Origin of the sequence: Mycolicibacterium llatzerense, from assembly GCF_000878195.1 — a bacterium.
In the GTDB taxonomy this organism is placed as follows: domain Bacteria; phylum Actinomycetota; class Actinomycetes; order Mycobacteriales; family Mycobacteriaceae; genus Mycobacterium; species Mycobacterium llatzerense.
The window spans coordinates 1-198688 of sequence record NZ_JXST01000005.1; the positions used below are offsets into that span (position 1 = coordinate 1).

Here is a 198688-nt window from a genome sequence, read left to right on the forward strand (position 1 = left end):
GGTGGGGTGCATCCTCGTCACCATTTTCTGCTGCTTGCCGTTCGGCATCGTGTCGATCGTCAAGGCGACGCAGGTCTCCGGACTGTGGCAGCAGGGCCGGCCTGACCTGGCGCAGGCCGCCGCCGACGAGGCAAAGAAGTGGGCCATGTGGGGCGCCATCGCGGGTGCCGTGGTGGCCGTGCTCTACATCGTCTTCGTCGTCGTGCTCGGCGCGTTCTCGTTCTCGACGTCGTACCCGGGATAGTCAGGTCCGACGATGCAACACCTGCAGCGGCCCAAGGCGGTTAATCCGCTCCTTGGGCCGCTCGGTGTTGCGGCGGCCGCCGGCGTCGTGTGCTGCGCGGTGTGGCTGAGCGACCCGACGGTGCCGGGTGGCCCGATTCCGGTCTGCCCCACCAAGGCGCTGTTGGGCATCGATTGCCCCGGCTGCGGCAGCATGCGAATGCTGTATTCGCTGATGCACGGCGACTTTTCGGCTGCGCTGCACTTCAACGCGGTCGGTCTGATCGCCTTGGTACTGCTCATCTGGGCCTATTGCGCATGGACCTATGGCCGTGTCGTGGGCCGACGAATAGCCAGTTGGCAGCATCGACGTTGGGCCGCTCCGGCTGTTTTGACGGTAATGTGCATTTGGTTTGTTATTCGGAATGTGCCGATAGCGCCGTTCATTTCGTTGTACGTGTAGTTCACGTTGTAACTAGAAACACCACATCCACATCGCTCGGAGGGACGAAAGATGACGGACCAACCGACGGAAGGCACGCCGCCGGACGCGAATCAGCCGACGGAGTACATTCCGCAGCCACCGCCGGGAGGGTTCCCCCCGCCACCTCCGGGAGGCGCTCCGACGGAGTACATTCCGCAGCCGCCGCAAGGCGGAGGATTCCCGCCACCGCCGCAGGGTGGTTACCCGCCGCCTCCGCAAGGTGGATACGCGCCGCCGCCGCCTCCGGGCGGTGCCTACCCGCCGCCCCCGCCGCCGCAGGGTGGGTTCGCTCCGCCGCCTCCGGGGGCGTACCCGCCGGCCGGGTACCAGTACGGTGCACCGGGCGGTGCGGCTCCGTTCAGCGTCGGCGACGCCTTGTCGTGGGCGTGGAACAAGTTCACCAAGAACCCGGCGCCGCTGATCGTGTCGATGTTGGTCTACGGCCTCGTGGTCGGTGTGATCGCCGGCATCGTGGAGTTCAGTGCCCTGGGCCTGGCTGAGACCTCGGTCTCGAGCTATTCGGCCGACGACGCCGGCTTCAGCTACTCGTACAACGTCACCTCACTGGGCCCGGCGAGCATCGCCATCCTGGTGCTTGGTTACCTCGTGCTGCTGGTGGTTGCGGCCACCGTCTCATCGGCTCAGTACGTGGGCCTGCTGGGCATCGCCGACGGACAGCCGACCACCATCGGGTCGTTCTTCAAGCCCCGCTACATCGGCCCGATGATCCTGCTGACGCTCATCGTCGGGGTGCTCGTGGGTATCGGGTCCGTGTTCTGCGTGATCCCTGGTTTGATCGTCGCGCTGTTCGCGATATTCGCGCACCCGATCCTGGTCGACCGCAACCTGTCGCCGATCGACTCGATCAAGGCCAGCATCGATATCGTGAAAGCCAATGTCGGACAGGTGATCCTGGTCTGGCTGGTGGCAGGCCTGATCGGTGCGGCCGGCGCGCTCGCCTGCGGCGTCGGTGTGCTGGTCTCGGCGCCCGTCGCCTCGCTGATGGTGGTGTACACCTACCGTCGCCTCAGCGGTGGTCAGGTCGCCCCGCTGACGCAGTAACGCTGTGGCCTGTTCGGGGGACGTGGCCGGTTGGTCGCTGCCCCCGAACAGGTATGACGGCAGCAGATGAGACAGGACGACTTGAACTACACACCCTGGTGGGCCCGCGTGGTGGCCAGCCTGATCGACCGGGTCCCCCCGCTGTTCGTCATCATCGTCGGCGGGCTGGTCGAGCGATCCCAGCGTGTGACGAAATGCCTTGCCGATCAGGCGGATTACAGCATCGGCCCATTCTGTGCCACCGGGAACTCGGTCGCCGGCGTGCTGATCTGGCTGGCCGGCGTCATCGTCGCGGTGCTGTTCATGGTGTGGAATCACGGCTACTTGCAAGGCACCACGGGCTCCAGCCTGGGTAAGCGGGTTCTGCATTTCCAGGTGATCGACGAAAAGACGGGGGAGCCCGTCGGTTTCGGTCGGTCGGTGCTGCGGCAGCTGGCCCACGTCGTCGACGCCCTCCCGGTTTACGCCGGGTACCTGTTCCCGCTGTGGGACGCCAAGCGGCAGACGTTGGCGGACAAGATCATGTCGACGGTCTGCGTGCCGACCCGTTGATGACGTACGCCCCGTGGTGGCGCCGGGCCGCCGCCACCGTCATCGACCTATTGCCGCTGCTGGTCCTCACCGCAGCTGGCGCGGCGCTGGTCTGGTTCACCCGAGACCGGGTGTGCGACACCGACACCTCCGCATTCGACGGCGGCGCGCAATGCGGCGACGGCTACTCGACGCTGGGCTACGTCAGCCTGGTCACGACCTGGGCGCTCATGGTGGGGTATCTGGTCTGGAACTTCGGCTACCGCCAGGGCCGCACCGGCGCCAGCCTCGGCAAGACCGCACTGCGCTGCCGAGTGGTCGGCCAAACCTCAGGGGCGCCAATCGGTTTCACGCGGTCGCTGCTGCGGCAGGCCGTGCACCTGACCGACCTCTCGATCGTCGGCTACCTCTGGCCGCTGTGGGACGCGCATCGGCGGACCTTCGCCGACATGGTCATGGGGACGGTCTGTGTGACACCGCCGCGCAAGCGCACTCCGGTCAGCGGAACGCACTGACTCCCGTCAACGCCTGCCCGATCACCAATTGATGCACCTCGGACGTGCCCTCGTAGGTCAGTACCGACTCCAGATTGTTGGCATGCCGGATCACCGGGTACTCCAGAGTGATGCCATTGGCGCCCAACAGGGTTCGGCACTGCCGGGCGATCTTGATGGCCTCGCGGACGTTGTTCAGCTTGCCGACGCTGATCTGCTCGGGCTGAATCTTCCCGGCGTCCTTGAGCCGGCCGAGCTGCAGGGCGAGCAGCTGCGCCTTGCCCAGTTCGACGGCCATGTCCGCGATCTTGGCCTGCGTCAGTTGATATTCCGCGAGCGTCTTGTCGAACACCGTGCGGGTGCCGACGTAGTCCAGCGCCGCCTGCAGACAGTCGCGGGCCGCGCCCACCGCGCCGAACACGATGCCGAACCGTGCCTCCGACAGGCAGCTCAGCGGCCCGGCCAGACCGCGGGCGCCGGGCAGCCGCGCGGACTCGGGCAGCCGCACGTCATCGAGGCTGAATTCCGAGGTGACCGAGGCCCGAAGCGACATCTTGCGCGTCATCTCGCGGGCGCTGAAACCCGGTGTGTCCGTGGGCACCGCGAACCCCAGCACGCCCTCCTCGGCGCGGGCCCACACGACCGCGACATCGGCGACCGAGGCATTGGTGATCCACATCTTCGATCCGTTGAGCACCCAGTCGTCGCCGTCCCGGCGGGCGGTGGTGCGCATGCCACCGGGGTTGGAACCGAAGTCGGGCTCGGTGAGACCGAAGCAGCCGATCAGATCACCTGCAGCCATCCCCGGCAGCCACTGCTCACGTTGCTCTTCGCTGCCCCAGTGGTGAATCGCGAACATGGCGAGCGAACCCTGCACCGACACCAGCGAACGGATGCCGCTGTCGACCGCTTCCAGTTCCTGGCACACCAGCCCGTACGCCGTCGCCGTCGAACCGCTGCAGCCGTACCCGGTGAGGTGCATGCCGAGCAGACCCAGCTTGCCGACCTCCGTGGCGATCTCGCGCACCGGCACCGAACCGTTCTCGAACCACTCGGCGATGAACGGACGCAGCCGCTGTTCGCCGAACTGGCGGACCATGGTGCGTAATTCGATGTCCTCGGCGCTCAGCAGGTCGTCAGTGCCGAGCAGGTTGTCGATCGAGGCTGTCATGGTGCAGTTCTACACCGGGAGTTCGGCGTAAGGCGAGTGCCCACCCCGGCTACGCTGGTCGCTCAGGGACAGACGGGGTGGACGATGACAGAGCACGAACAGAACCAGGGCGCGGGCGAGCCGGAGGCTTCGACCCCGGCTTACGGCATGCCGCCGCTCCCGGCCTATGGCGCGGAGCTCTACCCGCCGACGCCGGCGCCCGAAGCGTTTCCGCCGCCGGTTCCCGGGTACCCGGGCCCGGGTTACCCGCCGCCGGTCGCGCCGTATCCGCCTGTGGCTCAGGGCTACCCGGGCATGCCGCCGATGCCCGGAATGATGCCGTTCGGGTACGCGCAGCCGCCGAAGACCAACGGGCTGGCCATCGCGTCTTTGGTCTGTTCGCTACTGGGCCTGGCGACGTGCGCGGCCACCTCGATCCTCGGCGTGATCTTCGGGCACCTCGCCAAGTCGCAGATCAAGCAGAGCGGTGAGGACGGCGACAGCATGGCTCTTGCCGGCTTGATCATCGGCTACATCGGGTTGGCGATCTTCGCGCTGATCGCCATTTTCTACTTCGGCCTGATCGCGTTCATCGTGGGCAGCAGCGGCACCACCACCTACTAGACGGGGAGTCAAGCAATGTCGAATCCATACGAGCCGACGTCGAATGCATACGAACCCGGCGACAGTTCCGGTCAGCAGCAACCGGGCGAGCCGCAGTTCGGCCAGCCGGAATACCCGGGTAACCCGCAGCAGCCGGGCTATCCGCCACAGCCGGGTTACCCGCCGCCCGGATACCCGCTGCAGGGGGGATACGCGCAGCCGGGATACCCGCAGCCGGGCTACGGCTATGCGCCGCAGTACGCGGTGGACCCCTCCGCACCGTTCGGCCGTGACCCCATGACGGGGCTGCCCCTGTCGGACAAGTCCAAGGTGACGGCCGGTCTGCTGCAGATCCTGTTGGGCGGCTTCGGCGTCGGGCGATTTTATCTCGGCTACACGACCATCGGTGTGCTGCAGCTCGTCGTCTCGCTCGTCACCTGCGGCATCGGTGCCATCTGGCCCCTCATCGACGGCGTCATGATCCTGATGGGGAACGTTCCCGACACCCAAGGACGCAAGCTCCGCGACTAGGCTGGCGCCTGTGAGTGAGCAGCGCAGCCAGGCAGACCACTACCGGGCCTACGGGCCGTCGACCCGGGCCATTCATGCCGGGTTCCGGCCGGACCCGCAGACCGGTGCCGTCAACACCCCGATCTACGCCAGTTCGACGTTCGCACAGGACGGCGTCGGCGGGCTGCGCGGTGGGTTCGAGTACGCCCGCACCGGCAACCCGACCCGGTCGGCGCTGGAGACGCTGCTGGCCGCCGTCGAGGGCGGGAACTACGGCCGCGCGTTCAGCTCCGGCATGGCCGCCACCGACTGCGCGCTGCGTGCCGTACTGCGTCCGGGCGACCACATCGTCATCCCCGACGACGCCTACGGCGGCACCTTCCGGCTGATCGACAAGGTGTTCACGCAGTGGGGCATCACGCACACACCGGCGCAGCTGTCGAACCTCGACGAGGTGCGCGCGGCGATCACGTCGAAGACCCGGCTGATCTGGGTGGAGACCCCGACCAACCCGCTGCTGTCCATCGCCGACATCGCGGCCATCGTGCAGATCGGCGCGACGTCGGGGGTGAAGGTGTTGGTGGACAACACCTTTGCCTCACCGGCGCTGCAGCAGCCGCTGTCGCTCGGGGCGGACATCGTGCTGCACTCGACCACCAAGTACATCGGCGGGCACTCGGACGTCGTCGGCGGCGCGCTGGTGACCAATGACGAGGAACTCGACGCGAAGTTCGCGTTCCTGCAGAACGGCGCTGGTGCCGTGCCGGGTCCGTTCGACGCCTACCTCACCTACCGCGGCCTCAAGACGCTGCCCCTGCGCATGCAGCGGCACTGCGAAAACGCCTTGCGGGTCGCTGAATTCCTCAACGACCACAAGGCGGTCACGACGGTGCTGTACCCGGGGCTGTCGAGCCATCCGGGCTACGAGGTGGCCGCCAAGCAGATGAGCGGGTTCGGCGGCATGGTGTCGGTGCGGCTGCGCGGTGGCGAGCAGGCCGCACGTGAATTGTGCTCGCGCACCGAGATTTTCATCCTCGCCGAGTCGCTCGGCGGGGTGGAGTCGCTGATCGAGCATCCGGGCGCGATGACGCACGCGTCGACCGCCGGCTCGCAGCTGGAGGTGCCGAGCGACCTCGTTCGGCTGTCGGTCGGTATCGAGGATGTGGCCGACCTGATCGGTGACCTGGAGCAGGCGCTGGGTTAGCCCGCCCATTGGTCGGTTATGACACGGAAATTGCGAAAAACCGTGTGGTAACTGGCCATTCGGCGTCAGGAGGCGAGCGCGCCCCGTACCGCGGCGGCCGTGACGGCGAGGTTCACCTCGGCGACGCCGGTCTCGTATTCGTTGACCCAGTGGCCGCTGGCGATGTCGCCGGCGCGGGCATGCACCCACCGCCAGCCGCGGTCGTTGAGGCTCATCAGAGACCCCAGTCCGTCGACGGTGTGCAGCAGCGTCACGATGGCCGCGGTCGGAGGGCTGGGGGGTCTGCGGTCGAACAACGCCGACAGCAGCTCCGCGCGGGCCTGGCCGACTCGCGCCCGGTCCGTCAGCGGCAACGCGTACTGCGGCCGGAACCTGTTGCCGCCCAACGGCTGCCTGCGCAGCTGCCCGGCGCGCTCCAGCTGGTCGATGAGACTGCTCTCGGTGCCTTTGCGCAATTTGGACAACACGTCGCCGGGTCGCCGCGGTCGCTGACGCAGTAACTCCAGTGCCGGCGTGGACACCGGGTCGACGGCCCCGTCGCCCGAGAGGGCGACCAGGTGCCCGTCGGGTGCGCCGTCACCTGGCGAGGCGGGCCGAATACGGCACGCCAGCGCCAGGTCCAGCAGCACGGCACCGGACAACACCCGGTGCCGACGTGGTTGATCAAGACCTGGCTGTGCGGACGAGTTGTCCAGGAGCAGCAGATACAGGTCCTCGGCGATCTGAGCCATGGATCGTCAGCCGGTGGCCAGCGGGGTAGTACTAGCCGTGGCAGGGCTAGGCGTGATAGGGCTCGGCCTTGACCAGCGTGACCTTGACGGTGGCGCCGCTGGGCACCGTGTAGCTGCGCTCCTCGCCGACCTTGGCGTCGATCAGCGCGTGGCCGAGCGGCGAGTTGGGGGAGTACACCTCGAGCTTGCCGTCGGTGACGCCTTCCTGGCGCGTGGCGATGAGGAACGTCTCGGTGTCCTTCTCGTCGCCGTCGTAGAAGACGGTGACGACGGAGCCGGGCAGCGCCACACCGGACTTCTTCGGGGCCTCGCCGACCTTGGCGAGGCTGAGCAGATCCTGCAGCTGGCGGATACGGGCTTCCTGCTGGCCCTGCTCATCGCGGGCCGCGTGGTAGCCGCCGTTCTCGCGGAGGTCGCCCTCTTCGCGGCGGTCGTTGATCTCCGCGGCGATGATCGGGCGGTTCGCGATCAGCTGGTCGAGTTCGGCCTTCAGGCGCTCGAATGCCTCTTCGGTGAGCCAGGTGACCTGGGTATCGGTCATGTCTGCTGCTCTCCTGTCGTTGTAAGTGCTTGTGTGCCCCGGCGTCATGTCCGGGGTTGCCCCGTTACCGGGGCCGGCGGCGCTGCGATCGCGAGGGCATCGCTAGGTTTTGGGTCCCCCAGAAGGTGCCTGCAGGTGCCCGCTAATGCAGCAATACACGGCCCCAGTCGGAACCGTGTACTGAGCAAGCGTACCACTTGGGCGTCTCCCAACCGTCATGATTTCGCAGTTCGGAGTTCGCCGGATGGTTGGTCGCCCGGCCGGTGATCAGGGCGCGACCAGGTACGACGGCACGTCGGTGCCACAGCCGTAAACATCGCCGACGACCGGCGGCTTTGTGGACTTCACGACCGCGGTCACCTGGACGGTCTTGGCCTGTGCGGGCTCGATCAGGATTTCGCGCCGCCCGGTTTCGCTGCCGTCGAGGGCCCTGGCCCGCACGATGCACACCGCCGGTTGCGCCGGGTCCTCGCGCGTGACGGAGATCGTCACCGCCACAGTTTCGTTGTCGACCAGCTTGTAGGTGCTCAATTCGCCCTTGACCGGGGACGTCCCGAGGCGCTGGAAACCGACGAAGGCAAGCGCCACACCTGCGACGACGATGAGCAGCGTGAGGCCGATCGCGATGCGGCGACGGGTCAGCCGGGACATGCGCTGCTGCCCGTAGCGGGCGGTCGGACGCTCGATCATGGCTGCTTTGGGTGCCCCATCGGTCGGTTCGGATTGCTTGGACTGGAACTATAGGACCCAGCGACATGGTTGGACTCCATCGAGTTGTCCCACCGAGTAGAGACAGTAGGTAAGGCACACGTGAGCGAACTGCGGTTGATGGCGGTGCACGCGCACCCCGACGACGAGTCGAGCAAGGGTGCGGCCACCACGGCCAAGTACGCGGCCGACGGCGTCCGGGTCATGGTGGTGACCATGACCGGCGGCGAGCGCGGCGACATCCTCAACCCGGCGATGGACCTGCCCGAGGTGCATGGCCGGATCACCGAGGTCCGCCGCGACGAGATGGCCAAGGCCGCCGAGATCCTCGGCGTCGAGCACCACTGGCTGGGGTTCGTCGACTCCGGGCTGCCCGAGGGCGACCCGCTGCCGCCGCTGCCCGACGGCTGCTTCGCGGTGGTGCCGATCGAAGAGCCCGTCCGCCGGCTGGTGCAGGTGATCCGCGAGTTCCGTCCGCACGTGATGACGACCTACGACGAAAACGGCGGCTACCCGCACCCCGACCACATCCGCTGTCATCAGGTGTCCATGGCCGCCTACGAAGCGGCCGCCGACCACGTGCAGTTCCCCGACGCCGGTGACCCCTGGAGCATCGCCAAGCTCTACTACGGCCACGGCTTCCTGCGCCGGCGCATGCAGCTGCTGCAGGACGAGTTCGCCAAGCACGGCGAAGTCGGGCCGTTCGAGAAGTGGCTGCAGCACTGGGACCCCGAGCACGATCCGTTCGCCAACCGGGTCACCACCCGCGTCGAGTGCTCCGACTTCTTCCGGCAGCGCGACGAGGCGCTGCTGGCCCACGCCACGCAGATCGACCCGAACGGCGATTTCTTCCGCGCGCCCATCGAATGGCAGCAGCGGCTGTGGCCGACCGAGGAGTATGAATTGGCCCGATCCAGGGTTCCGGTGACGTTGCCCGAGACCGATCTGTTCACGGGAGTATCGCTGTGATTTCTGTTCCGCTCACCATCCTGCTGGCCGAGGGTCCGCGCCAGACGGGCCCCGACTTCGGCAAGGCCAGCCCCGCCGGGTTGGTGATCACCCTGATCCTATTGATCGCGGTGGTGGCCCTGGTCTGGTCGATGAACCGGCACCTGCGCAAGTTGCCCGAATCCTTCGACCCCGCGCATCCCGAAGCCGATCAGGCGGTCGACGACGGCACCGTCGGGGGCGTGCCACTGGAAGCTCCGGACACCGATGCCGGGCACAAGGATGCGGGCAAGCCAGAAGCTGGGTCAGACTCCCGGGATGGCTAAGTCTGATGCACCGGGCTTCTCGTCGCGGCTCGTACCTCACCGCTTGATCGGCGCCCGGTGAACACCCTCGGCTCCGCCACCAGCCCGTACCTGCGCCAGCACGCCGACAACCCGGTGCACTGGCAGCAGTGGTCGCCGGAGGCGCTGGCCGAGGCCGCGGACCGGGACGTGCCGATCCTGCTGTCCATCGGTTACGCGGCCTGCCACTGGTGCCATGTGATGGCGCACGAGTCCTTCGAGGACTTGGAAGTAGCAGCCGTGGCGAACGAAAACTTCGTGTGCATCAAGGTCGACCGGGAGGAACGTCCCGACCTCGACGCCATCTACATGAGCGCGACCGTCGCGATGACCGGCCAGGGCGGCTGGCCGATGACGTGCTTCCTGACGCCCGATGGGCGGCCGTTCTTCTGCGGCACCTACTACCCGAAAGCCGGCTTCCTGCAGCTGCTTTCGGCGGTCACCGACACCTGGCAGAACCGGCGGGCCGAGGTCGAACAGGCCTCTGACCAGATCGCCTCGGAACTGCGCAAGATGTCGTCCGGGTTGCCCGATGGTGGACCTGTGCCCTCGCCCGAACTGTGCGACCACGCCGTCGCCGCGGTGCTGCGTGACGAGGACCTGCCCCGGGGCGGCTTCGGTCGGGCGCCCAAGTTCCCGCCGTCGGCATTGCTCGAAGCCCTGTTGCGGCACCACGAACGCACCGGCTCCGCGCTCGATGCGGTGGAACGCACAGCCGCCGCGATGGCCCGCGGCGGCATTTACGACCAACTGGCAGGCGGCTTCGCCCGGTACAGCGTCGATGCCTCCTGGGTGGTGCCGCACTTCGAAAAGATGTTGTACGACAACGCCCTCCTGCTGCGGGTGTACGCGCACTGGGCGCGGCTGACCGGAAATCCGTTGGCGCGAAAGGTGGCCGACGAGACGGCGCGGTTCATCATGAATGACCTCGGCGACGGCGGGATGTTCGTCTCGTCGCTGGATGCCGACACTGCCGGGCATGAGGGCCTGACCTACGTGTGGACGCCCGCGGAGCTGGTGTCGGTGCTGGGTGACGACGACGGCCGTTGGGCTGCTTCGCTTTTCGAGGTCACCACTGCCGGGACGTTCGAGCACGGCAGTTCGGTGCTGCAGCTGCTGGCCGACCCCGACGATGCCGCGCGCTTCGAGCAGGTCCGTGCGAAGTTGATGGCGGCCAGGGAGCTGCGTCCGCAGCCGGGTCGCGACGACAAGGTCGTCACCGCATGGAACGGCTTCGCCATCACCGCCCTCGCGGAGGCCGCCGTCGCGCTCGGGGTACCCGAATTCCTTGACGCGGCAACGGGTTGCGCCCGCCGGCTGCTGGATCTGCACCTGGTCGACGCCCGGCTGCGCCGGGCCAGCCTCGGCGGCGTCGTCGGCGACAGCGTCGGGATCCTGGAGGACTACGCGGCGCTGGCGACGGGTCTGCTGACGCTGCATCAGGTGACCGCGGACGACAGTTGGCTGGACGCCGCGCAGAACCTGCTCGACACCGCGCTGACGCACTTCACCGACCCCGACCGCGGCGGCCGGTGGTTCGACACCGCGGACGACGCCGAGGCCTTGCTGGTGCGCCCCGCCGACCCGGTCGACGGGGCGACGCCGTCAGGCGCCTCGTTGGTCGCCGAAGCGCTGCTGACGTTCGCGCACCTGGCTGCTGAGCCGCAGCGCTACATCGACGCGGCCGCCGCCACCTTGGCGTCGGCGACCCCGATCCTGGCCCGCTCGCCGCGCGGCGGCGGCCACTGGCTGGCGGTCACCGAAGCGGCCGTCCGCGGCCCCATCCAGATCGCGGTGGCCTGTGCCGACCCGGATTCGGAATTGCTCAGTGCCGCACGCAGATTCGCACCCGGTGGCGCGATCGTCGTCGGCGGGGCGGAAGGGTCGTCGGCGCTGCTCGACGGACGTGGCCTGGTGCGTGGTCAGGACGCCGCGTACGTCTGCCGTGGCCAGATGTGCGACCTCCCGGTCACGACGGCGGGGGATCTCGCCGCTGCCCTCGGCGCGGCCGTGTAGCGTGCGGCGCATGCCCAGCGCCGAGCAGATCACCGAAAACGTCAACCGTTACCTGGACCTCGTCGACGTCGCGGACGCCGACGGGATCGCGCAGCTGTACGCCGTCGATGCCGCCATCGAAGACCCGGTGGGTGGCGAGGTGCACGTCGGCCGTCAGACGATCCACGGGTTCTACTCGAACATCGCGGGCACGAAGAACTCCCACGAACTGCACACGCTGCGGGTCTGCGGCCACGAGGCCGCGTTCTACTGGACCCTGACCGTCAACAGCGCCATGCGCATCGACATCATCAGCACCATGAACTTCGACGCCGAGGCCAAGATCACGTCGATGAAGGCCTACTGGGGCCCCGCGAACGTCACCCAGCTCTAAGCGATTTGTGCACGATTTTCCGCGCTTGTCGCGGAAAGTCGTGCACAAATCATCAAGAGAAGACCGCGAACCACATCGCGATGTAGTGGCAGATGGCCGCCACCGCGGTGCACGCGTGGAAGAACTCGTGGTGCCCGAACGTCCGGGGCCACGGGTTGGGCCACTTGACCGCGTAGAGCACGCCGCCGATCGAGTACAGCGCGCCGCCGACGAGCAGCAGCACCACCGCCGTCACCCCGGCGCCTTCCAGGATCGGGCCGATGAACCACGCCGCCACCCAGCCCAACAGGATGTACAAGGGCACGCCCAGCCAGCGCGGGGCCGTCGGCCACAGCATCTTGAGCGCCACCCCGGCGAGCGCGCCGCTCCACACGATCCAGAACAGCAGCCACCCGTTGGTGCGGACGGCCAGCAGCGCGAACGGCGTGTAGCTGCCGGCGATAAAGATGAAGATCATCGAGTGATCCATGCGCTTCATCCAGGTGCGCGTCTTCACCGACTTCCAGTTCACCCGGTGGTAGGTGCCGCTGACGGTGAACATCGCGACGATGGTGAAGGTGTAGAGCAACGTCGCCAATCCGGCGCGGGTGCCCTGTAAGGCCCACGACACCGAAACCAGTGCGGCGCCGGCAAAGAACGCGACCACCGCCGAATACACGTGGATCCAGCCGCGGGCTCGGGGCTTGCCCAGGAACTCGACAACGCTTTCCACCATCACGTCCGGCAGCGAATCTGAGTGGCGGAGTACCGCGGCAGCACGGTACGGCTTGGTCATGTGCGCCGGCGCATCGGCCGCTTCGGTGGCAGCCGGATCTGTATTGCTCGGAGCGGTCAACGTTCCTCCACTAACAGCCATGGGATACCCAGAAGTCCACAGTAGTCTGGTTTCTCGTGGACATCATTCCTCCGCGCCTCAAGGAACCGGCGTACCGGCTCTATGAGCTGCGGCTCCGTCAAGAGCTGACGGCCTCGAAAGCGCAACTGCCACGCCATATCGCGGTGCTGTGCGACGGGAACCGGCGCTGGGCACGTGAGGCAGGTCACGACGACGTCAGCTACGGCTACCGCATGGGCGCCGCCAAGATCGCCGAAGTGCTGCGCTGGTGCCAGCAGGCCGGCATCGAGATGGCGACGATCTATCTGCTCTCGACCGAGAACCTGCAGCGTGACCCGCATGAGCTGGCGCCGCTGATCGAGATCATCACCGACGTCGTCGAAGAGATCTGCGCGCCCGACAAGCACTGGACCGTCCGCACCGTCGGCGACCTCGAACTGCTCGGTGAGGAACCGGCCAAGCGCCTGCGCGACGCGGTGGAGTCGACGACCGAGCGCAGCGACGCCGGCTCGTTCCACGTCAACGTCGCCGTCGGCTACGGCGGTCGGCAGGAGATCGCCGACGCGGTACGCACCCTGCTGAGCAAGGAACTCGCCAACGGAGCGACGGCAGAAGAACTCATCGAGGCGGTGACCGTCGACGGCATCTCGGAGAACCTGTACACCTCCGGCCAGCCAGACCCCGACCTCGTCATCCGGACCTCGGGGGAACAGCGGCTCAGCGGATTCCTGTTGTGGCAGAGCGCCTATTCGGAGATGTGGTTCACCGACGCGCACTGGCCGGCGTTCCGGCGAGTGGACTTCCTGCGTGCGCTGCGCGACTACACGCTGCGGAACCGCCGCTACGGAAAATAGCGTTCGTGCCAAACTGAAGACATGGCTGCGCTGTCGGCAGTGGTCTTCGCCCTGAGCTGGTGGCTCGGGCTGTATCTGCTGGCGCGCGATCCCCGCAAGCCCATCCTGGCGTGGTCCGCGGTCGGGTTGTGCAGCTTCGCCGTGGTGGTCGCCGTCGACGCGATCCGGCTGGGCAGCGGTGCACCCACTGGTCTGCTCAGTCACATCGAGGCGTACCTGGCTGTGCTGCCCGGCATCGCCTGGCTCACCGTGCTGCTCGAGTTGTCCCGGCCGGTCGATTCGACACGGAGCCGGCGGGGCTTTTTTGTGGTGGCGGCGGTGGCCGTCATCGCGTTGGTGGGGGCCGGGATATCCGGTGGAGTGCACCCGCCGCTGCGGCCCGGGCACTGGGTCATGGTCGGCGCCATCGCCTTGTCGGCGTTCGGCGCCCTGGTGCTGGCGGTGCGACGGCTGCGCCGTGGCGCGTCGTCGCGCAAGATCGTCCCACCGGTGGTGGCGGCGACCATCTTCTTCGGGCTCGGCAATGCGATCCTGCTGATCCCGCTGGGGCTCCTGCCGAGTTGGGTGGTGCTGGCCTCGGCGGCGTTCGACGTGCTGCTGCTCGGTATCGCGGTGGCGTGGTGGGACGCGTTCGACGAGGGGCAGGCCCTGCGTGCGGGCCTGCGCCGCTCACTGGTCGGCAGCATGGCGGTGTCGGTGCTGTTCGGCGGGCAGGTGTTGATCGGTCTGGCGGTCACCGGTGAGCATGTGGCGTTGATGGTGTTGTTGTTCACCAGCCTCGCGGTGGCGATCGCGATCAACGTGCTGGCCGACCCGTTGTCCGGACTGCTGGACCGGCTGGCGTTCGCCCGCGAACCGGATCTGCGGGCCGACCGCGCCGCACTGCGTCGCACCGAGGCGGCGCTGCCGCTGCGCGCCACCAATCCGCTGGACCACGTCGATGACGAGACTTTCGTCCGCCTGACCCGACGCGCCCTCGGCCACTACGCCGACCTCTCGAAGCTCGTCGCATCGCCGCTGACGACCCTGCCGGTGATCGACGACCGGCTGGCCCGGCGCGGCGCACCCGACCAGCCGCTGGAGCGCGCCAACGAACTCAAGGATTTGCTGGCCGATCGCATCGCGGCGCTCAAGCCGCGCGACGCCGGCGACTTCGGCACCACCGAGCAGTGGCGCCACTACAACTCGCTGTACTTCCCGTACGTCGTCGGCGTCCGGGCCTACGCGCAGAACGCCACCGCCTCCGGGCTGGACCCGGTGGCGCGTCAGGCCTGGCAGTGGTTCGTCACCGAGGTGCCGCAGCGGTCGCTGCACAACTGGCAGAACGCGGCCGCCCGGGTGATCGCCGCCGACTTGCGCGGTACTCCGGTATCAACGTCGAGTTAGGCACCGCAGGGCGCTGACCTGCGGTTGGCAGCGCCTGGCAGTATTCGGCAGCGTTTGGTGCAGACCAAGCAGCACGGTCCGGGCAATGTCATGGGTGTCCCCACACCGGCACCGCAAGGGAGCGACCGCCATGACCGCCATCAACCCAGGTCTCCACACCCGACCTCTGTCCGACAGTTCCGATTCTCTGCTCCGTTTCGCCCTCCGGGTCGACGGCACGCTGTGCTCGCTGACCGGCCTGCTGATGGCTTTCACCGCTGATCCGCTGTCCCGGTTGTCGGGGCTGTCGGCGACGTCCGAATGGATCATCGGCGCCGTGTTGGTCGTGTGGGGGTTTGCTCTGTACGTCCTGGCCGCGGTGCCCCGGATTCGGCGCGTCGGGACCGGCGTGCTGATCGGCAACCTGGTCGGCACCGTCGCGGTGTTCGGGGTGCTGGCCTCGGGGGTGCTCCCGCTGACCGCGGCAGGCAACGTCCTGGTGCTGGCGATCATGGCCGTCGGCCTGGGCTGCGCCTGGCTGCAATACCTCGGAGTGCGTCGTCTGGCGTGACTCCCTCCCCGCCGGGCGGGGGCGTCACTGAAAGAGGTTGCAGTCGACGTCCCCGCACCGGCCTTCCCGAGTACGCCGAGTGGCCACTTATGGCCCGGATTTCGCCGAAAACCGCGCCATAAGTGGCCACTCGACAACCAACCCGAAAGGAAAATCCATGACCACCATCACCTCGCCCGTCCGCGTCCGGTCCGACCGCCTGCTTCGCCTGGCCCTGCGGGCCGATGCGCTCGTCAGCGGCGCCGCCGGCGTCATCATGGCGGCCGCGGCCGGCGCCGTGGCGGCGGAGTCGGGTATCCCGCAGTCGGCCGTCTACGTGTTGGCCGCGGTCCTCGTCGGCTACGGGGCCGTCGTCTACGGGCTGTCGACCATGGCGGCGGTGCGCCGTCCCGGCATCGCCGTCGCGATCGCCAACGTGGTCTTCACCATCGCCGCGATACTGGCCATCGTCGACGACGTGTGGCCGCTGACGACGACGGGCGTGGCCATGATGATCGTCAGCGCCGTCTACACACTGGCGATGGCCGAGCTGCAGTACCAGGGTGTCCGCCGCGCCTGATCACCGGGGATTTGTGCACGATTTTCCGCGCCTGCCGCGGAAGATCGTGCACAAATCGGCTCTCCAGAAAGAGGATTCATGGCCACAATCCCGTCACCCGTCCTCGCCCGCTCGGACGGACTGCTGCGCTTCGCCATGCGGCTGGATGCGGTGCTGGTCGGCATCGCCGGCCTCCCATTCGTCGCAGTCGCGGCGTGGTTGGCGGCACTGACCGGCGTGCCCACGGAGGTGCAGTTGGGGCTCGGGCTGGGCTTCCTGGCGTACGGCGTTGTGGTGTATTGGCTGGCGGGTCTGGATCGGATACGTCCCGGCGGGATTGCCACCATCAGTGCCAATGCGCTGTACACCGTCGGCTCGGCCGGGCTCGCCGTAGCCGGAGTCTGGCCGCTGACCGGGTGGGGCTACGTGCTGCTGTTCGGCGGCGCCGCGTACACCGCGGTCATCGGCGGCGTCCAGTACATCGGCTTGCGCCGGATCTGACCCCACAAATCATGCCCCTGTGGGCCCCGGGCCTACCCGGCCTCGAACGCAACCGCAGGGCGGATCGTGGGTCGATTTTCCGCCACCCAGTTGCGTTCGGCGATGGCGTCAGACGCGCGTGCAGGGTGCTGATCCAGGTGTGCTGATCGCCCGCTCGCCCGCCGCGAAGGGGCTCAAAATGCACGCCGAGAACCGCGTGTCGCCGTACAAACACGGTCGCTCGCGGGATTGGGCCTAGAGCTTGCGGAGACGCAGCCGGTTGATGGCGTGGTCGGCGTCTTTGCGCAGCACCAGGGTGGCGCGCGGCCGGGTCGGCAGGATGTTGTGGATCAAATTGGGCAGGTTGATCGACTGCCAGATGTCGCGGGCGGCGAAGATCGCCTGCTCGTCGGTCAGTGTCGAGTAGTGGTGGAAGTGCGACTGCGGATTGGCGAACGCGCCCGCGCGCATCGCCAGGAACCGCGACACGTACCACTGCTCGATGTCCTCGATGCGGGCGTCGACGTATACCGAGAAGTCGAACAGGTCCGAGATCATCAGGGCCGGCCCGGTCTGCAGGACGTTGAGTCCCTCGATGATCAGGATGTCGGGATGCCGGACGACGACCTTCTCACCGGGCACGATGTCGTAGATCAGGTGCGAGTACACCGGTGCGGACGCCTGATCGGCGCCCGACTTGACCGCGGTGACGAAGCGCATCAGCGCACGACGGTCATAGCTTTCCGGAAAGCCCTTGCGGTGCATGATCTTTCGCCGCGTCAGCTCGGCGTTCGGATACAGGAAGCCGTCAGTGGTCACCAGGTCGACGCGCGGGTGGTGGCCGAACCGGGCGAGCAGCGCCTGCAGCACACGGGCGGTGGTCGACTTGCCGACGGCGACGCTGCCGGCCACGCCGATGATGAACGGCACCGGCCGGTCCGGGCTCTGTTGGGGCTCGCCGAGGAACTCGGAGGTGGCCGCGAAGAGGCGCTGCCGGGCGGCGACCTGAAGGTGGATCAGACGGGCCAGCGGAAGATAGACCTCTTCGACTTCCAGCAGGTCGAGCTGCTCGCCCATACCGCGCAGACCCAGCAGTTCATGAGCAGTGAGTTTCAGGGGAGTCGCCATACGCAGTGCGCGCCATTGGCGCCTGTCGAACTCGACGTAGGGACTCGGCTCGCTCGGCCGCGGCATGCGCTCAGTCTTGCAGTAATTGCCGCGCGGTGAACGCGGGGGTACCGGCTAACGTGGCGGATATGAGCGCTGGGCACATCCCGATGCCGGTTACCGATACCGCCGCCGACGGCCTGATCCGCGAATACCTGCTGCTCGGTCTGCGGTTCGACCGCATCGAGGAGGGCTACGTCGACTCGTTCACCGGGGACCCCGCGCTGCGGGCCGCGGTCGCCGACGAGGCCGCGCCGGACCCCGCGGCGCTGGCGCGGCAGTCGCGCCGCCTACACGGCGAGGTCGACGGTTCCGGCCTGAACCCGCAGCGGGCGGACTATCTCAAGGCCCATCTGCGGGCCCTGGACTGTGCGGGGCGCAAGTTCGCGGGGGAGGACGTCGGCTTCGTCGACGAGGTCCGCGACTACTTCGACGTCTCGATCGCCAAAGGCGACGAGGACCGGTACCGCGAGGCGCACCGCGCGCTGGACGAGGCGCTGGGCGGCAGCGGCCCGCTGGTCGAGCGCATGCAGGCCCACCGCTCCGGCGAGGAGATTCCGCCCGAGCGGCTCGAGGAGTGCATCTACGCGTTCTCGTCGGCGCTGCGGGACCGTGTCCGGGCCGACTTCCCGCTGCCCGACACCGAGACGATCAACTACGAGATCGTCACCGACAAGCCGTGGTCGGGCTTCAACTACTACGAGGGCAATTTCCGGTCGACGGTCGCGGTCAACGCCGACCTCAAGCAGCAGATGTCGAACCTGCCGCGGCTGGTGGCGCACGAGTCGTACCCGGGTCACCACACCGAGCACTGCCGCAAGGAAGCCGGCCTCGTCGAGCTGGGCGGTCAGGCCGAGCAGACCATCTTCCTGGTCAACACCCCGCAGTGCCTGATGGCCGAGGGCCTGGCGGACCTGGCGCTGCACGCGGCGGTGCCCGACAACTGGGGCAGCTGGGCCGCCGAGATCTACGCCGACCTGGGCCTGCGCTTCGACGGCGAACGCGCCGAGGCGATCTCCGCGGCGAGCGCCGCGCTGGCCGACGTCCGTCAGGACGCCGCGCTGATGCTGCACGACGAACATCGCGACGCCGACGACGTGGTCGCCTTCCTGCAGCGCTGGCTGCTGACCAGTCCGGAGCGGGCCCGGCAGTCCATGCGGTTCTTGTCGTCGCCGCTGTGGCGGGCCTACACGTCGACGTATGTCGAGGGTTACCGGCTGTTGCGGGGCTGGCTCGACGCCCGGCCCGACGACGTCACCCTCACCGCGCGGTTCGGCCGCCTGCTCGACGAGCCGCTGATCCCGTCGTCCTTGCGGAATTAGGCCCGGACGGTGTCGACCCTGCCGCGGGACAGCGCCGGCCAGGCCATGCCACTCAACATCCTGTTGGTGGCGTGGATGGCGATCGGGCGGGGATTTTTCGTGCCGCTGGGCTGGATAGCGCTGTTCACGGTCTTTTTCTCGCCTCTTCTCCTGGCGTGTCTGCTGGCGACCACCAGGATGATTCGCCGGCTACCCGGGCGGGACCTCACAGTCGGACAGACGCGCGCCCAGGTCGCCTTATGGTCGGCGATGTTCGGCTTCGGGTTGTTCGCTCCCGATAGCGGCGACGGTCCGCCTTATCCGTCGATCCTGATGAAACTGCTCGGTGAGCCGTCCTGGTCGGAAACCGTGAGCGGGCTGCTCTGGCTGGGCTGCGTCATTGCCGGACCCATCGCGTGGTGCGTGCTGTTCTCCAAGCTCACCAAAGGCCTCGCCGCTGTGCAGCCGCAGTACCCGCCCACGGGCTAGCCATCCTGGGGCAGGAGCGCAGAGACCAGCGCACTATTCTGAACGCATGACCGCAGACGCTTCCGTGTCCAAGTCCGGCCTGGGTGCCGGCTACGCCGCCACCGCCAGCGAGGCCTACCAGGCGGCGCTGCGGGTCATCGAGCAGGTCGAGCCCCGCGTCGCCGCGGCGACCCGGAAAGAGCTTGAGGATCAACGCAGTTCGCTGAAGCTGATCGCCAGCGAGAACTACGCGTCGCCCGCCGTGCTGCTGACCATGGGCACCTGGTTCTCCGACAAGTACGCCGAGGGCACCGTCGGGCACCGGTTCTACGCCGCCTGCCAGAACGTCGACACCGTCGAGGCGCTGGCCGCCGAGCACGCCCGCGAGCTGTTCGGCGCCCCGTACGCCTACGCGCAGCCGCACTCGGGTATCGACGCCAACCTGGTCGCGTTCTGGGCCATCCTGGCCACCCGCATCGAGGCCCCCGGCCTCGCCGAGCTGGGCGCCAAGCACGTCAACGACCTGTCCGAGGCGGACTGGGAGAAGCTGCGCAGCAAGCTGGGCAACCAGCGCCTGCTGGGCATGTCGCTGGACACCGGCGGCCACCTCACCCATGGTTTCCGCCCGAACATCTCGGGCAAGATGTTCCACCAGCGCAGCTACGGCACCGATGCGCAGACCGGCCTCATCGACTACGACGCCGTCGCCGCTGCCGCCCGCGAGTTCAAGCCGCTGGTGCTGGTCGCCGGCTACTCGGCCTACCCGCGCCGCGTGAACTTCGCCAAGATGCGCGAGATCGCCGACGAGGTCGGCGCCACCCTGATGGTCGACATGGCGCACTTCGCCGGTCTGGTCGCGGGCAAGGTGTTCACCGGCGACGAGAACCCAGTGCCGCACGCCCACGTCACCACCACGACGACGCACAAGTCGCTGCGCGGCCCCCGCGGTGGCCTGGTGCTGGCGACCGAGGAATACGCCCCGGCCGTCGACAAGGGCTGCCCGATGGTGCTCGGCGGCCCGCTGTCGCACGTGATGGCCGCCAAGGCCGTCGCGCTGGCCGAGGCCCGCCAGCCCGAGTTCCAGACCTACGCCCAGAACGTCGCCGACAACGCCAAGTCGCTGGCTGACGGCTTCCTCAAGCGTGGCGCGACGCTGGTCACCGGCGGCACCGACAACCACCTGGTGCTGCTGGATGTGCAGTCCTTCGGGCTCACGGGCCGGCAGGCCGAGTCCGCGCTGCTGGACGCCGGTGTGGTCACGAACCGCAACTCGATCCCGAACGACCCGAACGGCGCCTGGTACTCCAGCGGCATCCGCTTCGGCACCCCGGCGCTGACCACGCGTGGTTTCGGCGCCGACGAGTTCGACAAGGTCGCCGAGCTGGTGGTGGACGTGCTGTCGAACACCCAGCCGACCGCGGCGTCGAACGGCCCGTCCAAGGCCAAGTACACGCTGGCCGACGGCACCGCCGACCGCGTCCGCGCGGCCTCGGCCGAGATGCTGGACGCCAACCCGCTGTACCCGGGTCTGACGCTCTGACGTCCTGACGCCGAACGTGGGGCCTGTGACCGCAAAAATCGCGAGATTTCGGTCATAGGCCCCACGTTCGTTCGGCGAGGCTGATTTCAAAAACATGTGTACTCGGGTTACAGTTACTTTCATGGCTGCGAAACCCGTTGCGAACGCGCTGACCCTTGAGCTCGATCCCGTCGTGGGCCACGAGCTGTCCCGGCACCTCGGGACCGAGGAAGCCTGGTACGCCCACGACTACGTGCCGTTCGAGCAGGGCGAGAACTTCGCCTTCCTCGGTGGCACCGACTGGGATGCCTCGAGCGTCACGCTGCCCAAGCCGGTCACCGATGCGCTGGAAATCCTGCTCATCACCAAGGACAACCTTGCGGGCTACCACCGTGAGCTGGTCGAGCACTTCATCCTCGAAGACAAGTGGGGCCGCTGGCTGGGCCGCTGGACCGCCGAGGAGCACCTGCACGCCATCGCGCTGCGCAACTATCTCGTGGTGTGCCGCGAGATCGACCCGACGGCCAACGAGGACGTCCGCGTCGCGCACGCCATGAAGGGCTACCGGGCCGACAAGTTCAGCCAGATCGAGACGCTGGTCTTCATGGCGTTCTTCGAGCGTGCGCACGCCGTCTTCACCCGCAACCTGCAGGCCCAGATCGAGGAGCCCGTGCTCGCCGCCATGGCCGGCCGCATCGCGCGTGACGAAGAGCGGCACGAGGAGTTCTTCGCGAACCTGGTCACCCACCTGCTCGAGACGCACCGCGACGAGACCATCGCCGCCATCGCCGCCCGGGCCGCGGGCATCGAGGTCATTGGCGCGGATATCGACGCCTACCAGGACAAAGTCCAGGTGGTTGCCGACGCCGGCATCTTCGACGCCGCAGCGCTGCGTACGGTCATCTCCGACCGCATCAAGGCGTGGGGCCTGGGCGACGAACCGTCGCTCGCTCAGTTCATCTAGACGTCACAAAACAGTCACGGCGCGCCGTCAGCGTGGGGCGGTAGCCGGGAGTAGCGTCGCCGGTGATGGCTAGCGAACTGCTCTGCTATCCGGGCGGTACCCGATTAGAGATTGGGACCGGCCCCGGTCCAGGTACCGCTGCGTCCACCGAAGTACTCGTGTGGGGCCGCACGGGCCGAGGAGCGCCACGTGTCTGATTCGCAGGTCCGTACCTATGTGCTCGATACCTCCGTGCTGTTGTCCGATCCTTGGGCTTGCACGCGTTTCGCCGAGCACGAAGTGGTTGTCCCCCTGGTGGTCATCAGCGAGCTGGAAGGTAAACGCCATCACCACGAACTGGGATGGTTCGCCCGGCAGGCGCTGCGCATGTTCGACGACCTGCGTTTGGAGCACGGACGGCTGGATCAACCGATTCCCGTTGGGACACAAGGTGGTTCGCTCCAGGTTGAGCTGAACCACGTCGACCAGTCAGTGCTGCCCTCGGGCTTCCGCACCGACACCAACGACCACCGCATCCTGGCCTGCGCCGCCAACCTTGCCGCCGAAGGCAAGCGAGTCACGTTGGTCAGCAAGGACATTCCGCTGCGGGTCAAGGCCGGTGCGGTGGGTCTGATCGCCGACGAATACCACGCGCAGGACGTCATCACCTCGGGCTGGACGGGCATGACCGAGATGGATGCCGCGCCGGACGACATCGACACGCTGTTCGCCGACGGCGAGGTCGACATTCTCGAGGCTCGGGATCTGCCGTGCCACACCGGGATTCGGTTGCTCGGCGGCACCTCGCACGCGCTCGGCCGGGTCAATGCCGAGAAGCGGGTGCAGCTGGTCCGTGGTGATCGCGAAGTGTTCGGCCTCCGGGGAAGGTCAGCCGAACAACGCGTCGCCCTCGATCTGCTGCTCGACGAATCCGTCGGCATCGTCTCGCTCGGCGGCAAGGCCGGTACCGGCAAGTCGGCGCTGGCGCTGTGCGCCGGCCTGGAGGCGGTGCTTGAGCGCCGCACCCAGCGCAAGGTCGTGGTGTTCCGCCCGCTGTATGCCGTTGGCGGACAAGACCTTGGCTACCTGCCGGGCAGCGAGAGCGAGAAGATGGGCCCGTGGGCGCAGGCCGTCTTCGACACTCTGGAAGGACTGGCCAGCCCGGCCGTGCTCGAAGAGGTGCTGTCCCGCGGAATGCTGGAAGTGTTGCCGCTCACGCACATTCGCGGTCGCTCGCTGCACGACTCGTTCGTCATCGTCGACGAGGCGCAGTCGCTGGAGCGCAACGTGCTGCTGACGGTGCTGTCTCGCCTCGGCAGCGGTTCGCGGGTGGTGCTCACGCACGACGTCGCCCAGCGCGACAACCTGCGCGTCGGCCGGCACGACGGTGTCGCCGCGGTGATCGAGAAGCTCAAAGGCCACCCGCTGTTCGCGCACATCACCCTGATGCGCAGCGAACGGTCGCCGATCGCCGCGCTGGTCACCGAGATGCTCGAGGAGATCAGCCCCGGCACCCTGCCGTGACGTGATTGTCGAGGATGACTTTGCCGACGGTCTTTCCGGACTCCATCAACCGGTGAGCCTGCCCGGCATCGCGTAGCGGTACGACGGTGTCGACCATCGGGCGGATGGCCTTTGTCTCGAACAAGGGCAGCACCTCCCGGATGACGCCGGCGACGATCGCGGCTTTCTGCTCGGCGGGGCGGGCCCGCAGCATCGTGGCGGTGACGCTGGCTCGCTTCGCCATCAGCAGGCCGAGGTCCAACATCGCGGGCTCCGTGGAACCGCCGATGACGACCAGGTGCCCGTCGGGTGCGAGGCACTCAAGGTTGCGGTCCAGGTAGCTCGAGCCCACCACGTCGAGGATGGAGTCAACCCCGCGACCACCGGTGGCGGACAGCGTGGCGGCGACGAAGTCTTCGGTGCGGTAGTTGATCGCTGTGCGCGCGCCCAGGTCTCGCCCGGCGTGCACCTTGTCGTCGCTGCCGGCGGTCGTGATGACGTCAGCACCGATGGCGGCGGCCCACTGAATGGCGAACGTGCCGATGCCGCCACCGGCGCCGTGGATGAGCACGCTGTGCCCGTGGGTGAGTCCGGCGACCATCGCGAGATTGGAGTACACCGTGCAGGCCACCTCCGGGATCGCGGCGGCTTCGATCATGCTCAGCCCTTGCGGGATCGGCATCAGCTGGGTCGCGCGCACCGCGACCTGGTCGGCGTAGCCGCCGCCGTCGAGCAGGGCGCACACCTGGTCACCCGGCGACCACCCGGTGATGCCCTCGCCAATCGCGACGATGGTTCCCGCGCATTCCAGCCCGAGCGGGCGCGGCGCCCCGGGCGGCACCGGGTACCGTCCGCGCCGCTGAAGCAGGTCGGCGTTGTTGATCCCGGCGGCCTCGACACCGATCACCACCTCGCCCGGGCCGGGCAGAACGGGGTCCACGGGTTGCCAGTGCAAAACGCCGGGGTCGCCGGGATGGTCAAACAGCACTGCTGAGGGCATGCGAAGTCTCCTTTGCCTGGTTGGGTGACTATGCGGCGGTTGCGGCGCGGTCGGCCGCCCAGCGGGCGATGCTCTGGGCGTACCGCGGGGTCTCGACACTGCAGTGGCGTCCGGAGGCGTCCTGACGGGCGGCGGCTGCCTCGGCGAAGGTCTGCCCGTGCTGGGCGATGAATTCCAAGAAATGCTCGGTGGGGTGCGAGGTGACCGAGTTGGTGTAGCGGCAGCGGTCACCGTCGAGCTGCTCCATCCGCAGTTCCCAGATGACCTGCGTGCTGGTCCATCCGAGCGGGGTCAACACATCCGACAGCGAAACCATCCGGCAGTAGTGCGGCTCGGCGACCTCGAACCGGTACTGCTGCACCACCAATCCGGTGCCGATCATCTCCACGTTGATGGACATCGGGGTTCCGTCGTCGTCGACGGTGTAGCCGGCCGCCTTGTGGTCGCCCGGGGCGCACCGCTGATATTCGTGTGTCGGGAGGGTTTTCAACCACCGCGCGATGTCAACGTGATCAAACGGCGCCCGCACCTCTGCGGCTATCACCGCCTGCGACAGGATCAGATCCTCGCGAACCGTCGAACTCATGAAATGCTCCCTTCATTCCGATGTTGTGTGTGGTCAACCCTGCTCGACGAGAAACTCCGGCACCACGGCGCTAGCCGCACATTCGGCGGTAGTGCTAGCCCCCACTACGCCGGGGTCAGGGACCAGTCAGCCGCGGCCGGTAGCATTTCTCCCGTGCCACGCCGACCCGAGAGCCCGTTCTGGTCCTATTGGCGAACCGTCCTCGGCGTGTGCGCCGGCGTGACGATCGTCGTGGTCGGGTGCCAGACCGGAAATGTCGCCAAGGCCGACGAAGTCGACTGCAGCAAGTACAAGTGCATCGCGCTGACCTTCGACGACGGTCCCAGCCCGTACACCGACCGGCTGCTGAAAATCCTGCAGGACAACGACGCCAAGGCGACGTTCTTCGAGATCGGCAACAAGGTCGCCGCCAACCCGGCCGGCGCCAAGCGCGTCGTCGACGCCGGGATGGAACTCGGTCAGCACACCTGGGAACACCCCAACATGACGACCATCCCGACCGAGGACATCCCGGCCCAGTTCAGCAAGGCCAGTGACGCCATCGAGAAGGCCACCGGGCAGCGGCCGAAACTGGTCCGCACCGCGGGCGGTCTGATCAACGACCAGGTGCTCGCCGAGGCCAAGAAGCAGGGCCTGGCTGACATCAACTGGGACGTCATCCCTTTCGACTGGGCCAATGACTCCAACACCGCGGCCACCCGCTACATGCTGATGACGCAGATCAAGCCGAATTCGGTGGTGCTGTTTCACGACACCTACTCGTCGACGGTCGATCTGGTGCAGCAGTTCATCCCGGTGCTCAAGGCCAACGGCTACCACCTGGTGACGGTCAGCCACATGGTCGGCCATCGTGAGCCGGGCACCAGCTACGGCAGCCGCGAGAACGGCCCGCCGGTCAACGGGCTCACCGACATTCCGCCGGCGGAGATTCCGACGCTGCCCAACACGCCGTCGCCGCCGCCGATGCCGAACATCCCGATCACCGACATCCCGGGCGCCAACTCCGGCGGCTCGAACAACGGTCAGTAATTCCACGAGCAGACACAAAACTGTCGTTTTCGCCTGGAAATGGACAGTTTTGTGTCTGCTCGCGAGGGAACGCTAGGCAGTGGGGAAGCGGTCGGCGATCGCATCGACCATGGCGATGATGTCGGCCATCCTCGAACGCAGCACCTCGAGGTGCTTGTCGGCGCCCTGTTTCGCCGCCCGGCGCTCCGTTGCCGCCAGCTGCAGGTGCAGCTCACCCAGCTCTTCTTCGAGCAGTTCGATGAACAACCTGGCTTGCAGCACGTCGGCGTTCCGTTGCCCAGGTGAGGTCGTCACCAGTTTGAGGACATCAGCCTGGGATTTGGGCATCGGCTCCACGGCGTGTGTGTGCGGCATGTGGTAGCGCCCGTGCGTCATGCACGGGACGGTGTCCAGCCGGGTACCTCGGTACGAATCAGTGAGGTCGGCCGCCATTGCAACACGATCGCAAATACACGGTCGAATCCCGTTTCCCGGCAGTATCTGTCCAGTAAGGAGCTGTTCACATTGGCTTCACCCAAGTTGTGAGAAGGGCTCTGTCAGAGCGCACAAAAATGCCCCCTTCCGAGGAAGGGGGCATTTTCGACGCGAAATTGATCGCCGACTGTTTTGGCGGCTCCTCGCGCTAGCGCTCGTCGCGGACCTTCGCCATGGCCAGCACGTCGAGGCGCTTGTCCAGCTCGGCCAGCGAGAGGTTGTCGCCGATCAGGCCGCGGTCGATGACCGTCTGCCGGATGGTCTTCTTCTCCTTGAGGGCTTCCTTGGCCACCTTGGCGGCTTCTTCGTAGCCGATGGCCGAGTTCAGCGGCGTCACGATCGACGGCGACGACTCCGCCAGCGTGCGCAGGTGGTCCTCGTTGGCGACGAGGCCGTCGATGCACTTGGATGCGAACAGCCGGGACACGTTGGACAGCAGCGTGAAGGACTCCAGCACGTTGCGGGCCATCATCGGGATGTACACGTTCAGCTCGAAGGCACCGGACAGACCGCCGACGGTGACCGCCGCGTCGTTGCCGATGACCTGCGCGGCCACCTGGGTAACCGCTTCGGGCAGAACAGGATTCACCTTGCCCGGCATGATCGAGCTGCCCGGCTGCAGGTCCGGCAGCTGGATTTCGCCGAGGCCGGTCAGCGGGCCCGAGCCCATCCAGCGCACGTCGTTGGCGATCTTGGTCAGCGACACCGCGATGGTCTTCAGCGCGCCGGAGGCCTCGACGAGTCCGTCGCGGGCGGCCTGCGCCTCGAAAGAGTCTGCGGCGGTGCGCAGTTCGGCGATGCCGGTCTGGTTCACCAGCACCTCGACCACCTTGGCGCCGAAGCCGTCGGGGGCGTTCAGGCCGGTGCCGACGGCGGTGCCGCCGATGGCCAGCTCACCCAGGCGGGGCAGCGTCGCCTTGACGCGCTCGATGCCGGCCTCGACCTGGCGGGCGTAGCCGCCGAACTCCTGGCCCAGGGTGACGGGCACGGCGTCCATGAGGTGGGTGCGGCCGGACTTGACGACGGTGCGCCACGCGCGGGCCTTGTTGGCCAGCGACTCGTGCAGCACCTCGAGCGCCGGGATCAGGTGGCGCACAGCGGCTTCCGTCGCCGCGATGTGCGTGGCGGTGGGGAAGGTGTCGTTGGAGCTCTGCGACATGTTGACGTGGTCGTTGGGGTGGACCTCGACGCCGTTGCGGCCCGCGATCGAGGCGATGACCTCGTTGGCGTTCATGTTCGAGCTGGTGCCCGAACCGGTCTGGAAGACGTCGATGGGGAACTGGTCGTCGTGCAGACCGTCGGCGATCTCACCGGCGGCGGCGATGATCGCGTCGGCCTTGTCGGCGGCCAGCAGACCCAGGTCCTTGTTGACCTGCGCGCAGGCGCCCTTCAGCAGGCCGAGTGCGCGGATCTGAGTGCGCTCCAGGCCGCGGAACGAGATCGGGAAGTTCTCCACCGCTCGTTGCGTCTGCGCGCGCCACAGGGCGTTGATCGGCACCCGGACCTCGCCCATGGTGTCGTGCTCGATGCGGTATTCGACATCGTTGTCGGACATGTGCTCCCTTTTGTTGAGGTGAACGGAATTACGGCAGGGGGTGTGCAGCGGACAGGTCGCCGGTGAAGTCCACTGCGGAGTACTCGTTGAGCTTGGAGAGCCGGTGGTAGGCCTCGATCATCCGGACGGTGCCGGACTTCGAGCGCATCACGATCGACTGGGTGGTGCAACCGCCGGCGAAGTAACGCACGCCGTTGAGCAGGTCGCCGTCGGTGACGCCGGTGGCGCAGAAGAAGACGTTGTCGCCGGCGACCAGGTCCTCGGTGGTCAGCACGCGGTCCAGGTCATAGCCGCGGTCCAGGGCGCGCTGGCGCTCGTCGTCGTCGGTCGGGGCGAGGACGGCCTGGATCGCGCCGCCCATGCAGCGGATGGCGGCCGCGGCGATGATGCCCTCGGGGGTGCCGCCGATGCCGGCCAGGATGTCGGTGCCGGACTCAGGGCGGCAGGCGGAGATGGCGCCGGCGACATCGCCGTCGGAGATCAGCCGGATGCGGGCGCCGGCCTCGCGGACCTCGCTGATCAGCTGGGCGTGCCGGGGCCGGTCCAGGATGCACACCGTGACGTCGGCCACAGATTCGTTGAGCTTCTTGGCGACCCGGCGGATGTTCTCGCCGATGGGCACCGTGATGTCGATGACGTCGGCCGCGTCGGGTCCGACGGCGATCTTGTTCATGTAGAAGACGGCCGACGGGTCGAACATGGTGCCGCGCTCGGAGACTGCCAGCACCGAGATGGCGTTGGGCATGCCCTTGCTCATCAGGGTGGTGCCGTCGACCGGGTCGACGGCGAAGTCGCAGTCGGGGCCGTCGCCGTTGCCGACCTCTTCGCCGTTGTAGAGCATCGGGGCGTGGTCCTTCTCGCCCTCGCCGATGACCACGACACCGCGCATCGATACCGAATTGACCAGCTCACGCATGGCGTCGACGGCTGCGCCGTCACCGCCTTCCTTGTCACCGCGGCCAACCCAGCGGCCGGCGGCCATGGCCCCGGCTTCAGTGACCCGGACGAGTTCGAGTGCGAGGTTGCGGTCTGGGGCTTCCCGGCGCGAAGGCGTCATGCGCAGATTGTCCCATTAGCCAGTGCGCGTCGGGGAGCTGGGATACTGAGCACCGTGACGTCATCATCCCCGGAACCTGAGGGCCAGCCGATCGCCGCACCCGAGGTGGTCGCCGAGGGCCAGTCGGTGCCGGTGCCGCGCCCGGCGAAGGACCGGCTGCTGCAGGACGGCCGTGACATGTTCTGGTCGATCGCCCCGCTGGTGGTGGCATGTATCGCGCTGGCCGGGATGCTCGGGATGTGCTCGTTCGCGCCGCAGGGGCCGGGTAAGGGTCCGGCGCCGCAGTACGACGCCCCGGCCGCTCTCAAGGCCGACGCAGCGGCGTTGCACATCCCGATCCGTGTGCCCGAGCTGCCGTCCGGGTGGCATGCCAATTCCGGGTCCCGCGGCAGCATCGAGGCGGGTCGCATCGATCCCGTCACCAAGCAGCCCACGCGGGCGCTGACGTCCAAGGTGGGTTATCTGACCGCCGCCGGCATGTTCGTGGCACTGACCCAGAGCAATGCCGACGAGGACAAGCTGGTCGCCTCGATCCACAGCGGTATGTACCCGACCGGCGCCCAGGATCTGGGCGGCGTGCACTGGGTGGTCTACGAGGGTGCGGGCGAAGACCAGCAGGGCACCGAACCGATCTGGACGGCCAGGCTCGACGGGCCGACCGGCCCGGCGCAGGTCGCGGTCAGTGGGTCGGCGGGGCCGGTGGATTATCGGACGCTGGCGGAGGCGACGCAGCAGGCACAGCCACTGCGGTAGCCGGTTGCGATCGGCGCATTCGGGCCCACAGTGCGGCGCTCAGCCGGGACAGGCGTCCCGGTGCCCGGGGTTCGTCGGGTTCGGGGTCGCTCAGCGGAACGCCTTTGTACACCGCGAGATACACGCTGATCGTGGTGACGACGACGATCATCAGCACCGGGCCGATCACCAGGCCCAGGAAACCGAACATCGCGATCCCGGAGAACACCGACAGCAGCATCAGTGCGGAATCCAGCCGGGCCGCGCGGGGCACCAGGATCGGCCGGAGCACATTGTCGATATTGGTGACCACCAGGATGTGGAACAGGATGACGAACAGTCCGCCGCCGACATTGCCGAACAACGCCAGGCCGATGCCGAACGGGATGCTGACGATGCCGCCGCCCAGCGGGATCACCGACAGGGCACTCAGCAGGATCGCGAAGATGAAGAAACCGTCGTGGAATCCGGCGATATAGATCGAAATCGCGCCTGCCACACCCTGAGCCAGGGCGATGACGAACTGGCCGAGGACCGTCCCGCGCACCATGGCGCCCATCTTGGCCAGGTACAGGTCGGTGACCTCTTCGCCGAGCGGATTGAGCCGCCGGATCAGCAGGACCACCTCGTCACCATTGACCAGTAGCGAGATGAACACGTAGAGGAAGATCACCGCACCGGCCAGCGCGCCGAACAGCCCGCCCGCCGCGTCCTGCAGCACGTTCAGGCCCCATGCGCCGGCGCGCTGCGCGAACGTGATGATCCATTTCTGGAGTGATTCGCTCGTCAGCGTCACGTCGTGCAGGTACGGGATGCGTGCCAACAGGTCGTTGACGGCCTGTAGCGAGCGGGTGCCCAGCGCGCCCATATCGGTGCGGCTCACCCAGTCCGACACATTGCGGATCATGCTGCTGATCTGAACGATGCCGATGGCGACGGCCCCGCTGATCGGCACGACCACCACGACCAGCGCGGCCAGCAGGGTCAGGGTGGCCGACAGTCCGGTGCTCAGCCGCGTCGACAGCCGGCGGAACAGCGGGTTGAACAGGTAGGCCACCACTCCGGCGACCATGACCAGCATGAACTGGCTCCGCAGGAAATAGGCGCCGAACCCGACCGCGATGACCGTTGCGACAGCGAGCGCCCGCTTCTGGGTGATCGTGAAATCGGTGTCCATGCGGGTGATTCTGTCCGATTTGTTGCCGATCGCTACCCGGATGCCAGCTTCAGCAGGTGGCTCATGATGTCGGGGTAGCGCTTGAGGTGCGCGCCGCCGTTGAGGTCGAGCACCTCGCCCGTCATCCATGACGACTGCTCCGAGCACAGGAACAACACGGCGTTCGCGATGTCCTCGGGGGTGCCGGCGCGGCCCAGTGCGGTGTTCTCCACGTACTCGTCGACGACGCCGGGGATCAGTGCCGCGCCCTCGGTCAGTGGGGTGGCCACAAAGCCGGGGGCGACGGCGTTGACGCGAATTCCCTTGGGGCCCAACTCCAATGCGGCCACCTCGGTCAGCATCGACAGGCCGGCCTTGGCGGCGCTGTAGGCGCTCATGCCGATGGCCGGCTGGCGGCCGTTGAGCGACGAGATGCATACCAGTGACCCGCCCTCGCGGAGCTGGCGGCCGGCGTACTTGGCGACGATGAACGAGCCCGTCAGACAGCAGTCGACGACGGCCCGGAAATCCTCGACCGGCATGTCGACGATGAGTCCGAAGGTCGAGAATCCGGCACAGCTGACGACGGCGTCGAGCTCGCCGACCTGCTCGAAGACGGCAGCGACGGAGGCCTCGTCGGTCACCTCGACGACGACCGAGGTGTGCGGTGCGCCGAGCTCGGTGGCGCGGGATTCGGCGAGTTCGGCGTTCCGGTCGGCGATGGTGACGCGGTAGCCCTGCGCGGCCAGGCCCTGGGCGCTGGCCCAGCCGATGCCGGATGCCCCGCCGACGATGAGGGCGTTGCGCTGTGTGCTCACTGGTTTCTCCTGGGCCGTGGCGATCGCGTCACCCCGAGCGGAGTGAACAGATTACCCAATCTGTATACACCTGAATCCGACGTGACTCATCCCCGTATCGACGGCTTGTGGACGACGGGCCGCCGGCCGGTAGCGCAGGCAGTAACTGTCCGCGCAGAGGAACGACCCGCCCTTGATCACCCGCCGCGGTACCTGGAATTGCGGCTGATCGGGGTCGAAACTGTCTGCGGCGCAACACGGCCCGCTGTCGCGGGTGGCGCCGTAGAAGTCGGTGGTCCACTCCCAGACATTGCCGGCCATGTCGAATAGGCCGTAGCCGTTGGCGGGGAAGCTACCCACCGGCGTGGTCTGGCCGTAGCCGGTGTCCGGCAGGTAGGGGAACTCGCCGTGCCAATAGTTGGCCAGCCGCTGCCCGGGCTGCTCGGACTCGGTACCCCAGGTGTAGGTGGCGCGGTCCAATCCGCCGCGGGCGGCGACCTCCCACTGCGCCTCGGTGGGCAGGCCCAGCCCCGCCCAGTCGGCGTACGCCGCGGCGTCCTCGAACGCCACATGCACGACCGGATGGTGCTCCCGGTTCCGCAGCGACGACTTCGGGCCCCGCGGGTGGTTCCAGCATGCACCCGGCGTCCACGTCCACCACTGGCTGAGGTGACGTAGGTCGACGGGGCCGGGGGTGCGGCGGAACACCATCGAGCCCGGTTGCAGATTCTCCGCCGGGGCGCCCGGATAGTCGGCGGCGTCGAGCGGCCGTTCGGCGACGGTGACGTAGCCGGTGGCGTCGACGAAGGCGCCGAACGCTTCATTGGTCACCTGGTGCGGCTGAATCCAGAAACCGTCGACGGTGACCTCGCGGGCCGGGGCCTCCTCGGCGTAGTGCTCGTCCGAGCCCAGCATGGCGGTCTGCGCCGGAATCCAGGCCAATGCGTCAGGCATCGAACACGGCGGCCCAGTCCGACTGCATGCTTGCGACGGTCCAGCCCTCGGTCTTCGCCAGCTCCAGCACCCGTTCCGCCCCTGCGACGTAATCGAATTCGCGTTCGGCATCGTCATGCAACACCAGCATCCGGAAGCCGCGGGCGTATTCGAGCATCTCGATGTCGCCGTTGGAGTTGCCCGCGGCGAAGATCGGCCGGCGCCCGATCCTGCCCCAGATCCGCACCGGCTTGATGGGCCCGTCGTCGAGGAACTCCGGTTGGGCCGTCGTGAGCAGTTCGCCGTCCTGGTATTGCAGCGCAACGGAACTGCCGACCACCCGCTCCGGCGGGATGCCGTACATCGCAGCCGTCACGGGCCGCATGAAATCGCGTCCGCCGCCGGAGGCGATGTAGCAGGTGAATCCGCTCGCCTCCAGGTAGCGCAGCAGCTCGATCATCGGCAGGTAGCCGCACGCGGTGTACGGCCGGCCGAGCGTCGGATGCGGAGCGTCGGCGAAGAACGCCGTCACCCGTGCGGCGTGTTCCTCGACGGTGATCCCGGAGTGTGCCGAAAGCATCGCTGCACCAAGTACTTTCAGATCGCTGTCATCGCCCTGATAGTGCTTGGTGACGGCGGCGCCAAACCAAGCGAGATCTCCCGACGCGGCTGCGGCGTACGGCTTCCGGTCCGCCAGCGCCGGGTCGGCAGCGACTTGCTCGGCCAGCCGGCGCACCAGGAAATCCAGCTGGATGTACGCCGGCTTCTCGCACCACAGTGTGCCGTCGTTGTCGAACACCGCGACCCGGTCTTGCGGCGCAACGTAATCCGGGCCATCGGTGGTGACCCGCCCGACGAAGTCGACGATCGCCGCCTTCGTCGGGCCGTCATTCCATGATTCGAGCACCTAATCTGCCGCCAAGAACTGGTGGAGCTTCTCGACGATCTGATCGATGCTGAAGCTGGCCGGTGGGTGCCGCGGCGGGAACTCCTTGAAGGTGTCGAGGAACGCCGCGGCCATGGCCGTCGCATAGAACGCGAAGAAGTCGCGTCGCAGGAACCACTCGTAGTACGTGTTCGACGTGATGTCGGCGTACTCGTACGGGTCGGTGCGCAGATTGAACAGCTTGGGCACACGCAGCGGCGTGAACGGTTCGGCCCAAATCCGCAGCGTGCCTTGGCAGCGCTGCTCGGCGAAGACGATCTTCCAGTTCTCGAAGCGCATCGCCACCAGCTCGGCGTCGTCGTTGAAGTAGAAGAAGCCGCGACGCGGGCTGTGCTCTACCTCGCCGGTCAGATACGGCAGCAGGTTGAACCCGTCGATGTGGACCTTGTACTCGGTTTCACCGTCTGCCCCGGCCTTGTGCCCCTTCTTGAGCTTCTCGACGATGTCGGTATCGCCGGCGGCGGCCAGCAGCGTCGGCAGCCAGTCGTGGTGCTGGATGATGTCGTTGGAAACCGCGCCCGCCTTGATCTTTCCGGGCCAGCGGATCAGCTCCGGCACCCGGAAGGCGCCCTCCCAGTTGGTGTTCTTCTCGCTGCGGAACGGGGTGGTGCCGCCGTCGGGCCACGTGTTGCGGTGCGGGCCGTTGTCGGTGGAGTAGATGACGATGGTGTCGTCGGCGATGCCCAGTTCGTCCAGGACATCCAGCACCGTGCCGACGTTCTTGTCGTGGTCGATCATCGCGTCGTGGTACTCGGACTGCCAGATGCCTGCTTGCCCGCGGCTCTCCGGCTTCACATGTGTGTAGAGGTGCATGTGGGTGAAGTTGCACCAGACGAAGAACGGGTTGCCCTCGTCGTGCTGGCGCTTGATGTAGTCGACGGTGCGGTCGGCGATGTCGTCGTCGATGGTCTCCATCCGCTTGGCGGTCAGCGGCCCGGTGTCCTCGATGGTCTGCTTGCCGACCGGACCGAACTTCGGGTCGTCGGGTTCGGACGAGACCTCGGTGGTGGCCTTGCAGTTCATCACCCCGCGCGGCAGAGCCTTCTCGTACAGTCGCGGGAACTGGTCCTTGTGCGGGTAGTCGACTTGCTCGGGCTCTTCTTCGGCGTTGAGGTGGTACAGGTTGCCGTAGAACTCGTCGAAGCCGTGCACCGTCGGCAGGTACTTGTTCAGGTCGCCGAAGTGGTTCTTGCCGAATTGCCCGGTGGCGTAGCCCAGCGGCTTGAGCAGTTCGGCGATGGTCGGATCCTCTGCGGCCCAACCGATGTCGACGCCCGGTATGCCGACTTTGCTCATCCCGGTGCGGTACACGCTCTGCCCGCTGATGAACGCCGCGCGGCCGGCGGTGCAGCTTTGCTCGCCGTATGAGTCGGTGAAGCGCATGCCCTCGGCGGCGATGCGGTCGATGTTCGGGGTGCGGTAGCCCATCAGCCCGTCGCTGTAACAGCTCAGGTTGCTGATGCCGATGTCGTCACCCCAGATCACCAGGATGTTGGGTTTGCCGTCGGGCATTGCGGAGCTCCTCGGTCGAAACGGATTTTCCTGTGCCCGTTCGACTTTACGGATGGGTCAAGGATTCCGGCGCGGGTTTGGCATCCGTTCAGTTGCCCGGCGGTATAGACGCTCGTTTCCGGTGTGATCTTGATCTGGCTGGTGGTGCTGAGGAACTTCGGACGAAACCGTGACGCCGGCGTAGAATTCACCGCGCGTGTTCTATCGCCGAGCCTCGGGGGGCACAATGATGACCAACGCGCGCGACATCATGCATAGTGGCGTTATCTGCGTCAATGAATATGAAACGGTAAGCGCTGCCGCTACTCGGATGCGCGACCTGGGCATCGGCGCACTGCCGATCTGCGCTGACGACGAGCATCTACGCGGCATGGTTACCGACCGGGATATCGCCGTCAAATGCCTTGCGGCAGGGAAGGAACCTGCCACCACTCTGGTGGGTGAGCTGGCCCAGGGGCCGGTCTACTTTGTTCCCAGCACCGCCAGCATCCTCTACATGCTGGACGTCATGGCGTTGCACCAGGTGCGCCGGCTGCCGGTGGTCGAAGGTCGTCGACTCGTTGGCATCGTCACCGAAGCTGATGTGGTGCGGAAGTTGTCTGAGCACGCCATCGCAGAGTTCCTCACGGCGGTCTGCGCACCCCGCGCATTCACCGCGTAGTAGCCACCTTTCCGGCCGACCGCGCACGCATGGGTATCGCGGGCCGAGCGTGAATTGGATGTGTGCTGGCAACTCAACGCGAAGGGCCTTGTTTGTCGACATCAGGCGGTCCGAGGCGCACGCTTGAAGCGGGAAGGTGATCGACATGTACGACAAGGATCTGACCAACAAGTGGCACGTCGAGATCGAGTTCTACGAAGATGACGTCCACACCCACGCCAGCGCGCACGCCCGGCTCCGCGACGACACGCTCTCGACGACGGGGGATGCCTACCGCAATCCCAAAGACCCGAGTGCGCCGTTGGTCGGCGAGGAGATCGCAGCGGCCCGGGCGCTCATCGCGCTCGGCACCGATCTGCTGCTGGCAGCCTCGGCGAACATCGAGAAATCAACACAGCACCCGGTGCACCTCTACCGCTGAAACCAGCGCGAGCAGTCCCCCGCAAGCGGGAGGTGCCCCCAACAAAACTGTCGCATTTCCAACAGAATTCGACAGTTTTACGTCTGCTCGCGGGGGAAGGTGACGGGCCAGCCGCTACTTGGCGTCAGCCGCTTCCATCTGGCGGAAGAGCTCGACGTAGTAGGGCATGCATTCCTTCATGGCCTGCTCGGTGTTGAACAGCGGCTCGTAGCCCAGGTCTCGCTTGGCCTTGGCGATCGAGAAGTAGTTGTTCAGGTAGAGGCGCTCGACGGCCAGCGGCTCGATCAGCGGCTCGGGCAGGCCGAACTTGAAGTGCAGCCACTGCCAGGCCATCATCGCGCGGTGCACGAGCTTGCCGGAGACGCGGAAGTTGGGCAGCTTGCGGCCACACGCGGCGACGACGGGACGGGCGAACTCGAACATGTTGAGCGGTTCGCCGTCGTTGATGAAGTAGGCCTGTCCGGGTGACGTGCCGCCGGGCACCAGGTGCTCGCCCGCCAGGATGAAACCGTGGATCAGGTTGTGCACGTAGGAGTTGTCCAGCTTGATGTTCTTGTTGCCCACCAGCACCTTGACGTGGCCGGCGAGGATGTTCTCGAACACCTTCCTGAACATGGTCTGGTCGCCCCGGCCCCAGATGCCGCTGGGCCGGATGGAACAAGTCAGTAAACCCGACCCGTCCCCTTCAATATCGTTCTGCGACAGCACGAACTTCTCTGCGGCGACCTTGGTCTCGGTGTACAGGTCGTTGAAGCGCGTGGTGTACGGCATGGACTCGTCGCCGTTCTGGATGTCCTGGCCACCCATCACGACGCTGTTCGACGCGGTGTAGACGAACCGCTTGACGCCCGCGGCCCGGCCCAGCTTCACCAGGTTCTCGGTGCCGCCGACGTTCACGCCGAAGCTGCGGTTGCGGTACTCATCGGTGACGGACGCGCCGCCCATCAGGTCGATGATCGCCGCGGTGTGGATGATCGTGTCGATATCGGCGACAGCCTTCGACACATCTTCGGGGTTGGTGATGTCGCCGACCTGAGTCTCCAGGTTCGGGTTCTCCGGCAGCGGCGACGGGACGCGGTCGAAGGACCGGACGCGGTGGCCGCGGTCGAGCAGTTCGGTCACCAGGTTGGCGCCGACGAAGCCAGACCCACCGGTTACCAGCACACGGCCGAGGTCTGTGGTCAGGGAAGCATCACGCATGGTGCAGGAGCATAACTGAAACGTGTTCCAGTTAACAGTGTCCGGCAATAATTACCGCACCGATCAATTTTCGTCGTCGGCGCCCGTGGCGAGCGCATCCTCGACTTTCTTGCGGGCGCCGGCCAGATGCTCTTCGCACCGTTTTGCCAGTTGTTCGCCCCTTTCCCAGAGCTGGAGCGAGGTATCGAGGTCGAGCCCGCCCGCTTCCAGTTGGCGGACGACCTCGATCAGTTCGTCGCGGGCCTTTTCGTAGCCAAGCTGACTAATGTTCGTCATATATTCCTTCGCTCACGGTCGTGACGGCGCCGTCGGCCACCCGGATTCGGAGTCTGGTTCCCGCCGGGGCATCCTGTGCCGACCGCAGGACCGTGCCGGCCGCCGATAGGTTCTGCACCACGGCGTAACCACGGGCCAGAGTCGCGGCCGGGCCCAGCGTGGCCAGCCGGGCCGACAGGTGGCCCACGTGATTGGTTTCGGTGGCGATGAGCCGCCGGATGTCGCGACGCGCGGCCGTCACGGCCCGGGTGATCTCCTCGCCGCGCGCATCCAGTGCCTGTAGCGGCTGGGCCAATACCGGGCGGTCGCGCAACTGTTCGATGAAGCGCGTCTCGCGGTGCACCCAATTGCGCAGGGCCTGGGCGCTGCGCCGACGCAGGTCGGTCACCAGGGTCTGCTCGGCGGCAGCGTCGGGGACGACGCGTTTGGCCGCATCGGTCGGGGTGGCCGCCCGCAGGTCGGCGACCAGGTCGCACAGCGGGTTGTCCGGTTCGTGCCCGACGGCGCTGACCACCGGGGTGGTGCAGGCGGCGATCTCGCGGCACAGGGTTTCGTCGGAGAACGGCAGCAGGTCCTCGACGCTGCCGCCGCCGCGGGCGATCACGATGACGTCGACGGCCGGTTCGGCGTCCAGCGCGCGCAGGGCCTCGACGATCTGCGGCACCGCGTTCGTGCCTTGGACTGCGGTGTTGCGGATATCGAAGTGGACTGCGGGCCAACGGCTTTGGGCGACGGAGACGACGTCGTGTTCGGCGGCCGACGCCCGGCCGGTGATCAGGCCAATGGTGTTGGGCAGGAACGGAATCGGGCGCTTGAGCCGCGGATCGAACAGGCCCTCGGCGTCCAGCAGCCGGCGCAGCCGGTCGATGCGGGCCAGCAGCTCACCGATGCCGACCGCGCGAATCTGGCTGATGCGCAACGAGAATGAGCCGTTGCGGGTGTAGAACTGCGGCTTGCCGAGCATGATCACCTGGGTGCCCTCGGACAGCGGCACCGGGGCGTCGTCGACCAGGGCGCGGGGGCAGCTGACCGACAGCGACATGTCCGCGGCCGGGTCCCGCAGCACCATCCAGGCCGTCGACTGCCGCAACTTCAGCTCGGTGAGCTGGCCCTCGATCCAGATGGTGCCGAGCCGGTCGATGTACTTGGCTACCCGGGTGGATACCGCCCGGACCGGCCATGGGTTCTCGGCCGAGTTCTCGTTCTCGGCCGCTGCGGCAGCCGACGTCACCGCATCACTTCGCGGTCGCGCGGGTGATCCTGTTGGCCAGCAGCGTCTGGAACGGCGCGCGGGACTTCGTGTTGTTCTCGTAGGCGAGCAGCGCCTCGAGGTCGTCGACCTTGAGCTGGGGCAGCCGGGCCCGCAGCTGGGCCAGGGTCAGCGCCGCGTAGTCGAGGTCGGTCACGATTGCCGGCTCGATCGCAGTCGTCGCGCTGGCACCGTTGGTGGCCGAGCCGTTGGTCGTCGCCTTCGGCGTGTCCGTGTACAGCGCGAAGCGGCCCTCGGTGAGGCGGGCGCCGTCCCGCTGTTCGGTCGTGGCAGCCGCATCCGCCGGTGCCGCGTCCAGCAGGTCCTCGTCGAACGTGGCCCATTCCGGCTGCTCGTCCTTCGGCGGGAACCACTGCTCGAGGGTCTCGTCACCCTTGTTGACGAGTTCGGCCAGGTCCTGCTGCATCTTCATGACCAGCTGGGCGAGCTGACTGGCCAGCGTCATCGGGTAGGTCAGGATCGTTTGGGGGAGCCGGACGGTCTCCTCGAGCGCGGTCGCAGCCGCGCCGACCAGCAGCCGGACTCCGTAGGGCGCAGTAGACATGCTTGCCAGAGTACGGCTGGCTCTGGCGAAGCGGTGATACGCACCCTTGAGCAGTACCCTCGACGTATGCCACCGACCATCAATATGGGCATTCCCGGAGCCACCGTTTCGGTTGCCGGGGCTGCGATGAGCAAAACCGGTAAGCGGGTGCTCCTCGCCGAGCCCCGAGGGTACTGCGCGGGCGTGGACCGCGCGGTCGAGACCGTCGAGCGGGCGCTGGAGAAGCACGGTGCCCCGGTGTACGTGCGGCACGAGATCGTGCACAACCGCTACGTGGTGGACACCCTGGCCAAGGCCGGGGCGGTGTTCGTCGAGCAGACCGAAGAGGTGCCCGAGGGCGCCATCGTGGTGTTCTCCGCCCACGGCGTCGCGCCGACGGTGCACGAGGAAGCCGCGGCGCGCAATCTGCGGACCATCGACGCCACCTGCCCGCTGGTCACCAAGGTGCACAACGAGGCCAAGCGCTTCGCCCGCGACGACTACGACATCCTGCTGGTCGGTCACGAGGGCCACGAAGAGGTCGTCGGCACCGCAGGTGAGGCACCTGAGCATGTGCAGGTCGTCGACAACCCTGACGCCGTCGACAAGGTGACGGTGCGCGATCCGAACAAGGTCATCTGGCTGTCCCAGACCACCCTGTCGGTCGACGAGACCATGGAGACCGTGCGGCGGCTGCGGGAGAAGTTCCCGACGCTGCAGGACCCGCCCAGCGACGACATCTGCTACGCCACCCAGAACCGCCAGGTTGCGGTCAAGGCGATGGCCCCGGAGTGCGAGCTGGTGATCGTCGTCGGCTCGCGCAACTCGTCGAACTCGGTGCGCCTGGTCGAGGTGGCGCTGGGCGCCGGCTCGAATGCGGCCAAGCTCGTCGACTACGCCGAGGACATCGACCCGGCCTGGCTGGAGAACGTCACGACGGTCGGCGTCACCTCCGGCGCCTCGGTGCCCGAGATCCTGGTGCGGGGCGTCCTGGAGCGACTCGCCGAATTCGGCTACGACACTGTGCAGCCCGTCACCACCGCGAACGAGACGCTGGTGTTCGCGCTGCCGCGCGAGATTCGTCCGGCCCGGCACTAGGCCCAGCCCGGCACTGGTCCGGGCGGGCGCTGACCCAGGCGGCTACGCCGTCAGGCGTCGGCGTCCCAGGTGCGGCGCGGCCGGCGCTCTGCGAGGGGCTCCGCCGCCGCATCGTCGTCCGCACCGCGGTACCGCACGCGCGAGACCGGGTGGTGGGCACTGCTGGGCGGAGCGCTCCGCGCCGGACGAGCAGGGGACTGGTAGCGGTCGCCGGGCTCGTACGGATCGTCGGCATAGCGACGACGGCGCGGCTCGGACGCGGACGGGCGCTGCGTCGGGCGCTCGTAGCGATCCCGTTCCCGCGGCTCCCGGTAGTCATAGCGGTCCTGCGGCGGGGTACGCCGCGGCTCCCGCGATTCGGCGGCCGGACGCGGGCGACGCCGCGGCTCGTCGGGAACGGCATACGAATCGGTGGCGGCCGGGCGGGGACGGGCCGGCCGCTGCGGCCGACGCAGCTGTCCGGGCACGGGATCGATCAGCTCTGTGTCGCTGGCGTGCGCACGCGCCCGGGCCGGACGCGGCGCGCGCTGCGGATCAGCGGTGCCGCGGCGGGACGACTCTGCCGCCGTACGACGTGACGGGGTGGCGCGCGTCCGCGCGCTGCGGGGCGTCTGGCCGGTGGTGAGCTTGGTGAGCTTGGCCGACAGCGTCGCGGCCAGACCGGCGGGTGCGACGGCGTCTTCGTCCTCGGCTTGACGCCGGGCGCGGCGAGGCTTGGCCTCGGCGACTGCCTCGTCGTCGTCTTCCTCGTAGGTCAGGAACTGCGGCAGGACGAACCAGCGGACCAGACCGAGCACCAGCACCGTTGCCGCGGTGAAGAACATCGTCGGAAAACGCTCGATCAGCGGATAACCGCAATTGATCAGCAGGTCCTTGATGCCGGCGATCTTGTCGCTGTGGAACATGAAATACGCGCCCGGCACGGCCACGAAAAGAATCAGCGGTGGCTGGATGACCGCGGTGAAAATCCCGGACCGCCGCACGCCGAGCACAGCGAGTACACAGCCGGCTACGTAGCAGAACGTGAAGAAGGCGCTGAGTTCTTTGTCACCGGTGCCGGCGTCGTAGGCGAAGCCGATCGCAGTGGCTGTGACCGCCAGCACAAGGCCTCCCCACCAGGGGATTCCCGGGATGCTGGGCAGCGCCGAGCGGCGATCGAGGGCGGCTTCGGCCCCATGATGCTCTGCTGACACTCCTAGACCGTACCGGCAATCTGGGCCTTAGTGCCTACAGGCGGGCGTTGGGACGGTGTGGCGTCTCCTAAACTAGTGAACTCGTGGGTCTGAACCTGGGAATCGTCGGTCTGCCGAACGTCGGAAAGTCGACGCTGTTCAACGCGTTGACACGTAATGACGTGCTCGCGGCTAATTATCCGTTTGCAACGATCGAACCCAACGAGGGCGTGGTGCCGCTGCCCGACCCGCGGCTCGACAAGCTCGCCGAGATCTTCGGTTCCGAGAAGACCGTCCCGGCGCCCGTGACGTTCGTGGACATCGCCGGCATCGTCAAGGGCGCCTCCGAGGGGGCGGGCCTGGGCAACAAGTTCCTGGCCAACATCCGCGAGGCCGACGCCATCTGTCAGGTGGTGCGCGCCTTCGCCGACGACGACGTCGTGCACGTCGACGGCCGCGTCGACCCCAAGTCCGACATCGAGGTCATCGAGACCGAGCTGATCCTCGCCGACATGCAGACGCTGGAAAAGGCGCTGCCGCGGCTGGAGAAGGAAGCCCGCACCAACAAGGACCGCAAGCCGGTCCTCGAAGCCGTGGTGGCCGCCCAGGCGATTTTCGACGAGGGCAAGACGCTGTTCTCCACGGGCAAGGACTGGTCCGTCCTGCGCGAGCTGAACCTGATGACCGTCAAGCCGTTCCTGTACGTCTTCAACGCTGACGAGTCGGTGCTGACCGACGAGGCGCGCAAGGCTGAGCTGACCGCCATGGTCGCCCCGGCCGAGGCCGTGTTCCTGGACGCCAAGATCGAGGCCGAGCTGCTGGAGCTCGACGACGAGTCCGCCGCCGAGCTGCTGGAGTCCATCGGCCAGACCGAGCGCGGCCTGGATGCGTTGGCGCGCGCCGGTTTTCGGACGCTGAAGCTGCAGACCTACCTGACCGCCGGCCCCAAGGAATCGCGGGCCTGGACCATCCACCAGGGCGACACCGCACCCCGCGCAGCCGGCGTCATCCACACCGACTTCGAAAAGGGCTTCATCAAGGCCGAGATCGTGGCCTTCAACGACCTCGTCGAAGCCGGGTCCATGGCCGCCGCGAAAGCCGCCGGCAAGGTCCGGATGGAAGGCAAGGACTACGTCATGGTCGACGGTGACGTGGTGGAGTTCCGCTTCAACGTGTAGAAGGCCAGGTCATCGGGCATTTATTGGCTGTCCGTCCGCAGTTCGTCCGCAGCAGGGTTAACCGCCGCCTGGAAGAGATTGGCAGCAGCCTTTCGCGTCCGGTCGTTGGCGTTAGGCCACAGGTGTGCGTATGTGTTCAACGTGACCGTCGCCGACGAGTGTCCAAGTGCTCCCTGGACCGTCACCACGTCGCAGTTCTCGTTGATGAGTCCAGAGGCATAGAAGTGCCGGAGATCGTGGAGCACGTAGTCGACACCTGCCGCCGTCCGTGCCTTGCGCCATAGGTAACCAACCGAGTTCTGATGGAGAGGGTGTTCACCCTGGCCCGGGAACATCCATCGGTCCGGGCTGCTATCGGGCAGGTGCAGGCGAATGTGCTCGCTCAAGATGTGCAGCACCTCGTCTGGCACGTAAACCGTGCGCACCGATCCGTACTTGGGTGGCCGAATTTCTACAACGCCCCCGTTGGCTCTCTGGACCTGGCGTTCGATCCGAATTTCCTTGGAGAGGAACTTGATGTCTCCGACGCGCAGAGCGGCAGCCTCACCTAACCGAGTGCCCGTGAATGCGCAGAGGGCGACGAAGGCGGCGAAGTGGTCTTCCGCTTCACTGAGGAGCTTGCCGACCTCGGTGGGTGTCGGTATCGCCATTGCCTCTGAGGCTTTCGGGCGTCGCGGCAGGGTCACCTTGGCGGAGATGTCATGGGCGAGGAATCGGTCGCCGATTGCCGCCCGGATAACTGCGCGGACATAGTTGAAGCGTGTCTTGATCGTGGACGGCTCTAGCGGCTTCTCGCGCATCCACTTAACCCATGCCTCGATGTGAGATGGCTTCAAATCCGCGAACGGCACATTGCCGAAGGTTGCCGAGTTCACGGCCAAGTTCATGCCTTTCACCGTGCTGGTTTCCCACATCTGCAACTTCGACCATTCCCGGTAGTAGCTGTGAAATGTGACCTTGCCCAGCCTGGGGTCGATGTAGTTGCCGGTTTCCTGCGCGGCGACGATGCTGTTGAGCCACTGCTGGCCTTCTGATTTCGTACGGAACCCTTTTGCGTGCTCGCGGCCCTCTGAATCGACATATCTTGCGCGCCATTGCTTTCCCTTGCCATGGTTGGCGCTGGGTACTGACCGAGCATTGCCGTCGGCGTCGCGGATTGTTTTGGTCCAGCGGTTCTCGACGCTGCTGCGCCGGTTACGTCTCTGAGTCATCGGACACCCCGCTGACTTTGTCATTCATGCGCAGGATGATCTTTTCGACCTCCGCCAACAAAGAGGCGTGGTGTTGGGCAATGCTGTACAGGGTGTCTCGACTTTCATCGACGCGCTTACGCGCTTGCTCAAGTTCTATGCGGTGCGACTCAAGCTGAGTTGTGTGGTCGTCTGGCAGTGATAGCTCGAACACCGCCATGATCGGCATCTCGAACACCTCAGCGAGTGCCGCCGCCTCAGCCACCCGCAACGGGCGCGCTCCGCGTTCGATCTTGGCGACCGTGGTTTGGTGCATCTCGAACCCCTGATGCCGCAGGCGTTCGGCGACTTCATCCTGAGACCAGTTCCGGTCTTGTCGCCAGCTTCGGACCACCTCGCCGAATCGTTTCTCCCACGATTCATGGTGTTGTCGGGTCAGGGCCAATTCCTTGATTGAGGTCTCGGCGGCGTCTTTGGGCAGTCGCTCACGCAGTTCATTGGCGAGCTGCTGGCCTTCGACAGCGGCGACGCTCCCGCACCAGGGGGCGTCACTCATCTCGACCTCATGATTGATGCGGGTGCGCGGGTCGCTCCTAGCGGCGAGCCGACGAAGTCCCGCCGTCAGGAGTGGATCTGCCTCGCCCGCAATTTTTCGAAAACGTGTACCTGTTCGCGGCAGCCTGACGAGCGGTAACGATGCAACCGTCCTCGAGGTTCGATACACCCCCGTCACGTGTTCGGTGTGTATGGGCTACTCATCGGGCATGCGGAAGTCTGGGACTTTGAACTGGTGTCGGATGTCCAATTGTGGCCAGTCGAAACGGCGCTGTCCTGCGTGGCGAATGGGGGCCGACGACACCTTCTGCCTGATAAAGTTCGACGCTATCCGCGTTGGTTGTAGAAATGGACCTGCCAGCGCGAGGTGGTCTGGTGTTATCGAGTTTATCGATCTCGGAGGGCAGATGACGCAGGGGTCTGTTTTATCGCACGATAATCGAACGACTACGACCTGGTCGATGACCACAGCCGTGCTGCTGGAGAACACCACGATCCCCATTGAGCTGAGGTGTAATTCAGTCGAACTTACGCGTGATGAGCGGGATCATCGGGAATTGATTGAGCAGCTATCAAATGAATTTGAATTTGACTACGCTGCCGTCGACGAACTGCGGAATGACATTGAAGACGCAAAGAGTCGGATATACGCCGCCGCGTTGGATGGCGACATGCGGTTGGTTTCGTCAACCAGTAGCTACGCGTCAGGGATCGAGCAGCAGCTCGCCTCGGAACTTGATCGGCTGGAATCCGTTCGCGCTGAACGTCTAAGTGCCGTGTATGGCGAGCTCGCCGAGCTCTTGGTGGAGAACTATGGCTTGGGTAAGTCTGGCTCGTTCGAATACTTCGTGCCCGCGCTCAATTCGGTGTTGACATATAGCGCTGAAAAGACTCGCGACATGCTTCCCTTTTTATTCGGCCCGGAGCTCGAGCGACAAGTGGTCGACATATTCGTTAAGCAGAGTGTTTCTAAGTTCGGCCTAAGCGTCGCTGATGAAGACGACCTTAAGATGACGGAAGTCGTGCTTGAGCTTCCGTTGCCGATTTATGGCTCAAAGCCCGAGAAACTTGCTTCGGTATCGAACCTGATACAGGGGCTCACCTCGGTAGGAACAGCAGGGGTCATTGGCTACAGTGATCATTTCCAGAGTCCCGTGTTGGTGCTAGGCACCCTAGCCGGAGCTTTTGTCATATGGTTCGCCACACCTCACGTGAAGACGATCAGAGACGAGACGAACAGGTGGGTCGAAGACTGGGCAAAGGACCGACTGCGCTACAAGGATGACTAAATGGGATGTTGAGGCTGCGGCGACCACCTTGCGTCGACGTAACTCTGTCCGGCTTGCCCTTAGGCCACTCACACATTATCCGCGCTCCGTGATTTGTGTAGCGCCTGGACGACTCGCTGGGCAACGTCTTCATCGCTTGCGAGCGGATCAATCTCCAACTCCATCTGGCCGCCCCGCGGAGTAATAATCTTTATGGTGGTTTGAAAAACGGGGCGCTCTCGACGCCGCATCCAGAGATAGGTCAATAGAGTCGTCAATGATGTGCCGACCACGCTCACAGTTGCAAACACATACGCGAGAGTCGACGGTCCGGTCGCCATCGCAGATGCGGCCATTTCATTCATGCTGCCACCATCGCCATCGTAACCCCACTTGGGACAATCGCCGCGAGGAAGAACGCTATTGACGTGCCGGTGATTGTCGATGGATCCGAATGCACGGTATATCCGATGGAATTCGCCAGTAGCGCCAACAGATTGAAGAAGCCAATGAAGACCGCCAGCACCTTGAAGCCGGTCTGAGTTCCACTGTAATCGCGTGAGATACCTGCTGATATCAATTCACCAATGGCACCGCCGGCGATCACAGCGCCTGCGACAAAAAGTTCACCCTTACCCAAAACATCGACGATAGAGAACTCATGAGACATGCCCGTCTGGATGCTGACAATGATTATGGGCAGTAATCCGACGATGACGCCGAAGGTGACCCAAAAAGTTAGCCGAACGACGACGATGCCACGCCGCGAGGTTGTGCTCGCCATACGGCTCCCTCCTCTAGTGTCTTGCAGCCTATTTCATTACTGATGGATTAGCGTGCGAACGCCAATTCTTGAGACGACCGACAAGGTTGGTCCGCAAGCGAGGTTGGATGGCGGAGCGATGACTTCGGTGTTTCGCCCATGGACGACGACCCACTCGGTGTCTCGAAACTAAAGAATTGAGACAGCGGTAGCGAGAGCGGTTGTGTACAAGAAACTGCCAGCTCGCACTGTCTCAGAAGTTGGTTCAAAACACTTGTCTCATATTGAGTTGTTATGAGACTTTTGCGACACTGTTCGCATGCCCGCTACCACTGCCCCGGCAGCCACCGGAACCGTCCTTGGCTACGCCCGCGTCAGCACTGGTCACCAGTCGCTCGACCAACAGGTTGATGCGCTGACCGCTGCGGGTGTCGATACGGCCCGCGTCTACTCGGACAAGCTCTCGGGTACCTCGACCCGTGAACAACGTCCCGGCCTGGCCGCTCTGTTGGACTACGCCCGTGAGGGTGATGCCATCGTGGTCGTTGGTATCGACCGCCTGGGCCGCAACGCCGCCGAGGTCATGTCCACCATCCGCGAACTGGGGGAGCGCGGGATTGTGCTGCGGTCCCTACGCGAGGGCATCGACACGTCGAACGCCACTGGCCGCATGGTGGCGGGGGTTTTGGCGAGCTTGGCTGAGCTCGAATTGGAGTTGGGTCGTGAACGGCGCTCAGCGGCCCGTGAGGCCCGTCGTGCACGTGGACAGACCATCGGTCGACCCAAAGCGCTGGACCCCCAGAAGGCCGCGCTTGCCCAGCGGATGCACGCCAGTGGTGAGCCTGCGAGCACCATCGCGGCGACACTCGGTGTCAGTCGCGCAACTGTGTACCGTGCGTTAGCGGTGCGCTGAGAATGATAGTTGCGTCAGGAAGCTGTCAGCTCGCCGAATCTGACTCACCCTTCCTCGTAGCCCGAGGTTATGAAGCGTTCAGCATCATCTTGCGCCAGGCGTTGCAGATCGGCGGCGAACGGGCCGATGTGTTCGTCTAGGTATGAGCCGAGCGCACCTGCGTGGACTGTGTCGATTACGTAGCGACCGTTTAGCGTGCCTGATCGAATCTCTCGAACCATCGGCACCCAGTCAACAAGTTTGGGCTCGTACGGCTCTGCGCTGACGTCGACCTTGTACAGCGGAGCGGAAGTAACAACCATCGGATAGAGGAACTGGATTGATGCCCAATCGCGTGATCTGTCGTGAACGACTCGACTGGTCTGGCGTTGACTCCGGTAGTGCTGCGTAGCCTTCGCGAGCGGGTAGACGAGGCTGTCGAAGATGCCCCGATTGTCAGCGATCCACTCCGCTTTTCGTTCGAGTCGAGTCATCTGATTGGCCAAGAAGCCATGATTCCAGGGTGCTTCCCGCAGATCGTTCAGGCGGAGGTACGTTCGAGCGTCCGTGTTGTACAGGCGAGTTGCGTTGGCTCCGATAGGTTCCCGTCGGATGACGACTTGATCGAATCTGTAGACCTCTTCTAACCGAGGTCGGGTTCGTTCGAACTCGTCGGTCGGTTTGCCGATCAACACGTAAGGGTTCGAAGTTTGCTTGCATTCGACGAGGCAGCGAATACCGACCGATACGCGCAGTTCTTCATCCGAATGCAGACGCTTGTAAGCCATCACGTCGATCTCTCGCGACTTTGTGGGGTCGTCAGGGTCGGGGAACGCTGCTCCCACCGAAGTTGCGTAGCCGCGGCTGACGAGCGCGGTGTCGGCTTCCTGCTCAAGCAGCCATCCCGCCGCCCGCAAGGCATCAACAATCTGTGCGGAGGATGGACCTTCGATAGCGCGGTTTGAGCTTGCCACATCGGATACGTTCGCACGCTCGCAGTTGCGTTGCGCGCATGGCGCGCCAACGTTCTATCTGCCCATTGCGACCCTGACAACTACGTCCGCTGGTTATCCGCTCGCGAGAGATGCCGGTCCGAAGGAATGGACGAGGGGGTGGGGGGTGCCCCGTAGAGGGCCCGGCTCGCGCCTCGTACGGCCAGCGTGCGCTCTCTCTCCGGTGCCAAGCGTCCGCAAACCGTCCGCAGTAGCTCCGTTCACCGCAAATGACAGCCAACACCGCCAACGCCCTGACCTGCCAATTCTTAACGCAACCAACGCAATAAGCTGTGGCAAACGCCCAGCACAGAGTTCCGCTTCAACGTGTAGGCCCCGGCAATGCGCCGAGAGTGGAGAAGATTGCGAGATTTTCGCGAAATCTCGCAATCTTCCGCACATTCGATGACATAGATTGACGGCTGTGAGTGGCGATTGGCGCAGCGATCGAGTCGACGAGCTGCGGTCATTGATCAAACAGGCCGAACCTGACGTCGTCGAAGAGTCCAAATGGCGCAAACCGTCCAATCCTGATGGTGTGCCGACGTTTTCACTGGACGGCCTGATCTGCACGGTGGAGACGTACAAGGACAAGGTCAAGGCGACGTTCGCCAAAGGCGCGTCCCTGAAGGACCCGAGTCAGTTGTTCAACGCGAGTCTCGACGCGGGAGTCCGGCGCGCCATTGATCTGCACGAAGGCGACGAACTGGACGCGGACGCGTTCAAGGCATTGATCCACGAGGCAGTGAGAGCCAACCGCAGCTAGCGCGCTGGGGCGATCCGTCCCTGGGCCGACGCCTGTCGGTGCCGCAAGGTGGTGGAGTCACGCCCCCAACGTGTAGTCCGCGCCGGACTTCAGCAGCTGCGCCGCCTCGTCGACGATGCGCTCGATGATCGCGCCGGCGGGTTCGATCGAGTGGATGAGCCCGGCGGCTTCGCCGAACACGACCCCGGCGTTGTCGGGATCGCCGTCGGCGAAGGCGGCGCTGTATCGCGGGCCCTCGACGTCGGCGTTTGCTGTCAATGCCTTTTCGTCGCCGTGCCAGCGGTCGGTAAAAGCGTTGCGGCGCATGCGCATTGTGAATTCGGCCGGCCAATCAATGCCGCGGGCGATGTCGCCCGTCGTCGTGCGAATTGTGCTGTCCCCGTTGGATTCGACGATCGCTTGGTGGTGGCGTGGATGTACCAGCGCCTCGTCGGAAGCCCATAGCCGCGTGCCGACCAGCACGCCGTCGGCGCCCAAGAGGAGAGAGGCGGCCAGCGCCCGCCCGTCGGCGATGCCGCCGGCTGCGAGGAGCAGGGTTTTGGGGGAGCGCTGGGCCACGAAATCAGCGACCTCAGGAACAAGGCTCAGCGTCCCGCGCAAGGAACCGTGGCCACCGGCCTCAGTGCCCTGTGCGACCACAACATCGGCACCGACCTGTATTGCGCGTTCGACGTGGCCGAGGTTCTGGCATTGGCAAATGAGCATGGCGCCAGCATCTTTCACCTTATCCGCGAAGAGCGCGGGGTCGCCGAACGACAACATCACCGCGGCCGGGCCGAATTCGAGGGCTTCGGCCACCACGCTGGGCGAGCGCTGCGCCGACCACGTGATGAACCCGACGCCGACCCGCTCAGCTTCGGCCGCCGCGAATTGCGCACGAATCCATTCGGCGTCGCCGTATCCGCCGCCGATTAGTCCCAGCCCGCCGGCCCGGCTGACCGCCGCGGCCAGTGCACCGCCCGCGGCCAATGCCATCGGCGCGGAAACAATCGGGTGCGCAATCCCGAGGCGATCGGTCAGGCGGGTGGCGATCATCGTCTGATTATGGGCGTCAACTGAGCCGTCGAGCGTGGGGGTTGGCGCGGAAAAACCGCCGAGAATCCCTCCTAAACCTCCACGCTCGGCGTAGTCACGCGGACGGTGGTGACCAGTCTGACATTGCCACCCGCCTGCGCCTGTGAGAACTTGGTAACAGAGCCTTAACGATGGCTTCCGGACGATGGGTGCCGTACCCGGTGTGCGACAAGACGGCCCGGGAGAAACATCATGTCGTGGGTAATTCTCGTCATCTCCGGCGTCCTCGAAGCGGTATGGGCGACAGCGATGGGCAAGTCTGAAGGGTTCACCCGGCTCTCGCCGAGCATCGTGTTCGGGGTTGCGCTCATCGCCAGCATGGCCGGCCTGGCCTACGCCATGCGCGACCTTCCGGTCGGGACCGCCTACGCCGTCTGGGTGGGAATCGGCGCAGTCCTCACCGTCGTCTATGCGATGGCCACCGGGGATGAGACCACCTCGGTCCTCAAGGTGGTGTTCTTGGCGGTGATCATCGGCGGCGTTGTCGGGCTCAAGCTCGTTCACTAGGGCTGATTCCATGTCGGGCGGAGTAGGTTGCCCGGCATGGGGACTCTGAACTTCACCGCGACGGTGTCTCTCGACGGCTACGTCGCTGACGCCGACGGCGACTTCGATTGGTCCGGCCCGGGTGACGAGGTATTTGCCGTTCATCTCGCACGCATCGCAGGTGTTTCCACCGAGGTGCTGGGCCGGAAAACCTTTGCGCTGATGCGGTATTGGGAGAATTTCCCGGCGGACGAAGATGCCACCCCTGAGGAATTGGAGTTCGCCCGGCTGTGGCGCGACATCGAGACGATCGCCGTGTCGTCGACGCTGACGCGCGAAGACCTCGGGACGAGTCGAGCCCGGCTCGTTCCCGAACTGACCTTGGCCGAATTGCGCCAGATCGTGGACGACGCACCGGGAGCGGTCGAGATCTTCGGACCCACTACGGCGGCCGATGCGATCCGTGCCGGCATGATCGACGACTTCCACTTCTTCGTCGTACCCAAGGTCGTGGGCGCGGGTCTGCGCGCCCTGCCTGACGATGTGGTGCTCGACCTGAACCTCGTCGAGCACCGGGTTTTCGACGACGGTGTCGCCTACCTGCATTACAGGCCTCGCTGAAAGTGGTTCGAGCGTGGGGGTTTACGCGGAAAAACGCGGCGAATTCCTCGTAAAACCGCACGCTCGACGTAGTCAGAGCGGCCGCAGCGACTTGATGGTCTTCATCGGGAACCGCGACGAGACGCGGTGGATGCCGGGGATCGCAAGCACCTTGCTCGTCAGGAACTGCTCGTAGGCGGGCAGGTCCGCGACGGCGACGCGGACGAGATAGTCCGGCGACCCGAACAGCCGATGCAGTTCGAGCACTTGGGGATACGCGGCCATCTTGGCCTCGAAGGTCTCGATGCTCTTCATGTCGAAGTCGGTGATCTCGACGTCGAGGAGCACCTCGAAGCTCTGATTGGCGGCCGCGGGTGAGATCTGCGCCTGGTAGCCGACGATGACGCCGTCGGCCTCGAGCCGTTGAACCCGCCGCAGGCACGGCCCCGGCGTGAGCCCGACGCGTTCGGCCAGGGCGACGTTCGCGATGCGGCCATCCTCGCGCAGGACGTCGATTATTGCTGTGTCAAGGCTGTCCATGACCAATTATTGCTCACACCGGCCCGCTAGCGCAGTAAGTAGCAACCAAATTCTGCTGCTGACCTGGGATCATTGTTGTCATGGATGCTCTGGTGGTGACGTCTCGGAAAGCGGAGGTCGCCGCGGGCGTGCGGGCATCGCTGGCAGCCGGACTCGGCATGTATCCGATCGGCGTCGCCTTCGGGCTTCTGGTCGTCCAGGCGGGCCTGCCGTGGTGGGTCGCCCCGGCGCTGTCCATCGCATGTTTCGCCGGGTCGTTGGAGCTGCTGCTGATCGGCCTGATCGTCGCGGCCACCCCGCTCGCGACCATCGCACTGACCGCGTTCCTGGTGAACTTCCGTCACGTCTTCTACGCGTTCACGTTTCCGCTGCACGTGGTGCGCAACCGGTTCGCCCGTGCCTATTCGGTCTACACCCTCGTCGACGAGGCGTACGCGGTGACCGCCGCCAACCCGCGCGGCTGGACGTCGTGGCGCCTGGTCTCGATGCAGGCCGCGTTCCAGATCTATTGGGTCGGTGGCGGTTTGACGGGCGTCTTGCTCGGTTCGATGCTGCCCGCGCGCATCGAAGGGCTCGAATTCGCTTTGTGCGCCTTGTTCGTCACTCTGACGCTCGACGCCTGCCGCTCCCGCGACGGCGTGCCATCGCTTCTCCTTGCGGCCCTTAGCTTCTCGATCGCGGTGGTGGTTGCGCCTCATGCGGCGTTGTTCGTCGGGCTGCTGCTGTTCATCGCCACGCTCGTCGCGCGCTACGCGTTGGTCCGGCGGCAGGCGGTCGTCGATGCCTGACCTGGGGTACCTGGCGGCCGTGCTGGGGACCGTCTTCGCCATCAACCTGGCGTTGCGCGCCGTGCCGTTCGCGATCCTGCAGCCACTGCGAAAGTCGCGCTTCGTCAACACGATGGCCGCCTGGATGCCCGTCGGCATCGTGGTGATTCTCGCGGCGAGCACCTTCCGTTCGGTCTCCGGCGACGGAAAACACTTGGCGTTCGCGGCATTTGCGGTGGCTATCACCGTGGCGGCCCACCTTTTGGGCGGACGGCGGACCCTGCTCAGCGTCGGCGCCGGAACGCTCGTCTATGTGCTGCTCGTGAACTCAGTCTGATTGTGTGCGAAGTACTGCACCAGGCAGAACTCGTGGCCTTCGGGGTCGAACATGACCAGCACGACGCCCTCGTCGTAGTCGTGACGTGTCCCTGACCATTGCCCGCCGAGGTCCTCGACATGTTGACGGCCGGCATCGATGTCGTCGACTTCGACGTCGAGATGAATGCGAACCTTCGTCGCCTTCGCCTCGGGCACGCGCTGGAAGGTGAGCCGCGGCGTCGGACCTTCCCGAGAACCAAGGGTCGCCCAGCCTGGGTCGTCGCCGTGTTCGTAGGAAGGCTCGATGTGGAGCAGGTGTCCCCAGAACGTCGACATCACAACCGGATCGACACAGTCGATGGTTACGCCCGACCATTGATTCGGCACGACAGCACGCCCCTCCCTGTGTCGATCAATCATGCACTTGGCGACGGTTATGGGGAAGCGTTCAATAGTTTCCGTGGACGTCTTCAGAGATGCGTCAGTGCGTGCGGTGCTTCGCGATTCGCTGACCTCCGCGAAAGCGATGGCCGGTGGCCGGCCGCCCGTTGAGGGGGCCCACGTCGATGGGCCGAAACTGCTCAGTCACTTCGTCGGCCTCGCCACAGATGAACGCCTCGTTGACATTCCGGTGAACCGTCGACCGTGGACGTCCAGCGGGGTGCGGGTCGAACAGGGCGATCGAGTGACCTGGCTGGCATGGGGCCGGGCCTACGCGATGATGCCGCGGAGCATCGGCGCCGGGCCGAGTTTCGGGATGCTCTGCCGCGTCGGCGACGGTCCGGTCCAGATGAGCGCGCGCCCCACGTTCACGTTCACCGCGGACCGGGACGGCGAAGTACTGTTCGGCGGACGACTACCCGCTGAGTTACAGCCCGACGGTGAATGCCGGACAGACCGCATCCCATTCGGTGCGATCCGCGGCGGCTTCAGCGCAGTCGTCGTCGTGTGGCCGAGCAGCCGCGACCCCGAAAGCACACTGAAACAGCTTGCACCCCTGGACTCTTCGGGATTGTGCCGGATCGAGCACGAGCGTCTTACGGCGCCACCCGCGCCACCGACCGGCTGGTCGCACCATCCGTTGCTCGGGCACGAGGACGTCTATGCGGACTCCGCCGACGGCATCACGGTCGACTGCGACGACACCGTCGGGATCATCCGCTACCCGGTGCAGGTGGCCCTGACCGATCAGTTGCGTCTGCGGTGGTCGTGGCGCGTCGACCGCCTGCCGTCGTCGCTGCCGGAGAACACGATGTTCACCCACGACTACGTGAGCATCGCCGTCGAGTTCGACAACGGGCGCGACCTCACCTGGCAATGGAGCGCGACGCTACCGCCGGGCCTGGCCTATCCGTGCCCACTCGACCACTGGCGGCATCGCGAAACCCACATCGTGGTCCGCAGCGGCACCGCCGAATTGGGTGATTGGGTCACCGATGAACGGCCCGTGCTCGCCGACGCTCGTGCCGCCATCGGCGGCGAGGCGCCGACAGCGATCGTCGCGGTGTGGTTGATCGCCGTCAGCCTCAACCAGCATCAGTCGGCGGTCGGGGCCTTCCGCGATATCGAACTCCGCGACGGTTCCGAGGTGACAACCATCTAGCGCTCGCTCAAGGAAGTTGTCGGTGCCCACCGATAGCCTGCGCGACATGAAGCTTGTTTCCACCCGCATCATCACCGCCGACGTACCGAGCCTGGTCGGCTTCTATGAACTGGTGACCGGCGCCGACGCGGTCTGGGCCAACGACCTGTTCGCGGAAATCCCCACGCCGGTGGGCACGTTGGCCATCGGTAGCGACAAGACCGTCCCGTTGTTCGGGGCCGGTTCCGCAGAGCCGGCAGCCAACCGAACGGCCATCATCGAGTTCATCGTGGCGGACGTCGACGCTGAATATGACCGGCTGCGCGACCGGTTGGACGAGGTCGTCACCGAGCCGACCACCATGCCGTGGGGTAACCGGGCGCTGCTGTTCCGCGATCCCGACGGAAACCTGATCAACCTGTTCACTCCGGTCACCGACGAGGCCAAAGCCAGGTTCGGGGTATAGCGGTCAGTCAGTCCATCTGTTCGACCCACTGGGCGCGCGATGGCCCGGGTTCGAACGGATCGCTGAAATACTGTGTTTCCCTGATGATTTCACCGTTCTCGAATTCGGCGATGCTCACGACGTAGTACGGGTGGTCGTCGTAGGTCATGATCAGCTCGCTGATCCAGAGATCGCCGCTGCCGACTATCCGCCGCACCGTGAAGCGCTTGGCATTGGGCTGTGCTTCGCGTGATGCCTGAATGTTGTCGCGGCCGCGGATACGTTCACCGGACTGCGGGTATTCGAGGACCGCATCGGATCGGTAGATGCGATGTTCGGCGTCGAAGTCGTTGACGTCGGAAGCTGCCCAGTGGGCCGCAAGCGCACCCCGCACTTCGCTGTCGTTCATGGCTGCCTTCCTGGAGGTGGTCCATCCAGTGTGGTCGTGTCGCAGCGCCGGCGGTGAACCTTGGTCGCGCCCACTGTCGCCGTGGCCGTAGGCGGCCTAGCATTTGTCGGTGAGCTTCGTCGTCTCGCCAGACGCCTATGGCCGCTACATGGGCCGGTATGCCGAACCGCTGGCGACGGTCTTCGGCGCGTTCGCCGGGATCGCCGCCGGCAGCAAGGTGCTCGACGTCGGCTGCGGTCCGGGTGCGCTGACGGCCCATGCCCTGTCGGTCGGAGCCGAGGTGTCGGCCATCGATCCGTCGCCGCCGTTCGTCGACGCGATTCGTGAACGGTTCCCCGCCATCGATGTGCGCAGCGGTACGGCAGAGGAATTACCCTATGAAGCAGATACTTTCGATACCTCGCTCGCGCAGTTGGTGGTGCACTTCATGGCGGACCCCGTCGTCGGTATCAGCCAGATGGCTCGTGTCACTCGGCCCGGCGGCGTCGTCGCGGCCTGCGTCTGGGACGGGCCGACCGGTGCGCTGGCGCCGTTTTGGGAAGCAGTTCACGTGATCGATCCCGATGCGAAGGATGAGGCGCTCCTTTCTGGTGCGCACCGGGGGCATCTGACCGAGATCTTCGAAACCGCAGGATTGCGCGACGTGCACGAAGACGCCATCGCGGTCGACGTCGTGCACCCGACTTTCGAGGAGTGGTGGGAGCCGTACACGTTCGGTGTCGGCCCCGCGGGCGACTACGTGCAGCGGCTTAACGACGAAGCCCGCGAGAGGCTGGAAACCGTGGCGCGCGAACGACTGGGCGCCGGGCCGTTCACCGTCACCGCTACCGCGTGGGCTGCGCGCGGGACAGTCTGATCCCATCCGTCGAGTGGTCAGTTACGACACGAGAATGGCGAAATGGCGTGCGATAACTGGCCGCTCGGCGGTCAGGAGATGCCGAGCGCTGCGGCGGTCAGGTGCCAGAGCCGTTCGGCTGCCAGGTCCGGGTCGGCCCTGGGCGTGGCACGCAACTGCTGGGCGATGCTGTGCCGCAGGCCGCCGATGACGAACGCTCCGGCGCTGGCCGCGTCGATGTCGTCGGGCAACTGACCGAGGGCTTGTCCACTGCGGATGTTGTCGGCCGCGACCTCGCTCATGGTCTGCAGGTGCACGGCTTCGAGCTCGGCGAGTTCGGGGTCCAGCGTCGCGCGGCCGAGCAGGATCGGCGCCAGGTCATCGTCGAAGTGATAGGCGACGAAACGCCGGGTGCGCTCCCGTTCCCGGACACCCCAGTCGGCGTCGATAGGCAGGTGCACGTCGGCGATGGCATGGCGCAGCCCGTGGTAGAAGTCGTCGTAAACAGCTGCGAGCAGACCGCTTTTGGAGCCGAAGTGGTGATAGAGGGCGCCGGTGCTCAGCTGTGCCCGACGCGTCAGCGCGCTCAGTTCGAGCACCCCGTTGCCGCGGACCAGTTCGTCGCGGGCGGCGGTCAGAAGTTGTTGACGTCCGATCGGGGCGCGTGCCATAGTCCGAAACATAACAGAATTCAGTTATGTTTCGGCGGGAGTGGGGCAATGAGCACTGAAGTGTCATCGTTGGCGGACCTGAGCGGCGATCTGGCCGGCACGTATCGCCGAACCGAAAGCAGCGGCGCGACGGTCGATCCCGCGCTCGTGGAGGCCGACCTCGCCGCGATGGCGCGCGACGGGTACGTGATCCTGCCCGACCTGCTCAGTCCCACGCAGCTCGACGAGATTCGCGCCGCCGTGACGCCGATGCTGGATCGGCACGGCCGCAACGGATTTGAGGGACGTTCGACGCAGCGGATCTACAGCGTGCTGAACAAGACCTCGGCGTGTGACGTCATCGCCGACCATCCGCGGGTGCTCGCGCTACTGGACCGGATGTTCCTGCCGAACTATCTGCTGTCGATGCTCCAGGTGATCAACATCCTGCCGGGGGAGCAGGCCCAGATGCTGCACACCGACGACGGCTTCTATCCGCTGCCGCGTCCCCGGGCCGCGTTGGGCGCCGCGACCATCTGGGCCATCGACGATTTCACCGCCGAAAACGGTGCCACCGATGTGGTGCCCGGCAGCCAGCTGTGGGACGACCGGCTGCCCGGCGACGACGTCGAACGCCGGCCTGTCGTGATGAAAGCCGGCTCGTGCGTGTTCTTCCCGGGCACGCTGTGGCATGGCGGCGGAGCCAACCGCACCGACCGTCCGCGGCTCGCCCTCACCGCGCAATACTGCGAGCCGTGGCTGCGGCCGCAAGAGGCGTTCACGCTGTCGATGACTCGCGACACCGTGCGCCGGGTGTCGGAAGACATTCGCCGGATGCTGGGCTACAGCATCCACCCGCCGTTCATCGGGCAGGTCGAAGGCATGCACCCGAAGCGCCTGCTTTAGCGGAGCGCTCCCACCTGAGCTTGCGTGCGACGAAGCTGCCGACTTTCGCACACAAGCTCAGGTTCGGCGGAAATCAGTACGGCACGTCCGTGGCGCCGGCGGAGGTGTCCTTCTCGTCGTGATTCGACTCGTGGAATCCGAAGTCGTATGGGTTCGGGCCTTGCTGCGGCAGATCGAATTCGTCTCCGCCATAAGGCACATCGGGATCGGGGTCGGCGCCGGCCATCGGAGCGAGGCTTATTGCGCCGCCGATCGCGGCCGCGGCAATCCATGGTGCAACGAGCGCGATTTTCATTCGCATGACGCCTCCTGCAAGCTGGCTATTTACTGGGAATTTGCGCACAAATACTAGTCCCGGCTTGACAGAATCGACGCCGATTGCAATTTTTCGACGAATTCCTGGCCCGCAGGTCAGGCCAGGATTTCGATCTCGCTGCCCAGCTGATATCCCGGCGTCAACGACAGGGAATCACCACTCCAGAATGACCCCGGATCGAAATAGTTCTCGCGCTTTTCGGTGACCAATAGCCCCATCTCCTCGTAGGTGATGGCCACCGTCTCGGCGCAGTACGCGGTTTCGAGCCCCGCCGCCCGTCGACGGTTCTTGTCTTTCTCGGCGGTTTCGCGAACCTTCTGGTGCACCACCGGAATTCCGCGGGTGTAGTCGCTGATCACCGGTGCCCGTCCCCGGAACCACCGGCCCGTCAACCGGGCTGTGGTGGGGAACGCGGTGCCGTCCATGCGGGCCACCACTTTGAGTGCCAGGTCTTCCTGCTCGCGGGTGGCGTACGGCGTCAGCTGCCGCAGCCAGCAACGCTGCCCGTACACGTACACCCACCGCTCGACGGCGGAGCGCAGGTCGTTGAGTTGCACGCCGCGGTGGTGGCTGCCGCTCCACAGACATTCGAGTTTGTCGCCGAGTTCGGCGTGCCAGATCAGCGGCGGCAGATCGTCGATGGCGACCGTCATGCCGACGTGGTTGACGGGCGCATTGGTGAGTGCCTGGATGGCACGGTCGGGCTTGGAAGCCCCGCGGAACAACCAGATATCGCCGGTCCGGGTCTCGGCCAGCGCCCGCTCCAGTGTCACCGCGTTACCAGTCATGTGGGCAGTTAAACATTCCCCGTCGCTTCGCTCGCCCGGGAAGGCAGAATCGAGTCATGCGTGGCTTGTGGAAGTGGGTTGGTATGGCGGGTGTCGCGGGCGTGGTCGCCGGTGGCGTGTTGGTTGCGCGGGATCAGCGCAAACGTGAGTCGTATACCGCCGACGATATTCGCGCGCGGTTACATCAGCGGCTGGCCGAGTCCAGCGGCCAGTCCACCGCATAGAGCCGGTGGTCTCCAGTGAAGCCCTTCAGCTCCGCCGTCCGGCCACTGTCGAAGCTGATGTCGGCGCAGGAACCCAAGCCGGACAGGGCATCTCGCACGGCCTTGCTCACCAGAATCTCGGCGCCGTCGGCCTGGCTCGCGACGCGGGCCGCCATGGCGACGTTGCGGCCGAACAGGTCGTCGCCGCGGCGCACCGACTTACCGGTGTGAATGCCGATGCGGACGCGAATACCATTGGGGGCCTTGGCCAATTGCTGCTGCATGTCGATGCTGCAGCGCACCGCCTGCTCGGGCTCGGCGAAGGCGATCATGAAACCGTCGCCCTGACTCTTCACGACGTACCCGGACTGCTTCTTGACGCACCGGCTGACCAGCTTGTCGTGGTGGTCGATCAGCCGCACCCAGGCCCGGTCGCCCATGCGCTCGTTGAGGGCGGTGGACCCCTCGATGTCCGAGAACACGATCGCCACCCGACCGGTCGGCGCCAACTTGGCCAGGTCCGGCCGCTCCACCTCGGCCCAGCCGGCCAGCTCCTCGATCGATGACCACATCGCGCCGCCGAAACCCTCTTTGTTGATGAGGTTGGCGGTCTGCCACATCGTCTTGACCGCAGCCCGCCCGCCGGCCAGCAGGAGATTGGTGCGCGGCTCGGACGGCGCGCGCAACTCCTCGATCTCCTGCCGCGCGGCGCGCAACCGGGCGCGTGTCACCCGCACCACGATCGCCTCGGCGACAACGACCACCGCGAGCACGCAGATGGCGACCAGCTCTACCGTCACCGCTCAAGTATCGAGGCGACGGCCCACTATCGGGTCATTGACGGACGAACTGCACCACCGCGTCGGTGAACGCGTCATTGTCGTCACCGGCTGCGGTGTGTCCGGCGTCGGACAGTTCGACGAACTGCGCGGCCGGCACCTTCTGCAGGAAGTCCTGCACGCCTTCGGTGGTGACCACGTCGGAGAGCTTGCCGCGGATCAGCAGGATCGGTATCTCGAGGTTGATCGCGGCGTGCTCGAGCATCTCGGCGCGCTCGAACGGATCGTCGTCGGGCGCGGTGAGGAACGCCGGGTCCCAGTGCCAGAACCACTTGCCGTCCTGCAGCCGCAGGTTCTTCTTGAGCCCTTCGACACTGCGCGGGCGGGCGCGGTGGGGCAGGTACGCCGCGACGGCGTCGGCGGCCTCCTCCAGCGAGGTGAAGCCGTCGATGCCGCTGAACATGAAGTCGCGGATTCGCGCGCTGCCGCTTTTCTCGAATCGGGGCACGACGTCGACCAGGACCAGCTTGGTGACCAGCTCGGGTCCGGCCTCATGAGCGACCGGCAGGCTGGTCAGGCCGCCCATGCTGGCGCCGATCAGGGCCACCGGCCGGTCGATCTGATAGATCACCTGCAAGGTGTCGCCGGTGAGCGTCTCCAGCGAGTAGTTCGCGGTGGGGGAGCGGTCGCTGTCGCCGTGCCCCCGGCTGTCCAGCGCGACGACGTGGAAGCCGGCATCCGCGAGAATCTGGCCGGTGTTCTTCCAGGAGTGCCGGTTCTGACCACCGCCGTGCAGCATCAGGATGGTGGGCTTGTCCTGGGCGATCTCCGCGTCGCGGTTCCACTCGTCGGCGACCAGGGTCAGCTCGTCGATACCGCGGAATTGCACCGTCTGTGGATTGCTGCCGCCATCGGCGGGGGAAGTGCGTTCATCGGTGCTCACTGGGAATCCTCTCGTCACTTCTCCTGCACGTTACCGAGCTGTGCTAACTGAACCGAACACGACCCTCGTCACCCCCTGGTCTCTAGACTCGGCCGAGGTGTCGCCGCCCACGCCGGGTGCGCGGCGAGAGGAAGGCACATGGCTGACGAGCACGGGCGGCACAGGAATCCCGACGACGCGGACGAGGCAGACGCGAGCGCCGCGGACCCGACGCCGGACGCCGCCGACGACAAACCGGCCGTTTCCGACGATGAAGCCCTCGCCTTCGTGAAACAAGCTGCGCCCAAACGGGATAACCGTGTCATCGCGGCATTGGTCGTGGGTGTTGTGGTGGTGGTTGCGCTGGGCGCGTTGGTGACCTGGCTCGGTCAGCGCGAACTGCAGTCGCGTCGAGACGATGCCCTGCACCAGATGTATCTGACCGCCGGGAAGCAGTCCGCGGCCAATCTCACGACCATCGACTACCGGCACGTCGACGACGACATCAAGCGGGCGCTGGATACTTCGACCGGCGCCTACTTCGATGAATTCAAGCAACGCTCGGCGGCCGTCGTCGACTCGGTGAAGCAGCAGCAGTCGGTGTCGTCCGGCACGATCACCGAGGCCGGGGTGGAATCGGCGAACGACGCCACCGGCGTGGTCCTGGTCGCGGTGAAGGTACACACCGAGGTCGGCAGCGGTCCGCCGCAACGGGACCGCTACTGGCGCGTGCGGCTGACGATGCAGAAGGTGGGCGACAGCGCCAAGGTGTCGAACGTGGAGCCGATCCAATGAGCAAGCACGGGATGGACGAGCCCGACGAGGCGGCCGAGACCGAGCTTGAGCCGACGGAGCTCGAGGCGGAGCCGGAATCGGAGGAGTCCGAGGGGTCCAAGGGGGCCGAGTCTGAGTCCGAATCCGAGTCCGCTGAGGCGGCATCGGCGGCGGCCGATGATGCTGTGCCGCAAGCGAAACCGCTGAAGCCTGGGATCGAGTGGGGGCGGGTGATCGCCTACCGGGTGCTGCCGGCGCTGGCGGTCGTACTCGCGGCCGCTGCCGGCGGCCTGTGGTACCTGACCGCGAGGCACAGCAATGAGGCCGAGCAGGCGGCGGTGATCAAGGTGGCCCGCGACGGCACGGTCGCGCTGCTGTCGTACGAACCGGACACTGTCCGCCAACAACTCACCGACGCGCGCAAGCTGCTCACCACGCCATTCCTGGACGAGTACACGACGCTGACCAAGTCGGTGATCCCCGGCGCCGAACAGCGGCACATCTCGGCAGCGACGTCAGTGCCGGCCGCGGCCGCGGTGTCGGTCGACGAGAACCACGCCGTCGTGCTGGTGTTCGTCAACCAGACTGTCCGCGTCGGCGACCAGCCGCCGACCAGTACGCCGACCAGCGCACGGGTGACCCTGGAACGACTGGGGGGCCAGTGGCTGATCGCCAACTTCGAACCGGTGTGATGGCGGCCGCCGACGCCCAGAGCTTCTGGATGTCGGCGAAAATCCCCAACGACATGTTTCAGGTGTGCGGGTTCGACGGTATGCCCGCCGACCTGGACGAGGCGCTCGCAGCGGTGCGGCGGAACGTCGCGGCCTGCCCAGAATTGTTGGTACGTATAGACGATTCGGATTCCTGGCGCTATCCGTCGTGGGTGCGGTGCGACCTGGCCGAGGAATCCGTCGTTGTGCACGAACTCGACGACGCCTCCTGGTCCGGGTGCCTCGACGCCATCCGCGGCGTGGCAGCCGGTGACCAACTCGATGCCGCGGTGCAGGTGTGGCGGCTGCACGTGTTCGCCGGCGTCACCGGGATGCCGGAGACGACAGGGCCGGGCACGGTCGTCGTCGTGCAGATGTCGCATGCCCTGGCCGACGGGCGGCGGGCGACGGCCCTGGTCGGGCGAATCTTCGGACGGGACCAGGAAGTGCCCGCGGTGGTCGAGCCGCGGTGGGGGACGTGGGCGCTGCCGTATCTGGCGTGGCGAGCCAGCGCTGCTCACCGTCGACTCGTGCAGGACACCGAGTCGGGTGCTGTTGCCGCACCGGCGGATTCGTGGCCGTTGCAGCCGACCAACAACGCGCCGGAGGGGCCCGACGTGCTGCGGGCGGTGGTCCGTCACCGTGCTCAGTTGCCCGGGCCGACGGTGACGGTGGGCGTGCTGGCGGCCATCTCGGAGGCGCTGGCCGCCGAGTTGGGCGGCGTCACCGCACTCGGAGCCGAGGTGCCCATGGCCAAGACCAGCACGCGCCACGCCTACAACCACTACGGCAACGTCAGCGTGGCATTGCACCCGCAATTGCCGTTCCATGAGCGGGCGGTCCGGATCGAAGCGGAACTCGCCCAGCGGCGACAGCGCTTCGAGCATCCCGCGGTTACGGCGAGCGATGCCGCCTCCGCGGCGGTGCCGGCACCGGTATTGCGTTGGGGGATTGGGCATTTCGACCCACACACCCGGTCGACGACGGCGGCCGGCAACACCGTGGTGTCCAGCGTCAACCGGGGTCCGGCCGATCTGACGTTCGGCGGATGCCGGGTGGTGTTGTCCACCGCGTGCCCGGCGTTGTCCCCGATGATGGGCTTGACGCACGGGGTGCACGGCATCGGGGACATCGTCACGATCAGCGTGCACGCGTCCCCGTCGGCCTTACCGGATGTCGATTCGTATGTGGAACGGTTGTCGGCGGTTCTGGACTCCGGGGCTTAGTCTCGACGCGTGACTGCTTACGCGTTCTCGATCCTGCTGCTGCGGGTGGTGCTCGGTCTGACCATGGCTGCGCACGGGTACAACAAGTTCTTCGGTGGCGGCCGGATCCCGGGTACCGCCGGCTGGTTCGACAGCATCGGCATGAAGCCGGGCCTGCTGCACGCCCGGCTGGCCGCCAGCACCGAAATCCTGGCCGGCCTGGGCTTGGCGGTCGGCTTCCTGACGCCGCTCCCCGCCGCGGGCTTCGTGGCGCTGATGGTCGTGGCGGCCTGGACCGTGCACCGCGACAACGGCTTCTTCATCGTGAAATCCGGCTGGGAGTACAACCTGGTGCTGGGTGTCGCGGCGGTGGCCATCGCGGGTACCGGCGCGGGCCGCTACAGCCTGGACTGCCTGCTGTTCCACGGCAGCAGCTTCTATCACCTGCTGCACGGCTGGTGCGGGCTGGCGATCGCCGTCGGGCTCGGGCTCGCCGGTGGCATCGGGCAGCTGCTGATCTTCTTCCGCCCGCCCGTCAAGGTCTAGCGGTCTCCCCGCGAGCAGACGCAAAACTGTCGATTTCGCGCCCAAATCGACAGTTTTGCGTCTGTTCGCGAAAGGAAATCTAGAACACGTTCTAGTCTGACGAGTATGGGCTTTCTTAAACAGGACACCCCCGTCATCGACTTCGCGGAGTGGAGCAAGGGCACCCGTGCGGAGAAGATCGTGCCGATGGCCCGGCACTGGGCCGAGACGGGCTTCGGCACGCCGGTGGCGCTGCACCTGTTCTACGTCGTGAAGATCGGCCTGTACATCCTGGGCGGCTGGCTTATCGCGTTGTCCACCAAGGGGATCGACGGCTTCACCGACGTCGCGACATGGTGGACCGAGCCGATCGTCTTCGAAAAGGTCGTGCTGTACACGATGCTGTTCGAGGTGGTCGGCCTCGGCTGCGGGTTCGGTCCGCTGAACAACCGGTTCTTCCCGCCGCTGGGCTCCATCCTGTACTGGCTACGGCCGAAGACCATTCGTCTGCCGCCGTGGCCCGGCCGCGTCCCGCTGACCAAGGGTGACACCCGCGGGCCGGTTGATGTGCTGCTCTACGGCGCGCTGCTGGTCCTGCTAGTCGTCGCCCTGTGCTCCGACGGCACCGGCCCGATGCCGGGACTGCGCACCGCCGTCGGTGTGCTCCCGATGTGGCAGATCTGGGCCATCTTGGGAGTGCTGGCGGTGCTCGGCCTCAGAGACAAGGTGATCTTCCTGGCCGCCCGCGGCGAGGTGTACGGCTCGTTCACCGCCGCCTTCCTGTTCGCCGGCTACGGGGTCGACCTGATCATCGCGGCCAAGCTGGTGTGCATGGTGATCTGGCTGGGCGCCGCGACCTCGAAGCTCAACCAGCACTTCCCGTTCGTCATCTCCACGATGATGAGCAACAACCCGGTGCTGCGCCCCAAGTTCATCAAGCGCGCGTTCTTCGAGCACTTCCCGGACGACCTGCGTCCCGGCCGGCCGTCGCGCTTCATGGCGCACTTCAGCACTCTCATCGAGGGTGGGGTGCCGCTGGTGCTGTTCTTCTCGGGCGGCGGCTGGCCGACGTACGTCGCCGCGTTCGTCATGCTGTGCTTCCACTTCGGCATCCTGTCGGCGATCCCGATGGGTGTGCCGCTGGAGTGGAACGTCTTCATGATGTTCTGCGTCGTGACGCTGTTCGTCGGCCATGCCGACATCGGGCTGACGGACCTGACGTCGCCGTGGCCCATCGTGCTGTTCGCGGTCGTCGCGGGCACCGTCGTGATCGGAAACCTGTTCCCGCGCAAGGTGTCTTTCCTGCCGGGCATGCGGTACTACGCCGGCAACTGGGACACGTCGCTGTGGTGCATCAAGCCGTCGGCCGACGAGAAGATCGCCAAGAACATCGTCGCGATCGCCAGCATGCCCGCCGCGCAGCTCGAAAAGTTCTACGGCAGTAAGGAAGCCGCGCAGATCCCGATGTACATGGGCTACGCGTTCCGCGCTTTCAACACGCACGGCCGCGCGCTGTTCACGCTCGCGCACCGCGCGATGGCCGGGTACAACGAGGACGACTACACCCTGACCGACGGGGAGCGCATCGTCTCGACCGCCATCGGCTGGAACTTCGGCGACGGCCACATGTCCAACGAACAACTCGTCGCGGCGCTGCAGGAGCGGTGCCACTTCGAGCCGGGTGAGGTGCGGATCGTCATGCTCGACGCGCAGCCCATCCACCGGCAGACCCAGCGGTACCGCCTGGTCGACGCCGCCACCGGCGAGTTCGAGAGTGGCTACGTGAAGGTGGGCGACATGGTCAGCCGCCAGCCGTGGGCCGACGACGTGCCGGTCTACGGCGTGACTAGCGCATGACGTCGCGGACTTTGAGGTTCTCCATGCCCTCGAACAGCAGGCTGTTCGCGGTGTCGAGGTGCTTGCGCCAATGTGCTTCGGCGGCTGCGGCATTGCCGGACCGCATGAGCGTCATCAGCCGGCGGTAGGAGCGCATCAGGATGTCGTAGTCCGCCTTGGACATCGGGCGGTTCTCGCGCATCGCGAACGCGATGTGGCGGACGGTGATCTCGTGCAGCATGCCGGCGATGATGGCCAGCGTCGCGTTGCCGGACAGCTCGACCATGCGCAGGTGGAAGTCGCCGGTCGTTTCGGCCATGCGGCCCGACTCGTAGCCGGACGGGACGTACTCGGCCAGCATGGTGTCGAGCTCGTCGAAGACCTCGGTGTCGCCCTGCTCGGTCAGCAGCCGCACCACGGTGGGCTCGACGCTGGAGCGGGCGATGGTCACGTCGGCGATCGTGGCGCCGGACAGCTCGAGCAGCAGGCCCGCCGGGCGCGCGACGATTTCCGGGCCGGGCACCCGGACGCGCGCGCCGGTGCGCGACCCGCGCCGCACCTCCACCAGGCGCTCGGATTCCAGGACGCGAACGGCCTCGCGCAGAGTCGGGCGGCTGACACCGAAGTGCGCCATCAGCTCGGCCTCGTTGGGCAGGAAGTCGCCTTCCTTGAGCTGGCCGTCGACGACCATGCGGCGCAAGGTGCCGGCCACCAGTTCCGCGGTTTTGGGGGAGCGGATGGGGCCGCTCGTCGAGGATGGCACAGTACGTGGGTCGATCATCGGCGACAACGGCGGAGTCTGCGCCATCTGGGCCCTCCTTGAACCGAATGTGCTGGCCTCGTGTTAGGCAACTCAGTAAACCATGTGGGATGGCATTAGCCGTTCATTCGCGGAAATGGCGCCTGCCTACCAACTAGTAGGTTGACCTAGTAAACCTACTGTTCTATGTTCACTGATAAAGCGTGTTTACGGGTGTCAATTCATCGTTGAAGGAGAAGTCCGTGGCAGAAGCAGTCATCGTCGAGGCAGTCCGGTCACCCATCGGAAGGCGCAACGGCGCCCTGTCGGGTGTGCATCCGGCCGAGCTGTCGGCTCAGGTACTCAACGCGCTGGTGCAGCGCGCGGGCGTCGACCCCGCGCTGGTCGACGACGTGATCTGGGGCTGCGTCATGCAGGCCGGCGAGCAGGCCCTCGACATCGCCCGCACCGCGGTGCTGACCGCCGGCTGGCCCGAGACCGTCCCCGGTGTCACCGTCGACCGCCAGTGCGGCTCGAGCCAGCAGTCGGTGCACTTCGCCGCGGCCGGTGTGGTCGCCGGCCACTACGACATCGTCGTCGCCGGTGGCGTCGAATCGATGTCGCGCACCCCGATGGGCTCGTCGCTCGCCAACGGCGGCCACCCCTACCCGGAGGCGTTCCGCGCCCGCTACACCGAAACCCCGAACCAGGGCACCGGTGCCGAGATGATGGCCGAGAAGTGGGGCCTGTCCCGCACCCAGCTCGACGAGTTCTCGCTGCGCTCGCACGAAAAAGCCGCTGCCGCACAGGATGCCGGCGTCTTCAAAGACCAGATCGTGGCGATCAAGGACCAGGACGGCAATATCGTCTCCGAGGACGGCGGCATCCGTCGCGGCGGCACCGTCGAGGCCATGGCCGCGATCAAGCCGGCCTTCAAGGAAGACGGTGTCATCCACGCCGGAAACGCCTCGCAGATCTCCGACGGCTCGGCGGCACTGCTGATCATGTCGGCGGAGAAGGCAAAAGAGTTGGGCCTCAAGCCTCTTGCCCGGCTGCACACCGGGGTCCTGGCCGGCGCCGACCCGGTGATGATGCTGAGCGCCCCGATCCCCGCCACTCAGAAGGCGCTGGCCAAGTCCGGCCTGAGCGTGGGCGACATCGGCGTCTTCGAGGTCAACGAGGCCTTCGCACCGGTTCCGATGGCGTGGCTCAAGGACATCGGCGCCGACGAGGACCGCCTGAACCCCAACGGCGGCGCCATCGCCCTCGGCCACCCGCTCGGCGGTTCCGGCGCCCGCATCATGACCACCCTGCTGCACCACATGCGGGACAACGGAATTCAGTACGGCTTCCAGACCATGTGTGAGGGTGGCGGCCAGGCCAACGCGACCATCCTGGAGCTGTTGTGACCTCTGTTGCCGCCGAACCCGGCGCGCTCTCGGAACGTCGCGGCAACGTCCTGCTGATCACCATCAACCGGCCGGACGCCCGCAACGCGGTCAACCAGGCCGTCAGCATCGGTGTCGGCGACGCGCTGCAGGCCGCGCAGGACGACCCCGAGATCCGGGCCGTCGTGATCACCGGCTCCGGCGACAAATCATTCTGTGCCGGTGCGGATCTCAAGGCGCTGTCGCGCGGCGAGAACCTCTTCCACCCGGACCACACCGACTGGGGCTTCGCCGGCTACGTCAGCCATTTTATCGACAAGCCCACCATCGCGGCCGTCAACGGCACCGCCCTGGGCGGCGGTTCGGAACTGGCGTTGGCCAGCGACCTGGTGGTCGCCGAGGAGAGCGCGAAATTCGGCCTGCCGGAAGTGAAACGCGGACTGATCGCCGGTGCCGGCGGTGTGTTCCGCATCGTCGAGCAGCTGCCGCGCAAGGTGGCGCTGGAGCTGCTGTTCACCGGTGAGCCGATGACGTCCGCCGACGCGCTGCGCTGGGGCCTGATCAACCAGGTGGTGCCGGACGGCACCGTCGTCGACGCGGCTTTGGCGCTGGCGGAACGGATCACGTCGAACGCGCCGCTGGCCGTGCAGGCCAGCAAGCGGGTGGCATACGGCGCCGACGACGGCGTGGTGACCGGCGAGAAGGATGGCTGGAAGCGCACCAACCGCGAGTTCGTCACCCTGCTGCAGTCCGAGGACGCCAAAGAAGGACCGTTGGCCTTCGCGCAGAAGCGCGAGCCCGTTTGGAAAGCGAAATAGTAATGAAGCGAACAGTTTTCGAAGACGAACACGAAGCGCTGCGGGAGTCCACCCGGCAGTACATCGAGCGCGAGCTCGTCCCCAATGCCGAGAAGTGGGAAGAACAGCGCATGGTCGACCGGTCGGCGTTCCTCGCCGCTGGGAAGTACGGCCTGATCGGGTTCAACATGCCCGAGGAGTTCGGCGGCGGTGGGTCCGACGACTTCCGGTTCAATGCCGTGATCGACGAGGAGCTGGCCCGCTACGGCGGCCCCGCGCCGTCGCTGAGCCTCCAGAACGACGTCGTCGCACCGTATTTCAAGCACCTCGCGAACGACGAGCAGAAGGCGCGGTGGATGCCGGGCATCGCCAGCGGTGAGCTGATCCTCGCCGTCGCGATGACCGAGCCCGGCGCCGGCAGTGACCTGGCCGGCATCCGGACCTCCGCCGTCCGCGACGGGGACGACTGGATCATCAACGGCTCCAAGACATTCATCTCGTCGGGCATCAATTGCGACCTCGTCGTCGTGGTGTGTCGCACCAACCCCGAGGCCGGGCACAAGGGCTTCACGCTGCTGGTCGTCGAACGTGGGATGGCCGGCTTCGAGCGGGGGCGCAAGCTGGACAAGATGGGCCTGCACGCGCAGGACACCTCGGAGCTGCACTTCGAGAACGTCCGCGTGCCGTCGGCGAACATCCTCGGCAAAGAAGGTGGCGGCTTCTACCACCTGATGCAGAACCTGCCGTCAGAGCGGCTCGGCATCGCCATCTCGGCGATCGCTGGCGCGCGCGAATCCTGGCGCCAGACACTGCAGTACGCCAAGGACCGCAAGGCCTTCGGGCAGTCGATCGGCAACTTCCAGCACAACCGCTTCCTGCTGGCGGAGATGGACACCGAGCTCGACGTGTGCGAGCGGTACATCGACCGGTGCCTGCAGGGTGTCGTCGACGGTGATCTGTCCGCCGTCGAGGCGGCGAAGGCCAAGTGGTTCTGCACCGAGACCGCCAAGAAGGTCATCGACGGCTGCGTGCAGCTGCACGGCGGCTACGGCTACATGATGGAGTACCGCGTGGCCCGCGACTACTGCGATTCCCGCATCCAGACGATCTTCGGTGGCACCACCGAGATCATGAAGGACATCATCGGCCGCGATCTGGGCCTGTAAGTCCTCCAAAAGCCAATCGGCGCCCCCGCACAACGTGGTGCAGGGGCGCCGATTTCGTTTGTCTGGCTGGCTACCGCGCGGCCGACGTCGTCGTGGCCGGAGCCGAAGACGAGGTCGATGCCGGAGCCGACTCGGTGGTGCTCGGCGCCGCCGAGGTCGACGTGGTCGTGGTGGCCGACGTGGAGGTCCCGCTGCCCGCGGCGGTGACCGGGGTCGGGGCGTCCGCCAGGTCCAGCACGGTGTCGATCACGTAGATGCGGGCGTTGCTCGCCTCGATCGCGCCACAGACCAGCTTGGCGGTGTCGTTGACCTTGATGTCGCCGCCGTCGCCGGTCACCTTGATCTGGGTGCCCTGCTGCGTCGGACGCTGGCCCTTGACGGTGTCATTGCCCAGCACGCCCAGGAAAACGTGGTAGTAGTCCAGGCTCGTCAGCGCGGCCGGGTCGGCCTTCAGCGCGGCCAGCTTGGCCGGGTCCAGCGCCTCGAAGGCGGCGTTGGTGGGTGCGAACACCACGTACGGGCCGTTGTCCAGCACGCTGGTGATGTTCACGTCGGGGTTCAGCCCGCCGGAGATCGCCGAGTTGAAGGTGCTGATCGACGGGATGCTGGCCAGCGCGGCGCTCACCGGCTTGTTGGTCAGCGTGCTCAGATCGGGCATGCCGACCTTGACCTGGTCGCAGCCGGGGCCCTTGGGGTCCGGCGTCTTGTTGGTCGGCGGCGGCAGCGGTGGCGGGTCTGCGTAGGCGGACACCGCCAGCGGCAGCGACGCCGTCAGGGCGGCGACGGCCGCGGTTACGCCCAGAAATCTGCTGGTGCGAGTCTTCATGGTTCGGCTCCTCAGCTGTTCATGTCGCGCACACGGACCGATCGGGGAGACCCCAGCCGGGGCGTGGCGCCCGTCGAATGGTAATGGCTGGCGCTGCGAAACAGCAAAATCAGCTACCGGTGGTCCGGTGAGGTCACGCGGTGCTGACCTGCACTTTTCGCACGCTGAAGCACAGCACCGCGGCCACCGCACACAGGCCCGCGGCCAATTGAAAGGCCAGGTCATAGTTACCTTGCAGGTCCCGAAGCCAGCCGGCCGCGGCCGCTGCGACCGCGGCGCCCACTTGGTGCGCGGCAAACACCCAGCCGAACACCACAGGGGCCCGATCACCGAAGTAGTCGCGGCACAGCGCGATCGTCGGCGGCACCGTGGCAACCCAGTCCAGGCCGTAGAACACGATGAACACCCAGGTGCCCGGGTCGGCGTGCGGGGAAAGCAGCGAAGGCAGCAGCATCAGGGAAATCCCGCGTCCGATGTAGTAGACGGTGAGCAGGAGCCGCGGATCGACCCGGTCGGTGAGCCAGCCCGAACAGACCGTGCCGGCCACGTCGAGGACGCCGATGGTGGCCAGTAGACCCGCAGCGACCGTCGTCGGCATGCCGTGGTCGCCGGCAGCAGGGATGAAGTGGGTGCCGATCAGCCCGTTGGTGGTCATGCCGCAGATCGCGAAGCTGCCCGCCAGGAGCCAGAACACGGGCACCCGGGCGCCGATGACGAGCCCGTCCAGCGCCGACCGGAAGCCGTTCGTCGGTGCCGTGACCGGCATGGGCGGGTGGTGGCGCATGACGACGACGACCGGTGCGATGACCACGAATGCGGCCGCGGCGACGATGAGGCAGGCCAAGCGCCAGCCGTGCCGGGTCGCGACCTCTGCGACCACGGGCAGGAAGATCAGTTGTCCGGTCGCGCTGGCGGCGGTCAGCACGCCGGTCACCAGGCCGCGACGTTCGTCGAACCAGCGGGTGGCCACGGTCGCCACGAAGCCCATCGAGATGCATCCGGTGCCGACGCCGACCAATACGCCCCAGCACGCCACCAACTGCCAGCCGGTCGTCATCCGGACCGACAGTGCCGAACCGGCCGTGATCAACCCCAGCGCCACCGACAGCACCGGCCTGACGCCGAATCTGTCCATCAATGCGGCCCCGAACGGGGCGGTCACCCCGAACAGCGTCATGTTGACCGACATCGCGAGGCCCACCGTGGCGTGCGACCAGCCGAACTCGTGGTGCAGCGGGTCCATCAGGACGCCGGGCACAGCCCGGAAACCGGCGGCGGCCAGGATGGCCAGGAAGCTGACCGCAGCCACGGCCCACGCGGCGCGCGTCGGCGCTGTCGTCGAGGTGAGCGTCACCGCATCACTGTGCCGGTGGCGCCGCGCGTAGGCCAGTGGCGGAACCGACACGAACCGCACAGATTGCGCCACACTCCCGGCCGTCAGTGGGTGCGACCTAACATGGCCCGCATGTCAGGACCGTTGATTCTTCCCATCCAGGGCCATGCCCCGCAGCTGCACGACGAGTCGTGGGTCGCGCCGACCGCATCGGTGCTCGGCCAGGTGACGCTCGCCGCGCGGGTCAGCATCTGGTACGGCACGACGCTGCGTGCCGAGTTCGAGCCCATCGAGATCGGTGAAGGCTCCAACATCCAGGACGGCTGCACCGTGCACGTCGACCCGGGCTTCCCCGTGAAGGTCGGCGCCGGCGTCAGCGTCGGGCACAACGCGGTCCTGCACGGCTGCACCGTCGAGGACGGTGCCCTGGTCGGCATGGGCGCCATCGTGCTCAACGGCGCGCGGATCGGCGCGGGTTCGCTGGTGGCGGCCGGAACTGTTGTGCCGCAGGGGTTGGTGGTGCCGCCGGGAACGATGATCGCCGGCGTGCCGGGCAAGATTCGGCGTGAGCTCACCGAAGACGAGATCAACCACAACCGCATCAACGGCCAGGTTTACGAGCACCTGCTCACACTGCACCGCGGCTAGGGATTTCGGCGTGATCCGTAACGCCGACAGTTACGGATCACGCCGAAGCCTAGAGCGGGTGGGCCAATTCGTCGGCCCGCATCGTTGCCACGACCCACGCGAAGGCCGTCAGTATGGCCGGCAGGACGCCGGACACCACGAAAATCCATTGCATGGGAACGATTTTCGACAGCGGGCCGACGATCGCATAGGACACCGGCAGGAACACCAGTGAGACGAAGAAGTCGAGGCTCGAGACCCGGCCCAGCATCTCGGTCGGTACCCGCATTTGCAGCAGCGTTCCCCAGATCACCATGCTGGCGCCCTCGCCGATGCCGACGAGGAACGTTGCGGCGAACATGACCGGGAACGACCACGTGCTGCCGACCACGGCCAATGGCAACGCGCCCAGACCCCAGATCGCCATCATCGCGGTCAGGTAGTGCCGTGGCATTCGGGCGTAGGAAACCGCCAGCGCGCCAACGGCACTGCCGATGCCGAATCCGGCCATGATGAACCCGTAGGCGCGCGGACCGTCTTCGAAGCGTCGTTCTGCGATGAACGGCACCAGCACCTCGATGGGTCCCAGCACCACCAGCACGTAGACGCTGGCGACCAGCAGCGTCCACAACAGCCACGGGGTGCGGGTCATGAACCTGAAACCGTCGCGCAGATCGTGCAGTACGTGCTTGTGCTCGACCGGTTCCTCGTCGGCCCGGACGGTGCTTGGCCTGGTGGCCACCAGCAGGACCAGGCCCACGCCGAACAACACCGCGACGGTGGTCGCGCCGACGCTCGGGAAGGTCAGTCCTACGAGGACACCGGCGGCCGCCGGGCCGATCGCCTGCTGGAGCACCGGGCGCACCACGCCCTCAATGCCGTTGGCCGCCAACAATTGTTCGGGCGGCAGTATGCGGGGCAGTAGCGCGCTGTAGGCGGGGAAGAAGAACGCGGCCGCGATGCCGAGGCACGCCGCTGCCACGGCCATGTGCCAAACACGCAGCGCCCCAGTCGAACTGAGGACAGCGACGGCCGTCACCGCGGCGAGGTTGACGACCTCGACGGTGATGATGATGTTGCGTCGGTTCAGCCGGTCGGCCGCGATGCCACCGACCAACACAAAGCACACCAGGCCGGTACCCAGACAGGTCGCCACCAGAGACAGCGCGGCCGGATCGTTGTCCAGCGCGATGACCTGCAGCGCGGCCACGACCGTCCACATGCCCTCGGCGAAGATGGACAGTGAGACGGCCGCGATGAGCAGACGGTATTCGCGGAAACGTAAGGGCGCGAATACCCGCCAGCGGTCAGTGATCCGCGGTTCGGGCGTGTCGACGTCGAACTGGGAACTCACCAATCCATCGTCCCGCGCCCGTCAAGCGATTTGTGCACGTTCTTCCGCGGTAGGCGCGGAAAAACGTGCACAAATCACCGGTTAGACGTCGGAGTAGACCGGCAGCCGCCGCTGCTGGAAGGACGTCACGCCCTCCATGAAGTCGGCGGCGTGCAAAAGCTGGATCTGCCCGGCGGTTTCGCGGGCGAACGCGTTGTTCAGCTCGGTCAGGGTGGCGTCATTGACGGCTTGCTTGGTCTTGCGCAGGGCCACGGCCGGACCGGACTTGAGCGCCGCGAGCACCCGATCCACCTCGGCGTCGAGGTCGTCGGCGGCGTGCACCGAGCTGACCAGTCCGGCGGCGTAGGCCTCGGCGGCGGGCAGCTTCTCGGCAAGCAGCGCCATCCGCATGGCCCGGGCCCGCCCGATCGACGCGGCGACCAAGGCCGAGGCACCGCCGTCGGGCATCAGCCCGATCTTGGTGAAAGCCAACAGGAATGACGACTTCTCGGATGCCAGGACGATGTCGCATCCGAGGGCCAGCGAGACGCCCACACCGGCGGCGACGCCGTGCACGACTGCGACCGCGGGCTTCGGCAGGTTCACCAGTGCGGCGACGGCGCGGTTCGCGGCGTTCAGCACGGCAGCGGCGTCGAACTTCTTGGCGTCCTGGTCCTCGGGGCTCAGGCCCGCGCCGGAGCAGAAGCCGCGACCCGCGCCGCCGAGGCGGACCACTTTGACCGCGGGGTCGGTCGCGGCCTGGAGCACCGCGTCGCCGACGAGCTCGAGCATTGCCAGCGACAACGAGTTCAGTGTGTCCGGCCGGTTGAGCGTCACGGACAACACGCCGTCGTCCAGTGAGACGGTCAGATCGTCGGATCCGGTGTAAGTCATTCAGTACCCCAGTTTCATGGGCGGGCCAGATGCCCGCACTAGACAGACTTCGTTATACAAGTAAGCTATGTCGCGGTCAACACGACTGGGATCGAACGATCTACCAAGAGGTGCATGAAAATGGCTGGACCATTGCAGGGACTGCGCGTTGTCGAGCTGGCCGGCATCGGCCCGGGCCCGCACGCGGCGATGATTCTCGGAGACTTGGGCGCCGACGTGGTGCGCGTGGAACGCCCGAGCAAGTCCGGCAAGCCCAGCGCCGACTCCATGCTGCGCAACCGTCGCTCTGTCACCGCCGACATGAAGAGTGATGAAGGCCGCGAGCTGGTGCTGTCCCTGATCAAGAAGGCCGACGTCCTCATCGAAGGCTTCCGGCCGGGCGTCACCGAGCGTCTGGGTCTGGGCCCCGAGGACTGTGCGAAGGTCAACGAGCGCCTGATCTACGGCCGCATGACCGGTTGGGGCCAGACCGGCCCGCGCGCGCTGCAGGCCGGCCACGACATCAACTACATCTCCCTGAACGGCCTGCTGCACGCCGTCGGCCGCAAGGGCGAGCGCCCGGTGCCGCCGCTGAACTTGGCGGGCGATTTCGGCGGTGGCTCGATGTTCCTGCTGGTCGGCATCCTGTCGGCGCTGTTCGAGCGGCAGACCTCCGGCAAGGGCCAGGTGGTCGACGCCGCGATGGTCGACGGCTCCAGCGTGCTGATGCAGATGATGTGGAGCTTCCGCCGGCAGGGCATGTGGAGCGACGAGCGCGGCACCAACATGCTCGACACCGGTGCGCCGTACTACGACACCTACGAGACCGCCGACGGCAAGTACATGGCAGTCGGCTCGATCGAGCCGCAGTTCTACGCCGAACTGCTGGCCAAGCTGGAACTGGATCCGGCAGCCCTGCCCGACCAGAACGACGTCGCCCGGTGGCCCGAACTGCGCGACATCTTCACCACCGCCTTCAAGGCGCAGACCCGCGACCACTGGACCAAGGTCTTCACCGGTTCGGACGCGTGCGTCAGCCCCGTGCTCAGCTTCGCCGAGGTCGAGACCGAGCCGCACATCGCCGAGCGCGACACCTTCTTCCGGTTCGCTCCCGAAGACGGCGGCAACCTCGAGCCGATGCCGGCGCCACGGTTCTCCCGCACCGTGCCGGCCACGCCGACACCGCCGCGCGTGCCCGGATCTGACACCGAGTCCGTGCTTCACGACTGGGCCTGAGGCCGCAGCAGATTTCCGTAACAAGAAGGGATTGCATCAATGCAGATCAAAGATTCCGTAGCCGTCGTGACGGGTGGCGCGTCGGGCCTGGGCCTGGCGACCACCAAGCGTCTGCTCGACGCCGGCGGCAGCGTCGTCGTCATCGACCTCAAGGGTGAGGACGTCGTCGCCGAGCTGGGCCCGCGCGCCAAGTTCGTCGCCACCGACGTCACCGACGAGGCCGGCGTTGCCGCGGCGCTGGATGCGGCCGAGGAGATGGGCCCGGTCCGGATCAACGTCAACTGTGCCGGCATCGGCAACGCCATCAAGACGCTGAGCAAGGACGGCGCGTTCCCGCTGGCCGGTTTCCGCAAGGTGGTCGAGGTCAACCTGATCGGCACGTTCAACGTGATCCGCCTGTCGGCCGAGCGCATCGCCAAGACCGAGGCGGTCGACGGTGAGAAGGGCGTCATCATCAACACCGCCTCGGTGGCGGCGTACGACGGCCAGATCGGTCAGGCCGCGTACTCGGCGTCCAAGGGCGGCGTCGTCGGCATGACCCTGCCGATCGCCCGCGACCTTTCGCGTGAGCTGATCCGCGTCTGCACCATTGCCCCCGGTCTGTTCAAGACCCCGCTGCTGGGCTCGCTGCCCGAAGCGGCTCAGGCTTCCCTCGGGCAGCAAGTGCCGCACCCCAGCCGCCTGGGTGACCCCGACGAGTACGGCTTCCTGGCGCAGCACATCATCGAGAACCCGATGCTCAACGGCGAGGTCATCCGTCTCGACGGTGCGATCCGGATGGCGCCGCGATGAGCGCCTGCGCGAAGAGCAAGGAGCACAGCTGATGGCAATTTCTACGAAGTTCACCGAGGTCTTCGGTGTCGAGCACCCGATCGCCCAGGGCGGTATGCAGTGGGTCGGTCGCGCGGAACTGGTTGCCGCCGTTGCCAATGCGGGCGGTCTGGGTTTCATCACCGCGCTGACGCAGCCGACGCCGGCTGATCTGGCGGGCGAGATCGCCAAGACCCGCGACCTGACGGACAAGCCGTTCGGTGTGAACCTGACGATCCTGCCGTCGATCAACCCGCCGCCGTACGACGAGTACCGCAAGGTGATCGTCGACGCCGGCATCAAGATCGTGGAGACGGCCGGTTCCAACCCCGGCCCGCACCTGCCGATGTTCCATGATGCGGGCATCAAGGTCCTGCACAAGTGCACCTCGATGCGCCACGCGGTCAAGGCCCAGAGCCTGGGCGTCGACGGCATCAGCATCGACGGTTTCGAGTGCGCCGGTCACCCCGGTGAGGACGACGTGCCCGGCCTGGTGCTGATCCCGGCCGCGGCCAAGGAGATCGAGATCCCGATGATCGCCTCGGGCGGTTTCGGGGATGCGCGTGGCCTGGTGGCGGCGCTGGCGCTGGGTGCGGACGGCATCAACATGGGCACGCGGTTCATGTGCACCGTCGAGTCGTGCATCCACCAGAACGTCAAGGAAGCCATCGTGGCGACCGACGAGCGGGGCACCGAGCTCATCTTCCGCAGCCTGCGCAACACCGCGCGCGTGGCGTCCAATGCCGTCTCGCGTGAGGTGGTGGAAATCCTCAAGGGCGGTGGCCAGTTCGAGGACGTCAAGGATCTGGTGGCCGGCGTGCGGGGCCGCAAGGTGTTCGAGAACGGCGACGTCGACGCCGGTATCTGGACCGCGGGCACCGTCATGGGCCTGATCCACGACATCCCGACCTGCGACGAGCTGATCAGCCGCATCGTCGGCGAAGCCGAAGACATCATCACCGGCCGCCTGGCCGGAATGGTCGGAGCCGGCGAAGCCGAGTTGGCTTCCGTCTAACCGGCACAACTGCGCTGAGGGCCGCGACTCCACTGGAGTCGCGGCCCTCAGCGCGTTCTGGGGTGGCATGCCCCGGACGCACAAAAAGCCGCCGACCTTATCGGTCGGCGGCTTTGATGCTGGTAATTACCCCTACGAGTCCTTGTGCGCCGTTAGGGCGCACGGACGGTAGCGCCTCAGCGCGGCGTCAGACTCGCGGGTGGACCCGCGGAATCAGACGGCCTCGGCGAGGTCGGGGAACTGCTCGGACGTGTCACCCTCGATCAGGACGTCCCCGTGGTACAGGGCATCGAAATCTACTTTGATGACATCTGCGTTGGTGTCGTCGATCCACATGTCTATGAGGCTATGGGTCGCTATTAAGAAATCTTTGAGTCACGATTCGGAAAACGCTGGCAATTCTTACCGGTGGGTAGGTTGGCCAACCCGGACCCCTAAGTAACTGGTGGGTAGCTCACATTCCACAAGGCCACGGGTGATCTTGATGCGCTGTATGGGTCCTGATCGCGGCTTAGTTCACTGGCCAGTAGCAAACATGACGGCGATCACGCAGATAGTGCCTGGTAGGCCGGGTGAACCAGACGTCAATAGATCTCGTGACCACGGTGAGCGACTGTTGACACGCCTAAGTTATCGTCGTTAACTTAGCGGTGTTTCGTGAAGGGGAATCCATGCTGAACCGCATTGCGCTGCTGGCCATCGCCGCGCCGAGGAGAATTCTGGCGCTGGCAGGGCTGGTCCTGATCGCTGCGGCAATCTTCGGCGTCCCAGTGGTCAAGACCTTGCCCGCGGGCGGTTTCCAAGACCCGAAGGCGGAGTCCTCACAAGCCAGCCGGCTACTGGCCACCAAGTTCCACCAGGGCGACATGCCCATGTTGGTTACCGTCACCGCACCCGACGGGGTGCACGGCCCGGCCGCCTCCGCGGCAGCCCACGACATCGTCGACCACCTCAAGGCCTCACCCCACGTCGCTTACGTGTCCTCGGCCTGGACGGTGCCCCCGGCTGCGGCCGGGGAGCTGATCAGTAAAGACGGGAAGTCCGGGCTGATCGTGGCCGGGATGAACGGCGGCGAGAACAACGCGCAGAAATACGCCCAGGAACTCGCCGATCAGGTGGTGCACGACCGGCCGGGCGTCACCGTCAAGGCCGGCGGTGGAGCCATGGTCTACTCCCAGATCAACACCCAGACCGAGCACGACCTGCTCGTCATGGAATCCATCGCGATACCGCTCAGCTTCCTGGTGCTGGTTTGGGTGTTCGGCGGACTCGTCGCCGCCGCGCTCCCCATCCTGGTTGGCGGGCTGGCCATGACCGGCACGCTCGCGGTGCTGCGGACCATCACGTTCTTCACCGACGTATCCGTGTTCGCGCTGAATGTGGCCACCGCCCTCGGGCTGGCCCTCGCCATCGACTACACGCTGTTGATCATCAGCCGCTATCGCGATGAGGTGGCCGAAGGGCACCCCAGGGACAAGGCGTTGATCCGCACCATGGTGACCGCGGGCCGCACCGTGCTGTTCTCGGCGACGACGGTCGGCCTGTCGATGGCAGCGATGCTGATGTTCCCGATGTACTTCCTCACGTCCATCGCCTACGCCGGCATCGCGACGGTCGCGTTCGCCGCCGCGGCCGCGGTGATCGTCACCCCGGCCGCCATCTGGCTGCTCGGCGACCGGCTCGACGCCCTCAGCCTGCCGCATTTGTTCCGGCGCAACACCACACCCAAGCCGGTGCAGGAGATGTTCTGGTACCGCGCCGCGAAAGCGGTGATGCGCCGTTCGGTCTCAGCCGGTCTGGCCGTCGTCGCGCTGCTGTTGGTCCTGGGCGCACCCTTCCTCAGCGCGAAATGGGGTTTCCCCGATGAGCGGGTGCTGCCGACAACCGCGTCCGCGCACCAGGTGGGGGACCAGCTGCGCAACGACTTCGCCAACAACTCGGCCACCGACATCACGGCCGTCATTCCCGACGCCGCCGGACTGGCTCCGGCAGCCTTCGATGCCTACGCCGCCGACCTCTCGCGCGTCGCCGCCGTCACCGAAGTGTCGGCGCCGACCGGAACTTTCGTCGGCGGACGGAAGGTGGGGCCGGCCGGTCCCGGTGCCGCGATCGTCGACGGCAGCGCCTTCCTGACCATCGGCAGCAGCGCTCCGCTGTTCTCCGACGCGTCGCAGGCGCAACTCGACGCGGTGCACGCGGTCAAGGGACCGGACGGGCGCACGGTGCAGCTCGCCGGCGTGGCGCAGATCAGCCACGACAGCGTGCAGGCTGTCACCGATCGGCTGCCGTGGGTGCTGGCCGCCATCGCCGTCATCACGCTCGGGCTGCTGTTCCTGCTCACCGGCAGCGTGGTGCTTCCGGTGAAAGCCGTTGTGCTCAACGTTCTTTCGCTCACCGCGGCGTTCGGCGCACTGGTCTGGATCTTCCAGGACGGCCATCTGGGCGCGCTCGGCACCACGGCCACCGGGACGTTGGCATCCAACATGCCGGTGCTGCTGTTCTGCATCGCGTTCGGACTGTCGATGGACTATGAAGTGTTCCTCGTCGCGCGCATCCGTGAGTTCTGGCTGATCGAGAGGGACAACGACGAGAGCGTCGCGCTCGGGCTGGCCCACACCGGCCGGGTGATCACCGCCGCGGCCCTGGTGATGTCGATATCGTTCGGCGCACTGATCGCCGCGGAGGTGTCGTTCATGCGGATGTTCGGCCTCGGGCTGACCATCGCCGTTCTGGTGGACGCGACCCTGGTCCGGACCGTGCTGGTGCCGGCCTTCATGCACCTGATGGGACGGTGGAACTGGTGGGCGCCGGCGCCGCTGGCCCGGCTGCACAAACGCATCGGTATCAGTGAGTCCGGTGCGGCCGAGCCACCCGTGCCATCGGCGTGCGGAGCGCAGTGACCGCGACCAAGCGGCGTCGCGCCCCGCGCGGGTCGGGAGAGCAGCTGCGCGACGAAATCCTCGACGCAGCAACTGAATTGCTCCTGGAATCCAATCAGGAGAAGGCGGTGTCCATCCGGTCGGTCTCGCAGCGGGTGGGCATCACCCCGCCGTCGATCTACCTGCATTTCGCGGACAAGGACGCCTTGTTGGACGCGGTCTGCGGCCGGTACTTCGAACGGCTCGACGACGTCATGCAGCAAGTGGCCGCCGAGCAACCGACGACGATCGACCGGTTGCGCGCACAGGGACTGGCGTACGTCCGCTTCGCCCGGCAGAACCCCGAGCTCTACCGGATCGCCATGATGTCCGAAGGGCATCCGGGCAGCAACGTGGACGAGGCCCTCAATACCGCGGCCTTCGTGCACATGCGGGATTCGGTGCAGGCCATGATGGACGAGGGCAGTTATCCGCGTGGAGATGTGACGGTGACGGCGCTCGGATTGTGGACGGTGGCACACGGTCTGGCAGCACAGTTCATCTCGCGGCCGTATCTGCCGTTCGGCGATCTCGAGGACTTCGCAGACCAGGTGCTCAGCGCCGCGTGCCTCGGTGGCATGGTGAGAGGACAGCGCGGGCCGGATGCGATATCCGGCTGGCCGAGCGACTGAAAGGTTCTAGACGATGACCGAGACCTCGGTGGACAACCCGTTCTTCGCCCGGATGTGGATCGCGATGTCGTCGCGCGAGCGCAAGTTCATGAAGAAACTGCGTCAGGAGAATCTGGCCGGACTGACCGGGCGGGTGCTGGAGATCGGTGCCGGCACCGGGACCAACTTCGCCTTCTACCCGGACACCGTGACCGAGGTGGTGGCCGTCGAACCGGAGGTCCGGCTGGCGCCGCTGGCCCGGGAAGCGGCGCTGACCGCACCCGTTCCGGTGACGGTCCGCACCGAGACCGTCGAGAACTTCGACAGCGACGACCTTTTCGACGCAGTCGTGTGCTCCCTGGTCTTGTGTTCGGTCGACGAGCCGGAAAGCGTGCTGCGGCAGATGTATTCACGGCTCAAGCCGGGCGGTGAACTGCGCTACTTCGAGCACGTCGCCAGCGACGGGGTGCGGGGCCGGGTGCAGACCTTCCTGGATTCGACGTTCTGGCCGAAGATTTCGGGCAACTGTCACGCACACCGGGAAACCGAGCAGAGCATCGTCGGCGCGGGATTCCAGGTCGCCGATGCCCGCCGGGTGCTGATGCTGCCGGGCTGGGTACCGCTTTCGGAGGCGGCGTTGGGACGGGCCGTCAGGCCTGCTTGATCGTCGACAGCAGTTCGGGCAACCGCTGCAACAGGGTGGGTAGCGCGGTGGCCGCGGTTTCCCGCAGGGACACCGTGGCCTGATCGGAGAACGGCGTCGGCTTCGGGTTGACCTCGATCACCGGAATACCCTGCTGCACAGCCGCTTCCGGCAGAGATGCCGCCGGGTACACCACCGACGACGTTCCGACCGTGATCACCAGGTCCGCGGTGCTGACCGCCGCGACGGAGTTGTTCCACGCATCGGAGGGCAGATTCTCGCCGAACCACACCACATTGGGCCGCACCAGACCGCCGCAGTAGCACTCCGGTGGCTCGACGGTGATCGCAGGCTCGGGCATTTCTGGCAGCGTGCCTTCGAAGTTGGCTTTGCAACTATCGCAATGGAATTGGAACAAGCTGCCGTGCAGATGGTGGACCCGCGTGCTACCGGCCCGCTCGTGCAGGTTGTCGATGTTCTGGGTGACGATGTCGACCTCGGTGTAGTCCTGCCACGCGGCCACCGCACGGTGCCCGTCGTTGGGGGACACGTTGCCCATCATGTGGTGGCGCCACAGGTACCAGGCGAACACCCGCTCGGGGTGGCGGCGCCAGGCATCCGAACTGGAGATCTCATACGGGTCGGTGTTGGCCCATAGGCCGGTCTCGGCGTCCCGGAAGGTCGGTACGCCACTGTCGGCGGACATCCCCGCACCGCTGAACACCGTCACCCGCATCAGACCACGTTATCGGGTCTGGGGTGATCTGGGCCACTTCGCGGGCGGCGACATTGGGCTTCGGCGTCGTCGGTCATACTCGGCGGATGACCGATTTCGGGGAGTGGGTGCGCCTCGATCCGCACGCGGGGCCGTTGTTCGACCAGTTGCGCCTGCAGATCATCGAGGCCATTCGTAGTGGGCGCCTGCCTGCCGGGACCAGGCTGCCCACGGTGCGTGACCTGGCCGGCACGTTGGGAATGGCGGCCAACACCGTCGCCCGGGCCTACCGCGAGCTCGAGACCGCCGGTGTCCTCGAAACCCGGGGGAGGTCAGGCACTTTCGTAGCCGCCGCCGACCTGGCTGCCGCCGCGATGGTGGACGCCGCGAATGCCTTCGCCGACACCGCCCGAGCGTTGGGCGTGCTGAAAGCCGACGCACTCCGGTACCTGGACGCGGCTTTCGAATAGTGCGTGGCCTGGCCTCGAATGTGCGACAACTGCTCAGACCATCCGCAGACGTCTCCAACGCAACTGAGCGGCGGTAAACCGGCCTAGAAGGCGCCGTGCAGTTGCGTTCGGCGCGCAGCGCCCACCGTTCGCGCGAGCCTGACCTGACGGCGGAAATCCGTCGTCGAGATCGCCCTGCGGTCAGACTCGGCGACGTTCGAGAACATTCGTCTCCACAAACTGTCAACCGCGCCAATGCAACACGTCGAGCGCGACGCCGACCTCGACGCTGTTGTCGGCCAGCGGGCGTGGCAGGAGTTCGTCGGCGCGGGCCAGTCTGCGCAGCAGGGTGTTGCGATGTGTGAAGAGCTTGCCGGCGGCGCGGGATACGTTGCATTGCTCGCGGACGAATATCCTTACCGCAGAACGTAATTCCGGACTGGCGGTTTCCAGGTCGCCGAGGACTCGTTTGACGAACACCGCCGCGCGGTCGGCGTCCGCGGTGAGTAGCGCCACCAGCTCGATATCGGTGTACTCGGCGATCTGTTGCGGCGAGCGCAGCCGCGCCATCATCTGCTGCGTGGTGAGCGCGTCGAAATGGCTGCGCCGGAAGCCGTCCACTCCGGCACCGGTCGAACCGATCGCGATGCGGACCTCGCTGCCGGCGGCTGATGCCAGGGCGGTGACGTCGGGTGCGCCCGGTGCCCATACCCACCGTGTGGCGGTACTGGCGGACACGGTCAGCGGGCGTACGCGACCGCCTCGTCCGAATGCCTCGGCAGCCTGATCTAGTTGGGACAGATCGCCATTCGGATTGTCGGTCCAGATGACGGCAGCGGTGTGGGTGCCGCCGAGTCCGTAACCGAGTCGGCTTTCGGCGCGCTGTCGGGGGATGGGCGCGCCGTCCAGTAGCAGCGCGACGGTCTCGCGCCGCTCGGCGTGGCTGCCCCGCGTCAGCTCGTCACGCTCGAGTTCGATCTGCGCGGCGATGGCACCCAGGGTGGCTTCGATGAACTCGCTGACGGACCGCGAGCACACGTTGAGCATCTCGTGCAGGTCTGCTGGGTCCGAGGTCAATTCGAAGGCGATGTCCATCAAGCGTCGCCACGCCACGCCTTCACCGACCCGGTAAGCGTCCAAGGAGTACGAATCGACACCGCGACGGACCAGCTCCCTGGCGACGGCGATCGGCTCGGAGGTGATGTTGGGTGGCACCGGTGCGCCCGGGTCGTGCACGTTGGCCGCGCCCCAGAACAGCAGATTCGACCGGTTGCTGCGACTGATGGCCGCTGCCAGTTCCGGGTCCGACGCGATGGCGGGGTTGGCGCCCAGTACGGCTTGGTCGAGTTCGTCGAGCCATTCGGGCCGGGCGTTGACGACGACCTGTGCACACTGCCGAATCAGGTCGCGTACCTGCGGTGATGGTGGTTTTTCGGTCATCGGGTCAGGCTATCGCGTGAGGTGCACAATGCACCACCAATCGCGAAAGTTGAGCTGTTTTGACCTTCAGTTGAGGGGTCGGCGGCGCCAACATTGTTACCACGCCCACCACCGCCAACAGGGAGTCTGCAATGAAGCACACCGCCACCACCACCCAGGTCGACGTGCTGATCGTCGGCGCCGGAATCTCCGGCATCGGCGCCGCCTACTACCTGCAGCAGGAGCACCCGGGACGGTCGTACGCCATCCTGGAGTCCCGCGGCGCGACGGGCGGGACCTGGGACCTGTTCCGGTACCCCGGCATTCGCTCCGACTCCGACCTGCACACTTTCGGCTACGAATTCAAGCCGTGGCGCGACGAGGACGCCATCGCCTCCGCCGACAAGATTCTCGCCTACCTGCGAGAGACGGTCCGCGAGAACAACATTGACCGCAACATCCGGTTCCACCACAAGGTCCTCGGTGCGGCCTGGGACAGCGACACAGCGCGCTGGCTCGTCGACGTCGAGCGCACCGACACCGACGAGCTGGTCCAAATTTCGGCCAACTGGCTGTTCTGCGCCGGCGGCTACTACCGCTACGACCAGGGCTTCACCCCGCAGTTCCCCGGCCGCGACCGCTTCGCGGGGCAGATTGTGCACCCGCAGCACTGGCCCGAGGACCTCGATTACACCGGCAAGAAGGTCGTCATCATCGGCAGCGGCGCGACGGCGGTGACGCTGGTGCCGTCGATGGCCGCCACCGCCGCGCACGTCACCATGCTGCAGCGCTCGCCGACCTACATCATGCCGGTGCCGGCCAAGGACGCGTTCGCGAATGCGGCCGGTCGCCTGCTCGGCGCAGACCGTGGCTACGCGCTGGCCCGTCGCAAGAACATCGCGAAACAGCGTGCGGTGTATACCTTTTGCCAGAAGTTCCCCACCGTGGCGCGGAAGCTGATCCGCTCGATCAATGCCAAGCAGCTGCCCGCGGGATACCCGGTCGACGAGCACTTCAGCCCCGCCTACAACCCGTGGGACCAGCGGTTGTGCGCGGTTCCGGACGCGGATTTGTTCAAAGCGATCAGCGCCGGCAAGGCATCGGTCGTCACGGACCGCATCGCCACCTTCACCGAGACCGGCATCGAGCTGGAGTCCGGGCAGCACCTGGACGCGGACATCATCGTCACCGCAACGGGTTTGAACGTCCAACTGTTCGGTGGGATCTCGCTGACAGTCGATGGTCAGGCGGTGAACCTGGCGGACACCGTTGCGTACAAGGGCATCATGTTGTCGGGCGTACCGAACTTCGCCTTTGCCTTCGGTTACACCAACTCCTCGTGGACGCTCAAGGTCGGGCTGCTGTGCGAGCACTTCTGCCGTCTGCTGAGCCACATGGACGAGGGCGGTTTCGACAGCGTCCGACCGGTGTTCGACGGCGCGGGAATGGAGACCAAGCCGCTGTTGGACTTCGCCGCCGGATATGTGCAGCGGGTCGCTGACACCCTGCCGCGGCAGGGCGCCTCGGGGCCGTGGGTGATGTCGATGAACTACAACTTCGACCGTGAGGTGCTGCGGCACGGCGCGGTGACGGATCCGAACCTGCGGTTCGCCGCCGCGGAGCGCGCAGAAGATCGAGAGCGCGTGCCGGTTTCCTGATCGGCACTCGTCGCGGACGTTTACGCTGGCGTGAGTGGAGACATCTAAGGCGAGCGAAGCGACGGGAAGTATGGAGTCGCCAGCTGTACCGCCCGAAATCCCTGGTGTCCCTTCAGCTGTAGGCGTCGAATTGCCGTCCGGGCCTGTGCCCGGACGGCCTTATTCGTTGCCACTGGATTTGCTGACCGAGCAATACGGCCCGCTGTTCTACGCCGACTTCGGTGCCAGTCGCCGCTTGTACGCCTGCTCCCTGGCGCTGGTCGACGAACTGTGCGACGAGACCCGGTTCACCAAGGCCCTGACGGACCGGTTAGCCAGGTTCCGTCCGGTCGTCGGCAACGGATTGTTCACCGCCTACCCCGGCGAGGAAGGCTGGCAGGAGGCCCACGACGTCCTGATCCCCGGCTTCAGTTTCAGTGGACTGCGCAGCTACCACCCGGCGATGCTGGACATCAACCGGCAGCTGATCGAGCAGTGGGACGCGGCCGTCGGCGCCCGCACCGTGGACGTCGCGGGTGACCTGGCCAAGCTCGCGATGGACACCGTCGGCCTGGCCGGGTTCGGCGCACGGTTCGACTCCTATCAGCACGACGGACTCGCCGACATCCCCGCGAGTTTCGCGGCCACCCTGGACCAGGTGCTGGCCGGCGCCAACGGTGACCAAGCGGTGTTCCAGACCGAGCGCGGCAAGCTGTTCAGCTTCATCACCGACCTCATCGCCCAGCACCGCGCCGGTGAGGTGGACGTCGACGACCTGCTGGCGTTGATGCTGCAACCGGGACCCGACGGCGCCCCGATCCTCGACGACGACAGCATCCGCAACCAGATCGCCACGTTCCTGGTCGCCGGGCAGGACACCACGTCGACGGTGATGCCGACCGCGCTGTACAGCATCGTCAAGAACCCGGCGGTGCTGCACCGGGCGCAGGCGGAGGTCGACGCGCTCTTCGGCCCCGAGGACGACCACGTGCCGGCCTTCGACGAGATCGGCAAGCTCACCTACATCCGCCAGATCATCGACGAGACGCTGCGGCTGTCCCCGCCGGTGCGAGAATTCGATCGAATGGCGTTGGCGAACACCGTGATCGGTGGCCAGTACCCGGTGCGGCGGGGTGAAGCAGTGACGGTGCTGACGTCGTCGCTGCACCGTCAGCCCGAGTGGGGCGACAACGCCGACATCTTCGACCCGGATCGGTTCGACATCGACCGTGCCGGGCAGCGTCCGGCCAACCTGTTCAAGCCGTTCGGGACCGGCGCGCGGTCCTGTATCGGGCGCCAGTTCGCGCTCCATGAAGCGACGATGGCGATCGCGACACTGGTCCACCGCTACCGGTTCGTTGACGTCGAGCACTACACCTTGCGCACCCACAGCGACCTGCTGCGCAAGCCGGAAGGCTTCCAGCTCAAGCTCATCCGCCGTACCCCGGAGGACCGTCGGCAGGCGCCGGCGGCCGTGCTGGCGGCGCCGGTGACGCAATCACGCGCTGCCGTGCCGTCGGGCACGAAACTGCTTGTGCTGCATGGGTCGAACCTCGGCAACTGCCGGGCGCTGGCGCAGCAACTCGGCGATGAAGCCGTCGACCTCGGCTATGAAACAACCGTCGCTGCTTTGGATTCCGCGACCGGCGCGCTGCCGGACCAGGGTGCGGTGGTGATCGTCGCCGCGTCGTACAACGGGATGCCGACCGACGACGCCCGCGCGTTCGTGGACTGGCTGGACAGCGCCGCCACCCAGGCACCTGCGGTGCCGTACGTGGTTCTCGGTGTCGGAGACCGCAACTGGGCCGAGACCTATATGGCGATACCCCGGCGCATCGACACGCGGCTCGCGGAACTCGGTGCCACACAAATCCTTCCGATGGTCGAAGCCGACACCTCGGGTGACTTCGCCGGCGTGGTCGAGGACTTCTCGGTGGCACTGTGGAATGCGCTCGGCGGCGTCTTCGGCGCCGTTGCCACGGATGAACCCGTGGCGGACGAGTCGCTCTACGATCTGCGCGCCATCGACGGGCCCGTCACCGCAGCGATCGACGCCCGCTACCAGGTGCAGCCGGCCACGGTGCTGGACAACATTCCGCTGGTGGACACCGGCTCCGAGTTCGGACAGGACAAGCGGTTGATCCGCATCGCCCTGCCCGACGGCGTCGACTACCAGACCGGCGACCACCTCACCGTGCTGCCCGACAACAGCCCCGCGCTCGTCGACGAGGTCGGTGAACTGCTGGACCTGCGCCTCGATCGCCGCATCTCGATCAACCCACGGCGCAGTACGCGGCGGGCCATCCCGGTCGACCGGGAAGTCACTGTGCGCGAACTGCTCACGCACTTCCTCGAGCTCCGCAAGCCGGCCACTCGTAGCCAGTTGCTCCGGCTCGCGGCGGCGAACCCATGTCCGCCGGAGCGTGCCGCGCTGACCGCATTGGCCGACGAGCCCGAGGCGCGCGCATTGAGCATCACCGAGTGCCTGGCGGAATTCCCGGCCACGCAGCTCAGCCGTGAAGAGCTGCTGGAACTGTTCGAACCGATGTCCCCGCGCCACTATTCGATCGCCACGTCGTCCCGGCGTCGGGTCCGGGAAGTCGAGCTGGTGGTGGGGGTGCTGGAAGGACCGGCCCGATCCGGCTCCGGCTTGTTCCGTGGCGTCTCATCCAGCTACTTGGCGGATTCCGTTCCGGGACAGCAGATCCGGATGCGCGTCGATCCGGCGCGCCAGGCCTTCCGGGCCGGCGCCGACCCGACCCGCAACGTCATCCTGGTCAGTGCCGGCACGGGCGTCGCTCCCTTCCGGGGATTTATCGGCGACCGGTTGGGTGCGCTGGAAGCGGGGGAGCCGTTCACCGCCGCCCTGTGTTTCTTCGGCGTGCGTCATCCCGACGTGGACTACCTGTTCCGCGACGAGGCCGAGGACGCCGAACGCCTTGGCATCGTCCGGATGCGGCCGGCGTTCTCCCGGGCCGGTGACGAGGTCAGGTACGTGCAGGACCGGATCGCCGCGGACGCCGACGAGGTCTGGGACATGCTCGGAAACCCGGACAACGACACCCACGTCTACGTGTGCGGTGACGGTGCCCGGATGGCGCCCGCGGTGCGCGCGGCGTTCCAGGACATCTACCGCAGTCGGACCGGCGCCGATGATGACGCGGCCCGCGCCTGGCTCACCGGCCTGGTCAACACCGACCGCTACGTCGAGGACGTCTGGGCCGGTTAGTTGTTGCCGGCCGAGAGGGTCTCACTCGCGCTACGGTTGCCGACCGAACGACCGGCGATAGGCGGAGGGCGTGAGCCCGGTATGAGCGGCGAGGCGATTGCGAAGGTTGGACGCCGTTCCCAGGCCGCTTCGGTGCGCTACCTGATCTACGGCCAGATGTGTCTGCTCGAGGAGCCTGCGAGCATGTTCGATGCGCACGTTGGTTAGCCATTGGTGGGGAGTGCAGCCCAGCTCGGCGCGAAAATGGCGATGGAGTGTTGCGGTGCTCATTGCAGCGCTCGCGGCGATGTCGATAACCGAAATCGGTTGTGTTGCATGCTGCTCGGCCCATATGAGGGCTTGAGCGAGTGGGCTCTGCGGCTCGGCGGGGAGGGGTCGTTCGATGAATTGTTGTTGCCCGCCGGGGCGGTGGCCCGGGAACACGAGGCGGCGTGCGACGGCGGTGCCGATCTCTGCTCCGTGGTCTCGGCGCACCACGTGCAATGCCAGGTCCAGCGCTGAAGCGCTGCCTGCCGAAGTCAGGATGTCGCCATCGTCGACGAAGAGGACTGCGTCATCGACGTGCACCAGCGGGTATCGGTTCCGGAACTCTTCAGCCCATTGCCAGTGCACTGTCACTCGGCGCTGAGCGAGAACTCCGGCCTCGGCGAGGGTGAATGCTCCGCTGCACATACCGATCATGCGCGCGCCACGTGAGTGGGCCCGTGAGATCGCATCGAGTACGTCGCGGTGGTGCGGCGTGGTTGTGTCGGGCCGGTTGGGAACGATCACCGTGTCAGCTGATTCCAAGGCTGATAGCGTCCTGATCCCGGTCATCGCGAAAAAGCCCTGCCTCATCGTTACCTGCGGCAGACGTGCGCACATCTGAAAGTCATAGAGCAGCCCCCCGGCTTCGGGCCGGTCGATTCCGAGGACCTCGGTCAGGCAAGCCAGTTCGAAGGGGTTGGATCCCTCGTCGACCAGGGCGACGACGATATGCGGGTGCGAGGAATCTTGCGACATATGTCATTCCTTGCACTGTTCGGCGATCGGCGCAACACCACAAGATCGACGTATGACGAACGCGAGCACGAATATCGACACGGTCCTGGCGTCTTTCGAAGAGCGGTGGAGCCCACGAATCCTGGCCAACGTCAACGATTGGGACGTCCGGCTGGCCAAGATAGAAGGCACCTTTGTGTGGCACTCCCACCCCGAGACCGACGAGCTGTTCATCGTGCTCGACGGCAACATGGATATTCACCTGCGCGAGTCAGGTGACGAGAGGGTCGTGCACCTCGGACGCCATGACGTGTTCGTTGTTCCCCGTGGCACCGAGCACTGTCCGCAATCCTCGACCGGTGCAGCGGTGATGCTGCTCGAGCCGACCGGGACGCTCAGCACTGGTGACTACGAGGGAGAAATTCCGGTCCACATCACCTCGACCACCGGGCTGCCGGCATAACCTCGGCGGTCAGCGCGCTCCGCGGATCGCGGTCAGCCCGCGCATGGCGTGGTAGATCACCAGCGCCGCAATGGAACCCAGCGCGATACCGGTGAACGTCAATGGTCCGGCCTGCCAGGTGAAATCGGCGATACCGATGATGAGCGGGATAGCGGCGGTCATCTGGTTGATCGGCTGGGAGAAATCCACGTGGTTGGTCAGCCAGATCCGCACCCCGAGGATGCCGACCAGACCGTAGAGCACGATCGTCGCGCCGCCCAGCACGCCGGGCGGAATGGCGGAGATGGCGGCACCGACCTTGGGGCACAACGACAGTACGACGGCCACCACGGCGGCGACCCAATACGCGGCGGTGGAGTAGATGCGCGTCGCAGCCATCACCCCGATGTTCTCGGCGTAGGTGGTGGTGGCCGATCCACCGCCCGCTCCGGCCAGCACGGTGGCCACCCCGTCGGCCGCCAGCGCCCGTCCCATCAGGGGATCCAGATCGCGGCCGGTCATTTGGCCAACTGATTTCACGTGCCCGATGTTCTCGGCGATCAGTGCGATCACTGCCGGCAGGAACATCGGCAGGACCGCCAGACTGAATGACGGACCATGGAATTCGGGCAGCCCGATCCACGGGGCGGCAGCGATGGCCGCGGTGTCGACCTCGCCGAGGGCCAGCGCCAGCAGATAGCCGATGACCACGGCGAGGAAGATGGCCAGCCGGCCGATGATGCCGCGGAAGAACGCCAGCGTCGCGACCAGCAGCACGAGCGTCACCAGGCCGACCAGCGGTCCCTTCTCGAAATTGTGCTTCGCCGCCGGGGCCAGGTTGAACCCGATGAGGGCGACGATCGCGCCGGTGACCACCGGCGGCAGCGTGGCATCCAGCCAGTGCGTGCCGACCAGATGCACGACCCCGCCGACGAGGATCAGCAGCACACCCACGGCGATCAAACCGCCCAGCGCGCTACCGGTTCCGTGCGACGCGACCGCGGCGGTCACCGGCGCGATCACCGAGAAGCTGGATCCGAGATAACTCGGCAGCCGGTTTCCGGTGATCAGCAGGAACAGAATTGTGCCGACGCCGGAGAACAACAGCGTGGTGGCCGGCGGGAAACCGGTCAGGACCGGCACCAGGAAGGTGGCGCCGAACATCGCCACCACATGCTGTGCGCCGATACCGATGGTGCGGGGCCAGCTGAGCCGTTCGTCGGGCGCGACGACAGCGGCGTCCGGTCCTACCGGCTTCCAGGGGAGCGCAACCATCCGGTCATATTGCCCGATGGGGTGCGTCTTCGCGCGGGAGTGCTAGCCGAATTCGAGCAGGGTCATGGCGGGCCGGACCGCGTCGAACAACGACGGGAACCGGTGCGCCGTCGACATCATGGCGTTGAGCACCCGGCTGCGAGTGGCGGGGGCCTCGACGTCGTGGACCGCTCGAATTCCCGGGATGGTGTCGACCAATCGCGCGGCCTGGCTTGCCGACAGGGTGAACGGCATCGGCGGCACCCGGTAGCGCAGGGAGGTCCGCATCCCGCGTCCGACCATTCTGGCGAACAGTGCGGGCGGCGAATCGAACATCAGTCGTCCGCCCGGGAACCGTTTGGCGCACTCGGCGATCAGCCCCAATGACTCCTCGGGCTGCAGGTACATCAACAGGCCTTCGGCCGTGATGAAGACGCCCTCGGACGTGTCGACCTGGTCCATCCAGCTGTAATCCAACGCCGACTGTGCGCACACCGAAACCCGGTCCGATGCCGGCAACAGCTGGCTGCGGACCTCGATCATCGGCGGTAGATCGACTGTCAGCCAATGGAATTGCGGATCGGGCTCAGTCGCGGAAAGTCGGTAGAAGCTGGTCTGCAGGCCTTCGGCCAGCGCCACCACGGTCGCCTTCGGGTGGTCGCGCAGATAGTCGCGAGTGGCGCGGTCGAACGCCAACGCGCGCAGCGCCATGTCGGGGCGGCTCGAATAGCCGAACTTGGCGAAATCGAAGTCGATGCGGTCCACCAACTCGACCGCCACCGGATCGTCGATGATTCCGTCGGGTCGGCGGGCTTCGCTGGCCCGGACCTGGAGGGTCATCAGTGCCGTCTCGGATACGCCGGTCAGTGCGCTGCCGTCGATCTTCGGGGTTGAACTCACGGTTTCGAACCTACCGAAGCCAGCACTTTCTCGACGGTCCGCAGATTGCGGGTGGTGGTGGACGACTTGTAGCGCTTCTTGCCCATCGTTTTGCTGATCGCACTACTCAGGGTGTCGCCGCGGGCCACCTGCCAGTACAGGACGCCGCGCCCGCGACTGATCAGTTCGTCGCCGACCGGGTCAAGCGCCGCGAGCTCGTCCAGCACGTCCGGGTCGCTGACGAACGTCACGTACGAATGGTGGCCGTCGACCTCGCGCTCGAACGGGTAGTCCGCCGAGATCGACTGGAGTTCGTCCATCGGATACACCAGCACCCAGGCGTCGTACCCGAATGATTCCCGCAGTGCCGCTTCGGCTTTCGTGCGGACTTCGGCTGCCTTCGCGGCACTGGACAGCACCACGTTGCCACTCGCCAGCAGCGTTTTCACGTCATCGAAGCCGGCCTCTCGGAAGGTGGCCGCGACGTCGGCCATCTTCAGATTGACCCCGCCGACGTTTACGCCGCGCAGAAACACGGCGTAGCGCGTCATCCGAACTCCGTCATGACGCCCAATGGTAGGCAGTTGCGCCGTACGCTGGGTGCCATGACCCGTCAGGTCTTCGAAGACAAGCTGCTAGCGCTGATCAGCGACAATTCGCTGGGCGTGCTGGCCACCATCAAACGCGACGGTCGACCGCAGTTGTCGAACGTGTCCTATTACTTCGACCCACGGGCCGTCACCATCGGGGTGTCGATCACCGAGCCCCGGGCCAAGACCCGCAACCTGCGGCGGGACGCCCGGGCATCGATCTACGTCCGATCCGATGACGGCTGGGCATATGCGGTCGCCGAGGGGGACGCGGTGCTGAGCCCGCCGGCCGCGGCGCCTGACGACGATACCGTCGAGGGCCTGATTACCTTGTACCGCAATATTTCCGGTGAGCATCCGGACTGGGACGACTATCGGCGGGCCATGGTCGCCGACCGTCGGGTGCTGCTCACCATGCCGATAACCCACCTGTACGGGCTGCCTCCGGGCGTGCGCTGAACGCGCTACGCTGCGTGTATGGCCGAGAACTCCGACGAAGGTTCAGCATCGCCCGACGAGACCAAGCGGAAGTTTCGCGAGGCGCTCGAGCGTAAGAAGGCCGGTACCGCCGGCGCCGCCGCAAACCAGGATCGTGGGGCCAAGCAATCCAAGTCGCACGGCGCCGTCGGTGGTGGCCGCCGGGAGTTCCGCCGCAAGAGCGGCTAGCGCCTTTCGCGAGCAGACACAAAACTGTCCCTTTTCCCACGAAGAGGGACAGTTTTGCGTCTTCTCGCGGAGATCAACTAATCCCGGGCCAGCAGCCGGGCCCCGACGAGCGCCACCAGCATCACCGAAACACATTGCAGGCCGGTATCTTTCAGGCCCCAGCCGACTGAAGCCAGGGTGGCGGCGCCGGCGACGACCAGCAGGGTTCCGACGGCCGCGCTGCGCCAACCAGGTTCAGAGACCTGGCCGCCGTCCCACAGCGGCAGGGGGTTGTTCTCCAACGGCCGCAGCAGCAGGAACAGCCCGGCGACCAGCACCGCCATGAGCGCCACCTGGTAGACGCTCAGCACCAGGAAGTGCGGCTGGCCGGGGTAGCGGGGCAGACCCGCCAGATCGAAGGCCAGGTGCATCCCGAGCAGTGCGGGCATGTGCCACAGGTAGAGCGTCATGGCGCCGGTGTTGCCGATCACCGCGAGGCGCCACACCTGCGGCCGGGCGGCCCAGCGGCTGATGGCCGGTGCGGCGGCAATGGCGAACGCGCACATCATGATTGCGTGACCGGCGAGCAGCAGCGACGGCGGCGTCATGTTCTTGATGTGCTGGGTCTCGATGCCGACCAGACTCAGCTCGTAGGGGCCGACCCAGACCATCGCGACGTTGACCGCCAGCATGGCCAGGCCGACGCGCAGGGCGGCTGCGGTGGTCAGCAGTCCGCGGCGGTAGGCCACGCCGAACATGCCGGGAATCAGCCACACCACGAAATTCACATAACCCAGCGCGGACCAGGCGTGGTCGTTGATGCGGATGGCATCGACCAGGGCGACCAGGGCGTAGGTGCCGGCGACGGCAGCGACGAGCTGGCCGAGGGTGGTGATCCGCATCAGCAGCGGCACCGCTGCCAGCACCATCACGTAGGCGCCCAGGAACCACAGCAGCTGGATGCTGATGCCGGCGATGGGTTCGTAGACGTGGATCGGCAGCAGCGGCTTGAGGATCAGCAGCGCCGCGGCCCAGAACGCCAGGTAGTAGAACACCGGCCGGTACAGCCGGGTGCAGCGCTTGAGCAGCCAGCCGCCCCAGCTCATTCCGCTGCGGTACGACGCGGCCGAGGCCGCGACACCGGCGAAGAAGAACAGCGGCATGATCTGGAAAATCCAGGTCAGCGCCTGGAACACCACCGACGTGGTGAGCAGGTTGCCCCACCGGAAGACATCGTTTTCGATGATGCTCGTCGCCATGATGGTGTGACCGGCGACGACGCCGATCAACGAGACGATGCGGATGACGTCGATGGCGCGGTCGCGGTCGACCGGCGTGCGCTGCGCGATCTCGGCAGCAGAAGGAAAGACGCGGGTGGTCATGCCTTCGAACGTAAGGGCCGACCCCCTAGGTATTGCTACTCAAATTACGCTGACCTGCGGCGTTCCTGCCACAGGACAGCGGCCAGGCAGACGGCCGCCAGGACGGCGATGACGACGGCGAAGCTGACGCCGGCTGCCTGCAGACCCCAACGCTGGGCGGCGAACCCGAGGCTGACGACCGGCAGCGAGATGGCCACGTAGGCCACCACGAAGTACGTCGAACTGACTTCGGCGCGACGCTCGGTCGGGGTGCCTTCGACGACGGCCGCCAGGCCGCGACTGAAGCTGATGCCCTGCCCGACGCCGGCCACCACGGCCGCGGCCAGCAGGCCGGCCAGCGACGAAAACTGCAGTGCCACAGCCAGAATCGCCATGCCCGCGACCAGGAGCGCGCAGCCCAGCGCGACGGCCCGCGGGGGATGGAGGCGTCGGCCGGCCAGCTGAGCGGCGGCCGAGGCGGCGAAGATCGAGGCCGCTACGGCGCCGCCGACAGCGTGGTTGTCGATGCCGATGACGCTGCTGACGAACGACGGCGCCACCGCGGTGAACAGGCCCATCACCGCGAAGCCCGCGAAGGCGGCGGTGGCGGCGAGGACGAACGTCGCGCGGACTTCGGCGGGGACCGACAACCGCTGGAAACCGATCCGGCCGGTGCGGCTCGAGGTCTCCGGGACCAACCAGACCGCCACGATGGCCAGCACCGCCAACACGATGTGCACGAGGAACGGCAGCTGCAACGGGTGCGGCAGGTACTGCACCAGCAGGCCGGCCACGACGGGTCCGGCGCCGAGCCCGCCGATGTTGGCGATGGTGGCACCGGCCGCGGCCTGCTCCCGGCGGGCCTCGGGCACGGACTCGACGACCGCGGCCGTCGCCGTGCCGGTGAAGATGCCCGCCGACAACCCGGACAACAACCTGCCCACCAGCAGCAACGGCACGCTGTCGGCGTAGAGGAAGACGACGGCGCTCGCGATGGCGGCGAGCGCCCCCGCGATCAGCACCGGCCGTCGCCCGACGGCGTCGGACCAGCGGCCGAACAGCAGCAGTGCGGCCAGCACGCCGATGGCGTACGCCGAGAAGATGACCGTCGTCGTCAGGACCGCGAAGTGCAGCTCGTGCGCGTACAGCGCGTAGATCGGGGTCGGCAGCGTGGTGCCCAACATGATGGCGGCGAAGGCATAGGCCAGCAGCGGAAAGCCAAGGCGCGAGGTCACGGTTCGAGTTTGGAGCACGGGTAGGGCAACGCGGGCGGGACGCGCTGGCATTCCTCGGTCAGCGGATTGTCCGGGGTGGCGCCGGCGACGTCACGACAACCGCGACGGCGGCGTCGTCGCCGACCTGGCGGAGCTTGTGCTGCGTGGCGGCGTCGAAATAGGCGCTGTCGCCGGCGGACAGCTCGACGAGACGGCCGTCGTAGTTGAGTTCGATTGTCCCCGAGTGGACGAACACGAACTCCTGACCGGGATGCGTCGGGTGGGCATGGGCGGCGAACTGGCGGCCGGGCCGCACCACGAACGGCGACATGGCTTTGCCCAGCATCCCTGACGCGATCGCGTGATTGCGGGCGGTGCCGCGGTCGGCGGCGCGTTCGACGGTGAACGTGCTGACTTCCGGATCGTCGGAAAAGAGTTGCGCCACATCCACATCGAGCGTTCGGGAGATTTTGAGCGCCGCGGCGATCGACGGCACACTCTGGCCCCGCTCGACCTTGGACAGGTAGCTCTTGGTCAGCCCGGTGCCGGCTGCCAGCTCCTCCAGCGTCATCCCGCGTTGCTGGCGCACCGCACGCAACAAGCCACTCACGGATGTGAGGATATCCCATTGACTGCATGACACATTGTGTCCTATGGTCAGCAATGTGTCATTGAGGTGCGGCCACGCACCAAAGCTGAGGGGAGTACCGATGACCGACACGATGCACGACTCCAAGGGCGAACTGATGCAGCGCGCCGAGGACGGACTGAACCGCCATATCGCGGAGTCCAACCTGACCGTCCGCCAGAAGCTGGCGCTGACCTGCCGGGCGCTGTTCGACGCCGGACACGACTCGGGCCTGGCCGGGCAGATCACCGCCCGCGCCGAGGAGCCGGGCACCTACTACACCCAGCGACTCGGCCTGGGCTTCGACGAGATCACCGCAGGCAACCTGCTGCTCGTCGACGAGGATCTCAACGTCCTCGACGGCGGCGGAATGGCCAACCCCGCCAACCGTTTTCACTCCTGGATCTACCGAGCCCGGCCGGACGTGAACTGCATCGTGCACACGCACCCGTTCCACGTCGCGGCGCTGTCGATGCTCGAAATTCCGCTGATCGTCTCGCAGATGGACATCGCGCCGCTGTACGACGACTGCGCGTTCCTGGCGGACTGGCCCGGCGTGCCGGTGGGCAACGAGGAAGGCGAGATCATCTCCGGTGCGCTGGGGGACAAGAAGGCAATCCTGCTGGCCCACCACGGTCAGGTGGTCGCCGGGGCCAGCGTCGAGGAAGCCTGCTCGCTGGCCATGCTCATCGAACGCGGGGCCAAGCTCCAGTTGGCCGCCATGGCCGCCGGCACCATCGCCCCGCTGCCCGACCGGCTGGCCCGTGAAGCCCACGACTGGACGCTGACGCCCAAGCGCAGCATCGCCAACTTCGCCTACTACGCACGGCGCGCGCTGGGGCGCCACCCCGACGCCCTCGACAACTGACGAACCCAGAAGGGACACGACCCCATGACCGATATCCACGGCATCATCGCCTACCCCATCACCCCGTTCACCGCTGACGGCGCCACCGTCGACACCGCCACGTTGGCGGCCGTCGTCGAGCAACTGGTCGGCACCGGCGCGCACGCCATCGCCCCGCTGGGCAGCACCGGCGAGTCGGCGTACCTCACCGAGGACGAGTTCGACGCCGTCGTCGACGCCACCGTCGCCGTCGTCGACGGCCGGGTCCCCGTCATCGTCGGAGCGTCAGATCTGACCACCGCCAACACCATTCGGCGCGCACGGTACGCGCAGCAGGCCGGCGCCGACGCCGTGATGGTGCTGCCGATCTCGTACTGGAAGCTGGGCGAGCGGGAGATTTTCCAGCACTACGCCAGCATCTCGGCCGCCGTCGACCTGCCGATCATGGTGTACAACAACCCCGCGACCAGCGGCATCGACATGCAACCCGAACTGCTGGTGCGGATGTTCAACGACATCGACAACGTCCGCATGGTCAAGGAGTCCACCGGCGACCTCAACCGGATGCTGCGGATCAAGGAGCTCTCCGGCGGCACGCTGCCGTTCTACAACGGGAGTAACCCGCTGGTGCTCGACGCCCTGCTGGCCGGCGCGTCCGGATGGTGCACCGCCGCACCGAATCTACGTCCGCAGCCGTGCCTCGATCTGTACGACGCGGTGCGGCGCGGCGATCGGGCTCGCGCGCAGGAGATCTACGACGATCTCGCGCCGCTGCTGCGCTTCATCGTCGCGGGCGGACTGCCGACGACCGTCAAAGCCGGACTGGATCTGTTGGGGCGCAATGCCGGGGCTCCGCGTCCGCCGTTGCTGCCGCTCGACGAGGCCGGCCGCGCCGAACTCAAGGGCCTGCTCGCCGACGCGTGAGTGCGCCTACTCGACCGGGCAGGCGTACTTTCTGGCGACGTCCATCACCCGCTGCTGGGCGCCGGGGCCGATGACGCCCTGCGCGGCCAGCTCCAGATTGATGTAGCCGGGGAGGCCGCCGATGCACGCCTGGTGCGCCACGCGCCACGCGGTATCCGGATTCAGGTTGTAGCCGTTGCGCTCCAGGCCCTGCAGGTATTGGTCGAACTGCGGCGTGCCCTGGTCCGGTATGGCGCTGGCCGCGCCGGCCAAGGCAATGGCGGCAGCGATCGCTGCGATAAGAGCCGCGACTGCACGTCTCATGTCCGTCCCCCTACAGGCATGTGAACCGGTTACCGGCCTACACGTTCGCACATCGCACTGACTCAGAAACTCTGAACCGTCGTAATCGGGTTGGGGCTACCGGGGTCCTAAACTGGCGTGATGTCGAAGCTGCAGCTGGTTCAGGAGCCGTCCGCCGACGCACTGCTCGAGTCCAACCCGTTCGCGTTGTTGGTCGGAATGCTTCTTGATCAACAGATTCCGATGGAAGTGGCGTTCGCGGGGCCGAAGAAACTCGAAGACCGCCTCGGTGGGCTGGAGGCCGGCGTCGTTGCCGACTACAACCCCGACAAATTCGCCGAGCTGTTCGCGCAAACCCCTGCGGTGCACCGGTTTCCGGGATCCATGGCCAAGCGGGTGCAGGCGCTGTCGCAGGTGATCGTCGACGAGTACGACGGCAACGCCGCGTCGCTGTGGACCACCGGCGACCCCGACGGCAAGGAGGTGCTGCGCCGGCTCAAGGCATTGCCCGGGTTTGGTGAGCAGAAGGCCAAGATCTTCCTGGCGCTGCTGGGCAAGCAGTACGGCGTCACGCCCGAGGGCTGGCGCACCGCGGCCGGCGACTACGGCAAGCAGGGCACGCACATGTCCGTCGCCGACGTCGTCGACAAGGGCTCACTGGACCAGGTCCGCGCCTACAAGAAGCAGATGAAGGCAGCGGCCAAAGCGGCCAAGGCCTGATCCCGCTTTCGAGAGTGGGGGATTACGAGGAAATTCGGGCGATTCTTCTCGTAAAACCCCACGGTCGACGCAACTAGAGCGCGGGCCCGTCGAACCGGTCCCGGGTGGTGAACTCCGACACCGGACGGCGGGTCAGCTTCGTCACCTGCGTGACCGGCTTGCCCAGTGGCAGCATGCACGCCACCGCGTAATTGTCCGGGATGCCGAGCAGTTCGCGCACTGCGGGCTCCTGCGCCACCACCATGGTCGTCAGCACGCCGCCGAAGCCTTCGTTGCGGGCGGCGAGCAGAACGCCCCAGACAAACGGGTAGATCGATGCCCCGCTGATCACGCCGATGCGATCCAGATGCTGATCGAACGCCGCGGCCACACCCAGGTCCAGACACACCACGAGCACGACCTCGGCGCCCAACAGGGTGCCGGTGACCATGCTGTCGGGGACCGGAGTGGCCTCGACGACGGCGGGGTCAACGCCGCAGGGCCGCAACGGGTTCCAGGGGCCTTCGCCCGCGGCGATCTGTGCGACGTACTGCCTGGCGCCGGGCTTGGAGAGCTCGCCCAGTTTCTTGCGCGTCTCGACGTCACGCACCGCGATCACCCGCGCGCCCTGCCGGTTGCCACCACTCGGGGCGAAGCGGGCGTTGTCGAGGATCCGTTCGAGCACTTCGTCGGACAGGGGCTCGCCGCTGAACTTACGGACGGCCCCGGTCGTGCGCATGACGTCGTAAATCTCCATACCGAACATCATGCGTATGCGAAGGTGATGTGTATGGCTAAGACACACTTGAATTGCCCCTGCGGCGAGGCGATCTCCGGCAGCGACGAGGACGACCTGGTCGAGAAGGCACAGACCCATCTCGCCGAGCAGCACCCCGGTCGCGAGTACGACCGGGAAATGATTCTGTTCATGGCTTACTGAGCCAATAAAAAGCGAGCGTGGCTGCCGTCGGGGGCAGCCACGCTCGCTGTTGCTTGTTTGTCGGTGTCGCGCGGGGACCGGCTCCGATTCGTGGTTTGAACAGCGCGTCCCGTTTCGATCGGTGCCCGGCCGTCATACTGACGAGCGTGACGCCGAGAAAGGCAGGGGAGCCGACTCCGGAGCGGGGATGGCTCACGCCGAAGCAGCAGCGGGCCTGGGTGGCCTACATGCGGGTGCAGCTGCGGATGAATTACGAGATGAACCGGCAGCTGCAAGCCGACACGGGGCTGTCACTGGCTGACTACGACGTGCTGGTCGCGCTCAGCGGCGACCACGGTGTCGGCCTGCGGGTCGGCGACTTGGCGGCGCAGATCGGCTGGGAACGTAGCCGGCTCTCACACCAACTGCGGCGCATGGAAGAACGCGGCTTGACCGAGCGTCAGCCGAGCGCCGAGGACGGCCGCACCACCAATGTCGTGCTGACCGTCAACGGTCGTCGGGCGATCGCCGACGCCGCACCCGGGCATGTCGACCTGGTGCGCAGTCTGTTCTTCGATCCGCTGCCGGAGAACCTGCTCGGGCCGTTTACCGCGGCGTTGGAGCACATCCACGTCAACCTCGATCATCACAGCTCGCTTCCGCCCTCACCGGGCTAGAATTAGGTGATAAGTCACCTATGGGAGTGCCATGAGTGAAATCATCGCCGGTCTGATGGAAGCCAATCTGCTGGCTGTGTTCAACGAGCGTGACCCGCAGCTCCGCGCCGCTGCGATCGCCGAGACCTACGCGGACGACGTGACGTGGACCGATGACGAAGGCATCGCCGTCGGCCACGACCAGCTGAATGCCAAGGCGGCTGAGCTGCAGGAAAAGTTGCCCGGCCTGCACTTCGTGAAAGCTGGCCCGGTCCGGCAGACCCGTGGCCTGGGTTTCCTGGCGTGGGAGGTTCACACCCCGGACCACGCCACGGTGGCGTCGGGCTTCGACGTCGCCGAGGTCGCCGACGAACGCATCATCCGGTTGTGGACGGTGTTGAATGATGCGGAATAGGTGATACATCACCTAAGTTGATACGGGTGGAACTACAAGCCACACAGAAACGGAGCCCGATCATGGGACAGCTCGACGGCAAGACGGCACTGGTAACCGGAGGAACGTCGGGCATCGGCCTGGCGACCGCAAAGCGCCTCGCGGATGAGGGCGCGTACGTCTTCATCACCGGACGCGATCGCACTCGGCTCGACGAGGCGGCCGCGTCCATCGGCGCGCACGGTGTGCAGAGCGACATCAGCAAGCCCGAAGAACTCGACGTCCTGGCCGCCGAAATCGCCAAGCACGGCAAAGGACTCGACGTCGTCTTCGCCAATGCCGGCGGCGGCGACTTCGCCACCCTCGCCGACGTGACGCCGCAGCACTACCGGGACAACTTCGATCGCAATGTGGCCGGCACGGTGTTCACCGTGCAGAAGACGCTGCCGCTGCTCAACGACGGGGCGTCGATCATCCTCGCCGGGTCCACCGCCGCCTCCGAGGGCGTTCCGGCATTCGGCCTCTACGCCGCGTCCAAAGCCGCCATCCGGTCTCTGGGTCGCACGTGGGCGGCGGAGCTGGCCGATCGCAACATCCGGGTCAATACCGTCATCCCGGGCCCGATCGAAACTCCAGGACTCACCGGCTTGGCGCCGGCCGAGCAGAAACAGGATCTACTCGACGGCATGGCTGCTCAGGTGCCGATGAAGAGGCTGGGGCGCCCCGAGGAGATCGCCGCAGCGGTGCTCTTCCTGGCCTCGGACCAGAGCAGCTTCATGACCGGGGCGGAGCTGGCCGTCGACGGTGGCCAGATCCAGCTCTAGAAACACGTCGAGACGACGCCCCGTGGGCGTCGTCTCGACATGTCGGGCGAGGGTTTACGGCACCACCGAGGAACCGATGGTGGGCATGAACTGGCACTGCTTCTCGGTCGTCGTCACCTGACCGAAGATCGTCGACATGATGCTGCCCGAGCCGGTGTCGACGATGGCGGTCAGCGTCGTCGGCCCCTGCGGGTTGATATCGGCCTGCGGCTTGAGGGTCGCGCTGCCCGACTTGCCGGTGGTCAGGTTGACCCAGGTGACGTTCAGCGGCAGCTTCTGCTCGGCCGCCGGGCCGGGCGTGCCGACCGCGGTGAACACGTAGGCGGTCTGGCCGGGGGCCCGGGGTCGGAATCTTAGCGGGGCCGGCCACGGTGATGGCCGTCCCGAGGACGTTGCCGCCGTCGGCCTGGCAGCCATTGCTGATTGACGGGTACATGAAGTCCTGCGTGATCGGCGTGCCCGGTCCGAACGCCCCGGCCGGAGCCGGCGCTGCTGCGGGTGCCGCAGCAGGTGCGGCTTCGGGAGCCGGGACCGTCGCCGCGGCCTGGGTGACGGGTGCAGATGCCGGAGCGGCTTCAGGAGCAGGAGCAGGAGCAGGAGCCGGCGCGGGGGCCGGAGCCGGAGCAGCGGCAGGCGCCGGTGCAGCTTCAGGGGCCGGGGCCGGAGCAGCTTCTGCCACCGGACCGACGGCGTGCACCGGGTCGACGCCGGCAGGCAGGTGGGCCTCGACGCCCGGCACCGCGCCGGGGGCCGGCACGTGCGGGGCTTCCGGTGCGGCCGCGAACTGGTTCACGGCGTTGGCCAGATTCTTCGAATCCGACGGTGCGGCCTGGCTGCCGGCGAACGCCCGGGCTGCTGCCATGAGCAGCTCCGCGGCGCCCGCCGGATCAGCGGCGGCCTGCTGGATCACCGGGGCGAGAGTCTGCATGGCCGGCAGGCCAGGAGCCTGGAGGCCATCGATGGGCAGCGGCAACGGCAGTGGCGACGTCGGATCAGCGTGAGCGACTGTGGCCGCGCTGATCGTGAGTGCGACGGATGCGCCAAGCGCGATGAACAGCTTCCTCGATTGCATGTCTCTCCCCGGTTTCGTATCGGTTATCTGGTTACGGTGCGGATCACGGCAAGCCGGAGGTGATGACCGGCGCGAGGCTGGTCAGGCTCATGATCCCGGGCACGACGCCCGGGATGGCCTGCGCCGCGGGTGCGGCAGCCGCCACTGCGGCGGGTGCGGTGGCCAGCGGAGACGCAGCAGCCGGAGCGGCAGCCAACGGCGCGGCGAGCGGAGCCGTAGCGGCGGCCAGCGGAGCTGCGGCAGCCGGAGCAGCAGCGGCGAGCGGAGCTGTCAGCGGTGCCGCTGCGGCCGCGAGCGGTGCGGTGGCCGCGGCCAGCGGTGAGGTGGCGGTCGTCGCAGCGGCAACCGGAGCGGCGGCAGCCGTTTGCGGCAGCAGGTTCGCCAGCGGCAGACCGGCCGGCAGCAGCGAGGTCAGGTCACCCGGGAAGGCGATCTGCTTCGGCAGCGGCACCGGCGAGCCCGGAATCTGCGGCAGGTTGATGTTGGCCGACGGGATGATGCCCTGGGCCGGGGCGGCAGCTGCGGGTGCAGCGGCTGCCGGAGCGGTGGCGGCGGGGACCAGGTTCTGCGGCAGGGTCACCGACGCGGTGGCGGCGGGAGCAGCCGGCGCGCCGGACGTCAGGGCCTGCGTGACCCCCGACAGCGCCTGGACCGGAGCCTGGGCGAGTTCATTCACCAGCGGCGTGCCGGGCACGACGGGTGCTGGGGCCGCGGGGGCCGGGTCGGCGGCGGCGACAGCGCTCAGCGCGATCGCCACCGGGACTGCGCCGGCGGCGGCAATCATGCTGGTGGCCAACAGTTTTCCAGTGGTGCGGTTGCGCATGTGAGGGGTCCTCCCGGTACAGGTGTGGCGCGTCAGTACCGAAGGTATGCCGTTACTGGTGTTACTCAAGTGACACGTGTGGCATTTATAGATCCGTTACTGACCCGAAGGCGAAGGGAGACCGACCGTTACAGTCGTGCGATAAACACCGCCACGCGATCAGTCCTGCGCTGGGCGCCACTGATGCTGGCGCTCAGCGTCGCTGCGCGCTTCGCCTGGACCTACCTCGTGCCCAACGGGGCCAACTTCGTCGACCTCCACGTCTACGTCGGCGGCGCGGCGACGCTCGGCAGCGGCCATCCGCTGTACGACTACGTCTACGCCGACCAGACGCCGGACTTCCCGCTGCCGTTCACCTATCCGCCGTTCGCCGCTGTGCTGTTCTATCCGCTGCACTTCGTGCCGTTCGATTTGCTGGCGTTCTGCTGGCAAGTGGGGATCATCGGTGCGCTGTACGGCGTGGTGTGGATCAGCTTGCGGCTCATCGGGTTAGGCGATCCCGCGCACCGGCTGGCCATGGCGTGGACGGCCGTCGGCATCTGGACCGAGCCGCTGCGCAGCACCTTCGACTACGGGCAGATCAACGTCATCCTCGTGCTGGGCGCGCTCTATGCGGTCTACAGCACCCGCTGGTGGTGGTCCGGTCTGCTGGTCGGCGTGGCGGCCGGAGTGAAGCTGACGCCCGCGGTGACGGGCCTGTACTTCGTGGGCGTCCGGCGTTGGGGCGTGGCGGTGTTCGCGGCCGTGACGTTCGCCGGCACCGTGCTGGTGTCGTGGTTGGTGCTGCGCGGTCAGGCGCTCTACTACTTCACCGATCTGCTGGGCGACGCCAATCGCATCGGCCCCGTCGCGACGTCGTTCAACCAGTCCTGGCGCGGCGCGATCTCGCGAATCGTCGGGCACGACGCCGGTTTCGAGCCGGCGGTGGTGATCGCGGTGGTACTGACGGCCGTACTCGCAGTGTTCGCCTGGCGCGCCGTCTACGGTCCCGATCGGCCCGACCGGCTGGGTGCGCTGCTGGTGGTGCAGTTGTTCGGGCTGCTCTTCTCGCCGATCTCGTGGACCCACCACTGGGTGTGGCTGATCCCGCTGATGATGTGGCTGTGGCACGGGCCGTTCGCGGCGCTGGCCAGCGCGCGGGCGTTGCGCTGGACCTGGCTGGTGCTGCTACTGGTCGGGGTGCCGTGGCTGCTGAGCTTCGCGCAGCCGACGATCTGGGTGATCAGCCGCCCGTGGTACCTGGCGTGGGCGGGGCTGATCTACCCGGTGATGACGCTCGTGACGCTGGCGTGGATGGCCCGGCGCGCGACGATCAAGCGGTGAGGCACGAGCCGCGTTGAGTAGTGCGGCAAATCCGGCCTAGACGACGAGTCCGTTGATGTCCTCGGCCATCGCCACGTCTTTGTCGGTGATGCCGCCCTCTGAATGCGTGACCAGAACGAAAGTGACTGTCCGCCAACGAATATCGATGTCCGGGTGATGGTCCTTGGCTTCGGCGTGGATCGCCACCCGGCGCACGGCATCGATGCCGTCGAGGAACGTCGGGAATTTCACGGACCTGCGTAGTGCGCCGTCGGCTCGTTCCCAGCCCCCGGGCAGTGCGGCGTCTACTTGTTCATCGGTGAGGACGGCCATGGGGCCCATTGTTGCGGCGATCGTGGGGGATTACGAGGAATTCCTGCCGAATTCTCGCGTAAACCCCCACGCTCGACGGTCTGGCCTGTGGATAAGCCCGGAATGCGGCACTGAATTGTCGGATGTCCGGCCGAGGGTGGGCACCATGGACCCACTTATCCTCGGTTCGCAGGCGTTACGCGCCGGCGTTCTAACCGAGCACCACCTGCGTAGCCGCTATCGCATGGTTTATCGCAACGTGTACCTGGCCAAGGGCGTTGCCATGACGGCAGAGCTCAAGGCGCGTGCCGGTTGGCTGTTCGCCGGTCCGGATGCGGTGTTGGCCGGGGTGTCGGCGGCGGCAATGCACGGCACGAAGTGGCTCGGCGCCGATTCGCCCGCGGTGGTGGTCCGCCCAGATCGTCACTGCCCGAAGGGGCTGACGTCGTATTCGTATGCCCTTGCGCCACAAGATATCTGCATGCGACGGGGCATCCCGGTAACCACGGCAGCCCGCACCGCGTTTGACCTCATGCGACTGCTGCCGCCCGGACGGGCCGTGCCGATCGTCGATGCGCTCATGAACGCAACCGACCTGAAAGTCATCGACATTGAACCGTTGGTCGCGGCGAATCGAGGCATCCGCGGGGTACGGCAGGCGGAGTCCACGTTGGCCTTGGTGGACGGTGGTGCGGAGTCGCCGCAGGAATCCCGGCTGCGGTTGGCGCTGGTGGCCGGCGGGCTCCCGATTCCCGAGACGCAGATCCGGTTCTACGACGAGTACGGCGAGGCCTTCCTCCGGGTCGACATAGGCTGGCGCCAGTGGAAAGTGGCGGTCGAGTACGACGGCGTGCAGCACTGGAACGACAGCCGCCAGCGGGCTTGGGACATCGAGCGCATCGCGATCTTGGAAGCGATGGGATGGGTCGTCATCAGGGTCAGCGCCACGATGTTGGGTGAACCCGAAAAGCTGGTTGCGAGGGTGCGCGCGAAGCTACGTGCCAGAGGCTGCCCGGTCTGAGCCCCGGCGAGCGTGGGGGTTTACGAGGAATTCTTGCCGGATTTCCGCGTAAACCCCCACGCTCGACGAGCAAGTAGCCTGACCGACGTGATCGTCGTCGCAGGTGCGCTCATCGCCGACGCCAAACTGTTGGTCGCTCAGCGCAATCGGCCGCCGGAACTGGCGGGCCTCTGGGAGCTGCCCGGTGGGAAGGTGGCGCCGGGGGAGAGCGACGAGCAGGCGCTGGCCCGCGAGCTCCAGGAAGAACTCGGCGTCGAGGTGACGGTCGGGAAGAAGCTGGGCGAGGACGTGCCGTTGTCCGACACCGTCACGTTGCGGGCGTACCGGGTGTCGACCAACGACGCGCCCCACGCCCACGATCATCACGCCGTGCGCTGGGTGGGCACCGACGAACTCGACGAGCTGCCCTGGGTGCCGGCGGACCGGGCGTGGCTCGCAGAACTGAAGGTCGCGCTGGCTCAGTAGTGCAGCTTGTCGCCGACGACGCGCGTCGACGCCATCGCGCTGCCGTGCTGCGCGGTGTAGAGCGGATGTAGCAGCGCCGGGTACTTGCAATGCGGGCAGTCGGTCTTCGGCTTGTTCACCGTGGAGAACGTCAAATGGTGACACGCAGCACACCTCACCACGAAGAATCCGCCTGCCCAATTGGCCAAACCAGCGAATATCGCGGCCGTTGCGCCGAGTGCCAGAACGAATCCGACGACACCGGTCAGCACTTCGTAGATTGTCATGACGACGACCTCCTCGCGCTCGTTCCCTGGAACTGACGAGACGCTTCCACGGTACGCGCGATGCGAATAAAGAGGCAGGTCAATCGCTATATATCAAGCCTTGCGGGCGCGCTTGTAAACCTTCTCGAGATCCTTGCCGTGGATCCCGTGGTGCGCCGCTTTCTGGACCTTGTGCAGCACCAGCGGACACCGTTTGCACCGGGGCTTGCTGCGGCAGCACTTCTTCTTCGGTTTAGCCCCGGCTAGCTTGCTGGCCTTCATCGACTAGCAGTTTTGCCAGGCCGCCCGCAGTTTCGCAAACCGACCCCCTCGCTGCGACAATCTCTGACGTGAGTGAGCAGCCCAAATTCCGCAATGTTGCCATCGTCGCGCACGTCGACCACGGCAAGACGACGCTCGTCGACGCCATGCTGCGGCAGTCCGGCGCCCTGACGCACCGCGGCGACGACGCTGTCGAGCGACTGATGGACTCCGGTGACCTGGAGAAGGAAAAGGGCATCACCATCCTGGCCAAGAACACCGCGGTGCACCGGCACCACGCGGACGGGACCATGACGGTGATCAACGTCATCGACACCCCGGGCCACGCCGACTTCGGTGGTGAGGTCGAGCGCGGCCTGTCCATGGTGGACGGTGTCGTGCTGCTGGTCGACGCCTCCGAAGGCCCGCTGCCGCAGACCCGTTTCGTGCTGCGCAAGGCGCTGGCCGCCCACCTTCCGGTGCTGCTGGTGGTCAACAAGACCGACCGGCCCGACGCCCGCATCGCCGAGGTCGTCGAAGAGAGCCACGACCTGCTGCTCGACGTCGCTTCCGACCTGGACGAGGAAGCCCAGGCTGCCGCCGAGAAGGCACTGGACCTGCCGACGCTGTACGCGTCGGGCCGGGCCGGTATCGCCTCGACCACGCAGCCCGCCAACGGCGAAAACCCCGACGGCGAGAACCTCGATCCGCTGTTCGACGTGCTGCTCGAGCACATCCCGCCGCCAGCCGGCAACCCCGAAGCCCCGCTGCAGGCCCTGGTCACCAACCTTGACGCCTCGGCCTTTCTGGGTCGTCTGGCGCTGGTCCGTATCTACAACGGCAAGATCAAGAAGGGCCAACAGGTGGCCTGGATGCGCGAGGTCGACGGCCATCCGGTGATCACCAACGCCAAGATCACCGAGCTGCTGGTCACCGAGGGCGTGGAACGCACCGCGACAGCGGAAGCCGTCGCCGGCGACATCGTGGCCGTCGCGGGCATGCCGGAGATCATGATCGGCGACACCCTGGCCGACGTGGACCATGCGCACGCGCTGCCTCGCATCACCGTTGACGAGCCCGCCATCTCGGTGACCATCGGCACCAACAGCTCGCCGCTGGCGGGCAAGGTCTCCGGTCACAAGCTGACGGCGCGAATGGTCAAGTCCCGCTTGGATTCCGAGCTGGTCGGTAACGTGTCCATCAAGGTCGTCGACATCGGCCGCCCGGATGCCTGGGAGGTCCAGGGCCGTGGTGAGCTGGCGCTGGCCGTGCTGGTCGAGCAGATGCGCCGCGAAGGCTTCGAGATGACCGTCGGCAAGCCGCAGGTGGTCACCCGCCAGGTCGACGGCAAGCTGCACGAGCCGTTCGAGGCCATGACCATCGACTGTCCTGAGGAGTTCGTCGGCGCCATCACTCAGCTGATGGCCGCCCGCAAGGGCCGCATGGAAGAGATGACCAACCACGCTGCCGGGTGGGTCCGCATGGACTTCATCGTGCCGTCGCGTGGCCTGATCGGCTTCCGCACCGACTTCCTGACCCTGACGCGCGGCACCGGCATCGCCAACGCTGTGTTCGACGGCTACCGCCCGTGGGCCGGCGAGATCCGCGCCCGGCACACCGGTTCGCTGGTCTCCGACCGCACCGGCTCGGTGACCCCGTTTGCGATGATCCAGCTGGCCGACCGCGGTCAGTTCTTCGTCGAGCCCGGCCAGGACACCTACGAGGGCCAGGTCGTGGGCATCAACCCGCGCGCCGAGGACCTCGACATCAACGTCACCCGCGAGAAGAAGCTGACGAACATGCGCAGCTCGACCGCAGACGTGATGGAGACGCTGGCGCGGCCGCTGGAGCTCGGCCTGGAACAGGCCATGGAGTTCTGCGCCGAGGACGAGTGCGTCGAGGTCACCCCCGAGATCGTGCGCGTGCGCAAGGTCGAGCTGACCGCCAGCCTGCGGGCCCGGGCCAAGTCCCGCGAGAAGGCTCGCAACAACTAACGAACGACGCTCAACGGCCGGTTAGTACACGCAAATCACGAAAACGCGTGCGCTAACTGGCCGTTCGGCGTTCGAGCCAGGCCACGCCGTCCTGGGCTGCTTTGATCAGCGCGCCACGCTCACCGAAATACGTCGAGACCGCACCGACCCACGGCAGCGCGCTCAAGCGTTGCCACCACTTCGTCGGCTGCGGCCGCTTGGCGATCTCGTCGAACGTCGCGCGCAGGATCCCGGCCAGCTGCCAGACCGTCCGCACGACCACCACCGGCATCGACGACGTGATGGCCTCCAGCGGCTTCCAGCCCGGCGGCGGTGCTTCGGGCAGCGGCGCGGGCTCCTGTGCCGGTACGTCGAAGTCTTCCGGCAGTTGCCGCCCGCACAACACCTCGGCCAGCAGGCGCACCTGCTCACGTTGATCGGTGACGTCGTATTCGCGAGCCACCGCGCACAACACGATGGCGTCGTTGACGAACCCGGCCAGTTCGCTCACCGGCAGCACCCGGGCCAGCCAGCCGAAGGCCCCCGGCGTGGCCACCAGCAGCGTGTTCAAGGCGCCGACGCGGTGCACCCACCAGTGGATGCGCTCGTCGCGGCTCAGCCGGCCCCACGCGGCGGTGCCGGGGAGGTCGGCGGCGTTCATCAGCTGGGCGCCGGCATTCATGGCGAAGTCCGTGGCACTGGGGTTGCGACCGGCCTGAGCGCGCCGGAACCGCAGCCGCAGCCGACGGACCCGGTCGCTCAATCCGCGGGGCGGACGCAGTAACCGGTGCGTGCGCTTGCGCAGCCCGATGGGATCGGCCTGCGACAGCACATTGAGCAGCGGGTTGATCACCGCGACCGCGCGGCTCAGGGCATCGGCGACGTCGGCATCGGAAAGCGGGGTGTACGGCTTCGGCAGCAGGCCCATACCGCTGATTGTGGACTACATCGGCGGCGAGCGGAGCGACAGGGATTTGCCGCGGGGGCATCGGCTGGTGGTTCGGCCCTACCCTGCGGATACCCTGAACGGCGTGCCGACCGCCCGCCGCCAGCTGATGACGACAGGCGCACTGGTGTCGGTTCTGGCGCTGGCCGGCTGCACCGTCAGCCCACCGCCCGCTCCGCGCAGCACGGAGACGACCAAGACCATCGTCCCACCGCCGCCCAAGATGAGCCAGATCATCATGGCCATCGACTGGATCGGCCCCGGGTTCAACCCGCATCTGCAATCCGATCAGTCGCCGGTCAATGCAGCGATCTCCGCGCTGGTCCTGCCGAGCTCGTTCCGGCCCATCGCCGATCCGGCGTCGCCGTCGGGATCGCGCTGGGAACTCGACCCGTCGTTGCTGTTGTCGGCCGAGGTGACCAACCAGAGCCCGTTCACCGTCACGTACAAGATCCGCCCCGAGGCGCAGTGGACCGACAACGCGCCCATCGCCGCCGACGACTACTGGTACCAGTGGCGGCAGATGGTCAGCCAGCCCGGCGTCGTCGACCCGGCCGGCTACGACCTGGTGACCGGCGTCCAGTCCGTCGACGGCGGCAAGACGGCCGTCGTGACCTTCGCCCGGCCGTACCCGGCCTGGCGGGAACTGTTCAACAACATCCTGCCCGCGCACATCGTCAAGGACGTGCCAGGTGGTTTCGGCGCCGGCCTCGCCCGGGCCATGCCGGTCACCGGCGGCCAGTTCCGGGTCGAGAGCATCGATCCGCAGCGCGACGAAATCCTGCTGGCGCGCAACGACCGCTACTGGAGCGTGCCGTCGGTGCCCGACCAGGTGCTGTTCCGGCGCGGGGGATCGCCTGCGGCCCTTGCTGATTCGATTCGTAACCGGGACACCCAGGTAGCTCAGGTGCACGGCGGGCAGGCGACGTTCGCGCAACTCGCGGCCATTCCGGGCGTGCGCACCGCGCGGATCGTCACCCCGCGGGTCATGCAGCTGACGCTGCGCGCGCAGCGACCGGGACTGACCGACACCCAGGTCCGCAAGGCGCTGCTGGGTCTGCTCGATGTCGGCCTGCTGGCGGCCGTCGGCGCGGGCAGTGACAACACCGTCACGCTGGCGCAGGCGCAGGTGCGGACGCCGTCCGACCCCGGCTATGTGCCGACGGCGCCGCCGGCACTGGACCGCAACGCCGCGATGGACCTGCTGCACCAGGCCGGGTACAACGTCGAGTCCGCCGTCGCACCGCCGTCGCTGCCCGGCACGCCACCGCCGCCGGGCCACGATCGGCTGGTCAAGGACGGCACGCCGCTGGGGCTGGCCATCGGCGTCGCCGCCAACGACCCGACCTCGGTCGCGGTGGCGAACACGGCCGCCGACCAACTGCGCAGTGTCGGGATCGAGGCCACGGTGCTGGCCATGGATCCCGTGGCGCTGTACGCGGACGGGCTCGAGCGTGTCGACGCGATCGTCGGCTGGCGGCACGCCGGCGGCGACCTGGCGACGGTGCTGGCATCGCGCTACGGCTGCCCGGGTTTGGACGCGACGGCGGTGTCGACCGCGACGACCCCGGCACCGACTCCGCAGCCGACGTCGACCTCCAAAACCGTTGCGCCGCAGCCACCGACGCCTTCGGTGACATCGACTGCACCGACCATTCCGCTGCCCAAGCCGCTCGGCGGCGATCAGCTGGTGCAGGCTCCCAGTAACTTGACCGGCATCTGCGACCACGCGATCCAACCCAAGATCGACGCGGCTCTTGCCGGCACCGAGAAGATTGCCGACGTCCTCAATGAGCTGGAGCCCAAGCTCTGGGCGATGGAGACGGTGCTGCCGATCCTGCAGGACACCACGATCGTCGCGGCCGGGCCGACGGTGCAGAACGTCAGCCTCACCGGCGCGGTCCCGGTCGGGATCGTGGGCGACGCCGGCAAGTGGGTCAAGGTTCCTTGAGCTGTTCCTGAGTCGGTTTCGGCTCGGGAGCCTTCGTCCGGGCCGCCGACTGTTCCCGTAGCAGCCGGATGCCGTGCGACGAGTACGCGGCCACTGCGAAAACCAGCAGCAGCCACACCGGTGGATGGGCCAGCTCCCAGACGAACAGCGCCGCGAATGCCGGTGCCCGTTGGGTGATCGCGAGGACACCCGCCGCGCACGTGAGGGCCACCGCGGGCACGTGCAGGTGCGCGTCCGCCAGGCCATTGAGGGCGAACGTGGCGACGGTGCCCGCGGCCGCGCCGGTGGCCAGTGCCGGGGTGATCATGCCGCCGACCGCGCCGACCCGCAGGTACAGCGCGGTGAGCAGGGGTTTGAGCACCAGGAGAACCGCTGCGGCGGCGAGGCTCAGCTGGGCGTCGACGCTGACGATCAGCACGCTGCGGCCGTTCCCGGGCAGTTCGGGACGGTAGATCGAGCAGATACCGGTGATCAGCCCGGCCAGCGCGACACCCGGGACGAGCACCCAGGAGGTCAGCTGCGGCTTCGGGCCGGCGAGCGCCATCAGCCGGTTGAAGGCCAGGCCGATCACCACCGCAAGCGGTGCGATGGCCAACGCCAGCATGGTGAATTGGTACGACAGTGCCGGTTCCGGCCAGGTGAGGTCGCGTTCGAAATGGGTGACCGGGTGCGACACCGCGACCGCCAGGCTCGACGTGATGAGGGCCGTGCCGACGACCTTGGGGTGCCAGGTGCCCATCATGACGCGGGCGGCGAAGAACGCGCCGCCCAGCGGCACGCTGTACACAGCGCCCAGGCCGGCGCCCGCCGCGCAGGAGAGCAGGATCTCGCGGTCGCGGGCGGTCAGCGTCCCCATGGTCGACGCGGTGAGGCGCCCCAGCCAGGTCGTCCCGTAACTGCTCAGGACGGCCGCCAATTGGCGCGGCGCCGTTTCCCGGCCCAATGAGGCACCCGAGCCGACCACCAGGGCCTGCAACGCCGCGTCGGCCGCCATCGGCAGATGCTGCATCGGCTTCTTCCCGGCGATGGTCGCCGACAGCGACGGCGTCCCATATCGCCGCCGCAGAAGCCACCAGCCGAGTCCGGCCAGCGCCCCGCCGATCGCCGGTGCCAGCGCGCGCCGAACCGGCGAGCTGGCGCCGATGCCGTCGAGCAGGAGACCGTACGAATAGTGGTAGGCGAGATGTTCGACGGCGTGCAGCAGCGAGACCGTCAGTGCACCCGCGACCCCGGCGAGCAGGCCGGTGAGCAGCACCGCACTGCCGAACTCGAGCGCACGTCGCGTCACCCGGAGAATGTATGCCAGCCTGGGGGATATGGAGACCCCACGGCTGCTGTTCGTCCACGCCCATCCGGACGACGAGACACTGACTACCGGAGCGACCATCGCGCACTACACGGCCCGCGGCGCCGACGTGCGGGTGCTCACCTGCACGCTGGGTGAAGAGGGCGAGGTCATCGGTTCGCAGTGGGCGCAGTTGGCGGCCGACGGAGCCGACCAGTTGGGCGGCTACCGCATCGTCGAATTGTCCTCGGCGCTCAAGGAATTGGGCGTCGGCCATCCTCGGTACCTGGGTGGGGCAGGCCGTTGGCGGGACTCCGGGATGGCCGGCAGCCCGGCGCGGCACCGGACCCGCTTCGCGGACGCCGACATGGACGAGGCCGTCGCTGAGCTGGTGGCCGTGCTGCGGGACTTCCGCCCGCACGTCGTCGTCACCTACGACCCCAACGGCGGCTACGGGCACCCCGACCACATCCAGGCTCACCGCGTGACGACGGCCGCGGTCGCCGCGTCGTCGGGCGACGGACATCCGGGGGAGCCGTGGCAGGTGCCGAAGTTCTACTGGACCGTGATGGACGGCGAGACGATGGCCGAGGGCCTGGCGTCGCTGGACAGTATGGAACTGCCCGACGACTGGGTGCGGATTCCGGCGAGTGCCCTGGATTTCGTGCTCGATCACCCCATCGACGCCATCATCGATATCCCGGAGACCCTGCCGGCCAAGGTCGCGGCCATGCGCGCACACCAGACTCAGGTGACGGTCGAGCCGAGTGGCCGGGTGTTCGCCCTGTCCAACAACATCGCGCTGCCGATCACGGCGTGCGAACACTATGTCTTGGTGGAGGGCACGCCGGGCGAACGTGACGCCCGCGGTTTGGAAACTGACCTACTCAGCGGGATAAACCTGGCGTGACACCGGGATCGGGGGGAGTAGGGTGACCGCCATGGACTCGGATCTGGATCCCAACTTGCAGCACCTGCAGGGCCTTGGCGACAACTATCAGTGGGTCGTCGGCTCGCTGGTTTCGCTGCTCGACAGCATCCCGACCTGACGTCAGCTCCACCGCGCACCGACCCCGGTCGGATGCGCGCCTTCGTCCTCGGTGTTCTCGCGCTCGACGGCGCCTTGTCGGCCATCGCCGGTGCACTGTTTCTGCCGCTCTACCTCGGCCCGGTGCCGTTCCCGATCAGTGCACTGATAAGTGGACTGGTGAACGCTGCCCTCGTGTGGGCTGGCCTGCAATGGACGACCAACTCCCGCTTGGCCGCGCTCCCGATGTGGGTCTGGCTGTCGACCGTGGTGATTCTGCTGCTCGGTGGGCCCGGCGACGACGTCGTGTTCGGCGGCCGCGGGATCATGCAGGCGTCGCCGTTGATCTTCTTGCTACTCGGGGCGACGCCGCCCGGCGTGGTGCTGTGGCGGCATGCCCGGCGGCGCGCTGAAATGCCGGGGTAGCGGCCGGAATCCGGTCTCTTTACACAACTCTCGCCCAGCGCCGTCAACTTTCCCTGACGCTTCAAGGAAAGCTGACGGCCGCAGATCGAACGTGTGGCAAGGGCAGCCGACACTGCGCGTAGCCGGCGAAACCCGGCAGGTTCAGCCCTTGGCGGCGTGGCCTTCCGAGCCCGCATGCTGGCCTGAGTTGGCGTTGGACGACTGCCCAGCGCCCTTCTCACCCTTTGTGCCCTTGCCGGGCTTCGTCGTTCCGGTAGTGCCGGTTTCGCCCGCGGCCTGGTTGTCCCCGGCGTTCTTGGTCCCGGTCTTGTCACCGGTCTTCTTGCCGCGGGTCTTGACGGGCTTGGGCGCCTTGACCTCGTCCTGCTGCTGGGCAGCCGGTCCGTCGGTGTCGCCCGCGGCCGGAGCGCCCGGCTTCGGGTCGGCCTTGGGCTCGGTTTTGGGCTCTGTCTTCAGGTCCGTCTTGGGGTCGGTCTTCGGCTCTGTCTTCGGGTCGGCCTTCGGCTCGGCCTTGGGTTCTGTCTTCGGGTCGGCCTTCGGTTCGCCGGCCTGCGGGTCCGTCGGCTGGCCGGCCTCGGTGCCCTCCGTCTGCGTGCCCTTTTCGTCGGCCTTGCCCTTGTCCTCGACCTTGGCCGGCGTCTCCGCAGGCTTCTCGGTCGGCTTCTCGGCGGGGGCCCCGGTCTGCGCGGCGGTTGGCGCGATCTTGCTCGTCGGGTCGGTCTTCTCGGCGGTCTTGGCCGGGGCGAAGCCGGCCGCCAGGCTGGTCAGCGCGGTCTGGACGGACTTGGCGAGCGACTCGAGGGTGGGCGTCGTGGCCGCGAGCGGGCCGATCGGCGGAAACGGCGGAATCGGCGGGATGAGCCAGCCGAAGAAGTAGTTGAACTCAGAGATGCCGAAGTTTATGACCGGCGGAATCGACATCCGGACCACGTTGCGGATGGCCTGGGTCCATACGAACAGGTTCAGCGGATCGTTCACGATCGGAACGACGGCCTGATAGAAGATGTTGTCGGAGATCGGCCTGATCAGCGTGTAGTAGAAGATGTCGGTCTGCGCGGCGATCGCGCCCGAGAACGGGACGAACCACCCCGCCCAGTACAAAAGGTCGGTCGCGTAGTCGACGCCCCAGTCGACCCAGGCCTGGATTCCGGTGTACGCGTTGATGAGCCAGTCGCTGGCCGCGTTCTGCGCGCCGACGACGGGCGCGGCGGCCAATGGCGCTGCGGCCAACGGGTTCGGACCGACCTTGGGTACGACGCCCGCGGCGGGCAGCTTGGGCGGCGCCGGCGGGGTCATATTGCTGGCTGCGGCCAGCAGCTTGACCATGGCCTCGGTCAGGTGCGGTTGGGCAGTGGTCGGGTGCGCGGGGACTGCGACGTCGGCGGGAACGACCTGAATCGGGGTGAGCGCCAGAGCTGTGGCGGTCGCCGCGGCGGCGCCCGCCACCAGATATGAACGAACTGAAACGGACACCATGACTCCTTGAAACGATCGCGTCCCGACCCTCTGAACTTACGCGGTCGTCACTAAAATCTTCCAGTAGTCTGCGCGTTTGCTGTATGTGTCGGGGTATGGGGCCCGCGACGCGCCGACGAGCTGGCGCTACTGTGGCCGGTATGCCGGGCGCAGTGGTTTCAGAATGTGAGACGCGTGGATGAACGCCGACACCACCGGGGTTACACGGAAGTGGCTCTGAACCCCCCGAACGGCGCAGACCTGCCTCTCCCCATGGTCCCACCGCTCGCCGCGCCGTCATCGTCCGCGTTACGCCGCGTCCTGCGCCGCGCGCGTGACGGTGTTTCGCTCAATGTGGACGAGGCCGCGATCGCGATGACGGCCCGCGGCGACGACCTCGTCGACCTCTGCGCCAGCGCCGCCCGTGTCCGTGACGCCGGGCTGGAAGCGGCGGGCCGGCGAGGTGCGAACGGCCGGTTGCCGGTGTCGTATTCGCGCAAGGTCTTCATCCCCGTCACCCACCTGTGCCGTGACACCTGCCATTACTGCACGTTCGTGACGGTGCCCGGCAAGCTGCGCGCACAGGGCATGGGTATGTTCATGGAGCCCGACGAGATTCTCGACGTGGCCCGCCGCGGCGCCGAGTTGGGTTGCCAGGAGGCGCTTTTCACCCTGGGTGACCGCCCGGAGGACCGGTGGGACGAAGCCAAGCAGTGGCTCGACGAACGGGGCTATGACTCCACCCTCGATTACGTGCGCGCCATGGCGATTCGCGTCCTTGAGGAAACCGGACTGCTGCCACACCTGAATCCCGGCGTGATGAGCTGGTCGGAACTGTCGCGGCTCAAGCCGGTCGCGCCGTCCATGGGCATGATGCTCGAGACCACGTCGCGCCGCCTGTTCGAGACCAAGGGCCTGGCGCACTACGGCAGCCCCGACAAGGACCCGGCAGTTCGGCTGCGCACGCTCGACGACGCCGGCCGGCTGTCCATCCCGTTCACGACCGGTTTGTTGGTCGGTATCGGTGAGAACCTCACCGAGCGGGCCGAGACCATGCACGCGATCCGCAAGTCCCACAAGGAATTCGGGCACGTGCAGGAAGTCATCGTGCAGAACTTCCGGGCCAAGGATCACACCGCCATGGCCGCGACGCCCGACGCCGGGATCGACGATTTCCTGGCCACCATCGCGGTGACCCGCCTGGTGCTCGGACCCAAGATGCGGATCCAGGCGCCGCCGAACCTGGTGTCCCGCGAAGAATGCCTGGCGCTGATCGGCGCCGGCGTCGACGACTGGGGCGGCGTCTCACCGCTGACCCCCGACCACGTCAACCCGGAACGGCCTTGGCCGGCGCTGGACGATCTGGCCGACATCACTGCTGAAGCCGGCTATGACCTGGTGCAGCGACTGACGGCGCAGCCGTCGTACGTGCAGGCCGGGGCGGCGTGGATCGACCCGCGCGTGCGTGGACATGTGGATGCCCTGGCGGACCCGGAGACCGGGTGGGCGCGCGACGTCAACCCCGTCGGCATGCCGTGGCAGGAACCCGACGAGGCCTCGGAGTCGTTGGGCCGCACCGATCTGCACACCGCCATCGACACCGAGGGTCGACTGACGGAGACGCGCAGCGACCTCGGTAGCGCGTTCGGCGACTGGGAGTCCATTCGGGAGAAGGTCTCCGAGCTGGCGGCCCGCGCCCCGGAACGTATCGACACCGACGTGCTCGCCGCGCTGCGTGCCGCGGAGCGCAACCCGGGCGGCTGCAGCGACGACGAGTACCTGGCGCTGGCCACGGCCGACGGACCGGCTCTGGAAGCTGTTGCGGCGCTGGCAGATTCGCTGCGCCGGGATGTCATGGGCGACGACGTCACATTCGTCGTCAACCGGAACATCAACTTCACCAACATCTGCTACACCGGTTGCCGCTTCTGCGCCTTCGCGCAGCGCAAGGGCGACGCCGACGCCTACTCGCTCTCGACCGACGAGGTGGCCGACCGCGCCTGGGAGGCGCACGTCGCCGGGGCCACCGAGGTCTGCATGCAGGGCGGCATCGACCCCGAGCTGCCCGTCACCGGGTACGCCGATCTCGTTCGTGCGGTGAAGAAGCGCGTGCCGTCGATGCACGTGCATGCCTTCTCGCCCATGGAGATTGCCAACGGCGTGACCCGCAGTGGAATGTCGACGCGGGAGTGGCTGACGTCGCTGCGCGAGGCCGGCCTCGACACCATCCCGGGCACCGCCGCCGAGATTCTCGACGACGAAGTCCGCTGGGTGCTGACCAAGGGCAAGCTGCCGACCGCCGAGTGGATCAACGTGGTGACCACCGCGCACGAAGTGGGTCTGCGGTCGTCGTCGACGATGATGTACGGGCACGTCGACACCCCGAAGCACTGGGTGGGGCACCTGAATGTATTGCGCGGAATCCAGGACCGCACAGGCGGTTTCACCGAGTTCGTGCCGCTGCCGTTCGTGCATCAGTCCTCGCCGCTGTATCTGGCCGGTGGCGCGCGCCCGGGGCCGACGCACCGCGACAACCGCGCGGTGCACGCACTGGCGCGGATCATGCTCCACGGCAGGATCCCCAGCATCCAGACCTCGTGGGTCAAGCTCGGGGTCGAGCGCACCCAGGTGATGCTCCAGGGCGGCGCCAACGACCTCGGCGGCACCCTGATGGAGGAGACCATCTCCCGCATGGCGGGTTCGGAGAACGGGTCCGCCAAGACCGTCGCCGAGCTGGTCGCCATCGCCGAAGGCATCGGCCGCCCGGCCCGCCAGCGCAGCACCGACTACTCGCCGCTGGCCGCCTAACTCCGAGCCGGCCTGGGGTCACCTCCCGCTTGCGGGGGAGTCGGTACGGGCTTTCGCGGTGTGTCGCGTGCATTCTGCGCGCGCTCGCGGGCGGTGAGTGTCACTCTGTGATGCGTGAACATGATCGGTGAACTGCCCGCTCATCCGTTGCTCGTGCACGCGATCGTCGTCCTCGCGTCGCTGACGGCCGTCCTGACAATCCTGTGCGGAGTGTGGACGGCCGCGCGGGAGCGGCTGGTGTGGCTGACGCTGGCGCTGTCCGTGGTGACGGTCATTCTGACCCCATTCGCCATCGAGGCCGGCGAGGCGCTGATTCACCAGCTACCCAAGAGTCCCGTCCTGCGTGAGCACGCTGAACTCGGCGACACCGCAATCTTTTTCGTCATCGGCCTGCTGGTGGTGTCGTTGGCGCTGACCTTCTTGCACCGTTGGGGCACGCGGCTCGGGGACAAGGAGAAGCTGGCCCGTGTCGTGGTGGCGGTACTGGCCGTGGTCGTCGGTGTGGCGACGATCTACCAGATCGTGCGGATCGGGCACACCGGTGCGCGTGCGGTCTGGGGCGGATTCAGCCTGTAGTAGTTCCACTCGCGAGCAGACGCAAAACTGTCGAAATTCCGGGGAGATCGACAGTTTTGCGTCTGCTCGCGGGAAAACTACAGCCGCGCAGCCAGTTCGGTGCCCTGCCGGATCGCGCGCTTGGCGTCCAGCTCGGCTGCCACGGCGGCGCCGCCGATGATGTGCGGCTCGATTCCGGCCTGGCGCAGTGCGCCTTCCAGGTCGCGCACCGATTCCTGGCCGGCGCAGATCACCACGTTGTCGACTTCGAGGACGCGTGCCCCGGACCGGTCCGGCCCGAAGCTGATGTGCAGCCCGGCGTCGTCGATCTTCTCGTAGTTCACCCCGGAAAGCTGCTGCACGCCTTTGGCTTTGACCGAGGCCCGGTGCACCCAGCCGCTGGTCTTGCCGAGCCCGCGCCCCTGCGCGCCCTTGGTGCGCTGCAGCAGGTACACCTCGCGGGCCGGTGGCAGCGGGATCGGGGTGGCCAAGCCGCCGCGGGCGTTGCCGCCGTCGGCGATGCCCCACTCGGTTCGCCACTCCTTGAGGTTCAGGGTGGGGGATTCGTCGACGGTCAGGAACTCGCTGACGTCGAAACCGATTCCGCCGGCGCCGATCACGGCCACCCGCTTGCCGATGGGTGCGCCGGTGATCGCCTCGGCGTACGACAGCACCATCGGATGGTCGATGCCCGGAATGTCGGGCATGCGGGGCGCGACACCGGTGGCGAGCACGACGTCGTCGTACTCCGCGAGATCGGAGGCCGTAGCTCGGGTGCCCAGTCGCACGTTCACGCGATGCTTGGACAGCATCGTGGTGTAGTAACGGAGGGTTTCGTTGAATTCCTCTTTTCCGGGAATCCGCCGGGCCAGATCGAATTGGCCGCCGATGTGGTCGCCGGCCTCGAACAGCGTCACGTCGTGGCCGCGCTGGGCGGCGGTGACGGCGGCGGCCAGGCCGGCCGGTCCGGCACCGACGACCGCAACCCGCTTGGTGGTCCGAGTCTTGCCCAGTACCAACGTGGTTTCGTGCCCCGCTCGCGGATTCAGCAGGCACGACACGGTCTTGTGCACGAACGCGTGGTCCAGGCAGGCCTGGTTGCAGGCGATGCAGGTGTTGATCTCGTCGGCCGCGTCGTGCTGGGCCTTGCGGACCCAGTCCGGGTCGCTCAGGAGCGGACGGGCCATCGAGATCAGTTGCACCGCACCGTCGGCCAGAATCTGTTCGGCGGACTGCGGCATGTTGATCCGGTTGGAGGCCACCACGGGAATGGTGACGTGCTGTGCCACCGCATTGCTGATGTCCGCGAACGCGCTGTTCGGTACCGACGTGACGATGGTCGGCACCCGTGCTTCGTGCCAGCCGATCCCGGTGTTGATGATCGTCGCCCCGGCAGCCTCGATTTCCGTTGCCAGCGCGAGGATTTCCTCCCAGGTCTGGCCGTCCTCGACGTAGTCGGCCATGGACAGCCGGTAGCAGATGATGAAGTCGCGGCCGACGGCCTCGCGGGTGCGCCGGACGATCTCGACGGGGAACCGGCGGCGCTTCTCGGGCGTGCCGCCCCAGGCGTCGGTGCGCTTGTTGGTGCGCGGCGCCAGGAACTGGTTGAGCAGATAGCCCTCGCTGCCCATGATTTCGACGCCGTCGTACCCGGCCTCGCGGGCCAGTAGCGCGCATTTCACGAAGTCGTCGATGGTGCCCTCTACGTCGCGCAGGGCCCGCGGCCGGAACGGGTTGATAGGAGCCTTGATCGACGAGGCGCTGACCGAAAGTGGGTGGTAGGCATAGCGTCCCGCGTGCAGCACCTGCAGCAGGATCTTGCCGCCCTCGGCATGCACGGCCGTGGTGATCTTCCGGTGCCGACGGGCGTCGCTCGAGGACAACATCTCGGCGGCGAACGGCAACAGCCAGCCGGTCCGGTTGGGTGCATAGCCGCCGGTGATGATCAGCCCGACGCGGCCGCGGGCCCGCTCGGCGAAATACTCGGCGAGCTTGCCGGTGTCGCGGGCGCGGTCCTCCAGACCCGTGTGCATCGAACCCATGATCACCCGGTTGCGGAGCGTGGTGAAGCCAAGGTCCAACGGGGACAACAGGTTCGGATAGGGCGTTGCATGCGGCGCGGTCATCGGTTTCCTCTCAATGCCAGCAGAACTTCGTCCAACCAGTCCACCGATCCCTGCTCGGCGCGGATACCGCCGCGCAGCACCAGGTACTGGTGCAGCGCGCTGCCGGTGAGCGCTGCCGGATCGGGGAACTGACGTTTCTCGTAGCCGAGGTAGGTGTCGAGCAGCGCGGCGCGTTCGGCGCGCAGGGCCTGAATCTGCTCGTGCAGTGCGGCGGTGCTGTCCGCCGAGCCGTAAGCCGCGCCGCGCAGCTTCACCGCGAGTTCGCGGGTGCGGGCGTCGGTCACGGCACTGCCGCGCCCGGTGAGCGGTTCGGCGATCCAGCGCTCCAGCTCGGCTCGGCCGGCGTCGGTCACCGAGTAGACCTTCTTGTCCGGCCGGCCATGCTGTGCGACGACCTCGACGCTGACCCAGTCATCCATGGTGCGCAGCGTCTTGTAGATCTGCTGGTGCGTGGCCGCCCAGAAATAGCCGATCGAGCGGTCGAACCGGCTCGCCAGTTCGTAACCGGAACCGGCTTGTTCGCACAGCGCCACGAGGATGGCGTGGGGGAGGGCCACGGCATGAGCGTAGGTGCTACCGGCGGTCCTATGCAACAAATTGCAAAGCCGAACATGACACGCGTAAAAACTCGTGAGTCGCAACTAGTCGGAAGGTATCTGCAACGGCTAGTGTCAGTAACCACGCGCTCCGGCGCGCAAAGTTAGGTCACACTGAGCCAGACCGCTCAAAATGGGCGCACCATACTGACGTCGGCTCGTTGAGTCCTGATGAGCCAGCAGCCCCCTGGAACAGGAGAACTACCGGTGACGTACGTCATTGCCGAACCCTGCGTCGACGTCAAAGACAAGGCATGCATCGAAGAATGCCCGGTCGATTGCATCTACGAGGGTGCACGCATGTTGTACATCCACCCCGATGAGTGTGTGGACTGCGGCGCGTGCGAGCCCGTCTGCCCCGTCGAGGCCATCTACTACGAGGACGACGTCCCCGATCAGTGGAGCGGATACACCCAGAACAACGCCGACTTCTTCGCCGAGCTCGGCTCGCCGGGTGGTGCGTCGAAGGTCGGCCAGACCGACAACGACCCGCAGGCGGTCAAGGATCTCGCGCCGCAGGGCGAGTGACTCTGTCCGCTCGAACCAAGGTCTCGGCTGCTCTGCCGGTGTTCCCCTGGGACACGCTGGCTGACGCAACCGCGACCGCGCGTGCCCACCCGGACGGCATCGTCGATCTGTCCGTCGGTACGCCCGTAGATGCGGTGGCCGACGTCATTCGGGAGGCCCTGGCCGCTGCCAGTGCCGCACCGGGTTATCCGACGACGGCCGGCACGCCGGCGGTTCGCGCGTCGGCGGTGGCTGCCCTGCAGCGCCGCTACGGCGTGACCGGTCTGCCGGAGCAGGCGGTGCTGCCGGTCATCGGCACCAAAGAGGTGATCGCCTGGCTGCCGACCCTGCTCGGGTTGGGGGCCGCCGACACCGTCGTCGTGCCCGAGCTGGCCTACCCGACGTACGACGTCGGCGCACGGCTGGCCGGTGCCCAAGTGCTGCGGGCCGATTCCCTGACCCAGATCGGGCCGCAGGCGCCCGGGCTGGTCTACCTGAACTCGCCCAGCAACCCGACCGGCAAGGTGCTCGGTGTCGACCACCTGCGCAAGGTCGTCGGCTGGGCGCGTGAGCGCGGTGTCGTCATCGCGTCCGACGAGTGCTACCTCGGCCTGGCGTGGGACGCCCAGCCACTGTCGGTGTTGCATCCCGACGTCTGCGACGGCGACCACACGGGTCTGTTGGCCGTGCACTCGCTGTCCAAGACGTCATCGCTGGCCGGTTATCGGGCTGGTTTCGTGGCGGGTGATCCGGCTTTGGTTGCCGAGCTGTTGGCGGTGCGCAAGCACGCCGGGATGATCGTCCCGACGCCGGTGCAGGCCGCGATGGTCGCCGCCCTTGACGACGACGAGCACGAACGCATCCAGCGGGACCGCTACGCCAAGCGGCGCGACGCACTGCTGGCGGCGGTCAGAGGAGCCGGCTTCACCGTCGAGCACTCCGAGGCCGGCCTGTACCTGTGGGCCACCCGCGGCGAGTCCGGTCGTGCGACGGTCGCGTGGCTGGCCGAGCGCGGCATCCTCGTCGCCCCCGGCGAGTTCTACGGCCCGGCCGGCGAGCAGTTCGTGCGCATCGCGCTGACCGCGACCGACGAGCGCATCGCCGCCGCGGTTTCCCGGTTGGCGTAGTTCTTCCGCTCGCGGGAGGCGGTCAACCCGGCTGGGCTAGCGTCCTGACGTATGCAGGTATTCGCCGCCATGTCGCCCGAGCTGCCTCTGACAAGGGTGCCGGCCTACGCGCGCCGGGTAGAGAAGCTCGGGTTCGACGGGCTGCACATTGCGGAGACGATCCACGACTCGCTCGCCGTGGCGCTGTTGGCCGCCGAACACACGGAACGGCTGACCATCCGGACCGCCGTCACCCTGGCGTTCGTCCGCAGTCCCATGCTCACCGCCTACGCGGCCTGGGACCTGCAGACCTTCTCCGGTGGGCGGTTCGAATTGGGCCTCGGCACCCAGATTCGGCAGAACATCGAAGACCGGTTCGGCATGCCCTGGAGCGAACCGCGGGCGCGGATGGCCGACTACGTGAGTGCGCTCAAGGACATCTTCGAGGCGTTCCGTACCGGCGGGTCGGTGCACCACGAGGGCGACGCCTACCGCATCACGCGGCTGCAGCCGTACTTCAACCCCGGGCCGAATGACCTGGCGCCGCCACGCATCTGGCTGGGTGCCGTGAATGCACGGATGTGCGAACTGGCGGGCGAGGTGGCGGACGGTGTCGTCACGCATTCCACGAATTCCGATCCCGACTATCTGAGAGACGTTGTGCGCCCGGCACTTCAGCGTGGCGCACAGGCCTCGGGTCGGGCCGAGTTGCCTCAGCTCGTGGCGTCGACCGCGATCGCCACCGGCAGCACCGACCTGTTGGTGGAGCGGGAACGCGAGCGGCAACGCCGGATGCTGACCTTCCTGCTATCGACCCCCGCTTACGCGACGACGCTCAAGCGGCGGGGCTGGGACACGTTGGCCGATGATCTGCGCGGGCTCATCAAGCAGGACCGGTGGGCTGACTTGCCGGCGGTTCTGAATGACGCAGTGCTCGATCAACTCGTCACCAGCGGCCGCTACGACCAACTGCCAAACCTGTTGCGGGACAAATACGACGGCATTGCCGACGGGGTCGTGCTGCCGCCGATGAGCGCCGGCGACGACGACGGGGCGGTGCTGGCCTGCGTCCGGGACCTACAGAGCGGAGCGGCGCCGGGTTGACACGTGGCGCGTTCAGTCCACGTCGAGTTGCGGCGGCACTGCCGAAGCCAATGCCGCCCGGCACGCCACGATGGCCGGTGTCTGGCTGATGGCGGTCCGCGTCGCCGTGAACACCACCCGCCGACGCGGGTCGACGTCCACGACGCGTAAATCGGGACGGCGCCGCACTCGCATCAGGTCGGGCAGGATGGCGACCGCGTTGCCATTCTCGATCAGGGCGATTTGGGCTTCGAGGTCGTCGGTCTCGAAGCGGACGTCGGGCTCGAAACCTGCTTGTCGGCAAAGCTGTTCGGCCCAGTGCCGGGATGCGGTGCCTTCGGGCTCCATCGTCCACGGCAGTTCGGCAGCATCTTTGACCGAGGAGACGCGGTCCCAGGGGTCTCCGGTCCCTGGTACGGCCAGCCGCAGCAGGTCGGTGGTCAGCGGTGCCCGGTGCAGATCGGGATACGCGCGCGCGGCATGCCCCGGATACTCCTCGGCGATCACCAGATCGAACTCGCGCAGCCAGGTCTCGTAGAGCGCCTGCTCCGGTTCGCGTTGCGACATCGTCACGCGCAGACGCGGGTGGCGGGTCGCCAACTCCGTCAGCATCTGTGGCATGAAGGCCGAGGCCGCCGATTGGAAGACGGCCAGCCGAACGGTGCCGGAAGCCTCGTCGCTCTGCACCGCGACATCGGAGGCGGCCTGCTCGAGCCGCGCCAAGATGACCGCGGTGTGCTCGACGAGCACCTCGGCCGCGGGGGTGAGCCGCAGCCGGCGCCCGACCTTCTCCAGCAGCGGCACGCCGACCTCGCGCTCGAGCTGGCTCAGTGCCTGCGATATCGCCGAGGGGCTTTGGTGCAGGGCCTCGGCGACCTCGGACAGCGTGCCGCGCAGGCTCAGCTCGTGCAGCAGCCGCAGCCTGCGGACGTCCAGCAGATCGGCACGTAGATGTTTCATCGTTACTTAAACTTTCATGTCAGAAATCATCGCTTTATTTTAAGTGTCTGGTCGGCTCATGATGGGCAGATGACGGAGCTGAGCAGCCGGGACGACCTGCTGACCGAGGTGGTGACCCAGGTTCGGTACTGGCTCGATGACGCCGCCCGCCTGCCCGTCGCCCCGGCCGGCCGCCGGTTGGCTGAGGTCCTTCGCGATCCTCATGGCCTGGATTTCACCGTCGGCTTCGTCGACCGCGTGATCCGGCCCGAAGACCATCGGGTCGCGGCCGCCAACCTGCGCGCCCTGGCGCGTAACGCCCCTGGCTTCCTGCCGCTGCATGAACGGCTGTTGATCAAGCTCGGTGCTCTGGTGTCGGTGATCGCGCCCGGCCTGGTCATTCCGGTCGCCCGGAAAGCGTTGCGCGAGATGGTCGGCCACCTCCTCGTCGACGCGACCGATGCCCGCCTCGGGCGTTCCATCGCACGGATCCGCAAGCGCGGCGTCGGGCTCAACATCAACCTGCTCGGTGAGGCCGTGCTCGGTCGGGCCGAGGCGGCCCGACGGCTGGAAGGCACCGAACGGCTGCTCGCCCGTCCCGACGTCGACTACGTGTCGATCAAGGTCTCGGCCACCGTGCCGCCGCACTCGCCGTGGGCGTTCGACGAAGCCGTCGACCACATCGCGCAGAACCTGCTGCCGTTGTTCACCCAGGCCGCGACCGCGCCGACGAAGAAGTTCATCAACCTCGACATGGAGGAGTATCGCGACCTGGAGCTGACGATCGCGGTGTTCACCAAGCTGCTGGACCGGGCCGACCTGCTCGACCTCGAGGCGGGGATCGTCTTGCAGGCTTATCTGCCCGATGCGCTGAGCGCGATGATGCGACTGCAGAACTGGGCGCGTGCGCGCCGCGAGGCCGGTGGCGCGGGCATCAAGGTTCGGCTGGTCAAAGGCGCCAACCTGCCGATGGAACACGTGGAGGCCTCGCTGCACGGCTGGCCCGTGGCGACCTTCTCGACCAAACAAGACACCGACACCAATTACAAGCGGGTGCTGGATTACGCACTGCGGCCCGAACACACCGCGAATGTGCGTATCGGTGTCGCCGGGCACAACCTCTTCGACATCGCCTACGCGTGGACGCTCGCCGGGCGTCGCGGCGTCCGGGATCACGTGGAGTTCGAGATGCTGCTGGGGATGGCGGAGGCACAGGCCGAAGCCGTCCGGCGTACCGTCGGCGGTCTACTGCTGTACGTACCGGTGGTGCACCCCAAGGACTTTGACGTTGCCATCGCCTACCTGGTGCGCCGGTTGGAAGAAGGTGCCAGCCAGGACAACTTCATGTCCGCGGTGTTCGAGCTGCACGACGACCGGGCGTTGTTCCAGCGCGAGAAGGACCGGTTCATCGCGTCCATCGCCGATCTCGTTGGGGAGAGCGTGGTTCCGGTGCCCAACCGTCGCCAGGATCGCCGTACCGATGATCCACGCGCCGCCGTGAGCCCGGCCGATGGATTCGCGAATGCCGCCGACACTGATCCGGCACTGCCCGGCAATCGACTGTGGGGACGAGCGATCACCGACCGGATCGCCACGTCGTCGGCGGGCGTGGAGCTGGTCGCCGAGTACACCGTGTCGAGTGGGGCCGCGCTGGACGGAATCATCGCCGACGGTGTGACCGCGGGCGCGACATGGGCTGCGTTGGCCGGTGCGCAGCGGGCGGCAGTCCTTCGGCGTGCGGCGGCCACGCTGCAGGCAGCGCGGGCGGTATTGCTGGAGGTGATGGCCGCCGAGTGCGGCAAGACGCTGGAGCAGGGCGATCCAGAGGTCTCCGAGGCCATCGATTTCGCGAATTACTATGCGGCACAATCGGAAAATCTGGACTCGGTCGACGGTGCCGTCGCGGTGCCGACCGGATTGACGGTGGTCACGCCGCCATGGAACTTCCCGGTGGCGATCCCCGCCGGATCCGTGCTGGCCGCGCTGGCCGCGGGTAGTCCCGTCATCATCAAACCTGCCACTGCGGCCAGGCGGTGTGGATCCGTTATGGTGCAAGCGCTTTGGGATGCCGGCGTGCCGCGCGATGTGCTGCAGTTGGTGCACCTCGATGAGGGCGAACTCGGCACGCATTTGGTATCCGACCCGCGGGTTTCCCGGCTGATCCTCACCGGTGCCTTTGAGACCGCAGAGTTGTTCCGCAGCTTCCGGCCCGACTTGCCGCTGCTGGCGGAGACCAGCGGCAAGAACTCCATCATCGTCACCCCGCATGCAGATCTCGATCTCGCGGTGAAAGACCTGGTGTACTCGGCCTTCGGGCACGCAGGTCAGAAGTGCTCGGCTGCGTCGCTCGGCATTCTGGTGGGCTCCGTCGCCCGGTCCGCGCGGTTCCGCGACCAGCTCGTCGATGCCGTCACCTCACTGAAGGTCGGCTACCCGACAGACCCGACCGTGCAGGTGGGACCCATCAACGAACCCGCGCACGGCAAACTGCTGCGGGCACTCACGCAGCTCTCGCCCGGGGAGCAGTGGCTGGTAGCGCCCCGCCAACTCGATGACACCGGACGGCTCTGGTCACCGGGAGTGAAGACCGGGGTTCGGCGCGGCTCGGAGTTCCACCTCACCGAGTACTTTGGTCCGGTGCTGGGTCTCATCGCCGCCGATGACCTCGATGAGGCGATCGCCATCCAGAACCAGGTCGACTACGGACTGACAGCAGGCCTGCACAGCCTGGACCGCGCCGAGATCGAACGCTGGCTCGACCGGGTCGAGGCCGGCAACGCCTATGTGAACCGCTCGACCGTCGGGGCGATCGTGCGGCGTCAACCCTTCGGCGGGTGGAAGAAGTCGGCGGTGGGCGCGGGCGCCAAGGCAGGCGGCCCGAATTACCTGATCGGGCTGAGTGACTGGCGTTCCGCGCCGGCGAGCCAAACGGCGTCGATAGCGCCATCCGTACGCGCGATCCTGGACGCTGTGCAGGCCTTTGCGCTGAATCCCGGAGAACTCGATTTCCTCGAACGGTCCTTCGGATCCGACGCACATGCCTGGGCGACGGAGTTCGGCGTAGCTCGCGATGTCTCCGCCCTGATGGCGGAGAGGAACGTCTTCCGGTACCTGCCCGTGCCGGTGACGGTGCGTGCCGAGAACGCTGATCCGGCAGCGGTGTTGCGGGTGGTCGGGGCGGGAATCCTGGCCGGTTCCTCCGCGACCGTCTCCACCCCGGTTCCGCTCGATCAGGCGATTACCGACACGCTGGCAACCGCCGGCGTCGTCTGTCGGGTGGACGATTCGATGTCGTGGCGGAACACGCTGCGCGACAATGCTCCTGGACGCGTTCGCCTCCTCGGCGGCAGCCGCGAACAGTTCGCTCGCGACAGTGCCGGCGCTGTCGGGATCGCGCTCTACGCGGGGCCGGTTGTCGAAGCCGGTCGGGTCGAGCTGCTGACGTTCCTGCACGAGCAGGCGATCGCGGTGACCGCGCACCGATTCGGTTCTCCGACGCCGTTGTCCGAGAACCTGTTTCGGTGACGCTGCGGCTCAGAGCGCGTAGGCGAGCTTGAACTTGTCGAGCAGATACGGCCCCGACACCACCGGCTCGTAGCGCGGCGGATTGTCGGCGCTCGCGCAGGTGGGAATGCACTCGATGACGGCGTCGAAGTTGGGTTGATGGAAGAACGGCAGGCTGAACCGTTCGCCACCCGCGCCGTTGCTCACCACGCGGTGCACGGTGCTGACCCAGCGGTCGTTGGTCCACCTGGCGAGCAGATCACCGATGTTGATGACGAACGATCCGGGGACCACGGGCACGTCGAGCCACTCGCCGCGGTCACCCCGAACCTGTAGCCCGCGCTGAGATTCATCCTGCAGCAGGATCGTGAGATTGCCCCAGTCGCTGTGCTGGCTCAGCCGGATTTCACCGGCCGGCCGGTCGTCGGCAGGGTAGTAGTTGGCCATCAGGTTGGAGTTGTGCCGGTCGATCGACGCGTCGAACCAGTCCTCGCGCAGACCCAGTGCGAGTGCGAACAGCCGGGACAATTCGGTGGCCAGTAACTCCATTTCGGCGTAGTAGCGCTCGTACGCCGCGCGGAAACCGGGGAGTTCGGGCCACCTCGGCGCGACGAACATCCGCTCGTCGGTCCAGCCGTCGCCGCCCATGCCCTCCGGGTTGCCCAGCGGGAAGTGGACGAACTTCTCGACCCGGTCCGGCGCCTGGTGTTCGGCGTCGACATCCGCGCCGTCATTGGTGGCCGCGAGCTTGCCCGCGCTGCTGAATCCGCGGGCCAGTGGGTCACCGGGTTGCGCCCTGAGGCGGTCTTTTTCGGCCTGCGGCAGGGCGAAGAACCCGCGCAGGGCGTGGTTGACGTCGTTGATGGCCTTGTAGGGCACACCGTGCCCGACCAGGAGCAGGAAACCGCTGGTCTCGCAGCACCGGCCGATCGCGTCGGCCACCGCCTGGCGGTGCGTCGGGTCGCCACTACGGGCGCTGCTGATGTCTATCACCGGGACGAAGCCGTCCTGCAGGACGACCTGGTCGACTATCACTTCTGGTTGGGTCATGCGTTCGACGCTAGAACCTCAACCAAGGTTGAGATCAAGTGTGAATGGTCTTCTCTCACAAGGACGTTTCTGTGTGGCGTGAATCACTGACTCTCGTGAATCGTGCGGCCGACGCGCGGCGCGTCGGCCGCCACAGTCAGCCCTCACGGACACTGTTCGCGCACATAGCCGGCGGAACCGGGGGCTACGAGGCGGCGGTCCCGAAGAATGGTCAGCGGAGCTCGGTCTGCCGTCGCGCACACATCTCGGAACGAACCCGACAGGTTGTCGGTGTACTCGATCTGGAGGACGTGCGGTCCGTACGCCTGCCGGTAGTGATCGCACTCCAGGTAGGCGGCGCACTCCTCGGCGACGACGAAGTCGAAACCGATTGTGCGGCGCCCGATCTCGGCTGCTTCGGCAGCGTTCTTCTGGGCGACCGCGAGACCGCGGTCGTGGGCCAAAGCGGTGAACGATCGTGCGAGTTCGACGGCTCCCGCCTCATCGATGTGACCGGTGGTCGCGTCGGAGAACCGTTTGAAGGTGTCGAAGTTGTCAAGATCGATCGCGTCAAAACCCTTGTCGGCACACGCGGAGAGCACTGGCGTCAGGACACCGAGAATGATCGATCGCTTGGCTGCAGTCGACGGGTCGAGAACGTACTCGTCGGGCCAGTCGGGGTCACGCACGGGCGACCCGTGGGCGTCGCGCAGTACTGCCTCACCATGGTTGTGCAGCCAGCTGTCACCGTCGCCTGGTTGGGTCTGAAAACCGTTCAGGTAGCAGACGCTGTATGCGCCTGGCATCGGGCGTGCCGAGGCGTCCCGGACCACCACCGCCAGGCCGGGGATGTCACCTGCGCCGCCCAGTTGGTAGTCGAATGAGCCTGTTGTGGGTGGCAATCGGACCCGATGCGCGGCCGCGCTCTCGGTCGCGGGCGGTGTGACCGACGGTTCGGACCGCGGAGCAGACGGCGGATCGACCGGTCGAGCACATGCGGTCAGCAGCGCCACCGCGATCAGCAGCGCTCCCCGGAAGGTCGTCATCCTTGGCTGGCAGGCGGATCGGTGTACGCGTGCAGCTGTAGCAGCGTCCACGCCGCCAACGACTGCGCGTCGGTGATCTCACCGCGGCGGATCATGTCCTCGATCTGTGTGGCGGTGAACCACTCGCTGTGCATGTCCTGCTCTTCGTGCTCGCGGTCGTGCTCGCCTTCGGTGATGCCGGTCGCCAGGTAGGCCCAGCCGCGTTGACTGCACATCCCCGGTGCGACATCCAGCTGGCCCAAAACCTGCCACGTGTCGGCCCGCAGCCCCGTCTCTTCACGGAGTTCCTGCGCGGCGAGATCCGCGGGCGCGGGCTCGTCGCCGTCCAACGTGCCCGGCGCGGTGCCCTGGACAAACTCCCAGCGCCGCAACCCAATTGGATAGCGGAACTGTTCCACCATCCGGTACCGGTCGCCGTCGCGGGCGATCACCAGCGCGTACGTGGGTTTGTCCACCACCCCGTAGATGCCGGTGGTGCCGTCGGGACGGCGGATGTCGTCTTCGCGCACCGACATCCAGTTGTTGCGGTACACCTCACGACTGGACAGTCTCTCGATCGGGTCCACCCGCCCAGAGTAGCCTCACGCACATGCTGCTGACCTCCCTGAACCCCGCGGTGGTGGCCGCCGGGCACGACCTCGAAGACGCGGTGCGCATCGACGGCGCGGTGTTGTCCCGCAGCGATCTGGTCGGGGCCGCGACGTCGGTGGCCGAACGGGTCGCCGGCGCGTCGCTGGTGGCCGTGCTGGCTCGGCCGACCGCGAAGACGGTCCTCGCCGTCGCGGGCTGCCTCATCGCGGGGGTGCCGGTGGTTCCGGTGCCCGCCGACGTCGGCGCGGCCGAACGGCGGCACATGATCACCGACTCCGGGGCGCAGGCCTGGCTGGGGGAGGTGCCCGACGAAACCGAAGGGCTACCGGTCATCCCGGTGCGGCTGCATGCCCGCTCCTGGCACCGCTACGCCGAACCGTCGCCGGATTCGACCGCGTTGGTCATGTACACCTCGGGCACCACAGGGTTGCCCAAAGGCGTGGTGATCAGCCGTCGCGCCATCGCCGCCGACATCGACGCGTTGGCCAAGGCCTGGGCCTGGACGCCGTCCGATACCTTGGTGCACGGCCTGCCGCTGTTCCACGTGCACGGTCTGATCCTCGGGCTGCTGGGCTCACTGCGGATCGGAAATCGCTTCGTACACACCGGAAAACCCACACCGGCTGCCTACGCCGCCGCGGGTGGCTCGCTGTACTTCGCGGTGCCGACCGTCTGGTCCCGCGTGGTGGCCGACGCTGCTGCCGCCGAGGCGCTCCGCGGAGCGCGACTGCTGGTGTCGGGCAGTGCAGCGCTGCCGGTGCCGGTGTTCGACGACCTGATCCGGCTCACCGGGCACGCGCCGCTCGAGCGCTATGGCAGCACCGAATCTTTGATCACCCTGTCCACCCGGGTCGACGGCGAACGCCGGCCCGGCTGGGTCGGGTTGCCGTTGGACGGCGTGCAGACCCGGCTGGTCGCCGAAGATGGGTCGCCGGTGCCGCACGACGGGGAAACCATTGGCCGCCTGGAGGTTTCCGCGCCGACGATCTTCACCGGCTATCTGAACCGCCCAGAGGCGACGGCCGAGGTGCTGGGCGACGACGGCTGGTACCGCACCGGCGACGTCGCGGCCATCGATGAGGGCGGTATGCACCGCATCGTCGGTCGCGAGTCGGTGGACCTCATCAAGTCCGGCGGTTTCCGGGTCGGCGCCGGCGAGATCGAGACCGTCCTGCTGGGCCACCCTGGTGTATCGGAGGCCGCGGTGGTCGGCGTGCCGGACGACGACCTGGGGCAGCGCATCGTCGCGTTCGTGGTCGGGTCGGCATCGTCACAGGAACTCATCGACTTTGTTGCGCAACAGCTTTCGGTGCACAAGCGGCCGCGCGAGGTGCGCCTCGTCGACAGTCTGCCCCGCAACGCCATGGGCAAGGTGCAGAAGAAACTCCTCGTCTAGGCAACGTCGTCGCGATGGAGGACGGCTGTGAGATCTAGGGCAGACGACTGGCCGGTCCACCCTCGATCTCCGGCTGGATCAGCCGGAAGTGAGATTCGCTGCGCTGCATGTGCCGTCGCTGGTAGTCGCCCACGATGTGCTTGCCGTCGACCATGCCGGTCAACATCAGCCGGTCGGGACCGTCCAGACGAAAGTGCAGCACGATGGGCGGATCCGATTCGTGCCTCTTGATCTCCAGTCGGTCGTCGTGGATCTCGAACAGGTAGACGGTGACGTAGCCGGCGGGAACCTGGGTGACGAAGCTGGTGTAGTCGTCGACCCGGTCGGCGATCGCGACATTCGTCCACGGCGCAGGAGACGTCTGCTGCAGCGTCGCCTCTATGCCGTCGACCGTGAATGACGTTGCGCGCCAGACTCCGTCGATGTCCGATTCCCTGTGCCGAATGTCGTAGAACGTGACGACGCTGAACGTCGCGACCAGTGCGACGACGACGCCTGCGATGGTGAACTTCGCCACGGTGCCGGTCCGACGCAACCACCGCCTGCCGGAACCCAACGCCGGCCACAGCGCGACCGGTTCGGGAGTGCCACGCTGGAACACCATTTGGGCCAGGCCCCGCCAGTACGGCGAGGTGATCGCGACGGCGATGAAGAACAGGGCTCCGGACACCAGTTTCACCGGAACGTCGTAGAACAGATTGAGCAGGAACACCTGCCCCATGGCGCCGATCGCGATCAGCGCGCCCAACAGCCACGTCCGATTCCACAGAAGCAGCACGCCGGCAACGAATTCGACGAGACCGGCGGCCACCGAGTATGGGTCGGAGGCGCCCATGAAACCCCACAGTGTGTTCATCATGCTGACATCGCCGACCATCTGGATCTGGTAGCCGGGCAGCATCATGTAGGCCATCTGCGTCGGAATGAGCTTGGCCAGACCGTAGAGCAGCATCGAGACGGCCAGACCGAACCGGGCGAACACCAGCAGCAGGGCGGCAAGGCTGCGGTAGTTGGGCCTACGCCGGTCCAGCGCGGTCCAGATCGCGGTGATCAGCAGGGCCACCAGAATCCAGCCCAGGTGGAAGCACCACTCCGCCAAGGAATCAGCACCCCCATTGACGTTCAGGTACACGCCCTCACCGCGGGTGACGAAGCTGCCCAAGTTGGCGAGCGCCTGCAGAAGCGGAGCCATCAACATGCTCAGGCCGAAGTTGCCGTACACCGAGAGGATCAGGATTCCGCCGCCGATGGTGAAGAACAGCCGGAACGCCAGCTTCTGCTTGCCGGTCCATTCGGGCGCCGAGATCTCGTCGGGGTTGCTAGTGGTCAAGGTGTCCGCGTCGCCGGTCGTCGTGCTCACCGGATTGACGCTAGTGATGAATAGGCGCCGATGTCCCCGGGGAAAACCTCCAACTTGCCGGCGACGATCTCCCCGATGTCGCCGACTGTGCGGTTCCGTACGCGACGAGCCGGATACAAGCTCATTCTCGGCGGGAATGGCTGGGCAAGCAGATACCTTGTAGATGCCATGCAACTCACAGACGAAGCCCGCGCCCTCATCGGCAACGGGGCCAACGCGACGCTCGTGACTTTGAATGCCGATGGCAGCCCACAGGTTTCGGTGGTGTGGGTGGAACTGCAAGGTGACGAGCTGGTCAGCGCGCACCTCGCCGACTACAAGAAGCTGCGCAACATGCGCCGCGATCCCAGGGTCGCGGTCACCATCATCGGTACCGATCGGGGCGCGGCGTCGGTTAATCCGTATCTCGCGATCAGCGGTACCGCACGCATCGTGGAGGGCGGGGCACCCGACGTGCTGACCCGGCTGACCAACGTGATGGCACCGGAGTTCAACGGCCAGTTCCCGCCGGCCGAAGCGCCGCCGGGATTCCTGACCCGCATCACCATTGAGAAGGTGACGGGCGTCGGCCCCTGGGCATGAAAAAGCCGATGTCCGTTCTCAAACGTGATGTCACATTCTCAAAATCGATGTCACACCGATGTCACAAGTAACTCTAGATCTCACGCAATGTCACAACAACTAGGAGTGCTGAGAATTTGGGTGCGGGGCTCGGTTATGTGTGTCGAGGAAGTTGTCGTTGGCGGCATCTGTGGATTGCAACGGTGATTCAGCGATCAAGTTCAGCGAGGGCGGATACGGCGGCGTTGTGCCCGCACATGCCGTGGGCTCCTGGTCCGGGCGGGGTGGCAGCAGAGCAGATATACATGCCGGGTATGCCAATTGTGTATGGGGACAGCGTGATACGTGGTCCGAATGTGAGTTGGCGGATGTCCTTGGCGCCGGTGACGATGTCGCCGCCGACATAGTTGGCGTTGTAGGCGGCCATCTGCGTGGTCGACCGAACGGCCTGTCCGATGATGCGTTCTTGGAAGCCGGGTGCGAAGCGCTCGATCTGGGTGATGATCGCCTTGACGGCATCACCGGTATAGCCGTGCGGGACATGGGCGTAGGTCCACACCGGATGAATGTTGCCGACCGATCGTTGTGGGTCGGCGAGGTATTGCTGACCGATGAGAACGAACGGGCGCTGCGGCATCCGCCCGGCATGAATGTCTCGCTCGGTCGCGGCGAGTTCGGCGTGATTGCCGCCGAGGTGAACGGTTCCGGCTCGGCGTGCGTGTGGATTGGTCCATGGAACGCCGTCCTGTACGGCGAAGTCGACCTTGAACGCACCGGGCCCGTGGCGGAACCTGCGGAACGCTCGCGCTACCCGCGCTGGCAGGCGCTCGCCGAGGATGTCGGCGATGGCGCGGGGTGCGAGGTCGAACATGGTGATGTCTGCGGGCGGCAACTGGGACGGCGTCTTGATGCGAACCCCGGTCTCGATTTTGCCGCCGAGATCGTCCAACAGGGAGGCCAGCGCCGCGATGATCGATTGCGAGCCGCCAGCGGCGACCGGCCAGCCGTGCCGGTGCCCGGCGGTGATGATGCCGAGCCCGATCGCCGAGGTCATCGGGTAGTGCAGCGGGCGGAAGGTGTGTGCCGCGACGCCGCCGAACAATGCGCGGCCCCTCTCGGTGCGGAACAGACGCGCTGCAACCGAACCCGGCAGCAGGGTCGGCAGGCCGAACCGGGCCAATGTCAGCGGATGTCTGGGTACTCGCAGCAGCGGCCCCATGATGTCTTCTGACAGGGCGTCGAACTTCGTCGCCGGCCCGGCGAATGCCATCCGCCACAGCGCGGCGTCGCGGCCGAGTCCGGCAGCTGTTTCTTCGATCGATCTGCGGAGCACTCCGGCGCTGCCGTCATCCAGCGGATGCACGCAGTCGATGTCCGGCCAGCGCCACGACAGCCCGTAGCGGTCGAGGTCGAGACTGTTGAGAAATGGCGACCCGACGGCCATCGGATGAAATGCCGAACAATGGTCGTGCAGCAGCCCGGGAACAATGGCCTCGCTGGATCGGGCACCGCCACCGATTTCGGCGGCGGCCTCCAGAACGGTGACCTCCACGCCTGCGTTGGCCAGGGTGACGGCGGCGGCCAGCCCGTTGGGGCCGGCGCCGATGACGGTCGCGGTGCTCAGGTCATCGCCCCGAACCGGCGGCCAGATCTTGGTCCGGTTGATGATGTGTCCTGGCCGGTCCCATGGTGGGTGACCAGCTCACCTGGGTGGGGATCGGGCCGTTGGGCAGCCACGGCTGCTCGGCAACGGCGTCGGCGACCTTCCAAGTTCCGCGCTCGATTACCCCGCGCGCGGCGTCGATCACCTTGTAGTGCTGCACTGCACTGCCTATGGCTTGGGATTCCACCCACACCACGACCAACTCACCTGGCTCGAAGTTGGCCCGACTTTGCACGGCGGCGATCATGTCCTCGTTGTACAAGTGCCCGTCGCCGAAGTTGAACCCAATCAACGAGTTACAGACCACCTCGGCTTCGCGCACCGTACGGGTGTCGATGTCGGGCAGGTGTCTGAGGAGCAGCGAGAACAGGCCGCGGCCTTGACTGTGCATGCTGCGAAACGCTGCCGTGCCCTGAGTGACAATTTCCGCCCACTTGGGCTCGTAGCCGAACGCGAGCAGCTGATCGACCGGATTGGTCGTGGGGCGGGTGACCCGATTGAGCTTCTCTTCGGCGCCGGGTGTGAACGCCCACAGCGCCGAGCACCAGTTGCCCGCGTACTGCCGCATCGCCGGCAGGAACGACACCAGGTCGGGCCGCGCGTTGCCCAGAATCGGGAAGAACAGCAGTGCCGCCACGACTGCGATCGTCAGCCACGGCGAGGACATGTCAGCGATCCCGTATCCGTGCCAGGCCGGGAATCCGAGGAACAGGAAGACCGTGGCGTAGGCGAACAGCACGTTCCACTCCAACGGCACCGCCATCGGGAAGGTCGAAACGATGAAGAGGTGAAACCCCACCATCACCACGACCGCGGCGATGGTCAGCGGCTGGTACGGCGAGAACAACAGCACCAACGGTGTGACGATCTCGACGAACGTGCCAGCACCGTGAGCGGTCAGATTAGCCAGCCGCGAAGGGCGAAGATCGTCCGGGAAATCGCGCCAGTAGGCACGTTTGATCGACTTGAACGGCAGTGCAGGGCTGTTGCTCACCATCGGGGGTATGACGTTGGCGAAATGTCGACCGAACTTGGAGAACCCGGCACCGATCCACACGACCACGATCAACAACTTGAGCGCGATGACCATGTCGCCGAACGGCAGAACCGTGAAGAAGACCAGCGCCGGCAGGTACTGCTCGCCGCGGGCGGCCAAAAACACAGTCTTGTCGCGCAGACCATTGACGATGAGCAAGGTGATCACCGGAATGACCAGGACCGGGTTGACCAATCCGGAAGTGTTGCCGGGCAGCGCCTCTGACAAGGAATCGCTGTATACACCCGGAGGAACGAGCGCGGCGATTTCAGTTCCGAGCAGCGCCAGGTAGAGGGCCACGTCGACCCTGGTACGCCGGTTTCCGGCGGTGAACGGAACCCGTCGCCACGGTCGCAGCCGGATGGTGTCCAGTCGAGCCCAGAACCGGATTCCTCCGGTCATCGGCTTAGCTTTCCCGGCCAGTGGCCCCCACGACCCCGCCACGCCGAGCGTCTCCAGCAGCAACGTCCAGAGGATGGCTTTCTGGTACACGATCGGTTGATCCCACCATTGCGAGATGTGCCAGAAGGCAGGAAGATTCGACGTCACGGTGGCCACGACGACACCACCAAGGATGTAGAAGAACAGCAGCTTCACGATATAGATCGTGTGAACCACCCGCGGTACGCCGTACCCGTTCTCCACCCAGTGTTGAACGAGCAACCGCATGCGCTCCATCAGTGGCAGCGCTAGGAATTCGTCGGGATCGACGGGCGGAAATGTCGGCTCGATGAACCCCATGGTCAGCTTCCTATCGTTACGATTGCGGTTCTAAGTGGTTCGCGATCAGGGGGATTCGATCGAGCAGCCGGCGCAGCCACGGTGAGTGATGCGCACGCCGGAGCGGTTCTCAGTCCTCGTTGGTGACGTGATCCCCACGGGCTGGTCATGCTTCGTCGAGACCCGCGGATCTGGCTGCATGTCGTCACTGGCGATCAAGCGTCCGTTCGCGCTCGAAACCCTTTCGTGCGCGCCCGAAGTACCGCAGGCGTTCAGGTGTGAGCGGCCAGGCGCAGCGCACAGTGGTGCCAATCGCAGTGAGGATCAGTTCATCGGTTCGGGTCCAGTCGAGGTCGAGATGCTCGCGGGCACGCTCCGGTAGCAGTCCGGTGGTGAGCCACAGCATCGAGCCGCGGACCGGGCGGCGCAGAATCGCCCACAGAATGGGCGGGACCTGCGTGGGCCGCACATCGGAGGCCGCGCGGTCTCGGTACACCGCGTCGGTGGTCTGGTTGCGGCCCAGCCGGTTCGCGAGCATCTCATTCCAATAGGCCTCGAAATCGGCCCAATCCGTCCAGTGTTCGCGGGGTGCTCGCACGCCATAGGCGTCCCAGTAGGTCCGCGACTCCGCGATGAGCTGATCCTTCTCGCTGAGCGTCAGCGGAGTTCCGAAGCGTTCCTGCGTGGCGACCATCGACTCGACGAAGGTCGCGTGCACCCAGAAGAACACCTCCGGACCCAAGGCGTGCCAACGGCGCCCGTCAGCGTCGGTGCCCACCCTGCCCTTGTGGAAACCACGCACCGTATGCCCGGTCCGCAGGGCGGGGTCGTCATAGACAACACCAAGGATCGGGGGAAGGGACCGCAGCAGTCGATCGAAGAGTTCCCACCGGAACTGCGAGCTGTCCCAAAGCACAGCCCCCACGCCCGGGTGCATCGCCTGCAACGTGGCCGTACGGAATCCCACGGGGGTCGATCGCCTGTCCCCGAAAAGCTTCCACGTCAACGAGTTTGAATCCAGACCCGGGTTGACCGTCGCTGCGGGCAAAGGGAGCGGGTTGGACGACTGCGGAGCGGGCACGGCATCGCCTATCGAGAGAGTAATAATTAAAGATGCTCTCTTACGCTATCGCACTATGATTGGCTTGTGAAGCCCGCACACCAGTCAGCAGACGATGCACCTGCGATGGATCCCTACGCCGAGGGAATTCTCACCGCAGCCCGCGGCTTGCTGGTTCAGCACGGCCTACGACGCACGTCGTTGGCTGACATCGCCAAATCCGCCAAGGTCGCACCAGCGACGTTGTATCGCCGTTTCGCCACCCGCGAGGCCTTGCTGGAATCACTGCTGACCCGCGAAGCCAACGAGCTTCTCGCGCGGGTGGACGCGGCCGTCGCCGGCATCGACGATCCCGAAGAGGCCCTCGTCGCGGCATTCCTGGTATTTACCCGCGCGCTCCGCGATCACGACCTGCTCCAGACCTTCATCGCATCGGACCCGGATCGGGTGCTGCCCATGCTCACCACAAACGGCGCACCGTATCTGGAACTTGGGCGGAGCTACCTCGCCAGCCAGTTACGACAAGCACGCGAGCGGGGAGCCAATCTCACCGCCGAGCCGGAAATCCTTGCCGAAATCTTCATGCGGATAGCGCAATCGTTCATCCTCACCACCGACACCGTCCTCCCACTCGACGACGAGCACGCCATCGCTGAGATCGCAGGAACGACCTTCGCCCGCCTCGCCTTCAGCCGCAGACAAACGGACTAAGCGGCGCCAAGGCGGTTACGTAGACCGCCGACGATATAGACCAGCGCCAGGATGAATTGCAGGCAGGCAGCCGTTCTCTAGCGGAACTGATTCAGATGCACGTGTAGTTCATCAGTCAAAAATGACACGAATTTGAGAAAAGCTGCGTATGACATTGGGTGAGAACACGGGTATCGCCGGAGCTCCCACTGTCGCGATGTGACAACCGTTTTGGGAACGGACAGCCGAGCCCGAGCTGGCGCACCAGCTCAGGCTCGGCGGGCAGAACTAGTTGGCGTGCAGCGCCTCGTTGAGGGTGATGCCGGTGCCGTCGCGCTTGACGACCTCGACCGCGCCGCTGACGGAGTTCCGGCGGAACAGCAGGTTGTTCGAGCCGGACAGCTCCTTGGCCTTGACGGTCTGACCGTCGGCGGTGGTCACCTTGGTGCCGCCGGTGACGTACAGGCCCGCTTCGATGACGCAGTCGTCGCCCAGTGAGATGCCCAGGCCGGCGTTGGCGCCCAGCAGGCAGCGCTTGCCCACCGAGATGACCTCTTTGCCGCCGCCGGACAGCGTGCCCATGATCGACGCGCCGCCGCCGACGTCGGAGCCGTCATCGACGACGACGCCCGCGGAGATGCGGCCCTCGACCATCGAGGTGCCCAGGGTGCCGGCATTGAAGTTGACGAAGCCCTCGTGCATGACGGTGGTGCCCGACGCGAGGTGCGCGCCCAGGCGGACGCGGTCGGCGTCGGCGATGCGCACGCCGGTCGGCAGCACGTAGTCGACCATGCGCGGGAACTTGTCGACGCCGAAGACGGTGACGGTGCCGCGGCGGCGCAGCTTGGCGCGGACGGTCTCGAAGCCCTCGACCGCGCAGGGGCCGAAGTTGGTCCACACCACGTTGGTCAGCAGGCCGAAGATGCCGTCCATGTTGGCGCCGTGAGGCGCGACCAGGCGGTGCGAGAGCAGGTGCAGCCGCAGGTAGGCGTCGTGTGCGTCGGCCGGCTTGTCGTCGAGCGAGGCGATGGTGGTGCGCACGACCTCGGTGCGCACGCCACGGTCCTCATCGGTGCCGACGAGAGCTTCCAGCTCAGCGGGGACCGGGCCGGCCGCGGCGTCAGCGGAGAGCTCCGGAGCGGGGAACCAGGTGTCCAGGACCGTTCCGTCGGCGGTGATGGTGGCGATGCCGATGCCAGATGCAGAAGTCACGTTGGCCAAGGTTACTGAACCAACGGTGGGCTGGGGGCACCACCCACGAGCGGGAGGTGCCCCCAGATCGCATGGAGTGCCGCTCACTGCAGGTGATGGACCTCCTGCAGGCCGAAGACCGGCGTCGGGATGCCTTCGTAGCGCGCCTTCAGCTGCAGCGCGAGGTACAGCGAGTAGTGCCGCGACTGGTGCAGGTTGCCGCCGTGGAACCACAGGTTCTCCTGCTGCGTGGGCTTCCACATGTTGCGCTGCTCGCCCTCCCACGGGCCGGGGTCTTTGGCGGTCCCGCTGCCCAGGCCCCACACCTTGCCGACCCGGTCGGCGATCTCCTGGCCCATCAGGTCGGCGGCCCAGCCGTTCATCGAGCCGTAGCCGGTCGCGTAGACCACGACGTCGGCCGGCAGCTCGGTGCCATCGGCGAGGACCACCGCGTCTGCCGTCAGGTGCGACACCTGGCCGTGGGCCAGCTTGATCGAGCCATCGGCCACCAGCTCACACGCGCCGACGTCGATGTAGTAGCCCGAGCCGCGGCGCAGGTACTTCATGAACAGTCCGGAGTCGTCGTCGCCGAAGTCCAGCTCGAAGCCGGCAGCCTCCAGTCGATCGTAGAAGTCCTTGTCCCGCAACCGGATCGCGTCGTAGATGGGACGCTGGAAGTCGGCCATGATGGCGTAGGGCAGCGACGCGAAGGTCAGGTCGGCCTTCTCCGTCGTCATGCCCGCGGCCACCGCGCGCTCGGAGTACAGATCGCCCAGGCCGAGGTCCATCAGCGAATCCGACTTGACGACGTGCGTCGACGACCGCTGCAGCATCGTCACGTCGACGCCGTTCTCGTACAAGGCTTTACAGATGTCGTGCGCGGAGTTGTTGGACCCGACCACGACGACCTTCTTGCCGACGTATCGATCGGGCCCTGGGTGCTGACTCGAGTGGTGCTGTTCCCCGGCGAAGACGTCCTGGCCTGGAAGTGTTGGGATGCTGGGCTTTCCGGACATGCCTGTCGCCAGCACCAGTTGGGTCGGGTGGAGAGTGAGCTGCTCGCCGTCGCGGTTGACTTCGACGGTCCAGTGGCCCGCATCGGAATCGTAAGTGGCCGACAGGCATTCGGTGCGCGACCAGTACGGCACCTCCATGACGCGCGTGTAGAACTCCAGCCAATCGCCGACCTTGTCCTTCGGCGCGAACACCGGCCAGTTGGCGGGGAACGGCAGGTAGGGCAGGTGGTCGTACCAGACGGGGTCGTGCAGGCACAGGGACTTGTAGCGCTTGCGCCACTGGTCGCCGGGCCGCTCGTGCTTGTCGACGACGATGGCAGGCACCCCGAGCTGACGCAGCCGCGCACCGAGCGCGATGCCGCCCTGCCCGCCGCCGATCACCAGCACATACGGCTGCGCCTCGCGACCCAGCGTCGCCTCTTCCTCCGCACGCTTCTCGGCCCACGACCGCGGGTCGGGATCGGACCCGTGCACCGCGCCGAGCACGCGCGTCGCACCCTTGCGCTCCTCATGGCCCTTGAGTTCCTGCAGCGTCGTCAGCAGCGTCCAGCCTTCGTCTCCACGTAGCCGCAGATGCCCGGAGCCGCGCCCGGTGGCCGTCTCGAACTCGATGAACGCCGACGTCACATCGCCGTCCGCCGTGGCCGGTTCCCGGGTCCGGAACCCGGACGGGGTCGTGTCGGCCAGCCGTGCGCGCAGCATGCCGGCAATCTGGTCGCGACCCGCCACGGTCTTGAGATTCCAGGTGAACGCCACGAGGTCACGCCAGAAGCTGTCGACGGCGAACATCCCTGCGACGCCGTCGATGTCCTGCGCGGCCAGCGCCGCTTCGAAGTTCGCGAGCCAGGTCTCGACGCGCTCCTGCGGCGAGACGGCGGTAATCGGTTCAAGTGTGGAAGTCATGTGACCCAGAACACACGCGCGGCGCAACCTCCGACAAGAGTTGCACCACGTTGCAGCGTTGCAACCCCCTGCAACTCTGTCGGGGTGTGGTCGCCGTCACATAGAACTGGTGACATGAGAGCAGCTGTCTATTACGGACCCAACAAAGTCGCGGTCGAGGACGTCGCCGTTCCGGACCCCGGGCCGGGCACGGTCCAGCTGCAGGTCGGCTTCAACGGCATCTGCGGCACCGACCTGCACGAGTACTACGCCGGCCCCATCTTCGTCCCCACCCAGCCGCATCCGCTGACCCATCAAGAGCTGCCGCTGACGCTTGGCCACGAATTCTCCGGCACCATCACGGCTGTCGGTGCCGGCGTCACCGAGTGGCGTGAGGGCGACCGGGTGGCCGTCGAGCCGATCTACAAATGCGGCCACTGCGGACCCTGCGCGGCGGGTAACTACAACGTCTGTCAGCAGATCGGCTTCCACGGCCTGATGTCCGACGGCGGTATGGCCGAGTACACCGTGGTGCCGACGAACATGCTGCATCGGCTGCCGGACAACGTCTCGCTGGAACTCGGGGCGCTCGTCGAACCGATGTCGGTGGCCTACCACGCGGCGACCCTCGGCGACGTCAGCCCTGGCGACACCGCGATGGTCTTCGGCGCCGGGCCCATCGGCATCGGACTGTGGTTCGCCCTGCGCGGCAAGGGACTTCAGGATGTCTTCGTCGTCGAGCCGTCGCCGGTCCGGCGGGCCGCCATCGAAGCACTCGGCGCCACCACGCTGGACCCGACGACCACCGACGTGCCCGGCTTGATCGCCGACCACACCTACGGCGCCGGCGCCGACGCGGTGTTCGACGCCGCCGGCGTCACACCCGCTGTGGAGACGGCGCTGGCGTGCGTCGGGTCCCGCAAGCCGATGGTGAGCGTCGCCATCTACGAAAAGCCATTGCAGACACCACTTTTGAACCTGGTAATGAACGAATCCCGCATCCAAGGGTCGCTGTGCTACACCGGCGCCGACTTCGAGGCGGTCATCGCCTTGATGGCTCAGGGCGCCTACGACACCACCGGATGGGTCGCCCAGATTCCGATCGGTGAGGTGGTCGCCGAAGGATTCGAAGCGCTGCATGCGGGGAACAAGATGAAGGTTTTGGTCGACCCGACGCGATGAGCGGAGAAACAGAAATGACACTGGCAGGCAAAGTAGCCCTGGTCACCGGCGCCGGCCGGGGGATCGGACGCGGTATCGCACTGCGGTTGGCCCGCGACGGCGCCGACGTCGCGCTCGTCGACGTCGAAGCCGATCCATTGGCGGAGGTGGCCGCCGAGGTCTCCGAGATCGGCTGCAAATTCACGACTTTCGTCGCGGATGTCAGTCACCGGGATCAGGTGTTCGCCGCGGTCGACTACGTCGCGACCGAACTCGGCGGGCTGGACATCATGGTCAACAACGCCGGTGTCGCGATGGTCGGCCCGCTCGTCGACGTCACACCAGACGACCTGCAGCGGTTGTGGGCGATCAACGTCGACGGCGTGCTGTGGGGCATCCAGGCTGCCGTCGCGAAATTCAAGGAACTCGGCAATCAAGACAACGGGAAGATCAGCAAGATCATCAACGCCTCGTCGATCGCCGGGCATGACGGGTTCGCGATGCTCGGGCCGTACAGCGCCACCAAATTCGCGGTGCGGGCCTTGACTCAAGCCGCGGCCAAGGAGCACGCCGCCGACGGCATCACCGTGAATGCTTACTGTCCCGGCGTGGTGGGCACCGACATGTGGGTCGAGATCGACCAGCGATTCGCCGACCTGACCGGCGCCCCGGTGGGCGAGACCTACGCCAAGTTCGTCGGCGGGATTGCCCTGGGCCGGGCCGAAACCCCTGACGACGTAGCCGGATTCGTGTCCTATCTGGCCGGCCCCGACGCCGACTACATGACCGGGCAGGCCGGTCTGATCGACGGCGGTCTGGTTTATCGCTGACATGCGGAGCACAATCGGCGATGATGCAGAGCCCGGCCGTGCCTGAACCAGCGGTAGCTGTTGGCGAGGACCCGCGCAGTTACGCGCGGTTGATGTCGGCTGTCTACGACGCCACCATGTCCGGCGGGCGCGCCCCGGCGCGGCCCCGCGACGTGATCGGCGACTCCTGGCAGCGCATGCTGGCCCGCGGGGTCAACCCGGACACCCACATCCCACCGGTCATCGAAGCGACCGGGCTCGACGCGTTGCGAAAGGCATCGGGCTTGCTCACGGTGCTCGACGACGTGTCGCGCGGGCTGGAATCCATTGTCGCCGAAGGGGACAACATCCTGGTGCTGGCCGACGCCCGGGGCCGGGTGCTGTGGCGATCCGGGTCGCCCGCGGTGCTGGGCAAGGCCGACCGGCTCGGGTTCGTCGAGGGCGCCAATTGGGGCGAGGGCGCCGTCGGCACCAACGCCATCGGCACCGCACTCGCATCCAACCGGGCCGTGCAGGTGTTCTCCGCCGAGCATTTCCTGCGCAGCCACCACGCCTGGACCTGCGCGGGCGCCCCGGTCCGCGACCCGCGCACCGGCCAGGTCATCGGCGTCGTCGACGTCTCCGGGCCGGCCGCGACGGTGCATCCCACCACCGTCGCGCTGGTCGACGCAGTGGCCCGGCTGGCCGAAGCGCACCTGCGCGAGCAGCACGATCGCACGCTGAACCGGCTGCGGATGGTCGCTGCCCCGATCCTGGCCCGGATCGGCAGTCCCGCACTGGCGGTCGACGCCGACGGCTGGGTGGCCGCCGTCGACCAGATGCCGCTGCACAACCGGATTCTGCTGCCCGACGAACTGGCCCCGGGCCGGGTCTGGATCCCCACGTTGGGGCGGTGCGACGTCGAGTTGCTGCCCGGCGGGTGGCTGGTCCGGCCATCCACTGCCGCCTCCGACGACGACGCGACCGCCACCCGCGTCGTGCTGGACCTGCGCGGTGCGCCCGTCCTCGAGATGGCGGGGCAGTTCGGTGGGTGGCGCCACGACATCTCGCTGCGGCACGCCGAAATCCTGCTGGTCCTGTCGATCCACCGGAACGGTCGATCGGCATCGGAGCTGGCCGAGGACCTCTACGGTGACCGGAGTCGGGTGGTCACCGTGCGCGCTGAACTCTCCCGGATGCGAAAGCAATTGGCTGGCTTGATCCTTGGCAAGCCCTACCGGTTCGGCGACGATGCCGTCATCGACGTGCTCTACCCGGCCGATCGCTCGACCCTGCTGGGCGCCTCCACAGCGCCGGCCATCCGGGCCCTGCGCGCTTCCTCGCGAACAGACGCAAAACTGTCACTTTCGCCGTGAAAGCGACAGTTTTGCGTCTGCTCGCGAGAAAAACGGGACCAGCTAACCTGGCTGAATGCTGGATCTCACCGCAGACCCGATTGCTCTGACCGCCGCGCTGGTCGACATTCCCAGCGAATCGCGGCACGAGCAGCTCATCGCCGACGAGATCGAGACCGCGCTCAAGGCGCAGGCCCCGCACTTCGAAGTGATTCGCAACGGCGACGCGGTGCTGGCCCGGACCAACTTGGGCCGGCCGTCGCGAGTGCTGCTCGCCGGGCACACCGACACCGTCCCCGCCGCCGACAACCTGCCCAGCCGAATCGAAGGCGACGAACTCTGGGGCTGCGGCACCTCCGACATGAAGGCCGGCGACGCGGTGTTCCTGCACCTGGCGGCCACCATCGCCGAGCCGACGCACGACATCACCCTCGTCATGTACGACTGCGAAGAGATCGAGTCCAGCGCCAACGGTCTCGGCCGTATCGAGCGTGAACTGCCCGACTGGCTCAAGGCCGACGTCGCGATTCTCGGCGAGCCATCGGGCGGCCTCATCGAAGCCGGCTGCCAGGGCACGTTGCGCGTCATCGTCCACGCCACCGGCACGCGCGCGCATTCGGCGCGATCGTGGCTGGGCGACAACGCGATTCACAAGCTCGGCGCCGTGCTGGATCGGCTCACCGCCTACCAGTCGCGCTCGGTCGACATCGACGGCTGCGTCTACCGCGAGGGCCTCTCCGCGGTCCGGATCGACGGCGGCATCGCGGGCAACGTCATCCCCGATGCCGCGTCGGTCACCGTCAACTTCCGGTTTGCCCCGGACCGCAGCATCGAGCAGGCACTCGCGCACGTGCACGAGGTCTTTGCCGGTCTCGATGTGACCATCGAGCTGACCGATTCCGCAGCCGGTGCGCTGCCCGGTCTGGCGGAACCGGCCGCGGCCGCGCTGGTGGCGGCCGCCGGGGGACAGGTGCGGGCCAAGTACGGCTGGACCGACGTGGCGCGCTTTGCCGCCCTTGGCATTCCGGCGGTCAACTACGGGCCGGGTGACCCGAACCTCGCACACAAGGTCGACGAGCGGGTGTCGACGCCGGACATCACCGCCGTCACCGACATCTTGCGGCGGTACCTGACAAGTTGAGTAGCGTCCGCGTCGACAGCTGGATTTTCGCGGTCCGGATCACCAAGACCCGGGCGCTGGCTGCCGCTGCGTGCCGGGCCGGACAGGTCCGCGTCAACGGCGTCACCGTCAAACCGGCCCAGCTGGTCAGTCCGGGTGACGAGGTTCGCGTCCGGATCGAGGGCCGTGAGCGCATCGTCGAGGTCATCCGTCCGATCGCCAAGCGGGTGGGCGCGGCCGTCGTGCCGGAATGCCTGATCGACCGCAGCCCGCCGCCACCGGCCAAAGAGACGATGCCCGCGGTGCCCATCCGGGACCGGGGCGCCGGCCGGCCCACCAAACGTGAACGGCGACAGCTGGATCAGCTGCGTGGCTACTGAGCGACGATAAATCAGTTGCATCCGTGCGTATGGTGGGTTTTGCAACTGCTGTCAACCGAGGTGGGCCGAAAACATGCTGGGAGAAGACATCTCCGGATAACCGGAGTACGCCCTCGCCCTGTCACTCTCACGAGAGCTCTTGCATGTCTTCTATTACCTGTTCCCATTTGTCGTTTTCCTGGCCCGATGACACCGAGGTGTTCTCGGATCTGTCGTTCACCGTCGGCGCCGGCCGCACCGGACTGGTTGCCCCCAACGGCGCCGGGAAGAGCACACTGCTCAAACTCATCGCCGGAGAACTGCAGCCGACCGGCGGCGGCATAACCGTCGACGGGTCGGTGGGCTACCTGCCGCAGACGCTGCCGTTCGCCACCGACCTGACCGTCGCCGAAATGCTCGGGGTGGCAACCATTTTGGCCGCGCTCACAGCGCTGGCGGATGGCGACGCGTCCGAGGCTGTCTTCGCCGCCATCGGCGACGAGTGGGACATCGAGGAACGCAGTGCGGCGCAGCTGGCGCGACTCGGCCTCGACGTCCCCCTCGACCGGGTGCTCGGCACGCTGTCCGGCGGAGAGGTGATCACTCTCGGGCTGGCCGCGCAGTTGCTGCGGCGGCCCGACGTCCTGCTGCTCGACGAACCCACCAACAACCTGGATGCCGCTGCACGACAACGGCTCTACGACGAACTCGACCGCTACCCGGGCGCCTTGCTGCTGATCAGCCACGACCGTGCGCTGCTCGACCGGATGGATCGCATCGCCGAACTGCGCGACGGTGACGTCCAGTCCTACGGCGGGAATTTCACGGCGTACCAAGACGCGGTCGCCGACGCGCAACGTGCCGCCGCAGACGAGATGCGCAATGCGGAGTCGCAGCTCAAACTCCAGAAGCGCCAGATGCAGCAGGCCCGGGAACGCGCGGCCCGCAGAGCCGGCACCGCCGCCCGCAACCTGAAGGACGCCGGACTACCGAAAATCGTTGCCGGAAAGCTCAAACGCAATGCCCAGGAATCGGCCGGCCGCGCCGACGAGGTCCATGCCCGCCGGGTCGACGACGCCCGGGCGCGCCTCGACGCAGCCGAACGCGCGGTGCGCGACGACGACGTCATCGCCCTCGATCTGCCGAACACGGAAGTCCCCGCGGGCCGTACCGTGCTGAGTGCGAGTGACCTGAACATCCTGCGTGGTGGTCGGATGCTGTTCGCCGACAACGGAATCGACCTCGACATCCGCGGTCCGGAGCGCATCGCTCTGACCGGTCGCAACGGTGCGGGCAAGTCCACGCTGCTCCGGATGATCGACGGCGACATAGAGCCCGATGCCGGCACCCTGACTCGCGGCGACGGCCGGGTCGCGTACCTGTCACAGCGCCTCGACCTGCTGGACGAGCAGCGCACGGTCTTGGAGAACCTGATGTCCTGGGCGCCGACCCTCAGCATCACGCGGAGGCGGCACCTGCTGGCGCAATTCCTGTTCCAGGACAACAGGATCGACCTACCCGTATCGGTGCTCTCCGGCGGAGAGCGGCTGCGCGCGACGCTGGCCTGCGTGCTGTACGCCGAACCGGCGCCGCACCTGCTGCTGCTCGACGAACCGACGAACAACCTCGATCTGGTGAGCGTCGGGCAACTGGAATCCGCGCTGAACGCCTACCGCGGCGCCTTCATCGTCGTCAGCCATGACGAACGATTCCTCGACGCGATCGGCATCGAGCGCCGGATGACGCTGCCCTAGCCCGGCCCGGGCCTGGGTAGGTCGGCGTTCGAGGCGCAGCCGTTCTGTACCCCCAGTTCGGTTGGCGCCCGTCAACTTTCATTGACCGTCAATGAAAGCTGACGGGTCCGGATCGCACCTGTCCTACAGACAGGTGCGGCCGGACCAAGTACTACGGCTAAACGTCCTGCGGCCGGGTCTGGGCCGGGCGGCGCGGCGGGGGAGCCGTGCCTGCCGGCCCGGTCGCCGACTCCGCATCGGCGGCACCGGACTGACCGCGGTGCTCAACCGACAGAATCCGTTTGTCGTCCTCGCCCTTTTCGTGGCGCTCAGGGTCGCGGCGCTCCCGATCCCGGTCCCGGTCATCAGCGTCCGACTTATCTTGTTCCCCAACGGTATCCACGCCGCTGGGGTCGCTCAGTCCGCCGAGTCCGGCTCCCGCGGCGTGTCCGGCGCCGGCGCCGGCACCGTCGACCCCGCCCAGCCCGCCGAGCAGCCCACCCAATACGCCGCTGACGCTCTGCGCCAACTGCCCAGGAATCTGACCCAACGACTGCGCCACACCTTGTGCGATCTGCCCGGCCTGCTGGCCTACCTGCCCGAGCGTCTGCGCCACGTCACCACCACCGGCGGCCGGGCTGCCCGGCACTGCCGCCCCGAGGCCACCCGGCGTGCCGGCACTGACGCCACTGCCACCCCCTGGGATGCCCTCGGCTGCCGAGGACAGGCCACGCGCGCCCTGCTCGTCGCCGGCCCGGTAGGACTCGGCGGCGCGGTGCAACTGCTCGGACATCTGCTGGCCGGCCGCGCCCGTCGACTGCAGGATGTTGTCCCGCCGTGCCATGACCCCGCCGAGCGCCGAATTCATCCCGAAGGCGATCAACCCGTGTGTGGTCGCGGGGCCGACCGACTGCCCGAGGCCGCCGCCGTTCTGCAGCTGTCCGAGCCCCGCGGCGACTGCGTCGTGCACCCGGGCCATGCCCAGCACACCCTCGGTATTGACGTACAGCGGATCGCCCATGACCTGCTCCCTCGATGACCTGTTGCGGTCAATCCTATGGCGGGTCGGACGACCGGCCGTGCGGCAAATGGTCAGGCGCGCTCGGCGGCGACCCCCGTCGCCACCGCGCGGGCCTGCCGGCCGAAGACGCAGTCGACGCTGACCCGGTCGAAACAGTCGGCGGCCCGGACATCGCCGAGGCGCGCCGCGTCGTGCAGGGCGCGCAGTGCCATGGCCGACTGGCCGCCCCGCTCGGCGGCGCGGAATGCCTCGCGGGCAGCGGCGACGGCGCCGTGCTGATCCCGCCGAGCCGCGTTGGTCCAGGCGCGGGCCAGCGCCAGTTCGGGGGCGAACAACATCGACTTCAGCCCGTGCCGAGCCTCGGCACGGGCCAGGGCGCGGCCGGCCTCGGCGGTCGCTCCGCGCCGGCCGAGCGCCTGCGCCAGCAGCATCCACGCCAGCGGACCCCACGAATATCCGGTGGGCGCCAGCACCTTTGCGGCATCGCCGAGCAGCTCGATCGCCGAGTCGAGCTCGCCTCGCGCAATCAACACGTCGGCCAGCAGCACCTCGCCGATGGCCCGCCCGGGTTGCTGCGACTGGGTGAAGTCGATCAACTCGTGGGCCAGTTCCTGAGCCTGGTCCGGTGCCCCGTCCAGCAAGAGGGCCGTCGTCTGCCCGAAGCCACTGGTGAACCGCAGCAACCCCGGCTGCCCGGCGGCGAGGGCACGTTCGGCGAAGGTGTCCACCTCGGTCAACCGGCCCGTGCGGGCGCAGCTCAGCGCCGCCGCCGATGCCGCCCAGCCGACGGCGGTGTCGCTCGGGTCGTCACTGGCCAGCACCGAGTCGGCCAGCTGCATGGCCCGGCCGAGATTGCCCGCGTTCATCGCGAACGTCGCAGACAGCGCGTCCAACGTGACCTGCGCGGCCGGCGTCTGCACCCGGCTTCGGATGGTGCGCAGGAACGCCGTCGCGCGCTCGGGCTCGGACAGCATCCAGAACTGATTCGCCGCGCGGGGCAGCGCCCACGTCATCAATGCCGGCTCGGTCAGCGCCGCCGGATCGACCTCGGCCAGCACGGCATCGGCGTCCAGGCCGCGGCCCTGCCAGGCCAGCGCGTAGCTCAACGTCACCCGGGTGGCCAGGCCGCCGGCCGGCAGCGCCGCGCGACCCAGCCGTTCGGCCAACTCCAGATCGCCCAGGCGCAGGGCATCGTCGGCGGCGGCAGCCAGCTCGGCCACCCGCGCAGCGGCACCGCCGTCGAGGGCCCGCACTGCGCGCCGCAGCCGGGCGACGACGCCATCGCCGTCCAGTGGCGGCAGCTCCGGCGCCTCGAACTCAGCAGACGAGCCTGGCCCGTCAGCCGCCACCGGTACCACCAACCGGTCCCGCACCAACGACGAAATGCCCTCGGGCAGAGATTGATTCGCTTCCGCTGTCACGATGATCCGGGCCGCGCCGGACACCGCGAGCTGATACACCAGGGACGCCGAGAGCCGGTCGAGTAGATGCCCGTCATCGACGACCAGCAGCAGTCCCGTCCCGAGCGCCTCCCGCGCCGCTCGCAACACCTGCACCGTCCGCCCGGTCTCGGGCACCGTGAACAACCGCTCGAACGCCGCGAACGGCACGCACGAATCGGCCGCGCTGCCGGCAATCCAGGCCGCTCGCTCGAACCCCGGTGCCAGCTCCTCGTACGCCGCCCGCGCCGCCGCGGTCTTGCCGGACCCACGGGCACCGGTCAGCAGCGCACCGGCCCCGGATTCGACGCCCGCTTTCAGCTGGCTGAGCACCACGATCCGATCCTATGGCTGAGCGCCGGACGGCACGGCTCGATTAGCGTTGTGCTGTGACAACCGAAAACGCCTATGCGGTCTGTGTCTACTGCGCCGCCGGTCCCCGTCATCCCGAATTGCTCACTCTCGCCGCCGACGTCGGCCGGGCCATCGCTGCGAAAGGCTGGACCCTGGTGTCCGGCGGCGGCAACGTCTCGGCGATGGGCGCCGTCGCCGACGGTGCCCGGGAGAACGGCGGCCGCACCGTCGGCGTCATCCCGAAGAAACTGGTGCACCGCGAGCTGGCCGACGTGAACGCCGCCGAATTGATCGTCACCGACACCATGCGCGAGCGGAAGCAGATCATGGAGGACCGTTCCGACGCGTTCATTGCGTTGCCCGGCGGCATCGGCACCCTCGAGGAGTTCTTCGAGGCCTGGACGGCCGGCTACCTCAACATGCACGACAAGCCGCTGGTGATGCTCGATCCGCACGGCCACTACGACGGCCTGCTGACCTGGCTGCACACGCTGGTCGACACCGGATACGTGCAGCAGGCCGCGCTCGACCGGCTCGTGGTCGCCCGCGACGTCGAAGAGGCGATAGCTGCTTGTGCACCCGGTCACATCGCTCACTAGGCTCACCACGCATGAGTGACGACACTTCACGCACCGGCGTCGGCCTGCTGGACATCGCCAAGCAGCTGCCGGGCTTCCTGGCTGACGCTCCGGTGATCGCCCGGGGCCTGATCACCGGTTTCGGTGCCAGCCCGACGGCGAAGACATCGATCGGCAAGGTGTTCCAGGAACGCGCCGAAGCCAACAAGAACAAGGTCTTCATCAAGTTCGACGACCAGCGCATCACCTACGGCCAGGCCAACGCAACCGTGAACCGCTACGCGGCGGTGCTGGCGGCCAAGGGCGTCGGGCCGGGCTCGGTCGTCGGCATCATGCTGCGCAACTCGCCGGACGCGGTGCTGCTGATGCTGGCGACGGTCAAGTGCGGCGCGATCGCCGGGATGATCAACTACAACCAGCGCGGCAACGTGCTGGCACACAGCCTGGGCCTGCTCGGCGCCAAGGTACTGGTCGCCGAAGCGGACTTCGTCGAGGCCGTCACCGAGTGCGGTGCCGATCCGGAGCTGACGCAGGGCCTGGTCTCGGTTGAGGAACTGCGCGAGCTCGCCGTCGGCCAGTCGACCGCCAACCCGGCGGGCACCAGCCAGATCCTGGCCAAGGAGAAGGCGTTCTACATCTTCACCTCGGGCACCACCGGCCTGCCGAAGGCCAGCGTCATGACGCACTACCGCTGGCTGCGCGCGCTCGGTGGGTTCGGCGGGCTGGGACTGCGCCTGAACAGCAGCGACACGCTGTACTGCTGCCTGCCGCTGTACCACAACAACGCCCTCACCGTCGCGACGTCGTCGGCCCTCAACGCCGGTGCCGCGCTGGCCCTGGGCAAGTCGTTCTCGGCCTCGCGCTTCTGGGACGAGGTCATCAAGTACGACGCCACCGCCTTCATCTACATCGGCGAGATCTGCGGGTACCTGCTGAATCAGCCGCCCAAGGCGACCGACCGGGCGCACAAGGTCCGGGTCATCGCCGGCAACGGTCTTCGCCCCGCGATCTGGGACGAGTTCACCTCCCGCTTCGGCATCAAACGCGTATGCGAGTTCTACGCCGCCAGCGAGGGCAACACCGGCTTCGTCAACGTCTTCAACATCGACAAGACCACGGGCATCTGCCCGTCGCCGGTCGTGTACGTCGAATACGACCTGGAGACCGGTGAGCCGGCCCGTGGCCCCAACGGCCGGCTGCGCAAGGTCAAGCGCGGCGAACCAGGCCTGCTGCTCAGCAAGGTCAACAACCTGCAGCCGTTCGACGGCTACACCGACAAGTCGGCCAGCGAGAAGAAGCTGGTGCGCAACGCGTTCAAGGACGGTGACGTCTGGTTCAACACCGGCGACCTCATGCGGTCGCAGGGCTTCGCGCACGCCGCGTTTGCCGACCGCCTCGGTGACACCTTCCGGTGGAAGGGCGAGAACGTCGCCACCACCGAGGTCGAGGCCGCGCTCGGTGGCGACGACCAGGTGGAGGAGTGCACCGTCTACGGCGTCGAGGTGCCGGGCTGCGGCGGCCGCGCCGGGATGGCGTCGGTGCAGCTGCGCGACGGTGCCGAATTCGACGGCGCCGCGCTGGCCAAGGCCGGCTTCGAGCATCTGCCGGCCTATGCGGTGCCGCTGTTCATCCGGATCGTGCCCGCGCTGGCGCACACCTCGACGTTCAAGAACCAGAAGGTCGACCTGCGCAAACAGGGCTACGGCGCCGAGGTTTCGGACCCGATCTACGTGCTGGCGGGGCGCGAGGACGGCTACGTGCCGTTCTACCCGGAGTACCCGGCCGAGGTGAAGGACGGCAAGAAGCCGCGCTAGCCCGACGGGCCGCTGATGGTGCCGGTGTGACTCCCGGGGCGATTGGCGGCCGTCGCGGGTAGCGAATGTGCCGTCAGCGCGCCCGTTTCGGCGGCTCCGCGCGCTGAGTGCACATTCGGCGCGTCCGAGACTTCCGGTTAGCCTGGGAGCCGTGCAGTCCTCCGCAAGGGGCCAGTTCCTGGGTCGCCAGGTGGCCGGCGATCGCGCGCTGATCATGGCGATCGTCAACCGCACCCCGGATTCCTTCTATGACCGGGGGGCGACCTTCAGCGACGGCGCAGCCAAGGACGCAGCGCACCAGAAGATCGCCGACGGGGCCGACGTCATCGACATCGGCGGCGTCAAAGCCGGGCCGGGCAGCACCGTCGACGCCGACGAGGAGATCGCGCGCGTCGTGCCGTTCATCGAGTGGCTCCGCGGTGAGTACCCCGACCAATTGATCAGTGTCGACACCTGGCGGGCGAACGTGGCCAAGCAGGCCTGCGCGGCCGGAGCCGACCTGATCAACGACACCTGGGCCGGCGCCGATCCCGGGCTGCCCGAGGTGGCTGCCGAATTCGGGGCCGGGCTGGTCTGCTCGCACACCGGCGGGGCAGTGCCGCGGACCCGGCCCTTTCGAGTGAATTACGGCGTCACCGAACGCGGTGTGGTGGACGACGTCATCGCCGAAGTGACCGCCGCGGCGGCGCATGCCGTTTCCGTGGGCGTCCGCAAGGACGCCATCCTGATCGACCCGACGCACGATTTCGGCAAGAACACTTACCACGGTCTTAGTTTGTTGCGCCACGTAAAAGATCTTGTAAATACCGGATGGCCAGTGCTGATGGCCCTGAGTAACAAGGATTTCGTAGGGGAGACTTTAGGAGTCGAACTGACCGAGCGCCTGGAGGGGACGCTGGCCGCGACGGCACTTGCCGCCGCTGACGGCGCCGCCATGTTCCGGGTGCATGAGGTGGGCCCCACCCGGCGCGTCCTGGAAATGGTCGCGTCGATCCAGGGCGGGCGTCCACCGAGCCGAACAGTGAGGGGACTCGCGTGACCCTAAGTCCTGAATTGACCGCAGAAGGCATCGCTCGCCATGCCTGGCTGGCCGAACGCAGCTGGAGCCGGCCGACGTGGACCATCGCCGAGCTCGAGGCCGCCAAGGCCGGCCGCACCGTCTCCGTCGTGCTGCCCGCGCTGAACGAGGAAGACACCGTCGCCGACGTCATCGACAGCATCAGCCCGCTGCTGGGTGGCCTGGTCGACGAGTTGGTGGTCCTCGACTCCGGTTCGACCGACGAGACGGAACTGCGCGCCATCGAGGCCGGGGCGCGGGTCGTCAGCCGCGAACAGGCCCTGCCCGAGGTGCCGGTCCAGCCCGGCAAGGGCGAGGCCCTGTGGCGCTCGCTGGCGGCCACCACCGGCGACATCGTCGTGTTCGTCGACTCCGACCTGCTCGACCCGGATCCGATGTTCGTGCCCAAGCTGCTCGGGCCGCTGCTGCTGGCCGACGGCGTGCATCTGGTCAAGGGTTTCTACCGGCGGCCGCTGAAGATCAGCGGCGGCGAGGACGCCAACGGCGGCGGCCGGGTAACTGAGCTCGTGGCGCGTCCGCTGCTGGCGTCCCTGCGGCCCGAGCTGACCTGCCTGCTGCAGCCGCTGGGCGGCGAGTACGCCGGTACCCGCGAGCTGCTGACGTCGGTCGGGTTCGCGCCGGGCTACGGCGTCGAGATCGGCCTGCTGATCGACACCTACGACAAGCTGGGCCTCGACGCCATCGCTCAGGTCAACCTCGGGGTGCGTACGCATCGCAACCGTCCGCTGACCGAGCTGGCCGCGATGAGCCGTCAGGTGATCGCCACCCTGCTGTCGCGCTGCGGCATCAGCGACTCCGGCGTCGGGCTGACCCAGTTCTTCCTCGACGGCGACGCGTACACGCCGCGGACGTCGACGGTGTCGTTGATCGACCGTCCGGCGATGAACACCCTGCGCTGATCCCACTTTGTCGGTGCGATCCGGCAGGATCGTCGGTGTGACGCTGATTCTCATCTACCTCGTGGTGCTGATCCTGGTCGCGGTGGTGCTGTTCGCCCTGGGCACCGTGTTGTTCGGCCGCGGTGAGCAGCTGCCCCCGCTGGCGCGGGGCACCACAGCCACCGTGCTGCCCGCATCCGGTGTCACCGGCGCCGATGTCGATGCCGTGAAGTTCACGCAGACCCTGCGCGGCTACAAGACCAGCGAGGTCGACTGGGTGCTGGACCGGCTGGCGCAGGAGCTGGACTCGCTGCGCGGCGAGCTGGCCGTGCTACGTGCGCAGACCGCACCGCCTGAATCGCTCCTCACGTCCGCGGAAGCCGAGCAGTGACTGCTCCCGACGGCCGGGTGCGGTGCGGCTGGGTCGACATCGGCGAGTCCGCCGACGCGACGCAGTACCGCGACTACCACGACACCGAGTGGGGCCGCCCGCTGCGCGGCACGCAGGCGCTGTTCGAGCGCGTCTCGCTGGAGGCATTCCAGAGCGGCCTCTCGTGGCTGATCATCCTGCGTAAGCGGGAGAACTTCCGGGCCGCTTTCCACGGATTCGATGTGGCGAAAGTGGCCGGCTTCGGGGAGCGGGACATCGACCGGCTGCTGGCCGACCAAGGCATCGTCCGCAACCGCGCCAAGATCGAGGCGACCATCGCCAACGCCCGCGTGATCGACGGCGGTCTGGACCTCGACGAGCTGCTGTGGTCGTTCGCGCCGCCATCGCGGCCGCGGCCGGTTGACCTGGCGCAGGTCCCGGCGACCACACCGGAGTCGGTGGCCATGGCCAAGGAGCTGAAGCGGCAGGGATTCCGGTTCGTCGGCCCGACCACGGCGTATGCGTTGATGCAGGCCACCGGGATGGTGGACGACCACATCGAGGCCTGTTGGGTGCCCCGGCACAGCTCATCGGAGGTCTGACGGGCGGGTCTTTCACACCCGCCGGTAGCGATAGGGAACAATAGACATAGTTCAGTTGCAGTTCAGTGCCGTGAGCCGACCACGCCAGTGGGTCGTTCCGGCCTTGATCCGGGACCGTGGATGCGGTCCGGGCGCGTGCGGAGGGAGCACCCGATGGCGGCGATGAAGCCCCGGACCGGCGACGGTCCACTGGAAGCAACCAAAGAGGGGCGCGGCATCGTCATGCGGGTACCGCTGGAGGGTGGCGGTCGTCTGGTGGTCGAGCTGACCCCGGATGAGGCCGCGGCCCTGGGCGACGAACTGAAGAACGTCACCAGCTAGTTCAGCTGCAGACGCTCCGATAGATGTCGAGCGTCTGCTGGGCGACCTGCAACCAGGAGAATTCCTCGATGCACCGCCGACGGCCCGCCTGCCCGAACGCGCGGGCCTGTTCGGGGTCGCGGACCAACGCGTTGACCGCGTCCGCGAGCCCCGTCTCAAACTCCACCGCGTCGGCGGCGTCGTAGTGCACCAGTAGTCCGGTGGTGCCGTCGTCGACCACCTCAGGAATGCCGCCGACGTCCGATGCGACCACGGCGGTGCCGCAGGCCATCGCTTCGAGGTTGACGATGCCCAACGGTTCGTAGACCGACGGGCAGACGAAAACTGATGCCGTCGCGAGTATTTCGCGGATTTTCTCGGTCGGCAGCATCTCCTGGATCCAGTGCACCCCGGCGCGGGTCGCGCTGAGCTCCTTCACCGCGGCCGCTACCTCGGCGGCGATCTCCGGGGTGTCGGGCGCGCCGGCACACAACACCAGCTGCACGTCGGGGTCGAACCGGTGGGCCGCCGCGATCAGATGGCTGACGCCCTTCTGCCGGGTGATCCGCCCGACGAAAGCCACGATCGGCCGGTCCGGATCGACGCCCAGGTCGGCCAGGGTTTGGCCTGCCTCGACCGGATACCAGTCGTCCGTGTCGATCCCGTTGCGCACCACGTGCACTCGCGCGGGGTCCAGCTGCGGGTAGGTGGCCAGGACATCGGCCCGCATACCCGCACTGACGGCGATGACGGCGTCGGCCGCTTCGATCGCGGTGCGCTCGACCCACGACGAGATGCGGTAGCCGCCGCCGAGCTGCTCGGCCTTCCACGGCCGCCTCGGCTCCAGCGAGTGCGCGGTCAGCACGTGCGGGATGCCGTGCAGCAGCGCGGTGAGGTGTCCGGCCATGCCGGTGTACCAGGTGTGCGAATGCACCACCGTGGGTACGGCAGCCGGTCCGGCGAAGGCGTTGTTCACCATCGCCAAGTCCGCCGACAGCGTTGTCAGGGCCGCATTGGCCCCGGCGAGCAGCGGATCGGGCTGGGCCACGAAGGCATCCCTGCGGTGCACACCCATGCAGTGGACGTCGACGTCGCACAGCTTCGTCAGCTGCCCGACGAGTTCGGTCACGTGCACGCCCGCGCCGCCGTAAACCTCCGGCGGATACTCCCGAGTCATCATCGCCACGCGCATGTCGATGACGTTAACGCGTGACAGGTTGGGACGTATGTCTGGCCGCTTCGGTTGGTGGCTATTAGGTTTGGTGCCATGAGGGAACAGCCGCAGGTGCTGGGAATCGTCTTGGCAGGCGGTGAGGGCAAGCGGCTGTATCCACTGACCGCCGACCGGGCCAAGCCCGCCGTCCCGTTCGGGGGCGCCTACCGGCTCATCGACTTCGTCCTATCCAACCTCGTCAACGCCCGGTACCTGCGGATTTGTGTTCTGACGCAATACAAGTCGCATTCCCTGGACCGGCACATCTCGCAGAACTGGCGGCTGTCGGGTCTGGCCGGCGAGTACATCACCCCGGTTCCGGCACAGCAGCGGCTGGGCCCGCGGTGGTACACGGGCTCGGCCGACGCCATCTACCAGTCGATGAACCTCATCTACGACGAGGACCCCGATTACATCGTGGTCTTCGGCGCCGACCACGTGTACCGCATGGATCCCGAGCAGATGGTGCAGTTCCACATCGAGAGCGGAGCGGGCGCGACCGTCGCCGGCATCCGGGTGCCGCGGGCCGAGGCGTCGGCGTTCGGCTGCATCGACGCCGACGAGTCCGGCCGGATCCGCAGCTTCATCGAAAAACCGGCGGACCCGCCGGCCTGCACCGACGACCCGGACCAGACGTTCGTGTCCATGGGCAACTACGTGTTCACCACCAAGGCGCTCATCGACGCCATCCGGGTGGACGCCGAGAACCACGATTCCGATCACGACATGGGCGGCAACATCATTCCGCAGATGGTGGCCGACGGGATGGCCGCCGTCTACGACTTCAACGACAACGAGGTGCCCGGGGCCACCGAGCGTGATCACGGCTACTGGCGTGACGTCGGAACGCTGGACGCGTTCTACGACGCTCATATGGATCTGGTGTCGGTGCACCCGGTGTTCAACCTCTACAACCGGCGCTGGCCCATCCTCGGTGAATCGGAGCACCTGGCCCCGGCCAAGTTCGTCAACGGCGGTTCGGCGCAGGAATCGGTGGTCGGCGCGGGCAGCATCATTTCGGCTGCGTCCGTGCGCAATTCGGTGCTGTCGTCCAACGTCGTGATCGACGACGGCGCCATCGTCGAGGGCAGTGTCATCATGCCCGGAGCGCGGGTCGGTCGCGGCGCGGTGGTGCGGCACGCCATCTTGGACAAGAACGTCGTCGTCGGGCCCGGCGAGATGGTCGGTGTGGACCTCGAGAAGGACCGCGAGCGCTTCTCGGTGAGTGCCGGTGGCGTGGTCGCGGTCGGCAAGGGCGTCTGGGTCTAGACGGCCGGCGGCGTCGCGCCCGCCGTTTTCGCCTTTCCACGGCGGCGGCGGAGCAGGGCCACCGCAGCCCAGACCAGCCCCGCCAGCACGACCAGCACCAGCACGGGTAGCAGGATCGCGACGATGACCAGCCCGACGCTGGTCACGTCCTCCAGCGTGCTCAGAACCGGCGCTGCGAGCCCGCCCGTGGCGACGTTGGCGACCGGCCGCACCGTGGATTTGGTCAGCGACACCACGAGCGCGGTGACGGCCCCGATCACCACGGGAATCCACTGTCCGGAACTGGCGAACGCGCCAGGGTCGGTGACAGCCGCGGTCTGCGCCGCGGTGCCGGAGCCGAAGACGATGCCGCCGGAGGTCGGCCGCACGAACGTCTGGATGGTGTCGTTGATGCTGTCGAGGGCCGGCACCTTGTCGGCGACGATCTCGACGACCAGCAGCACGGCCACGATGCCGATCACCCAGCCGTTGGTCAGCCACGCCCACGGGTGCGGCAGCTCCACGAGGTTGGTGAAGCGTCCCAGCAGGCCCATCGCCAGCAGCGGGATGTAGGCGTTGAGGCCCGATGCGGTGGCCAGGCCGAGCCCGGTGAACAGTTCCACCGGTTCAGTCTCCGCGATGTGTGCACGATTTCTCGCGCTGTCCGCGGATTTTCGTGCACGAATCGCGGGTTGTCACCACACGTAGGGGAGCAGGCGATAGCGCACCTTCTCGGTGTACGCGACGTAGCCGGGCAGCTCGGCGCGCAGCATCTTCTCCTCGTCGAAGATCCGGGCCATGAGCGCCGGGGCGGCGGCGAGCACCGGGACCAGGCCCCAGTAGGAGCCGAGCGCCAGCGGGGTCGCGAGCATCATGATCAGCGCGCAGATGTACATCGGGTGCCGCACGATGCCGTACAGCCCGGTCGAGATCACCGGCTGCCCGGTCTCGACGGTGATGCTGGCGCCCGCGAAGTTGTTCTGGATCACCACCCACTGGGCCGCCACCAGCGAGGCGCCGACGACGACGTTGCCCAGCACCACGACCGCCGTCGGTACGTGGGACCAGCCGAAGCGCCAGTCCAGCGCGCTGACCACCCCGGTCGCGACCACCGACGCCAGGACCGCCCACATGATGAGTTTTTGTACGGGGCGGGTCTCGGCGGCCGGTCCGCCGTGCATCCGCCGGGCCAGGGCGTCGGGGTGCTTGATGGCCAGGTACATGCTCGGGCCCAGGGTCGCGATCATGAAGACCGCGATGAAAACCCAAGCCTGCCAATAGTGAATCGTGCCGGCCGGCACGCACAGCAGCAGCGCGAAGAAGACGACGCCGAGTGCTGCTGAGGCGAGCGCCTGCAAGGCGAGCTTCAAGGTTCCTCCTATCGTAGGTCGCGGCGCCGGAAAGCCAAGGCGCCGAAGATGATCAGAGTTGCGTCCAGGGTCAGCAGCCAGGCCAGCGGTGTCGCGGTGAAACTGTCCGACCCGACGCGTGGGATGTGGCTGAACGGATCGAGGTCCAATATCCAGTGCGGTGAATTCGCCAGCGAACCAAGCAGATACACCGCGATGAAGCCGACCAGCACGCCCCAGGCCGCCGGGGCGAACCGCGGCACCGCGCCGAACAGGACGGTCGTCACCGCCACCAGGAGCCAGACGGCGGGCAGTTGCACTGCCGCGGAGCCCAGCACCTGCGGCAGCTTGCCACCGATATCGCCGGCGGCGGCGCCGTAGATCACGCCGGCCAGCAGGCCTGAGGTGAGCATCGCGACCGTGGTACCGGCCAGTGCGATCGCCAGATAGCCGGTCAGCCAACGGATTCGGCTCACCGCACCGGCGAGCAGCGTCTCGGCGCGCTGGCCGGTCTCCTCCTGATGGGGCCGCAGCGCCAGCGATACTGCGAACGCGGCGGTGACCATTCCCAGCATGTTGAAGGCGATCGAGATGAACGCCTGCTCGAGCGCGCCGGTGCCGCCCAGCCGGGTGATGATGTCGCGCGCCGAGCCACTGCCGCCCAGCTCATCGCCGATGCCGTGCACGACGCTGCCGACCAGCAGTCCGTACAGTCCCAGCCCGACGGTCCACACCAGCACCGAACCGCGGGTCAGTCGCCACGCCAATCCGGTTGGGCCGCTCAGCATTACGGTGGCCCGGGGACGGCCGCGGCGCTCGGCGAACATCCCGGCCCCGACGTCGCGGGTGCCCTGAAGTTGGTAGGCCAGCACCACCAGCGCGACGGTCAGCGTCAGATGCAGAGCCAGCACCCCGAACCGGTCGCCGGCGTACGGGCGCACCAACAGCGACCACCCCAACGGCGAGGCCCAGGACAGCTCGCTGCCGCTGGCGTCGCCCACCGCCCGCAGCGTGAACGCCGCGCCGAGCACACCGAAGGCGACGCCGCGGGCAACGCGGGCGCTGGCGGACAGTTGTGCGGCCACCGCGGCGACGGCGGTGAAGACGAGCCCGGAGGCGGCGAGTGCACAGCTGAAGGCCAGCGAACCCAGCACGGGCACATCGGTTTTCAGTAGTCCGAGGAATCCGACCAACCCGGTCAGCAGCGCGGCGCCACCGGTCAGTAGCAGCGCTGCGGTGAGACTCGCGTTGCGGCCCACCGCCGTCGAGTCGATCAACTCGGTGCGGCCGGCCTCTTCGTCGGCGCGGGTGTGCCGGATCAGAGTCAGGATGACGGCGACGGCGATCAGCACGTGGAACATACCGGCTTTCCAGATTCCGGCGGCGCCGAGGCTGTCGTTGTAGATGTTGCCGTAGATCGCGCGCTGGGCCGGGCTGGCCATGATGCTCGCGACGAATCCGGCGCGGCCCGCCGCGGTGGGGTAGACGGCCTCGATGCTGCCGATGTACACCGTGGACAGCGGCACGGACAGCAGCAGCACCCACAGCGGCAGCACAATCCGGTCGGTGCGCAGGTAAAGACGAAGCAGCCCAACGGTTCCGGTGAAGCTGGAAGCGCCGGCGGCAGGTCGGGCGGACCCTGCCGGGCGGTCCAGTAGGGCGGTCATGCCCGCACCTGCTCGGGTTCGCGGCGCGCATGACCGTTGTCGTAGTGCCGCAGGAACAGGTCCTCGAGGGTGGGCGGCTGGCTGACCAGCGAGCGCACCCCGGCATCGCCGATGGCCTTGATGACGGCGCCGAGGCTTTCGGATTCCACCCGGGCCGTGAGAGTCCGGCCGTCGAAGAAGATGTCGGAAACCCCTGGGAGATGGTCGATCCGGCCCGGGTTGTTGATCATGTCGGCCTTGATGGTGGTGCTCGACAGGTGCCGCATCGACTCCAGCGTCCCGGTCTCCACGGTGCGGCCGGCGCGGATGATGGTCACCCGCTGGCACAGTCGCTCGGTCTCGGCCAGGATGTGGCTCGACAGCAGGACGGTGGCGCCGCGACCGGCGGCTTCGGCCACGCACTGCTGGAAGATGTTCTCCATCAACGGATCCAGACCGCTGCTGGGCTCGTCGAGCAGCAGCAGGTCGGCGTTGGAGGCGAACGCGGAGATCAGCGATACCTTCTGCCGGTTGCCTTTCGAGTACGTGCGGGTCTTCTTGGTGGGGTCCAGGTCGAACCGCTCGGTGAGCTCGGCGCGGCGCGTCTCATCGATGCCGCCGCGCATGCGGGCCAGCAGGTCGATGGTCTCGCCACCGGTCAGTGTCGGCCACAGCGTGACATCGCCTGGTACGTAGGCGATGTTGCGGTGCAGTGCGACCGCGTCGGTCCACGGGTCGCCGCCGAGCAGGCGCACGGTGCCGGAGTCGGCGCGCACGAGCCCGAGCAGGATGCGGATGGTCGTCGACTTGCCCGCGCCGTTGGGTCCGAGGAAGCCGTGCACCTCACCTCGCTCGACTCTCAGGTTCAGCCCGTCGAGAGCCCGGACTGCGCCGAAGTTCTTTGTCAGGGTGTCGATTTCGATGGCGGCGTTCACATTCACTCCTCAGTGGTGGTGACGATGGGTTTGCCTGCTTCGCGTTGTGCCAGAAACGCCTCGTACATGGTCGGATCGGCCATCAGGCCGTTGGTGTAGAGCTCGAGTGAGGGCAGCAGCATGTCTTCGGCGTAGTCGTGCAGCACCTGGCGGAAATCTGTCGGGTTGGGGTGCAGCTGGATGTAGGTCAGGAATGCGCCGCCGCTGGTCAGGGCCAGGAACCGAGCGCGTGCCTTGGGGTCGCGGCTGGGTTTGAGCGTGCCGGCGCGGACACCTTCTTCGAGATAGCCCTCGGTGTTGTCGATCATGTTCTGCCACAACGACTTCGCCAGGTCGCCGCCGGTCTGCAGCGCTTGCATCAGGTAGGCCGTCAGCGGTGCGAAGGATTCGATCTCGGCGATCTGTGCGAACCACGCGCTGGGGCTGGCATTCTGCATCGACTCGGTCTTGGCGACCCGGACGGTCTCGATGACGTAGGCATCGCACGCCTCGCGCAGTTTGTCCTTGGAGCCGAAGTGATGAATGACCAGGGCCGCGCTGACCCCGGCGGCCGCGGCGATGCTGCGCACGCTGGCAGAGAACCCGTGCTGACCGAACTGGTCGATCGCAGCGTCGCGGATTCGGGCGACGGTGGTGAAGTCCTCGGCTGAACGCATGTTTAATACGCTAAACACGCGTTCAGTCGGTCGTCAAGCATTTGGCCGTCAAGAGCCCGTAAAAATTCGACAACAACGACAACGGCCTGGCGATTCGCTCGCTGGGCCGGTCGTTGATTCTGCGGTGAGGGTGTCGGCTACTCGACTTTCAGCGCCCTGGGTTCAGGGTCAACGCAAGTAGGCGCCCCTAGTCGCGGACGGCCGCCAACAGCCCGTCGCCCAGCGGCACCAGGACCGGGGTCAGCCGCTCGTCCTCTGCGATGGCGCGAGTGGCCTCGCGAACTGCCGTCACGTCGCGGTCGTTGGCCGAGGCGTCGCCGGCACGGCCGCCGAGCGCGGCCCGGTGCACGACGATCACGCCGCCCGCCCGCAGCAGGCGGACGCCTTCGGCGACGAACTGCGGTTGGTCGGCGGGCTCGCCGTCGATGAACACCAGGTCGTAGGACTCGTCGGCCAGGCGGGTCAGGACCTCCTGCGCGCGGCCCACGATCAGCCGGGTCCGGGACGGTCCCACACCGGCGCCGACGAACGCCTGCTTGGCCAGCCGCTGGTGCTCGGGCTCGACGTCGATGGTGGTCAGCACGCCGTCGTCACGCATGCCGGACAGCAGCCACAATCCGCTGACACCGGCGCCGGTCCCGACCTCGACGACGGCCTTGGCCGACGCGATCTTCGCCAGCACGCTCAGCAGCGCACCCACGGCCGGGGTGATCGGGTTGGCTCCGCTCTCCTCGGCCCGTTCCCGGGCCGCCGCGGTGATCGGTTCCTCGGTGATGGACCGCTCGGCGTGCTTGACGATGGCCTCGGCCGTGCTGGGCTTGGGAGCGGCGGCGGGCGCAGCTGCGACGGGCTGGGCCGGCGTCGCCTGCTCAGGGGCGGCCGGAGCCGGCTGGGCCGGCGTGGGCTGGCCGGCCGAAACCGTCGGGTCATCGGTGCTGGACATATCCGCAGCGTAACGAACACCCAGCAAGCCGCCGCTCAGCACACGCTCAACAGAATGAGGTGGCGGGCCGGCCCATCGGGAGGCTGAGAGGCGACCCTGAGCGGCAGCGCGACACACCCGGTACGCAAAGTTAAGTTTTGGCGAACATTCTTGGGGTATCCGCAGGTCATGGCCCTGGAATCCGGTTTCTCAGGAAAAGTTCAGTTTGCTCATACATCAACCTCACCAGGGTGGGGAACCGTAATCGCCATGCACGCAAGTGTGAACGATCTGCAAAGCGATTCCGGGCTCCGGCAGTCGCCGGATATCCGCGGCATCGGGAATATCGGACTCCAGGTACCGGTTGCTGCTGATGCGTCGTGTAACTACGACGATGAACCGACCGAACTGGAGATTGCCACGACCGCCATGCCGGCCCCCGCGATGCTTGCCCCGACGCACATGTCCCATGTCTCGGCGCCCGAGGTTGAGTTGGATTGGGCCGAAGTCAGCGACGAGCTGACCGGCACCGCCGTCTTCGACGCCACCGGCGACGTGGCGACCATGCCGTCGTGGGATGAGCTGGTCCGGCAGCACGCCGACCGCGTGTACCGGCTGGCCTACCGGCTGTCGGGTAACCCGCAGGACGCCGAAGACCTCACCCAGGAGACGTTCATCCGGGTGTTCCGCTCGGTGCAGAACTACCAGCCGGGCACCTTCGAAGGCTGGCTGCACCGCATCACCACCAACTTGTTCCTGGACATGGTCCGGCGCCGCGCACGTATCCGTATGGAGGCGTTGCCCGAGGACTACGACCGGGTGCCGGCCGACGATCCGAACCCCGAGCAGCTGTACCACGATTCACGGCTGGGGCCGGACCTGCAGGCTGCGCTCGACTCGCTGCCCCCGGAGTTCCGCGCAGCTGTGGTGCTCTGCGACATAGAAGGTCTGTCGTACGAGGAGATCGGCGCGACGCTCGACGTCAAGCTCGGCACCGTGCGCAGTCGGATCCACCGCGGCCGGCAAGCGCTGCGGGAGTACCTGGCCAGCCACCCCGGTGACTACTCCGAGGCGGCTGCGGCGATCTCTGCCAAGTCTGCCTGAGCGTTGTGACGCATCCGTCCCAGGTTGTCGCGCTACATTCAGTAGTAACGGCAACGCGGACGTGGCGCGGAGAGGAGCTCGGTGATGGTCGACCGGGGACAGTTGTTCCGTCGTGCGTTCTCCTGGCTGCCCGCCCAGTTCGCCTCCCAGAGTGACGGGCCCGTCGGCCCGCGGCGCTTCGGGTCCACGGAGCACCTGGCCATCGAGGCCATCGCCGCATTCGTCGACGGTGAACTGCAGATGGGCGCCCACCTCCGTGCCGCCCATCACCTGTCCCAGTGCCCGGATTGCGCCGCCGAGGTGGATGCCCAGGGTCAGGCCCGGAGCGCGTTGCGCGATTCGTGCCCGATCATCGCGCCCACTTCTTTGCTGGGCGCCTTGGCGAACATCCCCAACGACACATCGATGCAGTTCGTGGATATCCAGGCGTCAGGAATTGAAGACCAAGACTTTGCCGACCGGCCGCCGCGGGAACGTCGTCGTCGCCGGTAGGGTTGAGCCTGAATTTTGACTAGCCGTCACGCCCGCCCAGACGGGCCGTACGGACAAAGCCAGCAGATGGGGAGTGGAACACCGGTGACGAATCAGGACATGTCCGGCGATCGCCCCCGTCTGGCTCCGCGTCCGGTGACGCGCACCCCGGTGGACCCGGCGTCGCAGCGTGCGTTCGGCCGGCCCGACGGCTTCACCGGCTCGTTCCTCGCCGAGGACCAGATCCGGAACCAGGGGGAGTACACCCCGACCAATCAGGCACCCGATCCCGTGCTGGCCGAAGCCTTCGGGCGGCCGGGTGCCGCCACCGACTCACTCCAACGTCACCCCGCCGACGCCGGCGCGCTGGCGGCCGAGGGCAAGGACGACGACGAGGCGGTCGCCGACCCCTGGCGGGACCCGTCGGCCGCGCCGTCACTCGGCACCCCGGCGCTGCCCCCGCCGCCTCCGGTGGTGGTCACCGCTCCCGTCGGCAAGCTCGGCGTGCGTGACGTGCTGTTCGGGCGCAAGGTCTCGATGACCGCGCTGGCGGTGCTGGCCGTGCTGGCGTTGGTGGTCGGCATAGTCGGCGGCGTCGTCGGGCGCAAGACCGCCGAGGTGGTCGAGGCCTTCACCACGTCCAAGGTCACCTTGAAGACCAGTGACGGCGGCGATCTGCCTGCCGGCCGGTTCGCGAAAGTCGCTGCCGCCGTGGCAGATTCGGTGGTCACCATCGAGGCGATGGGGGACACCGACGGGTCGCAGGGCTCAGGCGTGGTGGTCGACGGGCGCGGCTACGTCGTGACCAACAACCACGTCATCTCCGACGCGGCGAAGGACCCCAGCAAGTACCACATCTCCGTGGTGTTTAACGACGGCAAGCAGGTCCCGGCGAACCTCGTCGGTCGTGACCCCAAGACCGACCTCGCGGTGCTCAAGGTCGACAACGTCGACAACCTGACCGTCGCGAAGTTCGGTGATGCCGAGAAGGTCAAGGTCGGTGACGAGGTCATCGCGGCCGGCGCCCCGCTGGGCCTGCGCAGCACCGTCACCCACGGCATCATCAGCGCGCTGCACCGCCCCGTGCCGCTGTCCGGCGAAGGGTCCGACACCGACACCGTCATCGACGGCATCCAGACCGATGCGTCGATCAACCACGGCAACTCGGGCGGCCCGCTGATCAACATGAATTCCGAGGTCATCGGGATCAACACGGCCGGAAAGTCGTTGTCCGACAGTGCCAGTGGTCTGGGCTTCGCCATCCCCGTGAACGAGGTCAAGGCCACCGTCGAGGTCCTGATCAAGGACGGCAAGATCTTCCACCCGACGCTGGGCCTGAACGCCAAGTCGGCCAGTGACAAGGTCGCTTCGGGCGCCCAGGTCGTGAACGTCGTCGCCGGCAGCCCCGCCGAGAAGGGCGGCATCCTCGAGAACGATGTCGTGGTCAAGGTCGGTCCCCGCAAGGTCGCCGACGCCGACGAGTTCGTGGTTGCCGTGCGGCAGCTGCAGATCGGTCAGCCGGCGCCCATCGAGGTGATTCGCGATGGCCGGCATGTGACGCTCACCGTGGTACCCAACGCAGACACCCCGGCCAGCTGATGTTCGGCAACATCGGATGGGGCGAGATGCTCGTGCTGGTCATCGCGGGCCTGGTGATCCTGGGTCCGGAGCGGTTGCCCGGCGCCATCCGGTGGACGGCCGGCAGCCTCAAGCAGGTGCGGGATTACCTCAGCGGCGCGACCAGTCAGCTGCGCCAGGATCTCGGCCCGGAGTTCGAGGACCTGCGTCAACCCCTCAGCGAACTGCAGAAACTGCGCGGTATGACGCCGCGCGCGGCGCTGACCAAGCATCTGCTGGACGGTGACGATTCGTTCATCACCGGCGCTTTCGGCACCGCGACCCCGGACCAGACGAAGCCGCTGACCACGCCGGAAGTCAATGGTGTGCCGCCCACGCCGGGCACCACCGAACCCGCACCGCAGCCGGGGAAGACGACGTTCGACCCCGACGCGACCTGACGCAGCTAGAGATTCAGGGCTTGTAGGCGCGCCGGATCCCGGTAGCGATCCGAATTCTCGGCGATGTCCGCGGCCGGCGGCAGGATTTCATCCGCGGCGACGTAGACGCCGCCGGCGCGCAGTGAATCGTCGAGCATCAACCAGATCCAGCGGGTCAGGTCGGCGACCAGCGCGTCCTGGCTGTCGCGCAACGGCTGTTCGAGCCAATGCCCCGCGGCGGTCTCGACCAGGCCGACGATGCTGTAGGACAACCGCTCCGCGTCGGCCTGCACATCGAATGCCGCCACGTACACCTTGAGTACCGCGGTCAGCAGGTTGGCGATGGTGATCTTGATGTCGGCGAAGGCGTTGAAGCCCTCATCGATGGAGCATCGCTGCAGGTAGCGGTACAGATTCGGGTGTTGGATCAGGAAGTGGACGTGCGCGGCCACACCGGCCTGCACGATCTGCGCCATGCTGCCCTCGGGCCGCCACACCGGCGCGAGCTCGGCGGTGATCATCTGGCTGGTGCGGTGCGCGACCTCGCGCTGCAGGTCAGCGGCGTCGACGAAGTGCCGGTACAGCTTGGTGCGGCTGACGCCGACGTGCGCGGCGATCTGTTCGGTCGAGGTCTGGGGCCCGTGTTGCTCGATCACCACGAGGGCAGCGTCGATGAACTCAGCGCGCCTGCGCTCGCGTTGGCCGGCCCAGCGACCGGTGGTGGCATTCGCCATGGCTCCTTGTTTACCTCATGTACCTGGTCGGGAGTTGCCTGATGCAGCCAATCAGTGGGAGTCTAGCTATCTAGTGGTACGTGGCGTACCATCTAGCGCGTCGCGCCAGAGGGTGGCGCCTTCCTGTTCAAAGGGGAACGACGATGGATGCCGTATCCACATTTCGCCGCGTTGCCGGCCTGCCCGTCGCCGATACGAAGCTGACGCCCGCGGTCGACTACGGCTTTTTCGGACCCGACTCCGTGACCTGGCGAGTGTGGAGCTACCCGACGTCATTGCTGCTGGGCTTCGCCCGCGCCGTGACCATCGAGCACCTCGACCCTTTCCTCGCGGCGGCCGTGGACGCCAGCGGCCAGGTGTACGCCCGGACCCGGCTGCGCTACGACCGCACCATGCAGTACTTCGCGCTGGTCGCCTTCGGTGACGCCGAGGCTGTGCTGGACGCCTCCGAGATCCTGGTCAAGATTCACGGCAAGGCCATCGGCACCGAGCCGATCACGGGCAAGCAGTTCGACGCCAACGATCCGTACTCGCAGTTGTGGATCCATCTGACCGCGTGGCACTCGATCCTCTACACCTACGAGATGTTCGGGCCGGGCAAGCTGACCGAGGCCGAAGAACTGCAGTACTGGGAAGAGTGTGCGCGCGCCGCCGAATTCCAGACCATCAACCCCGATGACGTGCCGCGCACGCGTGAGGGCATTCAGCAGTACTTCGAGCAGTTCCGGCCGCAGATGGCCGGCTCCGAGGTGGCCCAGAACATGATGAACTACCTGGTCGACCTGGGTTATCACATCCTGCCCGAGCGGGTGCCGAGCTGGATGCGCCGCGTGTTCAACTGGCCGATGCGCCGCGCGATCATCGCCACGATGCCGAAGTGGATGCGCACGCTGGGCGGCATCCCGCAGAACTACTCCGATGACTTCATCGCCAAGTTGATAGCGCGTCCATTCCTGCGGGCGGTCTCCAGCATCCCGCGCCTGGAACTGGCGATCCTGGACTTCACCACCCCGCACACCACGCCGATCGTCGGCCCGACGCTGATGAAGATTCCGGCGCAGAACCCCGTCACCTACACCCCGGCCGAGGCGCGGGAGAAGTTCGGCCGGACCACGCCGTTCGAGCAGTACCAGGCCCTCGCCGCCAAGCGGGCGGTTGGGCAGGGTCCCAAGCCGTACGAGCACAACCACAGCGACGCGCTGCTGGAATTCGAAGCGCACGCCGGCTGATTCCGGCCCATACCGACCGTACCACCGGGAGAATTCAGTACATGACCGACACTGCGTACACGGCCCTGGTGGACCAGGCGCTGGATGACCTCGCCGAAGGCGAGAAGGCTTGGGCGACAACCCCTCTGGCGCGCCGGCGGGAGATTCTCGACGACGTGCAGCAGCTGGCGGTGCAGCACGGCGCCGAGTGGGTCGAGGCCGCGGTCCGGATCAAACAACTGAATCCGGACTCGCCGCTGGTCGGTGAGGAATGGATTTCCGGGCCCTACCCGCTGGCAGCCGGGGCCGCCGCGCTGTCGGCGAGCCTGGCCAAGCTGGAGGCCGGCAAGAGCCCGCTGGACGGTGCCACGTTCGGCACCGCCGCGGGCCGCACCACCGTGGATGTGTTGCCGCTCAACGTCTTCGACAAGCTGCTGCTGTCCGGCTTCAGTGCACAGGTGTGGCTGCAGCCCGGCGTCGGCCGGGACGAGGCGCTGCGGACCGCCGGCCTGGCGCAGCGCGATCCGGTCAAGACGAACGGGATCGGCGTCGTCCTCGGCGCCGGCAACATCACGTCGATCGCCCCACTGGACACCGTCTACGAGCTGATCGCCAACAACCGGGTCGTCGCGCTCAAGCTCAACCCGGTCACCGATCCGATCCTGCCGGTGCTGACCAAGGTGCTGGCGCCGTTCATCGCACTCGGTGCGGTGCGGATCCTCACCGGTGGCGCGGACGTCGGCACCTACCTGGTGCAGCACGACGCGGTGGACCACGTGCACATGACCGGCAGCGCGCTGACCCACGACGCCATCGTCTTCGGCGTCGGGGAAGAAGGCGCCCGGCGCAAGGCCGCGGGCGAGCCGATCCTGCACAAGGACATCACCAGTGAGCTCGGCGGCGTGTCGCCGACCATCGTGGTGCCCGGCAAGTGGAGCCGCGCCGATATCGAATTCCAGGCCAACCACATCGCCACCCAGCGGCTGCACAACAACGGCTACAACTGCGTGGCGTCGCAGGTCGTTGTGCTGTCGTCGAAGTGGGCGCAGCGTGACGAGTTCGTGGCGGCGCTGACCAAGGCCATCGCCGCGGCACCCAAGCGCGCGGCGTACTACCCGGGTTCCGATGCCCGCGTCGCCAGCGCCGAGGCCACATATCCGAAGGCCCAGCGGCTCGGCGATCGCGTGCTGGTGGTGGACCCCGAGGACCGCACCGCGCTGCTCAACACCGAGTACTTCTCGCCGGTGTACGGCGTCATCGACCTGGACAGTGACGGTGTCGAGTTCGTCCGTGAGGCCACTCGCCTGGCCAACGAGGACTTCGTCGGCACCCTGGGCGTCAACATCGTCGCGGCGCCCGCCACCATCAAGACGCTGGGCAAGGCATTCGACGCCATGATCGAGGCGCTGCACTACGGCACGGTGGCGGTGAACGCCTGGACCGGCGTCGGATACCTGACCCCGCACGCCACCTGGGGCGCGTTCCCCGGGCATACGCTCAGTGACGTGCAGAGCGGAATCGGTGTGGTGCACAACGGATTCCTGCTCGAGAAGCCCGAGCGCACGGTGGTGCGCGGGCCGTTCCGCCCGTCGCCGCGCTCGCTGATCGGTGGCGAGCTATCGATCTCGCCGAAGCCGCCGTGGTTCGTCAACAACCGCACGGCCGCCGCCACCGGCCGGCTTCTCACCGCGTTCACCGGCAAGCCGAGCTGGGCCAAACTGCCCGCGATCTTCGTCTCTGCGCTGCGGGGCTGATGGATTTCCCCGGGGGTCGTTGATCCGAAAGGCCGGTCTGTGGTCAGCCACGGGCCGGCTTTTCTGTTCTCGCTAGTGTTCTTGGTGTGACGAGCAACCACGGCAGTGACGCAGACGCGGCGGCCCGGGCTCGGGGGGAGCGCCGCCGGATGCGTACCCGGGCGGCGATCCTGGACGCGGCCGAGGTGTTGCTGTCGCAGCATTCGGCCGATGCGATCAAGGTCGACGACGTGGCCGAGGTCGCCGGCATTTCTCCGGCGTCGGTGTACGGCCACTTCGGCACCAAAGATGCGCTGGTCACCGCCGCGGTGGAACGGCTCCTCGACATGTCGATGACGACGCTGACCGCGGCGTACGCGCGCGACGGCTCGCCGTTCGAACAAGTCGTGGAGGCCGGGCGCGCGTACATGCGGTTGCTCGTCGAGCACCCGGCCTTGACTCGCTACCTGTCGGTGAACGCGCTCGCTGGGCCGGGACTGCCGACCGACGGCCTGGTGGCCGAGCGGATGCACCTGCTGCGGTCGATGTTCGAGGAGCGAATCCAGGCCGCGATCGACGCGGGCGAGCTGCAGCCGATAGACAGTCGGCTGATGTCGTTCTTCCTGTTCGGCGCTTGGAACGGGGTCGCTGCCCTCGCGTTGCGTCAAGATCAGGCGCAGCTCACCGCGGACGAGGTCGAGCAGGCGTTGCTGCAGGCGATGAGCATTTTCCGGCGGGGAGTCGTGGTGCAGCCGGAGGCCCTCCAGGGGTAGTCACGCCGGTGGCCCGGCGGTCGTGGGCCCGCGCCTATTGCGCAATTTGGAGTCGAACTCTAAATTAGAGATCAACTCCAAATGACGGTCCCGCATGGCCGTCGAGAAATGGTGGTCGACGATGTCCCCGCAAACTTCATCCCGGGCGCACCTGCCGATGTCCCGGGTGCTGTTCTATGCGATCGCGGCAGTGGCGTTCCTGTATCTGCCGTTGGCGATCAACTACATGTGGCCGCTGTTCTCGCCCGGGAGTCCCCGGCTGCAAGACGGCATCAATGAGCTCATCAACGGCCGCGCCTACGCCGTCGGTGCGGACTCGGTGGAAGACGTACGGCATGCCGACTACGCCCGCCACCGGGTGGTGATGGGTATCCACACGACGCTCGGCGCGCTCGCATTGGGTGCGGCGATGTTCCAGTTCTCCACCCGGCTGCGCACCCGCCGCCCGGCGATCCACCGCTGGACCGGACGCGCCTATCTGGCGCTGATGACCGTCAGCATGCTGTGCGCGATCGCCTTTCTGGCCATGACCATGCCGGTCCATCATTTCATCGGCCGCGCGTTCGATCTGCAGTTGTGGGGGCTGGCAATCGGCACTTTGGGCAGCGGCTGGCTCGGTTTCGTGGCAATCCTGCGGCGGGACGTCGTCAGTCACCGCGCCTGGATGGGCTACAGCATTGCCTTGATGATGACGGCTCCGCTGCTGCGGGTGCTGTGGATCGGCGTGCAGCCCGTCATCCCTCAGCATGACCTGCTCACCAATCTGGGGGTGGCCTCGATTCTGTTGGGCGTCCTCGCGCCGTTCGGCGCCGCCGTTGCGTTCATGCTGACCAATCGTGGTCGCGGTGGTGGTGCGGACATCGCCACCACGGTGGCTGGGTACCGAATGTGGTTGGCGGTGGCCCTTTTCGGGTCGGTGATCTACACCGTGCTGTTCTCGCGACTGCCCGAGTCTGTGCCGGATGCGGTACTGGCGTACCACCTCGTGCCGGTGTGGCTGGCCGCGGCGATCGCCGTCGCCGGCATCCGCAATGCCCGCGTGGCCGGCGACGGCGTTCGCGAACAGCGCTGGCGCTGGCTGCTTGCCGGGGTGGCCCTGGCGCCGGTCGCCGCGAGCGTGACCGCCTTGCTCGCGGCGCCGGTCTACACCGCCACCGACGCGGTGCTCGCCGGCGGGATGGACGGTGCGCCGCTGCCGATTACCGCGGCGTTCGCGCTCGTGGTGTGGCAGGCGCGCGTTCGCCGGCGGACTCCCGCCCCCGTCGACCAATTGGCCTTGGCGTGACCTGTCTATTCAAAGGAGTAGTGCCGCATGGCATCTGACTACGCGACACCCGCCGCTTCCGTCGACCAGAGTCAGATCGATCGCGACATCGCGGACCTGACGGGCCGGCTCTAGCCTGCTGTCGCTGTCGTGGCGGTGCGGGTTCGTCAACATCTGGTCATCGAACGCTAACCTACGGTACCGTAGGTTACGGTACCGTAGGTTTGTGAATTGTGGACCTGACGCTGACCAACGATGGAGGGATTGACCCATGGATACCCAGGCCGCTGTGCTTTATGAACTGGAGCCCGTCGTCGCGCAGAACCTCGACCGGCATCTGAAGACGGCGCGGGAGTGGTTCCCGCACGACTATGTGCCGTGGAGCCGCGGGCGTGATTTCGCATTCCTCGGCGGCGAGGACTGGCAGCCGGAGGACTCACCGCTGGACCCGGTCGCCAAAACGGCGCTGACGGTCAATCTGCTGACCGAGGACAACCTGCCGTCGTATCACCGCGAGATCGCCACCCGGTTCTCCCGCGACGGTGCCTGGGGCACCTGGGTCGGGCAGTGGACGGCGGAGGAGGGGCGCCACAGCATCGCGCTGCGGGACTATCTGGTTGTCACCCGCGGCGTCGATCCCGTTGCTCTGGAACGGCTTCGCATGGAACACACCGTCGCCGGCTACGACGCGGGAGAGCGGAGCGCGCTGTCGGTGCTGGCCTACGTGTCGTTCCAGGAACTGGCCACCCGCGTCTCGCATCGCAACACCGGCCGGGCGTCGGGTTGCCCGCTGGCCGACCAGCTCCTGGCCCGCATCGCGGCCGACGAGAACCTGCACATGGTCTTCTACCGCAACCTGATGGCCGCGGCGCTGGACATCGCCCCGGACGACGCGATGGTCGCCATCCGCGATGAGGTCATCAATTTCGCGATGCCCGGCCAGGGGATGACCGACTTCACCAAGAACGCACTCACCATCGCCAAGGCCGGCATCTATGACCTGCGCATCCACCACGACGACGTCCTGGTCCCGGTGCTGCGCTTCTGGAACATCTTCGACCGCAACGATTTTGGCGCGGTTGGCGAACAGGCCCGGGAGGAACTGATCGGGTTCCTCGGGCTGCTCGACGAGCGCGCGCGGTTCTACGAGGAGAAGCGCAAACTGGCCACCGTCTCCGGGTGAGCCGTGGGGGTTATCCCGGCAGCCGGATGACCTGGGCGGCGTAGGCCAGACCCGCACCGTAGCCGAGTAGCAGTGCCACGCTGCCGGGCTTGGCCTCGCCACTGTCGAGCAGGGTGAACATCGCCAGCGGAATCGAGGCGGCCGAGGTGTTACCGGCGTCCTGAATGTCTTGGGCGATAACGGTTTCGGGCCTCAGCTCCAGCCCCTTGGTGAGCAGCTCGTTGATCCGGCCGTTGGCCTGATGGGGGATGAACACGTCGATGTCGTCCACCGCCAGGCCCGCCGCCGCGATGGCGCGCTTGCCGACGTCGACCATCTGGAAGGCTGCCCAGCGGAAGACGGTCTGGCCCTCCATGCGCAGGAAAGGCCTTGGTCCGGACGGGTTCTCGGCGTAGTCGATCCAGCTGAGGTCCTGCACGATGGCGCCGGACTGCTCGCCGTCGCTACCGGCGACAGTGGGTCCGATGCCTTGCTCGTCGGTCGGTCCCACCACCACCGCGGCGGCGCCGTCGGCGAAGATGAAGGCATTGCCGCGGTCGGTCATGTCGATGGCGTCGGACAGTTTCTCCGAGCCCACCACGAGGATGCGACCCGCGCTGCCCGATCGGATCATGTCGGCGGCCACGCCCAGCGAATACCCGAATCCGGCGCAGCCCGCGGCGATGTCGAAAGCCGGAATGCCCTGTGCGCCAATCTCGGTGGCGACCTGCGGCCCGCACGGCGGGGTGTTGCGGAAGTTGGTGCTGGTGGCGACGATCACCGCGTCGATGTCGGCGCCGGACAGTCCCGCCGCCGCGCAGGCCCGGCGGCCGGCCTCGCACGCCATGCTGACCGCGGACTCGTCGGGCCCGGCGAACCTACGGTTCTTGATGCCGGTCCTGGAGTAGATCCATTCGTCCGAGGAATCGATGGTTTCACAGATTTCGTCGTTGGTGACGACGCGGCCGGGGCGATAGGCCGCCACGCTCAGCAGGCCGACGTTCTGTGCGCCGCTGCGCGTATGGATATGTGTCACTTGATGATTCCTGTCGGACAGAGGGAGGTCAGCGCCCAGCCGGGTCGAGCCCGAGTGACATGCCGGCCAGGCCGCGCTTGCGGCTGGACAGTTTGTCGGCGATACCGCGCAGCGCGGCGCCTGCGGCGGTGTCAGGGTCGGACAGCACCAGCGGCACACCCGTGTCGCCGGCCGAGACCAGCCGCGGGTCCAGTGGGACCTGGCCCAACAGCGGAACCTCGGCACCGACTGTGCGCGTGAGGCTTTCGGCGACCTGGGCGCCGCCGCCCTCGCCGAACAGCTGCATGGTGGTGCCGTCGGGCAGGGTCAGTCCGGACATGTTCTCGACCACGCCGACGATGCGCTGACGGGTCTGCACCGCAATGGCGCCGGCGCGCTCGGCGACCTCGGCGGCGGCCATCTGCGGCGTGGTGACGACGAGGATTTCGGCACTGGGGATCAACTGCGCCACCGAGATGGCGATGTCGCCGGTGCCGGGCGGCAGGTCGAGCAGCAGGACGTCGAGGTCGCCCCAGTACACGTCGGCCAGGAACTGCTGCAGCGCCCGGTGCAGCATCGGCCCGCGCCACACCACCGGGGTGTTGCCCTGGGTGAACATCGCGATGGAGATGACCTTCACATCGTGCGAAACCGGCGGCAGGATCATCGAATCCACCTGGGTGGGGCGATCCTGCACACCCATCATCCGGGGCACCGAGTGGCCGTAGATGTCGGCGTCGAGCAGGCCGACCGACAGACCCTTGGCTGCCAGCGCGGCTGCCAGGTTCACCGTCACGCTGGACTTGCCGACGCCGCCCTTGCCGGACGCCACCGCGTACACCCGGGTCAACGAACCCGGCTGGGCGAACGGGATGACGGGTTCCTTGTCGTCGCCGCGCAGCTGCTTGCGCAGTTCGGCGCGCTGCTCGTCGTTCATCACGTCGAGGGTCACCTTGACGGTGCCGGTGCCCGGCACGTCGGTGACGGCCGCGGTGACCCGATCGGTGATCTCGGTCTTCTTGGGGCAGGCCGACGTGGTCAGGTAGATCTCGACGTGGACGGCGCCGTCGGATTCGACGGTCACATCCTTGACCATGCCGACCTCGGTGATCGGACGGCGCAGTTCAGGGTCGATAACTTTGCCCAGTGCGGCGCGCACGGCGGCATTCAGCTCAGCAGACATCAGCGGCGAGTCTATGCCTGCCGGTCAGCAGACCCGCAGCTGGTCACGGCAGGGATGGGAAGGCGGGCGCCGGGGGACCCATGGCTTCGGCGGGCGGCGGGCCGGCGGGAGCCTGCGGCGCCGGGACCGCTGCCGGTCCGGGGGCAGGTCCCGGGGCGGCGCCGACCGGGCCGGCGGCCGGGGTACCCACGCCCACGGCGGTGACCGGAATCGGCCCCGCGGGAGCAGGAGCGGGCGCGACGGGCGCCGGCGGCGGTGCCATCGGAGCCGGCGGCAGCAGGAACGGCGGCACGTTGAACGGGTTGGCCGGGGGCGCGTCCAGCGCCGGGGCGTCCGGTGCGGGCACGGCGGCCGGCGCGGGTCCACCGGACAGGCAGAACACTGCGCAGTTCTGTTTCGGTTCGGCCGGTCCGGGCAACGGGCCCGTGCGCCCCATCTGCAGTGCGGGCGTCATCGCCAGCGGGTCGTCGGACGGCAGTCCCATCGCGTTGATCGGCAGGCCCGGCCCGAGCCCCTCGGGGTTGTCGAGGTGCTGGTCGCCGATGGCGGGCGGCGGGCCGACGATCGGCGGCAGGTCGACCGGTGCGATACCGGTGACGTACGCCTTGGCCCAGCCCAGCACGTTCTGGGCGTACGGCATCGAGTTGTTGTAGCGCAGGATCGCGGTCAGCACCTGGGACGGATCACGCAGGTTCAGCCCGCCGCTGCACAGGTACCGGGCCGCGGCCAGGGACGCGTCATAGACGTTCTGCACGTCGGGCTTGCCGTCGCCGATGGCGTCCGCGGCGTACCGGGCCCAGGTACCGGGCAGGAACTGCATGGGTCCGAGGGCCCGGGCGTAGGTCACGCGGCCGGCCGCGATGCTCTGCACGATGACCTCGTTGCCGGCCAGGGTGCCGTCCAGGACAGGTCCGAGGATCGGGGTGATCGCGGTGCCCCGGGCATCCGTGGCGCCGCTGTTGGCGTGCCCGGACTCGATGCGTCCGATGCCCGCCAGCAGGTTCCAGCTGATGCCGCAGCCCGGCGCGTTGGTCGCCATGATCTTCTCGGCGGTGCGGTAGGCGTTGAGGACGACCGGCGGGATCCGCAGCCCACCGGGGGCCATCACCAGCGACGCCGGCGGCGGCGACAGGGCAGTGGTCGGGTCCATGTGCAGGGCGCGGGGAATCTGATCGGATGCCACCACCGTCATGCCGGCCCGGTTTCGCGGTCCGGGGGTGGTGGGCGTGACGGCCGCCATCGGCGTGACGCCCGCGGTGGCGGTGTTGTGCACCGTTGTTTGCCGAGTCGGCGCCGAACCGCCGACGGCAAGCATCAGAACCAGCGGTGCGACGACCGCGACGCCGGCAAGGGGGCGGCGCAGCGCCCGGGCGATCTGTCTGCGACGGCCGGGAACGGCAGCACCGACCGGGCCAGCCTCGTCATCGACCGCGGCGTCGTAGTCGTGAATTTCGTCGTCAACCAGCGCAGAGTCACCGAAAAGTGCGTGGGAGTCAGTAGTAGGCGCAGTGTTGTCCGCGGAGTCTGCGGCGTCGCCCCCGATGTGCACTAAGCCATCCTATGGAAGTGGAATACCGGAGTGACCCCGGTGACCTGTGTTGTGATCCAAGTCACCATACCTACTCTGTGGGCGGTTGGCGTAGCAATGTTTCCGCAGAGTGGAAACTCTCATCGGCGGCAGCGTCGGAGCTGGTCGCCGGGTCGCCGGAGAGGTCGCTTTCCTCGGCCGGCGGACGTGACTTTCCGGCCTTGCGCTTGCCCGACCCGCTCTTGGCGCCGTTCTGCTGAGCAATCAACGTGCGCAACTCATCGAGTTCGCGGCGGAGGTAGTCGCGAGTGGCCACCTCGCCGACGGCCAGCCGCAGCGCGGCCAGTTCCCGGGCCAGGAATTCGGTGTCGGCCTTGGTCTGGGCCGCGCGTCGGCGGTCCTCTTCGAGTGCAACCCGGTCCCGGTTCTCCTGGCGGTTCTGGGCCAGCAGGATCAGCGGCGCGGCGTACGCGGCCTGCGTCGAGAACGCCAGATTCAGCAGGATGAACGGGTACTCATCCCATTGCAGCTGTACGGCGAAGACGTTCAGACCGATCCACACCACCACGATCACGGTCTGGATGAGCAGAAACTTGCCGGTGCCCAGGAATCGGGCGATCGATTCGCTGAACCGGCCGACGGACTCGACGTCGACCCACGGGGTCAACCGGATTCGGGATGTGCGCGGGATGTCCAGGCGCTGCCTGGCTGAAGGCTCGCTCACCGCTTGACTCCAGAGATGTTGTCGGTGATGGCCTGGGTCGAGCCCGGCCCCGGTTCATCAGCACTGCGCCAGCCGGACGGCAGCAGATGATCGAGCAGGTCGTCGACGGTGACGGCGCCCAGTAGATGATTCTCGTCGTCGACCACCGGCGCGGACACCAGGTTGTAGGCGGCGAAGTAGCGCGTCACCTCGGCCAGGGAGCTGGTGGGTGACAGCACGGGGAGATCGCTGTCGATGATGCCGCCGACCTGGGTGGCCGGGGGTTCGCGCAGCAGCCGTTGGGTGTGCACGCAGCCCAGGTATTGGCCCGTCGGTGTCGCGGTCGGCGGCCGGGTCACGAACGTCAGCGTCGCCAGAGCCGGTGTCAGCTCGGGGTCGCGGACGCGCGCGAGCGCCTCGGCGACGGTGGTGTCCGGGGTGAGCACGACCGGCTCGGGCGTCATCAGACCACCGGCGGTGTCAGGGGAGTGCTGCAGCAGACGGCGCACGGGCTCGGAGTCCTCGGGGTCCATCCGGTCCAGCAGCACGGCGGCGCGGGTGGCGTCGAGCTCGGCGAGCAGGTCGGCGGCGTCGTCGGGATCCATCTCTTCCAGCACGTCCGCGGCACGTTCGGTGCCCAGCTGGTTGAGCAGTTCGGCCTGCTCGGGTTCGGAGAGCTCCTGCAGGATGTCGGCCAGGCGCTCGTCGTCGAGGGCCCTGACGACCTCGTGGCGGCGTTTGGCCGGCAGGTCGCGCAGCGCGTCGGCGACCTCGACGGGACGCTGACCGTCGAACTGCTCCAGCAGTTGGGCCACGCCCTGACCCGGCAGCGCGAGTGCCGACGGCGTCAGTCCGGTGACGTTGTGCCAATCGACCACGTGCACCGTGGTGCGCCGGCCCAGCCGGCGGTGGCGCACCGCGACACGGGTCACCACCCAGTCGCGCGACCGGGCCTGCTCGATGGCCAGGTCCACCACGACGACGTCAATGCCGGCGAGCTGTTGGAGCTCCGGATCCGTGACGCGGACGCGAGTGTCCAGAATCTGCCCGAGCACCAGCGCCTCGCCCGGGCGCTGGGCGAACCGGCGCAGCGAGATGGTCGCCCCCGTGAGGGTCACCGAGTTGTGTTCGATCGAGGTCACCCGCAGGATCGGGACGAAAATTCGGCGGCGCGAGGTCAGCTCCACGACCAGGCCGAGTACCCGCGGCTGCTGGCGGACGATGCCCATGCTCACGACCACGTCACGCACCCGGCCGACCGACTCTCCGTCGGGGCCGAGAACCACCAGTCCAGCGAGTCTGGCCACGTAGACCCTGTTGACCGCCACCATGCACCACAGGGTAGAGAGTGGGGTTGTGGAGAACCAGTATCGGCCCCGCCGTACCTGCCTGTCGGTTCCCGGCAGCAGCGACAAGATGATCGCCAAGGCCAAGACGTTGCCCGCCGACCAGGTGTTCCTCGACCTCGAAGACGCGGTGGCGGCCGACGCGAAGGCCGCGGCGCGAACCCGGGTGGCGCAGGCGCTGTGCGAGCCGGGTTGGGCGGGCCAGCTGCGCGGTCTTCGGGTCAACGACTGGACCACACCGTGGACGCACGCCGACGTGATCGAGGTGGTCACCGCGGTGGCGCGCGGCGGCGGCGAGTTGGACGTCATCGTGTTGCCGAAGGTCAGCGACGTCTCGCACGTGCAGGCCCTCGATCTGTTGCTGACCCAGCTGGAGCGCGCGCACGGATTGCCCGTCGGCCGCATCGGCATCGAGGCCCAGATCGAGGACGCCAAGGGGCTCACCAACGCCGACTCCATCGCCGGCGGGCCGCGGGTGCAGGCGCTGATCTTCGGGCCGGGCGATCTGATGGCCAGCCTGAACATGCGCACCCTGGTCGTCGGGGAGCAGCCCGTCGGCTACGGCGTCGGCGACGCCTATCACCACGTGCTGATGACGATCCTGGTGGCGGCGCGGGCGCACGGCATCAATGCCATCGACGGCCCATATTTCAAGGTGAAGGACACCGAGGCGTTCACGCGCGTTGCCGGGCAGACCGCGGCGCTGGGGTACGACGGGAAGTGGGTGCTGCACCCCGACCAGATCGCCGCCGGAAACCAGATCTTCAGTCCGCGCCAGGCCGACTACGACCATGCCGAGCTGATCCTCGAGGCCTATGAATGGCACACCTCGCAGGCCGGCGGAGCCCGCGGCGCGGTGCTGCTCGGCGACGAGATGATCGACGAGGCCAGCCGCAAGATGGCGCTGGTGATCGCGGGCAAGGGACGTGCCGCCGGGATGACGCGCACCGGCGAACGGTTCACTCCGCCGGCGTGAGCGGACCGGCTACGCGCCGAGGACCAGTACGACCAGGAACAGGTTGAGCAGAAAAGCCAGGGCGCCGCACACGATGCCGCTCACGGCCAGGACGCTGCCGCGGGTGCCGCTGCCGGGAATGCGCTCGTAGGCGACCACACCGAGTCCGACGCCGATGAGCGCGATGGGGCCGAACACCGCGCCGGCCAGTGCGCACACGACCGAGCCGATCGCCAGTCGGTTCACCCGCACGCCGATCACACGTTCGGGTCTTGGTGTATCGCCCAGTCGTAGAACAGCACGAAGCCGAGCAGGCCGATGACGATGGACGCGCCACCGATGGCGATGCCCGAGATGGCCATGGTCCGGCCGCTGGTCGGTGGCCGGCCCTTGCTCTGCATCATGGCCACGATGCCGAGCACGATGCCCAGCAGCGAGACGACCGGACCGATGAAGCACATGAAATAGAGCGGCAGCGCGACCAGCGAGCACACCAGTGATCCGATGGCCATCCCGTCGTTCGACGGCGGTGGCGGGTACGACGAGTACAGCGGGGGCGGCAGGTATCCCGGCGGCGGATATCCGGGCGGTGCCATTCCTGGCGGTGGGCCGTATGGCCCGGCGGGCGGGGCACCGTAGAAGCCTGGTGGCGGTGGACCGGGAGGCGCGGGGAACAGACCCGTCGGTGGCTGCGGCTGAGGCACTGGTGCCGGTGCGGGCGGCCCCTGCTGCCAGGGGGCGGAGGTGGGTCCGGGCTCTTCGACAGCCGGGTACTCGTACACCGGATAGTCACTGGTCGCTTCGGCGTCGGTACCGGACGGCGGGCGGACCGGATCAGCCGGGCGCGACGGACCCCAAGAGGGCTGCCCCGACTCCCCGCCCGGACTTGTCATGCCGACCAACCTAGCCTAAGAGATCATGGCATCGTGGTAGCCGAAGTGCGTTCCGCGGCGACTGACAGGAGACCAGGAGCATGACGAATCCGCTGCAACCCGACCGGACCCCGGGCCCGGGTGGACAGCCCGGATTGCCGACTCCGCCGAAGGGCTGGCCCATCGGGTCGTACCCGACCTACGCCGAGGCGCAGCGGGCCGTCGATTACCTGTCAGACCAACAGTTTCCGGTGCAGCACGTGACCATCGTGGGCGTCGACCTGATGCAGGTCGAGCGGGTCACCGGGCGGCTCACCTGGCCGCGCGTGCTGGGCGGCGGCATCCTGACCGGGGCGTGGCTGGGCCTGTTCATCGGGCTGGTGCTGGGGTTTTTCGGCACCAACGCGTGGGGTTCGTTGCTCACCGGCCTGATCGCCGGTGTGTTCTTCGGCTTGATCACCTCGGGCGTGCAGTACGCGATGTCCCGCGGCACAAGGGATTTCAGCTCCACCATGCAGCTGGTCGCGGGACGCTACGACGTCCTGTGCGACCCGGTGTGTGCCGAACAGGGCCGCGACCTGCTGGGGCGCCTGTCGCTGTAGCGGGCGGCGGCCCTGCCGCCTGATCCGCACCTATGGCGGCGATATGTTGCACGGCACACCCGCTGCGCTCTACGGTTTGCGCGCGGGAGGTTCCCGTGAGACAGGAGGCGTCCGTGGTGCGCGCGGGAAAGCTGCGGGCTGCGCTGGCAGCGGGTGCTGCGGCGTGCACGGCCGCCACGTTGGTCTCCGCCTGCGGTTCGGGTGCGGGCGGCACCGTCGTCAGTGTCTACACGTCGGCCAATGAGAAGGCGACATTCTCGGCCCTCGCCAGGCGGTGCAACGCCGAACTCGGCGGCCGTTTCAGCATCAAGCAGGTCAGTCTGCCCAAGGGCGCCGACGATCAGCGGCTGCAACTGGCGCGCCGGCTGACCGGCAACGACAAGAACCTCGACATCATGGGCCTGGACGTCGTGTGGACCGCCGAGTTCGCCGAGGCCGGCTGGGCGGTGCCGCTGGCCGACGACCCGGCCGGAAAAGCGGAAGCCGACGCCGCCGACGACACCCTGCCCGGACCGCTGAAGACCGCGCAGTGGCAGGGCCGGCTGTTCGCCGCGCCCATCACGACCAACACCCAAATGCTCTGGTACCGGGCCGATCTGCTGCCCGAAGCGCCGGCCACCTGGGACGACATGGTGGCGCAGGCGACGCGGCTGCATGCCGCCGGGGGACCCAGCTGGATCGCCGTGCAGGCCAAGCAGTACGAGGGCCTGGTGGTCTGGTTCAACACCTTGCTGACCAGTGCCGGCGGCAGCGTGCTGTCCGACGACGGAAAGACCGTCACCTTGACCGACACCCCTGAGCACCGCGCCGCGACCGTCAAGGCGCTGCAGGTCATCAAGTCGGTGGCCACCGCACCCGGCGCCGACCCGTCGATCACCCAGACCGACGAGGGGACGGCGCGGCTCGCTCTCGAGCAGGGCAAGGCCGCGCTAGAGGTGAACTGGCCGTTCGTGCTGCCGTCGCTGCTGGAGAACGCCGTCAAGGGCGGTGTGCCGTTCCTGCCGCTCGACGAGCGCGCGGAGCTCAAGAGCGCCATCAACGACGTCGGCACGTTCGCACCCGACGATGCGCAGTTCACCACCGCCTACGACGAGAGCAAGAAGGTGTTCGGCTTCGCGGACTATCCGTCGGTGCAACCCGATGTGCCGGCGAAGGTCACCATCGGTGGGCTGAATCTTGCTGTGAGCAAGACCAGTACGCACAAGGCCGAGGCCTTCGAGGCCATTCGGTGCATGCGCAGCGCGACCAACCAGCAGTTCACGTCGGTGGAGGGCGGGCTGCCCGCGGTCCGCGCGTCGCTGTATGACGATGCCAAGTTCCAGGCCAAGTACCCGCAGTACGCGGTGATCCGTCGTCAGCTCGCCGATGCGGCGGTCCGGCCGGCCACGCCGCAGTATCAGGCGGTGTCGACACGGATTTCGGCGACGCTGGCCCCGATCACCAAGATCGACCCGGAGCGCACCGCCGACAAACTGGCCGCCGAGGTGCAACAGGCGATCGACGGCAAGGGGCTGATCCCGTGAGCGAGGCTCGCCGAGCGAACAAACCGGCTCCGGGCCGTGTCGACAACCCCGAGCGCCGACTCGCGTATTCATTGATCGCACCCGCCGTGCTGGTGATGCTGGCGGTCGCGGCGTACCCCGTCGCCTACGCGGTGTGGCTGAGCCTGCACCGGGACAACCTGGCGGCGCCGACCGAAACCCGGTTCGTCGGGCTGGACAACTACGCGACGATCCTCACCGACCACTACTGGTGGACGGCCTTCGTGGTCACCCTCGGCATCACGGTGGTGTCGGTGGCCATCGAGTTCGTGCTCGGCATGGCGCTGGCGGTGGTGATGCACCGGACCATGTTCGGCAGCTCCGTGGTGCGCACCGCCATCCTCATTCCGTACGGCATCGTGACCGTAGCCGCTTCCTACAGTTGGTATTACGCGTGGACGCCGGGCACCGGGTACCTCGCGAACCTGCTGCCCACGGGCACCGCGCCGCTTACCGAGCAGTTGCCGTCGCTGGCCATCGTGGTGCTCGCCGAGGTGTGGAAGACCACCCCGTTCATGTCGCTGCTGCTGTTGGCCGGACTGGTGCTGGTGCCCCAGGACCTGCTCGACGCCGCCCAGATGGACGGCGCCGGCCGCTGGCAGCGGTTCGCCAAAGTGACTCTGCCGCTGATGAAACCGGCGATCCTGGTGGCCCTGCTGTTCCGCACGCTGGACGCGTTCCGCATCTTCGACAACATCTACGTGCTCACGGGCGGCACCAACAACACCGGCTCGGTGTCGATCCTGGGTTACGACAACCTGTTCAAGGCGTTCAACATCGGGCTCGGCTCGGCGATCAGCGTGCTGATCTTCGCCACTGTCGCGATCATCGCGTTCATCTACATCAAGATTTTCGGTGCCGCGGCGCCCGGTGCGGAAGCCGAGGTGCGCTGAGATGAGCGATCAGACACGTGGCGGCCGGCTGGCCGGCTGGGGTGTGGTCAACGTCCTGGTGGTGGTCTACGCGCTGCTACCGGTGCTCTGGATTTTCTCGCTGTCACTCAAGCCGACGTCAACGGTCAAGGACGGCAACCTGATTCCGCGTCAGATCACGTTCGACAACTACAAGGGCATCTTCACCGGCGGCGGCTTCGGTTCGGCACTGATCAACTCGATCGGCATCGGGTTGATCACCACCGCCATCGCCGTGACGATCGGTGGCATGGCCGCCTACGCCGTGGCCCGCCTGGACTTTCCGGGTAAGCGGCTGCTGGTCGGTCTGGCCTTGTTGATCTCGATGTTCCCCCAGATCTCCCTGGTGACACCGCTGTTCAACATCGAGCGCACCGTTGGGTTGTTCGACACCTGGCCGGGCCTGATCCTGCCGTACATCACCTTCGCGCTGCCGCTGGCGATCTACACCCTGTCGGCGTTCTTCCGGGAAATCCCTTGGGATTTGGAGAAGGCCGCCAAGATGGACGGCGCCACGCCGGGGCAGGCCTTCCGGAAGGTGATCGCGCCCCTGGCCGCGCCCGGCATCGTCACCGCGGCGATCCTGGTGTTCATCTTTGCCTGGAACGACCTGCTGCTGGCGTTGTCGTTGACGGCCACGCAGCGGGCCATCACCGCGCCGGTGGCCATCGCGAACTTCACGGGCAGTTCGCAATTCGAGGAGCCGACCGGTTCCATCGCGGCCGGGGCCATGGTCATCACGGTGCCCATCATCATCTTTGTTCTGATCTTCCAACGACGGATCGTCGCGGGCCTGACGTCCGGTGCGGTTAAGGGGTAGTTCATGGCCGAAATCGTTTTGGACCACGTCACCAAGAGTTACACCGGTGGGGCGACCGCCGTGCAGGACCTGTCGCTGACCATCGCCGACGGTGAGTTCCTGATCCTGGTCGGGCCGTCGGGGTGCGGAAAGTCGACGACGCTCAACATGATTGCCGGGCTGGAGGACATCAGCTCCGGCGAACTGCGTATCGGTGGCGAGCGGGTCAACGAGAAGGAGCCCCGGGACCGGGACATCGCGATGGTGTTCCAGTCGTATGCGTTGTACCCGCATATGACGGTGCGGCAGAACATCGCGTTCCCGCTGACCCTCGCCAAGATGCCGAAGGCCGACATCGCGGCCAAGGTCGAGGAGACCGCGAAAATCCTTGACCTGACCGCACTTCTGGACCGTAGGCCCGCCCAACTGTCCGGTGGCCAGCGCCAGCGCGTGGCGATGGGACGCGCCATCGTGCGCAGCCCCAAGGCCTTCCTGATGGACGAGCCGCTGTCCAACCTGGATGCCAAGCTGCGGGTGCAGATGCGCACCGAGATCGCCCGGCTGCAGGCCCGGCTGGGCACCACCACCGTCTACGTCACCCACGACCAGACCGAGGCGATGACGCTGGGTGACCGGGTGGTCGTGATGAGCGGCGGTGTCGCGCAACAGATCGGCACCCCCGACGAGCTGTACAACCAGCCGGCGAACCTGTTCGTCGCCGGCTTCATCGGCTCCCCGTCGATGAACTTCTTCCCGGCCACCCGGACCGACGTCGGGGTGGAACTCCCGTTCGGTGAAGTCACCCTGAGCGACGAGGCCCGCGCGGCGCTGGACCAGCACCGGCCGTCGGCCGACCTCATCGCGGGTGTGCGTCCGGAGCAGTTCGACGACGCCTCGGTGATCGACGCCTACGCGCGCATCCAGTCGCTGACCTTCGAGGTCGATGCCGAGCTGGTGGAATCGCTCGGCGCGGACAAGTACGTGCACTTCCGGATCGACGGTGCCGGCGCTCAAGCTGCCCAGCTGGACGAGCTGGCTGACGACACCGCCGACGCCGGATCGAGTGAGAACACTTATGTGGCAAGGGTTTCGGCCAAGTCGTCTGCGACGGCGGGCGGCAAGGTCGAGCTGGCCCTCGACACGTCCAAACTGACCCTGTTCGATCCGGCGACGGGTCGCAACCTGTCGCTACCGCAGTGACCGACGTCCTCGGAGCGGTAAAGGCCCACGTGACGGCGTATTTCGCCGGCCGCGGCAGCACCGCCGAACCGGTGGGGGCCAGCGTCACCTTTCTCGGTGCCGATCCCATCGAGGTGCTGCGCTACGGACCGACCGACAGCGACGTGTATCACTATGCCTCCCAAGGGTGCTCGCGATACCCCATGGCGGACCCGACGGACATGATGGCCGATGGGATCAGCGGTCCCCGGGCGGAAGCGGTGCTGTCACTGCGTGGCCCCACGCCGCCGGGGCTGGCCCGCTCGATCGCGGTGCTGGCATCGGCGCCGGCCGTCGAAGGCCTGATCCTGGAGCCCGACGCCCTGATCGACCTACAGGAACCCGTGTGGCAAGGTGCCGCGTTCACCGCATTCCTGTTGGGCGCCAGTGAGATCGGCGATGTCGAACTGCCCGAGCCCTACCAGCCGGTGCGGATCCTGACCGCCACCCCGATCACCGCCACCGAGGCCGCCTGGGTGCGGCTCAAAGGCGCCGACGCCATGCGCGATGCGTGGCAGCAGGACGGCGTCGACGTCCTCGATCAGCGGCGCCGGGCCGCGGAACCACGCCCTTAAGACGTGTTGTTCGGGCAGGCGACATCAGCCCACACGACGTCGCCTTCGGCAGGTTCGTCGGAGGACGGGTTGTTGACCCGGACCACCGTGCAGCGGGGCAGCAACGTGGGCTTGTTCCCGTTGAGCCAGTTGAGTCTGACGGTATAGCCCTCGGCTTCGAGGTCTCTGATGACGGCGTCCGCGCCGTTGGCGTGGGCGGCGGGTGCGGTGATGCCGGTGAGCACACCACTGGCAACGACCAACGCGACGACGGTGGACTTGCTCCCAATTTTCATTGGAAGATCATGCCCGATTGGTTGTTACCGGTGGTCCGTTTTGCTAGAGGCCGCTCGCTGAGCGCCAGATTGCCGGAAGCTCACACAGCTACAGCCAGTGGTTGTGCCGGAATGTCCGGTACAACCCCGTGCACACCAGCACCATCAACGTCAGCACCCCGAAATACCCGTAGTGCCAATGCAGTTCGGGCATGTTGTCGAAGTTCATGCCGTAGATGCCGGCGATCATGGTGGGCATGGCGGCGATGGCGACCCACGCCGAGATCTTGCGCATGTCCGCGTTCTGCTCCATCCCGACCTTGCCCAGTGCGGCCTGCACCAGCGAGCTCAGTAGATCGTCGAACCCGGTGATCTGGTCGGCGGCCTGACTGTTGTGGTCATGCACGTCGCGGATGTAGCGGCGGACTTCCTTGGAGATCAGGTCGTTGTGGTCGGACAGCAGTCGCTGCAGCGCCATGGTCAGCGGGTTCACCGAGTGCCGCAACTCGACCACTTCGCGCTTGAGCAGGTAGATGCTCTCGATGTCGGTTTGGGCGCGTGAGGAGAAGACGGTCTGCTCGACGGCGTCGATGTCTGTCTCGACGAGCGAGGTGACATCCAGATAGCTGTCCACCACATGGTCGGCGATGGCGTGCATCACCGCGTAGGGCCCCAGTGTGAGGATGGTGGGCGACTCGTCCAGCCGGTGTCGCACCCCGGCCAGTCCGCTGTGCTCACCGTGCCGGACGGTCACCACGAAGTCGGGTCCGACGAACACCATGATCTCGCCGGTCTCGACGATCTCCCTGGCGTTGGCCACCGACTCGTGCTCGACGTAGCTGACGGTCTTGAGCACCAGGAACAGGGTCTGGTCGTACCGTTCCAGCTTGGGCCGCTGATGAGCGCAGACCGCGTCCTCGACTGCCAGTTCGTGCAGGCCGAAGACGTCGGCGACGGCTTGCATCTGGTGGTGATCGGGCTCGTGGAGCCCGATCCACACAAACGCCTCCGCGCCGGCCGCGCGCAGTTCGCGCACCTTCGCGACGGCGGCGCCGTGGGTGTATTTGCCGGGCAGGCGCGAGCCCATGGAGTAGACGCCGCAATCCACCGTCGCGCGTGCGACCGGCACGTGGATGGAGCTGGCATCGGGGCCGGTGGGGGCCTTTTTCGGGGTCGGGCGGAAATTCGACGGTTGTAGTGCGCGGAACGAGGGCATGCGGCTGACCTCCCGTGGGGCGGACTTTCTCGACCAATAGACCAGTGGCAAATGCTACGCGTAACCGGCGGGTAGCTTTTGTGTGAAGTAGCCTGACGCGGTGTCAGATAAGTCAGGTGCTGTGCGCACACCCCAGGTGGTCATCGATGATGCGGAAATTTTCGCCGCCCACGAAGGGGGCAAGCTCTCCGTAGCCCTCAACGAGCCGCTGGATACCCAGCGTGCGTTGTCGATCGCCTACACCCCGGGTGTCGCCCAGGTCAGCCGCGCCATCGCCGCTGATGCGACCCTGGCCAAGAAGTACACCTGGGCCAACCGCCTGGTCGTGGTCGTCAGTGACGGCAGCGCCGTGCTCGGCCTCGGAGACATCGGCCCGGCGGCCTCTCTGCCGGTCATGGAGGGCAAGAGTGCCCTGTTCAAGACCTTCGGCGGGCTGGATTCCATCCCGATCGTGCTGGACACCAAGGACCCCGACGAGATCGTCGAGACCCTGATCCGGCTGCGTCCGACGTTCGGCGCCGTGAACCTGGAGGACATCTCCGCGCCGCGATGTTTCGAGATCGAGCGCCGCGTCATCGAGGCGCTGGACTGCCCCGTCATGCATGACGACCAGCACGGCACCGCCATCGTGGTGCTCGCAGCGCTGCTGGGCGCCACCAAGGTGCTCGAGCGCGACATGCACGACCTCAAGGTCGTGGTGTCCGGCGCCGGTGCGGCCGGCGTGGCCTGCACCAACATCATGCTGGCCAGCGGCATTCGCGACATCGTCGTGCTCGACAGCAAGGGCGTCGTGCACTCCGGCCGCGAAGACCTCAACTCCTTCAAGGCCGAACTCGCCGGCCGCACCAACCCGCGCGGCATCACCGGCGGTGTCGCCGAGGCGCTCGACGGCGCCGACGTCTTCCTCGGCGTCTCTGCCGGTCTGGTGCCCGAAGAGCTCATCGCCACGATGGCCCCGAACGGCATCGTGTTCGCGCTGTCCAACCCTGATCCGGAGATCCACCCGGACGTCGCCAAGAAGTACGCCGCCGTGGTGGCGACCGGCCGCAGCGACTTCCCGAACCAGATCAACAACGTGCTGGCGTTCCCCGGTGTGTTCCGCGGGGCCCTGGACGCCGGTGCCCGTCGCATCACCGAGGCCATGAAAGTGGCTGCCGCAGAAGCCATCTTCTCGGTCGTCGGTGACGATCTGTCCGTCGACTACATCGTGCCCAGCGCGCTCGACCCGCGCGTGGGTCCGGCCGTGGCGGCCGCAGTGGCCGCCGCGTCGCAAGCCTGAGCATCGTGAGCCGCCGGGTCGCGGTGGGCAGTGTGGCGCTGGCCGCACTGATCACCGCGACGACGGCGGGCTGCAGCACCGGGCAATCCGTGCCGGGGCCGCCGGCGTTGACCGTCGGCGCGGCGCCGACGCCCGAGTCGAAGCTGCTGGCCCATCTGTACTCGGCGGCGCTGGGATATTTCGGTATCCCGACCCGCGTGCATCTGGTCCCGGATCCTGTTGGGGCCCTTGATTCCGCCGACGTCACGGTCGCGCCGGGCCTGACCGGCGAACTGCTCGCCAGGTTCGTCCCGCACGCCGCTGCGCGGGCCGACGAGCAGGTGTATCGGTCGATGATCTCGGCGCTGCCCGAAGGGGTGGCCGCTGCCGATTACACCGCTTCAGCGCAGGACAAGCCGGCTGTCGCGGTTACTGCGGCGACGGCCGACCGCTGGGGCACAAAGGATGTCGCGGCCCTGCCGGGCCATTGCGGCGGACTGTCCGTCGGAGTGGTGACGGGTGCCGCCCACCCGGCTCGGGTAGGGGACTGCGTCCTGCCGGCTGCCCGTGAATTCACAGACACCGCAAGCCTTTTCGCTGCGCTGAAAGCCGGTGCGGTGACATTGGCCTGGACCTCGACCGCAGCGCCGACGGCACCGTCGGGCGTGACGGTACTGACCGACCGGACCGCACTGATCCGCGCCGAGAACGTGGTGCCGTTGTACCGGCGCAATGTCCTGGCTGAGCAACAGGTGTTGGCGCTCAACGGAATTGCCGGCGAACTCGACACCGCGACGCTGACCGACCTGATCGGTCAGGTCGACAAGGGCGCCGATCCGGCGGCGGTAGCGGGTGCGTGGTTGGCCCAGCACCCGCTGGACCACTAGCCGAGCTGTCAATCCGCGGCGATCGCCGGTGATCCACACGCAATGGCGCTGCTGACCAGCGGTGGGTAAACCTGGTGAGAAGTGCGTGGTTTCAATCCCGGGGGATCAGTAGCGTCCTGATTGAAGCCACGCACCGTTCCGCGCCGCGAAACGTTCCTGGGTTCAATAACAACTCGCGGATCGTCGCCCCGGTTGCACTCAGGGACTTTTCGCCCCGCCGCTGTTGGTGAACAACTCCACCCTGCCCTCCGGCCGCCTCGGGTCTCGGCGCCCGAGGGCAGGGCCAAACGACTGTGCCCGGAAGACTTAACTGAGCCTCGGCAGCACCCGTCCCGCGATGGCCGCGAGTAGTCCCTGGTAGGCGCCCGACCCGGTGATGCGGACGATCACGTCGACGATCTTGGCGTCCGGTCCGACCAGCACCCGGGCATGGCCCTTGCGGACCGACTCGAGAATGATCTGGGCGGCCCGCTCCGGTGTGGTGAGGGCGCCCTTGTCGAACAGTTTGTTCAGGCCTGCGGAGTCGATGTCCGCGGCCGCGGTCGAGTTCCGCACGATGTTGGTCTTGATACCGCCGGGGTGCACCGTGGTGACCTTGACCGGGTGCCCGGCCAGCTTCATCTCCTGGCGCAGCGCCTCGGTGAAACCGCGCACCGCGAATTTGGCTGCGTTGTAAGCGGATTGGCTGGGCACTGCGAACAGCCCGAAGATACTCGAGACGTTGACGACGTGCCCGTCGCCCGAGGCGATCAGGTGCGGCAGGAAGACCTTGGTGCCGTTCACGACGCCCCAGAAGTCGACGTCCATGACCCGCTCGATGTCCTTGAACTGGCTGACCTCAAGATCACCGGTGAAGGCGATGCCCGCGTTGTTGTAGATCTGGTTGACCTTGCCGAAGTGCTTGACCACGGCGTCGGCGTACAGCGCGAAGGCCTCGCGCTCGGCGACGTTGAGGCGGTCGGCCTTCACCGGGGCGCCGATGGCCTTGACCTGTTCCTCGGTCTTGGCCAGGCCCTCGGTGTCGATGTCGCTGATCGCCAACAGCGCACCTGAGCGCGCCAGTTCGATGGCCAGTGCCTGCCCGATGCCCGATCCTGCTCCGGTGATCACGCAGACCTTGCCGGCGAATCCCTCCATGAACGCTCCTTTGCGTTGGTTGACGGGGTCAGTGCGAACGTGTCGGCAGCACGCGTGAGGTGACGCGCGAGAACAGGTCCTGGTAGGCGCCCGAGCCGGTGGCCCGGATGATCAGGTCCAGCAGCTTGGCGTCGGGCCCGACGAGCACGCGGGCGTGGCCCTTGCGGACCGCCTCGAGGATGATCTTGGCCGCGCGTTCGGGGGTGGTCTTGGCCAGCTTCGCGTCGAAGGTCTTGGCCAGTTCCTTGGGGTCCAGGCCCTCGACAGCGGTGGAGTTGCGGGCGATGCCGGTCTTCACGCCACCGGGGTGCACCGTGGTGACCTTGACCGGGTGCCCGGCGAGCTTCATCTCTTGGCGCAGGGCCTCGGTGAAGCCGCGGACGGCGAACTTGGAGGCGTTGTAGGCGGCCTGGCCGGGGACGGCGAACAGGCCGAAGACGCTGGAGACGTTGACGACGTGCCCGTCGCCGGAGGCGATGAGGTGCGGCAGGAATTCCTTGGTGCCGTTGACGACGCCCCAGAAGTTGACGTCCATGACGCGCTCGATGTCCTTGAACTGGCTGACCTCAATGTCGCCGGTGAAGGCGATGCCGGCGTTGTTGTAGATCTGGTTGACCTTGCCGAAGTGCTGGGCGACGGCGTCGGCGTACAGCGCGAAGGCTTCGCGCTCGGTGACGTTGAGGCGGTCGGCCTTGACGGGAGCGCCGATGGCCTTGATCCGCTCTTCGGTCTCGGCGAGGCCTTCGGTGTTGACGTCGCTGATCGCCAGCTTGGCGCCCGAGCGGGCGAGTTCGATGGCGAGCGCCTGGCCGATGCCCGATCCGGCTCCGGTGACGACGCAGACTTTTCCGGCGAAGCCCTCCATGAACACTCCCTTGTGTTGGCGCGTGATGACTTGGCGTCAGGCTAGCCGATACCCGCGGTTCCGGGTGAGGCGGACGCCGCCCGCTGCCGGCCAATGTGTGGATCGCGCAAGGAAATCAATGATGCCAGGGCTTTGAGCTCGGTTTCGCCTGTTGTCGTGAGCATTCTGAAACCGCTTCATCGGCGGGATGTCAACGTAGACAGGAGGCGGGCGATGCGCGAACCGTGGGGTCTGTCCGGACCGGATTTTCTGGTGCAGTTCATCGGGGTCTATGTGCTCGCGGTGTTTTTGGTGTTCTGGGTCAGAGGGATTCTGTCCGGTTCTCGTGGGCTTCAGGTGGGTAGGCCGCTCGATGACGCTTATCGGGCGGCGTTTCTTGCGGGTGGTCCGAGGAGAGTCGTGGATACCGCGATCGCGCAGACGGTCTTGAGCGGCCGGATGCTCGTCGCTCGGGAGGGCGGGCTGACGGTCGCCGCGGGTTCCATCGGTCGCGACGCGGTGGAGGAAGCGGTGCTCGAGGCCGCGCGCGAGACCGGTTCAGCGGGGAGACGACGTATCAAAGGACTGCGTGACCATCCGCAGGTTTCCGCGGTTGGTGAGCATCTGAGAGCCGAAGGCTTGCTACCCACGGGCGTCCGGGTGGTGCTCTGCCGCGTCGTCGCGCTGCTGCCTGGTGCGGTGTGGGTGGTCGGCGTCGTCCGGGCGATCAACGGTGCTGAGCTCCACCGTCCCGTCGGTGTACTGATTGCCGTCCTGGTGGTGACGGCGTTGGTGTCGTTGATCGTCTGGTGCATGGCCGCGGTGGGCGCCGGGTATCGCCCGACGGCGGACGGGCGGCGGGAGCTGGAAGCTGTTCGCGAGGAGTACGACGCGCGCGTAGCGGACGGTTCGGTGCTCGGGTCGGCGCAGGTGATGGGTGTGGCGCTGTTGGGCTTCGCGGCGCTGACCGACCCCGATCTGCGGAGTGCGCTGTTCGTCGCCGCCGGCAG

At 67.0% G+C, this 198688-nt stretch carries 208 protein-coding genes, 1 pseudogene and 1 riboswitch; of the genes and pseudogenes, 116 read left to right on the forward strand and 93 right to left on the reverse strand.

All coding sequences use genetic code 11. The features are described from left to right. From TL10_RS04470 to TL10_RS04490, 5 genes are all read left to right on the forward strand, one after another. A partial coding sequence (locus tag TL10_RS04470) for a CD225/dispanin family protein (RefSeq protein WP_043984693.1) occupies positions 1-244 on the forward strand: 244 nt, incomplete at its 5' end. Positions 245-256: 12 nt separating this feature from the next. Continuing rightward, positions 257-685, forward strand: coding sequence for a DUF2752 domain-containing protein (locus TL10_RS04475; RefSeq protein ID WP_043395819.1), 429 nt, complete (start codon positions 257-259; stop codon positions 683-685). A gap of 51 nt (positions 686-736) precedes the next feature. Continuing rightward, positions 737-1768: a DUF2189 domain-containing protein gene (locus TL10_RS04480; protein ID WP_082067842.1), complete on the forward strand. Its 1032-nt coding sequence runs from the start codon at positions 737-739 to the stop codon at positions 1766-1768. Positions 1769-1834: 66 nt separating this feature from the next. Then, the gene (locus TL10_RS29445; protein WP_051954875.1) at positions 1835-2320 is read left to right on the forward strand and encodes an Rv1078 family RDD domain-containing protein; all 486 of its coding nucleotides are present in this window, start codon (positions 1835-1837) and stop codon (positions 2318-2320) included. Then, positions 2320-2814, forward strand: coding sequence for an RDD family protein (locus TL10_RS04490; RefSeq protein ID WP_052506305.1), 495 nt, complete (start codon positions 2320-2322; stop codon positions 2812-2814). Before TL10_RS29445 ends, TL10_RS04490 begins: the two co-directional genes overlap by 1 nt. Here the strand turns inward: TL10_RS04490 and TL10_RS04495 are convergent. Next, complete coding sequence (locus tag TL10_RS04495) at positions 2798-3964, reverse strand: acyl-CoA dehydrogenase family protein (RefSeq protein WP_110788962.1); 1167 nt, start codon at positions 3962-3964, stop codon at positions 2798-2800. The two genes, TL10_RS04490 and TL10_RS04495, sit on opposite strands and share 17 nt — an antisense overlap. A gap of 84 nt (positions 3965-4048) precedes the next feature. Here TL10_RS04495 and TL10_RS04500 point away from each other — a divergent pair, with 84 nt between their 5' ends. The 3 genes from TL10_RS04500 to TL10_RS04510 are packed head-to-tail and all read left to right on the forward strand — an operon-like array spanning position 4049 to position 6260. Next, positions 4049-4567, forward strand: coding sequence for a DUF4190 domain-containing protein (locus TL10_RS04500; RefSeq protein WP_082067843.1), 519 nt, complete (start codon positions 4049-4051; stop codon positions 4565-4567). A 15-nt stretch (positions 4568-4582) separates the two neighbouring features. Next, the gene (locus tag TL10_RS31925) at positions 4583-5077 is read left to right on the forward strand and encodes a TM2 domain-containing protein (RefSeq protein ID WP_043395816.1); all 495 of its coding nucleotides are present in this window, start codon (positions 4583-4585) and stop codon (positions 5075-5077) included. Positions 5078-5087: 10 nt separating this feature from the next. Next, the gene (locus TL10_RS04510) at positions 5088-6260 is read left to right on the forward strand and encodes a cystathionine gamma-synthase (protein ID WP_043984694.1); all 1173 of its coding nucleotides are present in this window, start codon (positions 5088-5090) and stop codon (positions 6258-6260) included. A gap of 65 nt (positions 6261-6325) precedes the next feature. Here the strand turns inward: TL10_RS04510 and TL10_RS04515 are convergent, their stop codons facing one another. The 3 genes from TL10_RS04515 to TL10_RS04525 form a co-directional block, all read right to left on the reverse strand. Beyond that, positions 6326-6991: a GOLPH3/VPS74 family protein gene (locus tag TL10_RS04515; protein ID WP_043984695.1), complete on the reverse strand. Its 666-nt coding sequence runs from the start codon at positions 6989-6991 to the stop codon at positions 6326-6328. Positions 6992-7037: 46 nt separating this feature from the next. Beyond that, a complete protein-coding gene (greA, locus tag TL10_RS04520) occupies positions 7038-7532 on the reverse strand; it encodes a transcription elongation factor GreA (protein ID WP_043395809.1) in 495 nt (164 codons plus the stop codon). A 267-nt stretch (positions 7533-7799) separates the two neighbouring features. Beyond that, positions 7800-8222, reverse strand: a complete 423-nt coding sequence (locus TL10_RS04525) for a DUF4307 domain-containing protein (RefSeq protein WP_043395807.1) — start codon at positions 8220-8222, stop codon at positions 7800-7802. Positions 8223-8342: 120 nt separating this feature from the next. Here TL10_RS04525 and mca point away from each other — a divergent pair, with 120 nt between their 5' ends. The 4 genes from mca to TL10_RS04545 are packed head-to-tail and all read left to right on the forward strand — an operon-like array spanning position 8343 to position 11921. Further along, positions 8343-9209 (forward strand): mycothiol conjugate amidase Mca, encoded by an 867-nt coding sequence (mca, locus tag TL10_RS04530; RefSeq protein ID WP_043984696.1) that lies wholly within the window; start codon positions 8343-8345, stop codon positions 9207-9209. Further along, positions 9206-9514: a hypothetical protein gene (locus tag TL10_RS04535; protein ID WP_043395801.1), complete on the forward strand. Its 309-nt coding sequence runs from the start codon at positions 9206-9208 to the stop codon at positions 9512-9514. The genes mca and TL10_RS04535 overlap by 4 nt, the downstream gene beginning before the upstream one ends. A 57-nt stretch (positions 9515-9571) precedes the next feature. Then, positions 9572-11548 carry a thioredoxin domain-containing protein gene (locus TL10_RS04540; protein WP_043984698.1) on the forward strand — a complete coding sequence of 659 codons (1977 nt, stop codon included), beginning with the start codon at positions 9572-9574 and terminating at the stop codon, positions 11546-11548. A gap of 10 nt (positions 11549-11558) precedes the next feature. Further along, positions 11559-11921: a nuclear transport factor 2 family protein gene (locus TL10_RS04545; protein WP_043984818.1), complete on the forward strand. Its 363-nt coding sequence runs from the start codon at positions 11559-11561 to the stop codon at positions 11919-11921. Between the two features lie 52 nt (positions 11922-11973). Here TL10_RS04545 and trhA read toward each other — a convergent pair whose 3' ends face one another. Beyond that, entirely contained in the window at positions 11974-12636 is a 663-nt protein-coding gene (gene trhA / locus TL10_RS04550) for a PAQR family membrane homeostasis protein TrhA (protein WP_423136054.1), read from the reverse strand. Positions 12637-12812: 176 nt separating this feature from the next. On the opposite strand from trhA, the gene TL10_RS04555 reads away from it, so the two are divergent. From TL10_RS04555 to TL10_RS04575, 5 genes are all read left to right on the forward strand, one after another. Beyond that, positions 12813-13610, forward strand: a complete 798-nt coding sequence (locus TL10_RS04555) for a (2Z,6E)-farnesyl diphosphate synthase (protein WP_043395793.1) — start codon at positions 12813-12815, stop codon at positions 13608-13610. Positions 13611-13631: 21 nt separating this feature from the next. Further along, a complete protein-coding gene (locus TL10_RS04560; RefSeq protein WP_043395792.1) occupies positions 13632-14996 on the forward strand; it encodes a hypothetical protein in 1365 nt (454 codons plus the stop codon). Between the two features lie 130 nt (positions 14997-15126). After that, positions 15127-15546 (forward strand): membrane protein, encoded by a 420-nt coding sequence (locus TL10_RS04565; RefSeq protein ID WP_043395787.1) that lies wholly within the window; start codon positions 15127-15129, stop codon positions 15544-15546. A 157-nt stretch (positions 15547-15703) separates the two neighbouring features. Then, complete coding sequence (locus TL10_RS04570; protein ID WP_043395783.1) at positions 15704-16105, forward strand: hypothetical protein; 402 nt, start codon at positions 15704-15706, stop codon at positions 16103-16105. A gap of 78 nt (positions 16106-16183) precedes the next feature. Next, a complete protein-coding gene (locus TL10_RS04575) occupies positions 16184-16585 on the forward strand; it encodes a hypothetical protein (RefSeq protein WP_043984699.1) in 402 nt (133 codons plus the stop codon). 234 nt (positions 16586-16819) lie between these two features. Here TL10_RS04575 and coaA read toward each other — a convergent pair whose 3' ends face one another. Then, positions 16820-17758: a type I pantothenate kinase gene (coaA, locus tag TL10_RS04580; protein ID WP_043395777.1), complete on the reverse strand. Its 939-nt coding sequence runs from the start codon at positions 17756-17758 to the stop codon at positions 16820-16822. A gap of 62 nt (positions 17759-17820) precedes the next feature. On the opposite strand from coaA, the gene TL10_RS04585 reads away from it, so the two are divergent. The 5 genes from TL10_RS04585 to TL10_RS04605 all read left to right on the forward strand — a co-directional run bounded on the left by TL10_RS04585 (position 17821) and on the right by TL10_RS04605 (position 23486). Beyond that, on the forward strand, positions 17821-19053 hold the full coding sequence (locus TL10_RS04585; RefSeq protein WP_192830175.1) for a DUF885 domain-containing protein: 1233 nt from the start codon (positions 17821-17823) through the stop codon (positions 19051-19053). Between the two features lie 9 nt (positions 19054-19062). Then, the gene (locus TL10_RS04590; RefSeq protein WP_043984701.1) at positions 19063-19521 is read left to right on the forward strand and encodes a hypothetical protein; all 459 of its coding nucleotides are present in this window, start codon (positions 19063-19065) and stop codon (positions 19519-19521) included. A gap of 46 nt (positions 19522-19567) precedes the next feature. After that, positions 19568-21040: a glycine hydroxymethyltransferase gene (locus TL10_RS04595; protein WP_043984702.1), complete on the forward strand. Its 1473-nt coding sequence runs from the start codon at positions 19568-19570 to the stop codon at positions 21038-21040. A 121-nt stretch (positions 21041-21161) separates the two neighbouring features. Continuing rightward, positions 21162-21983, forward strand: a complete 822-nt coding sequence (locus TL10_RS04600; protein ID WP_043984703.1) for an acyl-ACP desaturase — start codon at positions 21162-21164, stop codon at positions 21981-21983. Positions 21984-22172: 189 nt separating this feature from the next. Continuing rightward, entirely contained in the window at positions 22173-23486 is a 1314-nt protein-coding gene (locus tag TL10_RS04605) for an RNA 5'-3' helicase PhoH2 (RefSeq protein ID WP_043395757.1), read from the forward strand. Here the strand turns inward: TL10_RS04605 and TL10_RS04610 are convergent. After that, positions 23464-24465 carry an NAD(P)H-quinone oxidoreductase gene (locus TL10_RS04610; protein ID WP_043984704.1) on the reverse strand — a complete coding sequence of 334 codons (1002 nt, stop codon included), beginning with the start codon at positions 24463-24465 and terminating at the stop codon, positions 23464-23466. The genes TL10_RS04605 and TL10_RS04610 overlap by 23 nt on opposite strands. A gap of 28 nt (positions 24466-24493) precedes the next feature. Then, positions 24494-25051 carry a hypothetical protein gene (locus TL10_RS04615; RefSeq protein ID WP_043984705.1) on the reverse strand — a complete coding sequence of 186 codons (558 nt, stop codon included), beginning with the start codon at positions 25049-25051 and terminating at the stop codon, positions 24494-24496. A 153-nt stretch (positions 25052-25204) separates the two neighbouring features. On the opposite strand from TL10_RS04615, the gene TL10_RS04620 reads away from it, so the two are divergent. Next, positions 25205-26080 (forward strand): polysaccharide deacetylase family protein, encoded by an 876-nt coding sequence (locus TL10_RS04620; RefSeq protein ID WP_043984706.1) that lies wholly within the window; start codon positions 25205-25207, stop codon positions 26078-26080. 72 nt (positions 26081-26152) lie between these two features. Here TL10_RS04620 and TL10_RS04625 read toward each other — a convergent pair whose 3' ends face one another. The 3 genes from TL10_RS04625 to glpX form a co-directional block, all read right to left on the reverse strand. Continuing rightward, positions 26153-26455 carry a hypothetical protein gene (locus TL10_RS04625; protein ID WP_131630676.1) on the reverse strand — a complete coding sequence of 101 codons (303 nt, stop codon included), beginning with the start codon at positions 26453-26455 and terminating at the stop codon, positions 26153-26155. A 247-nt stretch (positions 26456-26702) separates the two neighbouring features. Further along, entirely contained in the window at positions 26703-28109 is a 1407-nt protein-coding gene (locus tag TL10_RS04630) for a class II fumarate hydratase (RefSeq protein WP_043984708.1), read from the reverse strand. A gap of 28 nt (positions 28110-28137) precedes the next feature. Next, entirely contained in the window at positions 28138-29166 is a 1029-nt protein-coding gene (gene glpX, locus TL10_RS04635; protein ID WP_043395742.1) for a class II fructose-bisphosphatase, read from the reverse strand. A 90-nt stretch (positions 29167-29256) separates the two neighbouring features. Here glpX and TL10_RS04640 point away from each other — a divergent pair, with 90 nt between their 5' ends. Next, positions 29257-29919: a DUF4245 domain-containing protein gene (locus TL10_RS04640; protein ID WP_043984820.1), complete on the forward strand. Its 663-nt coding sequence runs from the start codon at positions 29257-29259 to the stop codon at positions 29917-29919. On the opposite strand, the gene TL10_RS04645 is transcribed toward TL10_RS04640, so the two are convergent. The 5 genes from TL10_RS04645 to TL10_RS04665 are packed head-to-tail and all read right to left on the reverse strand — an operon-like array spanning position 29846 to position 35242. After that, a complete protein-coding gene (locus TL10_RS04645) occupies positions 29846-31075 on the reverse strand; it encodes an AI-2E family transporter (protein WP_043984709.1) in 1230 nt (409 codons plus the stop codon). The genes TL10_RS04640 and TL10_RS04645 overlap by 74 nt on opposite strands. Positions 31076-31107: 32 nt before the next feature. Further along, positions 31108-31872 (reverse strand): SDR family NAD(P)-dependent oxidoreductase, encoded by a 765-nt coding sequence (locus TL10_RS04650; protein ID WP_043984710.1) that lies wholly within the window; start codon positions 31870-31872, stop codon positions 31108-31110. A 51-nt stretch (positions 31873-31923) separates the two neighbouring features. Continuing rightward, positions 31924-32805, reverse strand: a complete 882-nt coding sequence (locus tag TL10_RS04655; RefSeq protein WP_043984711.1) for a formylglycine-generating enzyme family protein — start codon at positions 32803-32805, stop codon at positions 31924-31926. Continuing rightward, entirely contained in the window at positions 32798-33691 is an 894-nt protein-coding gene (locus TL10_RS04660; RefSeq protein ID WP_043984712.1) for an HAD family hydrolase, read from the reverse strand. The genes TL10_RS04655 and TL10_RS04660 overlap by 8 nt, the downstream gene beginning before the upstream one ends. Continuing rightward, complete coding sequence (locus TL10_RS04665) at positions 33692-35242, reverse strand: arylsulfatase (protein WP_043984713.1); 1551 nt, start codon at positions 35240-35242, stop codon at positions 33692-33694. It lies immediately after the preceding gene. A 229-nt stretch (positions 35243-35471) separates the two neighbouring features. Here TL10_RS04665 and TL10_RS04670 point away from each other — a divergent pair, with 229 nt between their 5' ends. Continuing rightward, on the forward strand, positions 35472-35903 hold the full coding sequence (locus TL10_RS04670) for a CBS domain-containing protein (protein WP_043984821.1): 432 nt from the start codon (positions 35472-35474) through the stop codon (positions 35901-35903). Between the two features lie 145 nt (positions 35904-36048). Further along, on the forward strand, positions 36049-36324 hold the full coding sequence (locus tag TL10_RS04675; RefSeq protein WP_043396041.1) for a dsRBD fold-containing protein: 276 nt from the start codon (positions 36049-36051) through the stop codon (positions 36322-36324). A gap of 114 nt (positions 36325-36438) precedes the next feature. On the opposite strand, the gene TL10_RS04680 is transcribed toward TL10_RS04675, so the two are convergent. The 4 genes from TL10_RS04680 to TL10_RS04695 form a co-directional block, all read right to left on the reverse strand. After that, complete coding sequence (locus TL10_RS04680) at positions 36439-37524, reverse strand: 3-beta-hydroxysteroid dehydrogenase (RefSeq protein ID WP_043395726.1); 1086 nt, start codon at positions 37522-37524, stop codon at positions 36439-36441. A gap of 63 nt (positions 37525-37587) precedes the next feature. Next, on the reverse strand, positions 37588-37800 hold the full coding sequence (locus tag TL10_RS04685; protein ID WP_043395723.1) for an exodeoxyribonuclease VII small subunit: 213 nt from the start codon (positions 37798-37800) through the stop codon (positions 37588-37590). Beyond that, positions 37787-39031, reverse strand: a complete 1245-nt coding sequence (gene xseA / locus TL10_RS04690) for an exodeoxyribonuclease VII large subunit (protein ID WP_043984714.1) — start codon at positions 39029-39031, stop codon at positions 37787-37789. Before xseA ends, TL10_RS04685 begins: the two co-directional genes overlap by 14 nt. A gap of 4 nt (positions 39032-39035) precedes the next feature. Further along, complete coding sequence (locus tag TL10_RS04695; protein ID WP_043395716.1) at positions 39036-39614, reverse strand: lipid droplet-associated protein; 579 nt, start codon at positions 39612-39614, stop codon at positions 39036-39038. Positions 39615-39680: 66 nt separating this feature from the next. Between TL10_RS04695 and TL10_RS04700 the strand changes: the two genes are divergently transcribed. After that, entirely contained in the window at positions 39681-40691 is a 1011-nt protein-coding gene (locus TL10_RS04700; protein ID WP_043984715.1) for a 4-hydroxy-3-methylbut-2-enyl diphosphate reductase, read from the forward strand. Positions 40692-40741: 50 nt separating this feature from the next. On the opposite strand, the gene TL10_RS04705 is transcribed toward TL10_RS04700, so the two are convergent. After that, positions 40742-41884 carry a DUF6542 domain-containing protein gene (locus TL10_RS04705; protein ID WP_043984716.1) on the reverse strand — a complete coding sequence of 381 codons (1143 nt, stop codon included), beginning with the start codon at positions 41882-41884 and terminating at the stop codon, positions 40742-40744. A gap of 83 nt (positions 41885-41967) precedes the next feature. Between TL10_RS04705 and ychF the strand changes: the two genes are divergently transcribed. Continuing rightward, positions 41968-43041, forward strand: a complete 1074-nt coding sequence (ychF, locus tag TL10_RS04710; protein ID WP_043984717.1) for a redox-regulated ATPase YchF — start codon at positions 41968-41970, stop codon at positions 43039-43041. Positions 43042-43061: 20 nt separating this feature from the next. On the opposite strand, the gene TL10_RS04715 is transcribed toward ychF, so the two are convergent. Both TL10_RS04715 and TL10_RS04720 read right to left on the reverse strand, forming a co-directional pair. Next, positions 43062-44252: a tyrosine-type recombinase/integrase gene (locus tag TL10_RS04715; RefSeq protein ID WP_202813114.1), complete on the reverse strand. Its 1191-nt coding sequence runs from the start codon at positions 44250-44252 to the stop codon at positions 43062-43064. Then, the gene (locus TL10_RS04720) at positions 44236-44787 is read right to left on the reverse strand and encodes a helix-turn-helix domain-containing protein (protein ID WP_043984718.1); all 552 of its coding nucleotides are present in this window, start codon (positions 44785-44787) and stop codon (positions 44236-44238) included. The genes TL10_RS04715 and TL10_RS04720 overlap by 17 nt, the downstream gene beginning before the upstream one ends. Before the next feature lie 460 nt (positions 44788-45247). Here TL10_RS04720 and TL10_RS04725 point away from each other — a divergent pair, with 460 nt between their 5' ends. Next, positions 45248-46075 carry a hypothetical protein gene (locus tag TL10_RS04725; protein ID WP_131630677.1) on the forward strand — a complete coding sequence of 276 codons (828 nt, stop codon included), beginning with the start codon at positions 45248-45250 and terminating at the stop codon, positions 46073-46075. Positions 46076-46143: 68 nt separating this feature from the next. On the opposite strand, the gene TL10_RS04730 is transcribed toward TL10_RS04725, so the two are convergent. Continuing rightward, on the reverse strand, positions 46144-46419 hold the full coding sequence (locus TL10_RS04730) for a hypothetical protein (protein ID WP_043984720.1): 276 nt from the start codon (positions 46417-46419) through the stop codon (positions 46144-46146). Further along, the gene (locus TL10_RS04735) at positions 46416-46838 is read right to left on the reverse strand and encodes a hypothetical protein (protein ID WP_043984721.1); all 423 of its coding nucleotides are present in this window, start codon (positions 46836-46838) and stop codon (positions 46416-46418) included. The genes TL10_RS04730 and TL10_RS04735 overlap by 4 nt, the downstream gene beginning before the upstream one ends. A 298-nt stretch (positions 46839-47136) precedes the next feature. Between TL10_RS04735 and TL10_RS04740 the strand changes: the two genes are divergently transcribed. Then, positions 47137-47730, forward strand: coding sequence for a recombinase family protein (locus TL10_RS04740; RefSeq protein WP_043984722.1), 594 nt, complete (start codon positions 47137-47139; stop codon positions 47728-47730). Positions 47731-47774: 44 nt separating this feature from the next. Here TL10_RS04740 and TL10_RS31635 read toward each other — a convergent pair whose 3' ends face one another. Further along, entirely contained in the window at positions 47775-48683 is a 909-nt protein-coding gene (locus tag TL10_RS31635) for a hypothetical protein (RefSeq protein ID WP_234711368.1), read from the reverse strand. Positions 48684-49125: 442 nt separating this feature from the next. Between TL10_RS31635 and TL10_RS04750 the strand changes: the two genes are divergently transcribed. Beyond that, a complete protein-coding gene (locus tag TL10_RS04750) occupies positions 49126-49467 on the forward strand; it encodes a DUF1801 domain-containing protein (protein WP_043395707.1) in 342 nt (113 codons plus the stop codon). Positions 49468-49524: 57 nt separating this feature from the next. Here the strand turns inward: TL10_RS04750 and TL10_RS04755 are convergent, their stop codons facing one another. Next, the gene (locus TL10_RS04755) at positions 49525-50502 is read right to left on the reverse strand and encodes an NAD(P)H-dependent flavin oxidoreductase (protein WP_043984724.1); all 978 of its coding nucleotides are present in this window, start codon (positions 50500-50502) and stop codon (positions 49525-49527) included. 156 nt (positions 50503-50658) lie between these two features. Further along, a riboswitch (guanidine-III (ykkC-III) riboswitch) is annotated at positions 50659-50724 on the forward strand. 9 nt (positions 50725-50733) lie between these two features. On the opposite strand from TL10_RS04755, the gene TL10_RS04760 reads away from it, so the two are divergent. Both TL10_RS04760 and TL10_RS04765 read left to right on the forward strand, forming a co-directional pair. Continuing rightward, on the forward strand, positions 50734-51048 hold the full coding sequence (locus TL10_RS04760; protein WP_043984725.1) for a DMT family transporter: 315 nt from the start codon (positions 50734-50736) through the stop codon (positions 51046-51048). Positions 51049-51084: 36 nt separating this feature from the next. Continuing rightward, complete coding sequence (locus tag TL10_RS04765) at positions 51085-51648, forward strand: dihydrofolate reductase family protein (RefSeq protein WP_043984726.1); 564 nt, start codon at positions 51085-51087, stop codon at positions 51646-51648. A 72-nt stretch (positions 51649-51720) separates the two neighbouring features. Here TL10_RS04765 and TL10_RS04770 read toward each other — a convergent pair whose 3' ends face one another. Further along, a complete protein-coding gene (locus tag TL10_RS04770; protein WP_081936680.1) occupies positions 51721-52167 on the reverse strand; it encodes an Lrp/AsnC family transcriptional regulator in 447 nt (148 codons plus the stop codon). A gap of 80 nt (positions 52168-52247) precedes the next feature. Here TL10_RS04770 and TL10_RS04775 point away from each other — a divergent pair, with 80 nt between their 5' ends. Both TL10_RS04775 and TL10_RS04780 read left to right on the forward strand, forming a co-directional pair. After that, entirely contained in the window at positions 52248-52955 is a 708-nt protein-coding gene (locus TL10_RS04775; RefSeq protein ID WP_043984727.1) for an AzlC family ABC transporter permease, read from the forward strand. After that, on the forward strand, positions 52948-53271 hold the full coding sequence (locus TL10_RS04780; protein WP_043984728.1) for a branched-chain amino acid transport AzlD family protein: 324 nt from the start codon (positions 52948-52950) through the stop codon (positions 53269-53271). Before TL10_RS04775 ends, TL10_RS04780 begins: the two co-directional genes overlap by 8 nt. Here the strand turns inward: TL10_RS04780 and TL10_RS04785 are convergent. Next, complete coding sequence (locus tag TL10_RS04785) at positions 53244-53639, reverse strand: VOC family protein (protein ID WP_043984729.1); 396 nt, start codon at positions 53637-53639, stop codon at positions 53244-53246. The genes TL10_RS04780 and TL10_RS04785 overlap by 28 nt on opposite strands. 73 nt (positions 53640-53712) lie before the next feature. Between TL10_RS04785 and TL10_RS29450 the strand changes: the two genes are divergently transcribed. Together TL10_RS29450 and TL10_RS04795 are read left to right on the forward strand one after the other, a co-directional pair. Beyond that, a complete protein-coding gene (locus TL10_RS29450) occupies positions 53713-54855 on the forward strand; it encodes a DUF3047 domain-containing protein (protein ID WP_234711369.1) in 1143 nt (380 codons plus the stop codon). Positions 54856-54901: 46 nt separating this feature from the next. After that, positions 54902-55300 (forward strand): VOC family protein, encoded by a 399-nt coding sequence (locus TL10_RS04795; RefSeq protein ID WP_043396033.1) that lies wholly within the window; start codon positions 54902-54904, stop codon positions 55298-55300. Positions 55301-55307: 7 nt separating this feature from the next. Here TL10_RS04795 and TL10_RS04800 read toward each other — a convergent pair whose 3' ends face one another. Then, entirely contained in the window at positions 55308-55688 is a 381-nt protein-coding gene (locus TL10_RS04800) for a nuclear transport factor 2 family protein (protein WP_043395685.1), read from the reverse strand. A gap of 109 nt (positions 55689-55797) precedes the next feature. Here TL10_RS04800 and TL10_RS04805 point away from each other — a divergent pair, with 109 nt between their 5' ends. Then, entirely contained in the window at positions 55798-56544 is a 747-nt protein-coding gene (locus tag TL10_RS04805; RefSeq protein WP_043984730.1) for a class I SAM-dependent methyltransferase, read from the forward strand. 71 nt (positions 56545-56615) lie between these two features. Here TL10_RS04805 and TL10_RS04810 read toward each other — a convergent pair whose 3' ends face one another. Continuing rightward, entirely contained in the window at positions 56616-57194 is a 579-nt protein-coding gene (locus TL10_RS04810) for a TetR/AcrR family transcriptional regulator (protein ID WP_043984732.1), read from the reverse strand. A 48-nt stretch (positions 57195-57242) separates the two neighbouring features. Here TL10_RS04810 and TL10_RS04815 point away from each other — a divergent pair, with 48 nt between their 5' ends. Next, positions 57243-58079 carry a phytanoyl-CoA dioxygenase family protein gene (locus TL10_RS04815; protein ID WP_043984733.1) on the forward strand — a complete coding sequence of 279 codons (837 nt, stop codon included), beginning with the start codon at positions 57243-57245 and terminating at the stop codon, positions 58077-58079. Between the two features lie 73 nt (positions 58080-58152). Here the strand turns inward: TL10_RS04815 and TL10_RS04820 are convergent, their stop codons facing one another. From TL10_RS04820 to TL10_RS04835, 4 genes are all read right to left on the reverse strand, one after another. Continuing rightward, the gene (locus TL10_RS04820) at positions 58153-58380 is read right to left on the reverse strand and encodes a hypothetical protein (RefSeq protein ID WP_043395675.1); all 228 of its coding nucleotides are present in this window, start codon (positions 58378-58380) and stop codon (positions 58153-58155) included. Positions 58381-58490: 110 nt separating this feature from the next. After that, complete coding sequence (locus TL10_RS04825) at positions 58491-59183, reverse strand: hypothetical protein (protein ID WP_043395672.1); 693 nt, start codon at positions 59181-59183, stop codon at positions 58491-58493. A gap of 184 nt (positions 59184-59367) precedes the next feature. After that, complete coding sequence (locus TL10_RS04830) at positions 59368-60186, reverse strand: adenylate/guanylate cyclase domain-containing protein (protein WP_110788963.1); 819 nt, start codon at positions 60184-60186, stop codon at positions 59368-59370. A 34-nt stretch (positions 60187-60220) separates the two neighbouring features. Then, positions 60221-61108, reverse strand: coding sequence for an alpha/beta fold hydrolase (locus tag TL10_RS04835; protein WP_043984734.1), 888 nt, complete (start codon positions 61106-61108; stop codon positions 60221-60223). 138 nt (positions 61109-61246) lie between these two features. Here TL10_RS04835 and TL10_RS04840 point away from each other — a divergent pair, with 138 nt between their 5' ends. From TL10_RS04840 to TL10_RS04860, 5 genes are all read left to right on the forward strand, one after another. Next, positions 61247-61882 (forward strand): Rv1363c family protein, encoded by a 636-nt coding sequence (locus tag TL10_RS04840; RefSeq protein ID WP_043984735.1) that lies wholly within the window; start codon positions 61247-61249, stop codon positions 61880-61882. Then, a complete protein-coding gene (locus tag TL10_RS04845; RefSeq protein ID WP_043395669.1) occupies positions 61879-62553 on the forward strand; it encodes an Rv1363c family protein in 675 nt (224 codons plus the stop codon). The genes TL10_RS04840 and TL10_RS04845 overlap by 4 nt, the downstream gene beginning before the upstream one ends. Then, the gene (locus tag TL10_RS04850) at positions 62553-63797 is read left to right on the forward strand and encodes a WS/DGAT/MGAT family O-acyltransferase (protein ID WP_043984736.1); all 1245 of its coding nucleotides are present in this window, start codon (positions 62553-62555) and stop codon (positions 63795-63797) included. Before TL10_RS04845 ends, TL10_RS04850 begins: the two co-directional genes overlap by 1 nt. Before the next feature lie 9 nt (positions 63798-63806). Next, complete coding sequence (locus TL10_RS04855; RefSeq protein WP_043984737.1) at positions 63807-64322, forward strand: DoxX family protein; 516 nt, start codon at positions 63807-63809, stop codon at positions 64320-64322. Between the two features lie 105 nt (positions 64323-64427). Beyond that, complete coding sequence (locus TL10_RS04860; protein ID WP_043984738.1) at positions 64428-66158, forward strand: DUF3556 domain-containing protein; 1731 nt, start codon at positions 64428-64430, stop codon at positions 66156-66158. Here TL10_RS04860 and TL10_RS04865 read toward each other — a convergent pair. Further along, a complete protein-coding gene (locus TL10_RS04865) occupies positions 66148-66945 on the reverse strand; it encodes a FadR/GntR family transcriptional regulator (RefSeq protein WP_043984739.1) in 798 nt (265 codons plus the stop codon). The two genes, TL10_RS04860 and TL10_RS04865, sit on opposite strands and share 11 nt — an antisense overlap. A 194-nt stretch (positions 66946-67139) precedes the next feature. Between TL10_RS04865 and TL10_RS04870 the strand changes: the two genes are divergently transcribed. From TL10_RS04870 to TL10_RS04880, 3 genes are read left to right on the forward strand one after another with little or no spacing between them, the layout of a single operon-like run. Then, positions 67140-68285, forward strand: coding sequence for a thiolase family protein (locus TL10_RS04870; protein ID WP_043396021.1), 1146 nt, complete (start codon positions 67140-67142; stop codon positions 68283-68285). After that, positions 68282-69082 carry a crotonase/enoyl-CoA hydratase family protein gene (locus TL10_RS04875; protein WP_043395655.1) on the forward strand — a complete coding sequence of 267 codons (801 nt, stop codon included), beginning with the start codon at positions 68282-68284 and terminating at the stop codon, positions 69080-69082. The genes TL10_RS04870 and TL10_RS04875 overlap by 4 nt, the downstream gene beginning before the upstream one ends. Before the next feature lie 2 nt (positions 69083-69084). Beyond that, entirely contained in the window at positions 69085-70227 is a 1143-nt protein-coding gene (locus TL10_RS04880; RefSeq protein ID WP_043984740.1) for an acyl-CoA dehydrogenase family protein, read from the forward strand. 70 nt (positions 70228-70297) lie between these two features. On the opposite strand, the gene TL10_RS04885 is transcribed toward TL10_RS04880, so the two are convergent. Together TL10_RS04885 and TL10_RS04890 are read right to left on the reverse strand one after the other, a co-directional pair. Continuing rightward, on the reverse strand, positions 70298-71053 hold the full coding sequence (locus TL10_RS04885) for a fasciclin domain-containing protein (protein WP_043984741.1): 756 nt from the start codon (positions 71051-71053) through the stop codon (positions 70298-70300). A gap of 133 nt (positions 71054-71186) precedes the next feature. After that, entirely contained in the window at positions 71187-72407 is a 1221-nt protein-coding gene (locus TL10_RS04890) for an MFS transporter (protein WP_043984824.1), read from the reverse strand. Positions 72408-72518: 111 nt separating this feature from the next. Here TL10_RS04890 and TL10_RS04895 point away from each other — a divergent pair, with 111 nt between their 5' ends. Further along, positions 72519-73034, forward strand: a complete 516-nt coding sequence (locus tag TL10_RS04895) for a gamma carbonic anhydrase family protein (protein ID WP_043984742.1) — start codon at positions 72519-72521, stop codon at positions 73032-73034. A gap of 49 nt (positions 73035-73083) precedes the next feature. On the opposite strand, the gene tet(V) is transcribed toward TL10_RS04895, so the two are convergent. Both tet(V) and TL10_RS04905 read right to left on the reverse strand, forming a co-directional pair. Then, positions 73084-74367 carry a tetracycline efflux MFS transporter Tet(V) gene (gene tet(V), locus TL10_RS04900; RefSeq protein WP_043984743.1) on the reverse strand — a complete coding sequence of 428 codons (1284 nt, stop codon included), beginning with the start codon at positions 74365-74367 and terminating at the stop codon, positions 73084-73086. A gap of 81 nt (positions 74368-74448) precedes the next feature. Continuing rightward, positions 74449-75240: an enoyl-CoA hydratase gene (locus TL10_RS04905; protein ID WP_043984744.1), complete on the reverse strand. Its 792-nt coding sequence runs from the start codon at positions 75238-75240 to the stop codon at positions 74449-74451. A gap of 120 nt (positions 75241-75360) precedes the next feature. Between TL10_RS04905 and TL10_RS04910 the strand changes: the two genes are divergently transcribed. Genes TL10_RS04910 through TL10_RS04920 form a run of 3 tightly spaced genes read left to right on the forward strand, consistent with a single transcriptional unit; the run spans position 75361 to position 78280 of the window. Continuing rightward, positions 75361-76455, forward strand: a complete 1095-nt coding sequence (locus tag TL10_RS04910; protein WP_043395642.1) for a CaiB/BaiF CoA transferase family protein — start codon at positions 75361-75363, stop codon at positions 76453-76455. 39 nt (positions 76456-76494) lie between these two features. Continuing rightward, a complete protein-coding gene (locus TL10_RS04915) occupies positions 76495-77247 on the forward strand; it encodes a 3-hydroxyacyl-CoA dehydrogenase (protein WP_043395639.1) in 753 nt (250 codons plus the stop codon). A 31-nt stretch (positions 77248-77278) separates the two neighbouring features. Further along, complete coding sequence (locus TL10_RS04920) at positions 77279-78280, forward strand: NAD(P)H-dependent flavin oxidoreductase (protein ID WP_043984826.1); 1002 nt, start codon at positions 77279-77281, stop codon at positions 78278-78280. 213 nt (positions 78281-78493) lie between these two features. Here TL10_RS04920 and TL10_RS31930 read toward each other — a convergent pair whose 3' ends face one another. Next, positions 78494-78616, reverse strand: coding sequence for a hypothetical protein (locus TL10_RS31930; RefSeq protein ID WP_020099274.1), 123 nt, complete (start codon positions 78614-78616; stop codon positions 78494-78496). Positions 78617-78951: 335 nt separating this feature from the next. On the opposite strand from TL10_RS31930, the gene TL10_RS04925 reads away from it, so the two are divergent. The 3 genes from TL10_RS04925 to TL10_RS04935 are packed head-to-tail and all read left to right on the forward strand — an operon-like array spanning position 78952 to position 82473. After that, positions 78952-81180, forward strand: coding sequence for an MMPL family transporter (locus TL10_RS04925; protein WP_043984745.1), 2229 nt, complete (start codon positions 78952-78954; stop codon positions 81178-81180). Beyond that, positions 81177-81830: a TetR/AcrR family transcriptional regulator gene (locus TL10_RS04930; RefSeq protein ID WP_110788964.1), complete on the forward strand. Its 654-nt coding sequence runs from the start codon at positions 81177-81179 to the stop codon at positions 81828-81830. The genes TL10_RS04925 and TL10_RS04930 overlap by 4 nt, the downstream gene beginning before the upstream one ends. A gap of 13 nt (positions 81831-81843) precedes the next feature. Then, positions 81844-82473, forward strand: coding sequence for a class I SAM-dependent methyltransferase (locus tag TL10_RS04935; RefSeq protein ID WP_043395632.1), 630 nt, complete (start codon positions 81844-81846; stop codon positions 82471-82473). On the opposite strand, the gene TL10_RS04940 is transcribed toward TL10_RS04935, so the two are convergent. After that, positions 82460-83188, reverse strand: coding sequence for an NAD-dependent deacylase (locus TL10_RS04940; protein WP_043395629.1), 729 nt, complete (start codon positions 83186-83188; stop codon positions 82460-82462). The genes TL10_RS04935 and TL10_RS04940 overlap by 14 nt on opposite strands. Before the next feature lie 86 nt (positions 83189-83274). On the opposite strand from TL10_RS04940, the gene TL10_RS04945 reads away from it, so the two are divergent. Then, the gene (locus TL10_RS04945; RefSeq protein WP_043984747.1) at positions 83275-83637 is read left to right on the forward strand and encodes an Rv1152 family transcriptional regulator; all 363 of its coding nucleotides are present in this window, start codon (positions 83275-83277) and stop codon (positions 83635-83637) included. 222 nt (positions 83638-83859) lie between these two features. On the opposite strand, the gene TL10_RS04950 is transcribed toward TL10_RS04945, so the two are convergent. Continuing rightward, positions 83860-85056 (reverse strand): PucR family transcriptional regulator, encoded by a 1197-nt coding sequence (locus tag TL10_RS04950; RefSeq protein ID WP_043395627.1) that lies wholly within the window; start codon positions 85054-85056, stop codon positions 83860-83862. Positions 85057-85187: 131 nt separating this feature from the next. On the opposite strand from TL10_RS04950, the gene TL10_RS04955 reads away from it, so the two are divergent. Next, entirely contained in the window at positions 85188-86693 is a 1506-nt protein-coding gene (locus tag TL10_RS04955) for a flavin-containing monooxygenase (protein ID WP_043984748.1), read from the forward strand. A 70-nt stretch (positions 86694-86763) separates the two neighbouring features. Continuing rightward, entirely contained in the window at positions 86764-89901 is a 3138-nt protein-coding gene (locus tag TL10_RS04960) for a bifunctional cytochrome P450/NADPH--P450 reductase (protein ID WP_043984749.1), read from the forward strand. Between the two features lie 30 nt (positions 89902-89931). Here the strand turns inward: TL10_RS04960 and TL10_RS04965 are convergent, their stop codons facing one another. Next, a complete protein-coding gene (locus TL10_RS04965; protein WP_043984750.1) occupies positions 89932-90903 on the reverse strand; it encodes a GlxA family transcriptional regulator in 972 nt (323 codons plus the stop codon). 52 nt (positions 90904-90955) lie between these two features. Between TL10_RS04965 and TL10_RS04970 the strand changes: the two genes are divergently transcribed. Further along, on the forward strand, positions 90956-91345 hold the full coding sequence (locus TL10_RS04970) for a cupin domain-containing protein (RefSeq protein WP_043984751.1): 390 nt from the start codon (positions 90956-90958) through the stop codon (positions 91343-91345). Between the two features lie 9 nt (positions 91346-91354). On the opposite strand, the gene TL10_RS04975 is transcribed toward TL10_RS04970, so the two are convergent. From TL10_RS04975 to TL10_RS04985, 3 genes are read right to left on the reverse strand one after another with little or no spacing between them, the layout of a single operon-like run. Next, positions 91355-92599: a uracil-xanthine permease family protein gene (locus TL10_RS04975; RefSeq protein ID WP_043984752.1), complete on the reverse strand. Its 1245-nt coding sequence runs from the start codon at positions 92597-92599 to the stop codon at positions 91355-91357. Positions 92600-92641: 42 nt separating this feature from the next. Then, positions 92642-93478, reverse strand: coding sequence for a class I SAM-dependent methyltransferase (locus TL10_RS04980; RefSeq protein ID WP_043395611.1), 837 nt, complete (start codon positions 93476-93478; stop codon positions 92642-92644). After that, positions 93475-94008, reverse strand: coding sequence for a DUF1697 domain-containing protein (locus TL10_RS04985; protein ID WP_043984753.1), 534 nt, complete (start codon positions 94006-94008; stop codon positions 93475-93477). The genes TL10_RS04980 and TL10_RS04985 overlap by 4 nt, the downstream gene beginning before the upstream one ends. 54 nt (positions 94009-94062) lie before the next feature. On the opposite strand from TL10_RS04985, the gene TL10_RS04990 reads away from it, so the two are divergent. Next, positions 94063-94506, forward strand: a complete 444-nt coding sequence (locus TL10_RS04990) for a PPOX class F420-dependent oxidoreductase (RefSeq protein ID WP_043395606.1) — start codon at positions 94063-94065, stop codon at positions 94504-94506. Between the two features lie 18 nt (positions 94507-94524). Next, entirely contained in the window at positions 94525-94713 is a 189-nt protein-coding gene (locus tag TL10_RS04995; RefSeq protein WP_043984755.1) for a DUF5302 domain-containing protein, read from the forward strand. 77 nt (positions 94714-94790) lie between these two features. On the opposite strand, the gene TL10_RS05000 is transcribed toward TL10_RS04995, so the two are convergent. The 3 genes from TL10_RS05000 to TL10_RS05010 are packed head-to-tail and all read right to left on the reverse strand — an operon-like array spanning position 94791 to position 97877. Then, positions 94791-96074 (reverse strand): acyltransferase family protein, encoded by a 1284-nt coding sequence (locus tag TL10_RS05000; protein ID WP_043984756.1) that lies wholly within the window; start codon positions 96072-96074, stop codon positions 94791-94793. Between the two features lie 44 nt (positions 96075-96118). Then, on the reverse strand, positions 96119-97339 hold the full coding sequence (locus TL10_RS05005; RefSeq protein ID WP_043984757.1) for an MFS transporter: 1221 nt from the start codon (positions 97337-97339) through the stop codon (positions 96119-96121). 7 nt (positions 97340-97346) lie between these two features. After that, on the reverse strand, positions 97347-97877 hold the full coding sequence (locus TL10_RS05010) for a helix-turn-helix domain-containing protein (RefSeq protein WP_043395595.1): 531 nt from the start codon (positions 97875-97877) through the stop codon (positions 97347-97349). A 100-nt stretch (positions 97878-97977) separates the two neighbouring features. Here TL10_RS05010 and TL10_RS05015 point away from each other — a divergent pair, with 100 nt between their 5' ends. Then, complete coding sequence (locus TL10_RS05015) at positions 97978-98763, forward strand: aldolase (protein ID WP_043984758.1); 786 nt, start codon at positions 97978-97980, stop codon at positions 98761-98763. Between the two features lie 24 nt (positions 98764-98787). Then, positions 98788-99666, forward strand: a complete 879-nt coding sequence (locus TL10_RS05020) for a dihydrodipicolinate synthase family protein (RefSeq protein ID WP_043984759.1) — start codon at positions 98788-98790, stop codon at positions 99664-99666. Positions 99667-99672: 6 nt separating this feature from the next. Here TL10_RS05020 and TL10_RS05025 read toward each other — a convergent pair whose 3' ends face one another. Beyond that, positions 99673-99969 (reverse strand): DUF732 domain-containing protein, encoded by a 297-nt coding sequence (locus TL10_RS05025; protein ID WP_043984760.1) that lies wholly within the window; start codon positions 99967-99969, stop codon positions 99673-99675. A gap of 120 nt (positions 99970-100089) precedes the next feature. Between TL10_RS05025 and TL10_RS05030 the strand changes: the two genes are divergently transcribed. Further along, positions 100090-100668: an HhH-GPD-type base excision DNA repair protein gene (locus tag TL10_RS05030; RefSeq protein WP_043395583.1), complete on the forward strand. Its 579-nt coding sequence runs from the start codon at positions 100090-100092 to the stop codon at positions 100666-100668. Between the two features lie 73 nt (positions 100669-100741). Here the strand turns inward: TL10_RS05030 and TL10_RS05035 are convergent, their stop codons facing one another. Continuing rightward, positions 100742-101404, reverse strand: coding sequence for a nitroreductase family protein (locus TL10_RS05035; protein ID WP_043984828.1), 663 nt, complete (start codon positions 101402-101404; stop codon positions 100742-100744). Positions 101405-101437: 33 nt separating this feature from the next. On the opposite strand from TL10_RS05035, the gene TL10_RS30005 reads away from it, so the two are divergent. The 4 genes from TL10_RS30005 to TL10_RS05050 all read left to right on the forward strand — a co-directional run bounded on the left by TL10_RS30005 (position 101438) and on the right by TL10_RS05050 (position 103440). Next, entirely contained in the window at positions 101438-101587 is a 150-nt protein-coding gene (locus TL10_RS30005; RefSeq protein ID WP_071289247.1) for a DUF1059 domain-containing protein, read from the forward strand. Between the two features lie 227 nt (positions 101588-101814). Then, a complete protein-coding gene (locus TL10_RS05040) occupies positions 101815-102243 on the forward strand; it encodes a MarR family winged helix-turn-helix transcriptional regulator (RefSeq protein ID WP_390892819.1) in 429 nt (142 codons plus the stop codon). 31 nt (positions 102244-102274) lie between these two features. Next, entirely contained in the window at positions 102275-102637 is a 363-nt protein-coding gene (locus TL10_RS05045; protein ID WP_043395581.1) for a nuclear transport factor 2 family protein, read from the forward strand. Between the two features lie 62 nt (positions 102638-102699). After that, a complete protein-coding gene (locus TL10_RS05050) occupies positions 102700-103440 on the forward strand; it encodes an SDR family NAD(P)-dependent oxidoreductase (RefSeq protein ID WP_043984830.1) in 741 nt (246 codons plus the stop codon). 54 nt (positions 103441-103494) lie between these two features. Here the strand turns inward: TL10_RS05050 and TL10_RS05055 are convergent. Then, positions 103495-104512 (reverse strand): annotated as a pseudogene (locus TL10_RS05055) (Rv1157c family protein). 43 nt (positions 104513-104555) lie between these two features. Beyond that, complete coding sequence (locus TL10_RS05060) at positions 104556-105335, reverse strand: hypothetical protein (RefSeq protein WP_338048631.1); 780 nt, start codon at positions 105333-105335, stop codon at positions 104556-104558. A 141-nt stretch (positions 105336-105476) separates the two neighbouring features. Between TL10_RS05060 and TL10_RS05065 the strand changes: the two genes are divergently transcribed. Next, positions 105477-106658, forward strand: coding sequence for a mannosyltransferase (locus TL10_RS05065; RefSeq protein ID WP_082067849.1), 1182 nt, complete (start codon positions 105477-105479; stop codon positions 106656-106658). 36 nt (positions 106659-106694) lie between these two features. Here TL10_RS05065 and TL10_RS05070 read toward each other — a convergent pair whose 3' ends face one another. Then, positions 106695-106970, reverse strand: coding sequence for a 4a-hydroxytetrahydrobiopterin dehydratase (locus TL10_RS05070; protein ID WP_043395575.1), 276 nt, complete (start codon positions 106968-106970; stop codon positions 106695-106697). Between the two features lie 145 nt (positions 106971-107115). On the opposite strand from TL10_RS05070, the gene TL10_RS05075 reads away from it, so the two are divergent. Next, the gene (locus TL10_RS05075; protein ID WP_043984832.1) at positions 107116-107970 is read left to right on the forward strand and encodes an endonuclease domain-containing protein; all 855 of its coding nucleotides are present in this window, start codon (positions 107116-107118) and stop codon (positions 107968-107970) included. A 78-nt stretch (positions 107971-108048) separates the two neighbouring features. After that, the gene (locus TL10_RS05080) at positions 108049-108435 is read left to right on the forward strand and encodes a (deoxy)nucleoside triphosphate pyrophosphohydrolase (RefSeq protein ID WP_043984833.1); all 387 of its coding nucleotides are present in this window, start codon (positions 108049-108051) and stop codon (positions 108433-108435) included. Here the strand turns inward: TL10_RS05080 and TL10_RS05085 are convergent. Together TL10_RS05085 and TL10_RS30550 are read right to left on the reverse strand one after the other, a co-directional pair. Further along, positions 108429-108701, reverse strand: coding sequence for a hypothetical protein (locus TL10_RS05085; RefSeq protein ID WP_043395567.1), 273 nt, complete (start codon positions 108699-108701; stop codon positions 108429-108431). The two genes, TL10_RS05080 and TL10_RS05085, sit on opposite strands and share 7 nt — an antisense overlap. A 93-nt stretch (positions 108702-108794) precedes the next feature. Further along, entirely contained in the window at positions 108795-108962 is a 168-nt protein-coding gene (locus TL10_RS30550; protein WP_110767632.1) for a hypothetical protein, read from the reverse strand. Positions 108963-109030: 68 nt separating this feature from the next. Between TL10_RS30550 and typA the strand changes: the two genes are divergently transcribed. Further along, entirely contained in the window at positions 109031-110935 is a 1905-nt protein-coding gene (gene typA / locus TL10_RS05090; RefSeq protein ID WP_043395565.1) for a translational GTPase TypA, read from the forward strand. 52 nt (positions 110936-110987) lie between these two features. On the opposite strand, the gene TL10_RS05095 is transcribed toward typA, so the two are convergent. Next, complete coding sequence (locus TL10_RS05095) at positions 110988-111842, reverse strand: hypothetical protein (protein ID WP_043395562.1); 855 nt, start codon at positions 111840-111842, stop codon at positions 110988-110990. Positions 111843-111969: 127 nt separating this feature from the next. On the opposite strand from TL10_RS05095, the gene TL10_RS05100 reads away from it, so the two are divergent. Beyond that, complete coding sequence (locus TL10_RS05100) at positions 111970-113811, forward strand: ABC transporter family substrate-binding protein (RefSeq protein WP_043984834.1); 1842 nt, start codon at positions 111970-111972, stop codon at positions 113809-113811. Here TL10_RS05100 and TL10_RS05105 read toward each other — a convergent pair. Then, positions 113798-115099 (reverse strand): chloride channel protein, encoded by a 1302-nt coding sequence (locus TL10_RS05105; protein WP_043395559.1) that lies wholly within the window; start codon positions 115097-115099, stop codon positions 113798-113800. The genes TL10_RS05100 and TL10_RS05105 overlap by 14 nt on opposite strands. A gap of 28 nt (positions 115100-115127) precedes the next feature. Here TL10_RS05105 and mshB point away from each other — a divergent pair, with 28 nt between their 5' ends. Together mshB and TL10_RS05115 are read left to right on the forward strand one after the other, a co-directional pair. Beyond that, the gene (mshB, locus tag TL10_RS05110) at positions 115128-116006 is read left to right on the forward strand and encodes an N-acetyl-1-D-myo-inositol-2-amino-2-deoxy-alpha-D-glucopyranoside deacetylase (protein ID WP_043984765.1); all 879 of its coding nucleotides are present in this window, start codon (positions 115128-115130) and stop codon (positions 116004-116006) included. Positions 116007-116096: 90 nt separating this feature from the next. Continuing rightward, positions 116097-116549 carry a DUF6113 family protein gene (locus TL10_RS05115; protein ID WP_082067844.1) on the forward strand — a complete coding sequence of 151 codons (453 nt, stop codon included), beginning with the start codon at positions 116097-116099 and terminating at the stop codon, positions 116547-116549. A 141-nt stretch (positions 116550-116690) separates the two neighbouring features. On the opposite strand, the gene TL10_RS29455 is transcribed toward TL10_RS05115, so the two are convergent. Continuing rightward, on the reverse strand, positions 116691-118022 hold the full coding sequence (locus TL10_RS29455; protein ID WP_131630678.1) for an ICP22 family protein: 1332 nt from the start codon (positions 118020-118022) through the stop codon (positions 116691-116693). 213 nt (positions 118023-118235) lie between these two features. Between TL10_RS29455 and TL10_RS05125 the strand changes: the two genes are divergently transcribed. Then, positions 118236-120812, forward strand: coding sequence for a bifunctional FO biosynthesis protein CofGH (locus TL10_RS05125; protein ID WP_043984767.1), 2577 nt, complete (start codon positions 118236-118238; stop codon positions 120810-120812). A gap of 120 nt (positions 120813-120932) precedes the next feature. Next, the gene (locus TL10_RS05130; RefSeq protein WP_338048636.1) at positions 120933-121388 is read left to right on the forward strand and encodes a DUF2231 domain-containing protein; all 456 of its coding nucleotides are present in this window, start codon (positions 120933-120935) and stop codon (positions 121386-121388) included. 77 nt (positions 121389-121465) lie between these two features. Here the strand turns inward: TL10_RS05130 and TL10_RS05135 are convergent, their stop codons facing one another. Both TL10_RS05135 and TL10_RS05140 read right to left on the reverse strand, forming a co-directional pair. Further along, entirely contained in the window at positions 121466-123493 is a 2028-nt protein-coding gene (locus TL10_RS05135; RefSeq protein ID WP_043984769.1) for an NADPH-dependent 2,4-dienoyl-CoA reductase, read from the reverse strand. Next, positions 123490-124050, reverse strand: coding sequence for a PadR family transcriptional regulator (locus TL10_RS05140; RefSeq protein ID WP_043984770.1), 561 nt, complete (start codon positions 124048-124050; stop codon positions 123490-123492). The genes TL10_RS05135 and TL10_RS05140 overlap by 4 nt, the downstream gene beginning before the upstream one ends. A gap of 246 nt (positions 124051-124296) precedes the next feature. Between TL10_RS05140 and fdxA the strand changes: the two genes are divergently transcribed. Genes fdxA through TL10_RS05155 form a run of 3 tightly spaced genes read left to right on the forward strand, consistent with a single transcriptional unit; the run spans position 124297 to position 126806 of the window. Next, a complete protein-coding gene (gene fdxA / locus TL10_RS05145; RefSeq protein ID WP_029121628.1) occupies positions 124297-124617 on the forward strand; it encodes a ferredoxin in 321 nt (106 codons plus the stop codon). Then, positions 124614-125723, forward strand: coding sequence for a succinyldiaminopimelate transaminase (gene dapC, locus TL10_RS05150; protein WP_276525126.1), 1110 nt, complete (start codon positions 124614-124616; stop codon positions 125721-125723). The genes fdxA and dapC overlap by 4 nt, the downstream gene beginning before the upstream one ends. Positions 125724-125774: 51 nt before the next feature. Beyond that, positions 125775-126806 (forward strand): TIGR03617 family F420-dependent LLM class oxidoreductase, encoded by a 1032-nt coding sequence (locus TL10_RS05155; RefSeq protein ID WP_043984771.1) that lies wholly within the window; start codon positions 125775-125777, stop codon positions 126804-126806. Between the two features lie 12 nt (positions 126807-126818). Here TL10_RS05155 and TL10_RS05160 read toward each other — a convergent pair whose 3' ends face one another. Beyond that, entirely contained in the window at positions 126819-127745 is a 927-nt protein-coding gene (locus TL10_RS05160; protein WP_082067845.1) for a LysR family transcriptional regulator, read from the reverse strand. 69 nt (positions 127746-127814) lie between these two features. On the opposite strand from TL10_RS05160, the gene TL10_RS05165 reads away from it, so the two are divergent. Then, the gene (locus TL10_RS05165; protein WP_043984772.1) at positions 127815-131249 is read left to right on the forward strand and encodes a bifunctional proline dehydrogenase/L-glutamate gamma-semialdehyde dehydrogenase; all 3435 of its coding nucleotides are present in this window, start codon (positions 127815-127817) and stop codon (positions 131247-131249) included. Between the two features lie 9 nt (positions 131250-131258). Here TL10_RS05165 and TL10_RS05170 read toward each other — a convergent pair whose 3' ends face one another. The 3 genes from TL10_RS05170 to TL10_RS05180 form a co-directional block, all read right to left on the reverse strand. Next, entirely contained in the window at positions 131259-132278 is a 1020-nt protein-coding gene (locus tag TL10_RS05170) for an isopenicillin N synthase family dioxygenase (RefSeq protein WP_043984773.1), read from the reverse strand. A 143-nt stretch (positions 132279-132421) separates the two neighbouring features. Then, entirely contained in the window at positions 132422-133303 is an 882-nt protein-coding gene (locus TL10_RS05175) for an endo alpha-1,4 polygalactosaminidase (RefSeq protein ID WP_043984774.1), read from the reverse strand. Further along, positions 133300-133818 (reverse strand): NUDIX domain-containing protein, encoded by a 519-nt coding sequence (locus TL10_RS05180; RefSeq protein WP_423136055.1) that lies wholly within the window; start codon positions 133816-133818, stop codon positions 133300-133302. The genes TL10_RS05175 and TL10_RS05180 overlap by 4 nt, the downstream gene beginning before the upstream one ends. Positions 133819-133892: 74 nt before the next feature. On the opposite strand from TL10_RS05180, the gene TL10_RS05185 reads away from it, so the two are divergent. Next, positions 133893-135290 carry an acyl-CoA synthetase gene (locus TL10_RS05185; RefSeq protein WP_043984776.1) on the forward strand — a complete coding sequence of 466 codons (1398 nt, stop codon included), beginning with the start codon at positions 133893-133895 and terminating at the stop codon, positions 135288-135290. A gap of 34 nt (positions 135291-135324) precedes the next feature. Here the strand turns inward: TL10_RS05185 and TL10_RS05190 are convergent, their stop codons facing one another. Then, positions 135325-136650, reverse strand: a complete 1326-nt coding sequence (locus tag TL10_RS05190; protein WP_052506308.1) for a hypothetical protein — start codon at positions 136648-136650, stop codon at positions 135325-135327. A 168-nt stretch (positions 136651-136818) separates the two neighbouring features. Between TL10_RS05190 and TL10_RS05195 the strand changes: the two genes are divergently transcribed. Beyond that, a complete protein-coding gene (locus tag TL10_RS05195; protein WP_043984777.1) occupies positions 136819-137232 on the forward strand; it encodes a PPOX class F420-dependent oxidoreductase in 414 nt (137 codons plus the stop codon). Between the two features lie 187 nt (positions 137233-137419). On the opposite strand, the gene TL10_RS05200 is transcribed toward TL10_RS05195, so the two are convergent. The 3 genes from TL10_RS05200 to TL10_RS05210 all read right to left on the reverse strand — a co-directional run bounded on the left by TL10_RS05200 (position 137420) and on the right by TL10_RS05210 (position 141711). Next, positions 137420-138835 carry a phytoene desaturase family protein gene (locus tag TL10_RS05200; protein WP_043984778.1) on the reverse strand — a complete coding sequence of 472 codons (1416 nt, stop codon included), beginning with the start codon at positions 138833-138835 and terminating at the stop codon, positions 137420-137422. Position 138836: 1 nt separating this feature from the next. Further along, the gene (locus tag TL10_RS05205) at positions 138837-140651 is read right to left on the reverse strand and encodes a DUF3556 domain-containing protein (RefSeq protein WP_043984779.1); all 1815 of its coding nucleotides are present in this window, start codon (positions 140649-140651) and stop codon (positions 138837-138839) included. A 184-nt stretch (positions 140652-140835) separates the two neighbouring features. Continuing rightward, positions 140836-141711, reverse strand: a complete 876-nt coding sequence (locus TL10_RS05210; RefSeq protein ID WP_043395511.1) for an oxygenase MpaB family protein — start codon at positions 141709-141711, stop codon at positions 140836-140838. Between the two features lie 105 nt (positions 141712-141816). On the opposite strand from TL10_RS05210, the gene TL10_RS05215 reads away from it, so the two are divergent. After that, the gene (locus TL10_RS05215; RefSeq protein WP_051954863.1) at positions 141817-142401 is read left to right on the forward strand and encodes a TetR/AcrR family transcriptional regulator; all 585 of its coding nucleotides are present in this window, start codon (positions 141817-141819) and stop codon (positions 142399-142401) included. A 267-nt stretch (positions 142402-142668) separates the two neighbouring features. On the opposite strand, the gene dapD is transcribed toward TL10_RS05215, so the two are convergent. Then, positions 142669-143592 carry a 2,3,4,5-tetrahydropyridine-2,6-dicarboxylate N-succinyltransferase gene (dapD, locus tag TL10_RS05220; protein WP_043984841.1) on the reverse strand — a complete coding sequence of 308 codons (924 nt, stop codon included), beginning with the start codon at positions 143590-143592 and terminating at the stop codon, positions 142669-142671. A gap of 83 nt (positions 143593-143675) precedes the next feature. Continuing rightward, the gene (locus TL10_RS05225) at positions 143676-145490 is read right to left on the reverse strand and encodes an NAD(P)/FAD-dependent oxidoreductase (RefSeq protein WP_043984780.1); all 1815 of its coding nucleotides are present in this window, start codon (positions 145488-145490) and stop codon (positions 143676-143678) included. Between the two features lie 114 nt (positions 145491-145604). On the opposite strand from TL10_RS05225, the gene TL10_RS05230 reads away from it, so the two are divergent. From TL10_RS05230 to abc-f, 6 genes are all read left to right on the forward strand, one after another. Further along, positions 145605-146651 (forward strand): 2,3-butanediol dehydrogenase, encoded by a 1047-nt coding sequence (locus TL10_RS05230; protein WP_043984781.1) that lies wholly within the window; start codon positions 145605-145607, stop codon positions 146649-146651. A 14-nt stretch (positions 146652-146665) separates the two neighbouring features. After that, positions 146666-147460: an acetoin reductase gene (locus tag TL10_RS05235; RefSeq protein ID WP_043984782.1), complete on the forward strand. Its 795-nt coding sequence runs from the start codon at positions 146666-146668 to the stop codon at positions 147458-147460. Positions 147461-147483: 23 nt separating this feature from the next. Beyond that, complete coding sequence (locus TL10_RS05240) at positions 147484-148794, forward strand: GAF domain-containing protein (RefSeq protein ID WP_082067850.1); 1311 nt, start codon at positions 147484-147486, stop codon at positions 148792-148794. Positions 148795-148849: 55 nt separating this feature from the next. Continuing rightward, positions 148850-149914, forward strand: a complete 1065-nt coding sequence (gene dapE / locus TL10_RS05245; protein WP_043984784.1) for a succinyl-diaminopimelate desuccinylase — start codon at positions 148850-148852, stop codon at positions 149912-149914. Then, entirely contained in the window at positions 149911-150273 is a 363-nt protein-coding gene (locus TL10_RS05250; RefSeq protein ID WP_043984785.1) for an RNA-binding S4 domain-containing protein, read from the forward strand. Before dapE ends, TL10_RS05250 begins: the two co-directional genes overlap by 4 nt. A 143-nt stretch (positions 150274-150416) precedes the next feature. Further along, a complete protein-coding gene (abc-f, locus tag TL10_RS05255; RefSeq protein ID WP_043984786.1) occupies positions 150417-152006 on the forward strand; it encodes a ribosomal protection-like ABC-F family protein in 1590 nt (529 codons plus the stop codon). A 157-nt stretch (positions 152007-152163) separates the two neighbouring features. Here abc-f and TL10_RS05260 read toward each other — a convergent pair whose 3' ends face one another. Together TL10_RS05260 and TL10_RS05265 are read right to left on the reverse strand one after the other, a co-directional pair. Continuing rightward, the gene (locus TL10_RS05260) at positions 152164-153006 is read right to left on the reverse strand and encodes a type VII secretion target (protein WP_043984787.1); all 843 of its coding nucleotides are present in this window, start codon (positions 153004-153006) and stop codon (positions 152164-152166) included. A 71-nt stretch (positions 153007-153077) separates the two neighbouring features. Then, positions 153078-154733: a Cdc6/Cdc18 family protein gene (locus TL10_RS05265; RefSeq protein ID WP_423136056.1), complete on the reverse strand. Its 1656-nt coding sequence runs from the start codon at positions 154731-154733 to the stop codon at positions 153078-153080. A 101-nt stretch (positions 154734-154834) separates the two neighbouring features. Here TL10_RS05265 and TL10_RS05270 point away from each other — a divergent pair, with 101 nt between their 5' ends. The 7 genes from TL10_RS05270 to TL10_RS30010 all read left to right on the forward strand — a co-directional run bounded on the left by TL10_RS05270 (position 154835) and on the right by TL10_RS30010 (position 160440). Beyond that, positions 154835-155398 (forward strand): cytokinin riboside 5'-monophosphate phosphoribohydrolase, encoded by a 564-nt coding sequence (locus TL10_RS05270; RefSeq protein WP_043984789.1) that lies wholly within the window; start codon positions 154835-154837, stop codon positions 155396-155398. A gap of 11 nt (positions 155399-155409) precedes the next feature. Next, entirely contained in the window at positions 155410-157191 is a 1782-nt protein-coding gene (gene fadD6, locus TL10_RS05275; RefSeq protein WP_043984790.1) for a long-chain-acyl-CoA synthetase FadD6, read from the forward strand. A gap of 214 nt (positions 157192-157405) precedes the next feature. Further along, positions 157406-158230, forward strand: coding sequence for a dihydropteroate synthase (gene folP / locus TL10_RS05280; protein ID WP_043984842.1), 825 nt, complete (start codon positions 157406-157408; stop codon positions 158228-158230). Beyond that, complete coding sequence (locus TL10_RS05285) at positions 158227-159168, forward strand: glucosyl-3-phosphoglycerate synthase (RefSeq protein WP_043395487.1); 942 nt, start codon at positions 158227-158229, stop codon at positions 159166-159168. Before folP ends, TL10_RS05285 begins: the two co-directional genes overlap by 4 nt. A 37-nt stretch (positions 159169-159205) precedes the next feature. Then, on the forward strand, positions 159206-159538 hold the full coding sequence (locus TL10_RS05290; protein ID WP_043395968.1) for a DivIVA domain-containing protein: 333 nt from the start codon (positions 159206-159208) through the stop codon (positions 159536-159538). Then, a complete protein-coding gene (locus TL10_RS05295) occupies positions 159535-160119 on the forward strand; it encodes a DNA-3-methyladenine glycosylase I (RefSeq protein ID WP_043984791.1) in 585 nt (194 codons plus the stop codon). The genes TL10_RS05290 and TL10_RS05295 overlap by 4 nt, the downstream gene beginning before the upstream one ends. A 153-nt stretch (positions 160120-160272) precedes the next feature. Next, positions 160273-160440: a DUF3117 domain-containing protein gene (locus TL10_RS30010; protein WP_005059648.1), complete on the forward strand. Its 168-nt coding sequence runs from the start codon at positions 160273-160275 to the stop codon at positions 160438-160440. Between the two features lies 1 nt (position 160441). Here the strand turns inward: TL10_RS30010 and glgA are convergent, their stop codons facing one another. After that, positions 160442-161611 carry a glycogen synthase gene (gene glgA, locus TL10_RS05300; RefSeq protein ID WP_082067846.1) on the reverse strand — a complete coding sequence of 390 codons (1170 nt, stop codon included), beginning with the start codon at positions 161609-161611 and terminating at the stop codon, positions 160442-160444. 75 nt (positions 161612-161686) lie between these two features. On the opposite strand from glgA, the gene glgC reads away from it, so the two are divergent. Further along, entirely contained in the window at positions 161687-162901 is a 1215-nt protein-coding gene (glgC, locus tag TL10_RS05305) for a glucose-1-phosphate adenylyltransferase (protein WP_043395484.1), read from the forward strand. Here the strand turns inward: glgC and TL10_RS05310 are convergent. The 6 genes from TL10_RS05310 to TL10_RS05335 form a co-directional block, all read right to left on the reverse strand. Continuing rightward, on the reverse strand, positions 162898-163503 hold the full coding sequence (locus TL10_RS05310; RefSeq protein WP_043984792.1) for a DUF4126 domain-containing protein: 606 nt from the start codon (positions 163501-163503) through the stop codon (positions 162898-162900). The two genes, glgC and TL10_RS05310, sit on opposite strands and share 4 nt — an antisense overlap. Before the next feature lie 72 nt (positions 163504-163575). After that, a complete protein-coding gene (locus TL10_RS05315) occupies positions 163576-164250 on the reverse strand; it encodes a methyltransferase family protein (protein WP_043984794.1) in 675 nt (224 codons plus the stop codon). An 8-nt stretch (positions 164251-164258) separates the two neighbouring features. After that, a complete protein-coding gene (locus tag TL10_RS05320; protein ID WP_110788967.1) occupies positions 164259-165896 on the reverse strand; it encodes an ABC transporter permease in 1638 nt (545 codons plus the stop codon). Further along, positions 165893-166816, reverse strand: a complete 924-nt coding sequence (locus TL10_RS05325) for an ABC transporter ATP-binding protein (protein ID WP_043984795.1) — start codon at positions 166814-166816, stop codon at positions 165893-165895. The genes TL10_RS05320 and TL10_RS05325 overlap by 4 nt, the downstream gene beginning before the upstream one ends. Continuing rightward, positions 166813-167466: a TetR/AcrR family transcriptional regulator gene (locus TL10_RS05330; protein ID WP_043984796.1), complete on the reverse strand. Its 654-nt coding sequence runs from the start codon at positions 167464-167466 to the stop codon at positions 166813-166815. Before TL10_RS05330 ends, TL10_RS05325 begins: the two co-directional genes overlap by 4 nt. Before the next feature lie 187 nt (positions 167467-167653). Beyond that, complete coding sequence (locus tag TL10_RS05335; protein WP_234711371.1) at positions 167654-168409, reverse strand: O-methyltransferase; 756 nt, start codon at positions 168407-168409, stop codon at positions 167654-167656. 249 nt (positions 168410-168658) lie between these two features. On the opposite strand from TL10_RS05335, the gene sigE reads away from it, so the two are divergent. The 4 genes from sigE (at position 168659) to tatB (ending at position 171981) form a co-directional block, all read left to right on the forward strand. After that, a complete protein-coding gene (gene sigE / locus TL10_RS05340) occupies positions 168659-169492 on the forward strand; it encodes an RNA polymerase sigma factor SigE (RefSeq protein ID WP_043395475.1) in 834 nt (277 codons plus the stop codon). A gap of 84 nt (positions 169493-169576) precedes the next feature. After that, positions 169577-169984 (forward strand): anti-sigma E factor RseA, encoded by a 408-nt coding sequence (gene rseA, locus TL10_RS05345; protein WP_043395473.1) that lies wholly within the window; start codon positions 169577-169579, stop codon positions 169982-169984. An 84-nt stretch (positions 169985-170068) separates the two neighbouring features. Continuing rightward, positions 170069-171562 (forward strand): serine protease HtrA, encoded by a 1494-nt coding sequence (gene htrA / locus TL10_RS05350; RefSeq protein WP_043984797.1) that lies wholly within the window; start codon positions 170069-170071, stop codon positions 171560-171562. Then, positions 171562-171981, forward strand: a complete 420-nt coding sequence (gene tatB / locus TL10_RS05355) for a Sec-independent protein translocase protein TatB (protein ID WP_043395469.1) — start codon at positions 171562-171564, stop codon at positions 171979-171981. Before htrA ends, tatB begins: the two co-directional genes overlap by 1 nt. Positions 171982-171986: 5 nt before the next feature. Here tatB and TL10_RS05360 read toward each other — a convergent pair whose 3' ends face one another. Next, a complete protein-coding gene (locus TL10_RS05360) occupies positions 171987-172694 on the reverse strand; it encodes a TetR/AcrR family transcriptional regulator (RefSeq protein WP_043984798.1) in 708 nt (235 codons plus the stop codon). A gap of 143 nt (positions 172695-172837) precedes the next feature. On the opposite strand from TL10_RS05360, the gene TL10_RS05365 reads away from it, so the two are divergent. The 5 genes from TL10_RS05365 (at position 172838) to TL10_RS05385 (ending at position 178855) form a co-directional block, all read left to right on the forward strand. Next, positions 172838-173923 carry an oxygenase MpaB family protein gene (locus TL10_RS05365; protein WP_043395467.1) on the forward strand — a complete coding sequence of 362 codons (1086 nt, stop codon included), beginning with the start codon at positions 172838-172840 and terminating at the stop codon, positions 173921-173923. Between the two features lie 41 nt (positions 173924-173964). Continuing rightward, complete coding sequence (locus TL10_RS05370; RefSeq protein WP_043984799.1) at positions 173965-175656, forward strand: aldehyde dehydrogenase family protein; 1692 nt, start codon at positions 173965-173967, stop codon at positions 175654-175656. 86 nt (positions 175657-175742) lie between these two features. Next, entirely contained in the window at positions 175743-176408 is a 666-nt protein-coding gene (locus tag TL10_RS05375; RefSeq protein ID WP_131630679.1) for a TetR/AcrR family transcriptional regulator, read from the forward strand. Between the two features lie 121 nt (positions 176409-176529). Further along, entirely contained in the window at positions 176530-177693 is a 1164-nt protein-coding gene (locus TL10_RS05380) for a DUF2306 domain-containing protein (protein ID WP_157850349.1), read from the forward strand. Positions 177694-177943: 250 nt separating this feature from the next. Continuing rightward, positions 177944-178855, forward strand: a complete 912-nt coding sequence (locus TL10_RS05385) for an acyl-ACP desaturase (protein ID WP_043984802.1) — start codon at positions 177944-177946, stop codon at positions 178853-178855. A gap of 10 nt (positions 178856-178865) precedes the next feature. Here the strand turns inward: TL10_RS05385 and TL10_RS05390 are convergent, their stop codons facing one another. From TL10_RS05390 to TL10_RS05410, 5 genes are all read right to left on the reverse strand, one after another. Further along, positions 178866-179870 carry a beta-ketoacyl-ACP synthase III gene (locus TL10_RS05390; protein ID WP_043984803.1) on the reverse strand — a complete coding sequence of 335 codons (1005 nt, stop codon included), beginning with the start codon at positions 179868-179870 and terminating at the stop codon, positions 178866-178868. 28 nt (positions 179871-179898) lie between these two features. Next, a complete protein-coding gene (locus tag TL10_RS05395) occupies positions 179899-181032 on the reverse strand; it encodes an Mrp/NBP35 family ATP-binding protein (RefSeq protein ID WP_043984804.1) in 1134 nt (377 codons plus the stop codon). Positions 181033-181075: 43 nt separating this feature from the next. Continuing rightward, complete coding sequence (locus TL10_RS05400; protein WP_110788968.1) at positions 181076-182581, reverse strand: lytic transglycosylase domain-containing protein; 1506 nt, start codon at positions 182579-182581, stop codon at positions 181076-181078. A gap of 70 nt (positions 182582-182651) precedes the next feature. After that, positions 182652-183284, reverse strand: a complete 633-nt coding sequence (locus tag TL10_RS05405) for a DUF1003 domain-containing protein (protein WP_043984805.1) — start codon at positions 183282-183284, stop codon at positions 182652-182654. Further along, a complete protein-coding gene (locus TL10_RS05410; protein WP_043395455.1) occupies positions 183281-184594 on the reverse strand; it encodes a magnesium transporter MgtE N-terminal domain-containing protein in 1314 nt (437 codons plus the stop codon). The genes TL10_RS05405 and TL10_RS05410 overlap by 4 nt, the downstream gene beginning before the upstream one ends. 25 nt (positions 184595-184619) lie before the next feature. On the opposite strand from TL10_RS05410, the gene TL10_RS05415 reads away from it, so the two are divergent. Further along, positions 184620-185585, forward strand: coding sequence for an HpcH/HpaI aldolase/citrate lyase family protein (locus TL10_RS05415; protein ID WP_043984806.1), 966 nt, complete (start codon positions 184620-184622; stop codon positions 185583-185585). A gap of 9 nt (positions 185586-185594) precedes the next feature. Here TL10_RS05415 and TL10_RS05420 read toward each other — a convergent pair whose 3' ends face one another. Both TL10_RS05420 and TL10_RS31170 read right to left on the reverse strand, forming a co-directional pair. After that, positions 185595-185816, reverse strand: coding sequence for a DUF4190 domain-containing protein (locus TL10_RS05420; RefSeq protein ID WP_131630680.1), 222 nt, complete (start codon positions 185814-185816; stop codon positions 185595-185597). Between the two features lie 5 nt (positions 185817-185821). Next, entirely contained in the window at positions 185822-186457 is a 636-nt protein-coding gene (locus TL10_RS31170) for a DUF4190 domain-containing protein (protein WP_157850350.1), read from the reverse strand. Between the two features lie 80 nt (positions 186458-186537). Here TL10_RS31170 and TL10_RS05430 point away from each other — a divergent pair, with 80 nt between their 5' ends. From TL10_RS05430 to TL10_RS05455, 6 genes are all read left to right on the forward strand, one after another. Next, positions 186538-187038, forward strand: coding sequence for a general stress protein (locus TL10_RS05430; RefSeq protein ID WP_043395450.1), 501 nt, complete (start codon positions 186538-186540; stop codon positions 187036-187038). A 113-nt stretch (positions 187039-187151) separates the two neighbouring features. Continuing rightward, positions 187152-188561 carry an ABC transporter substrate-binding protein gene (locus TL10_RS05435; protein ID WP_192830182.1) on the forward strand — a complete coding sequence of 470 codons (1410 nt, stop codon included), beginning with the start codon at positions 187152-187154 and terminating at the stop codon, positions 188559-188561. Then, positions 188558-189472 carry a carbohydrate ABC transporter permease gene (locus TL10_RS05440; RefSeq protein WP_043984809.1) on the forward strand — a complete coding sequence of 305 codons (915 nt, stop codon included), beginning with the start codon at positions 188558-188560 and terminating at the stop codon, positions 189470-189472. Before TL10_RS05435 ends, TL10_RS05440 begins: the two co-directional genes overlap by 4 nt. Before the next feature lies 1 nt (position 189473). Then, on the forward strand, positions 189474-190310 hold the full coding sequence (locus tag TL10_RS05445) for a carbohydrate ABC transporter permease (RefSeq protein WP_043395448.1): 837 nt from the start codon (positions 189474-189476) through the stop codon (positions 190308-190310). A 3-nt stretch (positions 190311-190313) separates the two neighbouring features. Further along, positions 190314-191489 (forward strand): ABC transporter ATP-binding protein, encoded by a 1176-nt coding sequence (locus TL10_RS05450; protein ID WP_043984810.1) that lies wholly within the window; start codon positions 190314-190316, stop codon positions 191487-191489. Then, the gene (locus TL10_RS05455; RefSeq protein ID WP_043984811.1) at positions 191486-192082 is read left to right on the forward strand and encodes a suppressor of fused domain protein; all 597 of its coding nucleotides are present in this window, start codon (positions 191486-191488) and stop codon (positions 192080-192082) included. Before TL10_RS05450 ends, TL10_RS05455 begins: the two co-directional genes overlap by 4 nt. Here the strand turns inward: TL10_RS05455 and TL10_RS05460 are convergent. Then, complete coding sequence (locus TL10_RS05460; protein WP_043395442.1) at positions 192079-192357, reverse strand: hypothetical protein; 279 nt, start codon at positions 192355-192357, stop codon at positions 192079-192081. The genes TL10_RS05455 and TL10_RS05460 overlap by 4 nt on opposite strands. An 88-nt stretch (positions 192358-192445) precedes the next feature. Further along, positions 192446-193552, reverse strand: coding sequence for a magnesium/cobalt transporter CorA (gene corA, locus TL10_RS05465; protein ID WP_043395440.1), 1107 nt, complete (start codon positions 193550-193552; stop codon positions 192446-192448). Positions 193553-193688: 136 nt separating this feature from the next. Here corA and TL10_RS05470 point away from each other — a divergent pair, with 136 nt between their 5' ends. Next, on the forward strand, positions 193689-194831 hold the full coding sequence (locus TL10_RS05470; RefSeq protein WP_043395937.1) for an NAD(P)-dependent malic enzyme: 1143 nt from the start codon (positions 193689-193691) through the stop codon (positions 194829-194831). Positions 194832-194836: 5 nt separating this feature from the next. Beyond that, a complete protein-coding gene (locus TL10_RS05475; RefSeq protein ID WP_081936674.1) occupies positions 194837-195697 on the forward strand; it encodes a glycine betaine ABC transporter substrate-binding protein in 861 nt (286 codons plus the stop codon). A 306-nt stretch (positions 195698-196003) separates the two neighbouring features. On the opposite strand, the gene TL10_RS05480 is transcribed toward TL10_RS05475, so the two are convergent. Further along, positions 196004-196834, reverse strand: a complete 831-nt coding sequence (locus TL10_RS05480; RefSeq protein ID WP_043984813.1) for an SDR family NAD(P)-dependent oxidoreductase — start codon at positions 196832-196834, stop codon at positions 196004-196006. Positions 196835-196862: 28 nt separating this feature from the next. Next, positions 196863-197699, reverse strand: a complete 837-nt coding sequence (locus TL10_RS05485) for an SDR family NAD(P)-dependent oxidoreductase (RefSeq protein WP_043984850.1) — start codon at positions 197697-197699, stop codon at positions 196863-196865. A gap of 213 nt (positions 197700-197912) precedes the next feature. Between TL10_RS05485 and TL10_RS05490 the strand changes: the two genes are divergently transcribed. Continuing rightward, a partial coding sequence (locus TL10_RS05490; protein WP_192830177.1) for a TIGR04222 domain-containing membrane protein occupies positions 197913-198688 on the forward strand: 776 nt, incomplete at its 3' end.

Excerpts from the sequence above, each read along its gene's own strand:
- TL10_RS04515 (WP_043984695.1), bottom strand. The coding sequence starts at position 6,991 with ATGGCTCAGATCGCCGAGGACCTGTATCTGCTGCTCCTGGACAACTCG.
- TL10_RS04725 (WP_131630677.1), top strand. The coding sequence starts at position 45,248 with ATGACCACAGCCGTGCTGCTGGAGAACACCACGATCCCCATTGAGCTG.
- TL10_RS04545 (WP_043984818.1), top strand. The coding sequence starts at position 11,559 with ATGCCCAGCGCCGAGCAGATCACCGAAAACGTCAACCGTTACCTGGAC.
- TL10_RS04525 (WP_043395807.1), bottom strand. The coding sequence starts at position 8,222 with ATGATCGAGCGTCCGACCGCCCGCTACGGGCAGCAGCGCATGTCCCGG.
- TL10_RS05020 (WP_043984759.1), top strand. The coding sequence starts at position 98,788 with ATGACCGATATCCACGGCATCATCGCCTACCCCATCACCCCGTTCACC.
- TL10_RS04910 (WP_043395642.1), top strand. The coding sequence starts at position 75,361 with ATGGCTGGACCATTGCAGGGACTGCGCGTTGTCGAGCTGGCCGGCATC.
- TL10_RS05160 (WP_082067845.1), bottom strand. The coding sequence starts at position 127,745 with ATGAAACATCTACGTGCCGATCTGCTGGACGTCCGCAGGCTGCGGCTG.
- TL10_RS04995 (WP_043984755.1), top strand. The coding sequence starts at position 94,525 with ATGGCCGAGAACTCCGACGAAGGTTCAGCATCGCCCGACGAGACCAAG.
- TL10_RS05370 (WP_043984799.1), top strand. The coding sequence starts at position 173,965 with ATGACCGACACTGCGTACACGGCCCTGGTGGACCAGGCGCTGGATGAC.
- TL10_RS04765 (WP_043984726.1), top strand. The coding sequence starts at position 51,085 with ATGGGGACTCTGAACTTCACCGCGACGGTGTCTCTCGACGGCTACGTC.
- TL10_RS05240 (WP_082067850.1), top strand. The coding sequence starts at position 147,484 with ATGCAGAGCCCGGCCGTGCCTGAACCAGCGGTAGCTGTTGGCGAGGAC.
- TL10_RS04475 (WP_043395819.1), top strand. The coding sequence starts at position 257 with ATGCAACACCTGCAGCGGCCCAAGGCGGTTAATCCGCTCCTTGGGCCG.
- TL10_RS05025 (WP_043984760.1), bottom strand. The coding sequence starts at position 99,969 with ATGAGACGTGCAGTCGCGGCTCTTATCGCAGCGATCGCTGCCGCCATT.
- TL10_RS04500 (WP_082067843.1), top strand. The coding sequence starts at position 4,049 with ATGACAGAGCACGAACAGAACCAGGGCGCGGGCGAGCCGGAGGCTTCG.
- TL10_RS05260 (WP_043984787.1), bottom strand. The coding sequence starts at position 153,006 with ATGGGCGATCCGCTGTACGTCAATACCGAGGGTGTGCTGGGCATGGCC.
- TL10_RS05085 (WP_043395567.1), bottom strand. The coding sequence starts at position 108,701 with ATGACAATCTACGAAGTGCTGACCGGTGTCGTCGGATTCGTTCTGGCA.
- TL10_RS04740 (WP_043984722.1), top strand. The coding sequence starts at position 47,137 with ATGCCCGCTACCACTGCCCCGGCAGCCACCGGAACCGTCCTTGGCTAC.
- TL10_RS04795 (WP_043396033.1), top strand. The coding sequence starts at position 54,902 with ATGAAGCTTGTTTCCACCCGCATCATCACCGCCGACGTACCGAGCCTG.
- TL10_RS05060 (WP_338048631.1), bottom strand. The coding sequence starts at position 105,335 with ATGCGCAACCGCACCACTGGAAAACTGTTGGCCACCAGCATGATTGCC.
- TL10_RS04490 (WP_052506305.1), top strand. The coding sequence starts at position 2,320 with ATGACGTACGCCCCGTGGTGGCGCCGGGCCGCCGCCACCGTCATCGAC.
- TL10_RS04780 (WP_043984728.1), top strand. The coding sequence starts at position 52,948 with ATGCCTGACCTGGGGTACCTGGCGGCCGTGCTGGGGACCGTCTTCGCC.
- TL10_RS04695 (WP_043395716.1), bottom strand. The coding sequence starts at position 39,614 with ATGTCTACTGCGCCCTACGGAGTCCGGCTGCTGGTCGGCGCGGCTGCG.
- TL10_RS05395 (WP_043984804.1), bottom strand. The coding sequence starts at position 181,032 with ATGTCTGCTGAGCTGAATGCCGCCGTGCGCGCCGCACTGGGCAAAGTT.
- TL10_RS30550 (WP_110767632.1), bottom strand. The coding sequence starts at position 108,962 with ATGAAGGCCAGCAAGCTAGCCGGGGCTAAACCGAAGAAGAAGTGCTGC.
- TL10_RS04645 (WP_043984709.1), bottom strand. The coding sequence starts at position 31,075 with ATGGACACCGATTTCACGATCACCCAGAAGCGGGCGCTCGCTGTCGCA.
- TL10_RS05175 (WP_043984774.1), bottom strand. The coding sequence starts at position 133,303 with ATGACGACCTTCCGGGGAGCGCTGCTGATCGCGGTGGCGCTGCTGACC.
- TL10_RS04575 (WP_043984699.1), top strand. The coding sequence starts at position 16,184 with ATGGCCACAATCCCGTCACCCGTCCTCGCCCGCTCGGACGGACTGCTG.
- TL10_RS04495 (WP_110788962.1), bottom strand. The coding sequence starts at position 3,964 with ATGACAGCCTCGATCGACAACCTGCTCGGCACTGACGACCTGCTGAGC.
- TL10_RS04720 (WP_043984718.1), bottom strand. The coding sequence starts at position 44,787 with ATGAGTGACGCCCCCTGGTGCGGGAGCGTCGCCGCTGTCGAAGGCCAG.
- TL10_RS05130 (WP_338048636.1), top strand. The coding sequence starts at position 120,933 with ATGATCGGTGAACTGCCCGCTCATCCGTTGCTCGTGCACGCGATCGTC.
- mshB (WP_043984765.1), top strand. The coding sequence starts at position 115,128 with ATGGAGACCCCACGGCTGCTGTTCGTCCACGCCCATCCGGACGACGAG.
- TL10_RS04955 (WP_043984748.1), top strand. The coding sequence starts at position 85,188 with ATGAAGCACACCGCCACCACCACCCAGGTCGACGTGCTGATCGTCGGC.
- TL10_RS04775 (WP_043984727.1), top strand. The coding sequence starts at position 52,248 with ATGGATGCTCTGGTGGTGACGTCTCGGAAAGCGGAGGTCGCCGCGGGC.
- corA (WP_043395440.1), bottom strand. The coding sequence starts at position 193,552 with ATGCCCTCGTTCCGCGCACTACAACCGTCGAATTTCCGCCCGACCCCG.
- TL10_RS05460 (WP_043395442.1), bottom strand. The coding sequence starts at position 192,357 with ATGAAAATTGGGAGCAAGTCCACCGTCGTCGCGTTGGTCGTTGCCAGT.
- TL10_RS04810 (WP_043984732.1), bottom strand. The coding sequence starts at position 57,194 with ATGGCACGCGCCCCGATCGGACGTCAACAACTTCTGACCGCCGCCCGC.
- TL10_RS05205 (WP_043984779.1), bottom strand. The coding sequence starts at position 140,651 with ATGGGGTTCATCGAGCCGACATTTCCGCCCGTCGATCCCGACGAATTC.
- TL10_RS04985 (WP_043984753.1), bottom strand. The coding sequence starts at position 94,008 with ATGACGCGCTACGCCGTGTTTCTGCGCGGCGTAAACGTCGGCGGGGTC.
- glpX (WP_043395742.1), bottom strand. The coding sequence starts at position 29,166 with ATGACGCCTTCGCGCCGGGAAGCCCCAGACCGCAACCTCGCACTCGAA.
- sigE (WP_043395475.1), top strand. The coding sequence starts at position 168,659 with ATGCACGCAAGTGTGAACGATCTGCAAAGCGATTCCGGGCTCCGGCAG.
- TL10_RS05335 (WP_234711371.1), bottom strand. The coding sequence starts at position 168,409 with ATGTCCAGCACCGATGACCCGACGGTTTCGGCCGGCCAGCCCACGCCG.
- TL10_RS05360 (WP_043984798.1), bottom strand. The coding sequence starts at position 172,694 with ATGGCGAATGCCACCACCGGTCGCTGGGCCGGCCAACGCGAGCGCAGG.
- TL10_RS29445 (WP_051954875.1), top strand. The coding sequence starts at position 1,835 with ATGAGACAGGACGACTTGAACTACACACCCTGGTGGGCCCGCGTGGTG.
- TL10_RS05135 (WP_043984769.1), bottom strand. The coding sequence starts at position 123,493 with ATGACCGCGCCGCATGCAACGCCCTATCCGAACCTGTTGTCCCCGTTG.
- TL10_RS04670 (WP_043984821.1), top strand. The coding sequence starts at position 35,472 with ATGACCAACGCGCGCGACATCATGCATAGTGGCGTTATCTGCGTCAAT.
- TL10_RS05165 (WP_043984772.1), top strand. The coding sequence starts at position 127,815 with ATGACGGAGCTGAGCAGCCGGGACGACCTGCTGACCGAGGTGGTGACC.
- TL10_RS04700 (WP_043984715.1), top strand. The coding sequence starts at position 39,681 with ATGCCACCGACCATCAATATGGGCATTCCCGGAGCCACCGTTTCGGTT.
- glgC (WP_043395484.1), top strand. The coding sequence starts at position 161,687 with ATGAGGGAACAGCCGCAGGTGCTGGGAATCGTCTTGGCAGGCGGTGAG.
- TL10_RS04735 (WP_043984721.1), bottom strand. The coding sequence starts at position 46,838 with ATGGCGAGCACAACCTCGCGGCGTGGCATCGTCGTCGTTCGGCTAACT.
- TL10_RS05075 (WP_043984832.1), top strand. The coding sequence starts at position 107,116 with ATGGACCCACTTATCCTCGGTTCGCAGGCGTTACGCGCCGGCGTTCTA.
- TL10_RS04960 (WP_043984749.1), top strand. The coding sequence starts at position 86,764 with ATGGAGTCGCCAGCTGTACCGCCCGAAATCCCTGGTGTCCCTTCAGCT.
- TL10_RS04895 (WP_043984742.1), top strand. The coding sequence starts at position 72,519 with ATGTCAGGACCGTTGATTCTTCCCATCCAGGGCCATGCCCCGCAGCTG.
- TL10_RS05430 (WP_043395450.1), top strand. The coding sequence starts at position 186,538 with ATGACGAATCCGCTGCAACCCGACCGGACCCCGGGCCCGGGTGGACAG.
- TL10_RS04950 (WP_043395627.1), bottom strand. The coding sequence starts at position 85,056 with ATGACCGAAAAACCACCATCACCGCAGGTACGCGACCTGATTCGGCAG.
- TL10_RS04760 (WP_043984725.1), top strand. The coding sequence starts at position 50,734 with ATGTCGTGGGTAATTCTCGTCATCTCCGGCGTCCTCGAAGCGGTATGG.
- TL10_RS05005 (WP_043984757.1), bottom strand. The coding sequence starts at position 97,339 with ATGCCAGCGCGTCCCGCCCGCGTTGCCCTACCCGTGCTCCAAACTCGA.
- TL10_RS04860 (WP_043984738.1), top strand. The coding sequence starts at position 64,428 with ATGGGCTTTCTTAAACAGGACACCCCCGTCATCGACTTCGCGGAGTGG.
- TL10_RS04850 (WP_043984736.1), top strand. The coding sequence starts at position 62,553 with ATGGCGGCCGCCGACGCCCAGAGCTTCTGGATGTCGGCGAAAATCCCC.
- tatB (WP_043395469.1), top strand. The coding sequence starts at position 171,562 with ATGTTCGGCAACATCGGATGGGGCGAGATGCTCGTGCTGGTCATCGCG.
- TL10_RS04755 (WP_043984724.1), bottom strand. The coding sequence starts at position 50,502 with ATGATCGCCACCCGCCTGACCGATCGCCTCGGGATTGCGCACCCGATT.
- TL10_RS05000 (WP_043984756.1), bottom strand. The coding sequence starts at position 96,074 with ATGACCACCCGCGTCTTTCCTTCTGCTGCCGAGATCGCGCAGCGCACG.
- TL10_RS04480 (WP_082067842.1), top strand. The coding sequence starts at position 737 with ATGACGGACCAACCGACGGAAGGCACGCCGCCGGACGCGAATCAGCCG.
- TL10_RS04935 (WP_043395632.1), top strand. The coding sequence starts at position 81,844 with ATGACCGAGACCTCGGTGGACAACCCGTTCTTCGCCCGGATGTGGATC.
- TL10_RS05450 (WP_043984810.1), top strand. The coding sequence starts at position 190,314 with ATGGCCGAAATCGTTTTGGACCACGTCACCAAGAGTTACACCGGTGGG.
- TL10_RS04630 (WP_043984708.1), bottom strand. The coding sequence starts at position 28,109 with ATGTCCGACAACGATGTCGAATACCGCATCGAGCACGACACCATGGGC.
- TL10_RS04885 (WP_043984741.1), bottom strand. The coding sequence starts at position 71,053 with ATGAAGACTCGCACCAGCAGATTTCTGGGCGTAACCGCGGCCGTCGCC.
- TL10_RS30005 (WP_071289247.1), top strand. The coding sequence starts at position 101,438 with ATGGCTAAGACACACTTGAATTGCCCCTGCGGCGAGGCGATCTCCGGC.
- TL10_RS04585 (WP_192830175.1), top strand. The coding sequence starts at position 17,821 with ATGAGCGCTGGGCACATCCCGATGCCGGTTACCGATACCGCCGCCGAC.
- TL10_RS04595 (WP_043984702.1), top strand. The coding sequence starts at position 19,568 with ATGACCGCAGACGCTTCCGTGTCCAAGTCCGGCCTGGGTGCCGGCTAC.
- TL10_RS05230 (WP_043984781.1), top strand. The coding sequence starts at position 145,605 with ATGAGAGCAGCTGTCTATTACGGACCCAACAAAGTCGCGGTCGAGGAC.
- TL10_RS04820 (WP_043395675.1), bottom strand. The coding sequence starts at position 58,380 with ATGCGAATGAAAATCGCGCTCGTTGCACCATGGATTGCCGCGGCCGCG.
- TL10_RS04625 (WP_131630676.1), bottom strand. The coding sequence starts at position 26,455 with ATGACGCACGGGCGCTACCACATGCCGCACACACACGCCGTGGAGCCG.
- TL10_RS04615 (WP_043984705.1), bottom strand. The coding sequence starts at position 25,051 with ATGAGTTCGACGGTTCGCGAGGATCTGATCCTGTCGCAGGCGGTGATA.
- TL10_RS31925 (WP_043395816.1), top strand. The coding sequence starts at position 4,583 with ATGTCGAATCCATACGAGCCGACGTCGAATGCATACGAACCCGGCGAC.
- coaA (WP_043395777.1), bottom strand. The coding sequence starts at position 17,758 with ATGCCGCGGCCGAGCGAGCCGAGTCCCTACGTCGAGTTCGACAGGCGC.
- TL10_RS04905 (WP_043984744.1), bottom strand. The coding sequence starts at position 75,240 with ATGACTTACACCGGATCCGACGATCTGACCGTCTCACTGGACGACGGC.
- TL10_RS04815 (WP_043984733.1), top strand. The coding sequence starts at position 57,243 with ATGAGCACTGAAGTGTCATCGTTGGCGGACCTGAGCGGCGATCTGGCC.
- TL10_RS04975 (WP_043984752.1), bottom strand. The coding sequence starts at position 92,599 with ATGGTTGCGCTCCCCTGGAAGCCGGTAGGACCGGACGCCGCTGTCGTC.
- TL10_RS04655 (WP_043984711.1), bottom strand. The coding sequence starts at position 32,805 with ATGCCTGACGCATTGGCCTGGATTCCGGCGCAGACCGCCATGCTGGGC.
- TL10_RS04865 (WP_043984739.1), bottom strand. The coding sequence starts at position 66,945 with ATGGCGCAGACTCCGCCGTTGTCGCCGATGATCGACCCACGTACTGTG.
- TL10_RS30010 (WP_005059648.1), top strand. The coding sequence starts at position 160,273 with ATGGCGGCGATGAAGCCCCGGACCGGCGACGGTCCACTGGAAGCAACC.
- TL10_RS05015 (WP_043984758.1), top strand. The coding sequence starts at position 97,978 with ATGACCGACACGATGCACGACTCCAAGGGCGAACTGATGCAGCGCGCC.
- TL10_RS05215 (WP_051954863.1), top strand. The coding sequence starts at position 141,817 with ATGGATCCCTACGCCGAGGGAATTCTCACCGCAGCCCGCGGCTTGCTG.
- trhA (WP_423136054.1), bottom strand. The coding sequence starts at position 12,636 with ATGGTGGAAAGCGTTGTCGAGTTCCTGGGCAAGCCCCGAGCCCGCGGC.
- glgA (WP_082067846.1), bottom strand. The coding sequence starts at position 161,611 with ATGCGCGTGGCGATGATGACTCGGGAGTATCCGCCGGAGGTTTACGGC.
- TL10_RS04880 (WP_043984740.1), top strand. The coding sequence starts at position 69,085 with ATGAAGCGAACAGTTTTCGAAGACGAACACGAAGCGCTGCGGGAGTCC.
- TL10_RS05050 (WP_043984830.1), top strand. The coding sequence starts at position 102,700 with ATGGGACAGCTCGACGGCAAGACGGCACTGGTAACCGGAGGAACGTCG.
- TL10_RS04565 (WP_043395787.1), top strand. The coding sequence starts at position 15,127 with ATGACCGCCATCAACCCAGGTCTCCACACCCGACCTCTGTCCGACAGT.
- TL10_RS05385 (WP_043984802.1), top strand. The coding sequence starts at position 177,944 with ATGGATACCCAGGCCGCTGTGCTTTATGAACTGGAGCCCGTCGTCGCG.
- TL10_RS05320 (WP_110788967.1), bottom strand. The coding sequence starts at position 165,896 with ATGACCGCCCTACTGGACCGCCCGGCAGGGTCCGCCCGACCTGCCGCC.
- dapE (WP_043984784.1), top strand. The coding sequence starts at position 148,850 with ATGCTGGATCTCACCGCAGACCCGATTGCTCTGACCGCCGCGCTGGTC.
- TL10_RS05185 (WP_043984776.1), top strand. The coding sequence starts at position 133,893 with ATGCTGCTGACCTCCCTGAACCCCGCGGTGGTGGCCGCCGGGCACGAC.
- TL10_RS31930 (WP_020099274.1), bottom strand. The coding sequence starts at position 78,616 with ATGTGGATCGACGACACCAACGCAGATGTCATCAAAGTAGATTTCGAT.
- abc-f (WP_043984786.1), top strand. The coding sequence starts at position 150,417 with ATGTCTTCTATTACCTGTTCCCATTTGTCGTTTTCCTGGCCCGATGAC.
- TL10_RS05365 (WP_043395467.1), top strand. The coding sequence starts at position 172,838 with ATGGATGCCGTATCCACATTTCGCCGCGTTGCCGGCCTGCCCGTCGCC.
- TL10_RS04675 (WP_043396041.1), top strand. The coding sequence starts at position 36,049 with ATGTACGACAAGGATCTGACCAACAAGTGGCACGTCGAGATCGAGTTC.
- TL10_RS05235 (WP_043984782.1), top strand. The coding sequence starts at position 146,666 with ATGACACTGGCAGGCAAAGTAGCCCTGGTCACCGGCGCCGGCCGGGGG.
- TL10_RS04970 (WP_043984751.1), top strand. The coding sequence starts at position 90,956 with ATGACGAACGCGAGCACGAATATCGACACGGTCCTGGCGTCTTTCGAA.
- TL10_RS05225 (WP_043984780.1), bottom strand. The coding sequence starts at position 145,490 with ATGACTTCCACACTTGAACCGATTACCGCCGTCTCGCCGCAGGAGCGC.
- TL10_RS05040 (WP_390892819.1), top strand. The coding sequence starts at position 101,815 with ATGCGGGTGCAGCTGCGGATGAATTACGAGATGAACCGGCAGCTGCAA.
- TL10_RS05445 (WP_043395448.1), top strand. The coding sequence starts at position 189,474 with ATGAGCGATCAGACACGTGGCGGCCGGCTGGCCGGCTGGGGTGTGGTC.
- rseA (WP_043395473.1), top strand. The coding sequence starts at position 169,577 with ATGGTCGACCGGGGACAGTTGTTCCGTCGTGCGTTCTCCTGGCTGCCC.
- greA (WP_043395809.1), bottom strand. The coding sequence starts at position 7,532 with ATGACCGATACCCAGGTCACCTGGCTCACCGAAGAGGCATTCGAGCGC.
- TL10_RS04845 (WP_043395669.1), top strand. The coding sequence starts at position 61,879 with ATGAGCAAGCACGGGATGGACGAGCCCGACGAGGCGGCCGAGACCGAG.
- TL10_RS04600 (WP_043984703.1), top strand. The coding sequence starts at position 21,162 with ATGGCTGCGAAACCCGTTGCGAACGCGCTGACCCTTGAGCTCGATCCC.
- folP (WP_043984842.1), top strand. The coding sequence starts at position 157,406 with ATGGCGATCGTCAACCGCACCCCGGATTCCTTCTATGACCGGGGGGCG.
- TL10_RS04560 (WP_043395792.1), top strand. The coding sequence starts at position 13,632 with ATGGCTGCGCTGTCGGCAGTGGTCTTCGCCCTGAGCTGGTGGCTCGGG.
- TL10_RS04570 (WP_043395783.1), top strand. The coding sequence starts at position 15,704 with ATGACCACCATCACCTCGCCCGTCCGCGTCCGGTCCGACCGCCTGCTT.
- TL10_RS05380 (WP_157850349.1), top strand. The coding sequence starts at position 176,530 with ATGTCCCCGCAAACTTCATCCCGGGCGCACCTGCCGATGTCCCGGGTG.
- TL10_RS05045 (WP_043395581.1), top strand. The coding sequence starts at position 102,275 with ATGAGTGAAATCATCGCCGGTCTGATGGAAGCCAATCTGCTGGCTGTG.
- TL10_RS31170 (WP_157850350.1), bottom strand. The coding sequence starts at position 186,457 with ATGACAAGTCCGGGCGGGGAGTCGGGGCAGCCCTCTTGGGGTCCGTCG.
- TL10_RS04680 (WP_043395726.1), bottom strand. The coding sequence starts at position 37,524 with ATGCGTGATGCTTCCCTGACCACAGACCTCGGCCGTGTGCTGGTAACC.
- TL10_RS05410 (WP_043395455.1), bottom strand. The coding sequence starts at position 184,594 with ATGGTGGCGGTCAACAGGGTCTACGTGGCCAGACTCGCTGGACTGGTG.
- TL10_RS04915 (WP_043395639.1), top strand. The coding sequence starts at position 76,495 with ATGCAGATCAAAGATTCCGTAGCCGTCGTGACGGGTGGCGCGTCGGGC.
- TL10_RS05485 (WP_043984850.1), bottom strand. The coding sequence starts at position 197,699 with ATGGAGGGCTTCGCCGGAAAAGTCTGCGTCGTCACCGGAGCCGGATCG.
- TL10_RS05030 (WP_043395583.1), top strand. The coding sequence starts at position 100,090 with ATGTCGAAGCTGCAGCTGGTTCAGGAGCCGTCCGCCGACGCACTGCTC.
- TL10_RS05035 (WP_043984828.1), bottom strand. The coding sequence starts at position 101,404 with ATGGAGATTTACGACGTCATGCGCACGACCGGGGCCGTCCGTAAGTTC.
- TL10_RS04945 (WP_043984747.1), top strand. The coding sequence starts at position 83,275 with ATGACCGATTTCGGGGAGTGGGTGCGCCTCGATCCGCACGCGGGGCCG.
- TL10_RS04920 (WP_043984826.1), top strand. The coding sequence starts at position 77,279 with ATGGCAATTTCTACGAAGTTCACCGAGGTCTTCGGTGTCGAGCACCCG.
- TL10_RS04990 (WP_043395606.1), top strand. The coding sequence starts at position 94,063 with ATGACCCGTCAGGTCTTCGAAGACAAGCTGCTAGCGCTGATCAGCGAC.
- TL10_RS04925 (WP_043984745.1), top strand. The coding sequence starts at position 78,952 with ATGCTGAACCGCATTGCGCTGCTGGCCATCGCCGCGCCGAGGAGAATT.
- TL10_RS04730 (WP_043984720.1), bottom strand. The coding sequence starts at position 46,419 with ATGAATGAAATGGCCGCATCTGCGATGGCGACCGGACCGTCGACTCTC.
- fadD6 (WP_043984790.1), top strand. The coding sequence starts at position 155,410 with ATGAGTGACGACACTTCACGCACCGGCGTCGGCCTGCTGGACATCGCC.
- TL10_RS04800 (WP_043395685.1), bottom strand. The coding sequence starts at position 55,688 with ATGAACGACAGCGAAGTGCGGGGTGCGCTTGCGGCCCACTGGGCAGCT.
- TL10_RS05095 (WP_043395562.1), bottom strand. The coding sequence starts at position 111,842 with ATGGGCCTGCTGCCGAAGCCGTACACCCCGCTTTCCGATGCCGACGTC.
- TL10_RS04940 (WP_043395629.1), bottom strand. The coding sequence starts at position 83,188 with ATGCGGGTGACGGTGTTCAGCGGTGCGGGGATGTCCGCCGACAGTGGC.
- TL10_RS04840 (WP_043984735.1), top strand. The coding sequence starts at position 61,247 with ATGGCTGACGAGCACGGGCGGCACAGGAATCCCGACGACGCGGACGAG.
- TL10_RS04715 (WP_202813114.1), bottom strand. The coding sequence starts at position 44,252 with ATGACTCAGAGACGTAACCGGCGCAGCAGCGTCGAGAACCGCTGGACC.
- TL10_RS05100 (WP_043984834.1), top strand. The coding sequence starts at position 111,970 with ATGACGACAGGCGCACTGGTGTCGGTTCTGGCGCTGGCCGGCTGCACC.
- TL10_RS04685 (WP_043395723.1), bottom strand. The coding sequence starts at position 37,800 with ATGACGAACATTAGTCAGCTTGGCTACGAAAAGGCCCGCGACGAACTG.
- TL10_RS04965 (WP_043984750.1), bottom strand. The coding sequence starts at position 90,903 with ATGTCGCAAGATTCCTCGCACCCGCATATCGTCGTCGCCCTGGTCGAC.
- TL10_RS05155 (WP_043984771.1), top strand. The coding sequence starts at position 125,775 with ATGCAGGTATTCGCCGCCATGTCGCCCGAGCTGCCTCTGACAAGGGTG.
- TL10_RS04665 (WP_043984713.1), bottom strand. The coding sequence starts at position 35,242 with ATGCCCGACGGCAAACCCAACATCCTGGTGATCTGGGGTGACGACATC.
- TL10_RS05070 (WP_043395575.1), bottom strand. The coding sequence starts at position 106,970 with ATGGCCGTCCTCACCGATGAACAAGTAGACGCCGCACTGCCCGGGGGC.
- TL10_RS04770 (WP_081936680.1), bottom strand. The coding sequence starts at position 52,167 with ATGGACAGCCTTGACACAGCAATAATCGACGTCCTGCGCGAGGATGGC.
- TL10_RS05195 (WP_043984777.1), top strand. The coding sequence starts at position 136,819 with ATGCAACTCACAGACGAAGCCCGCGCCCTCATCGGCAACGGGGCCAAC.
- TL10_RS05170 (WP_043984773.1), bottom strand. The coding sequence starts at position 132,278 with ATGACCCAACCAGAAGTGATAGTCGACCAGGTCGTCCTGCAGGACGGC.
- TL10_RS05480 (WP_043984813.1), bottom strand. The coding sequence starts at position 196,834 with ATGGAGGGATTCGCCGGCAAGGTCTGCGTGATCACCGGAGCAGGATCG.
- TL10_RS04825 (WP_043395672.1), bottom strand. The coding sequence starts at position 59,183 with ATGACTGGTAACGCGGTGACACTGGAGCGGGCGCTGGCCGAGACCCGG.
- TL10_RS04610 (WP_043984704.1), bottom strand. The coding sequence starts at position 24,465 with ATGCCCTCAGCAGTGCTGTTTGACCATCCCGGCGACCCCGGCGTTTTG.
- TL10_RS05330 (WP_043984796.1), bottom strand. The coding sequence starts at position 167,466 with ATGCGTTCAGCCGAGGACTTCACCACCGTCGCCCGAATCCGCGACGCT.
- TL10_RS05180 (WP_423136055.1), bottom strand. The coding sequence starts at position 133,818 with ATGTCGGTGCGCGAAGACGACATCCGCCGTCCCGACGGCACCACCGGC.